We start from the raw sequence: 230,686 nt of genomic DNA, 5'->3' as shown, positions 1-230,686 counted from the left end.
GGCCGGGAGTGCGACGTGCACTGGGGTTGGTCCTGGCTGGGGCGCGGTGCCTCATGCTGGCGGTCGTACGATGCCCGATTGGTAGGCGAGAGCGACGAGTTGGGCGCGGCTGCGGGCCTTCAGCTTGGTTTCGGTGCGCTGTACGTGGGTGCGTACCGTCAGGGGCTGAGGAAGAGTTGCTCGGCGATCTCGGTGTCCGACTTGCCTTCCCCTACCAGCACCGTGATCTCGCGTTCGCGGGCGGTCAGGGCGGCGAGGTCCCCAGGGGAGGCGCCGGAGCCGGTTTCGGGTGTGGCCAGGAAGCGGGTGATGAGGGAGCGGGTGGCTGCTGGGGATGGCAGCGCGTCCCCCGGCGGCCACGGTGCGGATGCCGTCGAGGAGGGCGTCGGCCGACGCGTCCTTGCCGAGGAAGCCGCTCGCGCCCATCCGCAGCGCGGGCGACGTGCCCGTCGGTTTGAAACGTGGTCAGGACCAGGACGCGGGTGTTCCGCAGGTTCGGGTCGGCGCAGATCGCGCCGGTCGCGGCGAGACCGTCGGTGCCGGGCATTCGGATGTCCACGAGGACGACGTCGGGGCGGTGGGCCCTGGTGAGTGCCACGGCCGTGTCGCCGTCGGCGGCCTCGTCGACCACCTCCATGTCTGTGCAGGAGTCGATCAGGATGCGGAAGGTCGCCCGGAGCAGGGTCTGGTCGTCGGCGAGCAGGACGCGGATGGCCATGAGGGGCTCTTCTCGGACGTCAGGGGTGGACGGGAAGTTCGACGGTCACGGCGAAGCCGCCTCCGGGGCGGTGCCCCGCCTGGCAGGTGCCGCCGACGGAGCGGGCACGTTCCCGCATGCCGACGAGGCCGAACCCGCCGCCGGGTGGCGCCGGGTGGGGCAGGGCGCCGCCGTTGTCGCTGACTGTGAGCGTGAGCCGGTCGTGGGTGTGGACCAGACGGATGTGCGCGGTGTTGGCGGACGTGTGCTTGGCCACGTTGGTGAGGGCCTCCTGCAAGACCGTGGCCTGGAGTTCGCGCAGTGCCGACGAGGTGGTGACGGCGAGTTCGGCGACGATCTCCCCGGCCTGTTGGGGACGGTCGCGCAGCAGGTGCGCAGCGGTGCCGGCCTGGGCGTTGGCCAGGGCCATGTGATGGGCGACGACGTCGTGCAGTTCACGGGCTATGCGGACGCGTTCCTCGGCGACCCGGTGCCGCGCCTCCTCCTCCCGGGTGCGTCCAGCGTGCTCGGCGCGTGCGCGTACGGCGCCGAGATAGGCGCGCCGCGCCCGCACGGCCGAGCCCTGGACGACGGGCAGCACGCTCCAGAAGGCGGTGATGACCACCGTCTCCAGCCACGGCCGCCTGCCGTCGGCGGGGAACAGCGTCGGTAGGGCGACCAGCGCGACGGCGGTCAGCCAGTGGGCACGCGCTGCCCGCTCCGGGGTGCGTGCAGCCGGCTCGTAGAGCGCGACGATGACCGGGAGCAGCAGCAGCGGGGTGATCTCGTGGCCCGCGCCGCCGGAGACACCGGTGCACAGGGCGGTGATGACGACAACGCCTGTGGGATGACGGCGCCGCCACAGCAGGGACAGGCACGCGGCCGTGGCCGTGGCCGTGACCAGCCCGAGCGTTCGGCCGGGCTCGTGGTGTACGTGCTGTCCGGCGGTGGCGACGTACAGCAGCATGAGGAAGGCCGACTCGACGAGGCGGGGATGGCGATCGGCATACCTTCTCAGTCAGTTGGCGTGCATCGTTCCTCCGATGGCGGGTGGCACGGCCAATGATGGGACACAGGGGCGGGCCCGGACCGGTGCGGGCCGTCCATGACCGGCGCGGACGACCCCGAGGGCGCGGTCAGATGCGTACTGCGTCCTGATCGACCGCATTCACCGCGGTCGGGGAAGCGGGAGGCCGGCGGCTGAGGGCCTCGCCCTCCACGCCGACGCGGGGCAACAGCCGGGCCAGAGGGCGGGGCAGCCACCAGGCCGACCGCCCGAGCAGGACGAGGACGGCGGGCACGAACGCCAGCCGGACGACGAAGGCGTCGAACAGTACGGCGGTCGCCTGACCGGAGCCGACCATCGCGAGGTCTCCATCTCTGCTCTCGGGACCTCACCAGCCTGTCCGTCGGCGCCCCTTCCGGTCGTCGTACCAAAGACAGTCGGCCTACCGGCTTCTGAGTACGGGCTCGCCCATGGGGACATCCCCAGGGATGACGTCCAACCCGACACGGCAGCGGGACAATGTGATGCTCTTGGAGGGGCAGCGCTTCCGCCGAACGGTGGGGGCGCGTTCGGCGACGTGCTCCGCGACCGCATCGGCCTCGATGTTCGTCGCCTCCTGAGTGACCACACCCATCAGACGCCTTCCGCACCAGGACCTCACCTCGACCCGGCGAACGTTCAACCGGGCCCGGTCGGTGCCACGAGCACCCGTCGTGCAAGGCGTCGCGGGACTGAAGTCCTGGGGCGATCATCCGCAGAGCTCGCCGCCGTCCCCACCCTGGAGAGGCAGCGCTGAAAGCGTCTCAGTGCCGTAGCTTTCGGATCGGTGCGCTTCGCAGGCACATTGCGCCTGCTCCCGCTCCGAGCACGGCGAGGGTGAGGGCGAGGGCGATCAGCGAGTCCGCAGAGTGCAAAACCCAGGCCCACGGTTGGGGGACGTTGCCTGGTGCCCACCCGGCGGTGGAGAGGGTGACGGGCACCAGTGTGGTTGCCAGTGCTGCGGATCGTCCTCCCAGGAATGCGGCCAGCAGCATCGCCATTCCGATGTAGGCCACCATGTTTCGACCAATGACCATGGCTATTTCTTCGCGGGAAATCAGGTAGGCGAGCCCCGGCGAGAGGGCGGCGAAGGCCGCGCAGGACAGACCTAGTGCTGCGTCCCATCGATTGATGGGGCGTGCCGCGATGCGTTCGCTTTTGACGTCGCCTCTGGAGATGTCGTGCATCAGGACTACTGCTGGTAGGACCGTGATGAGGTGGCCGGAAAGGAACGTTCCCGCCTGCCCCGTGATGGAGGGTACGGGAAGTTCAGCGTCTCCGACGACGAGTCCCGTGATCGCTGTGAATACGGCGGTGACGGCGAATCCGACGATCGAACGGGATTTCAGCCACCAGTTCATTCAGTGGCTCCTGGGGGAGCGAGTTGGGGCTTCGTGGAGCATGAGCTGATGGCTTTCGTGTTCTTCTCGTACCAGTCGATCTGGGCGGCTGGAGGCTGCTTCCGCACGGTCGTTGCGAGGGCCAGAGCGCCCGGTGTGACGTGGCGGGAGGCCATGTCAGCGGGGACGCCAGCGGTGAGGAGCAGCCATGCGGAGACGGGGGCGACGGCAAGAGCGCCCGGGTACTCTTCCTTTGTTGCACATGCGGGTAGGTCGGGGACCAGGCCCGAGACCAACCCGGGTGGCACCCTGGCCGCCTTGTCGTCCGGCAGCAGGCCGAGTTTCGTCTCTCCGCCCTTGGGGCGGGCCGCCATGGTGAAGACCGGGTCGGTGGATATCCCGGCGGCATGAAGTTTGTTGACGACGTTGACTGTCTCGGCGCGTACCTCGGTGCCGTGTTCCATCTCCGGCCAGAGGCATACGGTGATCCCCGACTGGGCCGTGCAGTTCAACTCGTCGGTCGAGCGGTCCACCGTAGGTTCCGCCGACAAGGACGACGCGATGCTGGTCCCGAGGCCCGCGCCGGCGGTAATCAGCGCTGCGGACACCACGAGGGTCGCCACCGGTGTCCGGCGGCCCATCATGATGACGCAGGCGAGGATCACGGGGATGGTGAAGGCCACTGCACTCCACAGGGCCCGGTCGTCGAAGGTGTTGTCGACCGAGCAGCAGTTGCGTAGTCCTCCTCCGACGAGATGCCTGACCCACAAGGGTTCCCAGGACACGGGATACGCGTTGGCGATGAACGCTGCGACGAGGACTGCGGGAACTGACAGGACGGCGGTCCAGCGGCGGCCTATGCAGTAGCCCACGAAGGTGTTGGTCGTGATGAGGAGCAGCACGACGAGCAGCATCCGCAGTTCGGGCAGACCGGCTCCGACGCCCGCGGAGCCGGCGGAGAGGAGCAGGGCGGCCAGGGCGACCAGCATGCCGCCGATGACCACGGGGGCGAGGACGGGCGCAGTGATCCCCACGGCGCTGCGGACGGAGGTCTGGGTGAAGACCCCCCCGCGGGTCAGGCGTGCGCCTTCCCACGCGCCCAGTCCCGCGCAGATGGTGCTGATGAAGGGCAGGGCGTAGGTCGACGTCCCTGTGACGGAAGGCCAGTAGTTGGGAGTGGTCCCTAACGTGATGTCGTTCCCGATCGCGCCGAGGACGAACATCAGAAGGAAGGGTGTGACGTAGGTGGCAGCAGAGGATCGCAGAAGCGCGCGGAGCCGCATGCTCACGCCTCCCCGTGGACAAGTCGCGCGTAGGCTGCTTCCGCCCGCTCGCGTGGACCGGCCACGTGGTCACCAGCAAGGTCGTGGAACTCTGCGGTGGTCCCCTGAAACCGCACTGTCCCTTGGTCCAGGACGACGACTTGCGAGTAGGAGTCGGCAAGGTCTTCGGTCTGATGGGTGGAGACGACCACCTGGACGTCGTTGTGGAGGTTCTCCAACAGACGTCTGAACACTTTCCGTTGGGTGGGGTCGAGCCCGGCTGTCGGTTCGTCCATCAGGACGATCTCACTGCGGTGCGTCAGTGCACCGGCTAATCCCATGCGCCGTCTCTGCCCTCCGGACAGTTTGTTGCTGGGGCGACCTGCCAGGTCAGTGAGGTCGACTCGGCTCAGGGCGTCGGTGGACGCCTTCCATGCCGACGCCCGTGACATGCCCTTCAGCCAACCCGCGTACGCGACTTGCTCTCGGACGGTGGGGCCCGGTATCGCGACGACATCCTGGGGCAGCCATGCAACGGCACGTACGTAGGCGGCTCGTGCCCGACGGTTCGAAGGGCGATTGTCGCGCCACCGGACCTGTCCACGTTTCGGTTGAACATCGGTCGCCGCCAGGGCCATCAGCGTCGACTTCCCGGCTCCGTTCGGGCCCAGGAGAACCGTCGCAGGGTGGTCGAGGGTGAGGCTCAGTCCAGTGAACACGGACGTCTGCCTGTTGTAGCGGAAGTCGATCCTGGTGAACTGCAGTGTCATAGGGGGTGAGACTCACTCTGCTGGCAAAGGGGTTGGAGTGCAGCATCGGCACATGAACAGATGTGAGGATGCGACGGGCCCTGCGGACGGTTCCCGCAAGGCCCATCGCGTCAACCGGTCACTACCACCCGATGTGGGCGGATTCCGCGAAGAAGACTGACCCTCCGCCGAAACCACTCGGCGTGAAGTAGTAGTTTCCCGCTCGGGGTCTCCCCAGGCCCACGTCCGGCAATGCTCGGTCTTCGTGCCGTAGCTGTCGTCGGGAGCGAAGTCGACAACCCTGTAGAGGGTGAAACTGGCGGTGGTGAACTGCCCGTCGGTGCTCCAGCCCACCGGAGCCACTGCCGTGGTTCGTGCGTCGCTGTTGCAGTCGTACCAACGGTTCGACGCATGGCCGACCTGCCAACCCTGGATGCAGCTCCACCGCTCATTCTCGGCATGAGCCGGAACAGCGTTTAAGCACAGCAGTATCAAAGTCCTCAGCGGCGGCGGGGTCCGAGACCGCCGGATGTCGTCGGCCCGGGTTCAGAGCGGTGGCTGTAGCCAGCGCAGCGCCGTGGCGAGATTCACCTCGACGTCATCGCTCCAAGAGCGGACCTCCAGCCATGAGAGGTAGCCGTTTTGCGCGAAGACCAGGACCTCGCCAGGGCACTCGCCGGTTTCGGTGAACAGCTGTACGTCGGCAGCCACAACGGTGCCAAGGCCCGTTGGTGCGGGCTCCACCGCGTCGGCGTCGAGTTCGAAGTAGGCAGTGCCACAACCGCACTCGCAACGGGATCGCACCCTGAGCCGGGGCACCTGCCGCCGGAGGACGACGTGAACGGGCTCGTCCGGGTTGAGGGCGAGGTCAAGCATGTCGGCTACGTCCCCGGGCAAGCTGTCGGTCATGCCGCCACCGTAGCTGGCCAGCAGCTTTGCACTTCGACCAGTTTCGGGTCCGTCGACCCGACGCTCAGGTCCAGGTCCAGGTCCAGGCCGGTGCCGTCGACTGCACCGTCGACGGCTGGATCGCCGACGAGTAGAACCGCTCGACCGGGAAGAACAGCCTCGCCGTCCAGCGAAGGCGTCGCTAGACCGTGTGGCCCCCAAGAAAGCCAGAAAGGCGGCACCGGATTTCTCCGATACCGCCTACGACCCGCGAAAACGCCGGTCGGGACGACAGGATTTGAACCTGCGACCCCTTGACCCCCAGTCAAGTGCGCTACCAAGCTGCGCCACGTCCCGTTGCCCGTCTGACCTGGGGTTTCCCCTGGCTGAACGCGCATGAGAACCATACCGCACTCGCGGCTGTGGTCACGAACGGCTTTCCAGCCGTCACACCCCTCTGGAACGTCCAGCCCATCACGCCCTCCTCCCTCGCAAAGAGGGGTGCCGAAGGCGCCGCGGCGGGCTACCGCGCTTCGAGGTCAGGGGCGGTCTGCACGGCGAGGAGACGGACCTCGCGGTCGTGACTGAGGTGCGCGACCACGTGCCGGACATGCCGCGGTGGGTGGACGCGGACCGGGCCCCTTACGCACGGGTGGGGCAGGGGGACGGACCTTGTGCCGGATGGTCCGGGGCTCGGCGTCGAGGTGGACGAGTCGACCGTCCGGGAGTTGTCGGTGGACGCGCTGGAGCAACAGCGTTGGGCTGCGCGCGGTCCACGGTGTGGGCGGGGCCTCAGAGGAAGCCGTCCTCCCGGCGGTGGATCTCCTCGATGAGTTCCCCCGCCATCGCCTTGATGGACTCCAGGCCGGCGCGCCCCCACGCCCTCGGTTCGGTGTCGCAGACGCAGATCGTGCCGAGGGCCGTGCCGGTGCGGTCGATCAGCGGGGCACCCAGGTAGGAGCGGACCCCGATCTCGTCCACGACCGGGTTCCCGGCGAAGCGCGGGTAGTCGCAGACGTCCTCCAGCACCAGCGCCTTGCGGCGGACCACGACGTGCGGGCAGTAGCCGCGGTCCCGGCCCATGATGCGGTCGGCGGCGCCGGCGGAGGCCGCCGCGGCGGCCGTGGCCCCCAGGTCCCGGCCGCTGTGGGCCCCGGTCGGGGTGTGCAGCCCGGCGAAGAACTGGCGGTTCTCGTCGATGAAGTTGACCAGCGAGTACGGGGCTTCGAAGGCGTCGGCGAGCCGTTTGGCGAAGTCGTCGAAGACGGGGTCGGCGCGGTCCCAGAAGCCGAGCGTGCGCAGCCGCTTGCCCCGTTCGAGGGCTTCCCGGTCGACGGGGGTCAGCAGCAGGTTGTTGGTCGGGTCGTACCTCACGACGGTGCTCCGTGGTTCGGCGCCGGGGCCGGGGTTGCGGCGGTGTTCAGCAGGTGTTGTACGAGCGTGACGAGGGTGCCGATGCCGGAGCTGGCGATCCGGGCGTCGCACAGGACGACGGGCACCCCGGACCTGAGGTCCATGGCCGAACGCACCTCGTCGGGTTCGTAGCGGTAGGCGCCGTCGAACTCGTTGACGGCGATGGCGAACTGGATGCCGCGGGCCTCGAAGAAGTCCACGGCGGAGAAGGAGTCCGCCAGCCGTCGGGTGTCCGCGAGCACGACCGCGCCGAGCGCGCCCTCGCACAGTTCGTCCCACATGAACCAGAACCGCTCCTGGCCGGGGGTGCCGAAGAGATAGAGGACGTGGCGTTCGTCGAGGGTGATCCGGCCGAAGTCCATGGCGACGGTGGTCGTGGTCTTGGCTTCGACGCCGTCGAGGTGGTCGGTCGCCACCCCGGCCTGGGTGAGCAGTTCCTCCGTGCTCAACGGCTCGATCTCGCTGACGGCCCCCACGAAGGTCGTCTTGCCGACCCCGAAGCCGCCCGCGACGAGGATCTTCAAGGCGGTGGGGAACGGATCGACGTTCGCCACCGGCCCGGGCGGTCTGGGCAGACCAGCCGGAGCGGTGGGGTCCGATTCCCGGGGGCCCCCGGGGTCACAGCCGTCGTCGTAAACCATCGAGCACTGCCTCCAGCAGGGGGATGTCGGCGGGGTTGTCGTGGTGGCGCGGCGCCCGGACGGTGACCGCGCCGCACTCCACGAGGTCGGAGAGCAGGACCTTGGTGACGGCCGCGGGCAGGCGCAGATGGGCCGAGACCTCGGCGACCGACACCGGGGCGCGGCAGAGCGAGAGCGCCTGGGCGTGCTCGGGCCCCAGCGGGCTGCGGGGCACCTCGTCGGTGGCCCGCACCAGGGTGAGCAGGTCCAGGGCCGCGGTCGCGCGGGTGCGTCCGCCGCTGACGGTGTACGGGCGGATCAGCCGGCCCGCCGCGTCGTCGAGCAGGGGGCCGTCGAGGGGTACGGGCACGTCACTGTCCCACGGCGCCGGCGACCCCGGCCTGTTTCCTGGCGGGGGTGACGAGGTACGGCCGTACGCTCTTGACCAGCATCGCCATCTCGTAGCCCAGGACGGCGGCGTCGGCCTCGCGGCCCGCGAGCACGGCGAGGCAGGTGCCGGAGCCCGCGGTGGAGACGAACAGCAGCGTGGAGTCCAGTTCCACGACGACCTGGCGCACTTCGCCGCCGTCGCCGAAGCGGGCTCCGGCGCTGCGGCCGAGGGAGTAGAGGCCGGAGGCGAGGGCCGCCATGTGGTCGGCGCTGTCGGGGTCGAGGCCGTGGACGGACTTCACCAAGCCGTCGGAGGAGAGCAGGACCGCGTTCAGGGTGTACGGGACGCGTTGGACCAGACCGCCGAGGAGCCAGTCGAGGTCGGGAACGGAGCCGTTGGGCACGTCGCTCGCCATGGTGCATCTACTCCTTGTTGGTGGTGTCGTGGCGCCGCGGGGCTCCGGGCGCCGCGTCGGGGGCGTGCGAGGTGTGCAACAACTGGGAGGGGTGCGCGGGGTGCGACTGCTCGTACCGCGGGTGGGGTTCGGCGGTCTCGGCCAGTCCGAAGCCGCGTCGGAAGGCGGCCATCAGGCCGGGGTCGTGCACGGCGTGTTCGTCGCTGCGGCGGGGCGGTGGTGGGGTCCGTAGCTGCGGCACGATGTGCTCTTGGACGCGCCGCCTGGGCAGTTGGGGGCGGAGCAGCGCGGTGTCGTCGTCCAGCGGGGGCATCAGGGGTGGTGCCGCACGCTGCGGGACGTACGCGTGAGGGGGCGGCGACGCGTGGGGTTCGGCGGTCTCCTCGGCGCGGGCGCGGTGTCCGGTGCCGGGCAGGGCGGCGGCGGGCGTGGGGCGCACTTGGTGCTCGGTGCGTACGGGCAGCGGGCCACGGGGCTGCGGGGGGCGTGGGGCCGGGCCGGCGTGGGGGACGTCCTCGGGGGCGACGGGGTGCGGGTCGGCACCGACGTCGTGTCCGCCGGTGGGGCCGGTGTCGGCCGGGGCGCCCGGGTGCAGGTGGTGGTGGTCGGCGACCGCGGCGGGGGCGTGCGCGGGGTTGGCGTGCGGGGTGGGTGCCGCGTCCGGTCGGGCGGGTGCGAGGTGGCTCTTGGCCCGGCGGGTGCGTCCGGACTGGGTGGCGGCGATGACGCCGCCGGCCAGTCCCTGGGGGTCGGAGCCCAGGAGGCCCTGCGGCACGACGAGCACGGCCTGCACTCCGCCGTAGATGTTGTTCTGGAGGCGGACGGCGATGCCGTGGCGGCGGGCCAGCGCGGAGACGACGAACAGTCCGATGCGGCCGTCCTGGAGGAGGTGGGCGACGTTCACCTGGTCGGGGTCGGCCAGCAGGGCGTTCATCCGGGCCTGCTCGGCGGCCGGCATCCCGAGGCCGCGGTCCTCGACCTCCACGGCGAGGCCCGCGGTCACGTACTGGGCGCGGAGCAGGACTTGGGTGTGCGGGGCGGAGAACAGGGTGGCGTTCTCGACGAGTTCGGCCAGCAGGTGGATCACGTCGGCGACGGCGTGGCCGCGCAGGGTGCCTTCGATCGGGGGGACCAGCTTGACCCGGGGGTACTGTTCGACCTCCGCGATGGCGGACCTGAGCACTTCGGTCATGGTGACGGGGCGGGACCACTGCCGTCGGGAGACGGCGCCGCCGAGGACCGCGAGGTTCTCCGCGTGGCGGCGGATGCGGGTGGCGAGGTGGTCGACGTGGAAGAGGCCCTTGAGCAGGTCGGGGTCCTCGACCTCGTTCTCCAGGTCGTCCAGGAGCTGGATCTCGCGGTGCACCAGGGACTGGAGCCGGCGAGCAAGGTTGACGAAGACCTCGACCTTCTGTTCGTTGCCGACGCTGGTGGAGAGTCGGGAAGCCTGGACGACGGCGGCGATCGCCGAGTCCTGGAAGCGTCCCAGTTCCCGGGCGAGCCGTTCGAACTCGTCGGCCGGGGGCGGGCCCGCGGTGGCGCGGGCGGTGCGCAACGGCGGCGGTCCGTCGCCGCGGCGGATGCCCTCGACGACGACGGCGAGTTCCGTCCGGTCGCGTTCGGCGCGGCGGCGGAGGCTGGTGGCGCGCTCCAGCACCGCGGTCGCGAGCCGGTCGGCGGCGAGGGCCGCGGCGGCGACGGAGGCGGTTGCCGTGACGGCGTAGGCGGCGAGCACGGCCCACAGGACGCGCGAGGGCTGGTGGCCCGTGGTCTGCACGGTGAAGGCCACCGCCGTCGCACCGCCCAGGGCGGCGGCGAGGGTGGGGAGCACGGCCGCCCGCAGCAGTCGCGGTCTGAGCCGGATGTCGGGTCGCGGCCCGGCGCGGGTGCGGCCCGGCGGCGGCACGGGCCTGCCCGGCTGCCTGCCGTGGCGCCCGCCCTCCCGGCGATCGGGCCGTGCGACGGGTACGCGTGGTTGAGACATCGATGTCCTCGGTGCGTGGGGTCCCAGGGACCGGCGTGCCGCCCTTGGGTACTGCGTGTGATGACCCGGTCCCGCGCGCCGGCCCAACGGCGTTCCACCGTCTACGAGATGACTGCGCTTTGTTGATCACCGGCAACACACGGTAGTCGTCGGACGGTCGGCCGCGGCGGGCAGTTGTGAAACTTGCCTGCCATTCGTCCCGCTCTGGTATGAGGTCTCGTACCCCAGCCCGAATCCGTTCGGGCGCCTCTGGACGGAGCCGCCGGAGCCCTGTGGGAGCGCTGGTTCCCGCGGGTGCGTCGCGGCTTGTCGCGCAGTCCCCCGCACCCCTAGAAGCCAGCCTCCGCCCCGGTCAGCAGGCGGAGTGACAGGGGCAGCGGATCAGGAGCGCGGAAGCCATCGCGCAAGCGCCCCTCCCAGCGCCGCCGCGCTGCCGAAGCCACGGCACGGCCGGAAGGGGCCCACGACCCCGGTCGCGTGCGGCATGGCTTACGCCTCGGTGACGAGGTCCAGTTCGCCGACCGTCGGCCAGGCGGGCCAGCCGGTGGCGGGGGCGCGGGCGATCGCGCGCCACCACGGGTCCACCGCGGGTGTGCAGGCCGGCTCGAACGGCTGGCCGGGCCGGGGCGCGGCCATGGTCACGCCGGCCTTGTGGGTCTCCCACATCGTGAGCTCCCCGGGCTCCGCCCAGGGGTGCGGGGCCAGGTTGAACGTGGCCCAGTGGATCGGCAGCATCACGCCGTGGGACGGGGCGCCGGCCTGGAGGTCGAGGTGGGCGCGGACGCCCTCCTCCGGGGTCATGTGGATGTCGGGCCAGTGCTCGCTGTAGGCGCCGATCTGGATCATGGTGGCGTCGAAGGGGCCACGCTCGGCGCCGATGTCGCGGAAGCCGGGGAAGTATCCGGTGTCACCGCTGTGGAAGACGCGGTGCTCGGGGCCGGCGACGGCCCAGGAGGCCCAGAGCGCGTGCTGCTGGTTGCGCAGGCCGCGGCCGCAGAAGTGCCGGGCGGGCGTCGCGGTCAGCCGTACGCCGGCGACGTCGGTCGACTCGTGCCAGTCCAGCTCACGCAGCTGGTCCGGGGCGACGCCCCAGCGCTCCAGGTGGGCGCCGACTCCGAGGGGGACGGCGAAGACCGTGCCGGTGGTGGCGAGCGCCTTGATGGTGGGCAGGTCCAGGTGGTCGTAGTGGTCGTGCGAGATGACGACGGCGTCCAGCGGGCCGAGCGCGGCGAGCCGCACCGGCACGGGGTGCAACCGCTTGGGTCCGGCGAAGGCGAAGGGGGAGCAGCGCTCGCCCCAGACCGGGTCGAAGAGGAGCCGGCGGCCGTCGATCTCGGTCAGGACGCTGGAGTGGCCCATCCAGGTGAGGCGCAGCCCGCTGGCGGGCGGCTTGGCGAGGTCGGTGCGGACGTCGGGGTGCATGGGCACGGGACCGGTGGGCGCCCGGCGGGCGCGGGACTCCGCGTCGAGGTAGGACCTCGCGATGGCGCCGGTGGATGCGCCGGACGGCCGGGTCCGGGCTCCCACCGGGTTCTGGAAGGAGCCGTCCGCGAAGTTGGGCGAGCGGCGGATGCGCTCCAGCCGTGCACCGGTGGGATCGGCGCCGAAGGCCGGTGGACGCAGGGCGCGCAGCCGGGACCTCGGTGAGTGGGGTGATCCGGCTCCGGTCACGGCACCTCCTGGGGATGGGGGTCTTCTCATTATGGACGGGTGGTACGACAGTGCGGAGTGAGAATCGGCCGCTCGGGCGCCCGCCCCTCAACTGCGGCGGCGCCGCGATCGGCTCAACGCCAGGACGGCGACGGGAGTTCCTGAGCGCGCCCCGCGCATCGACCGCGACCCCGCTCGACCCGCCCCGCCACAGGTCGCGAAGGGGCCGCCACCGGCCCCGCACCCCTGCTGCCGATCGCGTTGACACCGCGTCGACAACCTTCAATACTGAACGACGATTCAGTATGGTGGGGTGCTCGACCGTGCGGTCGCATACGCCAGGCACCCCGACTGCCGGAACCCCCTTTCCGGTCACGTACGGTGGCCGGCACCCTCATCGGCCTCGTGCCCGCCCTCCCAGGAGCCCTCGCCATGACCGCCCCATCGCTGTCGCTCACCTGGACCGACCACGTCACCGGCCGTCAGGGCCATCTGGTCGTCGACCGGCTCGTCCGGGGCGTCGCCAGCGGCGGGCTGCGGATGCGCGAGGGCTGCTCGCTCGCCGAGGTCGCCGGGCTGGCCAGGGGCATGACGATGAAGGAGGCCCTGCACTACAACCCGGACGGGCCCGCCGGGAAGTACATCCCGCTGGGCGGGGCCAAGGGCGGCATCGACTGCGACCCCCGGGACCCGGCCGCGTACGGCGTGCTCGTGCGGTACCTGCGGGCGATGCGCCCGTACGTCGAGGCGGTGTGGACCACCGGCGAAGACCTGGGGCTGACCCAGGACGTGGTCGACCGCGCGGCGGCCGAGGCCGGGCTCGTCTCCACGGTCCAGGCCGTCTACCGGCTGCTCGACGACGAGGGAGCGGCCCGGAGCCGGCTCGCGGCGGCGTTCGCCGTCGAGGTCGACGGCATCGGCCTGGACGAGTTGGTCGGCGGCTGCGGGGTCGCCGAATCGGTGCTCGTCGCGCTGGACCGGGCCGGGGTGCGCCACGAGGGCGCGCGCGCGTGCGTGCAGGGCTTCGGCACCATGGGCGGCGCCACCGCGCGGTTCCTGTCCCGGGCCGGGCTGCGCGTGGTGGCCGTCGCCGACGTGAAGGGCACCGTCTTCAACCCGCGGGGGCTGGACGTCGAAGCGCTGCTCGGGGCCCGGGACGCGTACGGAACCGTCGACCGCGGGGCGCTGCGCCCCGACGACCAGGAGCTGCCGGGCGACGCCTGGCTGTCGACGGACGCCGAGGTGCTGGTGCCCGCCGCGGTCTCGTACGCGATCGACGCCGCCAACCAGGCGTCGATCACCGCCCGGTGGATCGTGGAGGCCGCCAACATGCCGGTGCTGCCCGAGGCGGAGGAGTTGCTCGCGCGGCGCGGTGTGACGGTGCTGCCGGACGTCGTCGTCAACTCGGGGACGAACGCCTGGTGGTGGTGGACCCTCTTCGGCGACGTGGCAGCCGACGCGGACGCGGCCTTCGCGCACACCCGCCGCTCCATGCGCGACCTGGTGGGGCGGATGCTGGCCCGGGCCGAGGCGGACGGCAGCACTCCGCGGGCCGCCGCGCACGCGATCGTCGAGGACCGGCTACCGCGGATAACGGAACGATTCGGCTGGTACGGGTGATCCGCCCGGTTCAGCCGGCGGCGGAAGCGCGGAGACGGCCGTCACAGAGCGGTCAGGACGCCAAGATCCGCTGTGTAGGCTGACGTTGTGGCAAGAGTCCGGTTGAGCGTGGCGGAACGGCGCGAGGAACTGCTGGGGGCGGCGGTCGAGCAGATCGAGCAGCGCGGCGTGGCCGCCGTGCGGATCGCCGACGTGGCCGCGTCGCTTGGGGTGAGCAACGCACTGGTGCTGTACCACTTCTCCACCAAGGAGAAGCTGGTCGCGGCGGCCTTCGCGCATGCCGCGGACGGCGACCTGGCTCATCTTCGCAAGTTGTTGGGGCGGCGCACGTCGGCGCTGCGCCGGCTGCGGGCCGCGGTCCGCTGGTACGCGCCGACCGGCACGGCCAAGGGCTGGCGGCTGTGGATCGAGAGCTGGGCGGTGGCGCTGCGCGACCCGGCGCTGCGCGAGGTCGCCCGCGATCTCGACCAGCAGTGGAAGGCCGCGCTCACCGAGGTCATCGCCGAGGGCGCGGCGAAGGGCGAATTCCCCTGCCCGGACCCCGCGGCGGCGGCCTGGCGGCTCACGGCCTTCCTGGACGGGCTCGCCGTCCAAATGACGTCGTACGCCGGCTCGCTGTCCCGGGCCGCGATGCTGGAGTGGGCCGACGAGGCGCTCGCCCGGGAACTGGGCCTGGAGCGCGCGGCGCTCACCGCGCGCTGAACGCGCCCGCCCTGCCGGCGTCGCCGCGGAGGCCGCACCGGGCTCCCCGGCCCTCGGCCATACTGGGCGACCATGTCCTACGGCTCGCTCTCGCCCCGCGCCCCGCATCCGGCCCCGGAAGACCGCGACGCCCCCATTGACGTGCTGGTGGTCGGGGGCACCGGGGTGGACACCGTGGTCCGCGTCCCGGCGCTGCCGGTCCCGCTCGCCGACTCCGTCGGGGTCGGCCCGATCCGGGAGCACGCCGGCCAGACCGGTGGCTACGTCGCGCTCGGCTGCCGCGCCCTCGGCCGCTCCGTCACCCTGCTGGACCACGTCGGCGACGACGATCCGGGCCGGCTGGTGCGGGAGCGCCTTGCGGCGGGCGGCGTCGACTTCGTGGCGCTGCACTCCCCCACCGGCACGCGTCGGGCGGTGAACCTCGTCGACCCCGCCGGACGTCGGATGTCCTTCTTCGACGCCCGTGACCCCGGCGGCTTGCGGGCGCCGCGCGAGACGTACCTCCCGCTGCTGCGGCGGGCGCGCCACGTCCACCTGACGATCACCGACTTCGCGCGCCACCTCTTCGACGACGTCGAGGAGGCGGGCGTACCCGTCTCGACCGACCTCCACGACTGGAACGGGGTGGACGAGCACCACCGCGAGTTCGCCCTGCGGGCGCAGTACGTCTTCCTCAGCTCCGCCGGCGCCCGCTCCGCGACCGAGGCCGTGATGCGGGAGGTCCTCGGTGCCGGCCGGGCGCGGTCGGTGGTCGCCACCGCGGGCGCTGCCGGCTCGTACCTGCTGACCCGGGACGGGGACGGCACCGTCCTGCCGGTCCCCGCCGTCCCGCCGCCCGCTCCCGTGGTGGACACCAACGGCGCGGGCGATGCGTACGTCAGCGGCTTCCTGCACGGGCTGCTGTCCGGGCGCGCCCCGCAGGAGTGCGCCCGGATGGGGGCGCGGGCCGGGGCGCACGCCTGCACGGGCGAGGGCGGCACCGCCCTGATCGGCCCCGCGGAGATCGAGCGGCCGCTCCCCCGTACCGGCTGACGCCCCCGGGGCGACGGCGCTCAGGTCTGGCGCAGCGGCGCGTACTCCTCGACGTCGAGCCCGAAGGTCCAGGCGACGCCCTCCTTCGCGGTGCGGACGCTCGGCGGCACCCGCAGCCAGTACGTGCGGAAGGTGCCGTCGGGCTCCGCCGTGGAGTTGAGCACCTCGACCATCACGACGTCCTCGTCGCCCTGCAGCGCGATCCGCCACAGCGTGCCGGCCTCGTCCTTGTGCAGCGGCTCGGCACCGGACTCGCCCAGATAGCGCTCGTAGCCGTAGTACTCCAGCATCACGCGGCGCAGTTCCGCGTTCTCCTCGTCGCGTATGCGATCGGCGGTGAGGGTGGACAGGGAGTCCACGAAGTCGGGCGGCACCGGCATGCCGCGCCAGGCGTGCAGCGCGAATCCGTCCGGGTAGGCAAGCGCGGGGCCCGCGCCGCTGTCGAGGCGGCCGGCCTCGTCCCGGTGGAGTTCGCTCGGACGCTCGCAGACGACGGCGACCTTCTCGTACGGCCACCACCAGCCCGCGCGGACGGCGACGCTCGCCAGCCCCTCCAGCTTCGGGCTGCGGCCGTCGAAGGCGGCGAGCCAGGCGGCGTCGTGCTGGCCGAGGACCGCGTCCAGCAGGACCTGACGGACCTCGAACGCGGTGATCGGCTCCGCCCCCGAAGGGGTCTGCTCAGCCTTCGGCTCCCCCGGCCCGTCCTCTTCTTCGGCCGGCGGCGCGAGTTGGTCCACGACACCGGTCCTGATGCGCTCGGCGAGGTCCCGGGTCCCGTCCCAGAGCCGGGCGCCCGTCCCGGCCCACAGCTCCACCCACCCACCGGGCCCCAACTCGTCGTGCACGCGGCGGCGCTCTTCCGCCCAGGGGCGGGTGCGCACCTCCTCCCGTACGGAGGCTCCGGCCTCCGCGCCCAGGGAGCGCACCGTGACCACCGCTTCTCTGGGCGAGGCCGCCCAGAGGATCCGCTCGGGCTCGGCGAGCCCGGCCTTGCGATAGGCCAGGCGAACGCCGTCCTCGGCCGCCGCCCGGTCCGCGGGTCCGGTCGCCGATGCGACGGCCCGCCACTTGTCCGTGTTCGCTGCCTCGTTCGCTGCATTCTGCATGTGATTTCCCCGTCCCCGCTCGCCCGGCCGTGGACCGGGACCGCTGCTCCGTCGTGCCTGTGCTGTGCTGCCCTGTGCTTCGTGCGCCGGGTGCGGCGCGATGTGGTGGTGCCCGGTGCGCGGGCGTCAGTCGGCGACGATCCGGACCGCGCCCGGCACGTACTCGCGCTGGCGTATCACCCGGTACCAACCACGGGGCAGCTCGATGGCCGCGTGCTCCTCGTGGACGACCCGACCGCCCACCGGCAGGTGCATCAGCAGCGGCCCGAACTGACCCTGCTCGCGCACCAGCCGGCCGGGGCTGGGCACCGCGTGCGCATGCCCCGTGACCTCCCCGAGGGCCAGCACCAACCGGCCCCGCCCGTCCCGCGGTTCGCCCTGGACGTCCGCGAAGTGCGCGGGCACCGACTCCTCGGCCACGGGCGCGATCAGTACGTCTCCCTGCCGGTACATGGCTCTCCCCTCGACGGCCGGCGCCGACTGCGCCGAACTGGAAACGACGCTAACGGGAGGGTCTGACAACGCACCGGCGACGACGTCCGCGACGCCCCGCGCGGTGCCCCGCCCCCCGGGTTGTCAGTCGGACTTGGTACAACTTCTGCCAATCGAACCGATCACCAGATCGATCACCCTCCGGTGTCTGGAGCCCTCCATGAGCAATCTGCAGGAGTTTCACGGCCTGCCCGTCTTCGACTTCCCCGAGGCCGGGGAGAAGGCCGAACTGCCGGCCGCCGCCGCGGTCGCCTGGCGGATCGCGGTCGACGGCTACGGGGACTCCGAGGACGAGGAGTGGGAGGACGCGTTCAAGCGCTTCGTCGCCACTGTGGACACCACCGCCGTGCGGGCGTTGGTCGTCGGCGTGTGGAAGGAGGCGTACGACTCCGGTCCGGACAGCCTGATCGCTGCGGTCGCGGGCGCCGGCGAGCGGTTCCCCGCCCTGCGGGCCCTGTTCCTGGGGGACATCTCCTTCGACGAGTGCGAGATCTCCTGGATCAACCAGGGGCACGTGAATCCGCTGTTGGACGCCTTCCCGCTGCTGGAGGAGTTCGGGGTGCGCGGCGGGCAGGCGCTGGTCTTCGAGCCGGTGCGCCACGAGCGGCTGCGGTCCCTGACGGTGGAGACCGGCGGACTGGGCCGCGAGGTGGTCCAGGGCATCGCCTCGAGCGACCTGCCGGCCCTGGAGCACCTGGACCTGTGGCTCGGCACCAGCGAGTACGGCGCGGACGCCGGGATCCAGGAGTTCGAACCGTTCTTCTCCGGAGTGCGGCTGCCGCGGCTGACGCACCTGGCCCTGCGCAACAGCGACATGCAGGACGTGGTCGCCCGGTCCCTGGCGGGCGCGCCCGTCGTGGGCCGGCTGGAGAGCCTCGACCTGTCGATGGGCACCCTCAGCGACGAGGGCGCGGAAGCGCTGCTGAACGGCCAGCCGCTGACCCACCTCAAGAAGCTCAACCTGCACCACCACTACCTGTCGGAGTCCATGGTGGAGCGGATCGCCACCACGCTGGGCGCCAGCGGCGTCGAGGTCGACCTGAGCGAGAGCCTGTTCTCCGAGTGGGACCGCAACAGCGACTGGGACAACCGTTACGTGTCCGTCGGAGAGTGACGCCGTGACCGGGACGGACCACTCCAGCGGCCCGCGGATCGCCGTGGTCGGCCATCCGGGGCACCGCCGCGTGACCATGTTCCAGGACGCGGCGCGCGCCGCCGGGCTGGCCCCGGTGCGGGTGGTGCCCTGGCGCGAGGTCCTGCGCGGCCGTGCGGAGTTCCGCCCCGAGGAGTGGGTGCGGCTCGACTCGCCCGGCGAGGAGCCCGAGGTCGACCGCATGCTGCGGGACGTCGACGACCCGGCCCGCGTGGAGGGCACGGCCCGCTGGTACGAGCGTTTCGTGACCGCCGCGCGCGAGGTGTCCACGGCCGTGGCCGCGGCCGGCGCCGTACCGCTGGACGACCCGGTGGACCTCGCGGTCCTCTTCGACAAGCGGCTCTGCCACGGCGTGCTGCGCACGGCCGGGGTGCCGGTGCCCGATTCGCCGACTTCGGGCAGCGGGGCGCCGGCCGTGCGCGGTTGGGACGACGTGCGTGCGCTGGCCGCCGGGGCCGGCCTGCGCCGGATGTTCGTCAAACCGGCGCACGGCTCCTCCGCGTCCGGCGTGCTCGCCGTGGAGACCGCCGGCGGCGGCCGGGTGCACGCCACGACCTCGGTGGAGCGCGACGCCCGGGGTCGACTCTTCAACTCGCTCCGGGTGCGCTGCTACACCACCGAGCGCGAGGTCGCCGACCTCGTCGACGCCCTCGCGCCGGACGGACTCCACATCGAGCGGTGGCTGCCGAAGGCGTCCCAGCAGGGGCGGGCCACGGACCTCCGGGTCGTCGTCACCGCCGGCCGCGCCACCCACGTGGTGGTGCGCACCAGCCGCCACCCCATGACCAACCTCCACCTCGGCGGCGCCCGCGGCGATCTGGCGGCGGCGCGGGCGGCCGTCGAGGCGGCCGGCGGCGACTGGTCCGGGGCCCTCGACGTCTGCGAGCGGACGGCCCGCTGCTTCCCCGGTTCGCTCCGGGTGGGCGTGGACCTGCTGCCCGTGCGGGGTTGGCGGCGCTTCGCGGTCGGCGAGGCGAACGCCTTCGGGGACCTACTGCCCGGGCTCACCGGACTGCCGGGCAGCGGCGCGGAGGGCCGGGACACGTACGCGGCGCAGATCGCCGCCGTGCGCGAGCGGTGGGCGGCCCGCTCCCCCACGCCCCACGACCGGAACCGACCCCGTCCAGAAGACCAGCGCCGAGTACGGCCGCACGAACGAGGAACCACCCATGACCGCGCCGTTGTCTGACACCGAGACTGAGACCGCCGCGCAGCCGGCACCGGACCCCGGTCCGGCCCCGGCCGCGCCCGCGGACCCGGACATGAACGCGGTCGTCGGCCGCGACGACCTGCTGCTCGTCACCCTGGACACGCTGCGGTACGACGTCGCCGTCGAGTTGGCGGCGGCCGGCCGCCTGCCGAACCTGGCCCGGCACCTGCCCGACGGCCGGTGGCAGGAGCGCCACGCACCGGGCAACTTCACCTACGCGTCCCACCAGGCGATGTTCGCCGGTTTCCTGCCCACCCCGGCCGTCCCCGGGCCGCACCCCCGGTTGTTCGCGGCGCGCTTCGCGGGCAGCGAGACGACCGCCGGCCGCACCTACGTCTTCGACACCCCCGACCTGGTCTCCGCCCTCGCCGCGGAGGGGTACCGCACGGTGTGCATCGGCGGCGTCGGCTTCTTCAACCGGCAGGGGCCGCTCGGTTCGGCGCTGCCCGGCCTGTTCCAGGAGAGCCATTGGGAGCCCGAGTTCTCCGTGGCCTCCCCCACCTCCTTCGAAGACCAGGTGGCGCGCGCCGAGGAGGTGGTGGCCGCACTGCCGCCCGAGCGTCGGCTCTTCCTCTTCGTGAACGTCCCCGCCCTGCACCAGCCCAACTGGTTCCACCTGCCCGGCGCGAGCGCCGACGCCGGCGACTCCCGCGCGACGCACGCCGCCGCGCTGGAGTACGTCGACCGGCACATCGGTCGGCTGTTCGCCGCCGCCGCGAGCCGTCGGCGCTGCTTCGCGATCGTCTGCTCCGACCACGGCACCGCCTACGGCGACGACGGCTACACCGGCCACCGGCTGGGCCACCCGGCCGTGTGGACCGTGCCGTACGCCCACTTCTTCCTGGAGCGGACGGATCCGAAGGAGCGGACGGATCCGAGGGAGCCTTCGGAACCGTCCGCGCCGGCGGCCCCGGCCCGGTCGTCGGCGGCCGCCGCATGAGCGCCCCGGACCGCCCCCGCCCGTACCAGAGCTATGTGTACGCCTACCCCCACAAGACGGCGTACCGTCCCCTCGAAAGCCGCCCCGAGTTGAGCGCGCTGTGGGCGGCGGAGCGCAAGGACGCGCTCGCGCTCTACCTGCACGTGCCGTTCTGCGAGGTGCGCTGCGGCTTCTGCAACCTCTTCACCCGCATCGGCGCGCCCGGGGAGCTGACCACCCGCTACCTGGACGCGCTGGACCGCCAGGCCACCGCCGTGCGGGACGCGCTCGGCGACGACGTCCCGGTGCACTTCGCGGCCGCGGCCTTCGGCGGCGGCACCCCCACCTTCCTGACGGCCGACGAGTTGGACCGGCTGTGCGACATCGCGGAGAAGCGGATGGGGGCCGACCTGTCTGCCGTGCCGCTGTCGGTGGAGACCTCCCCGGCCACCGCGACGGCCGACCGGCTGGCGGTGCTGGCCGAGCGGGGCGCCACCCGCCTCAGCATCGGCGTGCAGAGCTTCGTCGCCGAGGAGGCGAAGGCCGCGGTACGGCCCCAGCGCGGCTCCGACGTGGTCGCCGCGCTCGACCGCATACGGGCCTCGCACGTCCCGGTGCTGAACGTCGACCTGATCTACGGCATCGACGGCCAGACCCCGCGCAGTTGGCGGTACTCCCTGGACGCGGCCATGTCCTGGCAGCCGGAGGAGCTGTACCTCTACCCGCTGTACGTGCGCCCGTTGACCGGGCTCGGCGGTCGGGCCCGCAGCGACGACGACGCCTGGGACGCCCGCCGCCTCGACTTCTACCGGCAGGGTCGGGACCACCTCGTCGCCCACGGCTACGAGCAGGTGTCGATGCGGATGTTCCGGCGCAGCGGATCGCCGGCCGCCGCCTTCGACGACCACGCCTGTCAGACGGACGGAATGATCGGCCTGGGCTGCGGTGCCCGCTCGTACACCTCCCGGCTGCACTATTCGTTCGACTACGCGGTGGCGACGGCCGAGGTCCGCGGCATCATCGACGCGTACACCGCCACCGAGGACTTCACCCGTGCCGAAGTCGGCTACGCGGTGGACGACGACGAGGCGCGCCGCCGCCATCTGTTGCAGTCCCTGCTCCAAGCGGAGGGCATGTCCAGGGCCGCGTACCGCACCCGCTTCGGCGGTGAGGTGGACGACGACTTCGGGCCCGAGTTGGAGCGCTTCGCGCAGCGCGGCTGGCTGGACGCGGCCGCCCCCGCCGACCTGCTCCGGCTGGGCCCCGAGGGCCTGGCGCACTCGGACGCCCTCGGTCCCGAACTGTTCTCCCCCGGCGTGCGCGTCCGCATGGCCGCGTACGAGCCGAAGTGAGGGGGCCTGCGATGGATCTGACCGTGTTGTACCGGGGGCCGCTGGCGTCCTGCGACTACGACTGTCCGTACTGCCCGTTCGCCAAGCGCCGGGACAGCCCGGAGCAGTTGCGTGCGGACCGGGCGGCGCTGGAGCGGTTCGCCGGGTGGGTGGCGGCGCAGTCGCAGGAGCGGCTGTCGGTGCTGTTCACCCCGTGGGGCGAGGGCCTGGTCCGCTCCTGGTACCGGCGGGCGATGGTGGAGCTGTCCCGACTGCCGCACGTGCGGCGGGTCGCCATCCAGACCAATCTGTCCTGCCGCACGGACTGGCTCGCCGACGCCGACCTGGACGCGCTGGCCCTGTGGTGCACGTACCACCCGGGGCAGACGCCGTACGACCGCTTCCTCGCCAAGACTCACGAGTTGGGTCGGCTCGGGGTGCGCTTCAGCGTGGGGATCGTGGGGCTGCCCGAGCACCTGGAGCACGCGCGCCGGCTGCGCGCCGAACTGCCGGACCACGTCTATCTGTGGGTGAACGCGGCGGAGGGGCACGAGTACTCGGACGGGGCGGCGGACCGGTGGACCGCGCTGGACCCGCTGTTCCCGTACAGCCGTCGACCGCACCGCTCGGCCGGCCTGCCGTGTCGCACGGGCGAGTCGGTGGTCTCCGTGGACGGTGCGGGCACGGTGCGCCGCTGTCACTTCGTGCCCGCCGAGTTGGGGAACCTGTACGACGGTTCGTTCCGGGCGGCGCTACGTCCGCGGGCCTGTCCGCTGGCCGTGTGCGACTGCCACATCGGCTACGTGCACCTGGAGTCGCTGCCGCTGTACGACGTGTTCGCCGGCGGCGTGCTGGAGCGGATCCCGGCGCAGCCGGCCGGGTAGTCGGGCGGCCCCGCCGCTGGGATGCGGCGGGGCCGACCCGCTCACGGGGTCATGCGGCCCGGCGGCCGTGGGGCCGCGGCGTCACAGCGGAAGCAGGTCCGGCCGCTTCGCCACGATGTCGTCGCCCGAGCTCTCGCCGCGCAACCGCCGCCCGATCCAGGGCACCAGGTACTCGCGGGCCCAGTGGATGTCGTCGCGCCGTACTTCCAGGGTGCCGCGCACCGGCTGCGGCGGCCACGGCTGGTCGGGGTCGGCCGGTATGTCGAGCCCCAGGACCTGTGCCGCCCGCAGCGCCACCCGGGTGTGTCCCTCGGGCGACAGGTGCAGCCGGTCGGGGTCCCAGGCCCGGCGGTCCTGGACCGACTTGAGCGACCACAGGTCCAGCACCGGGCAGCCGTAGCGGTCGGCGATGGCCCGCACGTGCGCCGTGTAGGTGGCGACCTTGCCGCGCAGGTGCCGCAGCACCGGCACGTCCCGGGTGTCGAACCCGGTGGTCACCATGACCGTGCCGACGGCGGCGGTCAGTTCGGCGACGGCACGTTCGAAGCGCTCCGCCACGTCGTCCGGGTCGCTGCCCGGTCGGATGATGTCGTTGCCCCCGGCGCAGAACGACACCAGGTCCGGGGCGAGTTCCTTCGCCCTCGGCACCTGCTCGGCCACGATCTGGTCGAGGAGCCTGCCGCGCACCGCGAGATTGGCGTACCGGAAGCTGTGTTCCGGTTTGCGGTCGGCCAGCAGGACCGCGAACCTGTCCGCCCAGCCGACGTACGCCCCGTCGGGTCCCGGATCCCCCACGCCCTCGGTGAAGCTGTCACCGATGGCTGCGTACGACCCGAATCCACCCTTGTCATCTGTTCTCGAATCGTCTGCCACAAGAACTCATCTTCGCCCTACAGATGTGACCTACGCGACCGTAGGGAGGGGTTGACGCGCAGTGATTTATCACACCGGGGATGGCGAGGTGATGGGGAATACGCCGGATCCCCCACGGAGCGGGGGGCTCCGTGGGGGATCCGGGTGGGCCGGGTCAGCGGCCGGTGGCACGAGGCGTCGGGATCAGAGCGAGACGCCGTGGCTGCGCAGGTGGGCGACCGGGTCGATGTCCGAGCCGTACGACGGGCCGGTGCGGACCTCCAGGTGCAGGTGCGGCCCGCTGGAGTTGCCGGTGGAGCCGACCTGGCCGATGGACTGCCCGCCGGTCACGCTCTGCCCGGCGGAGACGGCGAGCGAGGAGAGGTGGGCGTACTGGGAGTAGGTGCCGTCGGTGTGCTTGATGACGACCTCGTTGCCGTACGCACCGTTGTAGCCGGCGGAGACGACGGTGCCGGGGCCGATGGAGCGGACGCCGGTGCCGGTGGGCGCGGCGAAGTCGACGCCGGTGTGGTACCCGCTGGACCACGCCGCGCCGGAGGCGCGGTACGAGGTGGAGACCTGGGCGTTGGCGAGCGGGGCGGCCCAGCCGCTGCTGGTGCCGGCGGACGAGTCGGAGGACGCGGCGGGCGCGTCGTTGCCGCCGGTCGCCTTCTTGGCGGCCGGGGCGGCGGGCGCGGCCTTCGGCTCGGCCTTCTTCTCGACCTTGTCGCTCTCGACCGGCTTCTCGACCGGCTTCTCCGCCTTCTTCTCGGCGGGCTTCTCGGCCGACTTCTCGGCGGGCTTCTCCGCCTTCGCGCCGATGGTGAGCTTGAGGCCGGGGTGGATCAGCGAGGGGTTCTCGCCGACGGCCTGACGGTTGTCCTGGTAGAGCTGCTGCCAGCCGCCGTCGAGCCGGTGCTCGTCGGCGATCTTGGACAGGTGGTCACCGATGACCACGACGTACGTGGTCGACGCGGCGGCGGCCTTGTCGGCGGCCGGGGCGGCGGCGGCCGAGACCGGGGCGACGACGGGGGCCGCGGGAGCGGCCTGCTCGGCGGCGTGGGCGCCGGTGGCGCCCATCAGCGGAAGGGCGATGGCGGCGCCACCGGTGCCGGCGGCGACGAATCCACGGGTGAAGGCCGTCGACTTGGGACGGCGGTGCTTGCCCGGTGCGGACATGGTGCTGTTCCTCTCCGACGCCTGCGAGGTGAGCTGTCGGGTTCGAGCTGGAGATGCCCGGCCGCGCGCTGGGCGCGACTTCACCCCGAGCCGTCCGGAGTCCGGACCGGCGTACTACCTGGGTCCCCCGCTCCTGCCACAGGTGGGTGGGTGATGATCCGGGCGGCGGCAGGATGAGGCGGTCCGTCCGGAGTGCCGTGACCGTAAACCGGCCACATCGCCAGGAACAAGCCATGACCGCGCACGCCCGGACCGCGTGGATCATCGCGCCGCCGACGGGCGGTCACCCTCCGTGGACGCCGCCCCGCCAACTCCCGCCCGGTCGCCGCATCCCCCGCCCGCGCGCCCGCCACACAACGTCACCATTGTGATCCTGCTCATGAGCGACACCCATCTCCCCCTTAGCCAGGGCACGTTATACCGAAGAGCTCATTACCCCACCAATACGGACAGAAGCTACTTTTTCTTGCTGCTCGGCAACGTTGGAGCTGGATGGCCGTCGCATCCAGGTCTCCGGTCCGGCCCGTGGCCGGCCCGTGGCCGCTCGACACGGCACCCCGCCGGCGGCGACGTCCGCGCAGCGGGCAACCGTCCGTCGCACGGACGAGGGGAAGCGGACGGTCGGGCCGCTGACGATGATTGCCCCAGGTACCGATGTCGTATCGTCGGGAACACGCCACAGTCGGCGACGAGCGCCGGCGGCAGCGACTTCCTCCAGGAGCCTTCGTGACGCAGCAGGTGCCGCAGGTCCCGTCGACCGAACCCCAACTGGCCGGGGTCCGCAACTTCCGCGACGTCGGCGGGCTCCCGACCGCGGACGGGCGGAGCGTGGCGCCCGGTCGGCTCTTCCGCAGCGGGCACCTGGCCCACGCGACGGACGAGGACGCGTCGTTCCTGGCCTCGCTCGGCCTGCACACGATCTTCGACTTCCGCAACGCGGCGGACATCCGCCTCGAAGGGCCGGACGTCTCGCTGCCGGGCGTGCGGAACGTGAACCTGCCGCTGAGCGACCCCGCCGACGGGGCCGAGTTCTGGCAGATGGTCCGCGCCGGCGACCTCGCCCAGCTCCGCGCCCTGCTGGGCGACGGCCAGGCGGCGAACCGGATGATCGCCTCGTACCGCGTGATCATCACCGAGCGCACGGCCGAGCACAGCAAGGTGCTGCACGCCCTCGCCGAGGACAGCGTGCCGGCGCTGATGCACTGTGCGGCGGGCAAGGACCGCGCGGGTCTGTCGATCGCGGTGGCGCTGCTGGCGGTCGGTGTGGAGCGGGACGCCGTCGAGGCCGACTACCTCAAGTCCAACGACCCGCACCGCCGCTATCTGGTACGCCGCGCCGAGGGCGCGCCCGCGGGGATGTCCGCGGAGGTCATGGAGCTGCTGAACCCGCTCTTCGACGCCCGGGCGGAGTACCTGCACACCGCGTTCGACGCCATCGAGCAGACCTGGGGCGGGATCGAGCGCTACCTCGCCGACGGCCTCGGCCTCACCCCCGAGACGCGCGAGCGGCTGCGGGCGCGTCTCGTGGAGGGGGACGGGGCCGCCTGACGCCGGCGCGCCGGGCCGTCGGGCGCTACTTGGCGCCGACCTCGAAGAGCAGGTAGAGGAAGCCGGCGAAGACGTGGCCGGCCACCAGGTAGGCGAAGAGCCGGATCCAGATGCCCTTGGGGAACTTCCCCTCCTCCTTCTTCTCGCGCCGGGCGGCGGCGGAGTCGGGCAGTGCGGCGCCTTCGGGCGCCGTCGGGTTCTCGGTCATGACTGCCTCTGCTTTCCCCGGCCCCAGCGGGCCGGACCAGAAGTGCGGATGTCAGGAAGTGCGGACGGGTGGTGCGGGCGGGCCGCGGGCGTCAGAGGTGCGGCGGGAGGATGTCCGGGCTCTGGAGCAGGGTGTGGACGAACAGCATCTCGGCGCCGTCGCGGGTGGCCGCCGCGATCCGGTGCGGGGTGAGCGAGTCGTAGTGCGCGCTGTCGCCGGGACCGAGTTCGTGCACGGCCTGGCCGAGGCTCAGCCGCACCCGCCCGTCCAGCACGTACAGCCACTCCTCGCCGGGATGGACGCGTACGAGATCGCCCTGTGCGCCGTACGGCACGATCAGCCGCAGCGCCTGCATGGCCCGCCCCGCCCCGCCGACCTGGTGGTACGTCCAGCCGTCGGCCTCCGAAGGCTCGCGGCGGCCGGCGCGGATGACGGGGTCGTGGTCCGGGGCCAGCTCGCCCAGGAGCTCGGCCACTGTCGTACCGTAGATCCTGGCGAGGCTGAGCAGCATCGGCAGCGAGGGCTGCCGGCGGCCGGTCTCCAGCCGGGACAGGTGTGCGGGCGACAGGCCGGCGCGCTGCGCAGCGGCCTCCAGGGTCAGCCCCCGACGGCGGCGCAGGTCGCGCAGCCGGGGCGCCACGTCGGGCAGCTCGACCGGTGCGTCGACGCCCTGCGGCGTCGGGGACGCCGCGGCGGGGACCGCCGGAGTTCGCGGGTCCGGGGGGTGGCCCCCGGGAGGACTCTGCATGTGTCCATTGCGCCAGGAAAGTGCCTCTGAGGCAACTTTCTTGCCTCAGAGGCAAAAACTTCGCTGAAGACGCTGGTCAGCGCGGTGTGTCTGCGCTTCGGTCAGCGGTTGGCGACGGCCTGTTTGACCAGGGTCTTGCCGAAGTCCCACATCAGTCCGCTGCCCGCGTGCGCCTCGTCCATGACCGCGGTGAAGGCGGTGACGAAGCGGTCCACCTCGCGCTCGCCGATCGTCAGCGGCGGAATCAGCTTGATCACTTCCAGGTGGTCGCCGGACACCTGGGTCAGGATCCGGTGCTTCTGGAGCAGCGGCACCACGACCATCTGCGCGAAGAGCCCCTTGCGGGCCGCCTGGAGCACGCTCCAACGGCTGCGCAGCCGCAGCGAGTCCGGGCGGCCGAACTCGATGCCGGTCATCAGACCGCGGCCGCGCACCTCGTGCAGGAACTCGTAGCGGTCCACCAGCGCGCCCAGCCGGGACCTCAGCAGCTCGCCGATCGTCCGGGCGCGGGCCACCAGCCCCTCGTCCTCGATCACCGAGAGCACCGCGAGCCCCGCGGCCATCGCCTGGGCGTTGGACCCGAAGCTGGCGGAGTGGACGAGGACGCGGTCCATCGACGAGTAGACCTTCTTGAAGATCCAGTCCTTGCCGAGGGTCGCCCCGACGGGCACGTACCCGCCGGACAGGGCCTTGGCGACGCAGACGAGGTCCGGCTCCACCGCGGCCCCTCCGGCCTCGTGCTGGTACGCGTAGAAGTCGCCGGTCCTGCCGAGGCCGGTCTGCACCTCGTCCACGATCAGCAGGGCCTTGTGGCGGTGCAGCAGTTCCTGGGCGGCGCGCAGGAAGCCCGGCGGGGCCTCGTGCACGCCCTTGCCCTGGATCGGTTCGACGACGAGGGCGGCCACGTCGCCGCGGGCCAGCTCCCGCTCCACCGCCGCCAGGTCACCGAGCGGGACGGCGGTGTCCGGCAGCAGCGGCGCGAAGCCGTCCCGGAAGCCCTTCTCGCCGTTGACGGAGAGCGAGCCGCAGGTCAGCCCGTGGAAGGCGTGCACGCAGTAGAGCACCCTGGGACGGCCGGTGGCGTACCGGGCGAACTTGAGGGCGGTCTCCACCGACTCCGTGCCGCTGTTGGAGAAGAAGACCCGGTCCAGGTGCGGGCTGTGCGCGAGCAGCTTCTCCGCGAGCAGCCCGGGCAGGGGCTGGCAGTCGAAGCGGGTGAGGTCGGCCAGCGAGGCGTCGAGGACGTCGTGCAGCGCCTTGCGCACGACGGGGTGGTGCCGGCCGAGGCCCATCACGCCGAAGCCGGCGAGCATGTCGAGGTAGTCGTTGCCGTCGGCGTCCCAGAAGTACGCGCCCTCGGCCCGCTCGTAGGTCTTGTCGAAGCCGAGGGTGTGCAGCATCCGCGGCAGTTGGTGATTGAGGTGGCGGGAGTGCAGCGCGTAGCGCTCGGCGCCGCGCTCGGCGAGCAGCGCCGCCAGGTCGAACCCCCCGGCCCCGCCCGGGGGCGCCGTCGGGGCGGCTTCGGGGTGCGCCTCGATGCCTGTCGGCAGGTCCGTCATGTGCCTCAGTGCTCCTTGCCCGTCACAGAACCAACCGCGGAACCAACCGCGGAACCAGCCGGCGAAACGGCCGCGGAACCCTTGAGGGCGTCCGTGCGCTCCCCCGCCAGGGCAGCGCTGATGCGCCCGGCGATCTCCACCGGTGTCAGGCCCACGTCGGCGAGCACTTCCGCGCGCTTGGCGTGGGCGAGGAACTGCTCCGGGACGCCGAACGTCCGCAGCGGTACGTCCACGCCGGCGTCGCGCAGCGCCTGCCCGACCGCCGACCCCACGCCCGCGCTGCGGCTGTTGTCCTCCACGACGGCGACCAGCCGGTGCCGCGCCGTCAGCGGCGGGAGGTGTTCGTCGACGGGCTTCACCCAGCGCGGGTCGACGACGGTGCACGTGACGCCGCGCTCCGCCAGCAGCTCCGCGGCCTGCAGGCAGACGGGCGCCAGCGCGCCCACCGACACCAGCAGCACGTCGGCCCGGTCGGTGCCCGGCTCCCGCAGCACGTCCATCCCGCCGATGCGGCGCAGCGACGGGATCTCGGGCCCCGCGGACTCCTTCGGGAAGCGCAGCACGGTGGGCGCGTCACGCACGTCCAGGGCCTCCCGCAGCTCCTCGCGCAGCCGTTCCGCGTCGCGCGGTGCGGCGATCCGCAGCCCGGGCACGACCTGGAGGATCGACATGTCCCACACGCCGTTGTGGGAGGCGCCGTCGGTGCCGGTGATCCCGGCCCGGTCCAGGACGAACGTCACCCCGCAGCGGTGCAGGGCGACGTCCATCAGCACCTGGTCGAAGGCGCGGTTCAGGAAGGTGGCGTACACCGCGAACACCGGGTGGAGACCGCCGGTGGCGAGCCCGGCCGCGCAGACCGCGCCGTGCTGCTCGGCGATGCCCACGTCCCACACCCGGTCGGGGAAGCGTTCGGCGAACCGGGTCAGCCCCACCGGGTGCAGCATGGCCGCGGTGATCGCCACCACGTCGGGGCGTTCCTCGCCGATCTTCGCCATCTCGTCCCCGAACGCGGCGGTCCAGGTCGGACTGCCGGACGGTACGAGCGGGGCGCAGGTCAGCGGGTCCATGGCGCCCACGGCGTGGAAGCGGTCCGCCTCGTCCTCCAGCGCCGGCCGGTAGCCGCGGCCCTTCTCGGTGAGGCAGTGCACGATGACGGGCCCGCCGAAGCGCTTGGCGCGGGCCAGCGCGGACTCCAGGGCCTCGATGTCGTGGCCGTCGATGGGGCCGACGTACTTCAGGCCCAGGTCCTCGAACATGCCCTGCGGGGCGATGAAGTCCTTGAAGCCCTTCTTCGCGCCGTGCAGCGATCCGTAGAGGGGCTTGCCGACCACCGGGGTCCGCTGGAGTACGCCCTTGCCCCAGGCGAGGAACTGCTCGTAGCCGTCGGTGGTGCGCAGGGTCGCGAGGTGGTTGGCGAGGCCGCCGATGGTCGGCGCGTAGGAGCGCTCGTTGTCGTTGACGACGATGACCAGCGGACGGTCCTTGGCGGCGGCGATGTTGTTCAGCGCCTCCCAGGCCATGCCGCCGGTCAGCGCACCGTCACCGATGACCGCCACCACGTGGTCGTCCTTGCGCAGCACCTCGTTCGCCTTCGCCAACCCGTCCGCCCACCCCAGGACCGTGGAGGCGTGCGAGTTCTCGATCACGTCGTGGTCGGACTCCTCCCGACTGGGGTAGCCGGACAGCCCGCCCTTGCCCCGCAGCTTGGAGAAGTCCTGCCGGCCGGTGAGCAGCTTGTGCACGTAGCTCTGGTGGCCGGTGTCCCAGAGGATCTTGTCCTTCGGGGACTCGAAGACCCGGTGCAGGGCGACGGTCAGCTCGACCACGCCGAGGTTCGGGCCGAGGTGGCCACCGGTCCTGGCCACCGCGTGGATCAGGAAGTCCCTGATCTCCCCTGCGAGCCGGTCGAGTTCCGGTGCGGACAGCGCCTTGAGGTCGCGCGGCCCGCGGATCGTCTCCAGAATCGTCACGTACGGTCCCCCTTCACTGTGCGGTGGTCCGGCTGGGGCGGCGGCGCGGGCGGTGGCCCCGGCTCAGCCGCGCCCGCCCGCGACGGTCTCGCGGGCCGCCCGCAGGGACTCCTTGAGCGAGCCCATGGTGGCGAGGACGGCGGTGGGCTCGTAGCCGCAGTGGGCCATGCAGTTGGCGCACCGGGGGTCCTTGCCCCGGCCGTACTTGTCCCAGTCGGTCTCCTCGATGAGCTGGCGGTACGTGGGCACGTAGCCGTCGCTCATCAGATAGCAGGGCCGCTGCCAACCGAAGAGGGAGTAGTTCGGGATCGCCCACGCCGTGCACGGGAAGTCCGCCTTCCCCTCCAGGAAGTCCAGGAAGAGGGGCGAGTGGTTGAGCCGCCAGCGGCGTCGGTTGCCGCCGGCGAAAGCCTTCTTGAACAGTTCCCGGGTCTGCGTCACGCCGAGGAAGTGCTCCTGGTCGGGGGCCTTTTCGTAGGCGTAGGCAGGCGAGATCATCATCTCGTCCACGCGCAGGTCGTCGTTGAGGTAGTTCAGCACCTCGATGACGGTCTGCGGGGTGTCGGTGTTGAAGAAGGTGGAGTTCGTCGTCACCCGGAAGCCGCGCCGCTTGGCCTCCTTGATGGCCGCGACGGCCTCGTCGAACACGCCTTCCTTGGCCACGGATTCGTCGTGGCGCTCGCGCAGTCCGTCGATGTGGACGGCGAAGGCGAAGTACGGGGACGGGGTGAACTTCTCGATCTTCTTCCGCAGCAGCACGGCGTTGGTGCACAGGAATACGTACTTGCGCCGGGCCACCAACTGCCGCACGATCTCGTCGATCTGCGGGTGCATCAGGGGCTCGCCGCCGGCGATCGACACCATGGGGGCACCGGACTCCAGCACCGCCCCGACCGCCTGCGCCACCGGCATCCGCTGCTTGAGCACCCCGGCCGGGTGCTGGATCTTCCCGCAGCCCTCGCACTTGAGGTTGCAGGCGTAGAGCGGCTCCAACTCGACGATGAGCGGGAACTTCGCCCGCTTGCGGAGCTTCTGTTCGAAGAGATAGGTCCCGACCCGGACGGACTGACGGAGCGGCATGGCCATCTGGCTCACCTCCTGGGGAGCAGCAAAGAACGGTGCCATTCATGAAAAGCGGGAAGTACCGCACGAAGAACGCGGAAAGCCGATATTCCACCGCGCACCGTGCCGATACGGACGAGTTCATGCTCTGGAGCGTCCACGACCACCCGGACGGCCGCAACCGGGCGGGGCCCGGACGTGCGGGCGCTGCGCAGGGTGGCGGCCGACTCCATGTCGACGGCGATCGCCCCGCCGGCCCGCAACTGCGCGCGCTCCGGGCCGCGCACGACGTGGTCGGCGCCGATCAGCGGCCCGGTGTGGACGCGTCGACCGGGGACGGCCCGCGCCACGGCCGCGACCAGCCGCTCCGTGTCCGTGCACACGGTGGCTTGGTCCCCGATGCGGGTCTCGTCGGCGATCACCACGTCCCCGGGGTGCATGCCGGGGGACAGCCCGGCGCAGAACCCGGACGCGACGACCGCGGCGCCGAGCATCGCCCCGTCGCCGAGCGCGGCGCGCACCGCGCGCTCCGCGTTCGCCGGGCCCATCCTGGTGCGCAGCACCGTCACCGGCCCCCGGGCGCCGCTGTGGTCACCGCTGCGCAGGGCCATCTTCTCGATGCCCAGCGCACAGGCGATCAGCAGCGGCGCCGCGGGGTCGGTGGGCCCCGGGGAGGCGGCCATCAGCTCCCCTTGCCGACGCGCACGCGGGCGTCGGGGCGCTCCCGTTCACCGGCGCGCACGCCGCCTACCGGCGGTTCGCCGTGCACGTAACGGCCAAGCGCCGTGAGGGGGAAGACCTGTCGGTAGAGGTGGTAGTTGATGGAGAAGTCCCAGGGGAAGCCGGTGCCGGTGAAGTACGGCTCGTCCCAGCCGCCGTCCTCCCGCTGCGTCTGCGCGAGCCACGTCACGCCGCGGCGTACGGACGTGCTCTCCCGCTCCCCGGCCGCCAGCAGCGCCATCAGGGCCCAGCCGGTCTGGGAGGGGGTGGAAGTGCCCTGGCCGACCCACCCCTTGTCGCGGTAGGAGCGCAGGTCTTCGCCCCAGCCGCCGTCCGGGTTCTGTACGGAGGTCAGCCAGCGCACGGCACGGCGGATCGCCGGGTGGGCCGCCGGGATGCCCGCCGCGACCAGGGCCGGGACCACCGATCCGGTGCCGTACAGGTAGTTCACGCCCCAGCGGCCGAACCAGGCGCCGCACTCCTCCTGCTCGGCGAGGAGCCAGTCGATGCCGCGTCGGGCGCTCGGGTGGTGGGCCCGGCCCTCGTACGCCAGCATCTCGACCACGTGGGCGGTGACGTCGGACGACGGCGGGTCGACCACTTCGCCGAAGTCGCAGAACGGGAGCCGGTTCGGGAACTTGCTGGTGTTGTCGGCGTCGAAGGCGCCCCAGGCGCCCTCCTTCGACTGCATCCCGAGCGTCCACCGGCCCGCCCGCGCCACCGCGCCGTCGACCCGTGCCGGCTCGGGGTGCCGCACGCGGCGCAGCGCGAGGATGACCTCGGCGGTGTCGTCGATGTCGGGGTAGGTCTCGTTGTGGAACTCGAAGGCCCAACCGCCGGGCGCCAGCCGCGGCCTGCGCACGGCCCAGTCGCCGGAGCGGTCGATCTCCTCGCCGAGCATCCACTCCGCGGCCCGCACCAGCGCCGGGTGGTCGGGGGCCACCCCCGCGTCCGCGAGCGCGATCGTGGCCAGGCAGGTGTCCCAGACCGGCGACTGGCACGCCTCGACCATCCGCACGGGGGCGCCGGTCTCCGTCGCGCTCCACACCGCGAAGCGGTCCAGGGACTCCAGACCGGCGCGCATCACGGGGTGGTCCAGGTCGTAGCCGAGCAGGTGCAGGGCGATGATCGAGTACACCGCCGGCGGCTGGATGCCGCCCCAGCAGCCGTCGTTCTCCTGGCGCTCGACGATCCAGCGGGACGCGGTATTGATCGCGGTCTCGCGCAGCGCCCGGGGGGCGACCTTGTGGTACTGGTGCAGGGCCTTGTCCGCCCGTTGGAAGAGCCCCTCCCAGGTGGTGGCGGAAGCGGGGGGCCGCGGCGGGTTCGGGTCGGCGGGGTCGGAGTGCAGTTCGTCCAGCGGGAACGGCGCGGGCCGGACCGGGCGCCGCGCCGAGACGATCGTCAACGGCACGATGGTCTGCCGGGCCCAACAGCCGAAGTCGTAGATGTTCAGCGGGAACCACTTGGGCAGGAAGACCAGCTCGGGCGGGACGACCGGCAGGTCCTCCCACTTCCACCAGCCGAAGAGGGCGAGCCAGATCCGGGTGAAGACCCGGCTCGCGGCGATGCCGCCGGACTCCCTGACCCAGGCCGCGGCGCGCGCCATGTGCGGGTCGTCGGGCCGGTCGCCGGCCAGTCGGAGCGCGACGTACGCCTCGATGGTGGCGGAGACCTCGCCGGGCCCGCCGTAGAAGGTGGCCCAGGTGCCGTCGGCGCGCTGCTGACCGCGGATGAAGCGGGCGGCGGCCTCGGTGGTGGACTGCTCCTGGATGCCGAGGAACTGACGCAACATCAGGTCTTCGGCGTCCATGGTGACGTTGGTCTCCAGGTCGCCCTTCCACCAGCCCTGGGGGTCCTGCCTGCCCAGCAGGTGTTCCACGGACCGCCGGACCGCCCGGCGGGCGAGTGCGGGCGGATCGCTCGCCGAGGTCTCCTCGGCGAGGGTGCTCCCGGCGGCGGCGCCGTTCGCCGGGAGGTCGAGCAGAGGTGTCTCACTGGCCGCATCGGCGCGGGTCCCCGCGGACCCGCCGCTCCCGTCGGTCGTCGCTGTCATGGCTTCCCCTTCCGTGCACGGGTACGTCTGCGCTGTGCTGGGGTATGCCGTCGGCTGGTGAAACGGTTATCCGGTCACCTGCCGGCGACTGCGATGCGTATCGAAGTGGATCTGATCGCGATCATCTCCTTGTACGGATGTCCTGTCTTAGTTGCCCGGGGCCTCTTTGTCGAGGGATCTGCCGGAGAAGGCGGAAATCGTGCGGGATACGGACCGGTCGGGGGATCTTGACCCGGGCGGCCGGCGGCGCCCGCCCGAGGGGTCGGGCGCCGCCGCGCGGTCACCTCTTGCGGACGACGACGAAGTCCGCGAGGGCCGTGAGCTGGGCCCGCACCTGCTCCGGCACGTCGACGGCGTCCAGTGCCTCGACCGCGACGGCGTGCTGTCGGCGGGCCTCCTCCGACGTCCAGTTGCGGCCGCCGGCCTCTTCGATCAGCGCCGCCCGCGCGGCGAACTCCTCCTCGGAGAAGCTCTCGAAGTCATTGCTCTTGACATCGGCCGCGAGCAGTTCGCCCAGGCGCTCCGAGGCCGGTCCGCCGGCCGCCAGCGCCGCGACGACGGGCAGCGACTTCTTGCGCTGGCGCAGGTCGCTCCAGGTCTGCTTGCCGGTGGACTCCGGGTCGCCCCAGATGCCGAGGATGTCGTCGACCGCCTGGAAGGCGAGCCCGAGGTGGTAGCCGTACCGCTCCAGGGCGTCGGCGGTGCGGTCGTCGGCACCGCCCAGCACCGCCCCGATGGAGGCCGCGCACGCCAGCAGCGCACCGGTCTTGTTGCCCTCCATCTCCAGGCACTCCTCGACGGTCACGCGCTCGCGGTGCTCGTAGGAGATGTCCTGCGCCTGGCCGTCGATCAGCTTGCGGGTCGCGGTGGTCAGCCGACGGGTGGCGCGGCCGGCCTCCACCGTGCCCAGTTCCAACAGCACCTCGTTGGCCAGCGCGAACAGCGCGTCGCCCACCAGGATGGCCTGCGCGGGGCCGTGCACCTTCCACACCGTGTCGCGGTGCCGGCGCTGCTCGTCGCCGTCCATCAGGTCGTCGTGCAGCAGCGAGAAGTTGTGCACCAGCTCGACGGCGACGGCGCCCGGGACGCCGACCTCCGGCGCGGCCCCCGCGACCTCGGCGGAGAGCAGCGCGAGCGCCGGCCGCACGGCCTTGCCGCCGTCGCCGTCGGCGGGCCGGCCCTGGGCGTCGATCCAGCCGAAGTGGTAGGACGAGACGATGTTCATGGGGGGTGCCAGGCGGTCCACGGCAGCCCGCAGCACCGGCGTCGACATGGCCCTGCCACGCTCCAGCAACGCCATGATGTCCACGGTGCGGGCGATCTGGTCTGCCGGGTTCGCCGAAGGAACTGTCGGCACGGTCTCTCCCCATTTCCGATTTTCGTCGATGTTTCCGGCCGCGCTTCCGGCCGCCGAGGCCCGGGTGGCTCCCCGGCCCTCTCCGGTCGCGTCCGTTGCTCCGGTCGTGCCGGCGCTGAGGCTCATGCCGCCTCCTTGAGCGGATGTTCGTGGGGGCGGCCGAGGGCGCCGAGCGCGGCGCCCGCCGCGGTGAACCCGCTGCGTACGGCGCCTTCCATGGTGGCGGGCCAGCCGGTGTCGGTCCACGCGCCGGCCAGGTAGAGGCCGGCCGCCCGGGTGTGCGTCCCGGGGCGGAGCCGGCCGACGCCGGGCGCGGGGGCGAAGGTCGCGGTGCGCTCCCGGGTGACGAAGAAGTCCAGCACCTTCGCCCGGCGGGCGGGCGGCAGCAGGCGCTCCAGCTCCGGCAGGTACCGCGCGCGCAGCTCCGCCACGGGCGCGTCGATCTCGGCCTGCGCGGCGGACTGGGACACCGCCAGGTACTGGCCGTCGCCGAACCCGGAGGCTTCGGTGCGGTCGAAGACCCACTGCACCGGGGAGCCCAGCGCGGTGAAGAAGGGGCGGCGCAGCACCGGTCGGTCGTACAGCACGTGGACGTTGAGGATCGGCGCCGTGCCGATCTCCAACAGCCGGTCGGGGGCCTCCAGGGCGCCCTCCGGCAGCAGGGCGTGGGCCTCGCGCTGCGCGGTGGCGAGGACGACCGCGTCCGCGTCCAGCACGTCGGTGTCCGTACGGACCTGCCAGCGGCCGTGGCCGTCCCGGGCGGTCTCCCGGACCCGGGTGGAGGTGAGCACTCGCACGCCGGCGGCTTCGAGCGCCTTGGTGGCGAGGGTGTCGTGGAGTTCGCCGAGCGGCACCCTGGACCAGCCGATGTCGGCGGCGCCCCGGTCGGAGAGCAGCCCGGTCTTGAAGACCATGGCGGCCAGGCCCATGGAGGCGTCGGGTGCGGTGGCGTTCAAGGTGGCCACGCCGACGAGGTCCCACAGCGCCTCGATCGTGCGCTTCGACTGGCCGTGCCGGGCGAGCCAGGTGGCGAAGTCGATGCCGTCGAGCGCCGGATCAGCCGGGTCCAGCCGCCCCAGCGCGAGCGCCGCGCGCCCCACCGAGACCCGCTCGGCCGGTGACAGGTGCGGGTACGTGGCGAGGCTGGCGGCGAGGTGCAGGGGTACGGGCAGGTCGGTGCGGCGCAGCCGGCCGAGACGGGCCCGCCCGGGCCGGCCGACGTCGAGCACCGGCACGTCCATCCGGTCCTGCACGGGCGCGAGGTGCGCACCGCCGATCCGCTCCAGGAACCAGCGGTACGCGGTGCAGCAGCGCAGGTAGACGTGCTGGCCGTTGTCCACGGTCAGTCCGCCGCGCTGGAAGGAGAAGGCCAGGCCGCCCAGCCGCGGCCGGCCCTCCAGCAGCGTGACGCGGGTGCCGGCGTCGGCGAGCTGGAGTGCGGCGGTGACCCCGGCGATGCCGCCGCCGACCACCACCGCGTCGTGCGTGCGGGCGCCCCCGGCCGCAGCGTCGTGCCTGCCGTGCCTGCTTGCCGTCATGCGACCTCACCTCGGACCGTCGGGCTCTGGGACGCCGCCGTGACGTCCTTGGTTGCTCGCAGCCGGTGCGGCTGCCGGTCGGGCATCAGGCCCGCCCCCTGAGGCTCTGGCGGGTGATGTGCCGGGCGTCGATCCCGGAGAGGCCGCGCACGGCGACGTACGCCTTCTCCCGGCCGGGCAGCGAGACCCGGCCGCGCAGCACGGCCTCGGGGTCGCGCTCGATGCGGTCCAGCAGGCGGCGGTAGATGCCCGCCATCGCGGCCACGCAGGCGCCGCTGCGCCGGTCCAGCATCGGCAGCAGCCGGTAGCCCTCAGCGAACAGCGCCCGGGCGCGGCGGACTTCGAAGTGCACCAGCCCGGTGAAGTCCGAGCCGGGCGGCGGCGTCGCCTCGTGGAAGCCGGCCGAGCAGCCGAACTTGGCGAGGTCGTCGGAGGGCAGGTAGGTGCGGCCGTTGGCCGCGTCCTCGCGGACGTCCCGGAGGATGTTGGTGAGTTGCAGCGCGAGACCGAGGGTGTCGGCGTACTCGGCGGCGCGCTCGGTGCCGCGCGCGCCGGGCTGGGTGCCGAACACGCCCAGCGAGAGCCGTCCGATGGCACCCGCCACGCAGCGGCAGTACGCCTTGAGGTCGTCCCAGGTCTCGTACGTCTCGCCGCGGACGTCCATCAGGACGCCGTCGATCAGTTCGTCGAGGCCGTCGAGCGGGACGGGGAAGCGGCTCGCCGCGTCACTCAGCGCGACGGCCACCGGGTCGGTGTCGTCCTCGGCGACGGCGCCGTCACGGACGCGGGTGAGGACGTCACGGGTGGCTTCCAGCCGCTCCCGCTTGGCCTGCGGGTCGAGCGACCCGTCTCCGATGTCGTCCACCCGTCGCGAGAACGCGTACAGCGCTGACATCGCCTGCCGCTTGTCGACCGGCAGCAGCCTGATCCCGTAGGCGAAGTTCCGTGCCTGCTGTCCGGTGACGGCCTCGCAGTAGCTGTACGCGGCCTGCACCGGTGCGGACACGCTGACCGGTTGCTCCATGGACCGGCTCACCCCTCTCTACGGGCTCGGCGCAAGACGGCTCCGACCTGGCGCAGGAGGGTCGTCTTGGTGGGTTTGGGCGGCCCGGGCAGCACGTCGAAGCCGGCGGCCGCGATCGCGTCGAGGGCGGCGAGCCCGCCGCCCACGAAGCCGGCGAGCAACAGCCGCAGCCTGCCGTGGACGCTGCCGACCAGCGCGTGGCCCTCGTCCAGCAGCCGACGGGCGCGCTCGGCCTCAAAAGCGATCAGGGCGCGCACCGACGCGTTCGCGGTCGGGGCCGACAGGTCGGCCGCACTGACGTGGAAGCGCCGCAAGTCCTCGGCGGGCAGGTAGATCCGGTCACGGGCGAGGTCCTCGCGCACGTCCTGGAGGTGCTCGACGATCTGGAGTCCGGTGCACACCGCGTCGGAGCGGCGCAGCCGCTCGGGGCTCGTGGTGCCGGTGACCTGGAGGACCAGGTTCCCCACGGGGTTGGCGGACAGCTCGCAGTAGGCGAGCAGTTCCTCGTACGTCTCGTAGCGGCGCACCCGTTGGTCCTGGCGGTTCGCCGCGATGAGCCCGTGGAAGGGGTCCGCGGTGAGCGAGCGGCGGCGGACGGTGGGCTCCAGGGCGCGCAGCAGCGGGTGGCGCGGCCCGTCCGGGCCGGCTTCGCCCGCGCGGGCGAAGACCCGGCGCACGTCCGCTTCGAGGGCGTCGAGGAGCACGAACCGGTCGTCGGCGTCTTCGGGCGCGACGCCGAGGGCGCGGGCGTCGGCCCCGCCGGGTGCGAGGTCGCCGTCGCCGATGTCGTCGACGAGGCGGGCGTAGCCGTACAGCGCCATCAGGTCGTCGCGCCAGGAGCGCGGGAGGAAGAAGGGTGCCACGGGGAAGTTCTCGTGCGGGGCCTTGTCGAGGGTGGCCTGCTCGTGGCCCGGTGGGGCCGGGAGGAGCGCGGTGCGCTCCGGCCGGGTGCCGGTCATTCGGAACTTCCCGGGGCGGAGACGGCGAAAGCCTCGCGGAGCTGGAGATTTTCGATCATTGCCGGCACGTCTCCCGTTCTACACTGCTGATCCAATCCATCCTATTTCGGACACGCCGCCGGTGTCGGCTCCCGCGCGGGGACCGTCCGCCCGACGGGGCACCGAGGGCGGATCGCCCCACTTGCCGCGATTGGGCACCAGTACAGCTTACGTCGTACAACGCTCGCCCCACGGCGGGGGTGTTGTGGTGATAGCAAGAACTCGGCATCGATGGTCAACCTTCCCTCCCACAAGCCGACTTGACCTTCCCTTGACCTTAGAGGCCCGTCCGGCGGGTGCGGACCGGCGGGTCGGCCCTCCCCCTCAGGACGCGAGAAGGCCCCCGCCCGGATGTCACCGCGGGGGCCTCGATCGGGGCCGGACACGGTGTCCGGCCGCCCTGCGTCACAGCGTGCGGAGCGCGGGTGGCGCGGGCTGGGTTCGCCGCGCCTTCGCCGCGCGCCCGCACGCGGTGCCGTCAGCCACGTCCGTAGCGCTCCTCGGCCTTCCAGAAGTAGACGAAGCCGAGGACGCCGAAGAGCACGGCCCAGCCCACCGCGAAGGCCCAGATGTGCGGCGGCAGGTTCTCCGAGCCGTAGCCGTCGATCAGCGCGAAGCGGATCAGGTCCATGTAGACCGCGGCCGGGTTCCACTGGAGCAGGTTCGCGATCCACTCCGGCTTGTCCTTCAGCATCACCGGGATGGAGAACATCACGCCGGAGGCGTACATCCAGGTCCGCATGATGAACGGCATCAGCTGCGCCAGGTCCGGGGTCTTGCTGCCGAGCCGGGCGAGGATCAGCGCCAGGCCGGTGTTGAACGCGAACTGGAGCGTGAGCGCCGGCAGGATCAGCAGCCAGGACAGCGCCGGGTAGCTCCCGAGGGAGACCGCGATCAGCCCGAGCACGATCATCGACACCAGCAGCTGCTGGAGCTGCTGGAGCGCCAGCGAGATGGGCAGCGACGCCCGCGGGAAGTGCAGCGCGCGCACCAGGCCCAGGTTGCCCGAGATGGACTTCACACCCGCGGTCACGGTGGTCTGGGTGAAGGTGAACACGAAGACGCCCGTCACCAGGAAGAGGATGAAGGTGTCCTTGCTCATCCCCCGCCCGGAGTTCAGGATCAGCCCGAAGATGAGGTAGTAGACGGCCGCGTTCAGCAGCGGCGTCACCACCTGCCAGAGCTGGCCGAGCTTCGCCTGGCTGTACTGGGCGGTCAGCTTGGCCTGCGAGAACGCCAGGATGAAGTGGCGCCGGCCCCACAGCTGCCGGACGTACTGGAAGAGGCCGGGCCGGGCGCCGCTGACCGTGAGCCCGTACTTGTCGGCGAGCTGGGCCGGGGTCAGGGCGTCGTCCACGGACGCCCTGGCCGTCGTCGCCGTCGCACCGTTCTGCGTTGTGTCACTCACCAGGGGAACTCTCTCTTCCAAATGCGCGGTGGAGTATCACTTGAGCCTGCTGGACGCCAGGATGGAGACCAGGTGCAGCAGGGTCTGCACGACGGCGATCCCGGCGAGGATCGCGATGCCGAGGCGGGTGAAGAACAGGTCCCCCTGGATCATGTCCAGCACCGCCGCGACCAGGATGAACAAGCTGGCCTCGATGCCGCCGACCAGCCGGTGGAACTTCAGCGCGGCGGCGGCCCGGCGGGCCAGCGCCAGCCCGGAGGAGCGGGGCACCGACGCCTCGTCCTTGACCGCGGACAGACCGCTGCGCTGGCGGGCCACGTCGACCAGGTCCGTCTCGGCCTTGATCAAGATGGCGCCGAGGGCCGCGACCGTGCCCAGGAAGGCCCACAGCCACTCGGCCCGGCCGTCGCCGAACACGTCGGCACCGCGGACTCCGAAGCCGACCAGCAGGGCCGCCTCGCACAGGTAGTGGCCGATGCGGTCCAGGTAGACGCCGGTGACGGAGGTCTGCTTGCGCCAGCGGGCGACCTCGCCGTCGACGCAGTCGAGCAGCAGGTACACCTGGAAGAGCACGGCCGCCAGGACCGCGCCGGTCAGCCCGGGGATCAGCAGCGCCGCGCCGCCCAACACCCCGACCACGACCATCAGGTAGGTGAGCTGGTTGGGGGTGATCCGGGTGTTCACCAGATACGGGTCGACGCGCAGCGAGATCTCCCGCATGTACAGGCGTCCGGCCCAGTGCTCGCCGCTTCTCCGGTCCTTCACGCCCTCCGGGTGAACGACCGGGCGGAGTTCAGCTACGGATGGTCTTGGCATAGTCGGCGTACGCGTCCCTGATCTGGTCGGTGGTGAGGTCGAGGTGTTCGAGGATGGTGAAGCGGCCGGGACGGGTCTGCGGGGCGTACTCCACCGCCGCGACGAACTCCTCGGTGGTGAAGCCGATTTCGTCGGGCAGCACCGGAAGCCCGTGCCGGCGCAGGACGTCGGCGAAGAGGCCGGACTGCTCCGTGGCCCCCCGCAGGTGCATGGCGAACGCCGCGCCCAGGCCGACCTGTTCGCCGTGGCTCGCGGCCCGCTGCGGGTACAGCAGGTCGAAGGCGTGGCTGATCTCGTGGCAGGCGCCGGACGACGGCCGGGTGTCCCCGCTGATGGAGATGGCGATCCCGGTGAGGACCAGGGCCTCGGCGAGGACGGTGAGGAACGCGTCGTCGCCCACCCCGCCGGGGTGGCGCAGCACCGACTCGCCCGCGGTGCGGGCCATCGCGGCGGCCAGCCCGTCGACCTTCTCGCCGGTCACGCGCTGGGACAGCTCCCAGTCGGCGAGCGCGGAGAGGTTGGAGACGGTGTCGCCGATGCCGGAGCGGATGTACCGCGGCGGGGCGTCCCGGATCACGTCGAGGTCGATCACCGTGGCGATCGGGGTGGGCAGTCCGTACGAGCCGCGGCCGTTGTCGTTGTCGAGCGTGGCGACCGGGGAGCAGATGCCGTCGTGCGCCAGGTTGGTGGCGACGGCGACCATGGGCAGGCCCACCCGCGCGGCGGCGTACTTCGCCACGTCGAGGATCTTCCCGCCGCCGAGGCCGACGACGGCGTCGTACCGCTTGCCCTTGATGTTGTCGGCGAGCTGCACGGCGGCGTCGATGGTGCCGCCGGCGACCTCGTACCAGTGGGCGCCGGGCAGCGAGGGCTCCAGCCGCTCGCGCAGCGCGCGGCCCGAGCCGCCGCTGATCGCGACGGCGAGCGTGCCGGATGAGGAGATCCGCTGGTCGGCGAGGATGACCGCGAGGTCGTCCAGCGCGCCCGGACGGATGTCGACGACGAGCGGCGACGGGATCAGCCGGGTCAGTACTGGCACGCGATCTCCCGGCCCTTGGCGAGGTCGTCGTGGTTGTCGATCTCCACCCAGCGGACGTCGCCGATGGGGGCGACGTCAATGGTGGCGCCGCGGTTCACCAGCTCCTGGTAGCCGTCCTCGTAGTAGAGGTCCGGGTCGCGCTCGAAGGTGGCCTTCAGGGCGTCGGCGAGCTCGGCGGCGGCCTCCGGCTCGATCAGCGTGACGCCGATGTACTCGCCGGTGGCGGTCGCCGGGTCCATCAGCTTGGTGATCCGGCGCACCCCGAGCCCGTCCTCGGTGATGACCTTCATCTCCTCGTCGGCGAGCTGCTTGACCGTGTCGAGGGCGAGGATGATCTTCCGGCCCTCGCCGCGGGCGGCCAGCAGGGTCCGCTCGACGGAGACCGGGTGGACGGTGTCGCCGTTGGCGAGGATGACGCCGCGCTTGAGCACGTCACGGGCGCACCACAGGGAGTAGGCGTTGTTCCACTCCTCGGCCTTGTCGTTCTCAACGAGGACGAGCTTCAGGCCGTACTTGGCCTCCAGCTCCGCCTGGCGCTCGTACACGGCTTCCTTGCGGTAGCCGACGACGATCGCGACCTCGGTCAGGCCGATCTCGGCGAAGTTGGCCAGGGTCAGGTCGAGGACGGTGCGCTCCCCGTCGACCGGCACGAGGGCCTTCGGAAGGGTGTCGGTGTAGGGGCGAAGACGCCGTCCGGCACCGGCTGCCAGTACGAGGCCGATCATGCGGGTTCTCCTTCGTCGTGTACTGCGGGTGCGGCGGAGGACACCCAGAACCGGATGCTCTCCACCAGCACCACGAGGGCGACGGCGACCGCGAGCGCCGTCAACGCGATGGTGAGGTCGGTGGCGCTCAGCAGGGCCGCCAGCAGGACGACGGCCAGGGTGCGGCCCTCGTGCCCGCCGATCAGCCGCACGAGCAGGCGCGGGGGCGCGCCCGTGCCGCCGCGGATGCGGTACACCGTGTCGTAGTGATGGTAGGCGACCGCCGCGACCACGCCGAAGGCCGCGGGCAGGGCGCCGGGGACGTCCGCGCGGGCGGCGATCGCCAGGACGGTGCCGTACTCGGCGGCCCGGAAGATCGGGGGGACCAGCCAGTCGAGGGCGCCCTTGAGGGGGCGGGCGACGGCGAGGCCGGAGGTGAGGACGTAGAGGACGGCGGCGCCGACGGGGACGTACGAGCCGTAGTCGCTGAAGGCCGCTGCGGCGACCACGGCCGCACCGCCGACGAAGGCGATCACCGGCGCCGCGAAGGCCGGCAGCTTGGCGGCGACGGAGCGGCCGCCGCGGGCGACGGCCTCGGCGAGCGGGCCGGAGTCGGCGAGATCCGCGAGGGCCTCGGCGGCGCGGTCGGTCCTCGTCGCCTTGCGGGTCAACGAGCGCAGCAGACGGCCCGCGGTGGTGTAGCAGGCGGCGAAGGCGCAGCCGACGAGCAGCGCGTAGAAGACGATCCGGGGCGTGGTGACGGCGGTGAGCACGGCGATCATCGCCCAGCGCTCGCCGATCGGCAGCACGATCATCCGGCGCACCCACACCGTCCAGCCGACACTGTCGAGGCGGTCGGAGAGGGCGGCGGTGGGGCTGGTGTTGGAGACGGCGTCGTGGTTGGCCTCGTTGAAGGAGAAGTCCACGACGTGGCGACAGGTCTGGAGGACCATCGCGGCCAGCGCCAGCGCCCACACGTCGTCGCCGCCGCGGGCGGCGCCGAGCGCGAGGCCGGCGTAGTACGCGTACTCCTTGGCGCGGTCGAAGGTGGCGTCGAGCCAGGCGCCCATCGTCGAGTACTGGAGCGAGTAGCGGGCGAGCTGCCCGTCGGTGCAGTCCAGGACGAAGGAGAAGAGCAGCAGGAGGCCGGCTGCGACGAAGCCGGCGCGGGTGCCGGTGGCCGCGGCGCCGGCCGCGATCAGTGCGGTGACCAGCGAGGCGGTGGTGACCTGGTTCGGGGTCAGTCCGCGCCGGGCGCACCAGCGGGCGATGTAGCGGGAGTAGGGGCTGATGCAGTACGTGGTGAAGAAGCCGTCGCGCGCCTTGACCGCGGAGCGCAGCCGCACGGCCTCGTCGTCGACGGCGGCGACGGCCTGGCGGGCCTCGTTGCGGGCCTGGGGGTCGTCCGGGACGGTCGCGACGAGCGAGCCCAGCTCCGGCCGGTGCACGGCGGCGCCCTCGGCGTCCAGTGCGGCGGCGAGTGCGTCGGGCAGGGCGTCGGTGCGCTCGGAGGTCGCGACGGCGCCGTTGCCGCCGGCGGCCGGCACGGCGTCCGCGAGGGCCCGGGTCAGCCCGGCCCGGGCCGCGGGCTGCGCGGTGAGCGCGCCCGGGATCGCGGCGAGCGGGAAGCGGGGGTCGGTGAGCGCGAGGCGCAGGGCGTGCACGTGCCCGACGAAGCGGGAGTCCACCACGGCGACGCGCTCCGCGGCGGGGGCGGCGGCGAGCAGCGCGGCGGTCTCCTCGGCGCCGGGCGAGACCCGTACGTCGAAGCCCAACGACCGCAGATCGCCCTCAAGCGACGATCCGGGCACGGGCGGACCGGTGAGGATGGCGGTCGACAGACGAACTCACTCCTTGGAACCGAGGGTGCGGATGCCGGCGGCTCGGCCCGGGGCACGGGCGGCAGCTCGTCGGCAGAGGCTATCGGATGTGTTCGGGCGGGAGTTCACTGGCTGTTTGCACCCGCTCGACGCGGGGAACGCGCGGTGAGGACCCGTCGGTAGATCATCATTGTCGATCAGAGGCTCACCTCACAAACTGCGAGGTGCGGGCCGAGGAATCACGGGGGTCGCAGGTCATAGGGTGGTTCACATGACATGGCTGATCACAGGTGGTGCGGGGTACATCGGCGCGCACGTCACGCGCGCGCTGGCGGAGGCGGGTGAGAAGGCCGTGGTCCTCGACGACGTGTCGTCGGGGATCGTCGAGCGGCTGCCCGCCGGGGTTCCGCTTGTGCGCGGTTCGGTGCGCGACCGGGAGCTGCTGGACCGGGTGCTGCGCGACCACGGGGTCTCCGGCGTGATCCACTTCGCGGCGAAGAAGCAGGTCGGGGAGTCGGTGGCGCAGCCGCTGCGCTACTACCGGGAGAACGTGTACGGGCTGACCGTGCTGCTGGAGGCCGTGGTCGCGGCCGGGGTGCGCAGGTTCCTGTTCTCGTCCTCGGCAGCGGTGTACGGGGTGCCGGACGTGGACCCGATCCCGGAGTCCGCACCGTGCGTGCCGATCAATCCGTACGGCGAGACGAAGCTCGCCGGCGAGTGGCTGGTGCGGGCCACCGGCCGGGCGCACTCGATCTCCACGGCCTGTCTGCGCTACTTCAACGTGGCCGGCTCCGACGGCCCGGAGCTGTCGGACACCGGGGTGTTCAACATCATCCCGATGTTCTTCGACCGGATCACCCGCGGCGAGGCCCCGCGGATCTTCGGCGACGACTACCCGACGCCGGACGGCACCTGCATCCGCGACTACATCCACGTCGCGGACCTCGCGGACGCGCATCTGACGGTGGCCGCCCGGCTGGCCCGCGAGGACGGCGCCGGGGACCTGACGGTGAACGTGGGGCGCGGCGTCGGGGTCTCGGTGCGGGAGCTGGCGCAGGTCGTGGCCGAGGTCACCGGCCGGGACGTGGCACCGGTCGTCGAGCCGCGCCGCCCCGGCGACGCGGCGCGGGCCGTGGCCGCGGTGGACCTGATCGCCGACGAGCTGGGTTGGCGGGCCCGGCGCGGGGTGCGCGAGATGGTCGAGTCCGCGTGGGAGGGCTGGCTGCTGCGCCATCCCCAGGCGCGCTGACGCGCGTACGCACGCTCCTCAGGCCCCGTCGAAGAGGTCGCTCCGACGGGGCCCCGGTGTTTCCGGCCGGCTTTCGACACGGTTCGGCCATGGCTCCAAAGCGTCGCTGAAGCGGGCCCGCGACCCCCGTACGGACGATCTCCACCCGGCTGACCTGCGGGCTCGTTTCCGCAGGTCAGGGGAATGACAACGGTGTTCAGTGCCGTGTTGCCACATACCCCCCACCCGTAGTTCACTGAGATCTCGGCAGGGAGATTTCCCCGACGACCTGGAGGCGTTCTTCATGGGGGCTGGGCACGACCACGGGCACGCGCACGGAGGGCCGCCGCCGACCGGCACGGCCGCCGCGGCCTACAAGGGACGGCTGCGCGTCGCGCTGACGATCACCCTGAGCGTGATGGTGCTGGAGATCGTCGGTGGCGTCGTCACCGGCTCGCTCGCCCTCGTCGCGGACGCCGCGCACATGGCGACGGACGGCATCGGGCTCACGATGGCGCTGCTGGCGATCCACTTCGCGAACCGGCCGCCGAGCACCAACCGCACCTTCGGGCTGGCCCGGGCGGAGATCCTCGCGGCGCTGGCGAACAGCCTGCTGCTGCTCGGCGTCGGTGCGTTCCTGCTGTTCGAGGCGGTGGAGCGGTTCATCACCCCGGCCGAGACCAAGAGCGGGCTGACGATCGTGTTCGCGCTGGTCGGCCTGGTGGCGAACGTGATCTCACTGTCGCTGCTGATGCGCGGCCAGAAGGACAGCCTGAACGTCCGCGGTGCGTATCTGGAGGTCCTGAACGACGCGCTCGGCTCCGTGGCGGTGCTGATCTCGGCCGTGATCATCCTGCTCACCGGCTGGCAGGCGGCGGACCCGATCGCCTCGCTGCTGATCGGCCTGATGATCGTGCCGCGGACCGTGAAGCTGCTGCGGGAGACGGTGAACGTCCTGTTGGAGGCGGCGCCCAAGAACGTCGACATGGCCGAGGTGCGGGCGCACGTGCTGGCGCTGCCGGGGGTCGAGGACGTCCACGACCTGCACGCCTGGACGATCACGTCCGGGATGCCGGTGCTGTCGGCGCACGTGGTCGTCGCCCAGGACGTACTGGACGCGGTCGGACACGAGAAGATGCTGCACGACCTCCAGGGGTGCCTCGGCGACCACTTCGACGTGGAGCACTGCACCTTCCAACTGGAGCCGGTCGGCCACGCGGCCCACGAGGCCAAGCTCTGCCACTGACGGGGCGGCCCGTCAGTGACCAGCCGCCCGGCCCGACCGGGGGTTGTCTGGATCACCAGTTCGACCCCGCTCCGTACGGTTCCGACCGTACGGAGCGGGGCACGATCCGGTGTCCGGGGGCCGCAGGGCGTCCGGCGCGCGGTGCCGCCCGGGGGCCGCGCGGCGGGGCGCCGCGAACATGCCCGGTCCGCCGAAGTGCGGACGAGCCGCTCTCGTGCGGCAGACTGGGCGGGGCCCCAGGGCCGAGCACCGATGCGAAGGATGGTTATGCCGACCTCACCAGCCACCGCCCCGAACAGCGCGTCGAACGGCGCGTCGAACGGAGCCCCACCAGCGATCATGCTCGAACTGGTCGACGAGCAAGGCAACACCATCGGCACTGCGGAGAAGCTCTCCGCCCACCAGCCGCCCGGCCGGCTGCACCGCGCCTTCTCCGTGTTCCTCTTCGACGAGCGGGGTCGGCTGCTGATCCAGCGCCGCGCGCTCGGGAAGTACCACTCCCCCGGCGTCTGGTCCAACACCTGCTGCGGGCACCCCTACCCCGGTGAGGCGCCGTTCGCCGCCGCCGCCCGGCGCACCCACGAGGAGCTGGGCGTCTCGCCCTCCCTGCTCGCCGAAGCCGGAACGGTTCGCTACAACCACCCCGACCCGGCCTCCGGCCTGGTGGAGCAGGAGTACAACCACCTCTTCGTCGGCATGGTGCAGGCCACGCCGAGCCCCGACCCGCAGGAGGTGGAGGACACGGTCTTCGTCACCCCCGACGAGCTGGCCGAGCGGCACGCGGCCGCGCCGTTCTCCACCTGGTTCATGACGGTGCTGGACGCGGCCCGGCCGGCGATCAAGGAGCTGACGGGTCCGGCCGGCGGCTGGTGACGGACGTCGGTGCGGGCGGCGGCACCGGCCCCGGAAGGGCCGGGGTGCCGCCGCCCGGCCGTACCGCGCCGAGCGGCAGCTCGGCCCAGACGACCTTCCCGCCGCCCGCGGTGGGCTCGACGTCGTACGCCCCGCCCGCCTCCCGGGCGATCTCCCGGACGAGCAGCAGCCCCCGCCCGCCGGTGTGCCGCCAGTCCGTCTCCAGCGCCGTGGGGCGGTAGGGGTGGTCGTCCTCGACGGCGACCCTGATCCGGCCGGCGCCCACGGCGACCTCCACCGCGACCTCGGGCGAGAGCAGCGCCGCGTGCTTCACGGCGTTGGTGACCAACTCCGTCAGGATCAGCAGGAGCCCTTGGACGACCTCGTCGCCGATCGCGAGGCCCTGTCTGCCGAGGAGGTCGCGCACCGCGTGCCGGGCTTCGGGCACGGACGCATCGGCGGTGGGCACGGTGAAGCGCCAGACGCCGCCGCGGGCCCCCGACCCCCCGCCGTTGCCCGTGGCCGGCCGGGCCGGGACGCTTCCGCGGCTCTCCATACGATTCAGTCCCCCACGGTTCGCTCGACTGGCACTGACACTGACCCCCGGGTAAGGAGTGCTCGGGTCAAGAGTGTTGGCGGCGCACTGGTACGGACCGCGGACCGGACCGGAAAACAACGCCAATCGATGGTTTTTGACCGCCTGAGCACGGTGCGATCAGAGCGGTGAACGCCCCTGACCGTTCCCCGGTCGGTCGTTCGGCGCAGCCGCCGCGTCGGGTTCGGTGACCATGCGGACGATCCGCCGCCCGCCGACGCCGATGGCGAGCAGCCCGAGTCCGTCGAAGAGCAGCGCCAGCGAGAAGAACAGCCCCAGCACGTAACGGCTGCTCTCCGGCCAGTTGCCCAGCACCAGGATGCCCAGGACCAAGCCCACGGCGCCCTGGAAGACCGTCCAGCCGAACTGCGGACCGCGCACCACCAGGCTGCCCACCAGGCGGAACAGCCCGCCGGTGAGGAAGAGCAGCGCGGCGAACAGCGTCAGCGCCTCCGCGGAGCCGTACGGGTGGCGGATGACGACGATCCCGGCGGCGATGTTCAGCGCGGCGACGATCACGGCCAGCCAGAAGTAGTCGCTGCCGCGGGACTGGACCGCGTGCACCAGCCCGACGATGCCGCCGATCAGCAGCAGCCAGCCGAACAGCAGCATCGAGGTGAGGGTCGCGACCCCGGTGTAGATCAGGCCGACCACGCCGGCGATGACCAAGACGGTGCCGAGCACGGCCAGCAGGCCGAAGCTGCGGCTGAGCTTCCTGGGGTCGTCCGACCCGGGAGAGCGGGTGGTACCGGCCATGTCCTTCTGCCTCCTCACCCCTCCTTGATCGTAGGTCTCCCGGCTGCGGATAGCATCCGGCGCATGGAGGCAGCCAGCTCCGGCCCGGAGCCCAAGATCTCGCACGACGTCGTGGACGGGGTCGCGACGGTCGTCATCGGCCACACCGCCAAGCGCAACGCCCTCACCCCGGCGATGTGGCGCGCCCTGCCGCCGCTGCTGGACCGGCTCGCCGTGGACCCGGCGGTGCGGGTCCTGGTGCTCAGGGGCGAGGGGGCCACCTTCAGCGCCGGCGCGGACGTCGCCGCCCTGCGGGAGCCCGACCAGTCGCTCCCGGCGCTCTCCGTACGGGCGGAAGAGGCGCTGGCCGCCTTCCCCAAGCCGACGCTCGCCGCGGTGCGCGGGCACTGCGTGGGCGGCGGCTGTCAGCTCGCGGTCGCCTGTGACCTGCGGTTCGCGGAGGAGGGCGCACAGTTCGGCGTCACCCCGGCGAATCTCGGCGTGGTGTACTTGTCCGCGCCGACCCGGCGGCTGGCGGCGCTGGTCGGGCCGTCGGCAGCGAAGTTCCTGCTGTTCTCCGGCGAGTTGATCGACGCGGCGCGGGCGCTGCGGACCGGGTTGGTCGACGAGGTGCTGCCGCGCGGCGAACTGGACGGGCGGGTCGCCGACTTCACCCGCACCCTCGCCACCCGCTCCCAGCTCACCCAGGTCGCGGCGAAGGAGTTCGTCGCGGGGCGCAGGGACCGGGACGCGTACTGGGAGCGGCAGGCGATCGAGCAGGCGGGGCCGGGCGGTGACACCGCGGAGGGCGTCGCCGCGTTCCTGGAGCGCCGGGCCCCCCGCTTCACCTGGCCCGCCTGACCCGCCCGGCCCTTGCGCCCCTGCGCACCTGTCGCGGCGGACGTGGTGGCCCCGCACGGGGCGGGCGGTGGTGGCGTCCGCGGCCCGGTGGTGGCTGTTCTCGCAGTTCCACCCCCCTGCGCCTTACGGGCACAGGCCCAGCGCCGCCCGACCCGCCCGCCGTGACCCTGCGGACGCATCGGTCCCTGCGGGTGCATCGTGGTTGTTCGCGCAGTTCCCCGCGCCCCCAAACCCCCGTCCACCTGCGGGATCAACGCTCCTCAGGGCCACGGCAGCTCCGTCCTCAGGCGCAGCAGGAGGGAGCCCGGGCGCGCCCTAGCGGAGCGTCACTGCATGATCTCGGCGGAGCCGGTGCGCCACTGGGCGACGAGGTGGGCCGGGGCCTTGTCGGGCGAGCCCGCGTCGTACGGCGGCTGGGGGTCGTACTCGGTCAGGAGTTGGACGCTCTGGGCGACCTCGTCGCCGGCGATCTTGCCGAGCAGGTGCAGGGCCATGTCGATGCCGGAGGAGACCCCGGCCGCGGTCACGTACTTGCCGTCGAAGACCACCCGCTCCTTGGACGGCCGGGCGCCCAGGCGCTCCAGCTCTTCCAGAGCCAGCCAGTGGCTGGTGGCGCGCCGGCCAGACAGCAGCCCGGCGCCGGCGAGCAGCAGGGAGCCGGTGCACACGGACGTGGTCCAGGTCGTGGTGGCGTCGACGGTGCGCAGCCACTCGGTGATCTCGGCGTCGGCCCGCGCCGCCTCGTCGCCGGGGCCGCCGGGCACGAGGAGGACGTCCGGGGCGGTCACCTCGGCCAGGGTGCGGTCGGCGACCAGGGCGAGGGTGCCCTGGTCACCGCGGACGGGCCCCTCCTCCTTGCCGACGAAGACCACGTCGGAGCCGGGCAGCCGCCCGAGGAGTTCGTAGGGGCCGACGGCGTCGAGGGTGGTGAAGCGGTCGTAGAGCAGGACGGCGATCTGCACGGTTCTCCTTGGTGTCGCAGGGTGTCAGACGGTCCCCGCGGGCGCGGGGACGTGGAAGCGGCGGCGGTAAGCGGCGGGCGCGGTGCCGAGGGCGCGTACGAACGCCCGGCGCATCGCCTCCGGAGTGCCGTAGCCGCTGGCCCGGGAGACCTCTTCGACGCCGTCGCAGGTCTCCTCCAGGAGCCGGCGGGCGTGTTCGAGGCGTACGCGCTCCACGTACCGGCCGGGGGTGACCCCGGTTTCGGCGCGGAAGGCGCGGGCGAAGTGGCGCGGGGACAGCCGGGCGCGGGCGGCCAGCGCGTCGACGGACAGATCGGCGGCGGGGTGCTCGCTGATCCAGCTCTGGACGTCCCGCAGCGGTTCGCGCTGCGCGGTCTGGGCCGCGAGTTGGGCGCTGAACTGGGCCTGGTTGCCGGGTCTGCGCAGGAAGACGACGAGGTGGCGGGCGATGGTGAGGGCGACGTCCCGCCCCAGGTCCTCTTCGACGAGCGCGAGCGCGAGGTCGATGCCGGAGGTCACGCCGGCGGACGTGGCGATCTTGCCGTCCCGCACGAAGATGGGCTCGGGGTCGAACTGCACCGCGGGATGCGCCCGGGCGAGGTCGGCGCAGTGCGCCCAGTGGCTGGTGGCGCGGTGGCCGTCCAGCAGCCCGGCGTGGGCGAGCAGTTCGGCGCCGGTGCAGATCGACACGAGCCGCTCGGCGCGCGGCCCGTGCTCGCGCAACCAGTCCACGAGCGCGGGCGGGGGTTCGTGGGTCCCCGGGCCGCCCGGCACCAGGAGGGTGTGCGGCTGCGGGGCCGACGCGAGGTCCGTGTCGGGCAACAGGGTGAGCCCGCTGGAGGTCCGTACGGGCCGCCCGTCCACGGACGCGGTGCACAGGGGGTAGGCGGTGCGCCCCGTGATCGCGTCAGCTCCGCTGAACACTTCGACGGGTCCGGTCAGGTCCAGGCTCTGGACCCCGTCGAAGAGGACCACGAGGACGGCTCGTTCGGTCATGGCCCCATCCTCCGTACGGCCCGGTCACGGCCGCAATGACGAGCACCCCACCTTTCCTGCCATCCGGCGCGGGCGGCCGGCTCAGGCCCAAGCGGGGCGGTCGGTGCCCCAACGGGTGGGCGGGCGGCGCCAGGTACGGGGCGCGCCGTCGTAGTGCACGGGGGTGAGCGCGTGGCGGAGGGTGCCGTACGGCGACGCGGTCTCGGTGAGCCAGGGCCCCGGGTCGGGCGCCGCGACCGCGTTCGCGTCGGACCCAGTGGCGGCGACGCCGGTGAGCAGCCAGGACGCGGTGCCGGCGAGGGAGAGCCGGATGAGCCGTCCGCCGCCGGTGGCGTGGCGCTCCGTCAGTGCCCGCAGCACGGCCGCCGCCAGCAGGTATCCGGTGCCGTGGTCCAGCGCCTGTGCGGGCAGCACGCCGGGGTGCCCGTCGGCGTCCGCTTCGACGGCGGCGATCCCGCTGGCGGCCTGGACGAGGCTGTCGAAGCCGCGTCGGCCCGCCCACGGCCCCTGGTGGCCCCAGGCGCACAGTTCGGCGACGATCAGCCCGGGGCGGCGGGCGGCGAGCGCGTCGGGGGTCAGTCCGTACGCGGCGAGGGCTCCGGGACGGTAGCCGCCCACGATCACGTCGGCTTCGTCGACGAGGGCGTCGAAGGCGCGCCGGTCCTCTGGGTCGGCGAGGTCGAGCAGGGTGGAGCGCTTGCCGATGCCGGTGTCCGCGTGGGCGTCGGGGTCCTCGGGGACGGCGGGCGGATCGACGCGCAGGACGTCGGCGCCGAGCAGGGCGAGAGTGCGGGTGGCCACGGGCCCGGCGATGACCCGCGTCAGGTCGAGCACCCGTACGCCCTCGGCGGGCAGCGCCGCCGGCGCAAGCCTTCGGGCCGGCCCCTCCCCCAGCCCGCGGGTCTCGACGAGGGGGAGCCCGGCCGTGAGGACGCCCGGCGGCGTGGGTGCCACGGCGACCGCGAGGCCGCCGGCCGCGTACACCGCCTCCTGCACCGCGTGCGCCGGGCGCCCGGCCAGTTCGGCGGCGAGCGCGGCGCGGGCCCGCGCCGGATCGTCCCCGGGATCGGCCAGCTCCAAGGCGGCGAGCAACCGCGCGCGGTGGTGCGGATAGTTCGCGTGCGTGCGCACCCAGCCGTCGGCGGCGCGCCAGAAGCCGGACAGCGGCGCGAAGGAGGTGGGGGCGCGGCCGTCGATCCGCAGGTGCCGTTCGCTGACGAAGGCCGTCGCCACCGCCGCCTCGTCCACCTGCACTGCGGGCAGGGGCGTCCCGCGGCGGCGGGCGACGAGTTCGGCGGCGGCCAGCGAGCAGACGCCGACGGTCGCGCGCGCCAACTCCCGTACCGGCAGCCGCGCTTGGAGCGCGCCCGGCGCCGGGCGGTAGGTCACGGTCGCCGCTGCTTCGGGCCCGCCGCCCAGGGCGGCCCAAGCGTGCGCGGTGGCCGCGTCGGGGCGCTCGGTCGGTCCGGTGGACTGCACGGTGTCGCTCATCGAACCAGTCTGCCCGAGCCCGCGCCGCGACCGGTTCCGGCCGCGGGCCGCGTGGTCGGGCCCGGCCCGGGGAAGCGGTTTGGCAGAATGCAGACGCAAGCACAGCCAGCATGGAAGGCGAGTCGGGGAACCGTGACGATGTCGATCGAAGGCAGGATCGCCGAGGAGCTCGGCGTACGGGAGCGGCAGGTCAGGGCCGCTGTGGAACTGCTGGACGGCGGGTCGACCGTGCCTTTCATCGCGCGGTACCGCAAAGAGGCGACCGAGATGCTCGACGACGCCCAGCTCCGCACCCTGGAGGAGCGGCTGAGGTATCTGCGCGAGCTGGAGGACCGCCGTACGGCGATCCTGGAGTCGGTGCGCGAACAGGGCAAGCTGGACGAAGCGCTGGAGGCGCAGATCCGGTCCGCGGACACCAAAGCGCGGCTGGAGGACATCTACCTGCCGTTCAAGCCGAAGCGGCGGACGAAGGCGCAGATCGCCCGGGAGGCCGGGCTGGAACCGCTGGCCGACGGCCTGTTGACCGACCCGTCGGTGGAGCCGGCCGCCGCTGCCGCCGCGTTCGTCGACGCGGACAAGGGCGTCGCCGATCCGGCCGCCGCGCTGGAGGGCGCCCGGGCGATCCTCACCGAGCGGTTCTCCGAGGACGCCGACCTCATCGGCGAGCTGCGCGAGACGATGTGGACCCGGGGGCGGCTGGTCTCCAAGGTCCGCGAGGGCAAGGGCGACGCGGAGCAGGGCCCGGGCGCCAAGTTCGCCGACTACTTCGACTTCGCCGAGCCCTTCGGGCAGTTGCCTTCGCACCGCGTGCTGGCGCTGCTGCGGGGCGAGAAGGAGGACGTGCTCGACCTCGTGCTGGAGCCGGAGGAGCCTTCGGATGCGCCCGGCCCCTCCACGTACGAGAACCGCGTCGCGCGGCGCTTCGGGATCGCCGACCGGGGCCGGCCGGGCGACAAGTGGCTGGCCGACACGGTCCGCTGGGCGTGGCGCACCCGCATCCTGGTGCACCTCGGGATCGACCTGCGGCTGCGGCTGCGCACCGCGGCGGAGGACGAGGCGGTGCGCGTCTTCGCGGCGAACCTGCGGGATCTGCTGCTCGCGGCGCCGGCCGGAACGCGGGCCACGCTGGGGCTCGACCCCGGCTTCCGCACCGGTGTGAAGGTGGCCGTGGTCGACGCGACCGGCAAGGTGGTCGCCACCGACACGATCTATCCGCACGTGCCGGCGAACAAGTGGGACGAAGCGCTGGCGAAGCTGGCGCGGCTCGCCCGGGAGCACTCGGTCGACCTGGTGGCCATCGGCAACGGCACCGCGTCCCGCGAGACCGACAAGCTGGCGGCCGAACTGATCGGCAAGCACCCCGAGTTGAAGCTCACCAAGGTGATGGTGTCGGAGGCCGGCGCTTCGGTGTACTCGGCGTCCGCGTTCGCCTCGCAGGAGCTGCCCGGGCTGGACGTCTCGCTGCGCGGGGCCGTCTCCATCGCGCGCCGGCTCCAGGACCCGCTGGCGGAGCTGGTGAAGATCGACCCCAAGTCGATCGGCGTCGGCCAGTACCAGCACGACCTGTCCGAGGTGAAGCTCTCGCGCTCGCTGGACGCGGTCGTCGAGGACTGTGTGAACGGCGTCGGGGTGGACGTGAACACGGCGTCCGCGCCGCTGTTGTCGCGGGTGTCGGGCATCGGCGCGGGGCTCGCGGAGAACATCGTCGCCCACCGCGACGCGAACGGCCCCTTCCGCTCCCGCAGGGCGTTGAAGGACGTGGCGCGGCTCGGCCCCAAGGCGTACGAGCAGTGCGCGGGCTTCTTGCGGATCCGCGGCGGGGACGACCCGCTGGACGCCTCCAGCGTGCACCCGGAGGCGTATCCGGTGGTCCGCCGCATGGTGAAGAAGACCGGTGGGGACGTGGCCGCCCTGGTCGGGAACGCGTCCGTGCTGCGCTCGCTGCGGCCGGACGAGTACGTCGACGAGACCTTCGGCCTGCCGACGGTGACGGACATCCTGCGCGAGTTGGAGAAGCCGGGCCGGGACCCGCGGCCGGCGTTCAAGACCGCCACGTTCAAGGACGGCGTGGAGAAGATCGGCGACCTGGCGGCCGGGATGGTGCTGGAGGGCGTGGTGACGAACGTGGCCGCCTTCGGCGCGTTCGTGGACGTCGGTGTCCACCAGGACGGTCTGGTGCACGTGTCCGCGATGTCGCGGACCTTCGTCAAGGACCCGCGGGATGTGGTGAAGCCGGGCGACGTGGTGCGGGTGAAGGTGTTGGACGTCGACATCCCGCGCAAGCGGATCTCGTTGACGCTGCGCCTGGACGACGAGGCGCAGCAGTCGGCGGGCGCGCCCCGGCAGGGCGGCCGTGAGCGCGGCGGCGAGCGGGGCGGGCGTCCGCAGCAGCGCCGCGGCAGCCAGGGTTCGGGCGGCGGCCGGGGCCGGGGCGGCGACCGCCAGGCGCCCGCGCCGGTGAACAGCGCCATGGCGGACGCCTTGCGCCGCGCGGGGCTGACGGGTAAGGACCGCGGCCGCGGCTGAACCGCCGCACCATCGCGCGTTCCCTGCGCCCCGGTGCCCCCGATCGGGGGCACCGGGGCGCAGAGGCGCTTCGAGGGGCCTTTCGGCGGCGTACCCGGCCGGCGGCGGCCCCGTCGTCCGTCACAACGATCACACCACGGGTTCAGCTTCACCATTCCCACCGACTTCCCGGTGGCGCCAGCACGGTCACCGTGACACTCGTCAAGATCAATCCGGGTGGCGGATCGGTGTACCGGCTCGGGAGCCGGGTGCTCCACCGTCCGGCCCGCCAGGTCCTCCTTCGAGGACCTGACCCGGCACTGCGGGGTGCCGAAGCCTCCCACCTGACGGTGGCTTCGGCACCCCGTCACTCCTACGCGGGTGCCCGACCCGGCCCGGCGCTCGGCCTCACGGCCGGCCCGAGCCGGTGGCGCCCGCGTCGTCGCCGTCGGCTTCCGGCGGCGGCGCGGTGCCGGGGCCGATGCGGATCTCGAAGACGCCGTCGTACTTCTCGTGGCCGGCGATGACCGCCGACTCCACCGCTTCCGTGCCCACTTCGCCGCGGACGATCAGCGGGTCGTGCCGCAGATCGCGCATGAGGGCCACGCACATGCCGATCATGACGACGACGAAGGGGGCGGCGACCAGGATCGTCAGGTTCTGGAGGCCGGCCAGGGCGTCGCCCTCGCCGCTGCCCACCAGCAGCATGATCGCGGCAACGGCGCCGGTCACGATGCCCCAGAACACCACCACGAGACGGGTCGGTTCGAAGGTGCCGTGCTGGGAGAGGGTGCCCATCACGACGGACGCCGCGTCGGCGCCGGAGACGAAGAAGATGCCGACGAGGACCATCACCAGGATGCTGGTGGCCGTGGGGATGGGGTACTGCTGGAGCAGCGCGAAGAGCTGCCCCTCGGGGGTGGCCTCGTCGCCGAGCTGTGCCTTCTCCTGGAGCTTCATCGCGGTGCCGCCGAAGATCGCGAACCAGACGAGGCTGACGGTGCTGGGCACCAGGATCACCCCGCCGACGAACTGGCGGATGGTGCGCCCGCGGCTGATGCGGGCGATGAACATGCCCACGAAGGGCGTCCAGGAGATCCACCAGGCCCAGTAGAAGACGGTCCAGTTGCTGAGCCAGTCGGCGACGGCCTTGCCGCCGGTGGCCTCGGTGCGGCCGGCGAGTTGGGGCAGTTCGCCGAAGTACGCGGCGATGGAGGTGGGCAGCAGGTCGAGCACGATGATCGTGGGGCCCACCACGAAGACGAACAGGACCAGGACGAGAGCCAGCACCATGTTGGTGTTGGACAGCCACTGGATGCCGCGCTCGACGCCGGAGACCGCGGAGAGCACGAAGGCCGCGGTGAGCACGGCGATCACGGAGACGAGCAGCCCGGTGCCGACGGTGCTGAGCCAGCCCAGTTCGGTCAGCCCGCTGCCGATCTGGAGGGCGCCGAGGCCGAGCGAGGCGGCGGAGCCGAAGAGGGTAGCGAAGATGGCGAGGATGTCGATGAAGCGACCGATGCCGCCGCGGCAGCGCTTGCGACCGATGAGGGGCTCGAAGACGGCGCTGATGGTCTGGCGGCGGTGGCGTCGGAAGGTGCTGTACGCGATGGCGAGTCCGACGACCGCGTAGATCGCCCAGGGGTGCAGCGTCCAGTGGAAGAGGGTGGTCGCCATGGCGATCTGCATGGCCTCGCCGGTGCTGGCGGGCGCGGTGCCGGGCGGCGGCGAGATGAAGTGGGCCAGCGGCTCGCTCACTCCGTAGAACATCAGGCCGATGCCCATGCCGGCGCTGAACATCATGGCGACCCAGGACACCGTGCGGAACTCCGGCGTGGCGCCCTCCTCGCCGAGCGGGATGCGGCCGTAGCGGCTGATGGCGAGCCAGAGCGCGAAGACCACGAAGCCGGAGGCGGCCAGCACGAAGGCCCAGCCGCCGTTCTTGATGAGCCCGTCGAGGAGGGTGGAGGAGACCGACTTGAGCGATTCGGTGGCGGTGGCACCCCAGACGACGAACGCGAGCGTGAGGACGGCGGCGATCCCGAAGACCACGCGGTCCGTGGTGGGGTGCCCGGGTTGCTGGGGCAGACCGGAGGGCTCGGCCGTCACGGGCCGGGCCCCCCGGTCGTCGGGCGTCTGTCCGAGCGACACGAGTGCACCTTTCAGGAGACAAGTGAGGTTCAGCACCTTTGCACTGTTTGCCTCAGGTATCCCCTACCACAGGTGGCGCGTGCCGCCCCGCTCAACAGGCGGTGACGGGTTGCCCCTTTGTCAGGTGATACGTCGCACGCGCGTCCAGCAGCAGCGGCACGAGTTGGCGCTGCGACTGCCGCAGCGGCACCCACGCGCCGTCGCCGCTCGGCCGTGACACCACGCCGTGCAGGGCGAGTTCGTCCCGTACGTCCGCGTACTGGGCGGCGTCCAGCCGGTAGCCGCAGGGCGGGTCGGCCAGGGTCTCCTGTTCGGTGGCGGGGTCGTTGTCCGCGCCGCCGAGGTACACCGGGCCGCGGTCCCGGAAGCCGGCGCGGCGCGCGGCGTCCGTCGCCGCGTCGATCCGGCCGCGCCGCTCGTCGGCGAAGTCGAACAGCCCGTCGAGCGCGGCGAGCTGGCTGCCCACCCGGCGCCGGTTGTTGACCGACGCGTCGGCCTGCTCCTGTGCCGTCTGTGCGTCGACCCGGCTCTCGATCAGCAGGCCGACGGCGTTCTTGACGCCCGATGCGTTGCGCAGGATGCGCTCCTGGCCGTCGCCGGCGACCTGGCGGATCGGTTCACCGGTCACCGGGTCGGTCCAGATGCCGTAGGTGCCGGTGCCGTACCCCTCCTCGTGCGCGGCGGGGCGGACGTACTGCTGGGACAGCGCCTTCGACTCCCGGTGGACGTCCGCGTGGGTGTTGAGGTTGCGCGGCCAGAGGTCGGTCAGCTCCTTGTCGTAGAAGCGGGGCGTGGCGCTGTACTCGTGCAGGTCGTAGATGACGTCCGGGCGGTGGTCGCGCTGCACGGCGGCGATCGCCCGGCCCTCGGCCGTCTTCAGCGCGAGGTGGTCGCGGTTGATGTCGACGCCGTCGGAGTTGCCCCGGGTGTCGGCGGCGCGGCCGTCGGGGTTGGCGGTGGGGACCACGAGGACCCTGGTGCGCTCCAGGAAGCGGCGGGTCTCGCGGTCCCGGGCCCGGCCGAGGTCGCGGATCGTCGACAGGCACGCCTCCCGGCCGGCGGGCTCGTCGCCGTGCTGGGAGCAGATCATGAGCACGGTGCTGTCGGCGCGCCGGTTGCCGATGTGGACCAGTTGCAGTGGGCGGTCCTGCTTGGTGGTGCCGATCCGGCTCAGGAGGACCCGGTCACTGCCCCGGTCGACGGCGGCGAGGAACTGCTGTTCCTCCGCCAGGGTGGTCCAGCGGGTGCCGCCGCTGGACTCGAAGCCGGTGCGCGGCTCGGTGTCGCCGTGGGCGGCCTGCGCGGGCGCGGTGAGCAGGGTCGCGCCGAGCGCTGCTGCCACGGCGCTCACCGCGAGGGCGCGGATACGGGGGTTCATCAGCGGTTGCCTCCGGGGATCGGGCGGATCGGGCGCGGCTCGGCGACTCCGTCGAGCAGTCCGCTCTCGCGCGGCGCGAGCTCGGCGGGTGTGCCCTTCGTGGCCTGCTGGAACGCCCGGGTGCCGCCGACGATCGGCAGTTTTGCGGCGCTCTTCGCCAGGTCGACGGTGAGGGTGGGGGTGCTGGCGGGCGGTTCGATCAGGTCCCGGTCGGTGCCGGCGACGATCAGGGCGAGTCGGTGGCCTGCGGGCACCACGTGGTCGCTGGCGTGCAGGTCGAGCGTGATGGTGACCGGCTCGCCGGGGACCAGCGGGCGGCCCGTGGCGTCGGAGGCGTGGTTGCCGAGGTCGGCCCAGCCACGGCTGAAGACGGTGTAGTCGACGGCCTTGGTGCGCGCCGCGGTCTCCTTGTAGCAGGCGCTGTCGCCGCTGGTGCCGGCGCCCCAGCAGGTGCGTTCGGGCAGGGTGGTGATGCCTTCGCCGGCGGACGCGTAGTCGCGGATGGTGTCCGGTCCGAGGTCGACGAGGACGGCGGACAGGTGCGCGGTGCTGGTGGTCGGGGTGACGGTCACCTCCACTCGGGAGGAGCCGGACAGCCTCAGGTCGCGGCTGAGGGGGCGGGTGGTGAAGCCGGCCTTGGCGGGGGTGGAGCGGTCGACGGCGGCGGCCCAGTCGGTCTCGTCGAGGGTGCGGTCGTCGGTGAAGGTCTCGCTGGTGCCGGGGCGGGCCGGCGTCAGGGAGAGGGTGCCGACGCCGGGGGCCGGGCCGCGGTCGGGGCGCACGGTCGCGGTCCGGGTGCCGCTCGGCGGCCAGACGCGGTCGGTGGACCACTGGTCGGGCGCGCGCTCGACGTCCGCCATGGGCTCGTCGTCGATGCCGTTGTCGTAGCCGAGGAGGTAGTGGTCGAACCAGCGGTGCAGGGTCTTGACCCACTCGGCCCGGCGGAAGTCGAACGGGTCGACGTGGCCGACCTGCGACAGCCACACCTTGCGCTCCACGCCGGCGTCCGCGAGGGCGTCCCACCACTGGCCGAAGTGGTTCATGCGGACGTTCAGGTCCTGCATGCCGTGCACGGCGAAGACGCTGGCCTTCACCTTGTCGACGTCGGGCACGTAGTCGCGCTCGGCCCACAGCGGGGTGCGGTCGCCGGTGCGCGGGGCACCGTCGACCAGCCGCTGCTGGACGGCGCCGCAGCGCTGGCGGGCAGCGGGGCTCTCCACGTAGTTCGAGAGCCAGTCGGGCCCGGAGCCGTACAGCGGGGCGCCCTTGGCGAAGTAGTAGTCGTACCAGGAGGAGATCGCGCCGATGGGGACGATGGTCTCCAGGCCCTCGACGCCGGTGGCGGCCACGCCGTTGGCCACCGTGCCGTCGTAGCTCTTGCCGATCATGCCGGTGCGGCCGGTGGACCAGTCGGCGCGGACGCGTTCGCCGCCGGTGCGGCTGCTGTAGCCGCGGGCCCGGCCGTTCAGCCAGTCGACGACGGCCTTCGCGGAGAGCACGTCGGACCGGCCGCCGACGTCCACGCAGCCGTCGGAGCGACTGGTGCCGGCGAGGTCGACGGCGACGAAGGCGTAGCCGCGGGGGACGAAGTAGTTGTCGTAGTAGAGCGGGAACTGGACCGGGTTGCCCTGGGCGTCGTACGTCTTGCGCTGGCTCTCGTTGCCTCGCCCGCAGCAGGCGTAGTAGGGGCTGGCGTCCATGATCACGGGGATCCGGCGGCCCTGCTCGGCGGTCTCCCGGGGGCGGACGACGTCGACGGCGACCCGGTCGGTGCGGCCGTCGCCGTCGCCGTCGAGCCGGGTGTCCACCCAGACGGACTCGCGGATCGCGTCGGGGTAGGAGTAGACGGGTCTACTCTCGCGTGCGGGCGCGCTCTGGGCGTCCGTCGGGGAGAGCGTCATGGCCATCAGGGCGGCGAGCGCCGCCGCGGTGAGCGATCTGTACGTCATGCGGGTGCCCCGCGTGCGTATCGACATGGCCGGACCGTACTCCCGCGAACTACCCGGCAACAGGGGGCCATCGGGTGGTCCATGCGACGGGTGGGGCGTACGAGGCGTTTATGCCGGAACGCGGGGCGTCCGGGGATCGCGCGGCGCGGGACCACTGAACCACGGGACGCCCCGGAACCACGGAACAGCCCGGGACCGCGGGAGACGGATCACGGGACGCGGGGCCGGGAACGACTGCGGCGCCCCGGCCGTCAGGCTCGGGGCGCCGCAGGGGCTTCGCTCTGCTCACCGCCCGGAACGGCGGTGGGTGACGCAGGTCACTCGGAGGCGCGACGGCTCTGGGACGGAGCCGGCACGGGCTCGCCGACGATGCGCTCGGCCAGCGAGTGGCCCCACGCGTCGACGTCGGCGCGCAGCGCGGCCTCGGCGACGACGCGCTCGGCCTCGATGGCCGCGGCGCCCTCGGCGAGGATGCGCTCCTTCTCCTGCTGCGCCTCCGCACGGGCGGCGGCGATCAGGGCGGTGCCCTCCTCGTGCGCCTGCTGGCGGGTGTGGGCGGCCTCGTGGCGCGCCTCGGCGAGGATGGCCTCACGCTGGGCGCGGACCTCTTCCGCCTCGGTGCGGACCTCGTCGGCAGCGTCCATCACGCCCTGGGTCTTGGCCTCGCGCTCGGCGATGATGGCCGCGGCGCGGGGCAGCAGCCGGCCGGCGAGCACCGCGTAGACGATGGCGAAGGCCACAAAACCCACGACGAGGCCCCACCCGGTGGGGTTGAGCGGACCGATGTCGAGGGGGAGCAGCTTGTCATTCAAGGTGTTCGTCCTGTCTTGTCCGGGTCTGGAGCGCGCTGCCGCGTCGGCGTGTCGTCACGATCGTACCGCTGCGGCAAGGAAGTGGGCACCTAGTCATTACCTGGCGGTAACTACGGCTGCTTGGATGGTCCGCGTCCCCTTCTTGCACCCACCCCTCCAGGAGCCGTCGTGTCGCGCCGCCCTCGCACCCGCCGTACCGCCGTCGCCCTGCTCTCCCCCCTCCTCTCCCTCTCCCTCGGCGCCGCCGCGCTCGCCGGTGGCGCGTCGCCGGCAGCGGCGGCCGCGCCGCAGACTCCGGAGCTGAAGGTGCTCACCTACAACGCGTTCCTGATGAGCCGCACCCTCTACCCGAACTGGGGGCAGGAGCACCGGGCCGCGGCGATCCCCGCCGCGCCGTTCTTCCGCGGCAACGACGTCGTGGTGCTCCAGGAGGCGTTCGACAACGGGACCTCGGACCAGCTCCAGCGAAGGGCCGCCGCCGAATACCCGCACCAGACGCCGGTGCTGGGCCGCAGCAAGAGCGGCTGGGACGCCACCGGCGGCTCGTACTCCGCCACGACGCCCGAGGACGGCGGCGTGACCGTGCTCAGCAAGTGGCCCGTCGTCCGCAAGGAGCAGTACGTCTTCAAGGACGGGTGCGGCGCGGACTGGTGGTCGAACAAGGGGTTCGTGTACGCGGTGCTCCAGGTGGGCGACGCCCGGGTGCACGTGGTGGGCACCCACGCCCAGTCGACCGATCCGGGCTGCGGGGCCGGCGAGGCGGCCGAGGTGCGCAGCCGGCAGTTCCGCGAGCTCGACGCCTTCCTGGACACCAAGGACATCCCGGCGTCCGAGCAGGTGCTGGTGGCCGGCGACCTGAACGTGGACACCCGGACGCCGGAGTTCGCCACGATGCTCACGGACGCGGGCCTGGTCGCACCCGAGGGCCGGACCGGCCACCCGAACTCCTTCGACACCGCCGCGAACTCGATCGCCGCGGACCGCTACCCCGGCACCCCGAGCGAGGACCTGGACCACGTGCTGCACCGGGCCGGGCACGCGCGGCCGGCCGGGTGGACCAATGACGTGGTGGCGGAGCGGACGGCGCCCTGGACGGTCTCCAGTTGGGGGCGGACGTACACGTACGAGCACCTCTCCGACCACTACCCGGTGGTGGGCTCCGGACGGTAGGTCAGCCACCGGGCAAACGGGGAGCGCGTTCACCTCCTCGGCCGTACGGGCCGGCGGGAGCGCACCGCACCCGGATGGCGGCGTCCGTCTGCGGCCGTCCGGGGGCCGCCTCCTGACGGGCCGTTACGGCTGCCGGGGGGCGCGCGGCGCGGCTCGACGCGCCCTTGTCCGAGGTGACAGGGGCATGCCACATTGAGTGGGCGGACCACCCTTCCTCCGGTTCGCACCGAACTTCGCGAACCCCCACAATCCACCCCACGGATATCTGCGAAGGAGAAGCCCCCCATGAGACGCACGCTCAGCGCGCGCATCGGCCTGTCCGTCCTCCTGACCCTGTCCCTCGCCGGACTCGGCACCACGGCCGCGTCCGCGGCGCCACCACCGACGGCCCCCGCCCCCACCCCCGGGCCCGGGGTCACCGCGTCCGCCAGCCAGTACGCGCTCGACGCCCAGCTCGAACGCAGCCTCGGCGAGCGCTCCGCCGGCACCTACCTCGACGCCGACACCGGTGAACTCGTCGTCGCGGTCACCGACTCGACCGCCGCCTCCCAGGTGCGCGCGGCGGGCGCCCGGGCGAAGGTCGTGGCGCGCTCCACGGCGCAGTTGGCGGACGCGATGGGCGTCCTGGAGTCCCGAGCCAAGATCACCGGGACGTCCTGGGGCATCGACCCCGCCAGCAACCAGGTCGTGGTGGAGGCCGACCAGTCGCTCTCCGCCCGCTCCCTGGCGAAGCTGCGGAACGTCGCCGGCTCGCTCGGCGGCGCGGTGCGCGTCGAGCGGGTGCCCGGGGTCTTCACCAAGGAGGTCCTGGGCGGCGACGCCATCTACGGCGGCGGCTACCGCTGCTCCGCGGCCTTCAACGTGGTCAAGGACTCCGCCCGGTACTTCCTGACCGCCGGCCACTGCACCAACGTGGCCAGCAGTTGGTCCGCCACCTCGGGCGGCCCCTCGATCGGCACCCGGGAAGGCACCAGCTTCCCGACGAACGACTACGGGATCGTCCGCTACAGCGGCACCGACGTGCCGCCCGGGAGCGTGAACCTCTACGACGGCAGCTCCCAGGACATCACCGCGGCCGCGGACGCGATCGTCGGGCAGGCGCTCCAGAAGAGCGGTTCGACGACCCGGGTCACCAGCGGCACGGTCACCGCGGTGAACGTGACCGTCAACTACAGCGACGGCCCGGTCTACAACATGGTCCGCACGACCGCCTGCTCCGCCGGCGGCGACAGCGGCGGCGCCCACTTCGCGGGCGGCACGGCGCTCGGCATCCACTCCGGCAGCTCCGGCTGCTCGGGCACCAACGGCTCGGCGATCCACCAGCCGGTGCGCGCGGCGTTGGCGGCGTACGGAGTGAGCGTCTACTGAGCCCGGGCTGATCCCGCCCTGGTCCCGTACGGATCGGGCACCGAGCGAACGAGCGTCACCAGCGCCTCGCCGGGCGCGGCACGACACCCTGGGCGGGGTCCGCATCGGGCCCCGCCCAGCGCCGTTCGCCCTGGCTTCAGCCGGTGGTCCGCTGGTCCGGTGCGCCGTCCTTCGTCCGCAGGGACCGGGCCGCCGGCAGGACCGTGGCCAGTTGGGCGAGCAGCAGCGTGGCCGCGACGGTGGCGAGGATCGGCGGCCACGGCACCACCAGGTCGACCGGGATGCCCAGGGTCCCGCTCAGCCCGGCGCGGATGCCGAGCAGCGACGGCAGGGCGACCAGCGCGCCGAGGACGGTGCCGATCGCGACCACCAGCGCGCTCTCGGCGGCGAGCGCACCGAGCACCTGACGGACCGTCGCCCCGGAGCGGCGCAGGATCCGCAGGTCGGGAAGGCGGTCCGCGGTGGACATCAGCAGGGTGCCGGCCACCGCGATGCCGGTGTACCCGGCCGACAGGGCGACCAGCAGCAGGGTGAAGACCCGGACGAGTCGGTCCTCCGCCGCGGCGTCGCGGCCGCCGAACTCCTCGACCGTGATCTCCCGGCCGCCGCGGACCTCCACGGGCGGACCCGTGCGGTGCACGGCCGCGGTGAGCGCGGCGGGGTCGTGGGCGCGCACCAGGGCGCGGGAGAGCACCGCGGCGTGCGGCAGTTCCCGGTCGTCGACGACGGCCGCGATCCGCAGGGTGCGGGTGGTGCCGTCCTCGAAGGTGACGGGGACCGATGCGCCCGCGCGGGCGCCGAACGCGGCGAGCGCGGAGCGGGCGACCACCACGGCCCCGTCGCCTTCCGTCAGCGCGGCGAGGTCGCCGTCGGACAGCCCGTGGACCGCGGCGTACGCCGTCGGGTCGACGCCGACGGCCTCGACCGGGGTGCGTCCGGGGCCCGCGTGCAGCACGGTCGGCAGGATCGGCGAGCCGGTGATCCGTCGCACCTCGGCGTCCGTCAGACCCGGCGTCCCCGCCGGCACGACCGTCGCCGCAGCGGTCACGTCCGCCACGTCCCGGTCCGCGTACGACTGTGCCGAGGTCGCGGTGTTCACCGTGATCAGCACCGTGAAGGCGACGGTGGCGAGCACCGGGGCGACGGTCGACGAGGTGCGGCGCACGGCGGCCAGCATGCCGGCCCGCACCAAGGCGACGGTGGCGCCCCGGGCGCCGCGCAGCGGCCGGGTCGCCAGCCGCACCAGGGGCGGTACGAGCGCCGGCATCAGCAGGGCCGTGCCCGTGATCAGCCCGACTGCCGTGACCAAGGCGAACGTCATCATGTCGGAGGGCGCGGCGGACGCGGTGCCGACGGCGGCGCCGACGCCGAGCGCGACGAAGGCCAGCCCGGTGTTGCGGCGCCACGCCGTCAGCGGACGGTCGTCGACGGCGGCCTCGCGCAGCGCCTCCATCGGCCGGATGCGGGCGGCCCGGCGCGACGCCGTCCAGACCCCGGCGAACGCGATCGCCACGCCCGCGAGGAAGGCCAGCGCGGACGCCCACGGCCGCTGCACGACGGCGAAGCCGCGCGGCTGGAACCCGGCGTCCACCAGGACGTCACCGAGGACGGGCGCGCCGAAGGTGCCGAGCAGGGTGCCGGCAGCGGCGGCGACGGCGCCCACGACCAGCCCCTCGACGTACACCGTGCGCCGGACCTGACGCGGCGTCGCGCCGATCGTCCGCAGCAGCCCGAACTCGCGGCGGCGGCGCAGCACGGTGAACGCGAAGGCGGAGGAGACCACGAAGACGGTGACGAAGGCGGAGAGCCCGGTCATCGCGCTGACCACCTGGCCGCCGATCCACCGGGTCTCCTCGTCCTGACCCGGTGCGAGGTCGGCGCGCCCGTCGCCGCGCAGCACCCGGCCCGCGTCGCCGACGACCCGGGCGGCGCCCGCGGCGACGGCCGCTGCGTCGGCGCCCTCCGCCAGCCGCAGCCCGACGACCCGTACGCCCGCGGACAGTTCGGCGGCGCGGGCGTCGGTGAGGTAGTAGCCGGGCCCGTCGACCGTCCCCGACACGGTGAAGGGGACGGGTCCGTCCGCGGTGAGCAGGGTGGTGCGCGCGCCGGTGGCGAGGCCGAGGGAGCGGTCGACGGCGACTTCGTCGGCGGTCCGCGGCGCCCGGCCCGTGATCAGGCGGTACGGGGCGAGGGCGGCGCTGGACCAGCCGTGGCCGAGCCGGTCCCCGGCGCGCTGGTCGCCGAGCGGGCGGGCGCCGTCGACAGCCTGTGCGTAGAAGGAGCGGTCGGGGACGGCGACCCGCACGCCGGGCAGCGCCGCGAGGTCGCGGGCGAGGCGTCGGACGTCGCCGGGGGCGAAGGGCGCGGCCTCGTGGAAGGTGACCGGATCCAGCGGTCCGCTCTGGACGAGCACCGGGGTGCCGGCGTACCGCTCGGGCACGCCGCTGCCGCCGGACAGCAGGATCAGGGCGCTCGTGGTGAGGATCGCGGCGCCCAGGCACAGGGCGGTGAACGCGCCGACGAAGGCGGTCCGGCGTTCGCGCAGGAAGGCGAGGGACGTCTTCACGCACCGGCCTCCGGCTTCGGGCCGACCGCGACTGCTTCCAGGGTGGCCATGCGGGCGGCGATCGCCGTGGCCGCCGTACGGGAGCGGGTCTCGTCGGTGACCCTGCCGTCCGCGAGGAACACCACGCGATCGGCGAAGGAGGCCGCCACCGGGTCGTGCGTCACCATGATCACGGTCTGTCGGCGCTCGTCGACCAGGCCCCGCAGCAGCGTCAGGACGTGCCACGACGTCTTGGTGTCGAGGGCGCCCGTCGGTTCGTCCGCGAAGAGCACGGCCGGCTCGCCGATCAGCGCGCGGGCGATGGCGACGCGCTGCTGCTGACCGCCGGAGAGGGCGCTCGGCCGGTGCCGCGCCCGGTCGGCGAGCCCCACTTCGGCGAGCGCCACGGCGACGGCCGTCGGATCGGGCCGGCGCCCGGCGAGCCGCAGCGGCAGGGCGACGTTCTCCTCCGCGGTCAGCGCCGAGACGAGGTTGAACGCCTGGAAGACGAAGCCGATCCGGTCGCGGCGGAGCAGGGTGAGCCCGGTCTCGTCGAGCCCGGTCAGGTCCGTGCCGTCGAGCACGACCCGGCCGGCGGAGGGGCGTTCGAGGCCGGCGGCGCAGTGCAGCAGGGTCGACTTGCCGGAGCCGGACGGACCCATGACGGCGGTGAGGGTGCCCCGGGCGAAGCCGAGGCTGACCCCGTCCAGCGCGGTCACGGCTCCCGCTCCGGTGCCGTACCGGCGGGTGAGGCCGTGCAGTTCGACGGGGTGCGGCGCGGTGGGAGCTTCGGGTGGGAAAGTTGTGCTGGGCATGGGCGGAAGTCCACCGCGCACCGCCCGGTCGGCACACGGGCGGCCGGGCTAGTCCTCGTACTACACCTGGCACTACTGCGCCGGGCGCGGGGCGCGGTTACGGTCGCAGGATGATCCACCGCACCGCCCTGGAGGCGCTGACCCGGCAGCCGTTGCGGTTCCTGCTGACGTCCTGGCCCTGGCGTTCGATCGGCTACCTGCTGTCCGGCGGGCTGCTCGGGGTCGCCGCCTGGGTGGCCGTGGGAGGGCTCGTCGCGGCGGGCCCCCGCATCGGGGTGGTCGCCGCGGCCACCGGTGCGGTCGCCGTGCTCGCGTTCGTCGCGGCCGTCGCCGGGCCGCTGGAGCTGCGCAGGCTGCACCTGGTGGATCCGACGGCCGACGGCACGGGCGGGGAACCCCGCGACCGCACCCGCGCGCTGGGGTACGGCGCCCTGTCCGTGCTCGCCGTGGGGTGGGTGGACCTGGCGCTGCTGATCGTCGCGGCCGGCATCCCCGGGGTGCTGCTCACCGCGCCCCTCCAGCCCTCGGCGGCGACGTGGGCGGCCGTGGCGGGACCGGTCGCGGGCCTCCTGCTGCTGCCGGTGGCCGCGTACCCCGTCACCGCGTGGGCGGGCGCACGGGCGGCCGTCGCCCGGGCGGTGCTGGTGCCGCGCGAGGGCGAGTTGCGGGAGGTGCGGCGCTCCCGGGCACGGCTGATGGACGCGTACGAGACGGAGCGCCGACGCATCGAGCGGGACTTGCACGACGGCGCCCAGCAGCGGCTGGTGGCCCTGACGATGAAGCTCGGCCTCGCCGGGCTCGACCTGCCGCCCGGCTCGCGCGCGGCGCAGGAGGTCGCCGCTGCGCACCTGATGGCGAAGGACGCGCTGGCCGAGTTGCGCGAACTGATCCGCGGGGTGCATCCGCAGGTGCTGAGCGAGCGCGGACTGTCCGCGGCCGTGCGGGACGCGGCGGGCCGCTCCCCCGTCCCCGTCGACCTCGACCTGCACCTGGCGCGGCGGCTGCCGTCGACGGTCGAAGTCGCCGCGTACTACGCCGTGTCGGAAGCGCTGACCAACGCTGCGCGGCACAGCGGCGCCGCCCGCTGCCGCATCAGCGGCCGGGTCGACGCGGACACCTTGGTGGTGGAGGTCCGCGACGACGGCCGCGGCGGCGCGTCGCCGGACGGCGGCTCCGGGCTGACGGGCCTCGCGGACCGGGTGGCGGCGGTGGACGGCCGGATGCTGCTGTCCAGCCCGGTCGGCGGGCCGACGCTGATACGGGTGGAGATTCCGGTGGGGACGGACCGGGAGGCCGCGCCGTGCGTCAGTTGAAGGTCGTCATCGCCGAGGACGCGGTGCTGCTGCGGGAGGGGCTGGTGGGGCTCCTGGCACGGTTCGGCCACTCGGTCGCCGCGGCCGTCGGCGACGGGCCGTCGCTGGTGGCGGCGGCCCTGGAGCACCGGCCCGACGTGGTGATCGCCGACGTCCGCATGCCGCCGGGCTTCAGTGACGAGGGGCTGCGCGCGGTCCGCGAACTCCAGCGGCTCCGGCCCTCGCTGCCGGCGCTGGTGCTCAGCCAGTACGTGGAACAGACCTTCGCGGACGAACTCGTCGCCGCCGGGCACCGGGCCGGCACGGGCTACCTCCTCAAGGACCGGGTGGGTGACGTCGAGGAGTTCGTCGCCGCGGTGGAACGGGTCGCGGACGGGGGCACCGTCGTCGACCCCGAGGTCGTACGCCAACTCCTCGCCCGCCGCCGCGACCCGCTGACCCGGCTGACCCCGCGCGAGCGGGAGGTCCTCGGCCTGATCGCCGAGGGCCGCTCCAACGCGGCGGTGGCGCGGGCGCTGGTGGTCACCGAGGCGGCGGTCGCCAAGCACATCGCGAACATCCTCCTCAAACTCGACCTCCCCCCGGCCCCCGATGACCACCGCCGCGTGCGTGCGGTCCTCACGTACCTCCGCGGCGCAGGTGCGGATGCGGGTGCGTGAGCGGACGCAGTTGCACTGCACGGTGCCGGGAGCGTCGGCGTCTGCGTCCAGTGCGCTGCGGGGGGCGCCCCGTGTCCGCAGGGCGCAGGGGGCGGAACTGCGCGAGCGAGCCGGCACCGGGCCGCGGGCGCCGACCGGCGCGGCGGGGACGCGGGGAGGACGCCCTCCAGGCCGGCGAGCGTCAGGGGCCACCGTGGAGGGGGGCTTTCACAGCAGTGGTGAGACAGCAATACTGTTGCACCGCGAAGGGGAGAGTGAGGCGCAGGGATGGGTACCGGCACCGCCGCGATCACGGCCCCCGGGTCTCCCGACGGCGAGGGCGACGGCGACCGGGGCCACGACCACGACCACGACGGGCCGACGTTCACGGTCGACGAGTTGGCGGCGCGGGCCGGCGTGACCGTGCGAACGATCCGGTTCTACGGGACGCGCGGACTGCTACCGCCGCCAGTGATCGGCCACCGCCGCGTGGGCCGGTACGGCGCCGCGCACCTGTCCCGACTCGCCCTCATCGAGGAGTTGCAGCGCCAGGGCATGACGCTGGCCGCCGTCGAGCGGTACTTGGAGCAGTTGCCGGGGGACCTGAGCGCACAGGACCTGGCGATCCACCGGGCGCTGGTGGCGTCCTGGATGCCGGACTCCGCCGAGGTCGCCACGCACGCCGAGTTGGAGCGGCGGCTCGGGCGGGCGCTCGCGGACGGCGACGTCGAACGGCTGGTCGCGATGGGCGCCGTGGAGCGCGAGCGCGACGGCGCGCCGGGCGTCTACCGGGTGGACCCGGGCCTGTTGCGGCTCGGCGCGCAGTTGCTGGACGTGCCCATCGCGTACGAGACGATCCTCGCGGCCCGCACCGTCCTGGTGGAGCACACCCGCTCGGTGGCGCACGAGCTGACCCGGCTGTTCCGGGACGAGGTGTGGCACCCGTACCGGGACCGGGAAGGGGACGGAGGGCCGGCGCGCGGCGAGGCGGAGCGCGCCGAGGCGATGCGCGCACTGTCCGCCCCGATGCGGCCCCTGGTGGTGCAGGCCCTGGTCACCGCGTTCCAGCGGTCGTTGAAGGAGGAGTTGCGGGCCGCCTTCACGGCGGACGGCCCGCAGCGGAACGACGAGGAAAGCTAGGGCCTGCCCGCGAAGCCCCGCCCGTCGCCCTGCGGGAGCGTTGGTCTCCACCGGCCGGTGGTGGGCTCATCGCGCAGTTCCTCCCTTGTGCCCTGCGGGCACGGGGGCACCCCCCACCTACGCCCAGGGGCGTGGTGGTACCCCCCGCCCCTGATTCGCTCAGCCCGTCGCGTATCTGCGGGTGTCCGGGGCAAGCCCACCCCGGCCCGCGAACGAGTGGCGGGGGCAGCGAATCAGGGGCGCTGGGGCCCCCATGCCCTCTGGCATGGGGGGCGGAACTGCGCGACGAGCCCACCACGGTCCGCGGACGGCAACGCTTCCCGTAGGGGAACGCCGCTCAGGGCCACTGGCCCCCGTGCCCGCAGGGCACTGCGCTATCAGCCCACCACCGGGGCGCAGACGCAACCGACACAGCCCGCCGCACGGCGAACCGCGCCCGTCGAGGCGGCGGCAGGCGGACCCGTCGCAAGGGGCGCGCGGGGAGTCCTGAACGCGGCCTACGGCGCGTCCGTGAAGCGCTCGCCGCGCTCCGCCTTCGCCACCAGCAGCGCCGGCGGCTCGAACCGCGCACCGTAGCGGGCCGCCAGGGTGCGCGCCCGGGCGACGAAGCCGGGCAGGCCGCCCTCGTATCCGTTGACGTACTGGAGCACGCCGCCGGTCCACGCGGGGAAGCCGATGCCCATGATGGAGCCGATGTTGGCGTCGGCGACCGAGGTCAGGACGCCCTCCTCCAGGCAGCGCACGGCGTCCAGCGCCTCCGAGAACAGCATCCGCTCCTGCAGGTCGACGAACGGGACGTCGACGTCGGGCCGGGTGAAGTGCTCGCGCAGCCCCGGCCACAGTCGGCCCCGGGTGCCGTCCTCGCCGTACTCGTAGAAGCCCGCTCCCCCACTGCGCCCGGGGCGGCCGAACTCGTCCACCATCCGGTCGACGACCGCGTCCGCCGGGTGCGCGGCCCAGGTGCCGCCGGCCTCCTCGACCGCGCGCCGCGCCTCGCGGCGGATCTTCCGCGGCAGGGTGAGGGTGAGTTCGTCCATCAGGGACAGCACCTTGGCCGGGTAGCCGGCCTGCGCCGCGGCCTGCTCGATCGAGGCGGGCTCGACGCCCTCGCCGACCATGGCGACGCCTTCGTTGATGAACTGGCCGATGACCCGCGAGGTGAAGAAGCCGCGGGAGTCGTTGACGACGATCGGGGTCTTGTTGATCTGCCGCACCAGGTCGAAGGCGCGGGCCAGCGCCTCGTCCCCGGTGCCGGCGCCCTTGATGATCTCCACCAGCGGCATCCGGTCGACCGGGGAGAAGAAGTGCAGTCCGACGAAGTCGGCGGGGCGCGCCACGCCTTCGGCGAGGGCGGTGATGGGCAGGGTGGAGGTGTTGGAGCAGAGCAGCGCGTCGGGCGCCACCACCTCCTGGACCTCCTGGAACACCTTGTGCTTGAGCGCGGTGTCCTCGAAGACGGCCTCGATCACCGCGTCGCAGCCCGCGAGGTCCGCGACGTCCGCGGTCGGGGTGATCCTGGCGAGCAGCGCGTCCCGCTTGGCCTCCGTCGTACGGCCCCGGGTCAGCGCCTTGGCCAACAGCTTCTGCGAGTACGTCTTGCCGCGCTCGGCCGCTTCGACGGAGACGTCCTTGAGGACGACGTCGATCCCGGCGCGGGCGCAGGAGTACGCGATGCCGGCGCCCATCATCCCGGCGCCCAGCACCGCCACCTTGCGCACCGGGCGGGGCTCGACGCCGCGGGGGCGGCTGGCGCCCGCGTTGACCGCCTGGAGGTCGAAGAAGAACGCCTGGATCATGTTCTTGGCGGTCTGTCCGGTGACCAGTTCGGTGAAGTAGCGGGCCTCGATGGTCTGCGCGGTCTCGAAGTCGACCTGGGAGCCCTCGACGGCGGCGGCCAGGATGTTGCGCGGCGCGGGGTAGGGGGCGCCGCCGGTCTGCTTCTTCAAGTTCGCCGGGTAGGCGGGCAGTTCGGCGGCGAACCGCGGCGACGACGGGGTGCCGCCGGGGATCTTGTACCCCTTGGCGTCCCAGGGCTGCTGCGACTCGGGGTGGGCGTCGACGAAGGCGCGGGCCTTGGCGAGCATCTCCTCGGGGGTCGCGGCCACCTCGTGGACGAGACCGTTCTCCAGGGCGCGGCGCGGGGCGTACTGGGTGCCCTGGAGGAGCACCTTCAGCAGCGCGTCGGCGATCCCGAGCAGGCGTACGGTGCGGGTCACACCGCCGGCGGCGGGCAGCAGGCCCAGGGTCACTTCCGGCAGTCCGATCTTGGAGCCGGGGGCGTCGAGGGCGATGCGGTGGTGACAGGCGAGTGCGATCTCGTAACCGCCGCCCAGCGCGGTGCCGTTGATCGCGGCGACGACGGGCTTGCCGAGGGTCTCGATCCGGCGCAGGGCGCGCTTGACCTCCATGCCGGCGTCGAACGCCTGCCGGGCCTGCGCGGGCCCGATCTCGATCATGTCCTTGAGGTCTCCGCCGGCGAAGAAGGTCTTCTTGGCGGAGGTGATGACGATGCCGCGGACGGTGTCCCGTTCGGCCTCCAGCCGGTCCGCGACCGCGGTGACGGAGGCGCGGAACGCCGCGTTCATGGTGTTGGCGGACTGCTGGGGGTCGTCCAGGACGAGGGTGACGACGCCGGTGTCGTCGCGCTCCCAGCGGATGGCGGGGTGGGTGGTCGCGTCGGTGGTCGTGGTCATGGCTGCGGTCTCCGGGTGGCTGTGGCGGGCGGCGGGGCTCAGGACGTGACGCGTTCGACGACGGTGGCGACGCCCATGCCGCCGCCGACGCAGAGCGTGACCAGCCCGTACCGCTTGTCCTGGCGTTCCAGTTCGTCCACGAGGGTGCCGAGGATCATCGCACCGGTCGCGCCCAGCGGATGGCCGAGCGCGATCGCCCCGCCGTTGACGTTGATCCGGTCGAGGGGGAGGTCGAGTTCGCGCGCGAAGCGCAGGACGACGGCGGCGAAGGCTTCGTTGATCTCGACGAGGTCGATGTCGTCGATGGTCAGCCCGGCGCGGGCGAGGGCCTTGCGGGTGGCCGGCGCCGGCCCGGTCAGCATGATCGTCGGCTCGGAGCCGGAGACCGCGGCCGACACGATCCGGGCGCGGGGCTTGAGCCCGTTGCGCTCCCCGGCCTCCTTGGTGCCGACGGCGACCAGGGCCGCGCCGTCGACGATGCCGGAGGAGTTGCCCGCGTGGTGGACGTGGTCGATCTTCTCGACCCAGTGGTACCTCTGCAGGGCCACGGCGTCGAAGCCGCCGAGGTCGCCGATGCCGGCGAAGGACGGCTTGAGGGCTGCGAGGGTGTCCGCGGTGGTGCCGGGGCGCAGGTGTTCGTCGCGGTCGAGGACGACGAGTCCGTTGCGGTCGCACACGGGCACCACGGAGCGGTCGAAGCGGCCGGCCTTCCACGCGGCGGCGGCCCGCTCCTGCGACAGGGCGGCGTACTCGTCGACGTCGCGCCGGGAGAAGCCCTCGATGGTGGCGATCAGGTCGGCGCCGACGCCCTGCGGGACGAAGCCGACGGCGGTGTTGGTCATCGGGTCGGCGAACCAGGCACCGCCGTCGGAGCCCATCGGGACGCGGGACATGGACTCCACGCCCCCGGCGAGCACCAGGTCCTCCCAGCCCGAGCGGACCTTCATCGCGGCCATGTTGACCGCTTCGAGCCCGGAGGCGCAGAAGCGGTTCTCCTGGACTCCGGCGACGGTGTCGGGCAGCCCGGCCGCGACGGCGGCGATCCGGGCGATGTCGGAGCCCTGGTCGCCGACCGGGCCGACGACGCCCAGCACGATGTCGTCGATCGCGGCCGGGTCGAGTTCGGGGTGTCGGCTGCGCAGCTCCTGGATCAGTCCGACGACGAGGTCGATCGGCTTGGTGCCGTGCAGGGCGCCGTTGGCCTTGCCGCGCCCGCGCGGGGTGCGGATCGCGTCGTACACGTACGCTTCGGTGGTCAAGACGACTGCCTTTCGGATGGGGAGGTCGGGGCGCTTCGCCGGCGGGCCGGGTCGTGTCCGGAAAGTGGCGTCGTCCGCGCTACGGGCGGGCGGGCAGATCCCAGTCGCGGGCCACGGACTCGGCGTCCGCGCCGGGTGCGGTGGGCCCGGAGCGGATCGAGGTGGGGGTGGCGGAGAACCGGGGCGCGGGCGCCGGTTGGGTGATGCCGCCGTGGTCGGTGAAGGTGGCGCGGGCGGCCAGCTGCGGGTGCGCCGGGGCCTCCCGCAGCGAGAGCACGGGGGCGACGCAGGCGTCGGAGCCCTCGAAGACGGCCGTCCACTCGGCGCGCGTACGGGACTTGAAGCGGGCGGCGACCAGTTCGCGCAGCTCGTCCCAGCGGTCGAACTCCCGGCGGGACGGGGCCTGGTCCGCGATGCCCAGCAGCCGGACGAACTCGTCGTAGAACTGCCGCTCCAGTGCGCCGACGGCCATGTACTCGCCGTCGGCGGTCTCGTAGCAGCCGTAGAAGGGGCTGCCGCCGTCCAGGAGGTTGCCGCCGCGGCGGTCCTGCCAGCCGCCGGCGGCCATCATGCCGTGGATCATCGTGGTGAGGTGGGCGGCGCCGTCCACCACGGCCGCGTCGACGACCTGTCCCGTGCCGCCGGCGGAGCGGGCGTGCTGGAGGGCGGCGAGGACGCCGACGACGAGGTAGAGGGAGCCGCCGGCGTAGTCGCCGAGGACGTTCGCGGGGACCGCCGGGGGCTCGTCGGGCGCGCCGATCATGCCGAGGGCACCGGAGACGGCGATGTACCCGATGTCGTGTCCGGCACGCTGGGCGAGGGGCCCGTCCTGGCCCCAGCCGGTCATCCGGCCGTACACCAGGCGGGGATTGCGGGCGAGGCAGGCGTCCGGGCCGACGCCGAGGCGTTCGGCGACCCCGGGCCGCAGCCCCTCGATCAGGACGTCCGCGCGCTCCACCAGGTCGAGCACGCGCTCGGCGCCGCCGTCGGCCTTGAGGTCGACCAGGACGGACCTCTTGTTGCGGTTGGTGAGGTCGTACGCGGCGGGGATGGCGAGCCCCGAGCCGTCGGGCCGGTCGACGCGCACCACGTCGGCGCCGAGGTCGGCGAGGAGCATCGCGGCGAAGGGGCCGGGCCCGATGCCCGCCAACTCGACCACCCTGACCCCGCTGAGCGGGCCGTTTCCTGTCGCTGCCGTCGAGGTCGGCGTCATCGAGTCCCCAGGCTAGATGTGACACAACTGATGTAACACCAGTGATGGTAAGAACGCGTTTCAGCGCTTACAAGGGTTTCCCGGCCTTTCCGCGACTATCCCAGGCCGGCTGGCGGGGCGCGCGGCGGCCGGCGGCCGCGCGCCCCGCCAGCCGGCCCCGCTGACCCGTGTCACCTGCCCTTTCCCCGGGCGGCCCGGCGGCGTTAGGGTCTGCCCGCACTCTCCAGCGGTCGGCGGCCCGTTCGTCGGCACGGCGTCATCGGCGGAGGATCCATTGGACAGGCAGGACGGGGCCGGTCGGGCGGAGCGCCCCCATGACATCGCGCTCTACGGGGCGACGGGGTTCGTCGGTGAGCTGACGGCCCGCTATCTGGCGGCGCACGCGCCCGAGGGCTGCCGCTGGGCGCTCGCCGGCCGCAGCCGCGCCAAGCTGGAGCGACTGCGGGACCGCCTTGCCGCGGACCACCCGCGCTGTGCGGATCTGCCGTTGGTCGTCGCGGCGGCCGACGACCCCGCGGCGCTGCGCGGGCTGGCCGGGTCCGCGCGGGTGGTGGCGACCACCGTGGGCCCCTACCTCTGGTACGGGGAGCCCCTGGTCGCCGCCTGCGCGGACGCCGGCACGGACTATCTGGACCTGACGGGCGAGCCGGAGTTCGTGGACCTGATGTACGTGCGGCACGAGGCGCGCGCCCGGGAGACGGGCGCCCGGCTGGTGCACGCGTGCGGCTTCGACTGCGTGCCGCAGGACCTGGGCGTGTACTTCACCGTCCGCCAGTTGCCCGAGGACGTGCCGCTGACGGTGGACGGCTTCGTCCGCACCGACGCCACGTTCTCCGGCGGGACCCTGGCCTCCGCCCTCAACGCGCTCGGCCGGGGGCGCCAGATGCGGCGGGCGGCGCACGAGCGGCGGCTGTACGAGCCCCGGCAGGTCGCCCGGCGCGCCCGCGCGCCCCTCGGCGGCCCCCGCTACAGCCGGGAGGCCGGCGCCTGGGCGTTGCCGCTGCCGCTGCTCGACCGGCGCGTGGTCGCCGCGTCGGCGCGGGCGCTGCCCCGCTACGGACCCGACTTCCGCTTCCGCCACTACGCCGCGGTGCCCACCCTGCCGACCGCGCTCGGCGGGGTGGCGGCGGCCGGCGCCCTCGCGGGCCTCGCCCAAGTGCCGTGGGCCCGCCGCTGGCTGTCCGAACGGATCGTCAGCCCGGGCCAGGGGCCGGACGCTGCGCGCCGGGCGCGGAGTTGGTTCTCGGTGCGGTTCGTCGGCGAGGGCGGCGGCCGGACGGTGTACACGGAGGTGTCCGGCGGCGACCCCGGCTACGACGAGACCGCGAAGATCTTCGCCGAGTCCGCGCTCAGTCTCGCCCACGACGAGTTGCCCCAGGTCGCTGGCCAGGTCACCACGGCGGTGGCAATGGGCGACGCCCTACTGGCCCGGCTGCGCGCGGCCGGCATCCGCTTCCGCACGGCGGCGGTGCGCTGAGGTCGCCCGCATGTGCCTCTCGACGGGAGACGCGGTGGCCCTGCGGGAGCGCCGGCCTCTGCAACCTGGTGGGGGGTGGGGGTTTGGGGGCGCGGGGAACTGCGCGACAAGCCGACCACCGGGCCGCAGAGGCCAACCTGCCGGTACGGCAACGGCGCAGGCGCCACGTGGCGCTGGGGGTCCCTCAGGTCTCTGGGGGGGGCGAGGGCGGGGAACTGCGCGAGCAACCCACCACCGGGCCGCGGACGCCATCACCGCACAGCCCGCACCGCGGCACCGCGGCACCGCACCCGTCAAGGCAGCCGTGCCCTACGGCGCGTCCCGCGTCGCCGCTGCGAGGGCGTCGCGGCAGAGACGGTCCGCGTGGCGGGTGGTCTCCGGGATGCGGTAGTGGGGCGCGAGGTGCAGGGTGTGGGCGCACGCGGCGTCGAGGGTGACGCGGTGGCCCACGGATACGTACACGGGCTTCACCCCGGCCCGGGTGCGCAGCGCGCGGCCGACCTCCTCGCCGTCGTCCGCGGTCAGGGGCGCCCAGGCCCCCCGCTCCGGCCCGGGTTCGCCGTGGCGGAAGACGAAGGGGTTCTTCGCCACGCCGATCACCGGGAGGCCGGTGAGGACCCCGAGGTGGCTCGCGAGCCCGAAACGGCGCGGGTGTGCGCGCCCGTATCCGTCGCAGACGACGAGTCCGGGTGCGACGGTCAGCGCCCGCAGCGCGGCGAGCACGGCCGGCAGTTCGCGGAAGGCCAGCAGCCCGGGCACGTACGGGAAGGAGACCCGACCGACCGCGGTGGCCCGCGCCACGACGGCGAGCGTGGCGGCGTCCAGGGTGACGGCAGCGGCGGCCACGAGGTCGCGCCCGTCGTCGTACGCCACGTCCACGCCGGTCACCGTCCCGGACCCGACCGGGGGTCCCGGCTCGTCGAGGACTACGCGGTCGTGCAACTCGTCCTGGAGGGCGAGGGCGGCGGCCTCGTCGCGCGGCCAGTCGTCGGGCGTGTCGATGATCTCCATGGTGGCGCCCACCCTATGCGGCGCACCCGCGGCAGCGGCCCGTAGCCTGACGATCATGTTCGTACTGGAGCTGACGTACACCGCGCCCGCCGAGCGCGTCGACGCCGTGCGCGCGGCGCACATGTCCTGGGTGGACGACCACTACGCGGACGGGCTGTTCCTCGCCTCGGGGCGCAAGGGCACCCGGGACGGCGGGGTGGTGCTGGCCGCGGGGGACGACCGCGCGCGGATCGACGCGGTCGTGGCGAGCGATCCGTTCGTGCTCGCCGGGGTGTGCGCGTACCGGATCACCCACACCGCCGTGACCAGGACCGTCCCGGGCCTTGAACCCCTGCGCGGGGAGAGCGCCGGCTGACGCCGGCGCCGGCCCGCGGGCCCCGGTGACACAACTCACGCACCCCACCGATGCACGGATGGGCCGCGGTGCTCGTCCTTCCCGGTGTCAGGGAGCGTCCGCGGGGCCGCACGTGCGGGGAAGAGGGGTCCGTCCATGTCCACATCCACCGTCGTCATCGAACAGGCCGCACAGGCCCGGATCGTCGCTTCGGCCCCTCAGGTCGAGCCCCTCAACGTCACGCTGCGGTACGAGACGGACGACCCCTTCGCGGTGCGGATGGCGTTCCCGCCGAGCGCGACGCTGGAGGGCACGGAGTTGTCCTGGGCGTTCGCCCGCTCCCTGTTGTCCGCGGGGCTGACCGGGCCGGTCGGGATCGGTGACGTCCGGGTGCGACCGTACGGCTACGACCGCACGGTGGTCGAGTTCCACGCCCCCGAGGGCGTCGCGGTGGTGCACGTCCGCAGCGGTGACGTGCGGCGCTTCCTGCGGCGGGTGGAGGACGTCGCGCCCGAGGGCCACGAGCACCGCTTCCTCGACCTCGACCACGGTCTGAGCCAGTTGCTCGGCGACGTGCACTGAGCGCCCGCCCGCGCCGGGCGCGAATAATCCGTTGACGCCCCGTCCCCGCCCCGGTTACGTTTCCCCCGTTCTGCCGCCGTCGATTGGAGAAGGACGTTGAAGGTCTGAGGTCCTGAGACACCGTGCGCCACCGCCGTCTTCGGCGTGTGCGCAGTGCGTGCGACCTCGGCCTGTCGTGCCGTCCTTCCGTGCGGAACCCCTCCCTGCGCCGTCGAATCCGCGGCTCTGCGGACCTTTCCGCCCCGTCGTAACGCACTGCGGTGTCTCCACCCGTTGCCCTGCCCCACCCCACGCAACCGGGAGACCCGTATGTCCACCAGCGCCACCCATCTGTCCTGCACCGCGCTCTCGTTCTCCTGGGCCGACGGCACGGAGGTCTTCGACGACTTCCGGATCGCCATCGGCCCCGGCAGGACCGGCCTGATCGGCCTCAACGGCTCGGGCAAGTCGACCCTGTTGAAGCTGCTGGCGGGTGCGCTGACGCCCGCCGGCGGCACCGTCCACGCCGCCGGGCGGCTCGGCTACCTGCCGCAGGACCTCGTGCTCGACACCGCGCTGCGGGTCGACGAGGTGCTGGGGATCGCCGCCGCCCGGGCCGCGCTGCACGCCATCGAGGCGGGCGATCCGAGCGAGGAGCACTTCACGGCCGTCGGCGACGACTGGGACGTCGAGGAGCGCGCCCGGGCCACCCTCGACCAGCTCGGACTCGGCCACGTCGACCTGGACCGCACCATCGGCGAGGTCTCCGGCGGGGAGGGCGTCCTGCTGCAACTGGCCGCCCTGCTGCTCGCCGGGCCGGACGTCCTGCTGCTGGACGAGCCCACCAACAACCTGGACCTGTACGCGCGGCGCCGGCTGTACGACGCGGTCGCGTCCTGGTCCGGCGTGCTGGTCGTGGTCAGCCACGACCGGGAGCTGCTGGAGCTGGTGGACCAGATCGCGGACCTGAGGGACGGCGAGGTGACCTGGTACGGCGGCAACTTCACCGCGTACGAGCGGGCGCTCGCCGTCGAGCAGGAGGCGGCGGAGCGCATGGTGCGCGTCGCCGAAGCCGATGTGCGACGGCAGCGGCGCGAACTGGTCGATTCCCAGGTGAAGCTGGCCCGTCGGCGGCAGTACGCGAAGAAGGCGCAGGCACAGAAGCGCGTCCCCAAGGTCGTGGCCAACACCCTCAAGAGCTCCGCCCAGGAGTCCGCCGGCAAGCACCGGGCCGTCCACCAGGAGCGGCTGGCGGGCGCCCGGGAACGGCTGGGCGAGGCGCAGGAAGCGGTGCGGGACGACGACGAGATCCGCATCGACCTGCCGCACACCCAGGTCCACCCGGGCCGCGGGGTGCTGCGCATGAGGGACCTGGAGCTGCGCTACGGGGCCGTGGTGGCGGGCGAGTTCGACATCCGCGGGCCGGAGCGGATCGCCCTGGTGGGGCGCAACGGCGCGGGCAAGACCACGCTGCTGCGCACGCTCGCGGGCGGGGTCGCGCCGGTGTCGGGCGAGGTGGAGGTGGACGTGCCGCTGCGCTTCCTGCCGCAGCGCCTCGACGTGCTCGACGACGGGCGGAGCGTGGTCGAGAACGTGGCCGCGGTCGCGCCGGCCGCGACGAACAACCGCATCCGGGCCCAGCTCGCGCGCTTCCTCTTCCGGGGCGCGAAGGCGGACCAGCCGGCGGGCACGCTGTCGGGCGGGGAGCGGTTCCGGGCGGCGCTCGCCTCGCTGCTGCTGGCCGAGCCGGCGCCCCGACTGCTGCTGCTCGACGAGCCGACGAACAACCTGGACATGGCGAGCGCGCGGAAGCTGACGGAGGCGCTCGACGCGTACGAGGGCGCGCTGGTCGTGGCCAGTCACGACGTGGCGTTCCTGGAGTCGATCGGGGTGACCCGCTGGCTGCTGCTGGACGGGGAGCTGCGGGACGTCAGCGCAGAGGAAGTCCGGGAAGGCAGGTTGAACCACCCGGTGCCGCAGCAGTAGGCCGCTCGGCGGGGCGTCGTCCTGGACGGCGCCCCGCCGGCGGGCCCGCGCACCGGGCCCGTACGGTGCCTCGCGCGAGAACCCGCCCGTAAATCCAGACAGGGGATGTCGGGTATTCCGGTTAGCTTCGCCGGCATGCCTGAGCAAGACATCGTCATCACCGGCGCCCGCGAGAACAACCTCCGGGGCGTCTCCCTCACCATCCCGAAGAACCGGATCACCGTCTTCACCGGGGTGTCCGGCTCGGGGAAGTCGTCCGTCGTCTTCGACACCATCGCGGTGGAGTCCCAGCGGCAGCTCAACGAGACCTTCACCTCCTACCTGCGCAACCGGCTGCCGAAGTACGAGCGCCCGCACGTCGACGCGATAGACGAGCTGTCGGTGGCGATCGTGGTCGACCAGAAGCCGGTCGGCGGCAACGTGCGCTCCACCGTCGGCACCATGACGGACATCAACGCGGGTCTGCGGGTGCTGTTCTCCCGCCACGGCACCCCGAGCGCCGGGCCGGCCACCGCGTACTCCTTCAACGACCCCGCCGGGATGTGCCCCGGCTGCGACGGCATCGGCCGGACGGTGGAGCTGGACGTCGACCGGGCCGTCGACTGGTCGAAGTCGCTGGCGGAAGGGGCGTTGCTGCTGCCCGGGCTCTCCACCGGGTCCTGGGAGTGGAAGCTGTACGCCGAGTCCGGCCACTTCGACGTGGCCAAGCCGCTCGGCGAGTACACCGAGGCCGAGCGCGAGCTACTGCTGTACGGGAGCGGCTTCGCGGTCCGCATAGACATGAAGTCGGGATCGTTCGATATGCAGTTCGAGGGGATCGTCAACCGCTTCACCCGGCTGTCGCTGAAGCGGGACACCGGGACCCTCTCGCAGCGGCGCCAGGAGGCCGTCGACCGGTTCACCGCGCAGCGCGCGTGCCAGACGTGCGGCGGGGCCCGGCTGAACGGGGCGGCGCTGGCGAGCCGCATCGACGGGCGCAACATCGCCGACCTCTGCCGGATGGAGGTGTCCGACCTGGTGGAGGTGTTGGGTCGGATCGACGACCCGGTGGCGACCCCGGTTGCCGCCGCGGTCCGGGAGCGGCTGGACCGGCTCGTCGGCATCGGCCTCGGCTACCTCTCCTTGGACCGGGAGACCACGACCCTGTCGGGCGGGGAGGGGCAGCGACTGAAGATGGTGCGCCACCTCGGCAGCTCGCTGACCGGGCTGACCTTCATCTTCGACGAGCCGAGCGTGGGACTGCACCCCCGGGACGTGGGGCGGCTGAACGACCTGCTCGTACGGCTGCGGGACCGCGGCAACACGGTGCTGGTGGTCGAGCACGACCCCGACGTGCTGGCGATTGCGGACCACGTGGTCGACATGGGCCCGCGGGCGGGCGCGGACGGCGGTCGGGTGGTGTTCGAGGGTTCGGTGGCGGCGCTGCGGGACGCGGACACCCTCACCGGGCGGCACCTGCGGCGCCGTGCGGAGCTGAAGGAGGATTTCCGGACGCCGCGGGGGTGGCTGCCGGTGCGGGGCGCGAGCCTGCACAACCTCAAGGGCGTGGACGTGAGCTTCCCCGTCGGGGTGCTGACGGCGGTCACGGGCGTCGCGGGCTCCGGGAAGTCGACGTTGGTGTCCGAGGTGTTCACCGCCGCGCACCCGGAGGCGGTGGTGATCGACCAGAGCGCGATCGTGGCCTCTTCGCGCTCCACCCCGGCGTCGTTCCTCGGGGTGATGGACACCGTCCGCAAGGTCTTCGCCCGCACGGCCGGCGTGTCGCCGAAGCTGTTCAGCTTCAACTCGGCGGGCGGCTGCGAGGAGTGCTCGGGGCGCGGCGTGATCCACACGGACCTGGCGTTCATGGACCCGGTGACGACGGTCTGCCCACGGTGCGAGGGGCGCCGCTTCAAGGACGAGGTGCTGCGGCACCGGGTGGCGGGGCGCTCCGTCGTGGACGTGCTCGGCATGACCGCGGCGCAGGCTGCGGAGTTCTTCGACGACGAGGCGGTGCGGCGGAAGCTGGCCGCACTGGACGAGGTGGGGCTGACGTACCTGGCGCTGGGGCAGCCGCTGAGTTCGCTGTCCGGCGGCGAGCGGCAGCGGCTGAAGCTCGCCACCCAGCTCCACCGCACGGGCAGCACCTACGTGCTGGACGAGCCGACGACCGGGCTGCACATGGCCGACGTGGACACCCTGGTCGCCCTGCTGGACCGGCTGGTCGACGCGGGGAACTCGGTCGTCTGCGTCGAGCACAACATGGACGTGGTCAAGCGGGCGGACTGGATCGTGGACCTGGGGCCGGACGGCGGGAAGAACGGCGGGGAGCTGGTCTTCGAGGGCACCCCGGCCGAGCTGCTGGAGCACCCGAAGTCGTTCACCGCGCGGTATCTGCGCCGGGACCTCGGCAGGGGCTGAGCGGGACGCGCGCGGGCGCGGGGGACGTGACCTGTCTCTCGGCGGGCCTGCGGCGGGGCGGTCCGTAGACCCGTCCCCGGGGGTGGATACAGGGACAAAGCGGTGCGATCCACCCCCGCTGGAGGGGGTTCCGGGGGCCCGGCTTGGCCGAAGGCTTACCCCGCCCTTAACCTACGGTCTCGTAACCTACGAAGCCGTAGGTAACCCCTCCCCTTTTCCCCTTTGGTTCCACTCCCGTCCCCAGGAGCACCCGTGACCATCACCTCTCCCCACCTCGGCAGTTCGGAAGCGTGGACCGACGCCCGGCTGCTGTTCGCCCTCGAAGAGGTGGTCGAGAAGGAGCTGAACCGCCATCTGAAGGTCGCGAAGGACTGGATGCCGCACGAGTACGTGCCCTTCGGCGACGCCCGCAACTTCCCGGGCTTCTTCGAGGACGGCGTGGCCTGGGAGCCGGAGCAGTCCAAGGTCACGGACATAGGACGGATCGCCCTCGTGGTGAACCTGCTGACCGAGGACAACCTCCCCAGCTACCACCACGAGATCGCCTCCCTCTTCGGCCGCAACGGCGCCTGGGGCACCTGGGTGCACCGCTGGACGGCCGAAGAGGCCCGGCACGGCATCGTGATGCGCGACTACCTGCTCACCTCCCGCGCCGTCGACCCGGACAAGCTGGAAGCGTTCCGGATGGCGCACATGGCGGAGGGGTTCGAGTCGGACAACAGCCACTCGATGCTGCACTCCATCGCGTACGTCGCCTTCCAGGAGCTGGCCACCCGGATCTCGCACCGGAACACCGGCCACCAGTCGGGCGACCCGATCTGCGACCGGATGCTGGCGCGCATCGCGACCGACGAGAACCTGCACATGGTCTTCTACCGGAACCTGCTGGTCGCCGCCCTGGAGCTGGCGCCCGACCTCGCGCTCAAGGCGGTGCGCGACGTCGTCGTCAACTTCCGGATGCCCGGACACGGCATCCCCGGCTTCGAGCGGGCCGCCGCGCAGATGGCGATCGGCGAGGTCTACAACATGCGCATCCACCACGACGACGTCCTCGCCCCCGTGCTGCGGTTCCTCAAGGTCCTGGAGATCGGCGGGCTCGGCCCCGACGGCCTCAAGGCGCAGGAGGAGCTGGGAATGTACATGGGCGGGCTGAACGCGGAGGCGCTCAAGTTCGACGAGAAGCTGGCCGCGCGCAAGGCGCGGCTGGCGGCGCGCGCGGCGCGCTGACCGCACCCGCCCCGGCCCTGGCTCAGGCCAGGGCCTTCAGCGTGACCTCCGCGGCGCGGGCGATGAGTTCGTCGTTCGGCTCGGCGTCGCGGACGGCCCGGCGGGAGAGCACCGCCAGCACGATCGGCGCGGCCTTCGGCGGCCACACGACGGCGATGTCGTTGCGGGTGCCGTACCCCCCGGTGCCGGTCTTGTCGCCGACCACCCAGCCCTTGGGAGCGCCGGCCCGGATGAGCTTGTCGCCGGTGGTGTTGCGCTTGAGCCAGTCGGTCAGCAGGGCCCGCTTGTTGGCGGGCAGGGCGTCGCCGAGGACGTAGGTGCGCAGGTCGGTGGCGAGCGCGCGGGCCGTGCTGGTGTCGCGCGGGTCCCCCGGCGTGGCCTCGCTCAGCTCCACCTCGTAGCGGTCGCACCGGGTGACCCGGTCGCCGATGGCGCGCAGCGCCGCCTGGAGGCCGGCAGGTCCGCCGAGCTCGTCGAAGAGCGCGTTCGCGGCGCCGTTGTCGCTGTGGCGCACGGCGGCGTCGCACAGCTCGCGCAGGGTCAGACCGGTGCTGAGGTGCTTCTCGGTGATCGGAGAGTGGCCGTCCAGATCGCTGCGGTCGTACCGCACCCGTCGGTCGAGCTGGGTCAGGGAGCTCTTGTCGAGCACGGCGGCGGCCAGGAACGCCTTGCAGGTGGAGGCGTAGGCGAAGCGCTCGTCGGGCCGGTTGGCGACGACCCGGTCCGCGCCGGTGTCGATCGCGTACACGCCGAGCCGGGCGTCGAACTGCCGCTCCAGTTCGGCGAAGGCGGGCGCGGTGTCGCGCGGCGCACCGGAGGCGGGCACCGAGGTGCCCGGGGCGGGGCGTGCCGAGCCGTCCTTCGACGGACTGCCCTGGCACCCGGTGAGGGGGATCGCGGCGAGACCGGCGAGCGCGCCGAGCGCACTTCGACGGGTTGCACGGACGGTAAGGGGGTTCACGGGTGTGGTGCTCATGGCCCGAGCAGACCAGCGCCGCCGTCATTGCGTCCAAGACGTGGATAAGTCTCGCATTGATCAAATCCCGATATGATCGCTGGTCGTGGACCTGATCCAGCATGTGCAGTGCTTTGTGGCTGTTGCAGAGGAATTACATTTCGGTCGTGCCGCCCAGCGCCTCGGCATGGCCCAGCCACCCCTGTCACAACGCATTCAGCGGCTGGAGCGCGAATTGGGCGTACGGCTCTTCGAACGCACCACCCGCCAGGTCACGATCACCAAGGGCGGCACGCTCCTGCTGGCGGAGGCCCGTCAACTGCTGGCGTGCGCGGAAGCGCTGAAGGCCACGGCCCGCCGCGTGCAGGACGGGCACAGCGGGCTGCTGCGGGCGGCCCTGCCGCCGGACGTGCCCGGGGAGACCGTCGCCGCGGTCCTGACCGGGTTCCGGGACCGGCACGAGGGCCTGGAGCTGGAGTTGCACGAGCTGTCGACCGCGGAGCAACTGGCCAAACTCGCCTCGCACGAGCTGGACGTGGGACTGATCCACCACCCCTGCGACGTCTCCGGTCTGGAGCTGGGCCCCGTGCTCCGGCACGACCTGGGCGTACTGCTTCCGACCGACTCGCCGGCCGCACGGACGGAGACGGTCGCGCTCGCCGCGCTGGCCGGGCACGAGCTGGTCCTCTTCCCCCGCGCCCTCGCACCCGCGGTCTACGACGACCTGCTGACGACCTGCGCCCGGCACGGCTACGCCCCGACGGCGATCCGCCACGGCCAGGGCCCGAGCTTCACCCGCGGCCTGCTGCTGTCCCGGCCCGCCGTGGCGTTCGCGCCCCGCGACGCCCATCTGGCCGGCGACACCGCGCTGTGCTGGCGGCCCCTCGGCGGTGCGCCGCTGGCCCTGCGGCACTCCGCGGCCTGGCTCCGCGGGCGGGGCGACGCCGCGGTCCGCGCGTTCGCCGATACCGTCACCGATGCCCTGGGCCGCACCACCGGAGCCGGCCCCGACCTTCCGTCCCGCCCCCTGCACCTACGACCGGCGGCCGAGTACTGGATATGACCGAATCCACCACCCCCGACCACTCCCGGGCCCGGGCCCGCATTCGGGACGCCTTCGCGAGCGCGGGCGTCACCGGCTGGCTGCACGCCCGCGACGTCGACGCCGACGGGCAGGTCGACGTCGGCGCGGACCAGCCCGTCGTCACGGCCAGCGTGCACAAGCTGTGCCTGCTCGTCGCCCTCCACCGGGAGGCCGACGCGGGCCGGCTGGACCTCACGGAGCAGACCGTGGTGCCGCCGTGGGACCGCACCCCGGGGCCCACGGGGCTCGCGGCGATGCTCGACGAGGTGCGGCTGTCGCTGCGCGACGCGGCCCATCTGATGATGACCGTGAGCGACAACACCTCCGCGGACCTGCTGCTGGCGCGGGTCGGGCTGGACGCCGTGAACGACACCACCCGTCGTCTGGGGCTGACCCGTACCCGCGCCGTGCAGACCTTCCGCGAGTTCCTCACCACGATCAGGGAGGACGTCGGCCCGACCGGTCCGCAGGCGCTGGCGGACCCCCGGGTGATCGCCCGGCTGCGGGCGGTCGACCCGGCCCGCACCAGCCACAGCACGCCGCGCGACATGACCCGGCTGCTGACGGCGATCTGGCGCGACGAGGCCGGCACCCCCGAACACTGCGCCGCGATGCGCCGCGTCCTCGGGCTCCAGGTGTGGCCGCACCGGCTGGCCTCCGGCTTCCCCTTCGACGACGTCCACGTCGCGGGCAAGACCGGCAGCGCGCCGACGGTCCGCAACGAGGTCGGCGTCGTCGACTACCCCGACGGCGGTCGGTACGCCGTGGCCGTCTTCACCCGCGCGGCGATCCCGGCGGCAACGCTGCCGGCGGCGGACGCGGTGATCGGCACGGCGGCGCGGATCGCCGTCGACGCGCTGCGGTCACCGGGGACGGCAGCTTCGACGGGCGCGCCGTAGCGCGCGAGCCGGCCACCGCCCTTGCGGTGCGGTGCGGTTGAGTTGTGGCAGCGATGCGGTTCGTCGGGTCCCGTGCCGAGTGGGTCAGGCGCGGTTGGACTTCAGACGGTGGCGTTCCTTCTCCGACAGGCCGCCCCAGACTCCGAACTTCTCGTCGTGCTCCAGCGCGTACTCAAGGCACGCCACCCGACCTTCGCACGCTCGGCACAGTTGCTTCGCCTCGCGGGTGGAGGAGCCGGGGGCCGGGAAGAAGAAGTCGGGGCCCGTCTGGGCGCAGAGTGCCGTCTCCTGCCAGGAGAGCTCATCGGCGGCGGTGGTGTTGATCAGCATGGGAAAACCATCGCGGATCGCGATAAACACCTGATCAATGACGCATCAACACCCGCTCCGACCTGGGAATTCGCAGGTCAGCCCTGTTCTGCCGGGGTCAGCAGGGCGAACGCCGCGCCCGCCGGGTCCGACACCACTGCGATGCGGCCCACCCCTTCGAGGTCGACCGGGGCCGTGGTGACCGCGCCGCCGAGGTCGCGCGCCTTGGCCACCGTAGCGTCGCAGTTGGCGACGTCGAAGTACAGGAGCCAGTGCGCGTTGCCCGAGTGCGGGGCGATGCCGCCGAACATGTCGTCGGGGGTGCCGCCCGCGGGGTGGATCATCGTGTAGTCACCGCCGCCGCCGGGCATCGGCATGGACGTGGTGCCCCAGCCGAAGACCTTCGTGTAGAACGCCGTGCCGGCGGCCGGGTCGGGGGTGTTCAGCTCCGCCCAGCACAGGGTGTCGCCCTCGCTCGTCGTCTCCAGGCCCCGGTGCTTGCCGGGCTGCCAGATCGCGAACGTCGCGCCCGCGGGGTCCGCGAGGACCGCCATCCGGCCGAGGTCGAAGACGTCCATCGGGTCGGCCAGCACGGTGCCGCCGCCGGCGCGGACCGCGTCCGTCGTGGCGTTGGCGTCGGGTGTCTGGAAGTAGACGTTCCACGCCGTGGGGCCCTGGTCCTGCTGGAGGGGGCCGACGCCGGCGACCATCTTGCCGTCGTGGTGGAACATTCCGTAGCCGCCGGCTTCGGGACCGGCCGACCGGTGCGTCCAGCCGAAGACGCCGCCGTAGAAGGCGGCCGCCGCATCGACGTCGGGAGTGCCGAGGTCGATCCAGTTCGGGGAGCCAGGGACGAAACGGGTGCTCAGCATGGCGCGCACTCCTTGGAAGCCGGGTCCCTTTCGAGTCTGCTACCGATTCCGGGGGCGCGCATCCGGGTGCGAAGGCGCGGGCCGGGCGACCGGCGCGCGCCCGCGCCCGCGCGAGAGCTGGGGTGCGGAAGGTCCCGTACGGCCCGTACGGCAGTGCGGCTGCCTTTACGGGCGCGGCCTCGCCGTACGGCGGGGCGGCAGAGCAGCCGCCGCACGGCGGGGCCGCGGGGAGAGCCGCGCGGAGACGACCTAGTGGTGGGGCTTCTCGTAGCCGGGGATCGTGCCGTCCGGTTTCGCCACCAGGAACAGGCCGACCATGCCCATGTCCGAGTGGCTCTGCACGTGGCAGTGGTACATCCAGGCGCCCGGGCCGACCCCCTCCCCCGCGATGACCTGGAAGCCGAAGGAGTCCGCCGGCCCGGTGATCTTGTTGTCGATGATCCGGCTGACGTCGTTGGGGCCGCTCAGCAGGCCGGTCCGGTTGTCGGCCCAGCGGTGACCGTGCATGTGGAAGGTGTGGTAGAACTCGCCGTGCGTGATCATGATGATCTCCACCCGGTCGCCCACCGTCGCCTGGAAGTCGGGGCCGGAGTGGGCGGGCTTGTTGTTGATCAACATGTCGTTGAAGACGATGGTGAACTGCTTGTCCGGCAGTACGTCGCCCTTGCGCCGGACCACCACGGGTCCGTACAGCCCCTTCTTCAGACCACCGGTGCCGTGGTCCGTGCCGACGACGTGGTCGTGGTAGTGCCAGTAGCCCGCGCTGCCCTCGCGCCAGGTGCCGTCGGCGCGCCGGCCGGGGGCGTGGGTGCGCCAGGTGTACGTGCGGGTGGCACCCGGTTCGACGTGGCTGCGGCTCATCTTGGTGCCGTCGTTGTTGATGTCGTAGTCCACGCCGTGGACGTGCAGGCTGACCGGGACGTCCATCAGGTTCTCGAACTCGACGTGGAGCGTGTCGCCCTCGTTGAGTTCGATCAACGGGCCGGGGACGGTGGCCTTCCCCTTCTCCAGGCCGTAGCCCATCTGCCCGTCGGGCAGCTTCTCGGCGAAGAGCTTCATGTGGCGCACCTTGCCCCCGGCGGGGGCAAGCTTCGGCGGGGTGACCGCGAGCGGCGCCTGTTCGGGCGCTCCGGTGGCGGCGGGGGCGGCGGCCAGGGAGAGGCCCGTGCCTGCGGTGGCCGCGACGGCGCTCCCGGCCAGCAGTCGTCGGTTGAAGCTCCGTCTGTCCATGCCGAACTCTCCCACTCTGTTACGGAGGTTGACGGGGCACGTGTCACCCCTGGAGACGGCCATACGGTAGCCGGAGGGCGAGGGTTTATCCACACTCAGGACAAAGTTTGTACTACCACGGTCATACCTATTGGCGAACCGCGAAAAGAGGTCTACTTTCCCTGACTGTTGTCGGCTGTTGTCGGGACCACACGGAGGGGTGGGTGACCACATGCAGCGCGCACCACGTCAGAGGTCAAGCTCTCGAAGAAGCGCCCGCGCAAGGGCGTTGGCGGCGACGGTGGGGGTCGGCGCACTCGCCGTCTCCCTGCTGAGCGGGGGAAACTCCGTCGCGGCCCAGCCCGCTCCGGAGGCGAGGGGGACAACGTTGTCCCTGCCCTCGCCGCCGGGCGGAAAGAACGTCAAGGTCCTCGTCTTCCACGGCTCGGCGACCGCCGAGTCCCCACTCGTCAACGCCGGCATCCAGGCCGTGGAGACCATCGGCCTCACCGGCCCGACCGCGGGTCGGTTCGCCACCGAAGCCACCGACGACGCCTCGGTCTTCACGAATGCGACCCGGCTCGGGAAGTTCAACGCGGTGGTCTTCCTGACCGGCGGCGGGGACGTGCTCGACCCCGCGCAGGAGGCGGGACTTGAGGCGTACATGGAGGCCGGCGGCGGTTTCCTCGGCGTCCACGACGCCGCGCGCACCGAGCCGTACTCCGACTGGTTCACCGGGCTGATCGGGGCGCGTCCCACGGGCGCGGCCAGCTCCGTGCAGCGGGCCGTGGTCGAGGTGGGCGACCGCCAGCACCCGGCCACCAAGTCGCTGCCGCTCGAATGGAAGCGGCCCGACAAGTGGTTCAACTGGGCGGTGAACCCGTCGGGGAGCGTGCACACGGTCGCCCGGCTGAAGGAGAGCTCCATCACCCCGGCCGCCAAGCCCAACGGCTGGGACCACCCGGTCTCCTGGTGCCGCGACTACGACGGCGGGCGCTCCTTCTACACCGGGATGGGCGGTACGGTCGACAGCTTCTCGGAGACCGACTTCCGCGACCACCTGCGCGGCGCCCTCGCCTGGACGAACCGCACCTCGCGGGCGGACTGCAAGGCGACGATCGACGCCAACTACGCCGCCGAGCGCGTCACCCAGCCCAACCAGCCGGGGCAGAACGACCAGATCGGCGAGCCGCACGGGCTGGTCACGGCCCCGGACGGCAAGGTCTTCTACATCGGCCGCGGCGGCGCCGACAGCAGCAAGCCGGTGGTGACGGACTGGAACGACCCGAACATCGGCAAGGGCAACGGCGAGATCCACGTCTACGACCCGGCGACGAAGAAGGTGACCCTCGCGGGGGCGCTGACGGTCTTCGGCAACAAGGGCGGCGGCGACGAACTCATCAAGAACGAAGAGGGCTTGCTCGGCATCGAGTTGGACCCCGCGTTCGCCACGAACGGCTGGGTGTACCTGCACTACACCCCGCATTCGCAGATCAACCGCGAAACCCGGATGGCCGACCGCCGGGTCTCCCGCTTCACCTACGACTTCGCCACGGGGAAGCTGAAACTCGCGAGCGAGAAGGTTCTGTTGAAGTGGCCGGTGCAGATCCACAGCTGCTGCCACTCGGGCGGCGGGCTGGCCTGGGACTCCAAGGGCAACCTCTACATCGCCACCGGTGACAACAACTCCTCCCGGTTCAGCGACGGCTACTCGGGCAACAACCCGCAGCCGAACTACAAGGGCGTCTCGTTCGCGGACGCGCGCCGCACCTCGGGCAACACCAACAACCTCAACGGCAAGATCCTGCGGATCAAGCCGCAGAAGAACGGCACGTACACCATCCCCGAGGGCAATCTGTTCACCGGCGACGAGATGGACGAGGGCGGCGGGAAGACCCGCGGCGAGATCTACGTGATGGGGGTGCGCAACCCGTCCCGGATCTTCGTCGACAAGAAGTCCGACATCCTGTACGCGGGCTGGGTCGGCCCGGACGCCGGTTCGCCGTCGACGACCTGGGGCCCGGCCAAGTACGACACCTTCGCCGCCATCACCAAGGCGGGCAACCACGGCTGGCCGTTCTGCATGGGCAACAACCAGCCGTACCGGGACCGGGGACTGGCGGATCCGAGCAAGCCGCTCGGCTGGTACGACTGCAAGGCGCCCAAGAACGAGTCCCCGAACAACGACGGACTGGTCAACGTGCCGCCCGTCACCCCCAACACCATCTGGTACTCGCCGCAGGGCGGCGGGCCGGACTTCCCGCGGGACGCCAACGGGGTGCCCAGCTACAAGCTGGAGGAGCAGAAGCTGCTGATGCCGTGGCTCAAGGGCGGCGCCCAGGCCACGATGACGGGCCCGGTCTACCGGCACGACGCCACGAGCACGTCGAACGTGAAGTGGCCGGCGTACTGGGACGGCAAGTGGTTCGTCGGTGACTTCTACGACGGCGACCAGCCCCGGCACGCGGTGCTCACCGACCCCAAGACCGTCGGCAAGGGCGGCATCCCGGTGCACGCCGAGTCCCTGAAGAAGATCGTCCCGGTGGGGGCGAACGGCATCCGCAACCTCATGGACTGGAAGTTCGCGCCCGACGGCTCGCTGTACGTCCTGGACTACGGCCGCGGCTTCTTCACCTCCGACGCGCGTTCGGCGCTCTGGCGGATCACGTACAAGGGCGGGGAGCCCACTCCCTCCGCCGACCAACTGGCACGGAAGGCGGCGCGGTGAGACTCCTCCGAGGCAGACGCAACAGCAACAGCAACAGCAACAGCAGTAGCGGGGACAGCAGCAGGACGGTGAGCCTGTGGACGGCCCTCGTCGCCTCGTTCGCGATGGTCGTCGGGCTGATGTCGGCGGTCGCGTACGGCCAGGGCGGCGCGCCGCAGAGCGCACCGGCCGGGGCCGCGACGGCGAAGAAGGACCCCAAGGCGTCGACGCCGGCGAAGACGGCGGCGGGCACCTCCGCCGCGCAGCCCGCGAGCGCCGCGGCGCAGACCCTGACCTGGACCGCGGGCGATCCGATCGACCGCTATCTGTCCTTCCCCACCACCGCGGTGGCGGGCCGCACCACGATCGTCTTCGACAACAGCCGTGCGGCGGGCAACACCACCGGGATGCCGCACACCCTGACGTTCGACGTATCGGACCCGGAGTACAACAACGACGTACCGCTGAACGTCCTGGCCAACCCCAATGACGACAAGGGCGGCAAGCACACCACCGAGGTGACGCTGACGCCGGGCCGCTACCGCTTCTTCTGCACCATCCCCGGCCACGGCCAGATGCAGGGCATCCTGACCGTGTCCGACCCGGGCGGCGAGGACACCACCGCGCCGACCACCGACGCCAAGGTGGCGGGCGACCGCAACGCCGACGGTGCGTACGTGGGTCTCGCCACCGTGACGGTGTCGGCGACCGACGACGGCTCGGGGGTGGAGCGGATCGAGTACGCGGCCGGCGCCGACGGCCCCTGGCAGGCGTACACCGCGCCGGTCGTGGTGAACCAGGTCGGCACCCACAAGATCCGCTACCGCGCCACCGACAAGGCCGGCAACACGGCGGCCGAGAAGGCGGTGGACTTCCGGGTCGTCGCGCCGCCCACGGACGACAAGACGCCGCCGGAGACCTCGGCGACGGTGACCGGGGAGCGCGACGCCGACGGCCGCTACCTGGACATGGCGACGGTGACCGTGTCCGCGTCCGACACCGGCTCGGGCGTCAACACCGTGGAGTACGCGATCGGTGCGGACGGCGCCTGGCAGCCGTACACCGCGCCGGTGATGGTGCACCAGGTCGGCACGCACACCGTGCGCTACCGCGCCACCGACAAGGCGGGCAACGCCGCCGCGGCGAAGTCGGTGGAGTTCACCGTCGTCACCCCGCCGAAGCCGGACACCACGCCGCCGGTGACGGGCGCCGAGGTGACGGGGCAGCGCAACTCCGACGGCGCGTACATCACCAACGCCAAGGTGACGATCAGCGCCACCGACGGCGACGGCTCCGGCGTCGACAAGGTCGAGTACTCGCTCGACGGCGGCCCCTACCTGGCCTACACGGCGCCGCTGGTCGTCGACCGGGTCGGCTACCACGCCGTGCAGTACCGGGCGACGGACAAGGCCGGCAACACCTCGACGGCGCTCAGGGCGACCTTCACGATCGCCCAGGGCGGCGGCGTCCCGGCCCCGAACTGCCCGGAGTGGGACGAGCGGCTGACCGTGATCGTCGGCACCGTCGACACCGGCGTGCCGAACCGGATGACCCGGTCCCGGTGCACGGTGAACGAGCTGATCGAGGACGAGAAGTCCTGGTCCTCGCACGCGCTGTTCCTCAAGCACGTGGACCAGGTGCTGGACAAGCTGCTGGAGGACGGCGTCATCGACCTCCGGGAGCACAAGAAGGTGTACGCCGCCGCCAAGCAGTCCGGCATCGGCAAGCCCGGCCAGAACACCGGCTACCGGGACATCTTCGACGGCACCCAGGCGTCCTTCGACCGCTGGCAGCACGTGGGCGGCGGCTCGTTCGCCCGCAACGACGACGGGTCGATGACCAGCGGCACCACCAAGGGCGGCCTCGGGATGCTGTGGTTCCCGCAGAAGCAGTACGGGGACTTCTCGCTGAAGCTCCAGTGGCGGGACGACGCACCGGGCACGGGCAACGCCAACAGCGGCGTGTTCGTCCGCTTCCCGTTCGTCCACGAGAACCCGGAGGAGCCGCGGCCGGAGTGGGTCGCCATCAAGTACGGCCACGAGGTCCAGGTGCTGGACCGGCCGGACGGCGACATGTACAAGACCGGTTCGGTCTACGGCTTCGACCGCGTCGGCCTCGCCGGCGCCGGGGTGACGCCCAAGGGCACCTGGAACGACTACGAGGTCCGGGTGGTCGGCCAGACGTACTCGATCTACCGCAACGGCGTGCTGATCAACCAGTTCGAGAACGCGGCGGGCCAGTCCTTCACCCCGCCGCGCGCCGGTGACGTCGGCACCGACGGCCGTCGCTACGCGCTCGGGTACATCGGGCTCCAGGTGCACGGCACCACGGACGTGGTTTCGTACCGCAACATCCGCATCCAGGAGCTGTGATGCAGGAGTAAATCGATGTACGGGCCCCTTCCCCTTCCCCGGGAAGGGGCCCTCCCGCGTCCCGGCCTACTCGTCCGACGGCTCCTTCTTCGCCCGGCTGGGCTGGACCCGCTTGGGCTCCCCAGGCATCTTCGGGTACTCCGGCGGATACGGCAGGTCCCCGAGCCCGTGGTCGGCCTCGTCCTTGCGGGCCGCCTCCAACAGCGCCTCCAGGCTGAAGCGCGTGTCGTCCATGTCGGCGTGGACGTCGCCCACCTGCGCGTACCGCTCCGGCATCGTCTTGATGTCGAAGTCCTCCGGGCGGGCGTCGTCGACCTCCTCCCAGCGCAGCGGCGCCGAGACCGGTGCGTGGGGCCGCGGGCGGACGGAGTAGGCGGAGGCGATGGTGCGGTCGCGCGCGGTCTGGTTGTAGTCGACGAAGATCCGCTCGCCGCGCTCCTCCTTCCACCACTTGATGGTCACATGGTCCGGAAGTCGCCGTTCCAGGAGCCGGCCGCAGGCGATGGCGGCTCGTCTGACCTGCACGAACGTCCAGTCAGGGGTGATCGGGACGAAGACGTGGAGGCCGCGTCCGCCGGACGTCTTGGGCCAGCCGCGCAGCCCGACGCCGTCGAGCACGTCCCGCAGCTCGTGGGCGGCGCGCACCGCGTCGACGTAGTCCGTGCCGGGCTGCGGGTCGAGGTCGATGCGCAGCTCGTCGGGGTGGTCGGTGTCCGCGCGGCGCACCGGCCAGGGGTGGAAGGTGACCGCGCCGAGGTTGGCAGCCCAGACGACGGCCGCGGGTTCGGTGGGGCACATCTCGTCCGCGGACCGTCCGCTGGGGAAGGTGATGTGGGCGGTGGGGATCCAGTCGGGGAGGTACTTGGGGGCGCGCTTTTGGAAGAAGGACTCGCCGTTCACCCCGTCGGGGTAACGCTCCAGGGTGGTGGGGCGGTCGCGCAGGGCGCGGGTGACGCCGTCGCCCACCGCGAGGTAGTAGCGGACCACGTCCAGCTTGGTGTATCCGCGCTCGGGAAAGTAGATCTTGTCGGGGTTGGAGACGCGGACCGTCCGCTCCCCCACGTGCAGTTCCATCGCTCGGCCGGCCATGTGCGCCAGGGTAAGTTGCGCCGACATGCCTCGCATACCGGACAATCCCCCTATGGACCTCCCGGTGATGCCGCCCGTGAAGCCGATGCTCGCCAAGTCGGTGAAGGCGATTCCGCCCGGCATGCAGTACGAGGCCAAGTGGGACGGCTTCCGGGCGATCGTGCACCGCGACGGCGACGAGGTGGTGATCGGGTCGCGCACCGGCAAGCCGCTGACCCGCTACTTCCCCGAGTTGGTGACCGCGCTCACCGCGAACCTGCCGCCGCGCTGCGTCGTGGACGGCGAGATCGTGATCGTGCACGACGGCCGGTTGGACTTCGACCGGCTCACCGAGCGCATCCACCCGGCCGACTCCCGGGTGCGGATGCTGGCCGAGCGGACCCCGGCCAGCTTCGTCGCCTTCGATCTGCTCGCCCTCGGGGACACGGCCCTCCTCGACACCCCCCTCACCGAGCGTCGGGCCCTGCTGGAGCGGGCGCTGGCCGACGCCCGGCCGCCCGTCCACCTGGCACCGGCCACCTTGGACCTGGAGGTGGCCCGCAGATGGTTCGACCAGTACGAGGGCGCCGGCCTGGACGGGGTCGTCGCCAAGCCGCTGCACCTGCGCTACCGCCCCGACACCCGGCTGATGTACAAGATCAAGCACGAGCGGACCGCGGACGTCGTGGTCGCCGGCTACCGCTTCCACAAGAGCGGCCCCGTCGTCGGCTCGCTGCTGCTCGGCCTCTACGACGACGGGGGCGTCCTCCAGCACGTCGGCGTGTGCGCCGCCTTCTCGATGAAGCGGCGCGCGGAGTTGGTGGCGGAGTTGGAGCCGCTGCGGATGGACCCGGCGGACGACCACCCGTGGGCCGCCTGGGCGGACGAGAGCGCCCACGAGTCGTCCCGGCTGCCGGGCGCGGTCAGCCGCTGGACCGGGAAGAAGGACCTGTCGTGGCTGGCGCTGCGCCCGGAGCGGGTGGCGGAGGTGGCGTACGACCACATGGAGGGCACCCGCTTCCGGCACACGGCGCAGTTCCGCCGCTGGCGCCCCGACCGGACCGCCGCCGGCTGCACGTACGCACAACTGGCGGAGCCGGTGGGGTACGACCTGGCCGAGGTGCTGTCAGAGGGCGCCGGCGGCGGATGACGCAGTCGGGTCGGGCGGGCCGGGGCTCGGGCTGGCGCCGGGGCCCGAGTCGGACGGCGAAGGCGCCGGCTCCGACGGCGAGGGTGCCGGGCTGCTGGGCGAGGGGCCCGGCTCCGACGGGGACGGGCCGGGGACCGAAGGGGACGGCCCGGGGCTCGTGCCGGGCCCGGACGGCGAGGGCCGCGGGGACTGCCCGGGCCGCGGCGGTTTCGACGGCGGGCCCGGCTTCGGCGTGGGGCGCGGCCCGACGACGATGCCCCCGCCGCCCTCCTTCGGCGGCTGGCCGACCGGGTGGACGGGCGGGTTGCCGCCCGCGCCGGGCGTGCCCGGCAGCACGCCGGTGCCGTCGGGCACCGGGTGGGCGCCGGACCGGTAGAACGCCAGCCACGCCAGCACCGTGCGCACGTAGGCGCGCGAGCGGTTGTACGACAGGACGGCCCGGTCCAGGTCGGCGGCGACCGTCAGGTCCCGGCCGCCCGCGCACAGGTAGCGCCCGGCGGCGAGCGCCGCGTCGTACATGTTGTGGGGGTCCCGCCGGCCGTCGCCGTTGGCGTCCTGGCCCCATCCGGCCCAGGTCGAGGGGATGAACTGCATGGGCCCCACGGCCCGGTCGTAGCGGGTGTCCCCGTCGTACGCCCCGTCGTCGGTGTCCGGGACGTGCGCGAAGCGCACCCCGTCGAGGACCGGGCCGAGGATCGGCGTCAGCGTCGTGCCCCGGGAGTCCAGTCGGCCGCCGCGGGCCTGGCCCGACTCCACCTTGCCGATCGCGGCGAGCAGTTGCCACGGCAGCCGGCAGCCGGGGTCGCCGCGCCGGAGTGCGGCCTCGGCGCCGCGGTAGGCGGCGAGCACGGTCGCGGGGATCCCCGCCTGCACCCGGACCGCGGCCGTCTGCACCGCAGCACCGACGGCCGGGCCCGCGCCGGGGCGCACTGCGCCGGTGACCGGGCTGGTCAGGGGCGGGAGTTCGGTGTGGTAGACGTCGTCGTCCACGGGCCCGGGACCGGTCGCGTACGGCTCGACGGGCTGCCGCTCCCCCGCCGCCGCGGGCGACGGGCCGCCGTGCAGCGGCGCCTGGGACGCGGTGAGGGCGGCCATGGCGGCGAGCGCCGCGGCGGTGGCGACGGCTCCCCTGCGGGTGCGCTGCCTCACGACCCGGCCCCCAGGGTGTCGATGGCGGTGACCGTCCAGCGGTCGCCGGTGCGGCGGGCCTCGACGGCGAGCATGGCGGCTCCGTAGCTCGTCTGGCCCTTCGTCGCGGTGCGGGTGTTGCTCTGGTCGGCGAAGACCAGGACACGGGCGCGGTCCCCGTCGATGCGTTCCACGCCGCTCTTGGTCACCGTCGTGGTGAGCACCAGCTTCTGCTGCGGCCCCTCCTTGCGCACGGCCGCGAGCAGGTCGGCGTGCTGGCGCACCGCGGCGCCCGACAGATGCGTCCCGGCCGCCCGGTCGAGCGCGGCGGGCTCGGCGAAGTTGTACGAGAACAGCGCCTCGACGGCCTGGGTGACCTGGCCCTTGAGCTCGCTGGTGCGGGCGACGTCGGCGAGGGCGGCGTTACGGGTCGCGGGGTCGTCCCGCAGGGCGGAGCTGCGGTGGGCGGCGTAGCCCGCGAAGCCGGCGAGCAGTACGGCGAGCGCGCACAGCAGCACCGGCAGCCGGGCCCGCGGGGCGGACCCGGTCGGACGGCCATCGGACGGCGGGGCGCTCTCACGGTCGCCCCGTTCGGGGGCCCCGGCGGATGGCGGGCGGCGGGTGGCGGGGGCGGCCGGGCCGCGGGGCGTCGTCGCCGCGGCCAACCTCCGCTGCCGGTTGAGCAGATGACGGGTGGTCGACATGTCCGGTCCTCTCACAGCGTGGTGCGGCAGCGGCTCTGGGCGGGGCGTCCTTGGGGGCGGAACCCGCCGTCAGGAGGCGCCGACGGGCGCCTGGCCGAGGGCGCTGAGCTTCCAGCCCTTCGGGGTGCGGGTGAGTTCGGCCAGCATCCGGCTGTCCTTCGGCGTCGGCTTCTCCTTGGGCGCGGTCACCGTGATGCGCAGGGCGACCATGACGCTCGCCTTGCCGGCCCGGTCGTCGAGTTCGGTCACGGCCCCGGAGAGCACCTTCGCGGTGGTGACGGTCTTCGCCTCCCGGATCTGCCGCTCGAACTCGCCCCGCCCGTCGGTGAGCTGCTTCAGCAGCTCGCCGGTGGTGGAGTCCTGCCAGGTGGCGAGGCCGCCGGCGACGTCCCGGTGGTCGAGGGTGTTGAGGTTGAGCACCGCCTGCCGGCCCGCGGCGAGCACCCGGTCGCGCTCCTTGGCGTACGCGGCGGAGTCGTCGTGGGCCGCCGCGTACCAGGACCGGCCGGTGACGGCGGCGAGCACCGCGGCGCCGAGGGCGAGCACGAGCGCCGCGGCCACCAGCGGTCTGCTCGTGATGCCGGCGACCGCGCGCCGCACCGGCCCCGCCGTGTCGTGCTCCTGCTTTCGGGTCATGAGGGCTTCCCCTAACGGGACGTGATGTCGACGATCTGCCAGCGGTCGGCGCGCAGTTCGGCCGCCACGGTGAGCTGGGCCGCCGCCGTGGTCGGCGCCTTGCCGCGACGTTCGGCCACCTGGTCGAGGAAGAGCAGCAGCCGGGCACTGGTGTCGGTCAACCGGGACACCGCCACCCGGACGACGTGGGTGGTCAGCGTCAACTGCTGCTCCGCCGCCCGCTTCTCGACCTGGCCGAACAGCTCGCCGTACTGCCGTGCCGCCTTGCCGGCGAGCAGTCGGCGCGCGGCGTCGCGGGTGGCGGCGGTGGTGTCCGGCGCGTAGGAGAAGATCCGGGTCACCGCGCTGCTGACGTCCCCGGTCACCCGGGCGGTGGCCGCGGTGTCGACGAGCGCCCGGTTCGCCGTCGCCGGCGCGCCCTCCAACTGGTGCGCCCGGACGAGGAGTCCGGTGGCGGCGACGGCGAGCGCGAGGGCCGCCGCCAGCAGGGCCGGCACGAGCCGGCGCCGACGGACGGGGGCCGGGGGCGGGTCGTTCTCGGGCGACGTCCGGGGCGCCGGTATCACCGGTCGGACGTCCTCGCTGGTGCTCATCGTCGCCCCCGGGGTGGGTGAGTGCGTGGTGGCGTCGGACGTGGTGTCATGCCCCACCGACCGGGACGGCGGTGAGGGACTCGACCTTCCAGCCGGCGTCGGTGCGGACGAGTGCGGCTTGGAGCCGCTGGCGCTCGGTGGTGGCGGTGCTCTTCTCGGACGGGGACGCGGTCGGCGTGTTCGTGACGGTGACGGTCGCGATCAGCTCGGCCGTGCCGGCGCGGGTGTCCAGGGCGGTCAGGGCCGCGTCGGTGACGGTCGCGCGGGCCGTTGCCGCGGTGGCCGGCTTCCCACCCGCCCCCTTCGCCCCGCGGGCCGTCGCCGGGGACTTCGTGAGCTGCGCGCGCAGGGGCCCGGTGGACGCGTCGAGCCACCCGCGCTGCGTGGCGCCCGGGTCGTCCGCGTCGAAGCTGGAGAGCCGGGCGAGGTGTCGGGTCGCGTCGGCGAGCACCCGGTCCCGGGCCTCGGCGTACGCACGCGAGTCGTCGCCGCGGGTCGCGGCGTACGACCAGCCGGCGTATCCGCACAGCAGCACCGCGAGGGCGACGGCGGCCCCGGCCGCGAGGGCGCGCAGCCGACGGCGGTCCGGCGCGGGGGCGTGGTCCGTCGTGGGGCTCATCGTCCGACCTCCAGTCCGAGCAGGGCGCCGAGCCCCGGGGGCGGGCCCGCGGCGCCGCGCTGTCCGGTGCCCCCGGGTACGGCGGGCGCGGGCAGCGGGCCGCCGCGGGGCGCGTTCGCGCTGCCGCGCACGTTCACCCCGCTGCTGGCGGGCGAGGCGCACCGGGCCCGGGTGTTCACTTCGTCGGTGGGGCTCACGTCGGTGCCGACGCGGTAGCGGGTGCCGCCGTACCCGGCGGTGCAGGGCAGCGGGTTGAAGAACGTGACGGACATCCCCAGCCGTACGCCCTGCGCGGTGATCGCGGTCGATCCGGCCGCGGCCACGGCCGGCATCTTCACCAGCAGCTCTTCGATGCCGCGCTGTCGGGTGACGGCAACCTCCGAGGTGGTCAGCAGGTTCGCGACGACGACGCCGAGGGCGGGGTCGAGGTCCTTGAGCAGCCCGGTGAGCTGGCCGGCCGCGTCGGGTGCGGCGGCGATGAGCCGGCGCAGGTCGGCGTCGGAGTCCTTGAGCTGGGCGGCGAGCTCCTTCGTCCCCTTGGCGAAGGACCGCAGGGCGGCGCCCTGTTCCACCTGGGTGCGCAGCACCCGTTCCCCGTCGTCGATCAGCCGCACGTTGACGGGCAGCGCCCGGTCGGCGGCGCGGACGAAGTCGTCGCCGCTGTCGAGCAGCACTTGGAGGTCGTCGCCGCGGCCTTGGAGCGCGGTGCCGAACTCGTCGACGACGGTGCGCAGCGAGGTCAGGTCGACGGAGGAGGCGAGGGCGTCGACGCTGGTGAGCACCTGCGTGACGGGGGCGGGGACCCGGGTGTCCCGCTGGGCGATCACCGAGCCTTCGGCGAGGTGGGGGCCCCGGTCGGTGCGCGGTCGCAGGTCGACGTACTGCTCGCCGACGGCGGAGAGGCTGGCGACCACGGCTTCGAGGTCGGCGGGGATCTTCGGGGCGGACTTCTCGATGCGCAGTTCGGCCTCGACGCCGTCTTCCGTGAGGTCGATGGGGCCGACCCGGCCCACCGAAACGCCCCGGTAGGTGACGTTGGAGTGGGTGAACAGGCCGCCGGTGCGCGGGAGTTCGACGCGGACGGTGTAGTGGTCGCGGATGCCCACGTAGCGGCCGAGGTCGGCGTAGCGGATGCCGACGAAGGCGAGCACGACGACGGCGATGACCAGGAAGGCGAGGTTCTTGAGATGGGTGCCGAGCGTGAGCATCAGCCCTTGCCCCCCTTCGGTGTGCCGGGGCTGACGGCGGGCAGCGGCAGAGGGAGGGGTGCGCCGCCGCCCGCCGCCTTGGTGACGGCCCGTTCCTTGGGTGGGACCAGTTCGGGGATGATCTGGGTCCCCGGGACGGCCGTCACGTCCAGATACACGTTCAGGTAGTCGCCCTTGACGCCGCGCAGCACCTCGTCCGTGAAGGGGTAGGTCAGCAGCACCTGGAGGGAGTCGGGCAGCGCCCGGCCGGAGTCGGCGAGCGCCTTGAGCGTGGGGGCGAGCGCCTTCAGGTCGGCGATGGTGTCGTCCTTGCCCTTCTCGATGGTGTCGACGGCGACCGCGGAGAGGGTGTCCAGGGAGCGCAGCATGGTCAGCAGTGCACCGCGCTGTTGTTCCAGGACCTTCAGGCCGGGGCTCAGGTCGGTGAGGAGGCGGCCGACGTCCCGCTTGCGCGTGGCGAGGGTGGTGGAGAGGCGGTTGAGACCGTCGAGCGCCGCGGTGATGTTCTCCTTGTTGCCGTCGAGGCTGGTCACGAGGGTGTCCATGCGTTCGAGGAGGGACGCGACCTGGGGTTCGCGGCCGCCCAGTGCCTTGTTCAGCTCGGTCGCGATGTTCTTGATCTGGGCGATGCCGCCGCCGTTGAGGAGCAGGGAGAGGGCGCCGAGCACCTCTTCGACCTCGGGGTTGCGGTTGGTGCGGGCGATGGGGATGGTGGCGCCGTCGGCGAGGGCGGCCGTGGTCGCCGGCGCGTTCTCGGCGGCGGGCGGCGGCGCGAGTTGTACGTACTTCTCGCCGAGGAGGCTGGACTGTTCGATGTGGGCGACGGCGTTCGCGGGGAGCTTGACGTCGCCGTTGACGCGCATGGTCACCCGGGCCGACCAGGCGCCGGGAGTGAGGCTGATGTCGGTGACGCGGCCCACGGCCACGTCGTTGACCTTCACCGCGGACTGCGGGACGAGGCTGAGCACGTCGTCGAACTCGGCGGTGATCCGGTACGGATCGCTGCCGAGGTCGGCTCCGCCGGGCAGCGGCAGGTCTTCGATGCCGGCGAGCTGGGGCATTCCGGACGAGCAGCCGGTGAGGGTCAGCGCCACGGCGAGGGCGGTGGCGGCGAGGGCCGGGCGGGCGGTTCTCACGGCGCCCCCTTCGATCCGGGGGCGCTGCCGTACACGGTGCCGACGGCCGGCAGCGGCAGCCGGGGCAGGGCGCCGCGCCGCTCGTCCGGTACCGGCGCGAGGCCGGCGAGGGAGCCGTCGGGGCGGGCGGGGTCGGGTCCGTAGGTGAGCTCGTTGAGGTTGGCCCGACCGTTGAGGGTGCGGTGCACGGGGTCGTAGGTGTTGAGGACGTTGCCCACGGCGAGCGGTGCGACGTCGAGCGCTTCCGCGAGGGAGGCCCGCTGGTCGACGAGTGCCTGGGTGAGCGGGACGAGGGCGTCGACGTTCTCCTTCAGCGCGCCCCGGTTGTCCTCGATGAAGGTCTTCACCAGCTTCAGGGCCTTGCCGAGCTCCTTCAGGGCGGCGGACAGGTTCTCCTTGTCGTCGGCCAGGAAGCCGGTCACGGTGGCGAGTTGCTGCTCCGCCTTGGCCACCTCGCCGTCGTTCTTGCGCAGCATGGCGGTGAACGACTGGAGGTGGGCGAGGGTGGCGAAGAGGTCTCCGCTGCTCTTGTCCAGGGTCTTGGTGGCCTTGCCGAACTGCTCGATGGAGTCGCCGATCGCCTTGCCGTTGCCCTTGAGGTTGGCGGCGCCGGTGTCCAGCAGGCCGGCGAGGGCGCCGTCGGCGTTGGCGCCCTTCGGGCCGAGGGCTTCGGCGAGTTCGGTGACGGACTCGTAGAGCTGGTCGACCTCCAGGGGCATGGCGTTCTTCTCCGCGGGCAGCACCGCCCCGTCCTTCAGGCGCTCTCCGCCGGTGTAGGCGGGGTCGAGTTGGACGTAGCGGTCGGCGACGACGCTGGGGGCGACGACGACGGCGTGGGCACCCTTCGGCACGGGGACGTCGGCGTCGACGAGCAGGGTGACCTTGACCCGGTCGCCGACCGGCTCGACCTCGTCGACCCTGCCCACCTTGACTCCGAGGACGCGCAGGTCGGAGCCTTCGTACACGCCGGTGGTCCGGGTGAAGTAGGCAGTGATCCTGGTCGTTTCGCCGTCCTTGACGGCGAGGGCGCCGGGGACGGCGACGGCGGCGACGATGGCGAGGCCGGCGGCGATCCCGACGGCTCGTCTGCGGTTCACGAGGCACCGCCCTTGGGCTTGGGCGGCATGCAGTCGTTCGCCGGTTGCGCCCCGGGCGGCAGGTAGTCGCGGGGGAACAGGCCGCAGACGTAGGAGTCGAGCCACCGGCCGTTGCCGAGGGTGTTGCCCACGATGCGGTAGTACGGCCCGGCGAGCGCGAGGGTGCGGTCGAGGTCGGCGCGGTTCTTCACCAGCACCGCGGTGACCTTGGACAGGGCGGTCAGGGTGGGCTCCAGTTGCTCCTGGTTGTCCTTGACGACTCCGCTGAGCTGCTCGCCCAGCTTGGTGGTGCCGGTGAGCAGGAGGTGGATCGCGTCGCGCCGGGACTCGATCTCGGCGAGCAGCAGGTTGCCGTCCGTCAGCAGGGTTTCGAAGCTGCTGTTCTTGCCCGCCAGGGTCTTGGTGAGCTGCTTGCTGTTCTTCAGCAGCGTGGCGAGTTGGGCGTCGCGTTCGGAGACCGCTTTGGAGAGCGCGGAGAGTCCGGTGGCGGCGCTCTTCACGTTCGGCGGGGACTTGGCGAAGGTGGCCGAGATGGTCGCGAAGCTCTTGGCGAGTTGGGCGGTGTCGATCTCCTGGATGGTCTCGCCGAGTCCGTTGAACGCCTGGGTGACGTCGAAGGGCGAGGTCGTGCGGCTGCTGGGGATCCGCTGGCCGGGGTCCTGGCGTCCGCCGCCGAGCGGGTCGACGGCGAGGTACTTCTCGCCGAGCAGGGTCTTGATCGCGATGGCGGCGGTGCTGGCGTCGCCGATCCAGGCGCCGTCGACCCGGAAGGAGACGGCGACCTTGGCGCCGTCCAGCCTGACGCCGGTGACCTTGCCGACCTTCACGCCGGCGATGCGCACCTCGTCGTCCTCGTCGAGGCCGGCGGCCTCGGTGAAGTCGGCCGTGTAGGTGGTGCCGGGGGTGAAGGAGTCGGCCCGGTAGGCGGCGACGCCGAGCAGCGCGATCAGCAGCAGCCCGACGGCGCCGACGACCACGGGGTTGCGCTCCCGCACCGGCTTGAACAGGGGTTTCGCCCGGCGCTTCATGACCGGCACCTCCTCGTCGTGGTGCTGATGCCGGTCGGGGGCGGGGCGCCGGTGGAGGTGGTGACGCCGGTGACCTTCGCCTCGCACAGATAGAGGTTGAACCAGGAGCCGTAGGAGGCGGTGCGGGTCAGGGCCCGCATCTTCTCCGGCGTCCGCTTCAGGAAGTTCTCGACCGCGGGGGCGCCCCGGTCGAGTTCGCGCGAGAGCCGGCCCAGTTGGTGGATGTCCTCCTTCAGCGGCGCCCGGCCGTCTTCGAGGAGCCCGGCGGTGACGGTGGTGAGGTCACCGAGGGCGGTGACGGCGTCGCCGAGGGGCTTGCGGTCCCCCGCGAAGCCGCTGACCAGTTGCTGGAGGGTGGCGACGAGGTCGTCGAACCCCTCCTCGCGGTCGTTGACGGTCTTCAGGACGGTGTTGAGGTGGGTGATCACCTCGCCGATGACCCGGTCCTTGCCGGCCACGGTGGTGGTGAGGGAGCCGATGTGGCGGATCAGGCTGTCCACGGTGCCGCCGTCGTCCTGGAGCACCTTGACGATGGACCCGGCGAGTTCGTTGACCTCCTTCGGGGACAGCCCCTCGAAGAGGGGTTGGAAGCCGTTGAAGAGTTGGGTGAGGTCGAGGGCGGGGGTGGTGCGCTCCACGGGGATGGTGGCGCCGGCGGCGAAGCTCCCCCCGACGCGTCCGGCGCCCTGGTCGAGGTCGACGTACCGCTGGCCGACCATGTTGCGGTACTTGATGGCGGCGGTCACCGAGGCGGGCAGCGCGCGGCCCTGCTGGACGGTGAAGGAGACCTCGGCCAGGCGCCGGTCGGCGACCCGTACGGACTCCACCCGGCCCACCTCCACGCCGGCGATCCGGACGCTGTCGCCGGCGATGAGCCCGGTGGCGTCGGTGAAGCGCGCCTTGTAGGCGGTGGTGTCGCCGACGCCGGGGCCGGCGATGCTGACCGCGAGGACCGCGGTCGCCAGCGCGGTGACGGCGACGAAGACCAGTGACTTGACCAGGGGTGCGGCCGTGCTGCGGCGGCTCATTTCAGGGTCACCTCCGCTCCCCGGAAGACGGGACCGGTCAGGACGGTGCTCCAGTCGGGCAGGTCCTCGGGGGTCTTCTTCAGCGCGGGGGCGATGAGTTCGTTGACGAGTTGGTTCTCCTGTGGAGAGTTCGGCAGCCCGAGCGGCGGCGCCTGGGTCGGGGTCGGCGCGGGCCGGGCGTTGTAGGGGACGGCGTAGCAGTGCGGGCCGCCCGTCGAGTCGTACGCCGGGGTGTCCTTCCCCGGCCGGTAGGCGCCGCGGGAGGGGACGGTGGTGACCTGTACCTGGAGCCCGGGCCGGTCGGTGCCCTTGCCGAGCGCCTTGTCCATGGCGGGGACGAAGCCGGCGAGGGTGCGCAGGGTGCAGGGGAACGACGGCGAGCGGCGGGCCAGCAGTTCCAGGGTGGGTCGGCCGGTGGCGGCCAGTCGGATCAGGTTGTGCCGGTTGGCGTGCAGGAAGTCGGTGAGTTCACGGGCGGTCGTGGTGGTCGCGCCGTACAACTCGGCGAGTCGGGCCTGTTGGTCGACGAGGGTGCCGCTGGTGGTGGTGAGGTCGACGACGGCGTCCAGGACGTCGGGGGCGACGTCCGCGTACAGCCGGCTGACCTCGACCAGCCGGGCGATGTCCCGGTTGAGCTGCGGCAGGTGCGGGTTGAGCTCCTTCAGGTGCGCTTCGAGGGTGACGAGGGTGCGGCCGAGTTGGTCGCCGCGGCCCTGGAGCGCCTGGGCGGCGGCGGTCAGGGTGGCGGACAGCTTCGCCGGCTGTACGGCGGTGAGCAGCGGCAGCACGTCGTCCAGCACCTGTTCCAGCTCGATGGCGTTGCTGGAGCGGTCCTGCGGGATGGTGTCGCCGGCGGCGAGGGTCCGTCCGCCGCCGGACGGCGCCCCGGATGCCGGTGGGACGAGGGCGACGAACCGTTCGCCGAAGAGGGTGGTCGGCAGCATCTGCGCCCGCACGTCGGCCGGGACGTGGCGCAGTCGGTCGCGGTCGATGGCGAGGGTGAGCCGGGCTCCGTTGCCGTCGGCGCGTACGGCGCGCACCTCGCCGACGACCACTCCGCGCAACTTCACCTCCGCGTTGGTGTGCATCTCGTTGCCCGCGGAGGAGGTCAGCAGGGTGACGGTGGCATCGTCGGAGAAGTCCTTCTGGTACACGGACACCGACAGCCACACCAGCAGCACCGGCACCAGCAGGAAGACGAGGCCCGCAAGGCGGGTGCGCAGCGTCGTCAGTGCGGTGGGGCGCCCGGTCATCCCGCCACCTTCACCGTCGTGGTGGCTCCCCAGATCGCCAGGGAGAGGAAGAAGTCGGTGACGCTGATCAGCACGATCGCATTGCGCACCGAGCGGCCGACGGCGACGCCGACGCCGGCCGGGCCGCCGCTGGCGCGGAAGCCGTGGTAGCAGTGGGCGAGGATCACCAGCACGCTGAAGACGAGCACCTTGAGGATGGAGAGCAGGACGTCGGTCGGGGAGAGGAAGAGTTCGAAGTAGTGGTCGTAGGTGCCGGCCGACTGGCCGTTGAAGACGACGGTGGTCCAGCGGGACGCCAGATAGGAGCTGAGCAGGCCGATCGCGTACAGCGGAATGATGGCGACGACGCCGGCGATGATCCGGGTGGTGACCAGGTACGGCAGCGGGCGCACCCCCATCGCTTCGAGGGCGTCGACCTCCTCGTTGATGCGCATGGCGCCGAGTTGGGCGGTGAAGCCGGCGCCGACGGTGGCGGAGAGCGCGAGCCCGGCGACCAGCGGGGCGATCTCCCGGGTGTTGAAGTAGGCGGAGACGAAGCCGGTGAAGGCGGAGGTGCCGATCTGGTTGAGGGCGGCGTACCCCTGGAGGCCGACGACGGTGCCGGTGAACAGGGTCATCGCGATCATCACGCCGACGGTGCCGCCGATGACGCCGAGGCCGCCGCTGCCGAAGGCGACTTCGGCGAGCAGGCGCTGCACCTCTCGCAGGTAGCGGCGCAGGGTGCGCGGGATCCAGACCAGGGCGCGGACGTAGAAGACGAGTTGGTCACCGGAGCGGTCCAGCCAGCGCAGCGGGGCGACGGGGGCCATCGGCTCAGCCCCCCTTCGGCGGGACGATCTGGAGGTAGATCGCGGTGAGGACCATGTTGACGAAGAAGAGGAGGAGGAAGGTGATCACGACGGACTGGTTGACCGCGTCGCCCACCCCTTTGGGGCCGCCGCGGGGGTTGAGTCCGCGATGGGTGGCGACGATTCCGGCGATGAAGCCGAAGATCAGCGCCTTGAGTTCGCTGATGTAGAGGTCGGGCAGTTGGGCGAGGGCGGAGAAGCTGGCGAGGTACGCGCCGGGGGTGCCGTTCTGCATGACGACGTTGAAGAAGTAGCCGCCGAGCGTGCCGACGACGGAGACCATGCCGTTGAGGAGCACGGCCACCAGCATGGTCGCCAGGACCCGCGGCACCACCAGGCGCTGGATCGGCGAGACGCCCATGACCTCCATGGCGTCCAGCTCTTCGCGGATCTTGCGGGAGCCGAGGTCGGCGCAGATCGCGGAGCCGCCGGCGCCGGCGATCAGCAGGGCCACGATCAGCGGGCTGGCCTGCTGGATGACGGCGAGGACGCTGGCGCCGCCGGTGAAGGACTGGGCGCCGAGCTGCTGGGTGAGGGAGCCGACCTGGAGGGCGATCACCGCGCCGAAGGGGATGGAGACGAGGGCGGCCGGCAGGATGGTGACGCTGGCGACGAACCAGAACTGTTCGATGAACTCGCGCACTTGGAAGGGGCGGCGGAAGACCGCCCGGGTGACGGTGGCGGCGAGGGCGAACAGCTTCCCGGCCTCGCGCAGGGGGGCGAGCAGCGGGAGCGGGGCCGGCGGTGCGGGCGGGGGCTTCGGGGCGCCGGCCGTACGGGTCGGATCGGGGTCCGGGTCCGGCCCGCCGCCCCTGATCGGCAGTTGTTCGGTGCTCATCGGGGCGCCACCTCGCCCCCGGCCGGGGCGTAGCTCTGCTGGATGGCGGTGCGGGCGGCTTCGGGCAGGGTGTCCAGCAGGGCGTGCACCCGCTCCCTGCGGCGGCCGACGGCGCGGCGTTCGGGCATGCCGGGCGAGGGTTCGAGCTGGGGTGCGATGGGTCGGGGTGCCAGCGGGGCGCTCTGCCCGAGTTGCTCGCGGGCGAGGGTCGCGGCGTCCTTCTCCTCCGACATGCCGATGGGGCCTTCGCGGCGTCCGCTGAGGAACTGGGCGACGACCGGCTCCTCGCTGGTGAGGAGGAGTTCCCGGGGGCCGAAGGCGACGAGTTCGCGCCGGAAGAGCATGCCCATGTTGTCCGGGACGGTGGCGGCGATGTCGAGGTTGTGGGTGACGATCAGCATCGTCGCGTCGATCTGGGCGTTCAGGTCGATCAGGAGTTGGGAGAGGTAGGCGGTGCGCACCGGGTCGAGTCCGGAGTCGGGCTCGTCGCAGAGCACGATCTGCGGGTCGAGGACGAGGGCTCGGGCGAGTCCGGCGCGTTTGCGCATTCCGCCGGAGATCGCTCCGGGGAGTTTCTCCTCGGCGCCCACGAGGCCGACCATCTCCATGCGTTCCATGACGGTGCGCCGGATCTCGGACTCCTTCTTCCGGGTGTGCTCCCGCAAGGGGAAGGCGATGTTGTCGAAGAGGGACATGGAGCCGAAGAGGGCGCCGTCCTGGAACATCAGGCCGAAGAGCTTGCGGGTTTCGTAGACGTCCCGCTCGGGGCTGTTGACCATGTCGACGCCGTCGATGAGGACCCGGCCCCGCTCGGGCTTCAGCAGCCCGATGATCGACTTCAGGAACACCGTCTTGCCCGTCCCGGACGGTCCCAGCATGACGCTGACTTCGCCGGCGGGCAGGGTGAGGGTGACGTCCTGCCAGATGTTCTGCTTGCCGAAGGACTTCGTCAGTCCGTCGACGACCACTTCGATGCCCATCCCACCTCCTGCGGGTGATCGCGACCGCGTGCCGATTTCCGTACTCACGAAGTGACGAGTTGACGAAGTGACCGAGCGACCAGATGACGAAGGCGTGCGCAGAGGGCGCACGTTAAGTTCACGGACCGTGCCGGGACAAGTGCCGTGCGGATCATTGAGCGGTGCGGTTCCGGGCCGCCGCGGAATTTGTCATCGGGTGACAATGCGCCGCGGCGGCTTGTGCATTTTCCGCGCAAGGGGAATGCGGTGAGCGGCGGTTAGGGCAGTACGGCCGAGTGCCAGTTGCGGGAGAGCACCTTGCCGGCGTCGGGGCGGACGAGGCCGGGTGCGGCGAGTCCGCCGCTGTGGGTGGCGGCGCCGCCCAGGGTGAGGCTGTTGTTCCCGGCCGGCGAGGGCAGTCCGGTCTTCAGGTCGATGGCGCCGTTGAGGACTCCGAGCAGTCCGCAGCCGGTGGCCTTCGGCACGGCGAAGGTCGAGTCGCCCTGGTTGTTGCCGGTGAGGGCGAAGCGCAGCATCGAACCGGCGGTGTTCGGGGTGCCGTTGCCGTCGAAGCGTTGGACGGCGAGGGTGGGGGCGGTGGTGTTCTGCGGCCGCAGCACGACCGGGTCGGCCGTCGAGCCGATGTAGCACTGCGAGCCGAGGAAGGGGTTCTGGAGCCGGATCCGTACGGGCAGCTTGACGATCTGCTTTCCGCTCGTGAGCCCGGCCGCGAGGTTGAACTCGGTGGGTGCGCCGGCGGACTCCACGGTGGCGGTGACCCGGTTGAGTGCGTTGTCCGTGAGCAGCTTGCAGATGTCGGTGACGACGGGGATGTCGCCGGGGCACATCAGGCCGAGCAGCCCGCCGGGAATCTCCGTCGGGGCGCCGACGACCGCGCCGCCGGCGGGCGGGACGACGGTGAAGGTGCCGGCCTTGGTGTCCTGCACGACGCCGAACTGGAGGTCGTTGGCGCCGGTGGTGGCGGTGACCTTGCCCAGTTTGATCGAGCCGCCGGGCGACTTGGACGAGACGCAGGTGGCAACGGTCGCCTGACCGTCGGCGGCGAGCATGGCGGGGGCGTCGACGGGACAGCGGGTGAACGGGGCCCAGTGCCCGTTCAGCCGTACGTCCGCGGCCGCTGCGGTCGTGGTGGACGGGGGTGCTGGTGCTGTCGGGGCCTGCGAGGCGGCTGCGGGTGCCGCGCCCAGGGGGATCGCCAGCAGCAGCGCGGCGAGCACGCCGACGCCGGTGGCGCGCCGCGCGCGGGTGCGGCGCGGTGGTTCGGGGACACGTCTCATCTCTCCCTCGGTCCTTTCCGGTGGTGGGGAGTGGTTCCGGTGGTGGGGAGCGGTGCGGGGGCGCCCTGGTGCCTGGTGGGGCGGTGCCTCAGCGCTGCGGCTTCGGCACGTCCTTCGGCTCCAACTCGGGCGTGCAGTACTTGGGGTCGGGGCGGGCCACGCCGGAGGCGCAGGGCGCGCCCTGGACCTGTTTGATGTAGTTGCCCGGGCCCGACACCGCGGAGGTGAAGACGGCGTCCAGGTCCTCGCCCACCCCGCAGCCGCTGAAGGGCGGAATCGTCACCGTGGAGGTCAGCACTCCCCCGGTGATCAGCTGGTAGCCGTCTCCGCGGCCCTTCAGGATGCCGGTGAGGACCACGTGGTCCTTGGTGTCCTGGGCCGGGTCGGGGTCCTTGGAGTACAGCGATCCGACGGTGCGGCAGTCGGGGCCGACGTCCAGCGGGACGCCGTTGACCTCGACGTCGGTGAGCCGCAGCACCAGCGGCACCCGTACGTACGTAACCCCGGTCGACTTGGCCAGCAGGATGTCCGAGTCGATGGTCATGGTCTTCGTCTGGATCAGCTCCATCGTCGCCGTGGTGGGCATGAAGCCGTACGTCAGGAAGGTCGCGGGGGACGGCTTCATCATCCGCTTGCCCTGCCAGTCCAGTTCGCCGGTGGCGTGTTGGACGAGGTGGAGCCCGTCGGGCTTGGGGACGATCTTCTTCCACTTGTCGACGATCTTGTTGCAGGAGAGCCGGTTCAGCCCGGCGGCCTTCTGCTTGGCGGCGTTGGCGTAGCCGGTGACGTACGCGACGAGGGCGAGCGGGTCGGTCCGGTCGCCGACGCAGGGCGGTGCGGTGTCGGCCGGTGCGCCCGGCGCTGCGGGCGGCTCGGCCCGCAGTTCGCGGCCGGGTCCGGTGTCCGCGTCGGGGGCGGCGTCCCCCTGTGGCCCGTCCGGGGCGCCGGGGCCGGGGACGGGCGTGGAGGCGGACGGCGCGGGCGGCGCGGCGGTCGCCCGGTCGCGGACGTCGACGCTGGCCAGCCGGCCCGCCCGGCCGAAGTCGGGCGTGCAGTCGAGCGCGAGCGTCGGCGGTTCGGCGGGGGCCCCGTCCGCGGTGCGCAGGGCGAGGTCCACGGCGAGGGCGCGGGCGGTGAAGGTGAGCGGCCCGGTGTCGCCGGGGGTCACCACGGGCACGGGCCCGGCAGCGGTCAGCCGCACCCGCTCGCCGTCCTCGGAACCTGGTGCGGGGACGGTCACCGCCCCCTCGGTGGCGCCCTCCCAGGTGACGTCGGCCCGGTGGCGCCGCTGGGCGAGGGCGACGGCGAGCCGGGTGGTGGCGGTGACCTCCGTCGCGGAGAGCGCGGCGAGTTCGGCTCCGGCCTCCGCGGAGAGGGTGACTTCGGTGGTGACGTCCTCGACGGCGAGCGGCCGGCCCGGCGCTCCGGTGGCGGGCAGCCGCGCGGCGACGGTGACGTCCACGCTCCGCTTCCCGGTGGGGAACGCGCAGGTGTAGGCGAGGTCGACGGCGATGCGCCGCTCCTCGTCGGCGGCGCGGGCGCCGGGCATCAGCAGCGCGCCCAGGACGGCCGCCGCGACGGCGGCGCGCACCGCCGTGCGGGAGCGGAGACGGGTGCGGGCGGTTGCGACTCGGCGCCCGGCCCGGTGGTACGGCGTCCTCACGAACTCACGGCTCCCTCCGCGCTGCTTCCGGTACGACGACGGATCGCGCGGCGACCGGCTCACCAGGGCCGCCGCGCGATCCTCGAACACCCCCGGGCCCCTCCCGCGCCGGCGGGGCCCCCACCTGGTGGACCAGGTGGTTAGGGGGTGCCGACCACGGTCGGCCGCACCCCGCCGGCGCCGGTGACGGTGAAGTCGCCGTTGAAGGTGGGGTGGTCGCCGTTCTGCGCGATGCCGGCGCAGCCGGGGCTGGCGTTGGCCACGGTCAGCAGTCGCCCGCTGTTGGAGACGCTGAGCACGCCGGTGCCGTTGGAGTAGCTGACGCTGACCTCTCCGACGACGTCGAACTCGCAGGTGAGGACCCCCAGTCGGGCCTGCACACCGGTGATGTAGCCGGTGGTCACGCCGGCGCTGTGGTTCTGCGCCATCAGCTTCCACGGCGGGTTGGTGTCGGTCACCGGCTCCACCGGACCCAGCGGGCTGGTACAGGGATTGGCGGCGTTGCCGAAGGTGACCGGTGAGATGCTGCCGATGGCGGCGGGGTTGCCGGTGGCGTTGGACAGCGTGCCGCCCGCAGTGGCGATCGGGCAGCTCAGGGGGATCCCGTTGAGGTCCAGGACCGTGTTCGTGGAGACGGCGGAGAAGGTCAGCGGGGAGGAGGGGCCCACCGTCCAGTTCGTGGGCTGGGCCAGCGCCGGGCCGGCGGCGAGGGTGACGGCGGCCGCGGCCCCCGTGACGACCAGGGCGGCCTTTCTGAGCGGATTTCTCAACGGAGGATCCTTTCGGTTCGTCAGCAAGACGTCTTGCTCGGCGGTCGTGCTCCACGCCCGTGGGGGAAGCCCGCTGGCCGGTGCGGCGCACTGAGCACGACGGGGAATCCCGGTCATGAGCGATTGACCGGATTCGGCCATGCCCGATCCATGACGCTGCGAGACGTTACTTGCGGGAAACATCGCGCACAATCCCGCCGTTCAAGATTCTCCACACAGGCGCTTTTCCTCGTCACCCGGTAAGCATTTACCGTGCCGGCCTTGTCATTTCCTGCGCAAAAACCTGCCCGACCCGGGGTTGCTCGCAGTTCGCGCCGGGCTGCGCCTGTCACGCCCCGACAGTGCCCGGGCGCCCCACATCGGGCCGCGGGCCGATCGATCGGGGCCCGGCGCGGGGTGACCACAGGCGCTCCAGCGAGCCCGACCACCCTCCGGAATACCACCTTCCAGACGATCGAGCCAAGAAACCCATGAGTAGTGAGTGGCTAAAACTCTCCCCCTTGACGACCCATCAGGGCGACCGAATTCGCCGGGCTTTTGTCAATCCGCCACAATTCGCGGCGAGTGAATTCATGCGACAGAGAGCGTTTTCTTGCCCTTGTGGCGCCTCGGTTCCCAAATGGTGTTCACCGCGTCACCGTTGGTCTATCTTGCAGCGTGCCGAGGGGAGGTTCGATGCCGAGTACGGTGCACCTGTCGGACAGCGGGGAATCGCTGGGGCCGCTTCCGCAAGAGTTCGCCGCGATCATCCGACCCGAACTCCCCAGCCTGATCAAGGAGATCGGGATCGAGGTCACCCGCGCGTATCCGGAGTACGCACGGCTGCTGAACGGACCGTACGGGCAGGGCATCCGGGTGGGCGTGGAGCAGTCGATCTCGGTCTTCGTCGACCAGGTCGCCGAGCCGTCCGCACCGTCCACGCTGCGGGACGAGATGTGCCGGCGCTTCGGACGCTACGAGGCGTACGAGGGCCGCACGCTGGAGTCGCTCCAGGGTGCCTACCGGCTCGGTGCGCGCGTCGCGCTGCGCCGGGCGAAGAAGGTGGGCCGCAGCTACAACCTCTCCCCCACGATGATGCTCTCCTTCGCGGACGCGCTCTTCGCCTACGTGGACGAGTTGGAGGCGCTGTCCCGCGAGGGCTATCTGGCTGCGCTGTCGCGCTCCGGCGAGCAGCACGAGATCCTGCGCCGCCGGCTGCTGCACCTGCTGCTGGCGGGGCCGCCGGTCCCCCGGACCGCGATCGCGGAGCTGTCGGAGCAGACCGGGTGGCTCCTGCCCGAGCAGGTCACCCTGGTCGCCCTGCGCTCCCCCGCCGTGCTGGAGCGCACGGACATGGACAACGATGTCCTCGCCGACCTCAGCGACCCCCAGCCGCACCTGCTGATCCCCGGCCCCGTCGACGCGGCCCGAAGACGGATGCTGGACGCGGCGCTGTTCGGTACCCGGGCCGCGGTGGGGCTGCCCGTGCCGGCCGCCGATGCGCACCACTCGATCCGCTGGGCCCGCCGCACCCTGGAGCTGGTCGACACCGGCGTCGTTCCCGACGCCCCGCTGGTCCTGGCCGAGGACCACCTCGTACAGCTCTGGCTGTTGTCGGACCCGGGGTTGTTGGACCACCTCGCGGCCCGAGAACTCGGGCCCCTCGCCGCCCTCACGCCCACGCGCCGCGACCGCCTCGTGGACACCCTGCGGACCTGGCTGGACACCCGCGGCACGGCGGCGCAGATGGGCGAGCTGCTCGCCGTCCACCCGCAGACCGTGCGCTACCGGATGCGCAATCTGGAGTCGATCATCGGCGATCAACTGGTCGACGCCGAACGCCGCTTCGCCATCGAGTTGGTGCTGCGCGCCCGTGACCTCAGGCCCCGTGGCCTTGCGGAGGGCCCGTGAGGCCCCGCGGGTCAGCTCAAGCGCCGTAGGACTGCGGTGTTTCCCGCGGTGCGGTGGAGGTACGCCAGCCGCGCCACGACGGCGCGGTCCGGCGCGCGGTCGGATCCGGGGCAACTCCGTCGGGGGCCGCCGCGGTGAGCCCGCGCGGTGCAGCGCCGTCGGGGCCGGACAGGAGGCCGCACACCGTCCCCTCGGGCACCGGGCGCCCCGACCGGTCACACCCGCGCGCACAGGGGCCGCCCCGACCGGTCACACCCGCGCGTACAGGGCTTCGATCTCATCCGCGTACGCCCTCGTCACCTCGGCGCGCTTGACCTTCAACGACGGGGTGAGCTGCCCGTTCTCCTCGGTGAACGCGCCGGGCACGATGCGGAACCGACGGATCGACTCGGCGCGGGACACCGCCTCGTTCGCGTAGTCCACCGCCCGCTGCACGTCCGCGATCAACTCGGGGTCGTCGCAGAGCGCGGCCGGCGGGGTGTCCTTCGGGCGACGGCGCACCGCGAGCCAGTGCGCCACGGCCTCCGCCTCCAGGGTGACCAGCGCGGCCACGTACGGGCGGCGGTCGCCGACGACGACGCACTGCCCGACGGGCGGTCGGCTGCGCAGCCGGTCCTCCAACACGGCGGGCGACACGTTCTTGCCCCCGGAGGTGACGATGAGGTCCTTCTTCCGCCCGGTGATCGTCAGATGGCCGTCGTCGTCCAGGCCGCCGAGGTCGCCGGTGGCGAACCAGCCGTCGGTCCGGCACTCCCGGCTGGCGGCGGGGTCGTTCCAGTACGCGTCGAACACGATGTCGCCCCTGATCAGCACCTCGCCGTCGGCCGCGATCCGGACGGCGGTGCCGGGCACCGGCAGCCCGACCGTGCCGGGCCGCGGGGCGAGCGGCGGCGAGATGGTGGCGGCCGCGGTGGTCTCGGTGAGCCCGTACCCCTCGTACACCACCACCCCGGCCGCGTAGAAGAACAGCATCAGCCGGCGGTCCAGCGGCGATCCGCCGCTGATGGCGTACCGCAGCCGGCCGCCGAGTTGGCTGCGGATGCGGCGGTACACCAGCAGGTCGTACAGCGCGTGGGCGGCGGTGAGGGCGAGCCCGGGACCCCGTCCGGTGCCGAGGTGCCGGGCGAGGTGCGCCTCGCCGTACCGCACCGCGACGGCGTCCGCGCGGGCGAAGGAGGCACCCCGGCCCATCCGTTCGGCGATCGCCCGCCCCGTGTCGTGGATCTTCTCGAAGAGGTAGGGCACCCCGACGACGAACGTGGGTCGAAACTCCCGCAGTTGCGGCCGGAGCTCTTCCGGTTTGATGCTGGGGCAGTGGCCGACCTCGATCCGGGCGAGCAGGCAGGCGATCTGGATGGTGCGCCCCAGGACGTGCGCGAGCGGCAGGAAGAGCAGCGTCGACGCGGTCTGCCGGGTGACTTCCCGGAAGACGGGGTGCAGCAGTTCGACCGTGTTCGCGGCCTCGGCGTGCAGATTGCCGTGGGTCAGGACGCAGCCCTTGGGCCGGCCCGCGGTGCCGGAGGTGTAGCAGATGGTGGCGACGGAGTCGGGGGTGACCGCGAGCCGTCGCTCGGTCACCTCCGCGTCCCTCAGTTCGGCGCCGAGGGCGGTCAACTCCGCCAGCGCACCGGCGTCGATGCGCCAGACGGCGGGCGGCTGCGGCAGTTCGCGGGCGGCCGCGTCGACGACGGCCGCCAGTTCGTCGTCCTCGACGACCACGTGCGTCACGGCCGCGTCGGCGAGGATCCAGGCGACCTGTTCCGCTGACGAGGTGGCGTACAGGGGTACGGACTGTCCCCCGGCCGCCCAGATCGCGAAGTCGAGCACCGTCCACTCGTAGCGGGTGCGGGACATGATCGCGACCCGGCCGCCGGCCGCCACACCCGTTGCGATCAGCCCTTTTGCCACCCCGGTGACCTCGTCGGCGAAGGCCGCCGCGGTGACGGGTCGCCAGGCGCCGTCGTCGCCCCTGCGCCGTAGGATGATCGATTCGGGTGCTTGCTGCACATTGTCGTAAGGTATGTCGCCAGTGCTGCCGGTGGCAGAGGTCCGGGCCAGCCGTGCGGTGCGCACCTCCCGTACGACGCCGTCGCTCCGGACGATCTCCACCGGGGCACGGTCGACGAGGTCACCGCGCTGTTTCGCCCTCTTCAGGTCCTTGCGTACGCCCATGGTCGGCTCCTGTTCGCGCGGTGCGGGCGGGGAGTTGCCGGGACACGACGCCACGGGGTGACGCGTCGAAGGGCAACTTACTCGTGCGTAGGAAGAAATCAATGGGGCGGCCGGGAAGGGCCACCGCACAGAGAAGGACGGACATCGTGACCGCGTCGCCGCTCGTTCCCGTACCCATTCCCGACCGCGTGGCCGTGCTGATCGGCTCCTGCATGCCGGAGCACGTGCTGTGCGCCGAGATCGAGGCGGACCGGGCGGCCCGGCTGCTGCACTGCTTCCGCGGCCCGCTCGACGTGGCCGGGCGCGCGGAGCGGGAGCGGACGCTGTCGGTGCTGGCGCGGGCGAACAAGGTGCTGGCGGCCCACAACCCGCGGCTGATGGTCCTGCCGGACTGACTCCTGCGGTGGGTTGCTCGATGCACGTCCGCTACCCGACGAACACCCGTCTCGATGAACATCCCGACCACTCGATGAACGCACCGTCTACTCGATGAACGTCCCGTCCACGTAGACCCAGGCGCCGGCGAACCGCTCGAAGGTGCTGCGCTCGCGCAGTTCGCCGCGCTTGCCGTGGTGGCGGTAGCGGGCCCGGAAGGTGACCGTGCCGGCGGAGTGGAACGGGCCGCCGTTCGTCGCCTCGGTGATCTCCAGCCCCTCCCACGCCATGCCGGGGTCCAGGTCGAGCTGCGCCGGTCGGGTGTCGGGGTGCCAGGTGCGCAGCAGGTACGCCGCGTCAAGGGCCACGAACGCGCTGTAGCGGGAGCGCATCAGCAGCTCGGCGGTGGGCGCCGCCGCCTCCCCCGAGTGGAACCGCCCGCAGCAGTCGCCGTACGTCGCGGGCAGCCCGCAGGGGCAGGGCGTGGCGGCGGTGAGTGCGGCGGGGTCGAGGGAGCGACGGGGGCGGGCGGGGCGTGGGGACATGGCTCCATTCTCCCGCAGCGGTCAGGGGGCGGCGCCCCGGGGCGGCCGTCAGGAGGGGTGGCCGTCAGGAGGGGTGGCCGTCAGGAGGGGTGGCCGGCGACGAAGGCACGGGCGCGGGCCCGAACCTCCGGCGGGATGCCGGGGCGTCCGTCGTCGATGGCGCCGTCGAGCATGTCTTCGACCACATCGCGCAGGAGTGGGCGGGCGGCTGGGCTGTGGGGCAGGGCGCACAGCGCGACGAGGCGTTGGGGAGATTCGGCCCCCAGCATTTCCAGGTACGCCTGGGCCTCATCCCACAGGCCATTCGGTTGGGACTCGGTCAGCAAACTGAGCAGCACGGTGGCGATGTGGTCCAGGTGTTCTTCGCCGTCCCGAACGCCCGTCCGGGCCGAGATGACGTACAGGACCACGTCGACCGGCAGCCGACGGGCGTCGAGGACGAGTTGCCGCAGTACCAACCGGCGCATCTCGAACTTGGTGTCCTCGTCGATGCTGGAGCCCCACGTCATGACCGTGGCGCAGTCGTAGTACCTGCGGGCGAGTTCGTCGGGTGCCGCGTCAAGGCCGCTCGTCAGCCAGAGGGCCGTCAGCGCGCGGGCCGCGGAGGTGGACGGGCCCACGGACGAACTCGTCACGGCCGTGACGGCGCCCGGCAGCACGGCGAAGAAGGGGTCCAGCGCGTGCAGCACGAGCAGGTCGTTGGTGCCGCCCGAGACCACCATCTTGTGGTGGACCTCGTCCGGCCGCGAGCGCGTCCAGCTCACCACCGCGTCCTCGTCGTCCAGTCGTCGCCCGTACAGCCAGTGGGCGTCCACCGGCTCCGGCTCGCCCGTCGTCCGTGCCGCCGCCGTGACGCTGAGGTCCTGTTGGTTACCCGTCCAGCACTGCCGCAGGTCCAGCGCGATGGCGAACTCCGTCCACTCCGACTCGCGGAACGCCGAGCGCCACAGCATCGCGCGCCGGTGCCAGAGCGCGGCGGGCTTGTCGGCGCCGGGGAAGAGCCGGCTGGCCCGCAGCGGCTCCGGGGAGACGAGGACGGCGAGCAGGACGACGTTCGCCGAGTACAGGCCGTGTCGGGAGGAGGTCGCCCGGACCTCGGGCCGGTAGTCGGCGTAGGCGTGTTCGGTTCGGTTGCGGTGGTCGGCCAGCACGGTCAGCAGCAGCTCGACGAGGCGTTCCCGCTCCTGCCCGGGCAGGAGTTCGATGCGGGCGGTCGCGAAGCGGAGTATCTGCCGGGAGGCGAGGGTGGCGTACGAGAGCAGGACGTAGGGCAGGTCGTCGTTGATCCGCGCACGCCCCACCGCGAGCGCCGGCCGCTGGGCGAGCAGCCCTTCCAGGAGCTGTACGGACAGCCGGGCGATCAGGTACTCGCCGAAGGTGGCATGCAGGAACTCGTACGTCGCGAGCCGCTGGACGTCCCGCAGCGCCTGGGAGCGCTGGACGAAGAAGAACCGGCCCAGCGCGATGTCCCCTTGGCCCAGCGGTGCCCGGCGACCGTCACTGACCGGCTCCGCGCGGCCGAGCAGTGCGGTGAGGTCGTCCTCGGCCTCCTGTGAGCTGATCCACTGGCGGCGGCGGTTGAGCATGCCGAAGGAGATCAGGGACAGCCGCTGGAGTTCCTGTTCGGCGCGCTCGGCGAGCCGGTGCCCGGTCAGGTCGTCGCCCGACTTGGCGACTTCCCTGGACGCGAAGGAGGTCAGCAGCTCTTCGTAGAGGTGGGACGCGTCGAAGGGGGTGTCGCCGACCGACTCCCGCTGGAGGGCGTTGGCGGTGCCGTCGTAGAGCGCGAGCATCAGCAACAGCAGGGGCTGGGAGGCGAGTTCTCCGTGGCGCAGGGCGATCGAGGCCGGCAGCGGAGTCAGCCCACGGCCGGCGAGGTACGAGCTGTTCAGCCGGTTCCACAGCTCCAGCCAACGGGTGACCTGCTCGGCGCTGAAGGGCTCCAGGCGTAGGGCTACGGCCCCCTCCGGGTAGCGCGGCCGGTCGGCGACCGCGGTGCGGCTGGTGACGATCGCGTACACCGGGCGGCCCTGGTCGGCCTCGCGTTCCTGGAAGCGGGCCACCCGCAGGAGGAAGTCGGACTGGCTGATGCCGGTGGCCTGGAGGAGTTCGTCGTAGCCGTCGAAGAGGAGCACGGGCACGGAGTCGCCGGCCGCGCGGACCAGTTCGGGCCAGGAGACGCGTTCGCCGGTCGCGGCGCGCACGGCCCACTCGATCTGGTCCTGCACGTCCAGGTCGGAGGGGACCTCGCGGAGCAGGATCCGTACCGGCAGATAGCCGGCGGACGGCAGCCGGGCGGCGAGGATCCTGGTCAGCACGGACTTGCCGGCGCCCGGCTGGCCGAGCACCATCAGCGGGGCGCGGGTCGTGGCGGGCGCGGTGAGCAGGCCGGACAGGCACTCGATGAGGTCGGACCGCGGCTCGACCTCGGACCAGAACTCCTCGTCGGCGGGTCCGCGCGACGAACCGGTCACGGCCCGCAGCCGGAAGTCGGGATCGACGTACCCCTCCTCCAGCGTGGGCAGGCACGCCCCGGCCGGGGCGTGCCCCTCGGAGAGGATCGGCTTGGTGAGGGCGGCGCGGTAGCCGGTGGTGAGGGACGCGGCGGCGTGCCGGTGCGGCCGGACGGCGCTGAGCCCGGCGAGGGCGGTCTCGACGCCGCTGAGCGAGCGGCGGACGAGGGTGCGGGTGGCCTGGTGGTCGACTTGCCCGGCCCAGAATCCGAATTCCGGCACCTCCACGGCGAGTTCGCCGTACAGCTGCTGGTAGCGCTCGCAGGCGAAGCCGGCGATCCAGCGGGCGGACGCGAGGAGCACGTCGTCGCGGCTCTCCGGGTCGAGCCGGTCGTAGACGGCGAGGCCGCTGACGAAGCGCACGAAGTGCTCTTGGAACGCCAGGTAGTTGGCGCGGACCGTGCTCACGTGGTTCTCGAACGGGCGGTGCGGCGCGGGCGGGTCCACCCGTAGCTCGACCAGCGCCTCGAACAGGTCCGCGCCCGGCGCCGCCCCGCTCGCGATCGCCGCCTGGTCCCGCCCCGTCAGCTCCAGCTCCTCCAGTCGAAACGGCATCTCCACCTCCCCCAACGCCTCGAACCAGGCCGTGATCACCAAGACGGAGTGGGCGGCGTGGATCCGGTCCGTACGGGTCACGCGGTCCGCGTCGCCGAGGGACCCGCGCAGGTTCGCGGTGAGGTCGCGGCCCAGCCGCAGCACCCGCCCCCGGGCGTCGAGCATGTTCAGCACGGCGTCGCTGACGCCGGCCGTCGCCACGGACAGGACGCCCCCGAGCGCCCGGTCGGCGGCGACGAGCGCCGCGCTGTCCCCCGTCAGGATCGCGACCGCGTCGCGGTAACTGATCTGTCGTCGCCCTCGCAACCGAACCCCCGTGATTCCCGGTCGACTTGTCGTCGGGGTCCGGTGTACCACAGGCCCGCCGAACGTGGACGACAAGTCGACTCTCCGGGTCAGGGGCGGGCGTGGCCGCGGCCACCGGGATGCCCGGGTGCCGGTGGCGCGGCCGCCTCGAAGGTCACCGCCTCCGCCGTCGCCACGAACTCCGGATCCGAACCAAGCGCGTGCTCCGCGACCCGCGATACGACGGACGGCGGGATGTCGTCCAGGCCGTACGTCGCGTGCGCGTCGTGCGGCACTATGACGTGCAGCCCGTGCTCCACCGCTCCGAACGCCGTCGCGCTCACGCACATCTCGGAGAGCACGCCCGCGATGACGACCGCACGCACCCCGTGCCCGTCCAACAGCTCGCCCAGCGCCGTTCCCTCGAAGCCGTCGTCGCTCACCTTGCGGACCACGACCTCCCGCGCAGACTCCCGCACCGGCAGGTACAGCTCCCAGCCCGGCTTCCCCCGCTCGTCCACGGCACCGGTCTCACCGTCATTGCGCAGATGCACGACGACCGCACCGGCCCCCCGGGCCCGCTCCAGGAGCACGCCGAGCCGATCGACGACCCGATCGGCGTCGGGCACGGCCTCCGGGCCCGACAAGAACGCCGTCTGCGCGTCGACCACGATCAGCGCCTGCGCCGGCACGCTCGGGGCCTCCTTGTACGGAACGGAGTGCCACACCCCGTCCCGTACGAAACCGCCCTCTTGTGCTTCGGTCTCCACCATGTGCACCGCCCCGCCTCAACGATCGACAACGCCGTTGATCACCACCGTACGCGCTCTCGCGCCAACGCCCGCGGGCCTGTGGATAACTCCGCTCACCCCTGCCGCCGAACCGTGCCGAACCGCGCTGACCAGCACCGCAGCACATGCGCAGCGACATCCATGCCCTCGGGTTATCAGCACGGGTATTGGACGCCCCGCCCGCCGACCGCCCAGGCTGTCGACATGGATCCGCCCGGCTCAGCGCGGACCGCACCCACTCTCGGGAGTCATCGTGAAGGCAGTCGTCATCGGTTCGACCGGCATCATCGGCGGTGCCGTCGTCACCGCCCTGGAAGGCGTGGGCCACGAGGTCGTGAGGGCCTCGCGCCGCGGACCGCTACGGGTGGACCTGGAGCAACCGGACTCCGTCGACGCCCTGTTCGCGGCGGTCGGCCCGGTGGACGCGGTGATCGTCACCGCCGGCAGCGGCGCGCTGGTCCCGCTGCTGGGCTCGACGGAGGACGAGCTGTTCACCGGCCTCCAAGGCAAGCTGCTGGGCCAGGTGCGGCTGGTGCGCCGAGCCGTGGGATCCGTCCGCGACGGCGGATCGATCACCCTGACCTCCGGCGCCATCCCCCAGGTCACGACCGGCGCGTCCTTCGGCGCGCTCACCAATGCGGGGCTGGACGCCTTCGTCCGCCACGCCGCCCTGGAGTTGCCGCGCGGAGTCCGGCTCAACGCCGTCAGCCCCGGCTGGGTGCGGGAGACCCTGGTGGCGCTCGGCCCCGAGGTGCGCGCGGAGTTGGAGGTGGACGTCGCCGAGGGGACGCCCGCCTCCGAAGTCGCCGAGGGATACGTAGAGTTGGTGACGGGCCGGGAGACCGGGCGCCGCGGCTCGTGGACGGCCACGGGCTGGCAGCTCACCTGACCCGTCGCGGCAGAGCCCCGCCGAGCCCCGTTGAAGCCTTCGTCGCACTGCGCTTCACGGCACCCGCCCGCCCGCCGGCGCATCGGCCCGCCCGGGCGCCGTGCGCGCCGCCGGCACCCGCACCCCGGCCAGCCGGTGCTGCAACCGGGCGTGCCGGAACTGGTACACCGGCCCCACCTGGCGCAGCACTCCCAGCCGGTGCGCATCGGCGAGGAACGTCTGCAACCGCCACGGAAGCCGCCCGCGCACCGCGAAGACGGTCCGCGCCGCGCAGTAGTACGGCCAGGCGTACGCCGACAGCGTCAACGCTCCCCCGGTGAGCCCGAGCGCCGCGACCCCAATCAACAGCTGCCAGATGAGGTAAGGCTGGACACCCGTACCGGAGTTGAGGGCGACGATGGGGACGCCCGTGAGGACCACCCCGGTGACGCCGTTGACGACCGCGATCAGGCGATCGGCCCTGAGCGAGGTCTTCGGGGTGGTGAACTCGCCGGGTGACGTGGTGCTGCGGACCCAGCCGAGGACGGCCTGGGCCGCCCCCGTGCCCGCGCCGAACGCCATCCCGTGCACCCACGCCGTGACGGAGTCCGACTCGAAGAAGGACCCGCCGGCGAGTGCGGCGAGGGTGACGCCCCCGAACAGGGTGACGGCCAGGACCGTCACCGCCGCCGCGGGCAGGCGCTGGCGCCAGTGCCGCAGGGCCAGGGCGCCGCGCTGCGGCTGTCCGGGGGGCTGTGGCAGACCCGAGCTGAGCAGGGCCATCAGCGCGGGGAATCCGTACAGCCCGGCGAAGGTGGCGGCGGTGCCCAGCGCGTTCCACACTCCGCTTCCCCGGCTGAGTTCCACGAAGAAGAACGGGGAGCTGGCCGCCAGGCCGCCGCCCAGGCCGATGAGCACGAGCGCGGTGGTCGGCGGGATCGCTCCACTGGGTCGTTCCGCGATCCAGGAGGCGACGCACTGCATGCACACGACGCTGACCACCGTGGTGGGCAGCCACATGAGGGCCTCGGCGGGCGCCCAGTGCGCGTCGGCCGCCGTGAGCAGCAGCACGTAGAAGCTCCCCAGCCACAGCGGCATGGCGACGGCCGTGACGCCGCCCCAGACCGCGGCGCGCCGCCAGGGGCGGGCCAGCGCCGGCACCCAGTGGTAGAGCTGCCACCAGGCCAACTCGTACGTGCCGCGGGCTTCCATGCCGCGGGCGAGGAAGGTGAGGTAGCGCCGGGCGCGGTGCGGGTCCCAGCGGTGCCAGCCGGCGGGACCCGTGCGGTGGGCGCGGGCGAAGAGGGTGGGGACGAGGGCGTCGAGCAAATGGTGCTCGACGGCCTCCGCGGTGGGGAAGCGGCGGGGGTCGCCCAGCTCCGCCGGATCGCCCGGCGCGTCCGCGTACACGGCCCTGGCCAACGCCACCGTCAAGGGGCTCGCCAGCGCCTTGGCGGCCGCACCCTCCGGTTCCCGCGCCAGGTGCTCGACGAGCGCGTCCCAGGGTTCTTGCCGCGGGCCGGGCGGGGTGGCCAGGCGCAGCAGGGCGATGGCGTCGTCGGGACGTACCGGCGCGGGGCTGACGACCGCGGCACCGGCCAGGACGTCGGCGTCGGCGACGGCCGCCGCGTAGTCGTCGGTGCGGCAGGTCAACACCAGCGGGGTGTGCGGGTCGAGCGTGTCGTTGAGTGCCCGCAGGACCGCGGCGCGACCGGTTTCGGGGCATTCGTCGAGGGCGTCGAGCACCGGCAGGACCAGGCCGTCGGCGAGCAGGTCGGCGACCGCGCTGGGGCCGAAGGTGTCGGCGTCCGCCACCTGCGGGTAGTCGGCGAGGATCCGGCGCCGCAGCCAGGTCTCGACGGTTTCGTGGCTCGGGTCGAAGGAGGCGAGGGAGAGCAGCACCGGTACGGGTTCGTCCGCTTCCCGGTCCCGCAGCAGGGCGAGGGTCAGCAGTACGGCGAAGGTCGTCTTGCCCGACCCCGCCGGGCCCAGGACGACCAGCCGTCGACGCGGCAGCCCGCGGAAGGTGGCCGCCAGCTCGTCCGCCTGGTCGGCCCGGCAGGTGACCGGGTCGCCGATGAGCTGTCGGTGGTCGGTGACGCGCCGCAGGGGGCAGTCCTCCCACACCACGGGAAGCGGCGCGGGGTCGAAGAGTTGGCGCAGCGCCGCCTCGTTCCGCCACTGCCGGCGCACCAGCCGGGCCAGGATCCGGGCCGCGTCGGTGACCTGGACGGGGGTGGAGGCGGCGCCGTGCCGGGGGTTGCGCCGCCAGGCCCACATCGCCATCACGCCGAACAGGCCGACCACGGCCGCCACCACCGAGCTGGCGCTCGCGGCGTCCTCGGGGACCGCCCTGGCCCACAGGGCGACCAGGCCGATGGTCACCACGGCGCACACCAGCCACGTCAGTACCCACCGCCATCGCATGTTGCCCACTCCTCGCCCGCATTGAGCGTCCGCTCGGTCCTCGACGGCGTCCGGTGCCCGTCCGGGACGTCCACGTCTGCGGCTGCATGTGCACCTGTGTCTGCGTGCACGTCCACGTCCGGGTCCGCGCCCGTGCGTCTCACGCCGGTCGGCGTCCTAACGGCGCTCCGCAGGCGCCCTGCCACGGCCGCCGATCGTCCTCGTCGGAGGCGATGCGCCGCAGCCGTACGGGGCCCCGTTCACCGGGACGGGGGACACGGCGCCACGCTTACGGCACCGTCAGCGGCACCGACGAGCTGACGCCGGGGCGAGTGCACGCCGGCCCGGCGCATGGCGGCGCCTGCACTACGTAGCAGGTCAGCGCGGTGGAAACGACGAACGGCGTGCGGGTTGCTGTCCCGCACGCCGTTTCTTCACGCTGCGCTCCAAGAGCGCTCTCCCCCGGAAGAGGGAGGACGGACACGATAAGTGTCCTTCGGACCCGTCGGATAACGGTCCGTCGATGTTGCTGGTGGTGGTGCGGGTACCGGTGGATGCGTCGATGGAAATCACAACCCTGCGACTCGTAGCTCGTAGGTGAGTCCGCGAACGGTCTCAGGTCAGCAGGAAGTCGGCCTTGCCCGACTTGGCCCCCTGGATGAACGCGGCGATCTCCCCCGGGGTGTAGATCAGCGCGGGACCGTCGGGGTCGGCGGACTGCCGCACGGCGACCCGGCCGTCGGCCAGCTTCATCGTCTCGAAGCAGTTGCCGCCGTTCCCGCCGCTCCACGGCTTGTGCCAGCCCACGTCGCCCAGCTCGTGGGCCGGCATGCCGTTGTATATGTGGTCCATTTACAGCTCCTTGCGGAGATCGTTGAGGATCTCCTTCGTGCGTTGTGCAGTCGCGGCCTGAGCCGCCATGCGGTCCAGGACCTCCAGGTGGGAGGCCACCTCCGGACGTGCGTCGAGGTAGACCGCGCCGCTGAGGTACTCGCTGTAGACCATGTCCGGGAGTTCGGGGACGGCGAACCGGAACAGCACGAACGGCCCGTAGGTGCCGGGGTGGTGTCCGGACGCGAACTCCGCGATCTGCAGCGTGACATGGGGCAGCTCGGCGCCTTCGAGCAGCCGGTCGACCTGGGCCCGCATGACTCCGGGCCCGCCGACGGGTCTGCGGAACACCGTCTCGTCCATGATCACCCACAGTCGGGGGGCATCGGGTTGCAACAGCAGGGACTGCCGCTCCATCCGCAGCGCCACGTGGCGCTCGATGTCCTCGGGATCGGTCTGGCCGACGGCTCCGCTGAGCATGATCGCCCGCGCGTAGTCCTCGGTCTGCAGCAGACCGGGCACGAAGTGCGGCTCGTACGCCCTGATCAGGCTCGCGGCACCCTCCAGGCTGACGTACATGCTGAACCAGCCCGGCAGGACGTCGTGGAACCGCTGCCACCAGCCCGGCTTGTTCGCCTCCTCCGCCAGCTCGATGAAGCCGCGCGCCTCCTCCTCGCTGATCCCGTAGGCGTCCAGGAGCAACTGGACGTACGGGATCTTCAGCGCGACCTCGGCGGTCTCCATGCGGCGAATGGTGCCCGCGGCGACGCGGAGGACCTTCGCGGCCTCCTCACGCTTGAGTCCGGCGCGTTCCCGCAGATCCTGCAGGCGCTTACCGAGGACGACCTGCCCCACCGTGGGGGCGGACCGCGGTTCACTCACTTCGAAGACCTCCCCACGTGCTGGTGCAAGCAGTCTGCCACGCACCCAGTGTCGCTGAATATGCCCACTCTGAAAAATTCACAGTGGCCCTTGCCAAAATGTCGATTGCAGGGCGACAGTGGTCGTGTGAACCACGACACGCGCCATGCCCCACTCCTGGACCCGTGCTCGGAGGCCGACCACCACCGGTACGGCTTCGAGCTCCCGGCGCGCGTCGAGTACGTGTCACGTGCACGCAAGCTCACCCGGGACCGGCTCGACTGTTGGGGCATAGCCGGCGACGTCCACGACACCGCGATGCTCGTGATGTCCGAGCTGGTGACGAACGCGGTCGTGCACAGCGGGAGCCATCTCATCTCCTGTGAGTTGTTGAACGACGTGAAGCACCTGCGGATCAGCGTGCGGGACCAGGGCTGTGCGCCCACCGGCCCGCACGTTTGCCATTCCAGGGCCGCCGAGGAGAGAGGCCGCGGGCTGCTGCTGGTGGAGACGGTGTCCGCCGCGTGGGGCGCGCACGCCTCCCAGCACGGCACCGGCCGCACCGTCTGGGCGGACCTCGCCCATCTGCACGTGCCGTACGGAGTCACCTTTCCCCGGCCCGCGGAGCGGCCGTGCTGAGGCACCTCGCGACCTTCCTGCGCACCTGCGGTCCGTACGGACTGCCGCACGCCGCACCCGCCCGCCCCGCCCCGCCCCGTGCGGGGCGCACATCGCGTACCCCCCGGGGGCACCGCACCCCGGTGACCACCGGGCTCACCGCCGGCACGGGGGACGTCGCCCCCCTGGTCCGGCTCGTCCTGCCGGCGACGATCGTGCCCACCCTCGGCTGCGACGCGGTGGGCGTGCCCGCCCGCCACGGCTTCCGGCTGCTGGCGCGGCTGCCGCGCAACGGCTGCGTGTTCGCCGACGCCGACTGGTGGTGGTGGATCGTCCCCGCCGGCTCCGACCAGGAGCTGACCTGGCCGCTGCCCGCCCACTACGCCGAGGGAGCGCACGTACCGGCCGACCGACCGCGCCTCGTCCACTGGCCCGACGACGACAGCCCCTACACACCGCCCATCCCGCTCTATCTGATGGCCTGTCAACTCACCGGCACCGCACCGCTGTGGCGGGTCGGCGTCGGCGGCCGGGCCTAGGCCGCGATGACCGTCGGAGCCGGCAAGTCCGTCGCGGCCGTCGATCTGCCGTCCGAGCACCCGGCCGAGGCCGGGGCGGATAGGCTTTTGTGCATGTCGGAAGCCAACTCCGCCCCTGAACGGCAGGGGCTCACACCACGCCAGGCCCGCCGGGTCCGGATAGCCCTCTCCGCGACGATCATGATCGCGGTGGGTGCGGTCCTCGCCCTCCGGCTCGGCAGCACGCACTCGGTACTGACGATGGGCTTCTACGGCTTCGCGCTGATCCTCTCGGGCAGCGCGCTGGTGCTCAGCAAGGCGGGGCGTACGCGCGTGGCCACCGCGGTGCTCGGCGCCGGGGTCGCCCTGGTGCTCGCCGCCGAGTGGGCCGTGGCGTCGCTGCGCTGAGCGGCCACGAACGGCCGTGGTACCACGGGGAACCACGGTCCACGGGGGAATGGGGGAAGGGGGAGAGGTCCAGGCCCCGGCTCGGGGAAGGCGGGGGCCTGGACCTCGTCGGTACGGAACCATGCGGCGCGTCTTTCAACGGGTCCGCCGGCACGTGGTCGGCGGATGAAGGACAGGAACAACTCGACTGGCGGGGAAACGGGTTCACCACGGGGACACCGGGAAGCACAGGGACACGGGTTCACCACGGGGACACCGGGAAGCACAGGGACACGGGTTCACCACGGAGACACGGGGAAGCACAGGGGCAGCACGGGGCCGTACGGTTCAGCGGCCGTACGTCGAAGGACGCGTCGTCTCACGAGAGGTTCACGGTGTGCTGAGTGACGTCCACGACGAGGGCGGCGTGCGTCCGCCCGCGACCGTCGTCACGCGCCGGACGACGGCGGCCGACGCCGCACCCGAGTCGTCCGTTGCTTCAAGGGGGCTTCAGGAGTCCGTTGTGGCATGCAGTCATGTTCCTGGCTCGGCCCGATCATGACAAGGGCCGAGCCGGGTGGAACGTCCGCTCCCACCTCAGGTGCCGGAGACGGCCCGCAGGTGGGACTTGCCGCGACGGTCGTCGGGAGTGCCGGCGCGCCGGGGCTCGCGGAGCACCAACGTCATGCGGGTGTACCCGTCGTCCTGGAGCGTCCCCGGGGTCTCGTCCACGATGCGGCACTCGGCGTGGCCCCACCCCGGGTCGGGGTGGTACACGGTCCGGACCGCGCCGTCGTGGTGGACGGCCGCCGCACCGGTCGCCCGGACCCAGTGCGGCAGTCCGAAGCGGTAGGCGGCGTCCATGATCGGGTCGTTCTCGATGTCCTTGCGGATGGCCTGGAGCTCGCCGTCGTCCGCCCAACGCTCAAGGGCGGATTCGAGTTGGGCCAGCAACGGCAGGCACCAACTCGTCTCCCGGTCGCCGAGAACCGAGCCCGCCTCCGGGTGGAAGAGCACGAACCTCAGGAAGTTCTGGTCCGGCATGGCGGTGGGGTGGGGGCCGATGCCCCGGAACAGCGCCTGGAACGCCGGGTTCACATGGGCGACGTCCCAGCGCCGGTCGAAGAGCACCGACGGCAGGGGCACCGCGTCCATCATCGTGGCGTAGTCGCTCAAGTACGCGCGCGCGGCGGCGTCCAGGGAGGGGGCGTCGTCGATCGAGTCGGACGGCGCGGCCACGGGCGGGAAGGGGAACAGCGGCCCGACCGGGGTGCGGTAGGGGAACGCGGGCCCGGAGGGACGGGCGGGGCCGAGCGGAACCGTCGTGGACGCCGGGGAGACGGGGGACGGCGGCATCTCGCGGTCGACCGCGAGCCTGAAGAGCCAGCCGCCCTGCTGGTCCGTCATCTCCAACGCCTTGACGAGCGCGGCGAGTCTGTCCTCGGTCCACTCGTGGGCGGGGGTGCTCTCCCACACGTCGTAGGTGCCGGCGCTGATCTCCAAACGGGCCGCCATGTCGTCCGGGGACAGCCCGAGCTCTTCCCGCCGACCCCGCACAAGGTCGGCGAACCTCCTCGTCCTGAGGGTGCCGCGGCCTGTACCCGCGCACCCCCTGCGCCCGTGGACACCAGGACGGTTGATCTCCGCCTCATGTGTCATCGAGAACGCCACCCTTCCCGAAGTCCTGCCGCGGCGGCGTCATTCGATCTTTACTCCGCCCTTGGTGATCCTGCGCCTCTTCTCAAGCACATGTCAACTATCGTGGCATTCCGCGCCAGCGTTCGCCGATATCCCGCCACAGCTGTGGCAAAACATGGCCCCAGCAGCGCGAACCGGTTAATCTCCCCGGAGCCAACTGTGTGCGGAGCCCTCTCGCGTGATCTAGGAGACCTACTGGTGACAGACGGCTTCTCGGTTCCGGGCCCGGCAGCCGCAGACACTCTGACGGCGTCCGTGGCCCGCGTCGCCGAACTCGCGGACCGACTCGGCCTGAGTCGCGACGAGGTCTTCGGCGTGGAGCAGCTCTCCGAGGCGTCAGGCGTGCCCGCCCCGGTGGTCGCCGCGCTGCTCGAAGGGCGCCCCGCCGGCGAGCCCGACCTCCAGGCGCGCTTCCTGCAACGTCTCGACCTGCTGCGCCGCACACGGCTGAAGGGGAACGGCCGCCGCTACACCCAGCAGGAGATCGCCGACGGCGCCGCGATGTCCCGGCAGCAGGCCGGCGCCCTGATCAACGGCGACCGCCGGCCCACCATGGAGCACTGCGACGCGATCCAGCGGTTCTTCGGCGTGCACGCCGGGTTCCTCACCGCCGACGACACGGACGCCCTGCACGGCGCGCTCCAACGCACCGAGCAGCGGCTGCTCCAGGACTACGCCGGGGAGGGCGACCCGCTGGAGCGGCTGCTCCAGGACCACGGCGTGCGCGGCATCGCCTGGCGCGCCGCACAACTCCCCACCGACAAGCACCGCGACAAGGTGACCGAATGGCTCGACATGCTCCTGGAGAGCGTCAAGCCGACCGAGCCGAAAGAATCGGCCGATTCCCAGGATTAGGACAGCGCCAACCCGACGGAAACCTGACTTCAGAATGAGCCCCTGTCCGCGACAGGATTTCCGGACACGGTCGACGGCCGCGGGAAGCTGACGGGGAGAGGAGAACGGTGAGCATTGGCAAGGAGATGCGTCGGCTCTGCGGTGAGTTGGTCGCGGGCATCGACCTGCCCGCGCCCGCGGACCCCGCCGATCTCTACACGGCCCTGTGCAGCGGCATGAGCAGGCACCGCGGCCGACCGGTGCGCTACCGCACGGCCGTCTTCCCGCCGGGCACCGCGAGCGGGCTCTGGCTCGACATGACCGACCAGGACCTCGTCGTCATCGAGGAGCGCACCGCACCCGATCATCAACTGGTGATTCTCGGCCACGAGTTGTGGCACATGAAGGCCGGTCACTGTAGCCACCACATCGAGGGCGCCGCCGTCGCCGCCCGGCTGCTGAGCGACGAGGCCGACCTCCAGGACACCGTCCTCAAGGTTGCCGCCAGGACCCGCTTCGACCAGTCGGAGGAGAACGAGGCGGAGACCTTCGGCCTGCTGCTGGGCAGCAAGTGCCGCTCCTGGCTGGCGGGTTCCTCCGCGCGCGGGCCGCGCTGTCGCGACGGTCTCGCCGGACGCATCGAGGCGTCCTTGGGATACCGCGGGCCCCAGGGCTGACCTGGATGCACAGAGCCACGCGCACGGCGCGGACGGGCCGCGTCGCCGCACCGCCCGTCGCCGGGACCGGGGGCCGGGCGCCCCTGGAGTCGAAAGCCGGTCGGGACACGGTGCGCCGCCACAACCTCAGCCTGGTGCTGCGGGCGGTCCGCGACGCCGGCGAGATCACCAGGGCGGGGGTGTCGGCCCAGGTGGGTCTGACCCGGGCCGCCGTCTCCTCCCTCGTCGAACAGCTCCTGGAGAGCGGCTTCCTGTCCGAGTCCGGGAAGAGCTTCAGCGGCCAGGCCGGGCGCCCCGGCACGGTCCTCAAGGTCGCCCGCACCGGCGTCGCCGGCCTCGGCGTGGAGATCAACGTCGATTACGTCTGCGTCTGCGTCGTCGACCTCGCGGGCACCGACCGGGTCCGGCTGGTGGAGCACCTCGACAACCGGGGGGCCGCGCCGTCCCGGGTGCTCGCCCGCGCCGCGCGGATCGCGACCCGGGCCCTCGTCTCCGCCGACGAGCAGGACCTGCACCCGGTGGGGGCCGCGCTCGCCCTGCCGGGCCTGGTGTCCGCGGGCACCGTCCGGGCCGCCCCCAACCTGGGTTGGAGCCGGGTGCCCGCCGAGGACCTGTTCGCCGACGCGCTCGCCGGCCACCGCACCAAGTCGCCCGCGCTGCCGGTGCGTTCCGAGAACGAGGCCAACCTCGCCGCCCTTGCCGAGCTGTGGTTCGGCGGGCTGGGCGAAGCCCGTACGTTCCTCTATCTCACCGGGGAGATAGGCGTCGGCGGGGCCCTGGTGATCGGTGGCGAGCTGCTGCGGGGTGCGCACGGCTTCGCCGGGGAGATAGGCCACGCAGTCGTCTCCCCCGACGGCCCCGAGTGCCGGTGCGGCTCGCGTGGCTGCCTTGAGCAGTACGCCGGCCAGTCCGCGCTGTTGCGCGCGGCGGGCCTCGACGAGTCCGACGGGGCGAGCGCCGTCGCCGAGCTGGTCCACCGCGCCCGGGCCGGGGACGAGCGGGCGCTGACCGCGCTGGCGCGGGCGGGGGTGATGCTCGGCCGGGTGCTGTCCGGGGCGGTGAACCTCTTCGACCCCGACGCCGTCGTCCTCGGCGGGATCTACCGTCCGCTGGTGCCCTGGCTCGCGCCGCCCGCGGCACGGGAGTTGGGCTCGCGGGTGGTGTCGGGGCTGTGGCCGCCGGGCGCGGCCCGGCTGCGGGCCTCCTCCCCAGCGGCGGACGCCGCGCGCGGTGCCGCGGCCTTCGTCGTCCAGGACGTCCTGACCGACCCGCTCACCGTCAGCGGCCGCACGGCCGGCTGAGCCCGCCCCCCTCATGCCCTCCGGGCGATGCCGATGCCCTTCACGGGCGCGGGTCGTGTCCGGACAGTCCGGTGCGCATGTTTGTGCGGGTGGACGTGGGCGCCGTTTCCCTGCGGAACGTTGGTCTTCGCGGCCCGGTGGTGGGCTTGTCGCGCAGTTCCCCGCGCCCCTAAAACCCCCCAGCCCTCTGGGCGTGGGTGGGGGTGCCCCCGTGCCCGCAGGGCACAGGGGGAGGAACTGCGCGAACGACCCACCACCGGCCGGTGGAGACCGATGCTCCCGCGGGGAAACGGCGGCCACGTCCACCCGCACGATGAAGCGCACGAAACGTTCCGGGGCTCGGGGCGGGCCGTCGGGCTCAGGCCGTGCCGAGCAGGTGGTCCAGGGCCAGTTGGTCCAGTTCTTCGAAGGCCATGCCGCGCGCCGCCGCCGCGTCGGCGTCGAAGGTCTCGTACGCCGTGGGGTCGGCCAGCAGGGCGGCGAGCCCGTCGTCGGCGGTGGGGCGGGCCAGTTCGTCCAGGCGGGCCGCGCGCAGCGCCTCCTTCACCCGGGGGTCGCCGCGGAAGGCGGTGGCGCGGGCCTTGAGGACGAGGTAGTTGCGCATGCAGCCCGCGGCCGACGCCCACACGCCGTCGGCGTCCTCGGTCCGCGGCGGCTTGAAGTCGAAGTGCCGGGGCCCGGTGTAGCCGGCCGTCTCCAACAGGTCGACCAGCCAGAACGCGGAGCGCAGGTCGCCCGCGCCGAACCGCAGGTCCTGGTCGTACTTGATGCCGCTCTGGCCGTTGAGGTCGATGTGGAAGAGCTTGTCCGCCCACAGGGCCTGGGCGATGCCGTGCGGGAAGTTCAGCCCGGCCATCTGCTCGTGGCCCACCTCCGGGTTCACCCCGTACAGCCCGGGCCGCTCCAGCCGCTCGATGAAGGCGAGGGCGTGACCGACGGTGGGCAGGAGGATGTCACCGCGGGGCTCGTTGGGCTTGGGTTCGATGGCGAAGCGCAGGTCGTAGCCCTGCTCGGTGACGTACGCGCCGAGCAGGTCGAACGCCTCCTTCATCCGGTCGAGCGCGACGCGGACGTCCTTGGCGGCGCCCGACTCGGCGCCCTCGCGCCCGCCCCAGGCCACGTACGTCCGGGCGCCCAGTGCCACCGCGAGGTCGATGTTGCGGATCGTCTTGCGCAGGGCGTAGCGGCGCACGTCCCGGTCGTTGGCCGTGAAGGCGCCGTCCTTGAAGACGGGGTGGGTGAAGAGGTTCGTCGTGGCCATCGGCACCACGAGCCCGGTGGCGTCCAGCGCGGCGCGGAACCGTCGGACGCAGCGGGCGCGTTCGGCGTCGGCCGCGCCGAAGGGGATCAGGTCGTCGTCGTGGAAGGTGACGCCGTACGCGCCGAGGTCGGCGAGGCGGTGCACGGCGTCGACCGGGTCGAGGGGCGGCCGGGTCGCGTCCCCGAAGGGATCCCTGCCCTGCCAGCCGACCGTCCACAGGCCGAAGCTGAACTTGTCGTCGGGGGTGGGGGTGACGTCCACTTCGCTGCCCGCCTTCGTCATCCGTGTCCATCGTCCGTGGTCCATGGGGATTTGTTTGCTGCCTTGATAAATGATGCACACCGCACCTGGTTCACAGAAGACCCACAACATCTGTTGTTCCAGAACGGGTTGGCGTAATTTGTTCGCCGCCAGCCCAAATGGATCAGAGAGGTGGAGCGATGCCGGCTCAGGCTGTCGTCATCGGCGTGGACAGCTCGACGCAGTCCACCAAGGCGGCGTTCGTCGACGCCGCCACCGGCCGGACGCTCGCCGTCGGCCGCGCGCCGAACGAGGTGACCGGCGAGCGGGGCGCACGCGAGAGCGACCCCGAGGAGTGGTGGCAGTCGCTGCGGGAGGCGGTGGCGACCGGGCTCAAGGAGTGCGGGCTCCCCGCGTCCGCGGTGACGGGCATCGCGGTCGCCGGGCAGCAGCACGGTCTGGTGACCTTGGACGCGGCGGGCCGACCGGTGCGTCCGGCGCTGCTGTGGAACGACACCCGCTCCGCCCCGCAGGCCGCCGCCCTCGCCGACGCCCTCGGCGGGCCGACCGGGTGGACCGCGCGCACCGGCTCCGTGCCGGTCGCCGCCGTCACCGCCGCCAAGTGGCGCTGGCTGCGCGAGCACGAGCCCCGGGCGGCCGAGCGGACCGCCGCGGTGCGCCTGCCCCACGACTTCCTCACCGAACGGCTCGCCGGCGTCGCCGCCACCGACCCCGGCGACGCATCGGGCACCTGCTGGTACTCGACGGCGACCGGTGCGTACGACTCCGAAGTCCTCGACCTCGTGGCCCTCGACGCCGCCCTGCTGCCCGAGGTCGCGCCCGGCGGCGGCAGCCGCGTCGGCAACCTCACCGAAGCGGCGGCCGAGCACCTGGGCCTGGTCGCGGGCATCGCGGTCGCCGCGGGCACCGGTGACAACATGGCCACGGCGGTGGGCCTGGGGCTCGGTGCGGCCGGCGTGCTGGACCACCCGGTGCTCAGCCTGGGCACCTCCGGCACGGTCTTCGCCGCGACCCGCACCCGGCCCGACTCCCCCGCGATCAACTCCTTCGCGGCGACGGACGGCACGTTCCTCCCGCTGGCCTGCACCTTGAACTGCACCCTGGCGGTGGACAAGGTCGCCGCCCTGCTCGGGCTGAGCCGCGACACCGCGGAGGCGGGCGGGGAGCTGGTCCTGTTGCCGTACCTCGACGGCGAGCGGACGCCGAACCTGCCGCACGCCGCCGGACTCCTCACCGGGCTGCGCCACACCACGAGCCGTCAGCAGGTGCTGGGCGCGGCGTACGAGGGCGCCACGGTGTCGGTGCTGCGCGCGCTCGACGAGGTGCTGCGGGCCAGCGGACTCGACCCGGCGGACCCGTCCGTGGCCGAGCGTCCCTTGCGCCTGGTCGGGGGCGGCGCCCGGGGCCGCTACTGGGTGGAGACGGTCCGTCGACTGTCGGGCCGTCCGCTGCTGGTGCCCGAGGCGACGGACCTCACCGCGCTGGGCGCTGCGGCGCTCGCCGCTGCTGCCGCGACGGGCGAGGACCCGGTGGCCGTCGCCACCGGCTGGCAGGCGAGGACGGGACGGACGACCGAGTGGCCCGCGGTGGAACGCGACACCGAGACCTGGCAGCGCGTCAACTCGGTCCTGGACCGCTGCGTGGACGGGCCCTTGGTCTGACACGGCCTCGGACGGCGTCCGTGTCCCCAACCGCTCCCCACCTGGCCCGTTGCAGCGATCCGAGGAGAGTCGTTGACATGTCTGCTTCCTGTAACAGCCAGGTACGGTCCTGACGACACCCCTTTTCCGGGGCCGTCGCTTCGAGTCAGAGTGAATCCGCGAACTGACGAGCCGCGCCGCACCGACCGAGCGGCCCACACACACGATTCGGGGATCCCTCCATGCCGTCCGCGTACTCCGCCCTCCGCACCAAGGCCGCCGTGGCCAGCGCCTTCCTCGCCGGCACCATGCTGTTGTCCGCCTGCGGATCCGACACGAAGGACGGCGCGGGGGCCAAGGGCTCGGACAAGTCGGCGGCGCAGACGGAGGGCGACGCGGCGAAGGCCGACGGGGTCAGCGGGACGTTCGCGGGCGGGACGATCAGCTATTTGGCACCGGGCAAGCACGTCGTCACGGCCGACGGGAAGGACCAGCAGTTCCTGGTCGCCGCCGAGACCGAGGTGCTCGGCGCCGGCGCCATCTGCGGCGCGTACAACGCCCGGGCGACGAACGACTGCACCGTGGAGGACTTGGAGAAGGCCGTCAAGAAGGGCTCCCTCACCGCCGACGTGGTGATGAAGGACGGCATCGCCGTCAAGGTCACCGAGCGCCCCAAGGCCGGCGGGGGCCCGTCCGAAGGCGACGGCGGCGACGCCCCGACGGCGCCCGGCCAGGACAAGGGCACGGACAAGGCCACCGGCGGGAACAAGGGCACGGACAAGGGGAAGGGTTCGAGCGGCACCCCCGGGACGAACGGCGGTACGGACGGCAGCGCGAACGGCGGCAACGGCGGCAACGGCGGCAACGGCGGCGGCAACACGGGCGGGGGCGTCAACGGAACCTGGTTCGGCAACGTGACCTTCGTCGCACCGGGCAAGTACGCCATCAGCGGCGCGAAGAACGAGAGCCAGCTGTTCTACCTGGCCGTGGACACCAAGATCTGGGGTGCCGGCGACATCTGCGGCGACGAGCAGGGCCAGTCCGCAACCCTGTGCACCGAAGCCCAGTTGGAGGCCGTCGCCAAGAACGGCGGGGTGTCCGCCGAGGTCGTCATCGAGAACGGCAACGCGGTGAAGATCACGGACGACCGCTGAGGGCCCTCCGCCGTCGACGGACGCCACCGGAGCGGAACCGCCCCCTCAGAACGCCCCCGTACTATATGCGTTCGTCGAACACAGATATCGCTTGCTCACCCGCACCCGCGTCGTGGGCGGGTCAGGCACGCGCCGGGAGGCGACCATGGGCACCCGTCGGACCTCATTGCCGGGAGTCGGTACGCAGTACGACTTCACGACCGAGGCGGGGAGGCACATCTCCGTCGTGGTGCACCACGACGGCCGCCGCTTCCTCGGCTTCTACAAGTCGGACGATCCCGACGCCTGTCAGTTGGAGGTGCCGCTGTCGTCGGACGAGGCCACCGCGCTGGCGCACCTGATCGACCCGGCGCCGATCGACGCCGTGCGGACCGACGGCATCGACCTCGTCACCGAGCACATCCAGATCGGCAGCCGCTCCCCCTACGCGGGGCGGCTGCTCGGCGACACCCAGGCGCGCAGCCGGACCGGCGCCTCGATCGTCGCCGTGCTGCGGCGCACCGGCGCGCACCCCTCGCCGGGGCCGGACTTCCGCTTCGCCCTCGGGGACACGCTCGTCGCCGTCGGCACCCGTGAGGGCGTGGACGCGCTCGCCGAGATCGTTGCGGAAGGCTGATCAGTGCACGAGACCACCACCCTGCTCATCGAGCTCGGGGCGATCATCCTCGGGCTGGGGCTGATAGGCCGCTTCGCGGGCCGCATCGGGCTCTCCCCCATTCCGCTCTACCTGTTGGTGGGCCTGGCGTTCGGGGCGGGCGGACTGCTGCCGCTCAGCGCCAGTGAGGACTTCATCGCCGTCGGCGCGGAGATCGGCGTCATCCTGCTGCTGCTCCTGCTCGGCCTGGAGTACAGCGCTTCCGAACTGGTCGGCAGCCTCAAGACGCAGTACCCGTCGGGCGCGGTGGACTTCGTGCTCAACGCCCTGCCGGGGGCTGCGGCCGCGCTGCTGCTCGGCTGGGGCCCGGTGGCCGCGGTCGCACTGGCCGGCGTCACCTGGATCTCGTCGTCCGGCGTGATCGCGAAGGTGCTGACGGACCTGGGGCGGCTGGGCAACCGGGAGACCCCGGTGATCCTCGGCATCCTGGTCATGGAAGACCTGGCGATGGCGGTGTACCTGCCGCTGCTCACGGCCCTGTTGGCGGGCGTCGGGCTCGCCGGCGGCAGCATCACGCTGATGATCGCGCTGGGCACCGTGGGCATCGTGCTCTACCTGGCGCTGCGGCACGGCCGGCTCATCAGCCGGGCGGTCTCCTCGGACAACCCGGAGATGCTGCTGCTGGTGGTGCTGGGGCTGACGCTGCTGGTCGCGGGCGTCGCGCAGGAGTTGCAGGTGTCGGCGGCGGTCGGCGCCTTCCTGGTGGGCATCGCGCTGTCCGGGGAGGTCGCGGAGGGCGCGCGCAAGCTGCTGACCCCGCTGCGGGACCTGTTCGCCGCGGTGTTCTTCGTCTTCTTCGGGCTGTCGACGAATCCGTCCGACATCCCGCCGGTGCTGCTGCCGGCGCTGCTGCTCGCACTGGTCACCACGGCCACGAAGATCGCGACGGGTTGGTACGCGGCGGGCCGGGCCGGCATCGGGCCGCGCGGGCGGCTGCGCGCCGGCGGTGCACTGGTCGCGCGCGGTGAGTTCTCCATCGTGATCGCGGGTCTCGCGGTGGCGTCGGAACCGCGGATCGGTCCGATCGCCACGGCGTACGTCCTGATCCTGGTGATCCTCGGGCCGCTCGCGGCGCGCTGGACCGAACCGTGCCTGGCGCGGCTGTACGAGGCGCGCAGGCCGCAGCACGCGGGTGACGACGCGAGCTGCGAGCGTCCCGACGGCGCTGAGCAGCCGGTTCAGCTCGACAAGGCAGGCGAGGCCGACGACGCCGGCGAGCCCGCCGAGGGCGACGCCCACGACCGTACGCCGACCGCCCAGGGGGAACCGGCGTAACTCCCGCTGCGCTCCCGACCCGACCGGGCCGCCCCGCACACGTTGCGCGGGGCGGCCCGATTCCGTGCGGGCTCAGCGCGGGGTGCCGCCGTGCCAGGAGTCCCAGAGCGCCGCGTACGCCCCGCCTGCCGCGACCAGTTCGTCGTGGGTGCCGAGTTCGGTGAGGCGGCCGTCCTCCATCACCGCGACCCGGTCGGCGTCGTGCGCGGTCTGGAGGCGGTGGGCGACGGCGATGACCGTACGGCCCTTGAGTACGGCGGCGAGGGCGCGCTCCGCGTGCCGCGCGGTCCTCGGGTCGAGGAGCGCGGTCGCCTCGTCCAGCACCAGGGTGTGCGGGTTGGCCAGCACCACGCGCGCCAGGGCGAGCTGTTGCGCCTGCGCACCGTCGGTGGGGTGACCGCCGGCGCCGAGTTCGGCGTCGAGGCCGCCGGGCAGTTCCAACGCCCACTGCGCACCGACGGCGACGAGGGCCGCAGTCAGTTCGTCGTCGGTGGCGGCCGGCGCGGCGATCTGCACGTTGTCCCGGACGGTGCCGATGAAGACGTGGTGCTCCTGGGTGACGAGGACGATGTGGCGGCGTAGCTGTACGGGGTCGAGGTCGGCGACGGGCACGCCGCCGACGCTCACCGTGCCGGCGTGCGGGGCGTCCAGGCCGGCCAGCAGCCGGCCGAGGGTGGTCTTGCCGGCGCCGGACGGGCCGACGACGGCCAGGTGTTCGCCGGGGCGGACCGTGAGGTCGACCCCGCGCAGCACGTCCCCGCCGCCTTCGTAGGCGAAGCGGGCTCCGGTGACCTCGATGCGGTCGCCGTCGGGGGTCGGCGACGCGGCCAGGTCCGTGCGGTCGACGAGCCCGAGCCCTTCGACGCGGGCGAAGGAAGCGCCGCTGCTCTGGAGTTCTTCGACCCGGTCGAGCACGGCTTCCAGGGGTTGGGCGAGTTGGCGCAGGTAGAGCGCGGCGGCCACCACGGCGCCCAGGGTGACCGTGCCCCGGTCGATCAGGACGGCGCCCACCAGGAGCACCCCGGCGAGCGGTACGACCTGCGCGACGTCCAAGCCCGGGTACAGCACGGAGCGCAGGAAGAGCGTCCGCAGCCGGGTGCGCACGCAAGCGTCGACGGCGTCCTGCGCGGCGTCGACGCGCTGGCGCTGTAGGCGCAGGGCCTCCACGGTCCGGGCGCCGGTGGCGGTGGCGGCGAGTTGTTCCGCGAGGTGGGAGTTGGCTTCCCCTTCGGCGAGGTAGCCGCCGAGCGCGTGCCGCAGGTACCAGCGGACGACGAGCCAGCAGCCGATGAGGACGAGCAGCCCGAAGAGGCCGAGGAGCGGGTCGAGGACGACCAGCGCGCCGATGATGAAGAGCGCCTGGACGCCGTTGACGAACACGTCGGGCGCGGCGTCGCGCAGGGTGACGCCGAGGGCGGCCACGTCGGTGGTGCCGCGGGTGGTCAGGTCTCCGGTGCCGGCGCGTTCCACGACGGACGCGGGGGTGTTCAGGGCGCGGTCGGTGAACTCCTCCCGTACGTGCGCGAGGGCCCGCTCGCCGAAGCGGTGGCCGATGTGGCGGGCCCAGCGGGCCAGCAGGAGTTGGGCGAGGGCGAAGCCGAGGATGGCGAGGGCGAGCCGGTCCACGGTGGCGACCGAGGTGCCGGCGGTGACCTCGTCGACGATGTCGCCGAGCAGCCAGGGGCTGACGAGGCCGGCGCCGGCGGCGAGCGCGTTGAGCACCATCATCGCCGTGAAGGGTCCGGGGGCGAGCCGGACCAGGCGCAGGGCGGCCCGGCCGACCTGGGCGGGCGAGGCGATCGGCAGCGCACGGCCGTGGGTCCGCGCGCCGCCGGCAGCGGGCTCCTCCGGCTCGTTCGGGATCACCGCGCGGCCTCCGTCGGCTCGGGCTCCTCGATGCCGCGGGAGACCAGGTGTCGGTATCCGCACTCGTCGTCGAGGAGTTCGCGGTGGCTGCCGGTGGCCACCACCCGCCCGTCGACCAGGTAGTGGACGGTGTCGGCCCGGTCCAGCACCAGCGGGGACGTGGTGGTGACCAGCGTGGTGCGGCCGGCCCTGGCGGCGCGCAGCCGCTCGGCGACGGTCGCTTCGGTGTGGGCGTCCAGCGCCGACGTCGGATCGACCGCGAGCAGCGTCTCGGGCTCGGCCAGCAGCGCCCGGGCGAGGCGTACGCGCTGGCGCTGGCCGCCGGACAGGTTGCGGCCGCGCGGTTCGACGAGGGAGTCCAAACCCTGCGGCAGCCCGCGGGCCACGTCTTCGGCGACCGCGGTGTGCAGGGCGCGGGCCAGGTCGTCCGCGGTGCGCTCGTGCCGTCCGGCGAGGAGGGTGCGCAGCGGTCCGGTGAAGAGGGCGGCTTCGTTGTCGGCGACGAGGATGCGGCTGCGCACCCGGTCGAGGGGGATCTCGTCGAGCCGGACGCCGCCCCAGGTGGCGTCGGACGGGGTGAAGCGGCCGAGCCGGTCGACCACCAGCGCGCAGTCGGCGGGCCGGTCGGAGACGAGGGCGGTGAGTCGACCGGCCCGGACGGTGACGCCGGACTCGGGGTCGTGCAGCACGGCGGGGGCCGCGGGCCCGGTCCCGTCCCCGCTGCCGGCGTCGGTCCCGCCCTCCGGGCGCCCGTCCGCCGTGTCGGGCTCCAACTCCAGGAAGCGCAGCACTCGGCGGGCCGCGACCAGGCCGCGGCTGATGTCGTCGCCGCCCTCGATGAGGAAGGCGACGGGGACGACGAGGACGGCCGCGTACCCGTACACGGCGATGAGTTCGCCGACGGTGATGTCGCCCTGCGCTGCCATCCGCGCCGCGAGCCAGGTCACCGCGGCGAGGAAGAGCGCGGGCAGCCCGATGCTCAGGGCCTCGATCCAACTCGTGACGGCGCCGACCCGGTGGCCTTCCCGTCGCAGTGCCTGCGACTCGCGCCGGTAGCGCTCGGCGTACGTCTGCTTGCCGCCGATGCCGTGCAGTACGTGCAGCCCGCCGACGATGTCGCCGAAGCGGGCGGCCAGCTTGCCCTGGTGATGGCGGTACGCGGTCTCCGCGCCCTGGAGCCGGCCGAGGAGCGGGCCGACGAGGAGCGCGATCAGGGGGGCGCCGAGCAGGACCACCGCGGCGAGCAGCGGGTCCACGGCGAAGAGCAGGACGGCCACGATGACGAAGGCGAGGGCCGCGCCGACGCCGGGGCCGGTGAAGGTGAGCGCGTTGGCCATGGCCGCGGCGTCGGCGAAGCCGATGGTGACCACCTCGCCGGCGCTGACGCGGCGTTGGAGGGCGGCGCCCAGTCGGGCGGAGTGGCGGACCACGACGCGCACGGTGCGGAAGGCCGCGTCCATGCGGACCTTCGTCATGGTGCGGTGCCGCAGTGCGCCGACGAGCGCGTTGGCGACGCCGACCGCGACGAGCACGCCGGCCCACAGCACGACGTCGGACCGGTCGTCGCCCTTCAGCCCGTCGTCGACGGCCCGGGAGAGCAGGTACGGCATGAGGGTGAGGCCGACCATCCAGGCGCTGCCGAGTACCGCGCCGGCGGCGACGCGCCGCTTCTGACTGGTCGCCAACCACACGAGGTACCGCCCGGGGCCACGCAGGTCCGGGGTGCCCGGTTCCGTGCCGTGCGACTGAAGCTGCATGCGCCACAGAGTAGGTCGTGTCTGACAAATAGCGGCGTCCGCCATCGGGGCGGACGCCGCGGCCCAGGCGGGATTTGTCGGACACGACCCAGGGATGTCGCGGGCGCGGATCATCCGGAAATCGGGGCGTTGGCGTGGGCACCGCTTCCGGTTGCGGCATCACCGCGTGATGGCCGGCCCGGGGCAAGCGCCGGGGAAAGCGGGGACGTGAAGGTCCCGCACCGGGCCGTGAAGATTCCCGACGGGCCGGGGCGTCGATACCGAACGCTTGATCTACCGTCATGCCCACCTCAACAGCCTGTTGAGTGCAGACCTGACGCGAGGAGCCGACGAGAAATGCGCAAGTCCCGCTTCGCCACCGTCATCGGCGTGGCCGCTGCCGCCACGCTGCTGACCATCACCCAGGCCAGCGCCTGGCCCACCGAGAACGACCTCGCCACCGCGACCTCCGGCCCGGACAACCTTGAGGACTGTGCACCCGCCACCAGCGGCTCGCAGGCGTGTTTCCACATGTTCGGCGACTGGTTCTCGGCCAAGGACCGCGCCAAGGACGGCTACTCCGCCGTCGCCCTGTGGCGGGCCAAGGACGCCAACGGCAGCATCATGCGCGGCGGGAACGTCTGGAACAAGGACGGCGCCGGAACCACTCGCTGGAAGAACAAGAACCTCCCGGACGGGTACTACGTCGACTGGGCGTCCTGCCTCGGCGACTACGCCACCAAGCGGATCCTCGAAGGCTCCTGCGGCCCCATGAAGAGGATCATCAACCAGTAGGGGCCCCGGCGACGGCAAGGGGGCGTGTCCGGTCGCTGCCGGGCACGCCCCCTGCAATTCACTGCGTCGAGCGCTCAGCCCTTCTGCGTCAACTCCTTCAGGGCGACGTTCAGTTCGAGCACGTTGACCCGGGGTTCCCCGATGAACCCGAGGATCCGGTCGCTGGTGTGGTCGTCGACCAGCTTCGCCACCCGGTCGACGTCGAGCTTGTTCCGCTCGGCGACGCGGCGGACCTGGAGTTCGGCGTACTCGGGCGAGATGTGCGGGTCGAGCCCCGAGCCGGAGGAGGTCACCGCGTCCGGCGGGACGTCGGCGGCCTTCGGCTGCCAACCGGCCGCGGTGTTGTCGGCGATCACCGCCGCCTTGGCCGTCTTCACCCACTCGATCAACTGCTTGTTGTCGCCGGCGCGGTTGGTGGCGCCGGACAGGATCAGCGAGTACTGGGTGTTGACCGTGTTGCTGCCGAGGCCGTTGGCGGGCCGCGGCTGGAACCACCGCAGGTCGGGGCGGTCGGCCTCGTTCGGGTCGTCGGGGTTCTTCTTCGGCAGGTTGTACTTCTGGCCGATGAGGGAGGAGCCGACGACCTCTCCGTTCGAGGTGATCTCCGAGCCGTTGGCCTTGTCGTTGAAGAGCGCCTGGGCGACCCCGGTCACGGCGAGCGGGTAGAGGACGCCGCAGACGACGGTGAGGACGAGCAGGGCCCGCAGGCCCGCCGCGATGAGCCGTCCCGTATTGCGTACGGAGGTGTTCATGGAGGTCACCCGATGCCAGGGAGTGCGGAGATGATCAGGTCGAGGAGCTTGATGCCGATGAACGGGGCGACGAGGCCGCCGAATCCGTAGACGGTCAGGTTGCGGCGGAGCATCTTGTCCGCGCTGCTCGGGCGGTAGCGCACGCCACGCAGGGCGAGCGGCACCAGGGCGATGATGATCAGCGCGTTGAAGACGACCGCGGACAGGATCGCGGACTCCGGCGAGGACAGCCGCATGACGTTGAGCGTGTCCAGGCCGGGGTAGGCGGCGGTGAAGATCGCCGGGATGATGGCGAAGTACTTCGCCACGTCGTTGGCGATGGAGAAGGTGGTCAGGGCGCCCCGGGTGATCAGGAGCTGCTTGCCGATCTCGACGATCTCGATGAGCTTCGTCGGGTTGGAGTCGAGGTCGACCATGTTCCCGGCCTCCTTGGCGGCGGAGGTGCCGGTGTTCATCGCCACGCCCACGTCGGCCTGGGCGAGGGCGGGTGCGTCGTTGGTGCCGTCGCCGGTCATCGCGACCAGCTTGCCGCCCGCCTGCTCCCGCTTGATGAGCGCCATCTTGTCCTCGGGCGTGGCCTCCGCGAGGAAGTCGTCGACGCCGGCCTCCTCGGCGATGGCGCGCGCCGTCAGCGGGTTGTCGCCGGTGATCATCACCGTGCGGATGCCCATCCGACGCAGCTCCTCGAAGCGGTCCCGCATGCCCTCCTTGACGACGTCCTTGAGGTGGATGACGCCGAGCACCCGGGCGCCTTCGTTGTCCTCGACCGCGACGAGCAGCGGGGTGCCGCCGGCGGTGGAGATCTCCTCGGTGAGCGCTTCGGCGTCGGGGCCGGCCTCGCCGCCCTGCTCGCGCACCCAGGCCAGTACGGCGCCGGTGGCGCCCTTGCGGACCTTGCGGCCGTCGACGTCGACGCCGGACATCCGGGTCTGGGCGGTGAAGGGGATCCACTCGGCGTGCTGGAGTTCGCCCTGGTGGCGCTCGCGCAGCCCGTACTTCTCCTTGGCGAGGACGACGATGGAGCGGCCCTCGGGGGTCTCGTCCGCCAGGGACGAGAGCTGGGCGGCGTCGGCGAGTTCGGCGGCGGTGCAGCCGCGCACGGCCACGAACTCCGCGGCCTGCCGGTTGCCGAGCGTGATGGTGCCGGTCTTGTCCAGCAGCAGGGTGGACACGTCGCCGGCGGCCTCCACCGCGCGGCCGGACATGGCGAGCACGTTGCGCTGCACCAGCCGGTCCATGCCGGCGATGCCGATGGCGGAGAGCAGCGCGCCGATGGTGGTCGGGATCAGACAGACCAGCAGGGCGGCAAGCACGATCAGGGACGTCTGGTCGTCGGCGCCGGCGTAGACCGCGAACGGCTTGAGGGTGACGACGGCCAGCAGGAAGACGATGGTGAGCGAGGCGAGCAGGATGTTGAGCGCGATCTCGTTCGGCGTCTTCTGCCGGGCGGCGCCCTCGACCAGGCCGATCATCCGGTCGATGAAGGTCTCGCCGGGCTTGGTGGTGATCTTGATGACGATGCGGTCGGAGAGCACCTTGGTGCCGCCGGTGACCGCACTGCGGTCGCCGCCGGACTCCCGGATGACGGGTGCGGACTCGCCGGTGATGGCGGACTCGTCGACGGAGGCGACGCCTTCGACGACGTCGCCGTCGCCGGGGATGACGTCGCCGGCCTCGCAGACGACCAGGTCGCCGATGCGCAGTTCGGTGCCGGGGACGCTCTCTTCGCGCCCCCCGGCCAGCCGGCGGGCGACGGTGTCGGTCTTGGCCTTGCGCAGGGTGTCGGCCTGCGCCTTGCCGCGGCCCTCGGCGACGGCTTCGGCGAGGTTGGCGAAGACGACGGTGAGCCACAGCCAGGCCGTGATCGCCCAGCCGAACCAGTCGCTCGGGTCGCTCAGCGCGAGGGCGGTCGTCACGACGGAGCCGACGAGCACCACGAACATCACGGGTGACTTGACCATCACCCGCGGGTCGAGCTTGCGCAGTGCGTCGGGGAGGGACTTCAGGAGTTGCTTGGGGTCGAACAGACCCCCGCCGACGCGCCCCCCGTCCGGCTTGTGCCCGGTGGGCACGTCCGAGTGGGGCGCTCGGGTCGGAGTGATCGTGCTCATGACGCGAGCCCTTCGGCGAGCGGACCCAGCGCCAGCGCCGGGAAGTAGGTGAGTCCGGTAATGATCAGGATGGTGCCCACGAGCAAGCCGGTGAACAGCGGTTTTTCGGTGCGCAGGGTGCCCGCGGTGGCGGGGACCGGCTTCTGCTCGGCAAGCGAGCCGGCGAGCGCGAGGACGAACACCATCGGCAGGAAGCGGCCCAGCAGCATCGCGAGTCCGATGGTGGTGTTGAACCACTCGGTGTCGGCGTTCAGGCCGGCGAAGGCGGAGCCGTTGTTGTTGGCGCCGGAGGTGTAGGCGTAGAGGATCTCGGAGAAGCCGTGGGCCCCTGAGCCGCCGACGGCCATCTCCGCGGTGTTGGTCATGGACTCCGGCGGGGTCGGCAGCGCGATCGCGAGCGCGGTGAAGCCGAGCACCAGCGTGGGCGTGATCAGGATGTAGCAGGCCGCGAACTTGATCTCGCGGGTGCCGATCTTCTTGCCGAGGTACTCGGGCGTGCGACCGACCATGAGCCCGGCGATGAACACCGCGATGATCGCCATGATCAGCATGCCGTAGAGGCCGGAGCCGACGCCGCCGGGGGCGATCTCGCCCAGTTGCATGCCGAGCATCGCGATGCCGCCGCCGTAGCCGGTGAAGGACGACATGAAGCTGTTGACCGCGCCGGTGGAGGTGAGGGTGGTGGAGACCGCGAAGATCGACGAACCGCCGATCCCGAACCGGACCTCCTTGCCCTCGAAGGCGCCGCCGGCGTCCTGGAAGGCCGCGCCCGGGTGGGCGAACTCGGTCCACATCATCAGGGCGACGAAGCCGATCCAGATCAGCAGCATCGTGCCGAGGATGGCGTAGCCCTGCTTGACGTTGCCGACCATCCGGCCGAAGGTGCGGGTGATCGACAGCGGGATCACCAGGATGAGGAAGATCTCCAGCAGGTTGGAGAGCGGGTTCGGGTTCTCGAAGGGGTGGGCGGAGTTGGCGTTGAAGTAGCCGCCGCCGTTGGTGCCCAGCTCCTTGATGACCTCCTGGGAGGCGACCGCGCCGCCGTTCCACTCCTGGCTGCCGCCCATGAACTGGCCGACCTCGTGGATGCCGGCGAAGTTCTGGATGGCGCCCATGGACACCAGCAGGATCGCGCCGATCACCGCTATCGGCAGCAGGATGCGCACGACGCCGCGCACCAGGTCGGCCCAGAAGTTGCCCAGCTCACCGGTGGCGCTGCGGGCGAAGCCGCGCACCAGGGCGACGGCCACGGCCATGCCGACGGCGGCGGAGACGAAGTTCTGCACCGCCAGGCCGCCGGTCTGCACGACGTGGCCCATGGCCTGTTCGCCGTAGTAGGACTGCCAGTTGGTGTTGGAGACGAAGGAGGCGGCGGTGTTGAACGCCTGGTCGGGGTCGATCGACTGGAAGCCGAGCGAGCCCGGCAGCGCCCCCTGGAGGCGCTGGAGCAGGTAGAGGAAGAGGACCGACACGGCGGAGAAGGCCAGGACGCCCCTGAGGTAGGCGGGCCAGCGCATCTGCGTGGTCGGGTTGGCACCGATGGCCTTGTAGATCCACTTCTCTCCGCGCAGGTGCTTGTCGGAGGTGTAGACCCGGGCCATGTAGTCGCCCAGCGGGCGGTGGACCAGGGCGAGCGCCACGATCAGCGCCAACACCTGGAGCACACCGGCAAGTACGGGACTCATATCGGGGCTAGAACCTCTCCGGGTACAGAAGGGCGAGGACGAGATAGCCCAGGAGGGCGACGGCGACGATCAGGCCGACGACGTTTTCGACGGTCACAGCTTCGCCACCCCCTTGGCGATGAGAGCCACCAGCGCGAACACCGCGATCGTGGTGACGACGAAGGCCAGGTCGGCCATCGTGAACTCCTGCTCGGATCGGAACTGCACGGTTTTCGGACTGTTCGAGGAAACCTCCTTTCGGGGGGTTCGCCGCCCCGCGTTGACACGTCCCATACGGCGCGGTCAGCCCTCTTGACGCAACCTGTACGGAGTCCGTACGTGCTGCCGGGAGCGCGCGGTCGGGTGAGGATGTCCCCGAGGCCGCCGGTCCGCAGGTCAGGGGGCCGTCGGTGCGGTACGAGGGTGCGGTGCGCGGCGGGTCGGGTCGAAGGGCCGATCCGCCGGCTTCCGGCCCGGGACAGGGAGCGCGCATGGCCGAGACGCAGCCGCGCAGCGCCGGCGCGACGGGCGCCGCGGCCCGCTGCCGCTCCTGGCTGCTCCAGGGACTGAGCGAGCAGACCGCCCGGCACCCCGGCCCGCACGGCACCCCGCCCGCCGAGGCCAAGGGCCACCGTTGGTACCGGGTGATGTGCCTGACCGGTGTGGACTACTTCTCCAGCCTCGGTTACGCCCCCGGCATCGCGGTGCTCGCCGCCGGGCTGCTCTCCCCGCTGGCCACCCTGGTGCTGATCGCGCTGACGCTCTTCGGCGCGCTGCCGGTCTACCGGCGGGTGGCCCGGCGCTCCCCGCACGGCGAGGGCTCCATCGCGATGCTGGAGCGGCTGCTGCCGTGGTGGACGGGGAAGCTGCTGGTCCTGGTGCTGTTGGGGTTCGCGGCCACGGACTTCATCATCACCATCACGCTCTCCGCCGCGGACGCCTCCGCGCACATCGTGGAGAACCCCTACGCACCCGGCTGGCTGCACGGCGAGAACCTGTGGATCACGCTCTGCCTCATCGGCCTGCTCGGCGCGGTCTTCCTCAAGGGCTTCCGGGAGGCCATCGGCGTCGCGGTGCCGCTGGTCTCGGTCTACCTGCTGCTGAACCTGGTGGTGATCGCGGCGTCCGCGTGGCGGGTGGCGACCGGCCCGGTCGTCGTCGGCGACTGGTGGCACGCGATGCTGGGCGAGCACTCCTCGCCGCTGGCGATGATCGGGGTGGCGCTGATCGTCTTCCCGAAGCTGGCGCTCGGCATGTCCGGCTTCGAGACCGGCGTCGCGGTGATGCCGCAGATCAAGGGCGATGCGACGGACACGTACGCCAACCCGGCCGGCCGCATCCGCGACACCCGCAAGCTGCTGACCACGGCCGCGCTCATCATGAGCAGCTTCCTCCTGCTGTCCAGCCTCGCCACGGTGATGCTGATCCCGGAGGGCGACTTCCAGTCCGGCGGCCCCGCGAACGGCCGCGCCCTCGCCTATCTCGCGCACCAGGAGTTGGGCGAGGTCTTCGGCACGGCGTACGACGTCTCCACCATCTGCATCCTGTGGTTCGCGGGTGCCTCCGCGCTCGCCGGGCTGCTGAACCTGGTCCCGCGCTTCCTCCCCCGCTACGGCATGGCACCCGAGTGGACCAGGGCGGTGCGCCCGCTCGTGCTGGTCTTCATGGCGATCGCCGTCGGCATCACGCTCTACTTCGACGCGAACGTGGACCGACAGAGCGGCGCGTACGCCACCGGCGTCCTGGTGCTGATGCTCTCCGCGGCGCTCGCGGTGACCGTCTTCGCCCGGCACAGCGGCGACCACCGGGCGATGGTCGGCTTCGGCCTGATCACGGCCGTGTTCCTCTACACCACGGTCACCAACGTGATCGAGCGCCCCGACGGCATCAAGATCGCCGGCCTGTTCATCTTCGCGATCCTGGTGACCTCCTTCGCCTCCCGGATCCACCGCTCCTTCGAGCTGCGCGCGGAGGCCGTCGTCTTCGACCGGACCGCGGAGCGGTTCATCGACGAGGCGGCGGCGCGCGGTCCGCTGCGGCTGATCGCGCACGACCCCAGCGTGCACACCAAGTCGGAGTACCGGGCCGCGGAGTACCGCAAGCGCGAGGACACCCACCTCCCGGGCCGGCGCCCGGTGCTGTTCCTCGAAGTCGTCATCCGGGACTCCTCCGACTTCACCGAGGACCTGGCGGTCCGCGGTTCGGAGGCGCACGGGGTGCGCCGGCTGCGGGTGTCGGGCCCCACCGTCCCCAACACCATCGCGGCGGTGCTGATGCGGCTGCGGGACCGCACGGGCGAGGTGCCGCACGCGTACTTCACCTGGACCGAGGGCCACCCGGTGAGCCACCTGCTGAAGTTCCTGGTCTTCGGCGAGGGCGAGACGGCGCCGGTGACCCGCGAGGTGCTGCGCCGCGCCGAGCCCGACCCGGCCCGCCGCCCCCGCGTCCACGTGGGCTGATGCACACGGGCCGACCTCCCGTCGGCGCAACCGCCCGCCCTTCGGCCGACGTCGTCGTGGACGATACGTTGAACTTTTGACTTCTACTGATGTCTGGGGTTGGGGACGCTCATGGGGCGGGCGAAGGAAGCCGCGAAGGACGGGCGCGGGCGCCGTTGGCGCCGGCTCGGGACGTGGGAGTGCGCGACGGCCGCGGCGGGGCTGCTGACGTCGCTGCTGCTGCTCTTCCCCGGCCTGGTGCCGAACGGCGGCCCGCGCCTGGGCAGCCTGCTGGAGACCTTCCTCCCCTGGCTCGGCCTGGCGGTGCTGCCGCTGGTGCCGGTCGCGCTGGTGCGCCGCTCGGCGGTCGCGGTCGGCGCGGCGCTCTTGCCGGTGGCGGCGTGGACGGTCGCGTACGGCGGGACGTTCTTCGCGGACGAGAACGCCGCGTACGACCTCACGGTGCTCCAGCACAACGTCAGCGACGAGAACCGGGACGTGGCGGGGACGGCGCGGGCGCTGGTGCGGGAGCGGGCCGACCTCGTCGCACTCCAGGAGGTCACCGACGACACCCGCGAGGCGTACCGCACGGCGCTGGCCGACGAGTACCCGCACCACGCGGTCGTCGGCACGGTCGGCCTCTGGTCGCGCCATCCGCTCGTGGACGCGCGCCCGGTGGACGTCAAGCCGCAGGGCATCCCCGACGGGTGGAACCGGGGCCTGCGGGCGACGGCGCGCACCCCGCACGGCGAGGTGGCGGTGTACGTCGCCCACCTGCCGTCGGTGCGGGTGTCCGCGACCGGCTTCACCACCGAACGCCGCGACGAGAGCGCCGGGCTGCTGGCGGCGGCGATCCGCGCGGAGGAGGTGGAGCGGCTGGTGCTGCTCGGCGACCTCAACTCCACCACCCGGGACCGCGGACTCGATCCCGTCCACTCCCAACTGAACGCTCCGAAGGACCCGTTCGCCTTCAGTTGGCCGGCATCCCGGCCGCTCGCCCGGATCGACCAGGTGCTGGTGCGCTCGGGGCAGGTCACTCAGGTCTCGACCCTGGAGCGGACCGGGAGCGACCACCTGCCCGTCCGTGCCCGCATCGCCTTCTGAATGGGCCGCTCCACAAGCGCACTTGACGGGTCGTTGACCATGACGTCAGAGGTAATCGCCCAGGTGGCGGAGGCAACGACAGACTGTGGGCACGGCACGGGCGAACGGCCCGCAGCCGGGCGCACGCCCCCGTACCCACCTGCCCAGGAGCGCACCATGCGACGCCGCCTCACCACCTCCCTCCTCGTCCTCGCCACCGCCGCCGCCCTGGTCCCGCTCGGCTCGGGCACGGCCTCGGCGACCGGCCCCGCCGACCCGTGCGCGTCGTACTCCACCCCGGCGCCCGCGGCCCGGGCCGAGCGCGCGCCGCTGCCGCCCGACGCCGCCGCCTTCATGGCCGACTACCAGGCGTGGGGCGAGCAGCCGACGGTGGAGGCGTACATGCAACTCTTCACCCCCGACGGCACGCTGATGGACACCGGTCTGGCGGCGCCGATCGGCGCTGCGGCCATCTGCGCCCAGATGAAGAGCCTCCTCAAGGAGGTGCCGGACTACAAGTTCGAGCCCCTGCCGGGCACGGTGTCGTCGAAGGACGGCCGGGTGGTGTACGTGAAGGCCCGCAACACCGGAACGGTGGCCGTACGAAACCAGTCCGGGGGCACGGAGACGAGGACCCCCTTCAACTACATCACCACCCACCGGCTGGTGCTCGACGGCAGCAACGTGGCGCAGGGGCGGCGCTTCTGGGACCAGACGGAGCTCTTCCGCACGATGGCGCCCACGCTGCCGAAGCTCTTCGCCGGCCTGACCCCGGTGCCGCCGGCCCAGCCCCGCACCGACGACCGGCTCACCGCGTGGAACACCCGGGACTCCGCGGCGCTGGTGGCGGGCGTGGACGACTTGGCGAAGCTCACCGGGCCGGGCCTCGACGCCCCCCTGGTGAACCGACAGGACGCCCGCGCCTATCTGGAGCGCTTCTTCACCCAGGCTCACGCACTGAACCTGACGCCCGGCCACACCGTGCGCCGGGGCGACGTGACCTACCGCGAGTGGGTGGGGCGCGCCGTCGTCGGACCCGAGAACCGGGACATCACGTACGGCATCACCGAGCGCTTCACCCGCGATGCGGCCGGCGCGGTCGAGTGGGACCTGGCGTTCGAGACGCTCGACCTGGTGGCCACCGAGTGCGAGATCCGCGAGTTGCGCGCCCTGCTCTTCCCGCCGTCGGGCCCGACCCAGCCGTGCACGCCGCCGGCCGCCGGTCAGTAGGCGTCGCAGCAGGACGCAGAGCGGCATGACGCGACGCAGCACGACGGGCCGGGACCGCTGGGAAGCGGTCCCGGCCCGCGTGTGTTCACATGCAGGTCGTCGATCCACCGAGGTGTGTCGGCAACCCCGGACGCAGGGGCATGAGTCCGGGCTTACGCGATCCGGTCGGTGTTACGGCAGGCGGATCGACTGGGCGTGGTGGAAGAAGTTCGTCGGGTCCCACGCCTTCTTGGCCTGCTGTAGACGCGGGTAGTTGCCCGCGTAGTACAGGCTCTGCCAACTCGTCGTCGAGGTGTTCCAGGCCCGGTCTCCTAGGTCCTTGTCGGGGTAGTTGATGTAACAGCCGTCGTTGACCGGCCCGGGTACGGGTACGCCGCCGGTCTCCGCGTACATGTCCCGGTACAGCTCCCGTATCCACTGCACGTGACCCGCTTCGGTGGTCGGGTCGGTCCAGTAGGTCTGGAACTGCAGCTTCAGCACGGAGTCGCGCTGCGGCACCGCGGTGTCGGCGGACTTGACGGTGTTGATCTGTCCGCCGTACGAGTCGACCTGCACCAGGGCGTCGCCGTTCTGGTACGCCGTGTTGGAGAGGTGCTTGTACAGCGCCGCGATCTGGAAGTCGGAGAAGCCCTTCTTCGCGTACGACGACTTGTACTTGCCGTACAGGTGGGGGCTGCCGCCGCTGAGGGAGTCGGTGGCGATGTACCAGGGGAGCCGGCGCGGTTCCTGGAACTGCACGAGGGCCTGGTGCTCCCCCATGCGCGTCGTCATCGCCCCCAGCGGGGCGCTGACCCCGGCGAACACGGCCTGGATGTACCGGTCGAACAGACCGCGGGCGTCGGGGACGGTGGCGTCCATCTGGGTGATCAGACCGATCTGCCCGTTGGAGATGTGGTTGAGCTTCAGCAGCCCGAAGAGCGAGCGGTAGGGCGAGTCGGGCGCGCTGTTCTGCTCGTGCCAGGTCCCCCAGTTCCTCACCAGTCGGGTGAAGGAGCCCTGGGTGACCTGGTTCCACTTGATGGACGCCGCGTGCACCAGGACCTCGGAGGGCGGCTTGGGCAGCGCCTGTTCCGGGTTGGTGCCCTGCGCCTTGGGGTCCCGCAGCCAGTAGCGGGTGATCAGCCCGAAGTTCCCGCCGCCGCCTCCGGTGTGGGCCCACAGCAGGTCCCGCTTGCGGGCGCCTTCGGGGGTGTCGGCGGGGGTGTTGCGGGTGACCTTGACCAGGTGGGCGTTTCTGTTCGCGTCGACGCAGACGACCTCGACGCCGTGCAGGTAGTCGACGGTCAGCCCCATCAGCCGGGAGAGCAGGCCGTAGCCACCGCCGGATATGTGACCGCCGGTGCCGACGGAGGCGCAGGAGCCCGCGGGGATGGTGACCCCGTACAGCTTGTAGAGGGTCTCGTACACCTGGAGGTTGGACGCCCCGGCCTCGACGACGAAGGCGCTCTCCTGGGTGTCGTAGTACACCTGGTTCATCGCCGACAGGTCGACGACGACCTGCACGTCCTTGTTGAAGACGAAGTCCTCGTAACAGTGGCCGCCGCTGCGCACGGTCAACCGCTTGTTCGCGGAGGCCGCTTCGCGCACCGCCCGCAGCGCCTGGTCCGGCGTGGTGACCAGCCGCACCTGCTCGGGGCTGGCGACCCAGCGCTGATTGGTCCCGCGCACCAGGTCCGGGTAGCGCGGGTCCTGCGGAGCGACGTCGACCAGATCGGCGAGCGCCGAGGTCGCACCGGCACCGCCGGCACCGCCCGTCCCGGACGCGCCGACCGCTGCCCGCGCGTTCGCGGGCAACGCGGCGGCCACGGCCGCACCACCGGCGACGACGGCGGCACCGGTCAGGACGGAACGACGGCCTAGGGGTCGATCGGAGTTCTTCTTGCTCATGCTCACACTCCTCCAAGGAGTCTGCTGAGACAGGGAGTTGATCGATGATCGATCGCGTTCGAACGCGATTGGACGTGACACTAAGGCATGGGCATATGACTGGCGCAATACCTAGATGACTTGAGATGCCAGATCTATCGCTGAAATCGTGATTGGTTGCAACATATGCAACTACGTCCGATTCCAGGACCGGCCCCACGAACGCCGTCAGGGCAGCCCTCACCTCCGGACGTGACCTCCGTCCGGCTGACGTTCAATCAAGAAGAGGGCGAATTCCCCACCGAGGTTGCCTGCGAGGGCGGGGCCAGGTGTCAGGCGGGGCAGTCAGGGGTCGGCGAGGGCAATGCGGGCGCGTGGCTGGCGGTGGGCTTCGACGTACAGGTGACGTCACAGGCGCACTCTCACCCCAGCAGGCGCAGCACCGCTTCCTCGATCTCGGCTGCATCGGGCGTCGGACCGCCGACCCAGTGCTCGCCCGCCGCGAGGAGCTTCGCGCGCAGTTCCTCGGCCAGCACCCGGCGTTCGCGGTCGACTTCGGCCGCGGCGATGCGACGCCCCCAGCGCACCGTGTCCACCAGGGCGGACTTCATCTCCTCGCAGCCGAGGTAGAAGGCTAGTCCGGCCGCTGCTCCGGCCCGGCAGTCGACCGGGGCCGCCCGTTCCCAACCCGCGATGACCCTGGCGCGGTCCGACGCCGTGTACGCCGTCTTGTGCAGGTGATCGGCGAGATCGTAGACGGGATCCCCCCACAAGGCGAGCTCCCAGTCCAGGACGACCAGACCAGCCCCGTCCGAGAGGATCATGTTCTTCCGGTGGACGTCCCCGTGCAGCAACCGGAAGGGCCGCTGGACGAGCTCTACGTCCGCACGTTCGAGAAGCAGCCCGCACGGGTCGTCAGGCACGCCGAGCGCTCGGTACAGGGCATTCGTCGAAGCGTCCGCCCGATCCCGTAGCCCTCGAGCGAAGCCGAGGACGAGCCGGGCGAATCCCCGGGTGTCCCCGTCTCCCGGCCAATCGGCCGGCGCGGCGCCGAGGGCTGCAGCCGGCACCGCCAGGACCTCCGCGAAGAACTGCTCCACACCGTCGAGGACGAGGTCCGGCAACGGTTTGCGGTCCTGCGCGATCTCGTCGACCCGGCGCCCCTCGATGAACTCGTGGATCTGGAAGACCGGATCGACGCCGGCGTGCACGAGCCGTGGCGCCCGGGTCACGTACGGCCGGATCGCCTCCAGCACGTCGGGCTCCGGCCAGAGGGTGAGGTCCATCGGCTCTGCACCGGGGCCCGGAATCCGCACCAGTACGGGCCCGGAGCCGCTCTCCACCCGTACGTTGCGGTTGTAGAACCCTGACAGCGCGTTCTCGTGCGCGCATGCCTCTTCGTACAGCGCCATGGCGTCCATGTCTATCTCTCTACCCACGGCGCCAGGACCCGAGCAACCCGCTCCGGAGTCAGGGTGGGAGCCTCGCCCCACACCGCCCGAGCCGCGTTCACCTTCCGTGCCAAACGACCGACGAGGAACGCCCGTACGCGTTCGTCCGCCCCCGCGAGTTGCTTCGAGTAGCGGATCGTGTCGACGATCGCCGACTTGACGCGCTCGTGCGCCAAGTACAGGTCCAACTCCGCGTCCGGCCCGGCCGTGCACCTCGCCGGCAGCCGACTGCGCCACTTCTTCAGGACCTCGGCGCGCTGGTGGTCGGGGTAGTCCATCTTGTGGAAGTGGACCGCGATCTCGTAGAGGGGGTCACCCCACAACGCCAACTCCCAGTCCAGAAACCAAGTCGCACCGCCGGAGACGATCATGTTCTTGCGGTGGAGGTCGGCGTGCAGCACGACGAACGGTCGACCGGTCAACGCGTCCCACCGCGGTTCGAGGACGGCGAGCGGCTCGTCCGGGATCCTGAAGGCGGCGAACACCGGACCGTACGCTTCCCGGTGCGCGTCGTGGATCTGCCGGGTGAGTCGGGCCAGCAGCCGGCCGAACCCACCGCTGTCACCTGAGGCCGGCCAGTCGGCCGGCAGCGGCAGTGCCTTCTCCTGCGGGATGCGGGCGAGTTGGTCCATCACGTCCACCACGTCGCCGATCACATGGTCCGGTACCGCGCTCCCCCGCGGGGAGAATCCGTCCAACACCCGGCCCTCGATGAAGTGGTGGACCTGGAAGCGGGGAGTCGGCGACACATGGCGCAGCTCGGGTGCGCGGGAGACGTACGGCCGGATGCACGCGAGCACGTCCTCCTCGTGCCACACCCGCACGTCCATGACGTCCGCGCCGTCGATGGGGATGCGGACGTTCACCTTCCCGTCGGGTGTCGGCACGCCGACGTTCCGGTTGTAATAGCCGGCTGCGACTTCGCCCGAGCGTCGGGCTTCCTCGTACAGCGCCCGCCAGTTCACGCGCCCACCTCCAGGAACGTGGCGAGGACGGAGTCGGTGCGCCGTTGGAGTTCGTCGAGGGTGGTGAGCGGACGCACGACGGGGCGAGCCCGGTCGGCGAGCGTCACCAGCTCGGGATCGTCGATGCCGATCCGCTCGGCGGCCCGATGGATCGCCAGGATCAGCGAGGGATAGACCTGGCAGGCCACGAATTCCCGGGCCGCGTGCACCAGTAGTTCGCGGGTGCCCTGCCGATCGCCCTGCCGCAGCAGGAGGAAGGCCCGGAACATATCGGCCCGAGCCCGGCCCGAGCGGTAACCGGCCCGGTCGAGGGCTGTGTTGGCGTTCAGGAAGGAGGACGAAGCCCGGTCGTACTGCCCCAGGCGGGTCTGTGCCATGGCCATGGCGGTGTACGCCTTGCCGATTTCATGCTGCGCCCCGAAGTCACGCTGCACCTCCAACGCCGTCGATGCGGCCTCCACCGCGGCCTGCGGATCCGTGAAGGCGTACAGCTCGGCCCGGTTCGTCAGCACGTTCGCCAGGCCCACCAGCGCGTTCGACGCCCGGTACTCGGCCTCGGCCTCGGCGAGGAGCTGCCCTGAGCTGTCGAAGTCCATCAGGAAGCGGTGCCCTAGGTGCATGAGTCGCTTGAGATCGCCCCGGATGACCGCTTCGTCGCCGGTGCAGATCCCGTGCACCTCTTCCGCCAGCGAGAACGCTCCGGGGAAGTCGCCCTGCCACATGCGGAGGTCGGCGACGCAGAGGCCGGCGGCGGGGCGTGCCTCGCCTCCGTGCTCCGTCCAGACGCGTTCGAAGATCGTGGCCGCCAGACTGCTCTGACCGGCGATGCGGCGGGCGTTGGCGCCCGCGAGTGCGAGCCTCGCGGACACCAGGTCCCGTACCGGCCGGTCCAGATGCGGAGTGAGTGCAATGGCGCCCGCGGCGTTGCCCATCTCCAGTTTCGACTCGGCGTCGAGGCAGTCCGCGGCGTCGTGGAAGCTTGCCGGCGCCGCCTCGCCCCGTTCCCCGACCGTCTCCGCCAGGTACTGCCTGAGGTCCTTCACAATGCCGTCGACGGCTTGCCGGCCGCTCAGCACGACGGCCCGGTCGGCATGCCGCTGAATCTCCTCCGGAGTGATGTCGGCAGCGAGCAGCCCGTGGTAAACGGCCTCGCGCAGGGGCGAGAGACGGGCCCTGCCCCCACTCGGTCCCGCACCGCCTTCCATCTGATCGGCGAGCCCCTCCCAGTGGGTGCGCAGTACACCGTGCACCTGTCGCTGGACCGCAGGTGACCGGTGTCGTTGCAGGGCTCCGATCATCAACTGGTGCAGCCGGTACCAGTCGTCGGGCAGGGGGTAGGCGAAGGAGTAGGCGGTGAGCGATTCCCAGACAAGTAGGTTCGCGGGCAAGTCGAAGGCGCGTGAGATGGCCTGGAACACCCCGAAGTCGAAGGTCCTGGCCGCGCTCAGCAGTTCCAGGATGCGCACCTCGTCCGGGGCGACGTGCTGGAGGAACCTTTGGACGATCTCCTCGGAGGTGGCGGAGTGCTCCTGCTGTGCCGCGTTCTGCAGATGGGTGTCGACCGCCAGATGCAGGTAGAAGGGCACGCCTTCGCTGGCCTCCGCGATCGAACGCTGTCGGGGGATTTCCGTGATGCCTGCCTGGGCGAGCAGTTCGAGACGGGCGTCCATGGGCAGGCCGTCGATGTCGGTCCGCCTGATCACCGACTCCCATTCGGGGTCGTACGCCGCCCAAGGCAAGGGCTCGCGGCTGGCCAGCACGGTCAACCCGCCGTGCAGTTGGCCGAGCAGGTCGCGCAGCCAGGCGTCGGTGCCGAAGCTGCGACCGCCGGGCAGGGGCGTGGGGACGAGCGCCTCGTAGGCATCGACGTACACGACGTAGGACGCCTCGTCCGTGGAGGCCCGCAGTTCGTCTGCGAAGAGGTAGGAGACCGCGTGGCCCAACTCCGCGTTGCTGAGCCCGTCGAGTTCGTTCAGGGTGGGATCGGACTCGATCCGCTGACGGCGCTGGCGGTTCTTGACCGCGTGACCCGTGAGCCGCACCAGGCCGGCTGCCGTGCCGAAGACCGGGATGCCCATCGCGTCGTCGAGGATCCGCGTCAGGATGTCGCTCTCCTCCGCGAAGGGGGTGTTCCGCCGGTTCAGTTGCAGCTGGGGGTGCACGCGCTGCCAGAGCACGGCGTAGGCGATGTCGAACCGGTCGAACCGCACCCCCTGCGCCCCGAACTCCATCCGGAGCACGGCGAGGGCGTCCTCTTGCTGACGCATGGTCGGCAATTGCAGGTCGAGGCGGGCGGTGCGGCAGCCCTCCGGGCTGCGGTTGCGTAACTCCTGGAGCAGTCGGGACTTCCCGATGCCGCCGACGCCGACGACGTTCAGGATGCGTGGACCGTCGCCGATGGCCCCCAGCTCCTCGTCGTAGGCGGCAAGCGTGCCTTCTCGGTTGAAGAACTGTCGCTGCAGCGCGGACACACGCCGGTACTGCGGCCTGATGGACATACTGACTCCCCCTGTATCGCTGCGCCCAGGCGAGGGCAGGGTATCCACCCTCGGCGCGGGCGGAAAGCGGAATCCGCAGCACGGGACGGGGCGCCGCTTGCGCGCGCCGGCGCGCTGCTTTCGCGCCCCCGGCACAGTCGGAGGTGGTGGCACCAGGTCAAGCAACTCGGCTTTCGACGGACTCCGTTGACAGATCAAGGATACGATTCCGTCCGCCTCGCCCGGGAACCGTACGGCGTCCGGCACGCATCGCTAAGGGCGCGGACCGGCGCACAGGAGCGCGGGTGGGCGGCGCGTCGGAGGGCGGGTCGGGCGGACACGATGCAAAGGGCGGGGATCGTGACGTATGGGAGAGCCCGGTTGGGGTGGGGAACCCTTGCCGTGTGCGGAGTGCTGGTGGCGGGATGCACCGGGGGCGGGGCGGAGGGGAAGGCGGCTGCGGACGGTGTCGTCGTCGCGTCGCCGGATCCGGCCGTGTCGCCGGTGGAGCCGATGGCGGGGGCGGACGCCGCGTTGCAACCCACGTCGCCGGAGCGGGCTCGGGAGCTGGTCGGGAAGTTGATCGCCGGGCCCAAGGACTTCGGCATCGAGGTGAGCAAGGCCGCGCCGTACGAGAGCGATCCGCGCACCTGGTCGGTGCTGGAGGACGGTTGCGTCTGGAACCGCAAGCCGTTGCCGAAGGACGTACTGGCCTCGCTCACCCGGCACTTCGAGGTGCCGCCGACCGGTGGCAAGGGGCGGGTGCGGCTCTCGGCCACGGTCACGGTGCACCGGACGGCCCTGGACGCCGCCTGGGAGCAGTCCCGGATGTTGGAGGAGTCCCTCCACTGTCAGGAACAGGTGCTGCGCAAGGGCGAACGGTTGGTCAAGCTGATACCGCAGCCGTTCAAACGCGGCGAGGGCGCCAACCTGTTCAGCGAGGACTCGCTGAACGAGTCCGGGGAGTGCATCAGTGAGAAGCACGGCGGACCTTTTCCGTACTGGTGGCAGCAGGTGACGTACGGCTCCTTGGTGATCTCGACGTCGGTGTGCGGGGGCCGCGGGTACGACGCGGACTCGTTGATGCCGATCGTCATCGAGGCGCTGCCGGCGATGGAGTCCCGGGCGCGCAAGGAGATGGGGGGCCAGCCCAAGGGGAAGGCCGGTGAGCCCTCCCCGGCCGGGAAGTCCGCCGAAGTCTCCGCCGGGAAGGAGGGCGAGTGATGGATCGGCTGCTTCCTTCCGACCCCTCGCGCCTCGGCGGCTACCGGCTGCTCGGCCGGCTGGGCGCGGGCGGCATGGGCGTGGTCTATCTCGCGCGCGCCGGGAACGGCGATCTGGCCGCGGTGAAGGTGATCCAACCCGAGTACGCCGAGGAGCAGTCGTTCCGGGCCCGCTTCCGGCGCGAGGTGGTCACCGCCCGGCAGGTGCAGAGCCCGTGGGTGGTGCCGGTGTTGGACGCGGACACGGAGGCCGCGTCGCCGTGGCTCGCGACGGCGTTCGTGCCGGGGCCGTCGCTGGCCGAGGCGGTCGTGGAGTGCGGTGCGCTGCCGTCGCGGGCGGTGCGGCTGTTGGGGAAGGTGCTCGCGCGGGCGCTGGCCGCGGTGCACGCGGCGGGTCTGGTGCACCGGGACGTCAAGCCGGGCAACGTGCTGCTGGCGATGGACGGCCCGCGGCTGATCGACTTCGGCATCGCCCGCTCCACGTCGGCCGAGGCGACCGAGTTGACCTCGGCCGGCGTGGTGGTGGGCACGCCGGGGTTCCTCTCCCCCGAGCAGGCGCGGGCCCGCGAGGTGGGGGCGGCGAGCGACGTGTTCTCACTGGCCTGCGTGCTGGTCCACGCCGCCACGGGCCGGCTGCCGTTCGGCGCCGGCGCGGTGGACGCGCTGCTGTACCGCACCGTGCACGACGCGCCCGATCTGACGGGCGTCCAGGACGAGGAGCTACGGGAGCTGCTCGGGCGCTGTTTCGCCAAGGACCCGGCGGACCGGCCCAGCGCGGCCGAGGTGGACGAGGCGCTCACCGAGGACGCGCCGGAGGGCTCCGTCGACTGGCTGCCGGATCCGGTGGTGCTGCTGATCGCCCGGCGCTCGGACGCGATGCTGGCGCTGCCGGGCATCGAGCCGACGCTGGCGTCGGACGGCGACGGGCCGCAGCCCGCGCCGGCGCGGCGCCGGTTCCTCGCGCTGGCCGCCGGGGGTGCGGCGCTGGTGGCGGCGGGCGGCGGGACGGCCCTGTGGTGGGGGCTACGCGACGACGGGAAGAAGCCCGCGGCCGGCCCGACGCGGACCATCGCCGTCCACGCGGACCTCAGCGGCCCGCGGAAGGCCGAGGGCAGCGCGCAGGCGCGGGCCGCCCGGCTGGCGGTGGAGGAGTTCAACGACCGGGCGGACAAGCCGTTCACGCTCCTGCTCGACGTGATGGACGACAAGGGCGAGACGGCCCGTGCCGCAGGCGCGGCACGGACGCTGACGAGCGACCCGAAGGTGCTGGCCGTCATCGGCCCGACCGGGCCCGACTCGCTCACCGGCGCCTTGGAGCTGTACGAGCGGGCCGTGCTGCCGCTGGTCTCGGTGTCCGAGGTCTCGACGATCACCGCCAATGCCGTGCTGCGCGCGTCCCCGAAGTGGTACTTCCAGGCCGCCCCGGTGGGCCCGTACACGTCCTACGGGACGATGGCGGCGATCGCCGCGCTGGGCGCCAAGCGGCCGGCGCTGCTGGTCGACCGCGTGGGCGGCCTCACCCGCTGGGAGCTGACCTACCTGACCACCCAGTCGGCCCGGATGCTCGGCCTCGACCTGCTCGTGCGGGTGGTCCCGGAGCGGGCCCGGCCGGATTCCGTGCTGGCCGACATGCTCGCGCGCAACGTGGACGCCCTCTTCTACACGGGCACGCCGCGGCGGGCCGCCACGGTGGCGCGCACCCTGCGCGAACGCGGTCTCGCCTGGCCCCGCTTCCTCGACCTGCACTCGGCGACGGCGGACTTCATCGATGCCGCGGGCCCCGCGAGCGAGGGCTGGCAGACGGTCACGTCCCACGTCGGACCCGACGCCGCGCCGGTGCGGTCCTTCGCGAGCGCCTACCGCAAGCGCTACGGCGCCGCCCCGACGGCCGGTGCGGCGGAGGCGTACGACGCGACCCGCATGCTGGTCGACCGGATCTCCGCGCTCCGTCCCGACGGCGGCCGCCGGCAGTTGGCCGACGCCCTGACGAAGGTCCAGTTCAAGGGGTTGACGCACACCTTCGCGTTCAACGACAGCCGTCATTTGAAGGCCAAGGAGGTGCACCACCACACGGTCAGGAAGGGTCGGTTCACCTATGTCGGCCCCGTGAACGTGCCCGCCTGACGGCTCGGCACGGACCGTACAAACAGGGAGGGACGGCGAGGGACACCACATGCGCGCACTACGGCCCGAGGACCCCGAGTCGCTCGGCGGGCACCGGCTGCTCGCCCGGCTCGGGTCGGGCGGCATGGGCACGGTCTATCTGGCCCGCGGCGCCGACGGCACGCCCGTCGCCCTGAAGGTGATCCGCGCCGAGCACGCCGCCGACCCGGCGTTCCGGGCCCGGTTCCGCCGCGAGGTGCAGTTGGCGCGCGGGCTCGTCGGGCGGTGGCTGGTCCCGGTGACGGCGGCCGACGCGGAGGCCGCGGCGCCCTGGCTGGCGACCGCGTTCGTGGCCGGCCCCTCGCTCGCCGAAGCGGTCGCGTCGCTCGGTGCGCTGCCGGGGGACGCCGTCGCCGTGCTCGGTGCCCGGCTGGCGCAGGCCCTGACGGAGGTCCACGCGGCGGGCCTGGTGCACCGGGACGTCAAGCCGGGCAACATCCTGCTCGCCCTGGACGGCCCCCGGCTGATCGACTTCGGCATCGCCCAGGGCGCGGGCCTGACGGTGCTCACCGCGCCGGACGCGGTGATCGGCACGCCGGGGTACCTCGCCCCGGAGCAGACGCGGGTCTCGGGGGACGAGGTGGCGGCGCCCAGCGACGTGTTCGCGCTGGGCTGCGTACTGGCGTACGCGACCACCGGGCGGCGGCCGTTCGGGACCGGGGACCCCGGCGCGGTGCTGTACCGCACGGTCCACGAGGAGCCGGACGTCGACGGGCTCGACGCGCTGTTGCCGCCGGAGTTGGCCGGGGTGATCACCGCGTGCCTGGCGAAGCGGCCCGCGGGACGGCCTACCGCGGCCGGACTGCGGGAGGTGTGCGAGGCGTTCGCGGGCTCCGGCGGCGAGGGCTGGCTGCCGCCGGATGCGCTGCGTCTGGTGGCCGACCGGTCGGCCCGGGCCCTGGACCCGCCGCCCCGCTCGCCCCGGCCGCCCGCGGTGACGACGCCGCCCGATGGTGCCGGCGAGCGCCCGCCCACCCGCCGCCGGGCGTTGGCGATCGGCGGTTCGGCGGTGGCGGCCGTCGCTGCTTCCGGGACCGCCGCGGCCGTCCTGCTGACGCGCCGCGACCCCGGCGGATCGGGGGCCGAGGGCCGGGTGCCGACCCGCACGATCGGGCTCCAGGCGGACCTGTCCGGCCCCCTCAAGGACGTCAGCACGGCACAGGAGCGGGGGGCGCGGATCGCGATCGACGCGCACAACGCCCGCAAGGACGTGCCCTTCCGGCTCGCCCTCACGGTCCAGGACGACCGCGGCGCGGCCGGGCCCGCCGAACAGGCCGCCCGGCGTCTGCTGGGCAACCCCGCGGTGTGCGCCGTGATCGGCCCCAACAGTCCTGCCGCCGCGCGCGTCGTCGCGCCCCTGTACGCGGCGGAGTCGATGCCCTTCCTCTTCGTCTCCCTGGACGAGGACGACGCCGGGCCCGGCGCAGGCAGTCTCCGCACCCTGTGCATGGTCCGGGCGTCCAGCTCGCACCGCACCTACCCCGTGCTCTCCTATCTGACCCGGGTGGCCGACAGCAGCCGCACGGCGATCGTCCAGGACGCCGAAGCAGGCTCGGCGTTCCACGGCACCGTTCGGAGCCTGGCCAGCTCTCCGCCCAACCACAACGTCGACGGCACGGTATCGGTGCACGTGATGCCCGCCTCCCGGGACGACTTCTCCGCGGTGGTCCGTACGGCGCTGGCCAGCGAGCCGCAGGCCGTCGTCTTCGCCGGCACCTCGCCGGTCCGTGCGGCGGCCTGCGCCCGTGCACTCGCCGAGGCCGGCTTCAAGGGTGCGCGCGCCGGCTTCGAGCCCACGATGCGCCCGGAGTTCTTGACGGCCGCCGGCGCGGCTGCCGAGGGCTGGGTGTTCGAAGCGCCGTACACGGAGGTCCAGTCGGGCACCACGAAGGGCGCCAGGGCGTTCACCGCCGCCCACCGCGAACGGTACGGCGCGCCCCCGGGCCGCTGGTCCGCCGAGGCCCACGACGCGGTGGGCCTGATCGCCGCCGTCCTCACCGTCTTCGGTTCACGGGCGTCCATCACCCCCGGAGAGGTGGCCGAGGGGGTGTTCCGCTCGTCCTACGAGGGCGTGGCCAAGCCGATCCGCTTCCGGACCGACGGCACCAACCTGCTCCAGGCCGAGCAGTCGGCGTTCCTCTACCGGGTCGACAAGGGGGCGTTCCGCTACCTGGGCCGCTACGACCAGGTGAAGTGAACCACCGGCACGGCCCCGAGCCGCGGACTCAGCCGCGGTGGTCCGCCGGGTTCCACACCCGGCTGCACGTACGGCACTCCAGCATCCCGTTCAGCCGGTCGTCGCTGACGACGGTGCGCGTACGACCGCCGCTGCAGTCGGGGCACCTGCGGCCGTCGCGGTTGACCCAGCGGGGCTTCGGGCGCCACTCCGACAGCAGCCACACCACACCCACGACCACGACGACCAACACCAGCAGCAGGGCCACACCGAGTACGGACACGCATCCCCCTTCGAGCAACGTGAGCGCATCGGGCTCCCGTTCAAGGCATCGTAGCGTCGCCGCTGGTCACCGGGCTCCGGTGCCGTTCGAGCGCCGGGGCCCGGCGTGACGACGCTCCCGCGCCTCCTGACCAGGCTGCGCCCGCTGGTGCTCACCGGCTCTGCCGTCGGCCTCACCAGCACCGGCGCCGCCGCGGCCCGAGCGTTCGCCGGCGTCGTCTACCGGCCCTTCACCGACCCGAGCCCCTTCGCCGGCCACAGCATCGTCTGGCGCCGCGACACCACCCGTCCCGCCGTCGCCGCGCTCGTCGACGTCGTCCGCGAGCTGCGCGATGCGGGAGCGTTCCTCCCGCCCGCGCTCCCCCACGTGCCCGTCTCCGGTGAAGCCGGTCGGATCACCGGCGCGGGCAACTCACGCCCCGCGTATCACCATCGTGCCCGACCGGGTGACCGGCAGGGCCGTCGCGCCGTGGGCGGCCACGGGGGCTCACCGAGCCGCGCCAACGGCACCTCGTCGACGGGGAACGGCGATCCCCGATCCACGGGCGCGGGCCGCCTTCCGCCGCGGCGGACGAGGTGCGGGCGTTCACCGGAAGTAGCCCGTGATCCGCAGGTCCCGGAAGACGAACTCGTTCGCCTGGATCGGCACGAAGCGCGTGGGGTCCGCCGCGTCCTCCTGGCGCCACCGCTTGCCCGAGCACCGCAGGTGCACGGTCTCGTTCATCGAGTCGTTGCGCACCGTCCCGACGCACACCCAGTCGTGGGCGTCGGCGTCGTTGCGGGTGTACGCGGCGAAGTAGGGGCCCCGTCGCTCCAGCCGCAGCCGGGCCGCGAGCACCCGGCCGTCGCCGACGGGCGGCCCGTACTGGTTGGTGTCGTAGAGCGTGCCCAGGTTCCAGTTGATCCGGTAGCCGTCGTCCTCGTCGTGTTCCGCGCCGACGAACGGCGGTGCGCCGTGGGGGTCGTAGAAGGCGTCCTTGTCGCGGAAGGAGCGCGGGACGAAGGGCGTGCCGTCGTCGTTGAACGGCGGATGGTGGGTGCCGGGGTCGGCGTTCACCGCCGCCATCTCGCACATGGTGGCCTGGGCCGCGACGGCCGACTCGACCCGCACCTCGGCGGCGAAGTCACCGCGCAGGCCGTGGAGCACGCCGAAGCCGCCGCCGCTGTAGAACGGCCAGTCGCCGAGGGCGTCCCAGGTGCGTTCCTCCAGTTCGACCAGGCGGCGCTCGATCGGGTCGGCGGGCACCGGCGGCTGGACATCGCCCCGGTAGGGGGTGATGCGGATGTGGATGCCGTCGTCCTGGAAGACGTGGCAGTACGGGTTGGCCTTGGCGTAGCCGAGGGCGAAGCGACGGGTGTCGACGTGGGTGCCGGCGAACGTCTCGTCGAGCCGGCGGGTGCCGGGGCGGAGGGTTTCGCCGGTGTCGAAGGTGGACTCGGTGCCGACGGCCCAGGTGTACGACTGGACGGCGGCGAGCACGTAGTCGTTCCGGGCCGGGGCGGCTCGGGGCAGGACGAGCGCCCCGAGTCGTACGCCGTCCGGGCCCTTGGCCGCGCTCAGGCGTCGGCCGAGTTCGGTGGGGCGCCCGTCGGGGCCCGTCAGGTCGTCGAGGCCGGCGAGGACCAGGTCGAGCGCGCCGTCCTTGAGGGCGGCGTCGAGCCGGTCCGGGGTGGGGCCGGTGCCGGGGCCGTCCGCCGGGGGTCCGGTCAGCGCGGTGCCCGTGTCGGGGTCGAGCCGGCGGGCGTGGCGCAGCAGTTCGGGGTCGGCGGCGGCGATGACGAGGCGTGCGGTGGCGGCGCGGCGGGTGAAGACCTCCAGGGCGGCGGCGACCGCGTCCGGTCCGCCGCTGCTCACCCGCAGCACGTAGGTGAGGTCGTCGGGCAGGGCGTCGACGAGGTCGTCGAGGGCTTCGACGCGCACGGGTGCGTGGCCCGGTGGCCGGTAGCGGAAGTGCGGGGAGTCGCGCAGCGCGAAGGCGGTGCTCAGGTCGAGCGCGCGCAGCCGGGTGAGGGTGAGTTCGCCGACGGTGGCCGTCGAGCCGGCCTGGCGGGGCAGCCCTCGGTCGGAGCCGGGCACCACGCGTCCGTCGGCGGTCACGGCGACGTCGAAGACGAGGACGTCGGCGCCCTGGACGTACGCGGACGTCAGTGCTGTGCGGGTGTGGGGCGGGGCGTGCAGGGCGTTGCCGCCGATTGCGGCGATCCTCATGGCGTCGTCAGCTCCTCTTGCGTGATCGGGCCGGTGGCGCACACCGCGTACCCCTGAGCGGGGAAGGGGGTGTTCTGTGCGAACACCTTGATCGTGTAGGCGCCGGGCGCCGGGGCGGTGATCCGGACGGCTTCGACCGTGTTGGCGCGGTCGAGCGGGAGTCCGGTGAGTTGGGCCACGGCGCTGCGGTCGAAGCCGGGGACCTTGTCGTAGGTGTGCTCCTCGTTGCCGACGTGGATGGTGCCGTCGGGGGTGGTCACCGCGAGGTCGAGGTTGTTCTGCACGGCGCTGCCGGGGCGGTCGGTCCAGGCCAGGACGATGCGCAGGTCGTCGGTGTGCGGGCCGTCCGGCACGGTGAGGCGGTACGTGCGGCTACCGCGCCGGGTGCCGTCCGGGTCGGCGAACGCTTCGAGCGCGTCGGGGTCGGTGTCGGGGAGGTCGGCCCACACGAGCCGGCGGTCCGCCGGTGCGTCGGGGGTGGGCAGCACGATGGTCAGGTCCAGCCGGCCGAAGCCCTGGTCGAAGTCGGGGTAGCCGAGGTCCTGGGGGGTGTGGGGCGGGCGCAGTGAGGGCAGCCGGCGGGTGGCGGCGACGAGGACGGCCTTCATGAGGGCGGCGGACGGCGAGGCGAGTCGGTGCACCTCGCGCAGGTACTGCCGCAGTACGGCGGCGGCGCCGGCGACGACGGGCGCGGCCATGCTGGTGCCGCCGAGGTACATGTAGTGGCCTTCGTGGTCAGGGCAGTCGCGCCAGGCCAGCCGGGGGTCCATCTGGGGACTGCTGCTGCGGGCGGCGAGCACGAAGGTGCCCGGGGCGAGCAGGTGGGGCACGACGCTGCCGTAGTCGCTGGGGCCCCTGCTGCTGATCGCGGCGGGCAGGTCGGGGTCCCCGCACACGTGCTCGCCGCCGGCCGGCGGCAGCGGGAACTGGGGCTGGCGGAAGCGGTCCCAGGTCAGTTCGGCGAGGCCGTCGTTGTTGCGGTCGGTGTCGCACGCGCCGACGGTGAGGGCGTTCTTGGCGGTGGCGGGGGTGCCGCAGGTGTTGAACTCGTGGGTGCCCTTGGGTGCGGCGCCGCTGTTGCCGGCGGCGACGACCACGAGCACGTCGGGGTGTTCGGCGACGAACTTGTCCACGGCGAGGGAGTACTGGTCGTAGGTGCCGGACAGCGGGTTGCCCCAGCTGAGGTTGATGACGCGCGCTCCGGCGTCGACGGCGCGGGTGAGCATCGGGCCGAGGCTCGGGCCGGTGCGCAGCCGGTTGTCCTCGTCGAAGACGCGGAAGGCGGCCAGCCGGGCGCCGGGGGCGACGCCGGTGATCAGGCCGCCGCTCGCGGCGCCGGAGCCGACGATGATGCCGGCCACGTGGGTGCCGTGGCCGCAGACGTCGAACGCGTCGCCGCCGACCAGGGATTCGCTGACGGCGATGCGGTCGACGAGGTCGGGGTGGGTGGCGTCCACGCCGCTGTCGAAGACGGCGACGATCTCGTCCTTCCCGGTCCAGGGCACCGGCGCGGGCGGCGCGGCGGGCTCGGCCCGCGGTCCGATGCGTTCCACGCCGACGAGCCGACGGGCGTGGTCGGCGTAGAGCAGCGGCGGTCGGTAGGGCGTGATCTGTCGGGTCTCGTCCCGGGCGGCGAGCACGGCGAGCAGGTCGCGCCGTCGGTCCCCGGTCAGGTCGGTGCGGAAGCGCAGCATGACGTCGACGGCGGCGAGCACTTCGACGCCGGGGGTGGCTGCCAGGACGGGGCGCAGGGTGGTGAGGTCGAGGGGGTCGTGCACGAGGACGTCGAAGGTGTCGTCGTGGGCCTCCGGTGCGGCGGCGCCCTCGTCGGCGAGGAGGTGCGGGCCGGCGGCGGGTTGGTCCGCTCGCTCAAGCACGTCGCCGAGTGCGGGGGTCACCGTGTCGGCGAGGCCCCAGGGACGTACCGCGATCACCCACGGCAGGCCGGCGACCTGATCGCGCTGTTCGGGGGTGAGGCGGAGGCGGTACGTGCCGGGAGGCTGGAACTGGACGACGCGGGCCCCGATCCCGGCGAGTGCGGCACGGCGGTCCCCGTCCAGCGGGCCGCGCAGGCGCACCAGGTAGGTGTTGTGGTCCGGCTCGCCCGAAGGGACGGTGAGGGGCGCGGTGATCGCCGCGTCGGCCGTGCCCTGCCCGTACGCCTGCGCGGCGCGTTCGGTGAGGTCGGCCACGAACTCAGGGTCGGTCGGGGCCCGGTCGGTGGTGCCGGCCGCGCCGGCGCCGCGCGGGGGCAGCATGCTCTGCGGGCCTTCGGTGCCGGGTGGTGCGTCCGGCACGGCGGGCGCGTTGCGGACGGTCCGTTCGGCCGCAGTGAGGTCGGCGCGGACGTCGACGAGGTAGCCGTCCGCGCGCAGTCGGGCGATCTGCTCCCCGGAGGCTTCGGCGAGGACGACGCCCTGGTAGCGCTGCGTCCGGTCGCCGACGACGGCCTCGATGCGCTCCGCTTCCTCTTGGGTGTCGAAGTAGACGGCGATGCGGTACTGCCGCTCCAGCGCTCCCCCGGGGTCGACGCTGCCGGACATCGTGGTCTCCCGTTCGCAGGTGCTGCCGTGGGTGGGGCGGGGCGTCAGTCCTCCCGGTCGTCGGTGTGCGCCCAGACCTCGCCGACGGGTGCGGCTCGTTCCGTGATGCCGTCGAGCAGCCGCAGTTGGGTGCGCTTCTCCGCCCCGGTGGGTGTCGCTCCGTCGGCCAGCAGGGCTGGGCCGCCGCCGGGCAGCGGCGTGAGGACGTCGGCGTACGGGCAGGGGCCGATGTCGAGCAGGGGGCAGAAGGAGCACGAGCCGCGGGGGCGCGTCAGGTGCCCGATGCGTTCGTCCTGACCCAGTCGGCCGGAGCGGGCCTCGTGCAGGAGTTGCTGGACGACCAGCGGTCTGGCCTGCGCGTAGTCGTCGGGGTGACCGGTGGGGTGCGGGGCGAACAGCACCCGGGCGTCGAGTTCCTCGCCGTCGTCGAGGGTGCCGTAGACGAGCCGGACCTCGGTCGCCATCAGCTCCGCCATGGGGGTGTTCGGTTCGAGTGCGGGAGCGAGGCGGTCGGCGAGTTCGCCGGTGAACGCGTTGGCGGTGCTCTGCCCGAGGACGAGGACCACGGCGGGCAGCGACTGGAACATCTGGCGCAGCAGGTGGCGTCGAGTGCGGAAGCACTCGTGGACGATCCCCGAGCGCTGGTCCTCGGTCATCGGCGGCAGGTCGGGGTCGTGCGGATCGGATTGGGTGGTCCACTTGGCCGAGGCGCAGGCGACCATGTTGCCGTACGACAGGTCCTCGCCGACGGCGAGCGTGCCCGGGTCGAGGCCGAGTTCCGCACCGAGGGCGTCGAGCAGTTCCTGGTACACGAGGTACATGCGCTGCGGCTGTTCGCGGACGGGGATCTCCCGGCGGCCGTGTGCGTCCTCGGGAACGGTGAGCGGGACCCCGGCCAGGGGGTCGTCGTCGGGTCCGCCGCCGAAGGCGTGGTACGCGTCGTCGGGCAGTTCGGGCTTGAACACCCCTCGGTACCGGAAGTAGTGCGCGTACTGGCGCACGGAGTCGAAGTCGGGGGTGAGCGAGCCGTGGCCGTCGGGCCACCAGCCCGGCAGGTTGGGGTTGATGCCGACGGCGAGGACGGGCGCCTTGCGGCAGCCGGAGAGGGGCTCCGGCAGCGGGGTCATCCGGCCGGTGTAGTGCGAGGGCCGCACGATCGACGGGTCCGGCGGCGGCTCGTCGGCGTCGTAGTCGTAGGCGTGGTAGGTGCCCCACTCGCGGAAGTAGGCGCACGGGTGGGCTCCGGGGCCGGCGTACTGCGAGGTGCGCAGGGCGTTGCACGGCATGAGCTCGAACAGCAGCTCGACCTCGATGGGGAGCCGGGTGAGGGGCGGTGGGTCGGGCATCGTCTCAACCCGCCTCGGAGATCCCGGCGAGCAGGCCCCACGTGGTGAGCGCTCCGCAGACGCTGGTCCAGTAGCCGTACGCCTTGTAGTAGCCCACCGCCCACATGGTCTGCGGGTTGAGGCGGAACTTCTTGGTGGGCAGTTCGCCGTTGATCTGGGGGTCGGACATGTTGCGGACCACCACCCAGTCGGGCACGTGGTCAGCGCCCGCTTCGGTGAGGTCGGCCACGGCCAGACCGAGCACCGCGTCACCCATCTCGACGGCGGCGCCCTCGATTTCCAGGCCGTTGGTGGAGGTGCCGTACTCGAAGTAGTCGGTGGTCAGGATCGGGTGGAACTCGTCCATGTCCCGCGCGTCCTGTTCGATGCGGACGGACGGTACGTTGTCGGGCGGTTCGATCAGCGGACCGTCGAAGGGGAAGCGGGTGGACGGGGGGCCGAGCGGTGGTTCCCTGAGCTGCTCGGTGAAGCGGTGCATGAGGGTCTGTGCGTCCTCGATCCGGTCGAGCGGAAGCGTCCAGTCGGACTGGAACTGCTGCTTGTTGAACTCCTCGTTGAGGAACTCCTTCTGGCAGCGGAACTTGGCCGCGCGGGTGACCACCACGTCGCCCAGGGGGAAGTTCGCGAAGACGCTGCCCGAGGTGCCGATGGTGGCGATCACCCGCGGCCTGACCTCCTCGATGATCTGCTTGAAGAAGTCCCGGACGGGCAGGGTGGCGGTCCCCGCGCCGGTCTTGATGCCGTCCTGGTTGAGGTGGAGTTCGGACTTCATGCAGAGCACCTTCAGATCGCCGAGCAGGACCGGGAAGTACGAGCCCAGCCGGCCGGCGGCGAACGCGGGCGCCCTCTTCCTGATCAGCGGCCGGTAGTGCTCCTCGAAGCGGCGGGTGTACCGGTACCACTTCAGCCGCCCGAAGCCCTGCGTGAACACGTCGGCGAGGGCGTCCTGTTCCTCGACGGTCCAGGTGATCACGACGACGTCGGCGCGGGGCAGCGCGGCGTCCGTGGGCGGTACGACGTCGAAGGCTTGGGGGACGGGCGCGAGCCCGTCGGGGAAGTCGAGCCCGAGGTCGGCGGCGAGCACGGCACCCTCCGGCGCCGCGGCGAGGTCGGGCGAGATTTCGAGGTCGGCCGGGGTGATCCCGGCGGACAACAGGTCACGGGCGATGTCGACCCGTTCGTCCAGGGTGTCCATGGTGCTGCCTTTCGTTTCGGGGCGTGCGCCTCAGTCGGGGTCGGGGAGCTGCTCGCACACCCGGTAGGCGTTGGCGAGCATCGTCAGGGTGGGGTTGGAGGCGCCGGCGGTCGGCATGAACGCGCAGTCCAGCGCGTAGAGCCCGGCGACGGTGTGCGACTGGCAGTTCTCGTCGAGCACGGCGGCGCCGGGGTCGGCGCCGGCACGCAGCGTGCCCTGGACGTGTCCGTAGCCGGGGTTCTCCGCGCCGGGCACGTCATAGCCGCGCAACTCGCCGCCCGCGTCGGCCATCACCTGCACCACGCGGTCGATGGCGTAGCGGGCCGCGGCCAGGTCGTATGCGTGGTGCCGATACCAGATCCGGGCGGCGGGCACGCCCCACGGGTCGCTGACGTCGGGGTCGAGTTCGACCCGGTTGTCGTACAGGGAGAGCGCTTCGCCGGTGAAGGAGAAGTACACGCCGCCCTGGTGGCGCAGTTCGTCGAGGTAGGTGTAGAGGTCCTCGCCCCACAGCCCGCCGCGGCCGGGGCCGAGCGCCCCGCCCTTGGCCAGCCGCACCGGCGGCACGCACGTGTAGGGGTCGTACACGGAGAACTTGCCGGCCTTGGTGACCGGGGTGGCGGGGTCGTCGACCACGTACAGGTCGCGCAGTTGCAGGGAACCGATCGCGGTGGAGGGCTGCTGGGCGCCGTCGCCGGTCCACACGGGCTGGAGCGGCAGGGTCAGTTCGGCGCTTCCGTGGGTGTGGTACGTCAGGTAGCGGCCGATCATCCGGTTGGGGTCGGGCACCTGCGACACGAGGAACAGCCGGGCCGACTCGATGGTCTGGATGGACACCAGCACCTGGGACGCGCCGAGGAACTGCTCGGGGCCGCCGGGTTCGGTGCGGTACATCACGCCGCGCACCCGACCGTCCTCGTGGACGAGGCGGGTCACGCAGTGCCCGGTCAGCAGGTCGCAGCGGCCGGTGGCCAGGGCGCGCTGGAGCACCGTGTTCAGCGCCGACGCCCGCGAGTTCAGGCCGCAGCCGAAGAACTGGTTGAAGCCGCAGAACGAACAGGCGGGGCGGCCGTCGTACACGCGGGAGTTGATCGCCCGGGGGCCGAGGTAGGGCCGCATTCCGGCGCGGCCGAACGCCTCGGTCAGGAACGGCACGGCGGCGTGCGGGCGCAGCGGCGGCATCGCGTAGTCGTAGCCGTTCCGGATCGGCTCCTGGGCCGGGGACTGGCGGGCCCGCCCGGAGACGCCCCACTCCTGCTCGGCCCGCTCGAACCAGGGCTCGAACTCGTGGTACGTCCAGGGCCAGTTGACCATGTGGGCGTCCGCCGGTACGTCGTTCAGGTGGTCGAGGACGCGGAAGTCCTCCTCGGTGTAGCGGGGCACGTTGGCGTCCCACACGGTGGTCGCGCCGCCGACCATGTTGACGTTCCACCAGCGCTCGACCCGGGTGGGCCGGTCCTGGTCGGGGCCGGCCATGTAGATGTTGGGGTCGGTGTCGCGGTGCGGGATGAGCGTCTTGTGGGTGTGGAAGTGCAGTTCGTCGTAGGGCAGGAAGTCGTCGGCGGCCGGGAGCGGGCCCTTCTCCAGCACGGCGACGCGGCGTCCCCGTGCGGTGAGCACGCGGGCCGCTGTGCCGCCGCCCGCGCCGGCTCCGACGACGATCGCGTCGTACGGGCCGGGTGCGCTGTTCGTGGTGGTCATGGCTGCTCCTCGGGCCGGTCGGCGGTGTCGCCCGCGGGGCGGGTGAAGGGGCGGGCCGGCGTGGGGTAGCCGTACCAGCGCCAGATCACCGCGTCGCGGTTGCCGCCCCAGCGCGGGTCGCCGAAGCAGCCCTCGATGCAGTGGGCCCGCAGCAGGGCGAAGGCGGCCGGCTGGGCGAGGGCCTCGGCGGGCCAGCCGGGCACGGTCCCGGCCGCCAGGTCGCGCAGCAGCGCGGTGGCCTCGCTGCGGTCGAGGTCGGCGACGCCGCGTCCGCCGTACGCCCCTTGCGCGGCGGTGTCGAGTGCGGCGAGCAGCACCGGGTAGGCCAGGCGCCACGCCGGGATCTCGGGGTGCGTCTCGGGGCCCATGGCGAGGAGGCGGTCGACGTATTCGGCGGCGTCGGCGTCGGCCGCGCCGGGCCGTTGGGGTCCACCGGGCAGGACCGCGTCGAAGAGCACCTCGACGGCGCGCCGCTGGTCCTTGTCGAAGCAGCCGGTGTCGGGCGGTCGCAGGATCCACATGGTCAGACCTTTCCGGCGGTCGGGGGCGCCCCGGTCGCGGTGCCGTGTGCGGCATCTGCACCGGCGTCTTCCGGGATGCCCGCGGCGTCGAGCGCTTCTTCCATCGCGCCGACGATCTCCGCGTAGGGGCCGATGTCCGGCGGCCCGGTGTGGTGGACGATGGAGAGCACGGTCGCGTCGTCCGCGTCGGTGAGGTGCCGGCCCAGTTCCGGGTACAGCTCGTCGTTCTCACGTGTCGCGTGCGCCCGGAAGAGTTGGACGAAGCCCTCCGTGCAGCGGCGGAAGTCGGAGATCGCGAAGGCCACGTCGCGCGGGTCGCCGTGCTGGATCCGCTGCCAGGCGACCCGGATCGCCTCCCAGTAGGCGCGGGCCTGGTCGTGCTGGTCGAACATCCAGCGGGCGTCCTCGGGCGGCATGCCGCGCGCGACGGCCAGCGGCACGATCGCCTCCTCCGCCTTCAGGTGCGCCTGGTCCGCGAAGTTGGTGAGGGTGTACACGAACATCCCCATCGCGGTCCGCACGCCCGGTGGGATGTCCTGTGCCCGCTCCACGGAGTCGAGCCCGCGCACGATGCGGCTGCCGCACGCGAAGATCCGCTCGCCGAGCAGGTGTTCCTGTTCCAGGGACTCCTCGAAGGCACGGCCGCTGTCGCGGACCGACTCCCCCTGCCGGGTGATCACCGCGGGCTGGAACTCCTTGCCGGGCGGCGACGGCTTGAGCGTGCTCCGCATGCCGGCGGCCTGGGCGGCGAGCACTTCGATGAGGTTCTCCCCGACGAACAGGCACCGCTCGATCGGCACGTGCATCTGTTCGGCCGCGTAGCGGTAGATGGCGGGGTCGGGCTTGTCCAGGTGGGCCTCGTGGTTGATCACGATGCCCTGCGGGTCGAGGACGTCGGAGAGGTGCACGACGCTGCCGTCGTCCTCGGCGACGACGGCCTCGGCGATCATCCGGTGCCCCTGCTCGGCACTGACGTCGGCGGGCAGGTTGGTGATCACTCCGACCCGCAGCCCCACCAGGTCCCGCATGGCGTCGAGCAGCTTCTCGGTGCTGGGGCGGTACAGCGCGAGGTGGCCGGGCCGGTCGACGTCCCCGAGGGTGTCGCGCAGGTCGAAGAAGACCGCGTCGCAGTCGACGGTGGTGGCGGGCATGGGACGCCCCTTCCCTGGACGGGTGCGTGCGAGCGAGCCGGACACGGCGTCGCGGGGCGACCGGGCCGTGGTTCGGAGGGAGTTGGGCGCACCGCCTGCGGACCGATCGGCGCGGGGGTGCGGTGCGCGACGCGCTGACGGCCCGTGGCCGCGGGAGACCGCCACGGGGAGTCCGCGGTTTCCGTGCGCGAGGGTCCTCCCTGCGCACCGATCGACACGAGGGGGCGTCCGGATGCTCCGAGGCCACGGCGCCTCGACGCCGGGTCGTCGCTCAGACCTCCGGACAGGAGACGAACACCTTTGGCTTCGTCCCCTTTTCTTCCATGGTGGCCCCGGACTCGCGGCGCCGCCACTTTCCCCCGGGCCCCCCGGGGGAAAGTGGCCCCGAGGCGCAGCCGGCGACGCCCTTGAGGCGGCATTGACAGCCGCCGGGATCGGCGTCACGGTGAGGGTTCTCCCGTGACCCGAAGCCGGAGGTCTCCCCTTGGCCGGTCCCGCAACTCCCCGCCCGGACGCCGATCTCGTCGAACGCGTCCGCGAACACCTTCCGCTCATCCGCGCGCACGCGCACCGCGCGGAGCAGCAGCGGCGGGTGACCGGCGAGGTCCTCAAAGCCCTCTCGGACGCCGGGGTGCTCCGCATGGGCGTCCCCCGGCACTACGGCGGTTACCAGTCGTCGTTACGCACGCAGATCGACGTGCTGAACGAGATCTCCGTCGCGTGCGGGTCGGCCGGGTACACGGCGATGATCCAGGTCGGTACGGCGTTCATCGCGGCCCTGTTCCCCGACGAGGCCCAGGACGAGATCTTCACCGTTCCCGACGTGCGGATCAGCGGGACCCTGATCCCCAGTTCGAAGGCCGTCCCGGTGGACGGCGGTTACGTGGTGAACGGGAACTCCCCCTTCGCCACCGGTTGTCAGGACGCCGGCTGGCACCTGCTGACCGCGCTGCACCACACCGGGGACGGGCCGCCGGAGATGTTGTGGCTGGCGATCCCCATGGTCGAGCTCCAGGTGCTGGACGACTGGGACGTCACCGGTCTGGCCGGCAGCGGGAGCAACACCGTCGCGGCCCGGGACGTGTACGTACCCGCCCATCGCGTCCTGCCGGTGGGGCCGATGCTGGAGGGCTCGTTCCCCTCGCAGCGCAACAGCGGGGACCCGTTCTACCGGATGCCGGTGCTGCTGCTGTTCTGCGCCTGGGCGGCCGGGAACGCCGTCGGCATGGGGCGGGCGGCCCTGGCGGAGTTCGAGGAGCGGATCCACCGGCGGGGCATCACGTACACCTTCTACGAGCGCCAGCACGAGGCGCCGGTGACGCACCTCCAGTTCGCCGAGGCCGAGATGAAGGTCTCCGCCGCGGAGTTGATCACCGCCGACCTGGTGGAGCTGATCGAGTCCAAGGCGGCGAGCGGGGAACCGTACACGGCGAAGGAGCGGGCCCGGGTCAGGGCGCAGTGCGGCTATCTGGCGCGGCTGTGCAAGGAGGCCGCCGACCTGGTCGGTTCGGCTTCGGGCGCCTCGTCACTGCACCGGGAGGCCCCGATCCAACGGATCGTGCGGGACCTGAACGCCCTGAACCTGCATTCGTACGTGAACCCCGCCGCCAACCTGGAGCTGTACGGCAGGGTGTTGTCGGGGCTGGACGCCGGGACGCCGTTCCTCTAGGCGGCGTCCGGGGCGCGCGGAGGTGAACTGGGCGCCACCGCGTGCCCGTAGGCGCCGTTCGGGACGGCTCTCGGCGCCTTCACCCGGGCGGCCCGGCCGCCGTAGCGTGGATCGTCGGCTCCCGGCCGGTGCGGAGCGTCCCGTCCGGGACCGCGCGAGCCTGACCGCCACGTCCCAGGGAGAGCCCCATGTTCTCAGTGCGCGCCTTCGCCGCTGCCGCGGCCGCGGTCGCCCTGCTGGCAGGTGCCGGCGTCAGCACCACGGCGGCCGCGGCGCCGCCGCCCGCCACCCGGTTCCACGACGGCAGCTTCGAGTACCCGCGGGCGCCCGCGAACCTCTTCACGCCGTACTTCCCGGGACAGGACGTCGGCCCGTGGTCCGTGTCCCTCAGCGCGGTCGACCTGATCGGCGCCGGCACCTGGCAGGCCGCCGAGGGTGACCAGTCCGTCGACCTCAACGGCACGGGCGCGGTGACGCAGACCTTCACCACGAGCCCCGGCACCGCGTACAAGGTCACGTACGCGCTGGCCGGCAACCCGACCGACCTCGCCCCCGCCGTGAAGACGGGCAAGGTCCTCATCGACGGCCAGGAGTTCCAGAGCTTCTCCTTCGACGTCACCGGCAAGACCTACGGCGCGATGGGTTACGTGACCCGCCAGTTCACCTTCGTGGCGGGCGCGGCCACGACGTCGATCGCCTTCCTGAGCACGACCGGCGCGACGGCCGCCAACGGCCCGGTGATCGACGACGTCTGCATCGAGCCGAGCGCGTCTTCCTGCCCGTCCTGCACGGCGCGGTGACCAGTGCGTGTCTTACGGGTCAGGCCGGATCGGTGGAGGGCCCTCCACTGATCCAGCCTGACCCGTGAGACCGGCCCTAACCCAGCACGCGTCCGAGGAAGCCGCGGAGATAGCCCGCGACGGTGTCGAGGTGGCTCTCCAGGAGGAAGTGGCCGCCGTTGATCAGGTGCACTTCCGCGTCCTTGGCGTCGCGGGCGAAGGCGCGGGCTCCTTCCGGGCCGAAGATCTCGTCGTTGCGGCCCCAGACGGCGAGCACCGGAACTTCGCTGGTGCGCAGGTACTCGTGCAGCAGCGGGTAGAGGGGGCGGTTGTTCTGGTAGTCGCGGAAGAGCGCGAGTTGGATCTCGTCGTTGCCCTCGCGGGAGACCAGGGCGTGGTCGTGCTCCCAGGTGTCCGGGCTGACCAGGCTCGGGTCGGGTACGCCGTGCAGGTACTGCCAGCGGATGGCGTCGAAACCCAGCGCGGCGCGGACGGCGGGCTCGGTGTCAGGGCCGGGGTTCGCCCCGTAGGCCCAGAGGCCGGCCCAGAACGACTCGACGAAGCCGTCCTCGTATCCGTTGCCGCTCTGGGTGACGAGGGCGGAGATCCGTTCGGGGTGCTTGAGTGCGAGGCGCCAGCCGATGGGGGCGCCGTAGTCCTGGACGTAGAGGGCGTAGCGATCCAGGCCCAGTTGGTCGAGGAGCCCTGAGGTGAGTTCGGTGAGGGCGTCGAAGGTGTAGTCGAACTCCGTTGCGGGTGGGGCGTCGGAGTGGCCGAAGCCGAGGTGGTCCGGCGCGATGACGCGGTAGCGGTCGGCGAGCAGCGGGATGAGCTCGCGGAACATGAACGAGCTGGTCGGGTAGCCGTGCAGCAGGACGATCGCGGGAGCGTCGGCGGGGCCGGCTTCGCGGTAGAAGATCCGATGGCCGTCGACGGTGGCGGTCCGGTGGTGCACCGAGCTCATTTCTAACCCCTTTACGCATCTGATCCGGTTAGCTATTCGCCACGTAAGCACGGAAGGAGCTAACCTGTCAAATGAATCGATCCGGTTAGGCGAGGAGTGGCGCGGCGATGGACTTGGTGCTGGACCTGCTCAACAGCAGGCCGCTGGTCAACGGCGAAGAACGGGACGCACTCGGCGACCCGGCCGACGGCAGGCGCTGGGCGCGGGCGCACGGCGGCGACGGCAGCCTCGCGGAACTGACGCTGCTGCGCGAGGCACGGGACGTCCTGCGGGACGTCGTGCGCGGAGACAGTTCGCCCACCGCGTTGAGCCCACTGCTCGAAGGGGTCCGCCAGACCCCGGAGGTCACGTCGGACGGCCTTGAGTGGACGGTCGAGACTCCCCCGCACGCCCGACTGGCCGTCGAGACGGTCCTCGCCTGGGCCGCCACCGAGCAGCACATGCCCGGCCGGCTGCGCCCTTGCGCCAACGACGCGTGCCAGCTGTTCCTGCTCGACCGCAGCCGCGCCAACCGCGCCCGCTGGTGCTCGATGGCCGCCTGCGGCAACCGCGCAAAGGCCCGCCGCCACTACGAGCGCACCCGGTAGCTTTCCGCCCTTCGCCCGTCCGGACGTAGCGGCCGCCCCCCAGCGGGAGCGTTGGCTTCTGCAACCCGTCTGCGATTGTTCGCGCAGCCCCGCCCCGCGCAGTCCCAGAGGGCCTGGGGCCACAGCACCACCTCAACACCTCGCCGCTTTCCCGCGGGAATCATGACCGCTGCGGCCCGGTGGTGGGCTGGTCGCGCAGTTCCGCCTCCTGCGCCCGAAGGGCGTGGGGGTACCCCCACGCCCCCGAAAAACCTCCACCTACAGCCCGCAGACACAGGGATGGCGGCGGCGAGACAGGGGCGCCGAGACCAAACGCACCCACTGGACCGCGGCGGCCACGTCCAGCCCAGCAGGCAAGCGCGCGGGACCGTGCGGGCGCCACGGCCGACAAGCGCCCCGGCCTCAGCCGGGCGCCCGGGAAACGGCGGGCCGCCCGGAGGGAGGGCTACCGGCGGCGCAGCGCCGGGTCGAGCAGCGCGGGCGGGGTGTCGTTCTTCTCGTGCGCGGCGAGATCGACTCCGGGCGCCACGACGGCGTCGATCGCGTCCAACACGTCACCGGAGAGCACGACGTCGTCCGCGGCGAGTTGCGAGTGCAGGTGGCCCAACGTGCGGGGGCCGATGAGCGCGCTGGTCACGGCCGGGTGCGCGGTCACGAAGCCGAGGGCGAGCTGGATCATCGTCAGTCCGGCGTCGTCGGCGACCTTGGCGAGCTGCTCGACCGCGTCCAACCTGGCCCGGTTGGCCGGGAGCGCGGTGTCGAAGCGCTGCGGCATGAAGGTGGAGCGGTTGGTGGTGACCTCCCGGCCCTCGCGGACCGCGCCGGACAGCCAGCCCGAGGCCAGCGGGCTCCACGCGAGCACACCGAGGCCGTACTCCTCCGCCACGGGCAGGACGTGGGCCTCGACCCCGCGCTGGAGGATCGAGTAACTGGGCTGTTCGGTGACGTAACGGCTCAGGCGGTACTCGCGGGCGGCCCACTGCGCCTGCACGACGCGGTGCGCGGGGAACGTCGACGAGCCGAAGTGGCGGATCTTGCCGGCACGCTGGAGGTCGGTCAGGGCGGACAGGGTCTCCTCGTCATCGACGCTCGGGTCCCACCGGTGGAGTTGGTAGAGATCGACGTGGTCGACGCCGAGGCGGCGCAGGCTGTCGTCCAACGCGGTGACCAGCCAGCGGCGCGAGCCGCCCCGCCGGTTGCGGTCCTCGCCCATCGGCATGCCGGCCTTCGTGGCGAGCACGACGTCGTCGCGGCGGCCGGCGATGGCCTTGCCGACCAGTTCCTCCGACTCGCCGCCGCTGTACACGTCGGCGGTGTCGATGAGGTTGATCCCGGCGTTGAGGGCGGCGTCGACGATCGCGGTGACCTCGTCCTGGGTGGTGCGTCCGATCCTGCCGAAGTTCATCGCGCCGAGCGCGAGGGAGCTGACCTGCACTCCGGTGCGGCCCAAGGTGCGGTACTGCATGGCTGCGTTCCTCCATGACGGATTGGTGGATGCCGGCGCTGCGTGGCGCCGACCCCGGGCCGTGCCGCCACATGCGAGCGGAGCATCACGCCCCCCTTCCCGCGGCTTTGCTGCCGGTCGCGCCGGCCGGCGACAGGGGAGGCGAACGGAGGCCCGCCTCGGCTAGACTCGAAGCGGAACCTTGTTCCAGATACGATACGGAACACCGTTCCGTTTAGTCAATCCTTCCGGACGGAGATCGTGGTGCCCCCAGCAGACCTGCCCGCGAAGGCGCCGAGCCGCAGCAAGCGGGCCGATGCGCTGCGCAACCAGCAGACGCTCCTCGCCGCCGCCGCCGAGGTGTTCGCCACCTCCGGCATCGACGCACCGATCCGCGAGATCGCGGCCAGGGCCGGCGTCGGCATCGGGACGATCTACCGCCACTTCCCGACCCGGGCGGACCTCGCCGTCGCCGTCTACCGCCATCAGGTCGAAGCGTGCGCCGAGGCCGGCCCGACCCTGCTGGCCGACGCCGACTCCCCCTTCGCCGCCCTCCACCAGTGGGTTGACCTCTTCGTCGACTTCCTGGCCACCAAGCACGGACTCGCCAACACGCCACAGGCGGACAGCGGATTCGACGCGCTGCACGCCTACTTCCTCGACCGCCTGGTACCCGTCTGCTCCCAGTTGCTGGACGCCGCGGTCGCCGCAGACGAGATCAAGCCCGGCACGCACGCCTACGAACTGATGCGCGGCATCGGAAACCTCTGCATCGGGCGCGACAGCGACCCCCGCTACGACCCGCGCCGGCTGATCGAACTGCTGCTCCAGGGACTGCGGCAACCGCAGTCACCCTGACGCCGACGACGCCCCTTCGGTGCGTACGGAAGGTTCAACAGCGTCGGGGTCAACGGCGCCGGGGTCTAGAACACGTCGCGCAGGGTGTCCAGGAGGCGGGCGATGTTCGCCTCGTCGCGGCGGTAGTACGTCCACTTGCCCCGCCGGGTGGCGACCACCAGCCCCGCCTGCCGCAGCATCGCGAGGTACTGCGAGGTGGTCGACTGCCCCAACCCCATGCGCCGCTGGATGTCGGTCACGCAGACGCCGATCTCGACGTCCTCGGGCTCCTGGCCGGGGAAGCTCATCGGCTCCTTGAGCCACACCAACATCTGGCGCCGGGCCGGGTTGGACAGGGCCCGGAACACCGCCTGCAACTCCGCCTCCGAGAACACGCACCGATCGTAACGCAATCACGCATTGACGATTCGCGATATGACGATCTATGTTCATCGCATGTCGACTTCGATGCGTGTGATGGAACTCGTCCGCTTCGGTACCGCGGACACCGCGTTCGCCACCCGAGAGCTGCCGAGACCCACTCCGGGGCCCGGTCAGGTGCTGGTGCGCGTGGCGGCCACGTCCGTGAACCCACTCGACCTGCAAACCCGGCGCGGCGACTACCGCGACCAGGTGGCGCTGCCCGCGGTCATCGGCAACGACGTGTCCGGCGTGGTGGTCGGGACCGGCCCCGGGGCGGACGACTTCCAGCCGGACGACGAGGTCTGGTACCTGGCGCCGGTCTTCGCCGGGCAGGGGACCTATGCCGAGTTCCACGTCGTCGACCAGGCCCTGATCGCCCCCAAGCCCGCACGCCTGTCGCACGTCGAGGCCGCCGGCCTCGCACTCGTCGGCGTGACGGCGTGGGAAGCGCTGGTCGAACGTGCCGGAGTGCGGGGCGGCGAACGGGTCCTGGTGCACGGCGGAGCGGGCGGAGTCGGCTCCGCCGCCATCCAGGTCGCCCGCGCGCTCGGGGCCGAGGTGGTCACCACCGCCCGGGCGAGGGACCACGCGTTCGTCACCGAACTGGGCGCCGACCACGCGATCGACTTCTCCGCCGGCGACTACGTGCCACAGGTCCGCGAGCTGGGCGGGGTCGACGTCGTCCTGGACACCGTGGGCGGCGACACCCTCACCCGCAGCCCGGAAGTCCTCATCGACCGAGGCCGCGTGGTGACCATCGTCGACATCCCCGAACCGCAGAACCTGCTCGCCGCCTGGGGCGTCAACGCCACCTACCACTTCCTCTTCGCCGGCGCCGGCCGGGCGAAGCTCGAAGCACTCGGCCGCCTGGTCGACCAGGGCAAGCTCCGCCCGGTGATCGGCGCCGTACTACCGCTGGCCGACATCGCCCAGGCACACGCGCTGCTCGAAGGCGGCTCCACCGGAGAGGGCCGCCGACGCCCCCGCGGCAAGATCGCCATCGCCGTCCACTGATGCGAGCCGTCACCTCACGTTGCTGCAGTAGCCGTTGGGCCCCGAGCCGAGGTACATGCACACCCTGTCGCCGACGGCCAACGCAGGCGTGGGGGTGAACTCGCCCCTCAGCACCGTGCTGCTCCACTCCAGACTCACGTGTCCAGCAGCCTGTGCACCGTTCACGGTGAAGGCGATCCTCCGGTCGGCCGGCGGGGGCTTGACGGTGAACCAGTACCGGTATCCCAGCGTCGCATCACCCCTGATGCCGTGGCACACGGGCGCCTCCGGGATGCAGATCTCGGGCGCCGGAGCCCGAGCGGCGGCTGAAGCCGGAACCAGCGTCACGCCGGCCGACAGGAGCACGGCAGCCAAGCAGACGAGCGTACGGGCAAACGTTTTTCGCATGCCGAATCCCTTCGTTGATCGGGAAGCCCAGTGCGGCGGCCGCACGCTCCCGAGGCCGCCGAGGCCCGTTCCCCAGCGTGGACGAGTCGAGACTTGTCCAACAGTCCCCGGGGCTCGAAGTGGACAACCGCTCGCTCCCGGGTTTCTGCCGCCAAACCCCGGAGCGGACGAATCCGATGGAACCGCGACCGTGAACGGCTACGGCTGCTCAGGTGGCCGAGGCGAGGAAGTGCCGGACCACAGCCCTTGATCGGCCGCCGCCGCCAGCAGTGTGGCGCGCGGGGGCGACGGGGCGGGCGGGAGCTCGGGCGGGGGTGGGGGCGTGCGCCTGCGCGCGTCCGATCCGGGGTGCCGCAGGGTCGGCGGGGACGGCGGCGGGAGGATTGCTCCGGGGCGCGGGGGCGGGGCCGTCCCGGTTGGGGGCGCGCAGGGACCTGGCGTGACCGTGACACTCCCGCGGGCCTTCGCGGTGCTCACTGATGCTCTGGCCGGGAGGAGGCGCGAGAGAAACCATTCATCACGTTTTGCGGTGTTTGCCCTGTGCGGTGTGGTGCTGACAGTCTTCCCGCGTTGTTCCGTCGAGCCCTGGTGCGCTCCCTCAATTCACGGGCGGAGGTGCGCTGTTCTGGAGGAAGACATGCCCATGCGTTCACGAAGCCTGGTGGTGGTCGCGCTGGCTGCGGCGGCGGGGTCGCTGGCCGCCGCCACGGCCGTCCCGCACGCGGTCGCTGCACCGGAAAGCCCGGCCGCCGCGGCCGGTCCGACTGCGGCGGGACCGCGGGACATCGTCCTGGTGCACGGGATCAACGACAGCAGCAGCGCCTGGAACAGCATGGTGGTCAAGCTGAAGTCCACCGGCTACACCGATGCCCAGATCCACCGCTTCGACTACCCCTCCGACCACGGCTCCCGGGTCCAGGGGACCGCCGCCGACCTGGGCACGTTCATCGACAAGAACGTGAAGAGCGCGAAGTTCGACATCGTCGCACACTCCATGGGAAGCCTGATCTCCCGCTACTGGATGGCCACCGCGAGCGGGTCGTACCGCGCGGGTGACGTGGTGAACTGGGTCTCGCTGTCGGGGCCGAACCACGGCAACCAGGCGGCGGGTTGGTGGGGCGACGCCGCCGGGGTGTACAAGAACTTCTACTGGGACGTCATCCCGGGCAGCGATGCACAGCGGACGGCGAACAACGGCGACTCCTACAACTGGCGGGGCGAGACGGGCGAGCACTCCCCGACCCAGTTCACGACGTTGCGCAGCGGCTGCGACGACAGTTGGTTCGACGTCCCGCTGCACGTGCCGGTGCAGCTGGACAAGACGTCACTGGACTCGACGAGCCTGGGCGGCGCGATCAACTACAAGGTGACCAACACCGACAACACCTTCGGCGGCGCCTGCCCGACCCACGCGGGCATGCCGGGGGATCCGGCGGTCCAACAGAAGGTCGTCGACACCCTGACCGAGGAGGGCGTCGGCGGGGTGTACGAGATGAAGCTCGAAAGCGTCGAGATGCTGGAGGCCAACGGGGACGACAACACCAACGACGACCTGTTCGGCTACGTGCGGGTGACCTCCTCCGGCGGCAACAACGGATGGAACCTGTCCAACGTCTACTGGCGCAACGACTACGACGACACCGACTCCAGCGGCCACCGCTGGCTGAACGTCCCGAACAGCTCGTTCAACAGGGGAGCGTGGACCACCTGCGGCAACGGCCGCTGCGGCATCGACGCGATGATCGTGGACGAGGACGGCCACACCTACGTCGACCCCGATGACGTGGTCGTCAACGGCAGTTACGTCTGGGACCAGCGCCACCAGAGCGCCGGGCCCGGCTCGGCGGTCGTCCAGGGCCTCGCGGGCAAGGCCCGCGTCTACTACAACGTCCGCGTCAGGTGACCCACCCGGCCGACCCCGGCAGCGCGTAGCGGCCCGCGCCGGGCCGGTGATGGCGCACCCCGCCGCGGGCGGCGCCAGCCCCCTGCCGCGCCCGGCGCGCGGCCCCTTCCCCGTCTCCCCTGGACAAGGAACTCTCATGACCGACCTGACCAACTGGATGGGTTCCCTCGCGGACTCGACCTCGCTGGCGAGCATGTCGATCCCCGGGACCCACGAGTCCGGGTCCCGCCACTACGCCGTGGTCATCAGGGACTGGGCCCAGTGCCAGAACGAGTCCTTCACCATCACCCGACAGCTCGAAGCCGGCGCCCGCTACCTCGACATCCGGCTGCGCAACTTCAACAACGCGCTCCTGCTCCACCACGAGAGCGTGTACCAGCAGGGCACCTTCCGGGACGTCGTCAACCAGTGCGACGCCTTCCTCAAGGCCCACCCCACCGAGACCGTCCTCATGCGGATCAGGCACGAGTACACGAATGACCAGCAGGGCGACGACCACACCCCTGAGGGGTTCAGGGCGCGCTTCGACGAGGTCAGCAAGGAACACCCGGATCTCTTCCGCACCGGCTGGTCGGTCCCCAGCCTGAGCGAGGCGCGTCGCAAGATCGTGGTCATCAACGAGAACGGGGGTCTGTCCGGCATCCAGTGGAAGCAGTCCCCCATGGACGTCCAGGACGACTGGAACCCCGACAGCAGCAAGGTGAAGGTCGGCGAGGTCAAGGCCCAGTTCGACAAGTCCCGTGCCGACGGCTCCGGCGCGACCCTCTATGTGAACCACCTCAGCTGCTACCGCAAGATCCCCGACGGCTCCCCCGCCGAGATGACGCATGTGGTCGTCCCGCCCGTCATCGACTACCTGTACACGAGCACCGGGGCCTCGGGCCAAGGGCCCCTGGGCGTCGTGCCGATGGACTACATGGACGAGGACGCCCGGCCCGTCGTCGATCACCTCGTGTGGTGGAACCGCAACGCCGTCGCCGGCAAGACGCACACCCTCAAGATCGACACGGCGGAACTCGTCCAGTTCGACGACGGCAGCACCGACCCGGCCGTCTTCGGGTCCATCACCCTCGCCACCCACGACAAGCGGATCAAGGCGTGGGACCGCGACGACGACCACACCGTCAAGTTCGCCGACTCCAAGGGCACCTTCAAGCTCGACACCGCGACCGCCACCTCGGACCACGGCTTCAGCATCCAGGTCGACCTGTGGGACTACGACGCCTCCAGCGGCAACGACCGGGTCGCGTACGGCGCCGCCTACTGGGCCCAGGGTGACGCGGCCGGCACGTTCACCCACACCTTCACCGGCGAGGACAAGGGCGAAGTGAAGATCGTCTACACCATCAGCTGAACCGCCATCGGGCGGGCCGCTCCAGCCGTACCGGCCGCCCTGCCCGAACCCCTGCGGCGCGCACCAGCCGCCGTCGGTGCGCGCCACCGTTCCGACCCCGAAGAGGCTCATGAACACCCCCACCGACCCCGCTGCCCCGCCCGCCCCGTTCTCCGGCGGCATCTCGCTGCGGATCGTCAACTACAACACCATGCTCCTCACGCAGTTCATCACCCTCCAGGGTGATGACTTCCGCAATCAGGAACGGGTCACCAAGATCCTCGCTGCGCAGTTCCTGAAGGACAACGACATCGTCGTCCTTGAGGAGCTGTTCAACATCGCCCCCTCGGTGGCCCTCCTCAACGGCCTCCACGACCTCGGCTACACCCACCAGACCCGGGTCGTGGGCGCGACGGTGTGGCACGACCAGAAGTCCTTCGTCCCCTGGGACGCGCAGCACCACACGAGCACCGGAACCGAACCGGAGAACGGCGGAGTCGCGGTCGTCAGCCGGTACCCGATCACCCGCGCGGAGGAGTTCGTCTACCGCGACGGATGCGGGGCGGACCACGAAGCCGCCAAGGGCTTCGCCTACGTACGCGTCGACAAGGCCGGCCGGTCCTTCCACCTGGTCGCCACCCACACCCAGTCCACCGACACCGGCTGCGGCGGCCCCGAGGACTACCGGGCGAAGTCAGCCGCGATCCGCCTCCGGCAGTTCACGCAAATGGACGCCTTCCTCACCGATCTGGAGCACAGCGGACGCATCCCCAGCGGAGAACCCCTCATCCTGACCGGCGACTTCAACGTCGACCGCCACGACACCACCGAGTACCCCGGCGTCCTCGACACCCTCAGGGCCCGGGCCGGCACCCACAGCGGACCGGACTGCTCCTTCGACACCGCCCACAACACCCTGGCCCGCCTGCGCTACCCGGGCGACCCCGCCGAGGACCTCGACCACGCCCTCCAACGCACCGGCCACCCACCCCTCGACGACTGGGCCGTCACCGTGGTCACCCCCGCCACCACCTCTTACACCGTCACCCACGACCACCACGACACCACCGTCACCGACCTCAGCGACCACTACCCGATCACCGCCACCGGCACCCTCGCCACCCCCGCCCTCCCGCCCGCCACCCTCACCGTCGACAAGGTGCTGATGACCAAGGGCGACGACGCCAACGGCGACGACCTCTACGGCGAGATCACCGTCAACGGCCACCGCGCCTGGTACCGCGACCGCAGCCACCCCCTCGACAACCACAAGCCCCCCTACGAGCTTCCGGACCTCGACCACACACCCCACCCCGGCTGGGACCAACGCTTCACCATCACCGCACTGATCATGGACGACGACTTCCCCGACGACCCGGACGAACTCGTGCGCCACACCTTCACCCTCGACGCCACCACCCCGCCCGGCCAGCAGACCATCCCCGTCACCGGCCCCCGCGGAGCAGCCGAACTCACCTACACCCTGCGACGCTGAACACCTCGGCAGCACTCACCGGGCCCGCCATGGCCCGGTACGGCCGCCGCCCTGAAAAGCAGAAGGACCCCACGTGAAGTGGGGTCTTTGCTGGTTTGCTGGTGGGACGTTCACGAGATCCCTTGACCAGGCATAACAGAGCTAATTGATGTTGAGGTTCCCACAGGCCGCATGATCATTCCCCGAGTGTATGCGCATGCAATTATTGCTGGGATGTACTTACGCCCCGTGGTGGCGACGGGGTCGGACAAGGCCGGGCTTATGCATCGTGGACGATCTGGAGCGCAAGGGTCTAGCCGTATGCAAGGCAGTTGCGGGAGACCGACGGGTGCGGTAGTGGACATCACACCTTAGGGCTGGAGCTCTTCGATACCGCCCACGTGGCGGCGGAGCCACCGGCTGAGCGTACGGTTGCCGAACTGGGGCACTCCGAGCCCGATAGCGAGGAGGAGGCGCACCCTCGCGCCCGTTGCCATCGGCGTCGACGCCTTCTCCGGCGCCAGGTGGACCCCTGCCGTCAACTGGTCGCCAGAGGCTTAATCCCGGCTGCAGCTTTCAGGCACCGCTGAGCCGATAACTGACGTAGGCGATGCGCCGAGAAACAGGTACCCAGCACGGGACGTTGATGGCCCCCTGCCCCCGGATTCCTCATGCTGTTTGTCGAGCCGTTCGGCCGCATCCCCTGGTCGCTGACCGTGGACCTTGACCCGGCCTTCTTCCAGATACGGCTCCAACAGATCAACGACTTCAACGTCCAGCAATGGATGCGAGTGCATGGACCACATCATCCGCTGCTCTGTCGAGGCAACCACCCTATCTGAGTAGAACTATGCGGCAGTGGCTTCTGCCCAATGCTCCCTCACCCGGCGACGTATGCGACAGCGTCGTGGCTATGGATGCTTTCCAGATTGCGGACCCTCACCGAGTGACGAAGACCCCATTCGCGGCAGACGTGGCTGACTTCACGGGCAATGTCTTCGACGAACACAGGGTGGTCGTACGCCTGCATCGTCAGCGCACGTTCATCCGGACGCTTCACCAAGGGCACGACGGGAGCGGACGCACACCGTTCCAAGAGTCGAACGGCCTGCTGCACCCCAAAGGGATAGGGAGTGTCCCCGTGCCCTGTCACGGACAGCGTGACGCGGCTGCGCTGGTTGTGGGCGCCGTAGTCAGAGATCGCTTTCGAGCACGGGCACAGACTGGTGACCTCGGTGGTAACCGACGTGATCACCGTCGTGTCTCCGTCGTCCCAGCGACCGTCGAACCGGACATCGTGAACCTGGTACGACTCGGCGCCAGTCGCTGGCGCGACCACGGTCGTGCTCAACGGGACGGCTACCGACACCGCGAGCGCCGGTGCATCCAGGAGGTCCGCACCGACTTTCAGCACGTGCGGCAGCTTTCGCGGATCGAACCTGTGAAGGTACTCGTGGGCGAGAGCCACCATGCGGCTCATGTGGGTGCCACGGCGGTCATGCTGGAGCCGTACGGTCACTTCGATCTCGGCGATGCCCTCCTGGCGAAGGTGGCCGTCTTCGAAGTACAGCGGGTAGCGCAGGCCGCTGATGCCGACCTCGTCGATCTCGATGCCGCGGGTGTCGGTCTCGTTTTGGATATCGTGCATCGCTCACTCGCCCCGATAGGTGCAGCCGGACGTGCACGTCTCGCGGACGGTGAGCGCGGAGAGGTCGGGCAGGGTCGGCTTCAGCCGCTCCCAGATCCAGCGGGCGAGGACCTCGCTCGTCGGGTTCTCCAGGCCCTCAATGTCGTTGAGGTAGTAATGATCGAGCTGCGCTTCGAGGGGCTTGAAGGCCTTCTTGAGGTCGCCGAAGTCCATGACCCAGCCCGACTCGGGGTCGACGGGAGCCTCGACATGGACGATGACCTTGTAGGAGTGGCCGTGCAGGCGCGCGCACTTGTGGCCCTCGGGCACGTTGGGCAAGCGATGTGCAGCTTCGAAGGTGAACTCGCGGAAGATTTCCATTACTGAATTCCCAGATACTTGTGCGTCTGGAGAGAGAGGATCCAGCGCGGGTTCTTCATGCAGTAGTCGACAGTCGCCCTGGTGTTGGCTTCAACGTCCGGGCCGTCCATGGGCTGGAGCCGGAAGTACCGGAAATCCAGGTGCTCGAACTGACGGGGGTCGCCGCCCAGTTGGGGGTAGACCAGTTTCAGTTCGTCTCCGCGGGTCACGACGAGTTCGGAGCCGATCTTGGGACTGACGCAGAGCCAGTCGATGCCGTTCGGCGGTACGCGGGTGCCGTTCGTCTCGACGGCCACCTCGAAGCCGCGGGCGTGCAGGGCGTCGATCGCCACTTCGTCGAGTTGTAGGAGCGGTTCGCCGCCGGTGCACACCACGAAGCGGTGGCCCCTCGACGACGACGGCCATGCCTGCTCGACGGCTTGAGCGAGGTCGTCCGGGGTCCGGAACCGGCCGCCACCTTCCCCGTCGGTTCCGACGAAATCTGTGTCGCAGAACTGGCAGATCGCACGGTGACGATCCTTCTCCAGGCCCGTCCACAGATTGCACCGGGAGAAGCGGCAGAAGACGGCTGGACGGCCTGCGTGACTCCCTTCACCTTGCAGGGTGTAGAAGATCTCCTTGACCAGGTAGGTCATTCTCACGCGCCCTGGTACTGCACGGGGTCGGGGACGCCGGCCTCGGCGAAGCCCTTGAGGCGGAGCAGGCAGGTCTCGCAATGTCCGCATGCCCGCCCCTGCTCGTCCGGGTCGTAGCAAGAGGAGGTGAGGGAGTAGTCCACGCCGAGGCGCAGGCCCTCACGGACGATGTCGGCCTTCGACATGGCGATGAGCGGCGAGTGGAGCTTGAGACTCTGCGTGCCCTCGACCCCGGCGCGGGTGGCCAAGTTGGCCATGCGCTCGTAGGCCTCCATGTACTCGGGGCGGCAGTCCGGGTAGCCGCTGTAGTCGACCGCGGTCACTCCGGTGAAGATGTCGCTCGCCCCAACCGTCTCCGCATAGGCGAGGGCGAAGGAGAGGAAGATCGTGTTGCGTGCCGGGACGTACGTAACGGGAACGCTGCTGCCGGTGTCTTTGTCCCCGGCGTAGTCCAGAGACTCGTGCTTCGGAACGTCGATGTCCGACGTGAGCGCGGATCCGCCGAAAACTCGCAGGTCGATGTCCGCGATGACGTGCCGAGCGACCCCTTGCGCCTCAGCCACGCGCTTCGCGGCCTCAAGCTCCACGCTGTGCCGCTGCCCGTAGCGGAAGCTCAGCGCGTACGGCGTGTAGCCCTGGTCCTTGGCGATCGCCAGAACGGTCGTTGAGTCCAGCCCGCCACTCAGTAGAACGATCGCGGGACGCTCCGCCATGCCTGCTCCTAGTTAGCTCCGTGTGTACTGCGGCAGCCTACGCGAAAAGTGACAGGTAGAGTAACGACAACAGACTGGTAGTTATGAGCGTCGGGAGCCGAGCCGCGTGAGGCAACTTTCACTTGTGGTCACATGTACGGACCGTAAGGCTGTAGCGCCGGAAGCCTCACTGCACGCAAGGTCACTGCCAGTTGGGGCCGTGGAGGAACGCTCGACCATCTGGAAGGGGCGCGTCGCGGACGCCTCCACTACAACTCCACTCGACAGGCTCTACTGCGGCGACCACTGGACACAGTCGCGTCGCCTCATCGCTACGGCCGCCAAGGCTGGTTTCGACGCACGGCTATGGGTCGCGTCCGCCGGCCTCGGCCTTCGGCCAGCATCCGAGCCTGCCCCGGCATACGCGGCGACATTCAGCACGCGACACGCTGACTCGGTAGCCACCTCTGCGGATGGAAGCGCCCAGTGGTGGAAGCACCTGCAAGAGGGACAAAGTCGCACAACATTGCAGGAACTCGGAAAAAGCGGTCCAATCTTGATGGTTCTGTCCGAGGTCTACGCGAAGGCCATGGAAGCCGAACTCCGAGCTCTAGGTGCCGTTGCGAGCGAGGCGCTGCTGGTAGGCGGTGTCGGAGAGATCCCCGGCATCCGAAGAGTCGCCTCCGATGCACGGCTGCGACTCGCGCTCGGCGGAACCCTCACGAGCCTCAATGTCCGCATGGCCGCTTCCTGGCTCCAGCACTGCGAAGACAGTCGGCTGACCTCTGAGACCACCAGTTCCGCCTGGCACGAATGGGCGTCGGCTGTTCCGAAACCGGAACAACTCAACCGTCAGCCCATGACCGATGCAGAGGTCATCGCCTTCATCAGGCAGGAGCTGGGGGCTCAACCGGGCGTCTCACGGACGCGGCTGTTGCGGATCTTGCGCGACAGCGGCCGAGCATGTGAACAGAGCAGGTTTGCCACCTTGTTCAAGCGAACTTTGGGGGATCAGTGACCGAGAACCTCATCACACGCAGAGCTCTGCGGATCAATCAGCACCCCGACATCCCCTTGTACCTTTTTGCCTTGGAAGCCGGAGAAGTCGACCTCGTAGCCGACGTTGCGCGGATCTCACGCGATGAGGCCGGAAAGCTCCTCGGCTACCAGCGCCCCGAGAAGAAGCAGCACGTAAAGCAGATCTTGGAGTATCTGAACGGGGACGAGGTGCTGTTTCCGAACGGACTCATCCTCGCACTTCCATCCTCAGTACGTTTCAGAGGAAGCCGCGGCCCGAACCCGAGCGACGGCCTTGCAACCATCGGGATGCTTGAGATCCCACTGCCAGAGTCACGGGAGGCTCCACGTCCGGCTCTGATCGTTGATGGCCAGCAGCGGAGCCTGGCTCTTGCGCGTACCCGGAATACCAAGTTGCCTATCACAGTGGCTGGCTTCGTTTCCGAAGATCTGCATGTCCAGCGCGAGCAATTTTTGCGGGTAAATACAGTGTCGCCACTTCCCAGCGACCTGGTCTCCGAACTCCTGCCGGAAGTGAACACTCAGCTTCCTACCAAGCTCTCATCTCGAAAGCTTCCGGCGATCTTGGTGAATGCACTAAGCCAGGATGCCGACTCACCCTTTAAGGGCCTTATCAAACAAGCGTCGACGACAGCTAGCAGGAAATCTGAGACTGTCGTTAAGGACAACAGCCTGCTTCAGGCGATCACCGCGTCATTGTCGCCTTCTGGGGTGCTCTTCCCATACAAAGACTTGTCCAGCGGAACCATCGATACGAGCACTATTCGCAAGATCCTCGTCGTCTACTGGACGGCCGTGCGGGACACCTTTCCTGACGCCTGGGGAATCTCTCCCAATAAGAGCCGATTGATGCACGGCGTCGGAATTCGGTCAATGGGACAGCTCATGGATCGCGTCATGGAGCGAGTGATGTTTGAAGTAGACATCAACTCGGACGAGGCCTACAGCAAGGTCATGGCCGAATTGGCCCTGGTCGAACCCTACTGCCGCTGGACCAAGGGGCGCTGGCCAGAGATTAACTACAACTGGAACGAATTGGAGAACATCACAAAGCACATCAACATCTTGTCAAATTACCTGATTCGCGTTTACCAGAAGGCAAGGATGGGCGCAGCGTGAGGTTCTACTTCCCGGACAGCCAGGACCAGGTAAGTCCAAGTTATGACTTCCTCAATGACGAGTATTCTCCTTTTCGCGTCCGGCAACGGGACGATTTCTACGCCCATCAGGCTGTGAAGCCGGCACCTTATGACGGCATCCTGGTCAGCAAGGCCATTGTCGACGGGTCCGTCAAGGGGGCGGGCAAGTACAGCGCACCGCAGCGTGAGCGTCTCTACCGGCTTGGTGTGCGGAATTTCTTCCGGCTTCCCACGACGATGAGAAGCCTGGGAGACTGCGGAGCCTTCAACTATATCGACGAAGAGCGCCCACCCTATACGGTTGATCAGGTACTCGACTTCTATATCGGCTGCAAGTTCAACTCCGGAATCAGCATCGACCACGTAATTTTCGGATATGATCCCGAACTCGCCGAAGAGGATGCAAACCTTGCATGGGTAAAGCGACGTGAGATCTCGCTGGAGTTGGCTGAAGAATTCATCGCTGCTGTCAGATCACGCAATTCCAAGATCCTCGAAGAAGACGACAAGCTCGAACCGGTCGGCGCAGCACAGGGCTGGAGCCCGGACAGCTACGCCGACAGCGTTGCCCGACTTCAGAAAATGGGCTACAAGCGGATCGCCCTAGGCGGCATGGTCCCACTGAAGACGCCCGAGATCGTGGCGTGCCTGAAGAGGATTTCACAAGTTCGCGCAGAAGGAGTTGACTTCCATCTCCTCGGAATCACTCGCGTCGACAGCATGGAAGAATTCGCGAAATTCCACGTAGAAAGCTTCGATAGCACTTCTGCCTTCCGTCAGGCCTTTATGGATGAACGCAACAACTATCACACCGCAGACACGGCCTACACGGCGATTCGCGTTCCGCAGGTCGACGGAAATCCAGCTCTCAAGCGACTGATCCTGGCCGGCGTCGTATCCCAATCCGAAGCAATCAAGGCCGAGCGAGAGTGCCTTCAACTGCTACGTGATTACGACAAGGATTTGGTGGATGCCTCAGAGGTCTTGGATGCCTTGCGCCGCTACCAGGTGCTCCTCGGTGATGCCAAGAAGCTGAAGCAGTTGGACAACCAACTGAAGCGATACGGCGCCACGCTGACTGACAGGCCATGGAAGCACTGCACATGCGACCTCTGCCGGGAACACAAGATCGAGATGGTCATATTCCGTGGGTCCGAGCGTAACAAGCGCCGCGGATTCCATAACATGACGGTACTCGAAGCAAAGATGCGCAAGCTGTCGTTCACATAATCACCCAGAACGCGCATAACACCCAAAGTAACCCAACAGGAGATGATGTGGCCGACCGCTACGAGCTGAAGCTACCCGCCCTCAAGATCCTCCAAGGCACCAAGGAGATCTACTGCTTCGCCGTCGACGGCAAGAAACTGCATGACTTCGCCGCCGTATCGCGCATCCGCCGTGATGACCAGAAGCGGTTGCAGGGGTACCAGCGGCCCGAGGTCCTCAGCCACATTCGCTCAATCCGCCGCTACCTCGAGTCCGAGGGAGCAATGCTCCCTAACGCCGTGGTCCTCGCGTTCGACGAGCGGGTGAGGTTCGAACCAGCGGTCCGCGGCGGCGATGTGAAGTACTCCATCCCGGGCGAGCTGATCATCCCGGTCGACGAGTCACTGGCCGACGACGAGAAGCCGGCCTGGCTCGTGGACGGACAGCAGCGCAGCGCCGCCATCAGGGACGCTGACCTTGCTGAGTTCCCTGTCGCCGCCGTGGGCTTCATCGCATCCGGGCAGGAAGAGCAGCGGTCGCAGTTCATCCTGGTCAACTCCACCAAGCCGCTCCCCAAGGGACTCGTGTACGAGCTACTGCCCGAGACCACTGGCCAGCTGCCGCGCTCTCTCGCGCGCAGGGCACTCGCCGCGAGGCTCATGGTCCACTTGAATATGGGGGACGGTCCCTTCAGCGGAAGGATCAGCAGTCCCACATCTCCGACCGGAGACATCAAGGACAACAGCGTTCTGAAGATGCTGGAGCACAGCATCTACGAGGGCGCCTTGTACCAATACCGCAACGCCACCGACGGCACCGGGGACGAAGAGCGGATGCTGGCCCACCTGCTGGCCTTCTGGACGCCAGTGGCAAGCATCTTCCGCGACGCGTGGGGGAAGCCCCCGAAGGAGTCCAGGCTGACCCATGGGGTGGGCATCCAGGCGATGGGCTTCGTCATGGACCGGCTCACTGCGGATGTCCCGGTCGACAAGGTCGATTGGGATGACGTTCGTGCCATTCTGCGTGGGCTGGAAGAGCACGTGGCCTGGACCTCGGGGAAATGGAACTTCGGAGATGACCATCAGCTCAACTGGAACAGCCTGCAGAATACGTCCAAGGACGTACGGCTGCTCAGCAGCTATCTGCAAGCCCGAGTCAGCGCATAGCCCATAGCTCGCGCCTTGCTGCGGCGGCCGCCCGGTCCTGGGCGGCCGCCGTTCTGTTAGGACTCTGCTGCTGCGAGGCGGAGCGCATCGACCGCAGCGCGGAGGAGTGATGCGGAGCCACTCCCGTTCGCATATCCGACGTGCTTTGTCGTCTTGTTCTGATCAATGAAGCCGGTGGCCGCGTGCTTGGCGCAGCGCGTGGCCAAAACGATCACATTCGCAGTACGGGCCTTCTGCCGCAGCTGCGGCGTGCCTACGTGGTCGTAAGCAGTCAAGACCTTCACAGCGGGAGCGAGCCGCTTCAGTTCCTCCTGGCATCGGGTGAGCACTGCCTCGTCCAGTGAGTAGAGCAGCAGTGTCGCCGAGGGGAACTCGACGGGCGTGCTCTCCTTGCCGTCTTCGCCAGCAGGAGCATCCCAGGAGAAGCTGATGCCTAGGTCTTCAGAGAGCCGGCGCGCGAAGGCAAGGTCTGCCTCAGTGAGGCGGCGGCTGTGTGCAGACAGAGGCCCGAGCAGTTGCGAGCACAGGCTCGTGCGGGCCTCAGGATCAGGGCACGCTGCAAGGAACAAGCGGTCGACGAAGTCCAAGACAACCGAGGCCCGTTCGGGAGCAACCCACCGATCCGTGTCCGAACCAATGTCCCTGAGGATCTCCGCGTACTGCTCGGCACAGGGAGCAGCGCGAAGTGCGATCTCCATCAGCGCCTGCAAGGCCGCCAAGTCGCCAGGGCTGTAGCGGTTGAAAAGCACTGCGTTGCGGATGAATGCGTGGGCGCATTCGGGTGCGGGGTCGTCGTAGCCCACGGCATCAATGAACGAGCCTACTGCGCGCCATAGTTCTCGCGCGGCACCGTCGCTCAACCCGTCCAGGAACTCGGCGAGGGTCCCATCGTGCTCTGCAGGAGTGGGCCACAGGGTCCACTGTTCCTCATCCAGCGCGTCCTTCGCCGCGCTGTCGCCCTCGGCGAGCGCGAAGAACAGGGCTGGCCAGTCGTTGATCGGAGTGGCCGTGTCTGCCGACTCCTCGGGTTGCGCGACCGTGGAGGCATCAAGGTCGTCCGAAGTCTGCGCAATGAGCGCATTGGCCTCGTTCAACACAAGCGTGGGGATCTCGGGATTCTGGTCAAGGTCCTCAGCAGCCGCCACGAACCGGCGTGCGGCCTCTGCGTTCTTGAGGATCACGCAAGCCAGAAGGAGCACCGTCATGGCCTGCGGTCCATACGACCGCGGGTCGCCTGCGAGCAGCTCGGGGACGGCCCTGCCGTGGGTGATGAGGTTGGACTTGGCCGCCTCCAGATTCCGAGCCGCGAGTGGCTCCTCCAGAGCAACGGTGTACACGGCGTTCAGGATTGCTGCCTTCACCGGCGCAGGAGGATCTTGCCGGGCCACGTCCTGGAGCGCGGGGAACTGTAGCACCTTGGTACTCGCTCCGAGACGGTCAAGTCTCTTGAGCTTGAGATGCGCGAGATTCGTCGCAGTAAGCCCGCCCGCGGCAGCGAGTTGCTCAAGGAGGTCAAGCGACGCAGCTTCGCCGCCGGCCGCGAGAGCCGCGTCGAACTCGGCGATGAGACGCCCGACTGGCTTTACTACGCGCCACAGCCTTGGCGGACGCCTCAGGTAGGTCTGCTGCATCAGTAGCAGAGCATCAGTCAGGCCCTGCCGATACTTGTCGCTCTCCCCGGTTGACAGCCGGAAAGTGGAACGTTCGCCGGCCAGGTCGATGACGGCGCGTTCCACGGGATCGTCCCGGTCGAGGAGGGTTGGACGAAGGCCACCGCGCTCCATGTTGCAGTAAATGTACGTAGGCCCGGCAAATGCCTCAATGAGTTCAGCTGTCTTGCCGGCATCTGTTGGGTCACGTGCGATGGCGTACATCGAGTACGACTGGTTTTCGGCGACCCAACGAGGGAGAACGATGGGCGCGTCGTTATCGCCCAGCGCGATCTTGACGAAGGGCTCGGTGCGCGCTGTCCACGAGTGCTTGGGGTCCATCTTGGGCCACGCGTCGTTGCCCTCGCCGAAGAACCTGTGTAGGAACGCCTGGATACGATCAATGGTCCAGGACGTGGTCTGGTTCATTCTCCGTTCCCCCACCGCTCGGCCAGGTCAATGCGTGCTTGAGCGGCAGCGTCGCTGCCTGCCCGGTAAGTGATCTTTTCGTCGTTCCGGGCCATGCCTCGGATCGTGAAGTTCATCGATCCACTCAGCATCCAGTCATTCCCGCACAGCGTCTTCTCGTGGATATCCGGGTCACGGACGATGTGAAGCTTCCTTCCTGATGCCGCCTTCATCAGGCGGCGTAGAAAGTCCTCGTTGTGGGGATCATCGCGGGTCACGACGTGTACCTGTGCGCCACCATGGGCAATGCGGGCCACGGCGTCTGAGAGTCGGCACCCCACGGGAGGGGTGTCTCCAAAGAGTGCGTCGTAGGCGCCGTGGCTGTTGTCGAGGACCTGGACGTCGGTGATCCATGCGGACACCAACCACAGGTGGTCGCTGGGTGCGGTGAACTCCGCAATCAGCGCCGCGGACAGCATGGTGTCAACGCGAATCGCGGTGTGCCGCCCAGTGCGGAGGGTTCGTTCCTGGAATTTCACTGGGCTGCCTCCCTCAATTCGACCCTGACTCGAATCTCGTTCTGGTGGCGGACCACGCCGCAGACTTCCCCGTAGACGCGCAGCACATCCCGGTCGATGGGCGTGACCGGAACCTGCTTCAAGGCTTGAGCCATCAGAGTTGCGTCTCCCGCTGGGCAAACCAGCTCGACAGCCGAGGTCGCGGTCAATTGCTGCCGGTAGGCGTTATCCCAGGTGGGGTTGGTGACGTCGATCACCGGTATACGGTCATCGTGTGCGGCTTGGACCAGCAGACGCTCGAGGACGGGGCCGTCGGCGTATGGCTGGTAGTGCTTCAGGTCTTGAGTGCGGGCCTGGTGGCCACGGGGCCACAGAAGACTGAAGACCTGGTCTGCGGTCAGGGACCGGGCGCCTTCCAACTGGAGCTTGCCGGATCCTACGGCGTATGCGATTACGCGAGCGTCGACCTCGACCCGGAGACGTTGCTCCAACTCCGTCCATGCGTCAACAAGGACGAGAGCGGTGACGTCAGTATCGGGTCCAGACCCCGGGCGCAGAAGCCGCGTGGACAGGGCAGCAACAGCTGCATGCCGAGGCGGGCCGTCGAGCCGTGCCCAGGCCTCGCGAAGGACGTCCAGAGCGTCCTCGGCTTCTTTGGCTGAACTGCCGGCCCGGAGTGTCGCCATTGCCTGGGCAGCTGTTCCGCTGGGTTCGTCGATGACATGCCGGAGGAACCGGGTCAGCGTGGCGTCGACGTACTCGTATTCGCTTGGCGCGAGGCTGCTCGTCACAAGCCCCCAGAATTGCCGGGGATCCTTCGAGTAGAAGTCGACCAACTGCTCGACGATCCCCAACCCACCCACGGACGTTTCGCTGAGCCACACCTCGGTGAGCGAGTCCTCTCCCTCACCGGGAAGTGTGTCAACGATGAGATCGCCATCCTGTGCGTTCGGGCACGCGCGTTGAGCAGCAGCGAGAATCGCAGCTGCCATCGTGTCGCGGTATGTGCGCCGCGCGAGCGGGCTGGTCTCGGCTGAGATGTCCTCTATCAGCAGCTCTGCTGCCCTGTCCAGAGCTGTGATGACCGTGCCGTTGGCGACAAGCTTGATCAACTCTGACACGAGTCGATCACCGTCGACCTCCTGCTCAGTCACGTCGGAGTCACGGTAGAGCACTTGGAAGACCTTGGAGAGATCGTGAGTCCAGGAACCGTTCTTCAGCAGCGCACGGACGTCAGCGTTCGTGCGGTTCCCGTCGAGTCCGGCCAGAGCGAACGCGGTCAGATAGATCTGGGCCAGGCGCTCCCTCTGGAAGCTGTCGGAGATCTCGGCCAAGGCCGGATCATCCTGAACCGTGTGCAAGAAGGCCAGAGAGCGCCACTGAGGCGTAGTGAGGTACTCCCTGACAGCTGGATCGTCGAGGTTGAGCGGCTTGAGTGCGAAGCGGATGGCATCGACGCCCAAGGCGAATCCGAGTGCGGCCGGTCGTCCCCGGAGTTCGTATCGAACAGTGCGGGCTTGACTGTTCTGCCGTTCCCGGCGGACGTTGCACTCAGCGCCGAACGTCATGCGGCGCACTTGTACAGGGTTGCCGGCCGCGTGGGTCGCAAAGCTGACCATGTCAATGCGACGTTGCCAGGGGGACGGCTTCGGCACGGTGCCCTCACTGAGGGGCGCGTCGTCCTCCACGACGATCTGGGTGCCCCACTGCGGCTGGCCGTGAGACTGGTCCACGATGTCGGGATCGGGTTGGGAAAGCGCCAGGCTCAAGGGGCGGACGACTTCGAGGTTGGCGCCATCATGTCCATGAGGCTGCCAGGTGCCCTCCAGCCTGCCTTCGGTGACGATTTCCCTCAGGTTGAGCACATTGCCGTCGTCGTCGGGGATGGGGAGCCACGTGCGGTGAGTGTCGTCCAGGTACCCGAAGCGCCGGCTGACCCGTCCCGGCACGGCTTCAGTCAATGCCTTACCGATGGGCATGTGCTCGATGGATCCATCCCCGTTGTCGAAGGGGAGTTCCAGATCGACCTCAGGAAGGTTCAGCGGCTCGAACAGGGTCCGGGTGATGAACTCGGGGAGCATGGCCTTCTTGCCCATGCCGGGGTCGTTGACAAGAGGTTCCCAACGGGAGCGAAGCCGGCGAAGAGCCGTGGGCACGACGGCCAGGAGGAGGGAGCGAGGCTGTTCCCACAACACGGCCTGTGCGTCGTCAACGCTGACCTTCAACGCCTTGACGAGGTGCCGTGCAAACTCGTCCTGGACACGCTCCTCGGTCAGCAGTTGATGCAGGATTTTTATCAGTCCGAGGCGCTCGTTCTCGTACTCGGACAAGAGTTTCGGGTCATCCGGGGTCGTCAGGAGCTTCCGCACGTCGCCGCGCCGGACCTGGGCACGCATCCTGCGCCCGGCCCAGTCAAGAAGAGACTGGGCTCCCTGGATCTTGAGGACGTACCGGTTCTTGAGCGGCAGGGTCGTAGCAGCGACCTCCGGAGCAAAGAGCGTTTCGTAGCCCTGGTAGGCCAGGCGGTCGCGACCGTAGTCCGACAAGGCCACGATGGTCAGCGGCCGAGTCCCGCGCTCTCGGCCAGCGCGGCCGCGGCGCTGGATGAACGAAGCAGCATTCCGCGGTGCCTTGTGCTGAAGGACGAGACCAACCCGGGGATCGTTGAAGCCCACCTCCAACGACGCCGTAGCAATCGTGAGGTTCGCATTGCGGTTAACCCCCGCGTCCTGCGATGAGGTTCGCCCGATGATCAAGGGATGCATGCGGAGATCGGGGTCAAGTTCATGTCCGATCCGCTCGACGAGCTCCCAGTTCTGTCCCTCGAGGTAGCGAGGCCCGGGCTCAGGGCGCGCACGTGACCGCAACCCGGCCAACACGTCACCCCGGCGATTCGTGCGCCCGCGGTGGTCCTGGTCGCCCTCGGCGTCGCGGAGGTACTTGTAGAAGCGGTTGGTGACGTCCAGGGCATCCGTGAATAGGAACCCGGTCGAGCCGTAGAGGAAGGCGTCGTCACCGTTGTCGAGTACGCGGCCCCAGAGCATCGCAGTCTGGATCGACGTGGACAGGAGACTGGCTCCCGAGACTGGGTCGCCTCGCAGCGCGAGCGCGTACTCGCGGCCTTCCCGCACCATGGTGGCATCTTCGGGTGCAATGGAGTCCACGTCACTCTCGCTCAGGCCGACCAACTGTGCGAAGAACTGGTTCGCGTCGCGCAGTGTGGCGCTGAGGCCCACGAAAGTTACGGGTTTGCCTACTGCGTCCCTCCATCTGCGTAGGAGGTAGGCGACCTGCGCCCCGTGCACTCCCGAGTAGGTGTGCACCTCATCGAGGAGCATCAGGGACGGCACGCTTCCCCCGCGCCAGCCCAGGAGGCTATCGAGGTAGCCATCGGCGCTGCAGTTGTTCAGCATCTCCGTAGTGGTGAACAACAGGTGCGGCGGGTTCTTCTTCAAGGACTCGCGAGTCAGGGCGAGTTGGCCGTCCGGGATTTCGTCCCCGCAGCGTCGGCATATGAGGCGTTCAACGCGTTCAGCGCGGTCCCTATCGGACCAAATCAACTCGCCGTCTTCACACTCAGGGCTGGGACAGGGAAGGAAGGGACACACGGCGCCGTCCCCTACGCGTGCCCAACGGCCGGAACCTCGTCCGGGCTGAAGTCGCCAATCGTCGGCGTGATTCGGGGTGCCTCCGTAGAGTGCGCCGAGACGCAGAGGCCTCTTCCCCTGGCTGACGAGCGCGCTCTGAACGCTGCGAGCATTGACGATCGCATCGCGCAACTGATCCCGCAACAACTCAGTTCGCGGATACAGAGCCAGAGTATGGATCCTTTTCTGGACCCTGTTGGTCGCGTGCTCCGCTATGGCTGCGAAGGCGGGCAGGTAGAAGGACAGCGTCTTGCCGCTACCGGTGCCGGCGCTGACGATGATGCCCTTAGAACGGTTTTGGCCCTGGAGTGAGGAGAAGACGGCTTGCGTTGCCTCCAACTGAAAACGAGCGAGGTTCTTGCCGGCCAGTTGGTCCTGGGCAACGCGGCCTTGGAGATCGCCCCAACCGGGAAGGGTACGCAACTCCTTGAGTGCTTGGGAGCCTGGAATATCTCGATCAGGGTAACGGCGATAGCGAACGTGTAGGCGGTAGTCAGCAACGAGTCGCTTCCCTTGCCGCCACCACCCGTTGGGGGTGTCGTCTGCCCAGTCTCCGCGAGGGCGGAAGAGTTGACGCAGTCCGGCGGTCAAGCGCAGAGCTTCGGCAAAACGAGTGCGGTAGCGGATTGATCCGTCGCTAGGCCAGGGCGCCTTGAAGAGCAGCGCGCGGCCCTGCAGCTCGCGGAGGATCTCGACGGCTGATAGTACTGGCGGAATGTCGCATTCGTCGAGGAACTGCCCGATGCAGTTGAGGACGTCATCCTCTGAGAGTGCACCTTCCGTCATGCCCCACATGAGGAGGGGCAACTCAAGGTCTTCAAGTTGGTTCAGGAGTTCGTTGGCGAACTTCCGGCCTACTATGCTCTGGTTCACGAACCCTTCCTCTTCAGGGTGATGTGGGCGTCCATCCGGCATTCGCGAAGGAGTGCGATCTCTTCGTCTGTGACGTCGCTTAGCGTCAGGCCAGGTTGCTCGCGTAGCCGATTTAGCAGGTCGACGAGTGCTTCCGGCGGGTCTTGAGTGTCTTGAAGGAGTTCCGCTAGGCCGGCGTACGTGGTCGCGAATGTGGTGATGGCTTCTTTAGAAGCCTTGCCCCTGGCGATTCGCTCCAGTTCAAGTTGTCGCTTGGAAGCCTGCTTCTCCGTTTCGAGTTCGACGAGCATCGAGATTCGCGCAAGGGGCAGGTCCGCGAGGAGTTGCTCAGTCCAGGCTGACCAAGCGGATTGATTCTCTTCCGCGAGACGATCGGTTACTGCCTGTGTCTTCTTCTTCGCCGTGTTGAACACCGGGTTGGAGGGGAGTCCGCTGGGTCCCAGACTGCGTTCGAATCCAGCTCTGCCGTCATCGATGCCGGACAAGTCGATGTTGAGTCCCGCGCCGCGGGACTGTAGGGCCTGCGTGACGGCCAACTGCGAGCGAAGCTGGTTGAGCTGAGAGCGGAGTTCCAGCAACCGGCTTGATACACGAGTGGCCTGCCGCTGTGAATCCTCACCATCCGCGATGCGTGAAGCGTGATCCTCAAGCAGCTTTGCCTTCTCGTACACTGACATCCGAGTCACGGTTGATCAGCCCCTTCGACTGCCAGGGAATGCCATTCGGCAATGATTTCCTGCACGCCCTCGGCTGCGCTCTTGGCGGCCGAAGAACTAGCCCGCATCTCGGCACCCTTCAGTGCCTCATCAAGCCACTCATCAGCGACACAAAGCAGGTTCCGGATAACTTCGATGGAAGCTCCTCGGTCCTGGGCGGCCGTGCGGATGCACGCAATCAGACGCGACGCCTCAGGGCGATCGTCGTCGAAGCACCGGGCCAGGTCATCTTCCAGAGCGGAGATCGTGGACCACTCCACAGCAACTGCCTGCTCGAGGAGAGCATCGAGTTCACGCGCTCGTTGGGCGGGCAACGACAGACTGACCTCTCTTGCCCTGTCGACGGCAGTTCTGATGCTGGCCAGGGTGTGGTTCCCCGGGGTGCTGCGGGGTTGCCGCATTCGGATGTCGCTCAGCCAGTCCTTGAGCACCGTGACTTGCCCGTCGATCAGCGTGGACCATGACGCGAATGGTTTGACTGCGGGCTTCGCCCACTCTGGGACGCTGCCCGTTGGCGTTTCCCACGCCCAGGTGGCTGTTGCCTCTTCCAGCAGAGGGATTGCCCGGGCTGCATCGATCATGCCCACGGCTCCTCTGCTGCCCTGCGAGATGCCGATCCCGGTACGAATACGTTTCACCAGGGCACTGCGCGCCGACAGGTGCTGGTTGAGGGCGGCGGTCCACCGGTCCGGCCTTGACATGACGCCGGTACCCTTCCAAGCTTCGCCGTCGTCCACCGCTGCCGCCAGGAGCTCTTCGATGCTCATGCCAGGCCAGGAGCGACCAGCAAGAACGGCTCCCAGAACGGACGCTCGTAGGGCAAGGACAAGGTCGTCGTCCGTGATCTCCAAGTTGCATTGAATTCGGGATGCCAGCGCACCGGCGTGCCGCTCGGCGAGGGTCGCGAGCCTGCGGATGTCCTCACCGCGTACCTGGTCCAACCCGTTCTGCGCACGGATCAAGCTCTGGAAGAACCTGCTGTTCGTGGCACTTCGCTTGAACTGGATCGGCGCGCTATCAGCGCCTGTGATGCCTGCAACCGCAGAGCCTTCGATGCTGACGACGGTGCCGTTATTCGGCCAGCCCTTCTCCTTCACGTTGCTCTGCGCCTGCATGAGCGGCGCGTTCCAGCGGTACCGCTCCGCTACCGCTGTTGCGATGACTGTGCGGATGGCTCGGGCGTGATCCTGCTTGAGATCGTCGCCGCGGGTCACCCACTCCTCGATGTTCTGAAGGCTCCGCTGAACGGACAGGCGATAAGTCTTGTCTTCCGTCTTGGCAGTGCCTGGCGTGGCGCTCCGTTGGGGGGAAGGCTCAGCCTCACGTTGTGGCTGCTGCGGAGGGGCTTGGACTCCCGCAGCCAGGGGGTTGAGAGCAAACGCCTCCAACACCGTGGGATCGATTTCGATGCCCTGAGCAGCGGCGTCGCCCCAGAACTCAAGGATCAGCCGTCGCCGTGGGCCGGCCACCCGATCATTGGTATCGATGAACGATCGCACGGCTGTGTCAAGCGTTGTGTCGATGTCAGCCGTAGGGAAGCTTTCGGAGAAGGCCGCATCGGGAAACTCTCCGCGCCGTAGTGAACCAGCGTGCTCAATGAGAATTGGCCGTACCACACTCCCGAGCACCGTTCGGGGGACGAACCCCCAGGGTTCATCCTTCGAAGCGGTGGAGTGGACCATGCGAGTCAGGGCTGAGCGGTTGAAGGGGTAGAGCCCGTATCCATCCGCTGATGCTCCAAACGCGTCGTGGCAACGGGGCTGCAGGGGGCAGGTGTCACATGCGTTCGGCGGTTCGGCGCCGCCTACCTGTTCCAGTTGATCCTTGCCGATGCGCGCTGCGTTGAGGTAGCGGCCAACGAATGCAGCGATGGCTTCTTCACCGGTGTCTTCTTCGCTGAACGGAACATCGAGGTCATACGCGTAGCCCAGGTTTGCTTGTACACGGGTGAGCGCGGTCTCTGGCAAGTCACGGAAGTAGCCAGTTGTTACCGCCATAAGGGTCCGGATGGGGGCTAGTCGTGTCGCTCCCTCACGGTGAGCGGCTTCGACAACGGCGTCCAGCAGGTCCTTCTGCACACCCTGAATGAGAGCAAAGTCTTCGATGAGGAGAACAATCTCTTTGCCCTGTCGGTGGTACTCCTCGCGGACAAGGGTCATCGCTTCCAGCAAGCGGCCCATGCCGAGGTTGAAGCTGCGATTGATCGCAGTCTCCAAGTGCTCGTTCAGGAGGTCGATCGCGATCTCCTGGAGTTCGGCCTTGGCGCTGAGAACCTGTACCCACTTCTTGGCCAGCGCCGAAGCCTTGCTGACATCTGTGATGTCTAGCGGGAGATCATCAACTGTGAACTTCGGCGGGCGATCTTTGTCACCCTTGGTGCGGTCTCGTAGGAGGTACGTGGCCAGTTGTGGAACAAACTTCTCGGGCTGGAGCATGAATTCGCTGACGTGCGGATCGTCAAGTAGTGCTCCGAGACCATGAGGGCCGAAGAGTTGCCGCGCCGGCCCCGAGACGCCGCGGCCGGTCTCGGCTACGAGGGTCTCGTTGAGGGAGTGGATCAGTCGCCGAGCCAGCACTGATGCGTCGATGTCAGCGGTAAATTTGTCGATCTCCGCTTTGAGTTGCTTCAGTTCATCACTATCTGCCTTGGCGATCAGGCTTTGCACCACTGCCTTGAGGCTTGTTCTGTGCTTCTCAAGGTAGATGATCTCGCGATCACGGCGCCCGTCGTCGACCAGTTCGAGGTGCTCTTGGACCCATCTGACGAGGTGAGACTTTCCCGACCCGGACTCGCCCACGATGGGCATAAGGAGTGCACCGCTGTTGGACTCATGATTCAAGAAGTCGTGAAGAACCGTCCCCTCGTCGACCGGCTGACCCTCAAGCACGAGTTGCCGGCCGTCGAGCCGCGCTCGCTGGATTCGCAACGGCGCATGAGTGGCCCGAAACACGGCCGCAGATGGCGAGATGGCTTCAACGCTAATGGTATTGGCGGCCGTTGCGGGATCCCAGCAGGCCTTTCCGCGGAAGTCAGGCACTGGGGGCCTCCTGGATCGTGATGTCGCTTACGTAGCGAGGACTCGAGGGCTGCTCTGGATCGCTCACCTGCAGCACCAATGCGGCATCGGAATCGAGTTCTAGGCGCAGCCAGCCCTCGTCGTTACCGCGGAGCAGCGCAAAGGAGAGAGCAGGGCCCGCTACACGGTCACCGGGGTTGGGGAGGTGGAGAGCCAGGGAGTATTGGCCGCTGGAGAGTACCGGCAAGTGCTCGCGGACGCTTCGGACGGCTGTTACGGCATTCACCTGGCGACCCGGCTCCCATAGGCACTGCATGACGTATCTGACCGCTGCGGTGCAGTCGGGTACCAATCGACTGCCACCTCCGCCGGCAAGGAGTGGTCGTGCTGCGAGCCCTAGCGCGGGGGCCCAGTCGCAGAACTGTCGCCATCGCTCGGCGTTCACGACAGCCGGTCCCGCCTCGGGTCTGAGAGGGGTCTCCTTCATGAGATCCTGCGCCTGGTCCCAGTCCACAGCAGGGCCCATGGGATCTAGCGTGAGGAACCATGCCAGGGCACGCGTGAGGTCTCGGGATTCCCTCTGTTCATCGTTGTCCCCCAAGCCGCTGTTGCGCTCAGGTGCAAAGACGGCGCTGCGCAGCGCAGCCGCGAATGCGTCCCAGTCTTGGCCGTCGAGATGCTCAGCGGGTCCCATGAGCGTCAGCTCACCGGTGGCTTCGGCGACGTGGAGCAGCCCGAGCTCCCGCAGCGTCTTGACGGCTTTGTTGAACATCTCCGACGCGTCTTTGTCACCGGATGCGAGGGTCGGTGGACTCAGCAGAGCGCGGGCGCCGTTGAGTGGTACCGGCTTCTTCGAATGGGCCAGTAGACGGACGACTGCCCACATGGGGTCGGGGCGCGAGGCGTCCACGTTGATCAGGGCCATCAGAACGACTCCAACGCGGTCTGTACGGAGAAACTTTGAGCATGAAGAGCACCGAAGGCCAGGCCTGGGCGACTCGGATCCGGCGTACTTCGCGCGTGGATCAAGTAGGCCACATCTGGTGAGTCAAGCCGCGACCTGAGCACCCGGGCCATCGGTGACAGATCATCGTCCAGAACCCAGACGATGGGGCCTTCGTAGAAGCGGAGCAGATCCGCGTCGGTGTCGCAGATGATCGGCCGCGGTGCCACATCCTCCTGAAGAGCTTCGGCTAGAGATGGGGTGATCCCTGGCCCACCAATCACATTCATGCCACGAAGGGCCAACATCTCCAGCAGCCGAGGCACCTTGACCTGACGGTCCGTCTCGGTCCCCCACCACAAACTGAGGCAGGACGCGGTGCCACGCATGCTTCGGAGTGGATCGCGGCTGGTCCGCCTAGGGGCTGGAACCAGTGGATGAGGGTCTCCGGCCAGCTTGTAGAAGCCGTTCTCCTGCGGAAGGCCTGTCGTTCTGCAACTGGGGCAGCCTCGGCAATTCACCCCCGTCAGCAGTGGGGCGCCACCTTGCTGAACCCGGTAGTAAGTGCGGAGAACCTCGCCTGTGCATCGATCACCGCGTAGCAGGGTGCGGAGATCGGATAGGGCTTGTCGCTGCGCGGTGATTGAGCGCCGGCGCTCCGCTTCGAACCGAGTCCGGAAGTGCTCCTCGTCGTTGGTCTGAGTGTCTTCGAGCGTGACGTCCACATGCGTGGATGCCACCTCGTAGAACCGGTCGAGGCGTTCCTGGAAGGCTGCGCGTGGTTCGTCGTCGTGTCGCTGGGGCGGCTCAGGAACGTGGAGACCGATGAGCCCGGCGCGCAACATGAGGTTCAAGGTGCGGATGTTCCAGTCGCGGTTTGCCTCCGAGGTGTCGTGGACGTTGTCCGGGATGGAGTCAAGGTTGACGAGGTAGTGACGCTGACGTGGGTATGTCTTGTCCCTGAGCGTCCACATCCACCGCCACCTCGACCACGCTTTGTCTGCACCGATGATTGCTTGCCGATTGATGCCCTCGGCAACGGGCTCATCCCGGGGGGCGGACGCCAGGTAGGCCACGGACGGACGTCCGTCCCGGCCTGTGCGCCCTACCTCCTGGTAGTAGCGGTCGACGGTTTCGGGCAGGCAGGCGTGCACCACACTGCGGACGTCGGGTAGGTCTACACCCAGGCCGAAGGCTGAAGTTCCTACGACGATGTCGTACCGGGTGGGGATAGGGCCGGAAGCGGAACGGCCGCTCCAGCCTTCCACTACGCTTCGGCGTTCGTCGGGGCTGGAATAGCCTGCGACGTCAGCTACTCGTGCGAAGCCGGCTGTGCGTAGGCGGTCAAGCCACGCCTTGGCGTCCTTCCGCTCTGTCACGTACAGAGCTAGTGGTTTCGGTAGACGGTCGATGGCGCGAAAGATTGCCTCGGTGCGCTGCTCCTCGTCGGTGAAGGCATCAATGTAGTAGCTGGGTTCATGGCGCACCTGGGCGCCCCAAACGATCTCGGCTGGCTTGGGGTCTGCGAAGAGTTTCTCGAGCGTGGTTACCTGCTGCTCGGTGAGCGTGGCGCTCATGCAGACCGTCACGGGTGCGCGTCCGGGTGGTGCTGCGCTCAGCCAGGTCCGACGGTGGACGGACATGGTTTGGAACTCAGGTCGAAAGCCTTCGCCCCATTGCTCGACGAGGTGGGCCTCGTCAATGACGAAGTAATGAAGGTGACCTGCCTCGGCAGCATCTTCCAGCGCAGACTTAAGTCCAGAAACGAGTGATTCAGGGTTCGTGAAGACTAGCCGCTGTTTACCTGTTCGGATATCTTCTCGTATTTGTTGCTTGAGGTTCTCGTCGAGGCCGCCGATGTAAGCGTAGCGGCCGGAGGGACTTCGTCGCCCGCGGCTGTTCAGCAACTCCTGGGCACGACGTTCCATGTCCAACGCGAGTACGACAGTCGGCACTACGACCAAGGTGACGCCGATACGGTTACTTGCGAGCAGAGCCGGAGCCTGTACGAGGGCGGTCTTGCCGTGGCCAGTGGGCAAACAAGCGATGACAGTGCTGCCAGGCTCTGCGAGTGCCACAGCGCGCGCAGCTTGCCGCTGCCCGATTGACTTGTACTGGGCGTAACGGCTGCCGAGAGCACGGATCCAGAAGGGGTCAGCTGGACACGGCTCCAACTCAAGCTGTGGTTGGAGGCTTTCCCCGAGGTGGACCTGCTCCAAGTCGTACGTGGCTGCTTCGTCAGCTTTCTGATCTTCCCTGCCAGGATGCCACGGCCGGGCTGTGACCAAGACGCGACGGCTGTCCGGGAGTGCATGGCAGTGCATCTGTTCCCACTGTTCTCGCATGGGCAGCGGTGCGCCAGGTGGAATTGAGAGACCATAGGTGTTTCCGCTGGCCTGAGCTTCCAGAAGAATCTGCCGTGTCAATGCTGCCACGTCACGCCACGAGGCCGTCTGTTCAGCGAGGCCGTCGAGGGCATCCTTGAGCCGTCGCAATGTGCCGCTGTACTCCGGCTCCTCCGGCGTCGGGACAACGAACGGCCAGGTGTCAAAGAGTTGCTGTGCACCAATCCAACTGTCACGCACTTACCTGTGCCCCCTTTCTCCCAGCGCGGAGAACGCAGGTTGCAGACATGAGCCGTACGCTGGGCTGCATGAGGCCGTCGATGAGCAGACCGGCGGTCTTCACGTCTGTCAGTTGGCTTTCGTCCTCACGCAGGAGGCGACCGGCAGCCCTGCGGGCCTCTGCCTGCGCCCGAGTCACGGTGAGTCGCCGGCGACCGCGTTCCTGGGCCTCGGCGCAGAGTGCCTTCAGGTCAGTGACGCGGAAGAGTTCGTCGCGTGCGACCTTCTCGGCGTTCTCAGCAGCATGGCGGAACTCCGACCAGTTACCGAAGACGTCGATGAGGACACGAATCCGCTGGCCACTCAGGTTTTGGCACTCTTTGTCGTAGGACTTGTTCAGCCATTCGAGCGCCGAGGCCAGCGTCAGCGCCTCGGCGCTTCCAGCCCGCACCCACACTCTGCGCGTGAACGGCGGAAGGAGGAGATCGGCCTGGCGCTGCAACGCCCGTTTCACCTCTTCCCGGTTGGCCATCACCTCTGCCGCCACGGAGACGTCGGCCTCAACCAGGAAGTCGAAGCCGAAGTAGGGCTCCGGGTCACCCATGTGGCCGGGGTCCACGCGCTGGTAGGCAGTGGCCTGGCCACGTTCGTCGATGTCGCTCAACGCGGCGAGCGCGTCGATGAAGGGGTTGCCTATGCGGAACAACCTTGTGCCAGGATCACGCAGGGCTCTGGACCGGTTGAACGTCCCCTGGGCCATGGCAGGATCCAGCGCCGCGGTCTGCGCCACGTAGAGCCGCGGCGGCACCTGCGGCCGTGACCCTGCGAGGTCGAAGACGCTCTTGCCGGCTGTGCGCTCGTAGTGGCGGATGTTGATACCACCAGATCCTGCGCTTGTGTACCGGAAGACGCCGCGCTGGATCTCCCTCCACTCCAGTTCTAGCCCTCTGAGGTTCTTGACCATGCTGTCTCGGCCATCGACATCAAGGTAGATGGCTTCGAGCATGTCCATCTTCTCGATCTGTTGGCGCGCTTCGCGGAGCTGGTCTTGAACTCGTTGCTGAGAGGACGCGAGCCCGGACGGGCCATCTCGTAGGGCGTCGCTCCAGACAGCGTCGCGGCCTTCTGCGATGGCGTCCTGCAGTGTCGACACGGACCTCGAGAAGACGTCGTAGCCGTCACGCAACAGGTTCAGCCACGCCGTACCAAGGGCTTCATCCTCGGCGCTTACGCTGACTACGTACTGGCTGGCTTCATCGAGATGGCTGACGGACTCGCCACTGGGGTAACGGTCAACCCGCCCGATCCGTTGTTCGAGCTGGTTGGGGTTCCACGGCAGACGCATGTGAACGACGGCACTCGCGACCTGAAGATTCAGCCCATCCTCGGCGGTGTGGTCGGCGACAAGGACGGACGTGCCCGGCGCCGTACGCCACTTCGTGACCGCATCCTCGGAAGCCACCGCTCCGGCTTGTGCGGTGTGCTCCACAACACAGGCTGTACGAGACAACCGCCGTAGGCGCGCTGCCAGTTGGTGCGCCAGCAGTCCCGGGCCGCAGAAGACAACGATGCGTCCACCGCGATTCAGAATTGGGACGAGGGCGTTGACCGTCGCCTTGAGCGGCTGGTTGCCCTCTGCTTCGCCGAGGTGCCTCTCTAGCTCGTCGAGTGCTTCCACCTCTGCAGGGATGAGAGTGGGCGCGGCGAGCATGGTCTGCTCCTGGGCACTAAGACCGGCTCGTTGCGCCGCCTCGGCATCTCTGCGGACCCGCCAGCGCAGGGCGTCGACGAAGTCGTCGAAAGGCCCACCAGTCCTGGACGTGAGTACACCGAGGATGCGGGCGTACGCGGTGGTCTGATCTTCAAGCCCGGCATCGAGCAAGGAACTCGAGACGCCAATCCGCCACTCCGTAAGGGCGGCTTCGACCGCGTCGAAGGTGGACGGCAGGGTGATGACGTCCGAGAGCTTCCGCCCGCGGACAGCGTAGGGTTCGCCTTCTTCGGAATCGTCTTCGGGCCTCTCCACCTGATCGCGCCGGTGTCGGATCACCCGGCGGTGGAGACGGTACGTCTCGCTGATGTGGCCCCGCAGCTCCTCTACGCGCAGGGAGAGCTCATCGGGTTCTACTTCATCGCGGAGGTCATCGTCCTCAGTGAGACATTCGACGATCCGCTTTGCAAGGTGCTCAAATCGGGGGTCATCGGGAAGGATCCGCCGGATGTCGTCGAGCGTGGACCTCAGCAGAAAGGTGAATGTGGCATCCAGGGCGTAGACGCTGTCGGCCAACACGGCTCGTAGGGCATAACGGTGCTCGAAAGCTTCGCGGTCGTCCCAGCTGTAGAGGTCGCGGTCGAGCAGGTGCAACAGGCCGAGGTGAGTGGTGTAGTGCGAAGTCACGGGGGTCGCGGACAGGAGCAGAAGCCTTGGTGCGGAGTGCGCCAGGGCGGCTAGTTCCCGGTAGGGCGAGAGGCCCTCGTCGGCGTTCTGTACCAGTGCATGGGCTTCGTCCACGACGACAAGTGCACTGTCGTGGTACGCGGACCACTTCTCCGGCGTCTCGTGAGACGTGATCACAATTCGGGCCGATGGAAAGTCGTCGACGAAGAACTTGTTGCGGAGCTCCTTGTCCCACTGGCGCCGCAGTGGCTCGGGGGCAACGACCGTTATTCGTGCCTGCGGATCGTCCAGGAGAGTCTGCCGGATGACGAAACCAGCCTCGATGGTCTTCCCGAGGCCTACTTCGTCTGCGATGAGGTATCGCTGCACTGGATCAGTGAGCACCGTCATTGCCGCGCGGATCTGATGTGGGAAGACCTCGGCAGCCGAGGACAGCAGCGCAGCCATGTTCGCGCAGGCAGCTCGTTGGGCAACGAGGTCACGCAGGAAGGGAAGCCGAGCGTCGCGGAAGAACCCCGACTCGCTACCACCGCTCGTGAGGACTTGGAGGGGATCACCAACGGGGCGGTCCCAGCGCACTCGGAGATCGCACTCGTTCGCGCTCTCGTTCCACTTCTTGTTGGGGACCTGGATGAAGTATTCCGGGAGACGCTCCCCCGTAACCCGGCCCGCGAGCCAATCTCCGGTGCTCGGTTCGCGCCAGTAGACCCGCGTTTCGGCTTCGAGCTTGGCACGCCAGCAGCTCCTCGCCGGCACACGCTGAGAGTGGACGACCTCCTCGGCTACTGATTCGAAGAAGTCGACGCGCAGCATCTCGCCGTCGATGGCGCCAACCCGGCCGATGCCCGGAGCCCCCGTGAACTCGACGAGGTGTCCAACCGCGAAGCCCGAAGACATCCGCCTGCTCGCCCCCCACCTGCTGATTCAACAACTGGCACGAGCTTAAGCGCATCCACTGACAACGCAGTCGACGGAGTAGATCGGGAATTCGCATGTATTTTCGATACTGGAGAGTAGGTGCCCCTGCGGCGTCTCCCTACGGTCGCCGCATACTCGTCTAATGGGTACTAAGTGGATCTATCGGGTTGGTTCGCTAAGTGCATCGCGCCGCAGATTACGGCTGAAACAACGTCTTGCTCAGAGGTGACACCGCCATCGCAGCGAGCCGTGCACAGCAACGACGCTCGCGCGACCGCTGGGGAACGACCTCCGCCTGACCTGCGAGTGCATGCCCGAGGCGCGCTCCCAGGTGCGCCCGCATGTAGCCGACTCATGCCGCCCTGGTCTGCATATGCTGCCGGCAGTGCACTCATTCCCAGACAGACTCTCCAAGGCCAGGAGCCGTGCCGATGTCAGTGGCCTGGGTTGTACTGTCTGGGCGTTCGCCTCGCTGTCCGTCCACGGCGTGGTATCGGCGCAAACCACCACATCACTGAAACAGAAAGAAGACCGTGAACGTCCCCGCCCCTGCCGGTATCGCGACCCTCGTCGCCTACGTCGCCACCATCCCTGCCGCCAACCTTGCCGTCACCCACTTCGGAGCTGTCCCCGTCGGCTTCGGCTACGCCGCCCCTGCCGGCGTCTATATGGTGGGTCTCGCCTTGGTACTTCGGGACCTCGCCCGTGAGTCCGCCGGCCGTGGTGCTGTTCTCGCGGCCATAGCCGTCGGCACCATCCTGTCGTACTTCCTTGCTGACCCGGCGCTGGCTGGCGCCTCAGCTGCCGCCTTCGCGGTGGCCGAGACAATGGACTTCGTCGTCTACGAGCCTCTCCGGAAGCGCGGCCTGCTGATCGCGATGCTCGCCTCGAACGCCGTCGGCCTGCTCGCAGACAGCCTCCTCTTCCTCAAGTTGGCCTTCGGTTCCTTCGAGTACCTGCCCGGCCAGATTCTCGGCAAGGCGTGGATGACCTTCGCTGCAATCGCCGTGCTGGCCCTCCTTCGACGCCGCAAGCAGGCGAGCGCGAACGCCTGATCACCCTCAGCACCGTTGGTGACGTCATCGGGGGTGCCGGTGTGGGCTTCGCGTGGCACTGACCTGTGCATGCGCAGTACCGGTACAACTCCCCGTGAATGTCTGGCCATTGACGCCAGGGCACGAGTCGCAGGGTCAACTTGCCTCGCTCCTGGCGCCTCCGATACGGTCGCGTCATCAATGAGGGCCCCACCATGCCTAGGTCTGGTGGGGCCCTTTTGTGTCCTCTCGAACCCGGGGGGACCGAATGTCGCGTGCCACCGTCTTCTTCAGGTTTGGCGGCCAGGGAGACGGCGGCCGTGCTCATGCGAAAGGACAACTGGTGAGTACACACCATGGCACAGGCTCCAGCCAGCAGCCACCCGGGCATGGCCTCGCGGATGACGTCTGGGGCCCGGAGGCGCCGTCGTCGACGTCCGCCCATGTACGGCGCGCAAACGTACAACTGCTGGTCGGCGGCCGCACCGTCTTCGCGGTGTACATCTCGCCCGCGATTGTGGCCGGTGCAGTAGTTGCGTCCCTGGTGCTCGGGGCGGCGAGCTGGGGCCACTGGCCTTGGCCGTAGAACCGTGAGGCAGGCCGCGGGAGTACCTGCTCCCGCGGCCTTCGGGCGGCCATTTAAGGCACAGGCGGAGTGCTGCAGTGTCTCGCGGGCGCGGCCCGGGCCGCGCGCTATCTGTAGCGGCGGGTCGGCACGAGCCCGGCCTTCGCCGGCCCTGCCCACCTCAACGGCCTTCCGGGACACAAGACCGATCTGAGCCGGCGTTGCCGGCTCGAGCAGAGCCATCCGGGATAGTGAGGCTTCGTTCGCCTCTGTACGCGAGACCCCAAATCGAACTCGTGGTTACGGTGGGGCAGCAGACCAAGCGTCTGGAGATGAAACTGGAGGACGCCGCTCTGAGGCTTAATTCGGTAAACAGCGACATCACCGGAGGTCGTTGCACAATTCGCAGGCAACGGTCGCTGCAGTAGCCGTGCGGCCGGCCGCTGCCCAGACGCGGACCATATTCGTCGCATCGAGCTCCGAGATGAAACTCGCGTCGATCCAGGACACGAGTGGCCGGTTAAGCGGCCGCATGTCAGGATCGGACCGTGCCTCTTTTCCTGGTCGCTGCCGAGAGTTCGGGGCTCCCTGCCGTGCCGCCCCCCAGGATGCGGCGGGTGGTGTTCGTTGCGTTGCTGAGCTCGGACGGGCGGCTCGCTCTGGTGGCAGACGACTTGCCTGGAACTGTTCCCCGATGGGTGCTCCCTTCAGGATCCGTCCGAGCCACAGAAACCTACCGTGAGGCGGCAGTGCGCGTACTCTTCGATGCGGTCGGCGCGATGCCGGTGCGCGGGGGCACTGTTGAAGGATGCCGCTGGGCTCAGGTACCTGTGCCCATAGGTCGGAGCCGTCGAGAGGCACACGTGTTCATCTTTCGTCTCGCTGCGGCTGATGCTCCGCCGGAGCATCAGCCCTGGAGGGGAGCGACACGCTGGGCGGGGCCTGAGCAGTGGCAGGAGCTGTGCACGCGGTGCGATCTGCCAGATGTGGATGTGCTGTTGACGGGATACCTGGAAGGATGGATCCCGGACGGGCGGATCACGTTGGGGCCTTGAGCCCCCGCACCTCGGCACCCGCTCTCACTCTGCCCTGGCGATCGTAATGGCGGTCTCCTGCAGGGCCGCGGCAACCGCTGGCATGTCCTGTTCACGCAGACGTACGGCGGGTGCGTACACGGAGATCGCGGCGAGCGGTTCCCCGATGCGGTTGCGGATGGCCACGCCTACACCGTGCAGGTCGTGCGCGCTTTCCTCGAGGTCTGCCGCCCATCCCCGGACTCTGACTTCCTCCAACTCCACCTCAAGCAGCGGCCACTCAGTGATACTTCCTGCCGCCGTGGCAGGGAGCGCGGCCGGGAGTGTCGCGCGTACATCTGCCGGGTCGCGCAGTGCGAGCAGGGCCTTGCCCGCCGCTGTGACGTGGGCGGGGAGTTCCTGTCCGAGCGGAACACTGACGCGCAGGACATGCCGGCACTCGACTCCGTCGAGTAGTCGGACGACCGCCGCATCCAGGGAGTACAGGCACACCGTCTCCTGCAGCTTCTCGGAGAGCTCCTCCAGGGGTCTGCGCGCCTGTCGTCGGACGTCCAGCTGGGCGATCGCGGCCAGTCCCATGCGTACGAGCTGCGGACCCGCTGAGTATCCGCGCTGGCCAGGATCGTGACGCAGGAAACCCGTGCGCTGCAGGGTGACCAGGATGCGGTGTGCGGTGGAACGTGAGATACCGAGCTCCCGGGCGGTTTCGGTAACACCGATTTCCCCCCGGTCATACGCCAGGACTAGAACATCCAGGGCCTTCGTCACCGACGCCAAGGCCTCTGTCGCCGACAGATGCTTGCCATCCACCATGAAGGAACCGTAACGCTCAAACGTTCCCGGAGACCGGGAGCTTCGACAGAATCCACACGCCAGGATTCTGTGATGGCACGTCTCACAGTGCCGGTGCGGCATCGCACAAACCCGGCGAGTCAACTCTGTGCCAAGACGGGTTGAGTCCTGCGCCAACTCCGACCGAACTTGCCGGGCTTGAGCGCACTGTTGACCGTTTGATAGCGCCTCACAGGAACTGCGTGCGTGCCACAGTGTGCCGTCCCTACACTGGCAGCGACCTTCCTTAGGAGTTCGCCATGGCGGGATACCGGACCAGCGCACCTGCGTCAGACAAGGGTGTCTACATCGGCCAGGCCCGGCATGCTGTGAAGGAGCTGATCACTTCACTGCGCGGCGAGTTGGCGACATTGGAAGCTGTGTACGCGATGATGTGCCAGGGCGCCGAATCCACCGATGTCCGCGAAGAGCCGCCGGACACTGGCGAGGACGCGGAAACCGCCCAGCCTTCCTGGGAGGGTCCGTCTGAAGTGTCTGTCACCGACGAGGATCCTTCGTCCGAAGATGCGCGCCCGGGGATTGGCACTCGGGCCCTGGGGCCACCGCGTAACGGAAGCATGCGCGATGCGATCCTCACACTCCTGTGCGCTGCTCAAGAGGCAATGTCCATCACCGATATCGCGGCGGCGGTGCGCCCGGGAGCGGACGCGACGGTTCGCTCATCCGTCGGAAAAACCCTCAACCGTATGAAGCAACTTGGCGAGGTGGAAAACGTAGCACCGGGAATGTTCCGGGCCGTGCTGTCATCCAGGGCCGCTTGATCCACCCGAGAACGACCCTCACCCAACAAGCAGGCCTCCCTCGATTAGCGGTCGAGGGAGGCCGCCAAACACGCGAACGGACGCTTCTCCTAGCAGGGTTCCGGTCCGTCGCGCACGTTCACTCTAGCGCTCCCACGGGTGGCGCTAGAGGGCATCTGCGCCATTTCGCGCTTGAGCGTGCACGACTGACCTCAAAGAGGCAATTGGGGATCAGTCATGAGCACATTGGGTCGCATTCGATCCGGGCCAGAGCGCCAGGCCCAGGGCACGCTCCAGTCGGCAGACCGTCAGCACATCCGGCCAGGTGCCGCCAGCCAGCAGATCGCCGATGGTCTGTCTGCCGACGTTGCTCTGGGCTGCCAGAGCACGCAGCGAGAGCTCCGGCCTCTCACGCAGGGCGGCGGCGAGGCGGCGGGCAATCGTCTGGACAACCGCCGCGGCGGGCTCCCCGGCGATCCGGGCATCCGGCCACTCCTCCGGATCGACGGCGTAGCTCCATGGCGGCGCCGTGCGCGCTCGGCCTCCGGTCATAAAGATGCGTTCCTTCAGATCGTGATCGACACTGACACCAGTGGCCGGTTAACCGGCCACCTGTCATGGGCCTTGCGCCTGGAGGTCGCTGTGTCGAATCGCCTGCTGGCCTACGCACCGAAGGCGGAGACGGTGCCGCCCGCCCAGTGGCGCCGCATCGCTCCGGTCGTCCGCTCGCTGGGATTCATGGCCGTCGCAGCGGGACCCTACGGCCCAGACGTGGTCATGACGCCGCTCGCACGGCTGGTCGCCTGGGTCGAGTCCCAGGGCCTCCCGCTCGAACCCTCGGTGATCCTTGACCAGAGCACCGTCGAACGATTCATCCTCGTCGGCTGCCGCGACATGGCCGCCAACAGCCGCCGAACCTGCAGCAGCCAGCTGCGCCGGGCCTCCGAAGCACTCCTGCTGGACCAGCTCGGACAGCATCCGCCGATCCGGCTGAAGGCCACCGCCGCCCCAGTGGCCCCCTACCCGCCGGCAGAAATCGCCTACTGGCTGATCTGGGCGCAGAGCCTGCCCACCCCCGCCCAGCGGCGCAACGCCTGTCTTCTGTTCTGTCTCGGTGTCGGCTGCGGGCTCGCCGTTGAGGATCTTGTGTACGTTCAGGGGCGGGACATCCTCGCGGGTCCCACCGGCCGGGCACTGGTCAAGGTGCACGGGCGCCGTCCGCGCACTGTCGTATGCCGGTACGCCTACGAGGGACTGCTGCTGGCGGAAGCCGCCCACATCCCGGCAGACGCGTACGCCTTCCGGCCGGACTGGCAGGACCGAACCAGCAAGCACATCGCGTCGGACTGGCTGGCCAGGTACCCACGGATCATCGGCCGTTGTGACGGCGCCGTGCTGCAGACCCAGCGGCTGCGCACGACCTGGCTCGTCGACCTGCTCAATGCAGGCATTCCGCTGAGGGTGATCCTCAAAGCGTCCGGACTCGGGACCCTGCACAGCCTCTCGCGCTACCTCGTCTTCCTGCACGACGTGCCCGAAGCGGAGGCATCCGATCTGTTGCGCGGGGCGGCATGAGCAGGAAGAACCCAGAGGACAAACCCTGCCGGCGTACCGGCCTAGCCCTACGCCCTGCACCGCAGGCCCCCGGCCGTACCCTCAACGACCGCGTTGTGAGGCAGGTCTTCGACCTCGTGCGCCACAGCGGAGTACTGGAACGCCTTCCCCTCAACGAGCACCGGCCAGGCCCAAAGGGCTTCCCGTTCCGCACAGTGCTGATCGGCCTGATCCTGTCGCAGTACATGGGCAAGAGCGCGAACATCAACGACGCATGGGAGACGCTCTTCTTCGCCTTGTCTCCAGGGTCCAAAGCCCTCCTTGACGTCCCCGACGTCGACTTGCACATCCGCGAGGGCGCGACCCGAGAAGAAATCGACCGCGTCGCGCACCATCAGTACGCGACGTCGAAGCGCGTCTACCGGTCCTGGTCCTCGATGACCCGGCGCCTCGACCCTGCACCGCACGACCGCCGCAAGCGGCTGTCGCTCAGTGAGGCCAAGAAGATCCGACGGAAGTGGAATGCCCGCGACAACCAGGACACCGTGCGCAACCTGGAGGCCATCGCCCAGGATCTGATTCTCGCTCCGGTGATGGCCTCCTACCGGCGCGGCGACTTCGCTCGGTGGCCTGGCCACATCGCGGTCGACGACACTCCGGTTCCGGTCTGGGGCAAAGAGCCGGACTACCACCAGGACCGGGCCTCGCTTGAGATCACCGCCGGGATGTACGTGAAGGGAGGAACGCAGAAGAAGTCGGGGCCCAGCGGCAAAGCTCCGGCCTCCACGAACACTGGCACCCGGCGCGGCACGGCAAACAAGCCAGTGTCTCGCAAGAGCAGGTCGGGCCAGGAGAAGAAGGTCAAAGCTTCGGAGAAGAGAGAGTTCCGCTACGCCATGATGGCTGCTTTCCCGGGCCATGGCCATGGCGACCTCGCCGGCGCCTACCCCGCGGTCTGCCTCGGCATGATCCTTCGCACGCCGGGCACCGAACCCGGCCCGGCCGCCCTGCGCGCCATCCAGCCGGCCTTCGAACGAGGCCTGGTCAAAGACCTGTTCTGCGCCGACCGGGGCATCACCCAGGCCAAGCCTCACAACCTGCATCTGCAGCTGCTGAAACTCGGTCTCAACGCGGTGAAGCACTACAACGACGACAAGGTCGACCGGCAGGGAGAGTTCCGCGGCATGCAGTTGGTCGGCGGTGAGTTCTACTGCCCGCTGATGCCCACCCCGCTCATCACTGCGGGCGCCACATACATCGACAGCCGCGCGGACGAGGATCGCGCCCACGCACTCAACCTGATCCAGTCCCGGAAGGACTACCAGGCCAAGATCAAGGAGTACGGGCCCGCAGGGGACCAGCGTCGACAGTGCCCTGCCCTCGGGTCCCACGCCACGGTCACCTGTTACCGCCGGCCCCAGCCACGCCCGTCCACCGTCGTCGACCTCGACGCCCCCACTGTCCGTAACCCGGCAGCCCTGCCTACCATCCCCAGGCCCAAGCGGGACACCCCCGTCTACCCAGACATCTGCAGGGGGAAGAGCGTCACAGTCCCGGGCACCGTGTTGGCCAAGTGGCGGCAGAAATACCCCCTGTTCACGCCTCGGTGGCAGGAAGCCTGGTCCGGACTGCGCAGTCAGAACGAGGGCGGCAACGGCAACCTCAAGAAGTCCGCCCTCGACAGCATCGACAATCCGCAGCTCCGCCTGCCGCACGGACGTGTCGCACAGACCCTGCTCAATGCCGTCATCATCTTCGTGGCGAACCTCAGAGCCATCCGACGGTTCCTCCGAGACCAGGGCATCCAGCCCCGCAGAGCCGGCACGCAGAGCACCGCAACCCGCCTCGGTGCGTACTCCGATCCTCAGCAGGCGCGACCGCTCCCGACCGAGCATGCCGAGCCTCCGCCACGCGAGTGACACACCCCCGCCGCGCTCCACCCCCTGAAAACCCCACATGCCTGCGCCACGGCTACCAGCCGTCGCGCAGGCATGTCCTGTTTCCGCAGGTGAGAGGCGCAGTGCCTGGACCGCCACCGCCTCACCTCCTCATCGAGCCGATCACGAGGCTCGAGGCCCCAGAAACGACGAATTACCGGTGAGTCACATGACTCGACCGGTAATTCGTGAACGCTTCGGGACGATCTCGTGAACGTCCCTGCTGGTGTCCGAGGGGGGACTTGAACCCCCACGCCCGATAAAGGGCACTAGCACCTCAAGCTAGCGCGTCTGCCATTCCGCCACCCGGACCGGTGACCACCTCGGGTTTCCCCGTGGCGACAAGACAACAATACCAGGGGTTTGAGGCGGTCATCGACCACGTTTTCGCCGGTCAGGGAGGTGGGCGTGACGGTGGGGCACGCCTTGGACACCCAGTGGAGCGCGGTCGACGGACGGCACGTGGGGGCTTACGGAACGTGAGCACGGCGGCTGGCTGCGCGGCACGGTTCGGGGGCGTTGGGCATGCGGTGGACCGCGGCGTGTGGTGCGATGGGAGGGAGTGCAGGCCCGAGGAACCCCCTGCTCGCCCAGGGGCGCGTTCCCGCCTCGCTGCTGAGGGTGACGCGGTGCGACCCCAGGACCACGAGGTCGAACGAGATCGACGAGATCGACAAGGTCAGGACGGTCGACGCGGCGCGTCTACGCCCGGCGACGGCTGAGCCGGAGGACCGCGGGCCGGCGAACCACGGACGACGCTCCGAGGAGGACGCCATGTCCGGCACCGGAAATCCGAACGGTCTTCCCCTGCCCGAGAACGAGCGGGAGGACCCATTCGACATCGTGTACAGCGCGCAGGTGGACCGGGAGCCGACCGGGGAGGTCACCCGGACGCGGCTCGCCGACGTCGCGCGGCGGTACGAGGAGGAGCCCGAGCCCAAGTCCGTCGAGGGGGTGGAGGCACCGCGGGAGCGGGACAAGGTGCATCCCGTGCTGCGCGACCTGCTGGGGGCGCAGGACGCGAACGCCCGGGCGGAGGTCGTCGTCGTCTTCGACGACCCCGTCACCGTCCCCCGCTTCCCCGAGCCCGTGGCCGACGAGCCCCGTGACTCCGAACGCAACGTCCTCGTCCAGGAGCGCTGCGCCGACCTGGTGCGTTCGCTCCAGCAGGACCGGGCCGACGGGTACGAGCGGGTCTCCGCCGAGTTGGCGGAGCTGGGGGCCACGGTGGTGGAGCGCTTCTGGCTGATCAACGGGGTGTTGGCGGAGTTGCCGCTGGGCGCGGTGGAGTCCGTCGCGGCCCGGGACGACGTCGTCTCGGTGGAGCCCCGCCACTCCGGCGAGGTCCCGCCGCAGGACGAGGTCGACGACGGGCGCGCCCGCATCGTGTCCGACCCGTACTTCGACCTGGGGCAGACCGCGGGGTTCATCGGGCTGCTCGACACCGGCGTGCGGTTCAGTCACACGCTCTTCAACAACCCCACGACGATCGCCTTCCGCCGGGACTGCAACAACGGCGGCGCCGACTGCAACACGGGCAGCAACCTCAACCCCAATGACGACTGCTGGAACCACGGCACCTCGTCCGCGGCGATCATCACGGGCAACGGCAACCAGGGCAACGACTTCCGCGGGGTCACCGCGATCACCCTGGACAGCTTCAAGGTGTACGCGACGGCGAACCCGTGCCAGGGGTTGGACGAGGCCGCGGCCATCCGCGGCTTCCAGGCCGCCGTGGCGGTGGCCGACCGGGTCCTGGTCGCGGAGATGCAGGGCGGCGGGGACCACGACAGCGCGCTCGCCCGGGCGGCGGACGCGGCGTTCGACGCCGGCGCGGTGGTCATCGCCGCGAACGGCAACAACGGGCCGAACTTCTCCACGGTGAACTGCCCGGCGAACGCCCGCCGCGCCATCGGGGTGGGCAACTTCGACGTCCAGACACTCGACCTGATCGCCAGCCAGAGCCGCGGCCCGACGGCGGACAACCGGGTCAAGCCCGACATCCAGGCGCCGACGAACACCGAGACCGCGAGCAATGCGTCCGACACCGCCCGGCAGGTCTTCACCGGCACCAGCGGTGCCACGCCCTACGCGGCGGGCGCGGCGGCGCTGCTGCGGAACTGGCTGCGCGGCGGCCCCTTCGACCCCATCGACCCCGGTCAGGTGTACGCGCAGCTCATCCTCTCGGGCCAGCGGCCGAACTTCGACAACATCGCCGGAGCGGGACCCCTGTCGCTGCCCGTCAACTCCCACGCCTGGTGGGGCAAGACGACCGTGTCCAACGGGCAGACCCTCGACATCGCCTTTGGCGGCGCCGCGTCGGCCGAGGCGGTGAACGCGGCGATCTGGTGGCCCGAGTCCGGCACCCACAACGACATCGACCTGCGGCTGGTCCGGGTGGCCACGGGAGCCGTCGAAGCGTTCAGCGTCTCGACGGGCAGCGTGTTCGAGCGCTGCCGGGTCTCGGGAGGCAACGCCGGCGGCGACTGGCTCGTCCGCGTGAACGGCTTCAACGTGCCCTCGGGGTCGCAGACCGTGTACTTCGCGATGACGCAGGGGCAGTGACCGCCCCGCCGACATGCCCCGCGCGGCCGTCAGGTCAGCTTGCCGCCGTAGTCGGGCAGCTTGAACGTGCGCTCGGCGTGGCCGCCGACCAGGTCGGTGGGGCGGTTGCCGATGTTCGCGATGATCGTGTAGCCCTTCGCCTCGATCTCCGCGCGCTTGGCCGTCTTGTACCGGCTGACCTCGTGGAACAGATCGGGCAGCCGCTGTACGTACAACCCGTCGACGGGGTAGCCGACCTTCTTGAGGTTGTACTCGGTCAGGCCCTGGATGATGCCGGGCCTGGCGGTGACGAAGAAGACGGCCACGTCGCGGGAGTCCGCGAACCGCGCCAGCTCCAGCATCGGGGCGATGGCGTCGGTCGGGTACTCCCAGAAGGGGTGGAAGTCCGTCTCCAGCGAGGTGTTGTCGATGTCGAGGACGATCGCCCGGCGCTCGCCCGAGGGGGCGCCGGCGGTGCGCTGCGCCACGTGCGTCCGCGCCCGGGCGACGACCGGGGCGACGTCGCGCTGCCAGGTCGCGTAGTCGACGCCGGCGAGGGCTGCGCTGCTCGGGTGCTTCGGGCCCGGTGCCCCGCGCTCGGCGGCGGACGCCGAGGCAGTCGGTACGGCGAGGGCGGCGGCGAAGGTGAGCGCGGCGACGGCGGCGACCGGGCGGACGGTGCGGGTGCGCACGGGCATGAGGCAGCTCCTGGAAGGAAGTGGGGGGCGAGGACGTCCTTGTCATGCTCGCGGCCCATCATGTCCGTCGGGCGGCCCCGGCACTACCGCCCGGTAGCAAATATGTGAGAGACGTTCACCTTCTGTCCGTACCGTCCGCAGGCCCGCCACGGTTCCCGGGCGGCCCCTCGCCCCGCCGAGGTGCGAGGGGCCGGCCGGCACGCCTCAACGCCTGCGCAGCGAGGCCAGGTTGTCGTAACCCACGCGGGCGTACTCCAGGGACTGGCCCGGGGCCGAGCCGCTGGGCGCGTTGTCCTGCTCGACCATCGGGTTGTGGTAGTTCCGCTCTCCCACCCGGGAGAAGAACCGCTCGTAGTCGATGTCCCCGGTGCCGAACGGCACCATGTCGTACCCCTGGCCGCTGGAGGTGTTCACCACCCCGTCCTTGGCGTGGAAGAGCGGGTAGCGCTTGTTGTTGCGGGCCACCAGGCGCGCCGGGTCGAAGACGCTGGTGACCTTCGAGCCGTCGTGCGCGGTGTAGGTGTGGAACTTGTACCGGGCGACGTGGGCCCAGAAGACGTCCATCTCCAGCCAGACGCTCTTGGCGTCGGTCTGCTTGAGGAAGTACTCCAGCTTGCGGATGCCCGACGAGCGGGTGGGCCGGCCCTGGCCGTCCAGGGGGCCGCCGTCGAGCAGGAAGTCGTAGGCGCCGTCGTGGTTGTGGGTGTAGAGCTTGATGCCCGCGCGGCGGGCTATCGCCCCCATCGCGTTCCACTTCTCCGCCGCCTGGTCCCACTCCGCCTTGGTGGAGCCCCAGGTGGGGTCGCCACCGGTGCCCATGTGGTCCATGCCGAGGACGTTGGCGATCTCCAGGGCCTGCTTGAAGCGGTCCAGGTCGGGGGTGGTGAGGGGCCAGGAGGCGGGGATGAAGCCGTGGTTGCCCTGGGCGCGCAGCCCGTAGTCGTCCAGCCAGGAGCGCAGCAGCCGGGCGCCGGCCGGCGTCTCCAGGTTGGCGCCGCCGGGTGCGTTGGCGTGCTGCCCGTAGCCGGCGAACTCGACCTGGCGGTAGCCGTAGCGGGCCAGTTGCTTGAAGACCTCGCGGAAGCCGGAGGGCAGGTCGCTGGTGAGCGGGTCGCGGCCGGTGGCGTCCCGGACGGTGTAGAGGATCAGGCCCCGCTTGTGCGACGGGACGAGCGCCTTGCGGTCGTTCCCGTGGCCGTGGCCCTTGCCGCGGTCGGCCGCGTCGGCGAGGGCGGGCGATGCGCCGAAGACGGGCATCGCGACGGCCGCGGCGCCCACCGCGGTGCAGGTGGTCAAGAAGCGCCGGCGGTCCACCCCGAGGGAGCGGCGCAGGGACTCGTCGGTGGTGGAGGAGGACTTGAAGGAGGTCACGGTCTCTCACTTTCGGGCGAGGGTGCGAGGGGAGCCGAGGCCGCCGGTGACGCTCCGTCGAGGCCGGCGAGCCGTAGGAGTAGGGATTTGACGTCGGTGGCTTTGATGCGGTTTTGGATGGTGTGGGGGGTGGAGCAGAGGAGGAGTGGGCTTTCGTTGTCGTTGGTGGGGAGGCGGCCGTGGCTGCCGCGGATGGGGGTGGGGTCGAGGGGGACGACGGCCATGCGGTAGCGGAGGCCGAGTTTTTTGCGGGCTACCGCGGTCGCGGCGCGTATTTTGACGTAGGGGTCGTTGGGGTCCATGAAGAGTTCGACGGGGTCGTAGCCGGGTTTGCGGTGGATCTCGACGAGTTGGGCGAAGTCGGGGGCGTGGGTGTCGTCGAGCCAGTAGTAGTAGGTGAACCAGGAGTCCGGTGCGGCGATGGCGATGAGTTCGCCGGAGCGTTCGTGGTCGAGGCCGTGGTTCTTCTTGCCTTCGTCGTCGAGGACGTCTTCCACGCCGGGCAGGCTGGTGAGGAGTTCCCGGACGGTGGGGAGGTCTTCGGGGTGTTTCACGTAGACGTGGGCGATTTGGTGGTCGGCGACGGCGAAGGCCCGGGATGTCATGGGGTCGAGGTACTCCATGCCGTCCTGGGTGTGGACTTCCAGCAGGCCGGCGCGGCGTAGGGCGCGGTTGATGTCGATGGGGCGGGTAACGTCGGTGATGCCGTATTCGGACAGGACGACGACGGTGCGGCCGGTGCGACGGGCGTCGTCGAGGAGGGGCGCGAGCGCGGTGTCGAGTTCGGCGGCAGCTTGTCTGGCCCTGGGGTCGTTGGGGCCGTGGCGTTGGAGGTCGTA

Annotated in this window: 185 protein-coding genes, 2 tRNA genes, 2 pseudogenes and 1 riboswitch; of the genes and pseudogenes, 69 read left to right on the top strand and 120 right to left on the bottom strand. The window is 71.0% G+C overall.

Going from position 1 to position 230,686, the window contains the following annotated elements; translation table 11 throughout:
• Positions 1–51 precede the first annotated feature (51 nt).
• From ACH4E8_RS21930 to ACH4E8_RS21865, 14 genes and pseudogenes are all read right to left on the bottom strand, one after another.
• Positions 52–718, bottom strand: a pseudogene (locus tag ACH4E8_RS21930) (response regulator).
• Between the two features lie 19 nt (positions 719–737).
• Complete coding sequence (locus tag ACH4E8_RS21925) at positions 738–1,664, bottom strand: sensor histidine kinase (RefSeq protein ID WP_398450638.1); 927 nt, start codon at positions 1,662–1,664, stop codon at positions 738–740.
• A gap of 169 nt (positions 1,665–1,833) precedes the next feature.
• Positions 1,834–2,067, bottom strand: a pseudogene (locus ACH4E8_RS21920) (MMPL family transporter); the annotation flags it as partial.
• Positions 2,068–2,506: 439 nt separating this feature from the next.
• Positions 2,507–3,103: a hypothetical protein gene (locus ACH4E8_RS21915; RefSeq protein ID WP_398450636.1), complete on the bottom strand. Its 597-nt coding sequence runs from the start codon at positions 3,101–3,103 to the stop codon at positions 2,507–2,509.
• Complete coding sequence (locus ACH4E8_RS21910) at positions 3,100–4,371, bottom strand: hypothetical protein (protein ID WP_398450634.1); 1,272 nt, start codon at positions 4,369–4,371, stop codon at positions 3,100–3,102. The genes ACH4E8_RS21915 and ACH4E8_RS21910 overlap by 4 nt, the downstream gene beginning before the upstream one ends.
• Positions 4,368–5,114 carry an ATP-binding cassette domain-containing protein gene (locus ACH4E8_RS21905; protein ID WP_398450632.1) on the bottom strand — a complete coding sequence of 249 codons (747 nt, stop codon included), beginning with the start codon at positions 5,112–5,114 and terminating at the stop codon, positions 4,368–4,370. Before ACH4E8_RS21905 ends, ACH4E8_RS21910 begins: the two co-directional genes overlap by 4 nt.
• Before the next feature lie 525 nt (positions 5,115–5,639).
• Positions 5,640–6,002 (bottom strand): hypothetical protein, encoded by a 363-nt coding sequence (locus tag ACH4E8_RS21900; protein WP_398450630.1) that lies wholly within the window; start codon positions 6,000–6,002, stop codon positions 5,640–5,642.
• Positions 6,003–6,264: 262 nt separating this feature from the next.
• Positions 6,265–6,338, bottom strand: a tRNA-Pro gene (locus ACH4E8_RS21895).
• Positions 6,339–6,773: 435 nt separating this feature from the next.
• Positions 6,774–7,355 carry a GAF domain-containing protein gene (locus tag ACH4E8_RS21890; RefSeq protein ID WP_398450628.1) on the bottom strand — a complete coding sequence of 194 codons (582 nt, stop codon included), beginning with the start codon at positions 7,353–7,355 and terminating at the stop codon, positions 6,774–6,776.
• The gene (locus tag ACH4E8_RS21885; RefSeq protein ID WP_398450626.1) at positions 7,352–8,035 is read right to left on the bottom strand and encodes a GTP-binding protein; all 684 of its coding nucleotides are present in this window, start codon (positions 8,033–8,035) and stop codon (positions 7,352–7,354) included. Before ACH4E8_RS21885 ends, ACH4E8_RS21890 begins: the two co-directional genes overlap by 4 nt.
• A complete protein-coding gene (locus ACH4E8_RS21880; protein WP_398450624.1) occupies positions 8,013–8,384 on the bottom strand; it encodes a DUF742 domain-containing protein in 372 nt (123 codons plus the stop codon). The genes ACH4E8_RS21885 and ACH4E8_RS21880 overlap by 23 nt, the downstream gene beginning before the upstream one ends.
• 1 nt (position 8,385) lies before the next feature.
• Positions 8,386–8,820 carry a roadblock/LC7 domain-containing protein gene (locus ACH4E8_RS21875; protein WP_361533332.1) on the bottom strand — a complete coding sequence of 145 codons (435 nt, stop codon included), beginning with the start codon at positions 8,818–8,820 and terminating at the stop codon, positions 8,386–8,388.
• 7 nt (positions 8,821–8,827) lie between these two features.
• Positions 8,828–10,804 (bottom strand): ATP-binding protein, encoded by a 1,977-nt coding sequence (locus tag ACH4E8_RS21870; RefSeq protein WP_398450622.1) that lies wholly within the window; start codon positions 10,802–10,804, stop codon positions 8,828–8,830.
• 489 nt (positions 10,805–11,293) lie between these two features.
• Positions 11,294–12,475: an MBL fold metallo-hydrolase gene (locus ACH4E8_RS21865; RefSeq protein WP_398450620.1), complete on the bottom strand. Its 1,182-nt coding sequence runs from the start codon at positions 12,473–12,475 to the stop codon at positions 11,294–11,296.
• Between the two features lie 411 nt (positions 12,476–12,886).
• Here ACH4E8_RS21865 and ACH4E8_RS21860 point away from each other — a divergent pair, with 411 nt between their 5' ends.
• From ACH4E8_RS21860 to ACH4E8_RS21850, 3 genes are all read left to right on the top strand, one after another.
• Positions 12,887–14,074, top strand: a complete 1,188-nt coding sequence (locus tag ACH4E8_RS21860; RefSeq protein WP_398450618.1) for a Glu/Leu/Phe/Val dehydrogenase dimerization domain-containing protein — start codon at positions 12,887–12,889, stop codon at positions 14,072–14,074.
• A gap of 87 nt (positions 14,075–14,161) precedes the next feature.
• Positions 14,162–14,776, top strand: coding sequence for a TetR/AcrR family transcriptional regulator (locus ACH4E8_RS21855; protein ID WP_398450616.1), 615 nt, complete (start codon positions 14,162–14,164; stop codon positions 14,774–14,776).
• A 72-nt stretch (positions 14,777–14,848) separates the two neighbouring features.
• Positions 14,849–15,808, top strand: a complete 960-nt coding sequence (locus tag ACH4E8_RS21850) for a carbohydrate kinase family protein (protein WP_398450614.1) — start codon at positions 14,849–14,851, stop codon at positions 15,806–15,808.
• A 20-nt stretch (positions 15,809–15,828) separates the two neighbouring features.
• On the opposite strand, the gene ACH4E8_RS21845 is transcribed toward ACH4E8_RS21850, so the two are convergent.
• Positions 15,829–16,914 (bottom strand): DUF6745 domain-containing protein, encoded by a 1,086-nt coding sequence (locus tag ACH4E8_RS21845; RefSeq protein ID WP_398450612.1) that lies wholly within the window; start codon positions 16,912–16,914, stop codon positions 15,829–15,831.
• 126 nt (positions 16,915–17,040) lie between these two features.
• Positions 17,041–17,367: a hypothetical protein gene (locus ACH4E8_RS21840; protein WP_398450610.1), complete on the bottom strand. Its 327-nt coding sequence runs from the start codon at positions 17,365–17,367 to the stop codon at positions 17,041–17,043.
• Positions 17,368–17,566: 199 nt separating this feature from the next.
• On the opposite strand from ACH4E8_RS21840, the gene ACH4E8_RS21835 reads away from it, so the two are divergent.
• The 5 genes from ACH4E8_RS21835 to ACH4E8_RS21815 all read left to right on the top strand — a co-directional run bounded on the left by ACH4E8_RS21835 (position 17,567) and on the right by ACH4E8_RS21815 (position 22,903).
• The gene (locus tag ACH4E8_RS21835; RefSeq protein WP_398450608.1) at positions 17,567–18,520 is read left to right on the top strand and encodes an STM4015 family protein; all 954 of its coding nucleotides are present in this window, start codon (positions 17,567–17,569) and stop codon (positions 18,518–18,520) included.
• 76 nt (positions 18,521–18,596) lie between these two features.
• On the top strand, positions 18,597–19,748 hold the full coding sequence (locus ACH4E8_RS21830; RefSeq protein ID WP_398450803.1) for an STM4014 family protein: 1,152 nt from the start codon (positions 18,597–18,599) through the stop codon (positions 19,746–19,748).
• A gap of 73 nt (positions 19,749–19,821) precedes the next feature.
• Entirely contained in the window at positions 19,822–20,709 is an 888-nt protein-coding gene (locus ACH4E8_RS21825; protein WP_398450802.1) for an STM4013/SEN3800 family hydrolase, read from the top strand.
• The gene (locus ACH4E8_RS21820; protein WP_398450606.1) at positions 20,706–22,040 is read left to right on the top strand and encodes an STM4012 family radical SAM protein; all 1,335 of its coding nucleotides are present in this window, start codon (positions 20,706–20,708) and stop codon (positions 22,038–22,040) included. The genes ACH4E8_RS21825 and ACH4E8_RS21820 overlap by 4 nt, the downstream gene beginning before the upstream one ends.
• An 11-nt stretch (positions 22,041–22,051) precedes the next feature.
• Complete coding sequence (locus tag ACH4E8_RS21815; protein ID WP_398450604.1) at positions 22,052–22,903, top strand: STM4011 family radical SAM protein; 852 nt, start codon at positions 22,052–22,054, stop codon at positions 22,901–22,903.
• Between the two features lie 81 nt (positions 22,904–22,984).
• Here ACH4E8_RS21815 and ACH4E8_RS21810 read toward each other — a convergent pair whose 3' ends face one another.
• Positions 22,985–23,776 (bottom strand): SGNH/GDSL hydrolase family protein, encoded by a 792-nt coding sequence (locus tag ACH4E8_RS21810; RefSeq protein WP_398450602.1) that lies wholly within the window; start codon positions 23,774–23,776, stop codon positions 22,985–22,987.
• A 183-nt stretch (positions 23,777–23,959) separates the two neighbouring features.
• Positions 23,960–24,934, bottom strand: a complete 975-nt coding sequence (locus ACH4E8_RS21805; protein WP_398450601.1) for a peptidoglycan DD-metalloendopeptidase family protein — start codon at positions 24,932–24,934, stop codon at positions 23,960–23,962.
• Between the two features lie 5 nt (positions 24,935–24,939).
• Positions 24,940–25,093, bottom strand: a riboswitch (cyclic di-AMP (ydaO/yuaA leader).
• Positions 25,094–25,660: 567 nt separating this feature from the next.
• Here ACH4E8_RS21805 and ACH4E8_RS21800 point away from each other — a divergent pair.
• Entirely contained in the window at positions 25,661–26,482 is an 822-nt protein-coding gene (locus tag ACH4E8_RS21800; RefSeq protein ID WP_398450599.1) for a tyrosine-protein phosphatase, read from the top strand.
• Positions 26,483–26,507: 25 nt separating this feature from the next.
• Here the strand turns inward: ACH4E8_RS21800 and ACH4E8_RS21795 are convergent, their stop codons facing one another.
• The 16 genes from ACH4E8_RS21795 to ACH4E8_RS21720 form a co-directional block, all read right to left on the bottom strand.
• Positions 26,508–26,690, bottom strand: a complete 183-nt coding sequence (locus ACH4E8_RS21795; protein WP_398450597.1) for a DUF6126 family protein — start codon at positions 26,688–26,690, stop codon at positions 26,508–26,510.
• A 91-nt stretch (positions 26,691–26,781) separates the two neighbouring features.
• Positions 26,782–27,438, bottom strand: coding sequence for an XRE family transcriptional regulator (locus ACH4E8_RS21790; protein ID WP_398450595.1), 657 nt, complete (start codon positions 27,436–27,438; stop codon positions 26,782–26,784).
• A gap of 101 nt (positions 27,439–27,539) precedes the next feature.
• On the bottom strand, positions 27,540–28,997 hold the full coding sequence (locus ACH4E8_RS21785; protein WP_398450593.1) for an aspartate aminotransferase family protein: 1,458 nt from the start codon (positions 28,995–28,997) through the stop codon (positions 27,540–27,542).
• 5 nt (positions 28,998–29,002) lie between these two features.
• Complete coding sequence (gene dxs, locus ACH4E8_RS21780; RefSeq protein ID WP_398450591.1) at positions 29,003–30,967, bottom strand: 1-deoxy-D-xylulose-5-phosphate synthase; 1,965 nt, start codon at positions 30,965–30,967, stop codon at positions 29,003–29,005.
• Between the two features lie 63 nt (positions 30,968–31,030).
• Positions 31,031–32,053, bottom strand: a complete 1,023-nt coding sequence (gene hpnH, locus ACH4E8_RS21775; protein WP_398450589.1) for an adenosyl-hopene transferase HpnH — start codon at positions 32,051–32,053, stop codon at positions 31,031–31,033.
• A 5-nt stretch (positions 32,054–32,058) separates the two neighbouring features.
• Positions 32,059–32,712: a 1-hydroxy-2-methyl-2-butenyl 4-diphosphate reductase gene (locus tag ACH4E8_RS21770; protein WP_398450587.1), complete on the bottom strand. Its 654-nt coding sequence runs from the start codon at positions 32,710–32,712 to the stop codon at positions 32,059–32,061.
• A complete protein-coding gene (shc, locus tag ACH4E8_RS21765) occupies positions 32,712–34,805 on the bottom strand; it encodes a squalene--hopene cyclase (RefSeq protein ID WP_398450585.1) in 2,094 nt (697 codons plus the stop codon). Before shc ends, ACH4E8_RS21770 begins: the two co-directional genes overlap by 1 nt.
• Positions 34,806–35,085: 280 nt before the next feature.
• Complete coding sequence (locus ACH4E8_RS21760) at positions 35,086–36,105, bottom strand: polyprenyl synthetase family protein (RefSeq protein ID WP_398450800.1); 1,020 nt, start codon at positions 36,103–36,105, stop codon at positions 35,086–35,088.
• A gap of 179 nt (positions 36,106–36,284) precedes the next feature.
• The gene (hpnE, locus tag ACH4E8_RS21755; protein ID WP_398450583.1) at positions 36,285–37,700 is read right to left on the bottom strand and encodes a hydroxysqualene dehydroxylase HpnE; all 1,416 of its coding nucleotides are present in this window, start codon (positions 37,698–37,700) and stop codon (positions 36,285–36,287) included.
• A gap of 85 nt (positions 37,701–37,785) precedes the next feature.
• On the bottom strand, positions 37,786–38,724 hold the full coding sequence (hpnD, locus tag ACH4E8_RS21750; RefSeq protein WP_398450581.1) for a presqualene diphosphate synthase HpnD: 939 nt from the start codon (positions 38,722–38,724) through the stop codon (positions 37,786–37,788).
• A gap of 8 nt (positions 38,725–38,732) precedes the next feature.
• Positions 38,733–39,683: a squalene synthase HpnC gene (gene hpnC / locus ACH4E8_RS21745; protein ID WP_398450579.1), complete on the bottom strand. Its 951-nt coding sequence runs from the start codon at positions 39,681–39,683 to the stop codon at positions 38,733–38,735.
• Positions 39,684–40,200: 517 nt separating this feature from the next.
• The gene (locus ACH4E8_RS21740) at positions 40,201–41,130 is read right to left on the bottom strand and encodes an ABC transporter permease (protein ID WP_398450577.1); all 930 of its coding nucleotides are present in this window, start codon (positions 41,128–41,130) and stop codon (positions 40,201–40,203) included.
• Positions 41,131–41,166: 36 nt separating this feature from the next.
• Positions 41,167–41,946: a CDP-alcohol phosphatidyltransferase family protein gene (locus tag ACH4E8_RS21735; RefSeq protein WP_398450575.1), complete on the bottom strand. Its 780-nt coding sequence runs from the start codon at positions 41,944–41,946 to the stop codon at positions 41,167–41,169.
• Positions 41,924–42,985, bottom strand: coding sequence for an iron-containing alcohol dehydrogenase family protein (locus tag ACH4E8_RS21730; protein WP_398450573.1), 1,062 nt, complete (start codon positions 42,983–42,985; stop codon positions 41,924–41,926). The genes ACH4E8_RS21735 and ACH4E8_RS21730 overlap by 23 nt, the downstream gene beginning before the upstream one ends.
• The gene (locus ACH4E8_RS21725) at positions 42,973–43,710 is read right to left on the bottom strand and encodes a sugar phosphate nucleotidyltransferase (protein WP_398450571.1); all 738 of its coding nucleotides are present in this window, start codon (positions 43,708–43,710) and stop codon (positions 42,973–42,975) included. Before ACH4E8_RS21725 ends, ACH4E8_RS21730 begins: the two co-directional genes overlap by 13 nt.
• A complete protein-coding gene (locus tag ACH4E8_RS21720; protein ID WP_398450798.1) occupies positions 43,707–45,530 on the bottom strand; it encodes a DUF5941 domain-containing protein in 1,824 nt (607 codons plus the stop codon). The genes ACH4E8_RS21725 and ACH4E8_RS21720 overlap by 4 nt, the downstream gene beginning before the upstream one ends.
• A gap of 250 nt (positions 45,531–45,780) precedes the next feature.
• Between ACH4E8_RS21720 and galE the strand changes: the two genes are divergently transcribed.
• From galE to idi, 3 genes are all read left to right on the top strand, one after another.
• Entirely contained in the window at positions 45,781–46,758 is a 978-nt protein-coding gene (galE, locus tag ACH4E8_RS21715) for a UDP-glucose 4-epimerase GalE (RefSeq protein WP_398450569.1), read from the top strand.
• A gap of 283 nt (positions 46,759–47,041) precedes the next feature.
• Entirely contained in the window at positions 47,042–47,983 is a 942-nt protein-coding gene (locus tag ACH4E8_RS21710; RefSeq protein ID WP_398450567.1) for a cation diffusion facilitator family transporter, read from the top strand.
• Positions 47,984–48,250: 267 nt separating this feature from the next.
• Positions 48,251–48,856: an isopentenyl-diphosphate Delta-isomerase gene (gene idi, locus ACH4E8_RS21705; protein ID WP_398450565.1), complete on the top strand. Its 606-nt coding sequence runs from the start codon at positions 48,251–48,253 to the stop codon at positions 48,854–48,856.
• On the opposite strand, the gene ACH4E8_RS21700 is transcribed toward idi, so the two are convergent.
• Entirely contained in the window at positions 48,822–49,391 is a 570-nt protein-coding gene (locus ACH4E8_RS21700) for an ATP-binding protein (RefSeq protein WP_398450563.1), read from the bottom strand. The two genes, idi and ACH4E8_RS21700, sit on opposite strands and share 35 nt — an antisense overlap.
• A 159-nt stretch (positions 49,392–49,550) precedes the next feature.
• Positions 49,551–50,186, bottom strand: a complete 636-nt coding sequence (locus ACH4E8_RS21695) for an HdeD family acid-resistance protein (protein WP_398450561.1) — start codon at positions 50,184–50,186, stop codon at positions 49,551–49,553.
• Positions 50,187–50,249: 63 nt separating this feature from the next.
• Here ACH4E8_RS21695 and ACH4E8_RS21690 point away from each other — a divergent pair, with 63 nt between their 5' ends.
• Positions 50,250–51,026, top strand: coding sequence for an enoyl-CoA hydratase/isomerase family protein (locus ACH4E8_RS21690; protein ID WP_398450559.1), 777 nt, complete (start codon positions 50,250–50,252; stop codon positions 51,024–51,026).
• A gap of 326 nt (positions 51,027–51,352) precedes the next feature.
• Here the strand turns inward: ACH4E8_RS21690 and ACH4E8_RS21685 are convergent, their stop codons facing one another.
• From ACH4E8_RS21685 to ACH4E8_RS21675, 3 genes are all read right to left on the bottom strand, one after another.
• The gene (locus tag ACH4E8_RS21685; protein WP_398450557.1) at positions 51,353–51,988 is read right to left on the bottom strand and encodes a DJ-1/PfpI family protein; all 636 of its coding nucleotides are present in this window, start codon (positions 51,986–51,988) and stop codon (positions 51,353–51,355) included.
• A 24-nt stretch (positions 51,989–52,012) separates the two neighbouring features.
• Positions 52,013–52,984 carry a GlxA family transcriptional regulator gene (locus ACH4E8_RS21680; protein WP_398450555.1) on the bottom strand — a complete coding sequence of 324 codons (972 nt, stop codon included), beginning with the start codon at positions 52,982–52,984 and terminating at the stop codon, positions 52,013–52,015.
• An 81-nt stretch (positions 52,985–53,065) separates the two neighbouring features.
• A complete protein-coding gene (locus ACH4E8_RS21675) occupies positions 53,066–54,475 on the bottom strand; it encodes a CoA transferase (RefSeq protein ID WP_398450553.1) in 1,410 nt (469 codons plus the stop codon).
• Between the two features lie 132 nt (positions 54,476–54,607).
• Here ACH4E8_RS21675 and ACH4E8_RS21670 point away from each other — a divergent pair, with 132 nt between their 5' ends.
• Positions 54,608–57,001 (top strand): Tex family protein, encoded by a 2,394-nt coding sequence (locus tag ACH4E8_RS21670; protein ID WP_398450551.1) that lies wholly within the window; start codon positions 54,608–54,610, stop codon positions 56,999–57,001.
• Between the two features lie 387 nt (positions 57,002–57,388).
• Here ACH4E8_RS21670 and ACH4E8_RS21665 read toward each other — a convergent pair whose 3' ends face one another.
• From ACH4E8_RS21665 to ACH4E8_RS21650, 4 genes are all read right to left on the bottom strand, one after another.
• The gene (locus tag ACH4E8_RS21665; protein ID WP_398450549.1) at positions 57,389–59,131 is read right to left on the bottom strand and encodes a BCCT family transporter; all 1,743 of its coding nucleotides are present in this window, start codon (positions 59,129–59,131) and stop codon (positions 57,389–57,391) included.
• A gap of 91 nt (positions 59,132–59,222) precedes the next feature.
• Positions 59,223–60,509, bottom strand: a complete 1,287-nt coding sequence (locus ACH4E8_RS21660) for a M14 family metallocarboxypeptidase (RefSeq protein ID WP_398450547.1) — start codon at positions 60,507–60,509, stop codon at positions 59,223–59,225.
• A complete protein-coding gene (locus tag ACH4E8_RS21655; protein WP_398450545.1) occupies positions 60,509–62,485 on the bottom strand; it encodes a Xaa-Pro dipeptidyl-peptidase in 1,977 nt (658 codons plus the stop codon). The genes ACH4E8_RS21660 and ACH4E8_RS21655 overlap by 1 nt, the downstream gene beginning before the upstream one ends.
• 290 nt (positions 62,486–62,775) lie before the next feature.
• Entirely contained in the window at positions 62,776–63,270 is a 495-nt protein-coding gene (locus ACH4E8_RS21650; RefSeq protein ID WP_361533197.1) for a hypothetical protein, read from the bottom strand.
• Positions 63,271–63,477: 207 nt separating this feature from the next.
• Between ACH4E8_RS21650 and sph the strand changes: the two genes are divergently transcribed.
• Both sph and ACH4E8_RS21640 read left to right on the top strand, forming a co-directional pair.
• Positions 63,478–64,440: a sphingomyelin phosphodiesterase gene (sph, locus tag ACH4E8_RS21645; protein ID WP_398450796.1), complete on the top strand. Its 963-nt coding sequence runs from the start codon at positions 63,478–63,480 to the stop codon at positions 64,438–64,440.
• A 285-nt stretch (positions 64,441–64,725) separates the two neighbouring features.
• Positions 64,726–65,808, top strand: a complete 1,083-nt coding sequence (locus tag ACH4E8_RS21640) for a S1 family peptidase (protein WP_398450543.1) — start codon at positions 64,726–64,728, stop codon at positions 65,806–65,808.
• 136 nt (positions 65,809–65,944) lie between these two features.
• Here the strand turns inward: ACH4E8_RS21640 and ACH4E8_RS21635 are convergent, their stop codons facing one another.
• Positions 65,945–68,374 carry an FtsX-like permease family protein gene (locus tag ACH4E8_RS21635; protein WP_398450541.1) on the bottom strand — a complete coding sequence of 810 codons (2,430 nt, stop codon included), beginning with the start codon at positions 68,372–68,374 and terminating at the stop codon, positions 65,945–65,947.
• Positions 68,371–69,168 carry an ABC transporter ATP-binding protein gene (locus ACH4E8_RS21630; protein ID WP_398450539.1) on the bottom strand — a complete coding sequence of 266 codons (798 nt, stop codon included), beginning with the start codon at positions 69,166–69,168 and terminating at the stop codon, positions 68,371–68,373. The genes ACH4E8_RS21635 and ACH4E8_RS21630 overlap by 4 nt, the downstream gene beginning before the upstream one ends.
• A 110-nt stretch (positions 69,169–69,278) precedes the next feature.
• Between ACH4E8_RS21630 and ACH4E8_RS21625 the strand changes: the two genes are divergently transcribed.
• From ACH4E8_RS21625 to ACH4E8_RS21615, 3 genes are all read left to right on the top strand, one after another.
• Positions 69,279–70,481 (top strand): sensor histidine kinase, encoded by a 1,203-nt coding sequence (locus ACH4E8_RS21625; RefSeq protein ID WP_398450537.1) that lies wholly within the window; start codon positions 69,279–69,281, stop codon positions 70,479–70,481.
• A complete protein-coding gene (locus tag ACH4E8_RS21620) occupies positions 70,469–71,140 on the top strand; it encodes a response regulator (protein WP_398450535.1) in 672 nt (223 codons plus the stop codon). The genes ACH4E8_RS21625 and ACH4E8_RS21620 overlap by 13 nt, the downstream gene beginning before the upstream one ends.
• 267 nt (positions 71,141–71,407) lie before the next feature.
• Entirely contained in the window at positions 71,408–72,259 is an 852-nt protein-coding gene (locus tag ACH4E8_RS21615; protein ID WP_398450533.1) for a MerR family transcriptional regulator, read from the top strand.
• Positions 72,260–72,756: 497 nt separating this feature from the next.
• On the opposite strand, the gene ACH4E8_RS21610 is transcribed toward ACH4E8_RS21615, so the two are convergent.
• The 3 genes from ACH4E8_RS21610 to ACH4E8_RS21600 all read right to left on the bottom strand — a co-directional run bounded on the left by ACH4E8_RS21610 (position 72,757) and on the right by ACH4E8_RS21600 (position 77,424).
• Positions 72,757–74,952: a 3-hydroxyacyl-CoA dehydrogenase NAD-binding domain-containing protein gene (locus tag ACH4E8_RS21610; RefSeq protein WP_398450531.1), complete on the bottom strand. Its 2,196-nt coding sequence runs from the start codon at positions 74,950–74,952 to the stop codon at positions 72,757–72,759.
• Positions 74,953–74,990: 38 nt separating this feature from the next.
• Positions 74,991–76,211: an acetyl-CoA C-acetyltransferase gene (locus ACH4E8_RS21605; RefSeq protein ID WP_398450529.1), complete on the bottom strand. Its 1,221-nt coding sequence runs from the start codon at positions 76,209–76,211 to the stop codon at positions 74,991–74,993.
• A 79-nt stretch (positions 76,212–76,290) separates the two neighbouring features.
• Positions 76,291–77,424, bottom strand: coding sequence for a CaiB/BaiF CoA transferase family protein (locus ACH4E8_RS21600; protein WP_398450527.1), 1,134 nt, complete (start codon positions 77,422–77,424; stop codon positions 76,291–76,293).
• A 274-nt stretch (positions 77,425–77,698) separates the two neighbouring features.
• Between ACH4E8_RS21600 and ACH4E8_RS21595 the strand changes: the two genes are divergently transcribed.
• Positions 77,699–78,901, top strand: a complete 1,203-nt coding sequence (locus tag ACH4E8_RS21595; RefSeq protein WP_398450525.1) for a saccharopine dehydrogenase family protein — start codon at positions 77,699–77,701, stop codon at positions 78,899–78,901.
• A 309-nt stretch (positions 78,902–79,210) separates the two neighbouring features.
• Here the strand turns inward: ACH4E8_RS21595 and ACH4E8_RS21590 are convergent, their stop codons facing one another.
• The gene (locus ACH4E8_RS21590) at positions 79,211–79,912 is read right to left on the bottom strand and encodes an endonuclease V (RefSeq protein WP_398450523.1); all 702 of its coding nucleotides are present in this window, start codon (positions 79,910–79,912) and stop codon (positions 79,211–79,213) included.
• A 55-nt stretch (positions 79,913–79,967) separates the two neighbouring features.
• On the opposite strand from ACH4E8_RS21590, the gene ACH4E8_RS21585 reads away from it, so the two are divergent.
• From ACH4E8_RS21585 to ACH4E8_RS21565, 5 genes are all read left to right on the top strand, one after another.
• The gene (locus ACH4E8_RS21585) at positions 79,968–80,267 is read left to right on the top strand and encodes a YciI family protein (RefSeq protein WP_398450521.1); all 300 of its coding nucleotides are present in this window, start codon (positions 79,968–79,970) and stop codon (positions 80,265–80,267) included.
• 135 nt (positions 80,268–80,402) lie between these two features.
• Positions 80,403–80,828, top strand: a complete 426-nt coding sequence (locus ACH4E8_RS21580) for an SsgA family sporulation/cell division regulator (protein WP_398450519.1) — start codon at positions 80,403–80,405, stop codon at positions 80,826–80,828.
• A 309-nt stretch (positions 80,829–81,137) separates the two neighbouring features.
• The gene (locus tag ACH4E8_RS21575) at positions 81,138–82,793 is read left to right on the top strand and encodes an ABC-F family ATP-binding cassette domain-containing protein (RefSeq protein ID WP_398450517.1); all 1,656 of its coding nucleotides are present in this window, start codon (positions 81,138–81,140) and stop codon (positions 82,791–82,793) included.
• A 135-nt stretch (positions 82,794–82,928) separates the two neighbouring features.
• Entirely contained in the window at positions 82,929–85,193 is a 2,265-nt protein-coding gene (locus ACH4E8_RS21570) for an ATP-binding cassette domain-containing protein (RefSeq protein WP_398450515.1), read from the top strand.
• A 252-nt stretch (positions 85,194–85,445) separates the two neighbouring features.
• Complete coding sequence (locus ACH4E8_RS21565) at positions 85,446–86,420, top strand: acyl-ACP desaturase (RefSeq protein ID WP_398450513.1); 975 nt, start codon at positions 85,446–85,448, stop codon at positions 86,418–86,420.
• A 22-nt stretch (positions 86,421–86,442) separates the two neighbouring features.
• On the opposite strand, the gene bla is transcribed toward ACH4E8_RS21565, so the two are convergent.
• Positions 86,443–87,396: a class A beta-lactamase gene (gene bla / locus ACH4E8_RS21560; RefSeq protein WP_398450511.1), complete on the bottom strand. Its 954-nt coding sequence runs from the start codon at positions 87,394–87,396 to the stop codon at positions 86,443–86,445.
• A gap of 85 nt (positions 87,397–87,481) precedes the next feature.
• On the opposite strand from bla, the gene ACH4E8_RS21555 reads away from it, so the two are divergent.
• Complete coding sequence (locus tag ACH4E8_RS21555; protein ID WP_398450509.1) at positions 87,482–88,438, top strand: LysR family transcriptional regulator; 957 nt, start codon at positions 87,482–87,484, stop codon at positions 88,436–88,438.
• Positions 88,435–89,358 (top strand): serine hydrolase, encoded by a 924-nt coding sequence (locus tag ACH4E8_RS21550; protein WP_398450507.1) that lies wholly within the window; start codon positions 88,435–88,437, stop codon positions 89,356–89,358. The genes ACH4E8_RS21555 and ACH4E8_RS21550 overlap by 4 nt, the downstream gene beginning before the upstream one ends.
• An 84-nt stretch (positions 89,359–89,442) precedes the next feature.
• On the opposite strand, the gene ACH4E8_RS21545 is transcribed toward ACH4E8_RS21550, so the two are convergent.
• The 3 genes from ACH4E8_RS21545 to ACH4E8_RS21535 form a co-directional block, all read right to left on the bottom strand.
• Positions 89,443–89,688, bottom strand: coding sequence for a WhiB family transcriptional regulator (locus tag ACH4E8_RS21545; RefSeq protein WP_361957984.1), 246 nt, complete (start codon positions 89,686–89,688; stop codon positions 89,443–89,445).
• 77 nt (positions 89,689–89,765) lie between these two features.
• Positions 89,766–90,539 carry a VOC family protein gene (locus ACH4E8_RS21540; protein ID WP_398450505.1) on the bottom strand — a complete coding sequence of 258 codons (774 nt, stop codon included), beginning with the start codon at positions 90,537–90,539 and terminating at the stop codon, positions 89,766–89,768.
• Positions 90,540–90,788: 249 nt separating this feature from the next.
• Positions 90,789–91,769 carry a multicopper oxidase domain-containing protein gene (locus ACH4E8_RS21535; RefSeq protein WP_398450503.1) on the bottom strand — a complete coding sequence of 327 codons (981 nt, stop codon included), beginning with the start codon at positions 91,767–91,769 and terminating at the stop codon, positions 90,789–90,791.
• 211 nt (positions 91,770–91,980) lie between these two features.
• On the opposite strand from ACH4E8_RS21535, the gene ACH4E8_RS21530 reads away from it, so the two are divergent.
• Entirely contained in the window at positions 91,981–94,476 is a 2,496-nt protein-coding gene (locus ACH4E8_RS21530) for a ThuA domain-containing protein (protein WP_398450501.1), read from the top strand.
• A 104-nt stretch (positions 94,477–94,580) separates the two neighbouring features.
• The gene (locus ACH4E8_RS21525; protein WP_398450794.1) at positions 94,581–96,827 is read left to right on the top strand and encodes an OmpL47-type beta-barrel domain-containing protein; all 2,247 of its coding nucleotides are present in this window, start codon (positions 94,581–94,583) and stop codon (positions 96,825–96,827) included.
• Between the two features lie 66 nt (positions 96,828–96,893).
• Here ACH4E8_RS21525 and ligD read toward each other — a convergent pair whose 3' ends face one another.
• Complete coding sequence (gene ligD / locus ACH4E8_RS21520; protein WP_398450499.1) at positions 96,894–97,916, bottom strand: non-homologous end-joining DNA ligase; 1,023 nt, start codon at positions 97,914–97,916, stop codon at positions 96,894–96,896.
• A gap of 52 nt (positions 97,917–97,968) precedes the next feature.
• On the opposite strand from ligD, the gene ACH4E8_RS21515 reads away from it, so the two are divergent.
• The gene (locus ACH4E8_RS21515; RefSeq protein WP_398450498.1) at positions 97,969–99,045 is read left to right on the top strand and encodes an ATP-dependent DNA ligase; all 1,077 of its coding nucleotides are present in this window, start codon (positions 97,969–97,971) and stop codon (positions 99,043–99,045) included.
• Here the strand turns inward: ACH4E8_RS21515 and ACH4E8_RS21510 are convergent.
• The 17 genes from ACH4E8_RS21510 to ACH4E8_RS21430 form a co-directional block, all read right to left on the bottom strand.
• Entirely contained in the window at positions 99,022–100,194 is a 1,173-nt protein-coding gene (locus ACH4E8_RS21510; protein WP_398450496.1) for a lytic transglycosylase domain-containing protein, read from the bottom strand. The genes ACH4E8_RS21515 and ACH4E8_RS21510 overlap by 24 nt on opposite strands.
• On the bottom strand, positions 100,191–100,877 hold the full coding sequence (locus ACH4E8_RS21505) for a hypothetical protein (protein WP_398450494.1): 687 nt from the start codon (positions 100,875–100,877) through the stop codon (positions 100,191–100,193). Before ACH4E8_RS21505 ends, ACH4E8_RS21510 begins: the two co-directional genes overlap by 4 nt.
• A 69-nt stretch (positions 100,878–100,946) precedes the next feature.
• Positions 100,947–101,513, bottom strand: a complete 567-nt coding sequence (locus ACH4E8_RS21500) for a hypothetical protein (RefSeq protein ID WP_398450492.1) — start codon at positions 101,511–101,513, stop codon at positions 100,947–100,949.
• A gap of 11 nt (positions 101,514–101,524) precedes the next feature.
• A complete protein-coding gene (locus tag ACH4E8_RS21495; protein WP_398450491.1) occupies positions 101,525–102,106 on the bottom strand; it encodes a hypothetical protein in 582 nt (193 codons plus the stop codon).
• Between the two features lie 46 nt (positions 102,107–102,152).
• Positions 102,153–102,725, bottom strand: a complete 573-nt coding sequence (locus ACH4E8_RS21490; RefSeq protein WP_398450489.1) for a hypothetical protein — start codon at positions 102,723–102,725, stop codon at positions 102,153–102,155.
• Positions 102,722–103,933: an MCE family protein gene (locus tag ACH4E8_RS21485; protein WP_398450487.1), complete on the bottom strand. Its 1,212-nt coding sequence runs from the start codon at positions 103,931–103,933 to the stop codon at positions 102,722–102,724. Before ACH4E8_RS21485 ends, ACH4E8_RS21490 begins: the two co-directional genes overlap by 4 nt.
• Positions 103,933–105,069 (bottom strand): MCE family protein, encoded by a 1,137-nt coding sequence (locus ACH4E8_RS21480; RefSeq protein WP_398450485.1) that lies wholly within the window; start codon positions 105,067–105,069, stop codon positions 103,933–103,935. The genes ACH4E8_RS21485 and ACH4E8_RS21480 overlap by 1 nt, the downstream gene beginning before the upstream one ends.
• Positions 105,066–106,166, bottom strand: a complete 1,101-nt coding sequence (locus ACH4E8_RS21475) for an MCE family protein (RefSeq protein WP_398450483.1) — start codon at positions 106,164–106,166, stop codon at positions 105,066–105,068. Before ACH4E8_RS21475 ends, ACH4E8_RS21480 begins: the two co-directional genes overlap by 4 nt.
• Positions 106,163–107,194 (bottom strand): MCE family protein, encoded by a 1,032-nt coding sequence (locus tag ACH4E8_RS21470; protein ID WP_398450481.1) that lies wholly within the window; start codon positions 107,192–107,194, stop codon positions 106,163–106,165. The genes ACH4E8_RS21475 and ACH4E8_RS21470 overlap by 4 nt, the downstream gene beginning before the upstream one ends.
• Positions 107,191–108,222, bottom strand: a complete 1,032-nt coding sequence (locus ACH4E8_RS21465) for an MCE family protein (protein ID WP_398450479.1) — start codon at positions 108,220–108,222, stop codon at positions 107,191–107,193. The genes ACH4E8_RS21470 and ACH4E8_RS21465 overlap by 4 nt, the downstream gene beginning before the upstream one ends.
• Entirely contained in the window at positions 108,219–109,475 is a 1,257-nt protein-coding gene (locus tag ACH4E8_RS21460; RefSeq protein ID WP_398450477.1) for an MCE family protein, read from the bottom strand. The genes ACH4E8_RS21465 and ACH4E8_RS21460 overlap by 4 nt, the downstream gene beginning before the upstream one ends.
• Positions 109,472–110,284 carry an MlaE family ABC transporter permease gene (locus tag ACH4E8_RS21455; protein ID WP_398450476.1) on the bottom strand — a complete coding sequence of 271 codons (813 nt, stop codon included), beginning with the start codon at positions 110,282–110,284 and terminating at the stop codon, positions 109,472–109,474. Before ACH4E8_RS21455 ends, ACH4E8_RS21460 begins: the two co-directional genes overlap by 4 nt.
• Positions 110,285–110,288: 4 nt before the next feature.
• Positions 110,289–111,161 carry an MlaE family ABC transporter permease gene (locus ACH4E8_RS21450; protein ID WP_398450474.1) on the bottom strand — a complete coding sequence of 291 codons (873 nt, stop codon included), beginning with the start codon at positions 111,159–111,161 and terminating at the stop codon, positions 110,289–110,291.
• Positions 111,158–112,141 (bottom strand): ABC transporter ATP-binding protein, encoded by a 984-nt coding sequence (locus tag ACH4E8_RS21445; RefSeq protein ID WP_398450472.1) that lies wholly within the window; start codon positions 112,139–112,141, stop codon positions 111,158–111,160. Before ACH4E8_RS21445 ends, ACH4E8_RS21450 begins: the two co-directional genes overlap by 4 nt.
• 257 nt (positions 112,142–112,398) lie before the next feature.
• Positions 112,399–113,418 carry a hypothetical protein gene (locus ACH4E8_RS21440; protein ID WP_398450470.1) on the bottom strand — a complete coding sequence of 340 codons (1,020 nt, stop codon included), beginning with the start codon at positions 113,416–113,418 and terminating at the stop codon, positions 112,399–112,401.
• A gap of 88 nt (positions 113,419–113,506) precedes the next feature.
• A complete protein-coding gene (locus tag ACH4E8_RS21435; protein WP_398450469.1) occupies positions 113,507–115,081 on the bottom strand; it encodes a DUF6801 domain-containing protein in 1,575 nt (524 codons plus the stop codon).
• Between the two features lie 140 nt (positions 115,082–115,221).
• Positions 115,222–115,851, bottom strand: a complete 630-nt coding sequence (locus ACH4E8_RS21430) for a hypothetical protein (RefSeq protein ID WP_398450467.1) — start codon at positions 115,849–115,851, stop codon at positions 115,222–115,224.
• 675 nt (positions 115,852–116,526) lie between these two features.
• Between ACH4E8_RS21430 and ACH4E8_RS21425 the strand changes: the two genes are divergently transcribed.
• A complete protein-coding gene (locus ACH4E8_RS21425) occupies positions 116,527–117,741 on the top strand; it encodes a helix-turn-helix domain-containing protein (RefSeq protein WP_398450465.1) in 1,215 nt (404 codons plus the stop codon).
• A 249-nt stretch (positions 117,742–117,990) separates the two neighbouring features.
• On the opposite strand, the gene ACH4E8_RS21420 is transcribed toward ACH4E8_RS21425, so the two are convergent.
• Positions 117,991–119,913, bottom strand: a complete 1,923-nt coding sequence (locus tag ACH4E8_RS21420; protein WP_398450463.1) for an AMP-dependent synthetase/ligase — start codon at positions 119,911–119,913, stop codon at positions 117,991–117,993.
• A gap of 146 nt (positions 119,914–120,059) precedes the next feature.
• Between ACH4E8_RS21420 and ACH4E8_RS21415 the strand changes: the two genes are divergently transcribed.
• Complete coding sequence (locus ACH4E8_RS21415) at positions 120,060–120,308, top strand: hypothetical protein (protein WP_398450461.1); 249 nt, start codon at positions 120,060–120,062, stop codon at positions 120,306–120,308.
• Positions 120,309–120,395: 87 nt separating this feature from the next.
• Here ACH4E8_RS21415 and ACH4E8_RS21410 read toward each other — a convergent pair whose 3' ends face one another.
• From ACH4E8_RS21410 to ACH4E8_RS21400, 3 genes are all read right to left on the bottom strand, one after another.
• On the bottom strand, positions 120,396–120,833 hold the full coding sequence (locus tag ACH4E8_RS21410; protein WP_398450459.1) for a YchJ family protein: 438 nt from the start codon (positions 120,831–120,833) through the stop codon (positions 120,396–120,398).
• 80 nt (positions 120,834–120,913) lie between these two features.
• The gene (locus ACH4E8_RS21405) at positions 120,914–124,207 is read right to left on the bottom strand and encodes an NACHT domain-containing protein (protein ID WP_398450457.1); all 3,294 of its coding nucleotides are present in this window, start codon (positions 124,205–124,207) and stop codon (positions 120,914–120,916) included.
• An 89-nt stretch (positions 124,208–124,296) separates the two neighbouring features.
• Entirely contained in the window at positions 124,297–124,959 is a 663-nt protein-coding gene (locus ACH4E8_RS21400) for an isochorismatase family protein (protein ID WP_398450455.1), read from the bottom strand.
• Positions 124,960–125,230: 271 nt separating this feature from the next.
• Here ACH4E8_RS21400 and ACH4E8_RS21395 point away from each other — a divergent pair, with 271 nt between their 5' ends.
• The gene (locus ACH4E8_RS21395; protein ID WP_398450453.1) at positions 125,231–125,866 is read left to right on the top strand and encodes a short chain dehydrogenase; all 636 of its coding nucleotides are present in this window, start codon (positions 125,231–125,233) and stop codon (positions 125,864–125,866) included.
• Between the two features lie 54 nt (positions 125,867–125,920).
• Here the strand turns inward: ACH4E8_RS21395 and ACH4E8_RS21390 are convergent, their stop codons facing one another.
• The 3 genes from ACH4E8_RS21390 to ACH4E8_RS21380 all read right to left on the bottom strand — a co-directional run bounded on the left by ACH4E8_RS21390 (position 125,921) and on the right by ACH4E8_RS21380 (position 129,964).
• The gene (locus ACH4E8_RS21390; protein WP_398450451.1) at positions 125,921–128,272 is read right to left on the bottom strand and encodes an NACHT domain-containing protein; all 2,352 of its coding nucleotides are present in this window, start codon (positions 128,270–128,272) and stop codon (positions 125,921–125,923) included.
• A 594-nt stretch (positions 128,273–128,866) separates the two neighbouring features.
• Positions 128,867–129,103 carry a DUF397 domain-containing protein gene (locus ACH4E8_RS21385; RefSeq protein ID WP_361533000.1) on the bottom strand — a complete coding sequence of 79 codons (237 nt, stop codon included), beginning with the start codon at positions 129,101–129,103 and terminating at the stop codon, positions 128,867–128,869.
• Positions 129,104–129,964, bottom strand: coding sequence for a helix-turn-helix transcriptional regulator (locus tag ACH4E8_RS21380; protein WP_361532997.1), 861 nt, complete (start codon positions 129,962–129,964; stop codon positions 129,104–129,106). It abuts the gene before it with no gap.
• A 126-nt stretch (positions 129,965–130,090) separates the two neighbouring features.
• Between ACH4E8_RS21380 and ACH4E8_RS21375 the strand changes: the two genes are divergently transcribed.
• From ACH4E8_RS21375 to ACH4E8_RS21365, 3 genes are all read left to right on the top strand, one after another.
• Entirely contained in the window at positions 130,091–130,582 is a 492-nt protein-coding gene (locus tag ACH4E8_RS21375) for an ATP-binding protein (RefSeq protein ID WP_398450449.1), read from the top strand.
• A 164-nt stretch (positions 130,583–130,746) separates the two neighbouring features.
• Positions 130,747–131,100 carry a hypothetical protein gene (locus tag ACH4E8_RS21370; RefSeq protein ID WP_398450792.1) on the top strand — a complete coding sequence of 118 codons (354 nt, stop codon included), beginning with the start codon at positions 130,747–130,749 and terminating at the stop codon, positions 131,098–131,100.
• A 93-nt stretch (positions 131,101–131,193) separates the two neighbouring features.
• The gene (locus ACH4E8_RS21365) at positions 131,194–131,487 is read left to right on the top strand and encodes a hypothetical protein (protein WP_398450447.1); all 294 of its coding nucleotides are present in this window, start codon (positions 131,194–131,196) and stop codon (positions 131,485–131,487) included.
• Positions 131,488–132,063: 576 nt separating this feature from the next.
• Here the strand turns inward: ACH4E8_RS21365 and ACH4E8_RS21360 are convergent.
• Positions 132,064–133,023: a transcriptional regulator gene (locus ACH4E8_RS21360; protein WP_398450445.1), complete on the bottom strand. Its 960-nt coding sequence runs from the start codon at positions 133,021–133,023 to the stop codon at positions 132,064–132,066.
• A 339-nt stretch (positions 133,024–133,362) separates the two neighbouring features.
• On the opposite strand from ACH4E8_RS21360, the gene ACH4E8_RS21355 reads away from it, so the two are divergent.
• The 3 genes from ACH4E8_RS21355 to ACH4E8_RS21345 all read left to right on the top strand — a co-directional run bounded on the left by ACH4E8_RS21355 (position 133,363) and on the right by ACH4E8_RS21345 (position 135,976).
• A complete protein-coding gene (locus ACH4E8_RS21355) occupies positions 133,363–134,019 on the top strand; it encodes a helix-turn-helix domain-containing protein (RefSeq protein ID WP_398450443.1) in 657 nt (218 codons plus the stop codon).
• A gap of 125 nt (positions 134,020–134,144) precedes the next feature.
• Positions 134,145–134,675, top strand: a complete 531-nt coding sequence (locus ACH4E8_RS21350; protein ID WP_398450790.1) for a toxin-antitoxin system, toxin component — start codon at positions 134,145–134,147, stop codon at positions 134,673–134,675.
• 5 nt (positions 134,676–134,680) lie between these two features.
• On the top strand, positions 134,681–135,976 hold the full coding sequence (locus tag ACH4E8_RS21345; RefSeq protein WP_398450441.1) for an ROK family protein: 1,296 nt from the start codon (positions 134,681–134,683) through the stop codon (positions 135,974–135,976).
• A gap of 358 nt (positions 135,977–136,334) precedes the next feature.
• Here the strand turns inward: ACH4E8_RS21345 and xylA are convergent, their stop codons facing one another.
• Complete coding sequence (xylA, locus tag ACH4E8_RS21340) at positions 136,335–137,498, bottom strand: xylose isomerase (protein WP_398450789.1); 1,164 nt, start codon at positions 137,496–137,498, stop codon at positions 136,335–136,337.
• Between the two features lie 179 nt (positions 137,499–137,677).
• On the opposite strand from xylA, the gene xylB reads away from it, so the two are divergent.
• From xylB to ACH4E8_RS21320, 4 genes are all read left to right on the top strand, one after another.
• Positions 137,678–139,159: a xylulokinase gene (gene xylB / locus ACH4E8_RS21335; RefSeq protein ID WP_398450439.1), complete on the top strand. Its 1,482-nt coding sequence runs from the start codon at positions 137,678–137,680 to the stop codon at positions 139,157–139,159.
• Between the two features lie 221 nt (positions 139,160–139,380).
• Entirely contained in the window at positions 139,381–140,292 is a 912-nt protein-coding gene (locus tag ACH4E8_RS21330) for a hypothetical protein (RefSeq protein ID WP_398450437.1), read from the top strand.
• 145 nt (positions 140,293–140,437) lie between these two features.
• Positions 140,438–140,908 carry a cation:proton antiporter regulatory subunit gene (locus ACH4E8_RS21325; RefSeq protein ID WP_398450435.1) on the top strand — a complete coding sequence of 157 codons (471 nt, stop codon included), beginning with the start codon at positions 140,438–140,440 and terminating at the stop codon, positions 140,906–140,908.
• A gap of 3 nt (positions 140,909–140,911) precedes the next feature.
• Positions 140,912–142,222, top strand: a complete 1,311-nt coding sequence (locus tag ACH4E8_RS21320; RefSeq protein WP_398450433.1) for a cation:proton antiporter — start codon at positions 140,912–140,914, stop codon at positions 142,220–142,222.
• Positions 142,223–142,294: 72 nt separating this feature from the next.
• On the opposite strand, the gene ACH4E8_RS21315 is transcribed toward ACH4E8_RS21320, so the two are convergent.
• A complete protein-coding gene (locus ACH4E8_RS21315) occupies positions 142,295–144,088 on the bottom strand; it encodes an ABC transporter ATP-binding protein (RefSeq protein ID WP_398450431.1) in 1,794 nt (597 codons plus the stop codon).
• The gene (locus ACH4E8_RS21310; RefSeq protein ID WP_398450429.1) at positions 144,085–145,845 is read right to left on the bottom strand and encodes an ABC transporter ATP-binding protein; all 1,761 of its coding nucleotides are present in this window, start codon (positions 145,843–145,845) and stop codon (positions 144,085–144,087) included. The genes ACH4E8_RS21315 and ACH4E8_RS21310 overlap by 4 nt, the downstream gene beginning before the upstream one ends.
• Before the next feature lie 336 nt (positions 145,846–146,181).
• Here ACH4E8_RS21310 and ACH4E8_RS21305 point away from each other — a divergent pair, with 336 nt between their 5' ends.
• Complete coding sequence (locus tag ACH4E8_RS21305; protein ID WP_398450427.1) at positions 146,182–146,619, top strand: hypothetical protein; 438 nt, start codon at positions 146,182–146,184, stop codon at positions 146,617–146,619.
• A gap of 74 nt (positions 146,620–146,693) precedes the next feature.
• Here ACH4E8_RS21305 and ACH4E8_RS21300 read toward each other — a convergent pair whose 3' ends face one another.
• Genes ACH4E8_RS21300 through kdpF form a run of 4 tightly spaced genes read right to left on the bottom strand, consistent with a single transcriptional unit; the run spans position 146,694 to position 151,264 of the window.
• Positions 146,694–147,371, bottom strand: coding sequence for a potassium-transporting ATPase subunit C (locus ACH4E8_RS21300; protein WP_398450425.1), 678 nt, complete (start codon positions 147,369–147,371; stop codon positions 146,694–146,696).
• 5 nt (positions 147,372–147,376) lie between these two features.
• A complete protein-coding gene (kdpB, locus tag ACH4E8_RS21295; protein ID WP_398450423.1) occupies positions 147,377–149,482 on the bottom strand; it encodes a potassium-transporting ATPase subunit KdpB in 2,106 nt (701 codons plus the stop codon).
• Complete coding sequence (gene kdpA / locus ACH4E8_RS21290) at positions 149,479–151,167, bottom strand: potassium-transporting ATPase subunit KdpA (protein WP_398450421.1); 1,689 nt, start codon at positions 151,165–151,167, stop codon at positions 149,479–149,481. The genes kdpB and kdpA overlap by 4 nt, the downstream gene beginning before the upstream one ends.
• Before the next feature lie 7 nt (positions 151,168–151,174).
• Positions 151,175–151,264 carry a K(+)-transporting ATPase subunit F gene (gene kdpF / locus ACH4E8_RS21285; protein WP_328624913.1) on the bottom strand — a complete coding sequence of 30 codons (90 nt, stop codon included), beginning with the start codon at positions 151,262–151,264 and terminating at the stop codon, positions 151,175–151,177.
• 373 nt (positions 151,265–151,637) lie between these two features.
• Here kdpF and ACH4E8_RS21280 point away from each other — a divergent pair, with 373 nt between their 5' ends.
• The 3 genes from ACH4E8_RS21280 to ACH4E8_RS21270 all read left to right on the top strand — a co-directional run bounded on the left by ACH4E8_RS21280 (position 151,638) and on the right by ACH4E8_RS21270 (position 155,897).
• Complete coding sequence (locus ACH4E8_RS21280) at positions 151,638–153,605, top strand: amino acid transporter (protein ID WP_398450419.1); 1,968 nt, start codon at positions 151,638–151,640, stop codon at positions 153,603–153,605.
• Between the two features lie 111 nt (positions 153,606–153,716).
• Positions 153,717–154,688, top strand: coding sequence for an endonuclease/exonuclease/phosphatase family protein (locus tag ACH4E8_RS21275; protein ID WP_398450417.1), 972 nt, complete (start codon positions 153,717–153,719; stop codon positions 154,686–154,688).
• Positions 154,689–154,844: 156 nt separating this feature from the next.
• A complete protein-coding gene (locus ACH4E8_RS21270; RefSeq protein WP_398450415.1) occupies positions 154,845–155,897 on the top strand; it encodes a nuclear transport factor 2 family protein in 1,053 nt (350 codons plus the stop codon).
• A gap of 171 nt (positions 155,898–156,068) precedes the next feature.
• Here ACH4E8_RS21270 and ACH4E8_RS21265 read toward each other — a convergent pair whose 3' ends face one another.
• The 4 genes from ACH4E8_RS21265 to ACH4E8_RS21250 form a co-directional block, all read right to left on the bottom strand.
• Positions 156,069–157,784: an FAD-dependent oxidoreductase gene (locus ACH4E8_RS21265; RefSeq protein ID WP_398450413.1), complete on the bottom strand. Its 1,716-nt coding sequence runs from the start codon at positions 157,782–157,784 to the stop codon at positions 156,069–156,071.
• Between the two features lie 401 nt (positions 157,785–158,185).
• Entirely contained in the window at positions 158,186–159,184 is a 999-nt protein-coding gene (locus ACH4E8_RS21260) for a phosphotransferase family protein (protein WP_398450411.1), read from the bottom strand.
• Between the two features lie 2 nt (positions 159,185–159,186).
• Positions 159,187–160,179, bottom strand: a complete 993-nt coding sequence (locus ACH4E8_RS21255; RefSeq protein ID WP_398450409.1) for a phosphotransferase family protein — start codon at positions 160,177–160,179, stop codon at positions 159,187–159,189.
• Positions 160,176–162,677 carry a hypothetical protein gene (locus tag ACH4E8_RS21250; RefSeq protein WP_398450407.1) on the bottom strand — a complete coding sequence of 834 codons (2,502 nt, stop codon included), beginning with the start codon at positions 162,675–162,677 and terminating at the stop codon, positions 160,176–160,178. The genes ACH4E8_RS21255 and ACH4E8_RS21250 overlap by 4 nt, the downstream gene beginning before the upstream one ends.
• 396 nt (positions 162,678–163,073) lie before the next feature.
• Between ACH4E8_RS21250 and ACH4E8_RS21245 the strand changes: the two genes are divergently transcribed.
• The 3 genes from ACH4E8_RS21245 to ACH4E8_RS21235 are packed head-to-tail and all read left to right on the top strand — an operon-like array spanning position 163,074 to position 168,239.
• On the top strand, positions 163,074–163,880 hold the full coding sequence (locus tag ACH4E8_RS21245; RefSeq protein WP_398450405.1) for a hypothetical protein: 807 nt from the start codon (positions 163,074–163,076) through the stop codon (positions 163,878–163,880).
• Positions 163,880–166,003 carry a bifunctional serine/threonine-protein kinase/ABC transporter substrate-binding protein gene (locus ACH4E8_RS21240; RefSeq protein ID WP_398450403.1) on the top strand — a complete coding sequence of 708 codons (2,124 nt, stop codon included), beginning with the start codon at positions 163,880–163,882 and terminating at the stop codon, positions 166,001–166,003. The genes ACH4E8_RS21245 and ACH4E8_RS21240 overlap by 1 nt, the downstream gene beginning before the upstream one ends.
• A gap of 49 nt (positions 166,004–166,052) precedes the next feature.
• The gene (locus ACH4E8_RS21235; protein WP_398450401.1) at positions 166,053–168,239 is read left to right on the top strand and encodes a bifunctional serine/threonine-protein kinase/ABC transporter substrate-binding protein; all 2,187 of its coding nucleotides are present in this window, start codon (positions 166,053–166,055) and stop codon (positions 168,237–168,239) included.
• 28 nt (positions 168,240–168,267) lie between these two features.
• Here the strand turns inward: ACH4E8_RS21235 and ACH4E8_RS21230 are convergent, their stop codons facing one another.
• The 8 genes from ACH4E8_RS21230 to ACH4E8_RS21195 form a co-directional block, all read right to left on the bottom strand.
• Entirely contained in the window at positions 168,268–168,501 is a 234-nt protein-coding gene (locus ACH4E8_RS21230; protein WP_398450399.1) for a hypothetical protein, read from the bottom strand.
• Positions 168,502–169,086: 585 nt separating this feature from the next.
• Complete coding sequence (locus ACH4E8_RS21225; protein WP_398450397.1) at positions 169,087–170,709, bottom strand: glycerophosphodiester phosphodiesterase family protein; 1,623 nt, start codon at positions 170,707–170,709, stop codon at positions 169,087–169,089.
• Positions 170,706–173,252: a S8 family serine peptidase gene (locus ACH4E8_RS21220; RefSeq protein ID WP_398450395.1), complete on the bottom strand. Its 2,547-nt coding sequence runs from the start codon at positions 173,250–173,252 to the stop codon at positions 170,706–170,708. The genes ACH4E8_RS21225 and ACH4E8_RS21220 overlap by 4 nt, the downstream gene beginning before the upstream one ends.
• 44 nt (positions 173,253–173,296) lie before the next feature.
• A complete protein-coding gene (locus ACH4E8_RS21215) occupies positions 173,297–174,598 on the bottom strand; it encodes a hypothetical protein (RefSeq protein WP_398450393.1) in 1,302 nt (433 codons plus the stop codon).
• Between the two features lie 4 nt (positions 174,599–174,602).
• Positions 174,603–175,793 (bottom strand): hypothetical protein, encoded by a 1,191-nt coding sequence (locus ACH4E8_RS21210; protein ID WP_398450391.1) that lies wholly within the window; start codon positions 175,791–175,793, stop codon positions 174,603–174,605.
• 30 nt (positions 175,794–175,823) lie between these two features.
• On the bottom strand, positions 175,824–177,494 hold the full coding sequence (locus ACH4E8_RS21205) for a GMC oxidoreductase (RefSeq protein ID WP_398450389.1): 1,671 nt from the start codon (positions 177,492–177,494) through the stop codon (positions 175,824–175,826).
• On the bottom strand, positions 177,491–178,015 hold the full coding sequence (locus tag ACH4E8_RS21200) for a gluconate 2-dehydrogenase subunit 3 family protein (RefSeq protein ID WP_398450387.1): 525 nt from the start codon (positions 178,013–178,015) through the stop codon (positions 177,491–177,493). Before ACH4E8_RS21200 ends, ACH4E8_RS21205 begins: the two co-directional genes overlap by 4 nt.
• A gap of 2 nt (positions 178,016–178,017) precedes the next feature.
• Positions 178,018–179,166, bottom strand: a complete 1,149-nt coding sequence (locus ACH4E8_RS21195) for an HAD family hydrolase (protein WP_398450385.1) — start codon at positions 179,164–179,166, stop codon at positions 178,018–178,020.
• 484 nt (positions 179,167–179,650) lie between these two features.
• Between ACH4E8_RS21195 and ACH4E8_RS21190 the strand changes: the two genes are divergently transcribed.
• Together ACH4E8_RS21190 and ACH4E8_RS21185 are read left to right on the top strand one after the other, a co-directional pair.
• Complete coding sequence (locus ACH4E8_RS21190) at positions 179,651–180,835, top strand: acyl-CoA dehydrogenase family protein (RefSeq protein WP_398450383.1); 1,185 nt, start codon at positions 179,651–179,653, stop codon at positions 180,833–180,835.
• Between the two features lie 188 nt (positions 180,836–181,023).
• Positions 181,024–181,635, top strand: a complete 612-nt coding sequence (locus ACH4E8_RS21185) for a choice-of-anchor C family protein (RefSeq protein ID WP_398450381.1) — start codon at positions 181,024–181,026, stop codon at positions 181,633–181,635.
• Between the two features lie 76 nt (positions 181,636–181,711).
• Here the strand turns inward: ACH4E8_RS21185 and ACH4E8_RS21180 are convergent, their stop codons facing one another.
• Complete coding sequence (locus ACH4E8_RS21180) at positions 181,712–182,578, bottom strand: alpha/beta fold hydrolase (RefSeq protein ID WP_398450379.1); 867 nt, start codon at positions 182,576–182,578, stop codon at positions 181,712–181,714.
• A 107-nt stretch (positions 182,579–182,685) separates the two neighbouring features.
• Here ACH4E8_RS21180 and ACH4E8_RS21175 point away from each other — a divergent pair, with 107 nt between their 5' ends.
• Positions 182,686–183,165 (top strand): CGNR zinc finger domain-containing protein, encoded by a 480-nt coding sequence (locus tag ACH4E8_RS21175; protein WP_398450377.1) that lies wholly within the window; start codon positions 182,686–182,688, stop codon positions 183,163–183,165.
• A gap of 445 nt (positions 183,166–183,610) precedes the next feature.
• On the opposite strand, the gene ACH4E8_RS21170 is transcribed toward ACH4E8_RS21175, so the two are convergent.
• On the bottom strand, positions 183,611–184,630 hold the full coding sequence (locus tag ACH4E8_RS21170) for an aldo/keto reductase (protein ID WP_398450375.1): 1,020 nt from the start codon (positions 184,628–184,630) through the stop codon (positions 183,611–183,613).
• Positions 184,631–184,873: 243 nt separating this feature from the next.
• Here ACH4E8_RS21170 and ACH4E8_RS21165 point away from each other — a divergent pair, with 243 nt between their 5' ends.
• The gene (locus ACH4E8_RS21165) at positions 184,874–185,467 is read left to right on the top strand and encodes a TetR/AcrR family transcriptional regulator (protein WP_398450373.1); all 594 of its coding nucleotides are present in this window, start codon (positions 184,874–184,876) and stop codon (positions 185,465–185,467) included.
• A gap of 65 nt (positions 185,468–185,532) precedes the next feature.
• Here ACH4E8_RS21165 and ACH4E8_RS21160 read toward each other — a convergent pair whose 3' ends face one another.
• On the bottom strand, positions 185,533–185,841 hold the full coding sequence (locus ACH4E8_RS21160; RefSeq protein ID WP_398450371.1) for an ArsR/SmtB family transcription factor: 309 nt from the start codon (positions 185,839–185,841) through the stop codon (positions 185,533–185,535).
• Between the two features lie 61 nt (positions 185,842–185,902).
• Here ACH4E8_RS21160 and ACH4E8_RS21155 point away from each other — a divergent pair, with 61 nt between their 5' ends.
• Positions 185,903–186,883, top strand: coding sequence for a zinc-binding dehydrogenase (locus ACH4E8_RS21155; protein WP_398450369.1), 981 nt, complete (start codon positions 185,903–185,905; stop codon positions 186,881–186,883).
• A 9-nt stretch (positions 186,884–186,892) separates the two neighbouring features.
• On the opposite strand, the gene ACH4E8_RS21150 is transcribed toward ACH4E8_RS21155, so the two are convergent.
• A complete protein-coding gene (locus ACH4E8_RS21150) occupies positions 186,893–187,237 on the bottom strand; it encodes a hypothetical protein (RefSeq protein WP_398450367.1) in 345 nt (114 codons plus the stop codon).
• A gap of 676 nt (positions 187,238–187,913) precedes the next feature.
• Here ACH4E8_RS21150 and ACH4E8_RS21145 point away from each other — a divergent pair.
• From ACH4E8_RS21145 to ACH4E8_RS21130, 4 genes are all read left to right on the top strand, one after another.
• Positions 187,914–189,173 (top strand): esterase/lipase family protein, encoded by a 1,260-nt coding sequence (locus ACH4E8_RS21145; RefSeq protein ID WP_398450365.1) that lies wholly within the window; start codon positions 187,914–187,916, stop codon positions 189,171–189,173.
• Between the two features lie 136 nt (positions 189,174–189,309).
• The gene (locus tag ACH4E8_RS21140) at positions 189,310–190,527 is read left to right on the top strand and encodes a phosphatidylinositol-specific phospholipase C (RefSeq protein ID WP_398450363.1); all 1,218 of its coding nucleotides are present in this window, start codon (positions 189,310–189,312) and stop codon (positions 190,525–190,527) included.
• Positions 190,528–190,636: 109 nt separating this feature from the next.
• Positions 190,637–192,001, top strand: coding sequence for a sphingomyelin phosphodiesterase (locus tag ACH4E8_RS21135; protein WP_398450361.1), 1,365 nt, complete (start codon positions 190,637–190,639; stop codon positions 191,999–192,001).
• A gap of 650 nt (positions 192,002–192,651) precedes the next feature.
• Entirely contained in the window at positions 192,652–192,822 is a 171-nt protein-coding gene (locus ACH4E8_RS21130) for a hypothetical protein (RefSeq protein WP_161349141.1), read from the top strand.
• Between the two features lie 38 nt (positions 192,823–192,860).
• On the opposite strand, the gene ACH4E8_RS21125 is transcribed toward ACH4E8_RS21130, so the two are convergent.
• Genes ACH4E8_RS21125 through queC form a run of 4 tightly spaced genes read right to left on the bottom strand, consistent with a single transcriptional unit; the run spans position 192,861 to position 195,336 of the window.
• Positions 192,861–193,628, bottom strand: a complete 768-nt coding sequence (locus tag ACH4E8_RS21125; protein ID WP_398450359.1) for a GTP cyclohydrolase I FolE2 — start codon at positions 193,626–193,628, stop codon at positions 192,861–192,863.
• Positions 193,629–193,631: 3 nt separating this feature from the next.
• Positions 193,632–193,988: a 6-carboxytetrahydropterin synthase QueD gene (queD, locus tag ACH4E8_RS21120; protein WP_030951629.1), complete on the bottom strand. Its 357-nt coding sequence runs from the start codon at positions 193,986–193,988 to the stop codon at positions 193,632–193,634.
• Entirely contained in the window at positions 193,988–194,623 is a 636-nt protein-coding gene (gene queE, locus ACH4E8_RS21115; protein WP_099280454.1) for a 7-carboxy-7-deazaguanine synthase, read from the bottom strand. The genes queD and queE overlap by 1 nt, the downstream gene beginning before the upstream one ends.
• Positions 194,624–194,625: 2 nt before the next feature.
• Positions 194,626–195,336: a 7-cyano-7-deazaguanine synthase QueC gene (queC, locus tag ACH4E8_RS21110; RefSeq protein ID WP_361535493.1), complete on the bottom strand. Its 711-nt coding sequence runs from the start codon at positions 195,334–195,336 to the stop codon at positions 194,626–194,628.
• Positions 195,337–195,904: 568 nt separating this feature from the next.
• Between queC and ACH4E8_RS21105 the strand changes: the two genes are divergently transcribed.
• From ACH4E8_RS21105 to dbpB (ACH4E8_RS21090), 4 genes are read left to right on the top strand one after another with little or no spacing between them, the layout of a single operon-like run.
• Positions 195,905–196,333, top strand: a complete 429-nt coding sequence (locus tag ACH4E8_RS21105; RefSeq protein WP_361535496.1) for a hypothetical protein — start codon at positions 195,905–195,907, stop codon at positions 196,331–196,333.
• Positions 196,330–197,472: a DGQHR domain-containing protein DpdB gene (gene dbpB / locus ACH4E8_RS21100; RefSeq protein ID WP_361535499.1), complete on the top strand. Its 1,143-nt coding sequence runs from the start codon at positions 196,330–196,332 to the stop codon at positions 197,470–197,472. Before ACH4E8_RS21105 ends, dbpB (ACH4E8_RS21100) begins: the two co-directional genes overlap by 4 nt.
• The gene (gene dpdA, locus ACH4E8_RS21095) at positions 197,469–198,722 is read left to right on the top strand and encodes a tRNA-guanine transglycosylase DpdA (protein ID WP_398450356.1); all 1,254 of its coding nucleotides are present in this window, start codon (positions 197,469–197,471) and stop codon (positions 198,720–198,722) included. The genes dbpB (ACH4E8_RS21100) and dpdA overlap by 4 nt, the downstream gene beginning before the upstream one ends.
• Positions 198,723–198,769: 47 nt before the next feature.
• Positions 198,770–199,867 carry a DGQHR domain-containing protein DpdB gene (dbpB, locus tag ACH4E8_RS21090; protein WP_359568372.1) on the top strand — a complete coding sequence of 366 codons (1,098 nt, stop codon included), beginning with the start codon at positions 198,770–198,772 and terminating at the stop codon, positions 199,865–199,867.
• Positions 199,868–199,923: 56 nt separating this feature from the next.
• Here dbpB (ACH4E8_RS21090) and dpdD read toward each other — a convergent pair whose 3' ends face one another.
• Genes dpdD through dpdE form a run of 8 tightly spaced genes read right to left on the bottom strand, consistent with a single transcriptional unit; the run spans position 199,924 to position 217,497 of the window.
• Positions 199,924–201,945 carry a protein DpdD gene (dpdD, locus tag ACH4E8_RS21085; RefSeq protein ID WP_361535506.1) on the bottom strand — a complete coding sequence of 674 codons (2,022 nt, stop codon included), beginning with the start codon at positions 201,943–201,945 and terminating at the stop codon, positions 199,924–199,926.
• Complete coding sequence (dpdK, locus tag ACH4E8_RS21080) at positions 201,942–202,463, bottom strand: phospholipase D-like domain-containing protein DpdK (RefSeq protein ID WP_398450354.1); 522 nt, start codon at positions 202,461–202,463, stop codon at positions 201,942–201,944. Before dpdK ends, dpdD begins: the two co-directional genes overlap by 4 nt.
• Positions 202,460–206,962 (bottom strand): protein DpdJ, encoded by a 4,503-nt coding sequence (dpdJ, locus tag ACH4E8_RS21075; RefSeq protein ID WP_398450353.1) that lies wholly within the window; start codon positions 206,960–206,962, stop codon positions 202,460–202,462. The genes dpdK and dpdJ overlap by 4 nt, the downstream gene beginning before the upstream one ends.
• Positions 206,959–207,639, bottom strand: coding sequence for a hypothetical protein (locus tag ACH4E8_RS21070; protein WP_361535515.1), 681 nt, complete (start codon positions 207,637–207,639; stop codon positions 206,959–206,961). The genes dpdJ and ACH4E8_RS21070 overlap by 4 nt, the downstream gene beginning before the upstream one ends.
• A 5-nt stretch (positions 207,640–207,644) precedes the next feature.
• Complete coding sequence (gene dpdH / locus ACH4E8_RS21065) at positions 207,645–210,716, bottom strand: protein DpdH (RefSeq protein WP_398450352.1); 3,072 nt, start codon at positions 210,714–210,716, stop codon at positions 207,645–207,647.
• The gene (gene dpdG / locus ACH4E8_RS21060; protein ID WP_361535521.1) at positions 210,709–211,620 is read right to left on the bottom strand and encodes a protein DpdG; all 912 of its coding nucleotides are present in this window, start codon (positions 211,618–211,620) and stop codon (positions 210,709–210,711) included. The genes dpdH and dpdG overlap by 8 nt, the downstream gene beginning before the upstream one ends.
• Positions 211,620–214,223: a protein DpdF gene (gene dpdF, locus ACH4E8_RS21055; RefSeq protein WP_361535524.1), complete on the bottom strand. Its 2,604-nt coding sequence runs from the start codon at positions 214,221–214,223 to the stop codon at positions 211,620–211,622. Before dpdF ends, dpdG begins: the two co-directional genes overlap by 1 nt.
• Positions 214,216–217,497: a protein DpdE gene (gene dpdE, locus ACH4E8_RS21050; protein WP_398450350.1), complete on the bottom strand. Its 3,282-nt coding sequence runs from the start codon at positions 217,495–217,497 to the stop codon at positions 214,216–214,218. The genes dpdF and dpdE overlap by 8 nt, the downstream gene beginning before the upstream one ends.
• 554 nt (positions 217,498–218,051) lie before the next feature.
• Between dpdE and ACH4E8_RS21045 the strand changes: the two genes are divergently transcribed.
• Positions 218,052–218,573 carry a VUT family protein gene (locus tag ACH4E8_RS21045; RefSeq protein ID WP_099280465.1) on the top strand — a complete coding sequence of 174 codons (522 nt, stop codon included), beginning with the start codon at positions 218,052–218,054 and terminating at the stop codon, positions 218,571–218,573.
• A 1,152-nt stretch (positions 218,574–219,725) separates the two neighbouring features.
• The gene (locus ACH4E8_RS21040; protein ID WP_398450787.1) at positions 219,726–220,172 is read left to right on the top strand and encodes an NUDIX hydrolase; all 447 of its coding nucleotides are present in this window, start codon (positions 219,726–219,728) and stop codon (positions 220,170–220,172) included.
• 24 nt (positions 220,173–220,196) lie between these two features.
• Here the strand turns inward: ACH4E8_RS21040 and ACH4E8_RS21035 are convergent, their stop codons facing one another.
• Positions 220,197–220,964, bottom strand: a complete 768-nt coding sequence (locus tag ACH4E8_RS21035) for an IclR family transcriptional regulator (RefSeq protein WP_361535531.1) — start codon at positions 220,962–220,964, stop codon at positions 220,197–220,199.
• Between the two features lie 278 nt (positions 220,965–221,242).
• Between ACH4E8_RS21035 and ACH4E8_RS21030 the strand changes: the two genes are divergently transcribed.
• The gene (locus tag ACH4E8_RS21030; RefSeq protein WP_361535534.1) at positions 221,243–221,764 is read left to right on the top strand and encodes a hypothetical protein; all 522 of its coding nucleotides are present in this window, start codon (positions 221,243–221,245) and stop codon (positions 221,762–221,764) included.
• Positions 221,765–221,974: 210 nt separating this feature from the next.
• On the opposite strand, the gene ACH4E8_RS21025 is transcribed toward ACH4E8_RS21030, so the two are convergent.
• Complete coding sequence (locus ACH4E8_RS21025; RefSeq protein ID WP_398450347.1) at positions 221,975–222,295, bottom strand: helix-turn-helix domain-containing protein; 321 nt, start codon at positions 222,293–222,295, stop codon at positions 221,975–221,977.
• A gap of 21 nt (positions 222,296–222,316) precedes the next feature.
• Between ACH4E8_RS21025 and ACH4E8_RS21020 the strand changes: the two genes are divergently transcribed.
• Positions 222,317–223,318 (top strand): hypothetical protein, encoded by a 1,002-nt coding sequence (locus ACH4E8_RS21020; protein ID WP_398450345.1) that lies wholly within the window; start codon positions 222,317–222,319, stop codon positions 223,316–223,318.
• A gap of 95 nt (positions 223,319–223,413) precedes the next feature.
• Positions 223,414–225,216: a hypothetical protein gene (locus ACH4E8_RS21015; protein WP_361535540.1), complete on the top strand. Its 1,803-nt coding sequence runs from the start codon at positions 223,414–223,416 to the stop codon at positions 225,214–225,216.
• Between the two features lie 242 nt (positions 225,217–225,458).
• On the opposite strand, the gene ACH4E8_RS21010 is transcribed toward ACH4E8_RS21015, so the two are convergent.
• A tRNA-Leu gene (locus tag ACH4E8_RS21010) sits at positions 225,459–225,546 on the bottom strand.
• Positions 225,547–226,008: 462 nt separating this feature from the next.
• Between ACH4E8_RS21010 and ACH4E8_RS21005 the strand changes: the two genes are divergently transcribed.
• On the top strand, positions 226,009–227,799 hold the full coding sequence (locus ACH4E8_RS21005) for a S8 family serine peptidase (protein WP_398450343.1): 1,791 nt from the start codon (positions 226,009–226,011) through the stop codon (positions 227,797–227,799).
• A 29-nt stretch (positions 227,800–227,828) separates the two neighbouring features.
• Here ACH4E8_RS21005 and ACH4E8_RS21000 read toward each other — a convergent pair whose 3' ends face one another.
• From ACH4E8_RS21000 to ACH4E8_RS20990, 3 genes are all read right to left on the bottom strand, one after another.
• Positions 227,829–228,476 (bottom strand): HAD family acid phosphatase, encoded by a 648-nt coding sequence (locus tag ACH4E8_RS21000; RefSeq protein WP_398450341.1) that lies wholly within the window; start codon positions 228,474–228,476, stop codon positions 227,829–227,831.
• 204 nt (positions 228,477–228,680) lie between these two features.
• Positions 228,681–229,847, bottom strand: a complete 1,167-nt coding sequence (locus tag ACH4E8_RS20995) for a sugar phosphate isomerase/epimerase family protein (RefSeq protein ID WP_398450339.1) — start codon at positions 229,845–229,847, stop codon at positions 228,681–228,683.
• A partial coding sequence (locus tag ACH4E8_RS20990) for an alkaline phosphatase family protein (protein WP_398450337.1) occupies positions 229,844–230,686 on the bottom strand: 843 nt, incomplete at its 5' end. The genes ACH4E8_RS20990 and ACH4E8_RS20995, both read right to left, overlap by 4 nt.

It is taken from the genome of Streptomyces sp. NPDC017979, assembly GCF_044328175.1.
GTDB lineage: Bacteria > Actinomycetota > Actinomycetes > Streptomycetales > Streptomycetaceae > Streptomyces.
The sequence above is the reverse complement of the archived record's forward strand: the minus strand, read 5'-3'. Positions and strand labels throughout refer to the sequence as shown.

What these genes read in the sequence shown, in the direction of transcription:
- ACH4E8_RS21925 (WP_398450638.1), bottom strand. Translation starts at nt 1,664, where the DNA reads ATGCTGCTGTACGTCGCCACCGCCGGACAGCACGTACACCACGAGCCC.
- ACH4E8_RS21915 (WP_398450636.1), bottom strand. Translation starts at nt 3,103, where the DNA reads ATGAACTGGTGGCTGAAATCCCGTTCGATCGTCGGATTCGCCGTCACC.
- ACH4E8_RS21905 (WP_398450632.1), bottom strand. Translation starts at nt 5,114, where the DNA reads ATGACACTGCAGTTCACCAGGATCGACTTCCGCTACAACAGGCAGACG.
- ACH4E8_RS21900 (WP_398450630.1), bottom strand. Translation starts at nt 6,002, where the DNA reads ATGACCGACAGCTTGCCCGGGGACGTAGCCGACATGCTTGACCTCGCC.
- ACH4E8_RS21885 (WP_398450626.1), bottom strand. Translation starts at nt 8,035, where the DNA reads ATGGTTTACGACGACGGCTGTGACCCCGGGGGCCCCCGGGAATCGGAC.
- ACH4E8_RS21875 (WP_361533332.1), bottom strand. Translation starts at nt 8,820, where the DNA reads ATGGCGAGCGACGTGCCCAACGGCTCCGTTCCCGACCTCGACTGGCTC.
- ACH4E8_RS21870 (WP_398450622.1), bottom strand. Translation starts at nt 10,804, where the DNA reads ATGTCTCAACCACGCGTACCCGTCGCACGGCCCGATCGCCGGGAGGGC.
- ACH4E8_RS21860 (WP_398450618.1), top strand. Translation starts at nt 12,887, where the DNA reads ATGACCGCCCCATCGCTGTCGCTCACCTGGACCGACCACGTCACCGGC.
- ACH4E8_RS21850 (WP_398450614.1), top strand. Translation starts at nt 14,849, where the DNA reads ATGTCCTACGGCTCGCTCTCGCCCCGCGCCCCGCATCCGGCCCCGGAA.
- ACH4E8_RS21845 (WP_398450612.1), bottom strand. Translation starts at nt 16,914, where the DNA reads ATGCAGAATGCAGCGAACGAGGCAGCGAACACGGACAAGTGGCGGGCC.
- ACH4E8_RS21840 (WP_398450610.1), bottom strand. Translation starts at nt 17,367, where the DNA reads ATGTACCGGCAGGGAGACGTACTGATCGCGCCCGTGGCCGAGGAGTCG.
- ACH4E8_RS21835 (WP_398450608.1), top strand. Translation starts at nt 17,567, where the DNA reads ATGAGCAATCTGCAGGAGTTTCACGGCCTGCCCGTCTTCGACTTCCCC.
- ACH4E8_RS21830 (WP_398450803.1), top strand. Translation starts at nt 18,597, where the DNA reads ATGTTCCAGGACGCGGCGCGCGCCGCCGGGCTGGCCCCGGTGCGGGTG.
- ACH4E8_RS21825 (WP_398450802.1), top strand. Translation starts at nt 19,822, where the DNA reads ATGAACGCGGTCGTCGGCCGCGACGACCTGCTGCTCGTCACCCTGGAC.
- ACH4E8_RS21820 (WP_398450606.1), top strand. Translation starts at nt 20,706, where the DNA reads ATGAGCGCCCCGGACCGCCCCCGCCCGTACCAGAGCTATGTGTACGCC.
- ACH4E8_RS21815 (WP_398450604.1), top strand. Translation starts at nt 22,052, where the DNA reads ATGGATCTGACCGTGTTGTACCGGGGGCCGCTGGCGTCCTGCGACTAC.
- ACH4E8_RS21805 (WP_398450601.1), bottom strand. Translation starts at nt 24,934, where the DNA reads ATGTCCGCACCGGGCAAGCACCGCCGTCCCAAGTCGACGGCCTTCACC.
- ACH4E8_RS21795 (WP_398450597.1), bottom strand. Translation starts at nt 26,690, where the DNA reads ATGACCGAGAACCCGACGGCGCCCGAAGGCGCCGCACTGCCCGACTCC.
- ACH4E8_RS21790 (WP_398450595.1), bottom strand. Translation starts at nt 27,438, where the DNA reads ATGCAGAGTCCTCCCGGGGGCCACCCCCCGGACCCGCGAACTCCGGCG.
- ACH4E8_RS21785 (WP_398450593.1), bottom strand. Translation starts at nt 28,997, where the DNA reads ATGACGGACCTGCCGACAGGCATCGAGGCGCACCCCGAAGCCGCCCCG.
- hpnH (WP_398450589.1), bottom strand. Translation starts at nt 32,053, where the DNA reads ATGGCCATGCCGCTCCGTCAGTCCGTCCGGGTCGGGACCTATCTCTTC.
- ACH4E8_RS21770 (WP_398450587.1), bottom strand. Translation starts at nt 32,712, where the DNA reads ATGGCCGCCTCCCCGGGGCCCACCGACCCCGCGGCGCCGCTGCTGATC.
- shc (WP_398450585.1), bottom strand. Translation starts at nt 34,805, where the DNA reads ATGACAGCGACGACCGACGGGAGCGGCGGGTCCGCGGGGACCCGCGCC.
- ACH4E8_RS21760 (WP_398450800.1), bottom strand. Translation starts at nt 36,105, where the DNA reads ATGGCGTTGCTGGAGCGTGGCAGGGCCATGTCGACGCCGGTGCTGCGG.
- hpnE (WP_398450583.1), bottom strand. Translation starts at nt 37,700, where the DNA reads ATGACGGCAAGCAGGCACGGCAGGCACGACGCTGCGGCCGGGGGCGCC.
- hpnD (WP_398450581.1), bottom strand. Translation starts at nt 38,724, where the DNA reads ATGGAGCAACCGGTCAGCGTGTCCGCACCGGTGCAGGCCGCGTACAGC.
- hpnC (WP_398450579.1), bottom strand. Translation starts at nt 39,683, where the DNA reads ATGACCGGCACCCGGCCGGAGCGCACCGCGCTCCTCCCGGCCCCACCG.
- ACH4E8_RS21735 (WP_398450575.1), bottom strand. Translation starts at nt 41,946, where the DNA reads ATGCCAAGACCATCCGTAGCTGAACTCCGCCCGGTCGTTCACCCGGAG.
- ACH4E8_RS21725 (WP_398450571.1), bottom strand. Translation starts at nt 43,710, where the DNA reads ATGATCGGCCTCGTACTGGCAGCCGGTGCCGGACGGCGTCTTCGCCCC.
- galE (WP_398450569.1), top strand. Translation starts at nt 45,781, where the DNA reads ATGACATGGCTGATCACAGGTGGTGCGGGGTACATCGGCGCGCACGTC.
- ACH4E8_RS21710 (WP_398450567.1), top strand. Translation starts at nt 47,042, where the DNA reads ATGGGGGCTGGGCACGACCACGGGCACGCGCACGGAGGGCCGCCGCCG.
- idi (WP_398450565.1), top strand. Translation starts at nt 48,251, where the DNA reads ATGCCGACCTCACCAGCCACCGCCCCGAACAGCGCGTCGAACGGCGCG.
- ACH4E8_RS21700 (WP_398450563.1), bottom strand. Translation starts at nt 49,391, where the DNA reads ATGGAGAGCCGCGGAAGCGTCCCGGCCCGGCCGGCCACGGGCAACGGC.
- ACH4E8_RS21695 (WP_398450561.1), bottom strand. Translation starts at nt 50,186, where the DNA reads ATGGCCGGTACCACCCGCTCTCCCGGGTCGGACGACCCCAGGAAGCTC.
- ACH4E8_RS21690 (WP_398450559.1), top strand. Translation starts at nt 50,250, where the DNA reads ATGGAGGCAGCCAGCTCCGGCCCGGAGCCCAAGATCTCGCACGACGTC.
- ACH4E8_RS21680 (WP_398450555.1), bottom strand. Translation starts at nt 52,984, where the DNA reads ATGACCGAACGAGCCGTCCTCGTGGTCCTCTTCGACGGGGTCCAGAGC.
- ACH4E8_RS21675 (WP_398450553.1), bottom strand. Translation starts at nt 54,475, where the DNA reads ATGAGCGACACCGTGCAGTCCACCGGACCGACCGAGCGCCCCGACGCG.
- ACH4E8_RS21660 (WP_398450547.1), bottom strand. Translation starts at nt 60,509, where the DNA reads ATGAACCCCCGTATCCGCGCCCTCGCGGTGAGCGCCGTGGCAGCAGCG.
- ACH4E8_RS21655 (WP_398450545.1), bottom strand. Translation starts at nt 62,485, where the DNA reads ATGTCGATACGCACGCGGGGCACCCGCATGACGTACAGATCGCTCACC.
- ACH4E8_RS21640 (WP_398450543.1), top strand. Translation starts at nt 64,726, where the DNA reads ATGAGACGCACGCTCAGCGCGCGCATCGGCCTGTCCGTCCTCCTGACC.
- ACH4E8_RS21630 (WP_398450539.1), bottom strand. Translation starts at nt 69,168, where the DNA reads ATGCCCAGCACAACTTTCCCACCCGAAGCTCCCACCGCGCCGCACCCC.
- ACH4E8_RS21625 (WP_398450537.1), top strand. Translation starts at nt 69,279, where the DNA reads ATGATCCACCGCACCGCCCTGGAGGCGCTGACCCGGCAGCCGTTGCGG.
- ACH4E8_RS21615 (WP_398450533.1), top strand. Translation starts at nt 71,408, where the DNA reads ATGGGTACCGGCACCGCCGCGATCACGGCCCCCGGGTCTCCCGACGGC.
- ACH4E8_RS21610 (WP_398450531.1), bottom strand. Translation starts at nt 74,952, where the DNA reads ATGACCACGACCACCGACGCGACCACCCACCCCGCCATCCGCTGGGAG.
- ACH4E8_RS21600 (WP_398450527.1), bottom strand. Translation starts at nt 77,424, where the DNA reads ATGACGCCGACCTCGACGGCAGCGACAGGAAACGGCCCGCTCAGCGGG.
- ACH4E8_RS21590 (WP_398450523.1), bottom strand. Translation starts at nt 79,912, where the DNA reads ATGGAGATCATCGACACGCCCGACGACTGGCCGCGCGACGAGGCCGCC.
- ACH4E8_RS21585 (WP_398450521.1), top strand. Translation starts at nt 79,968, where the DNA reads ATGTTCGTACTGGAGCTGACGTACACCGCGCCCGCCGAGCGCGTCGAC.
- ACH4E8_RS21580 (WP_398450519.1), top strand. Translation starts at nt 80,403, where the DNA reads ATGTCCACATCCACCGTCGTCATCGAACAGGCCGCACAGGCCCGGATC.
- ACH4E8_RS21575 (WP_398450517.1), top strand. Translation starts at nt 81,138, where the DNA reads ATGTCCACCAGCGCCACCCATCTGTCCTGCACCGCGCTCTCGTTCTCC.
- ACH4E8_RS21570 (WP_398450515.1), top strand. Translation starts at nt 82,929, where the DNA reads ATGCCTGAGCAAGACATCGTCATCACCGGCGCCCGCGAGAACAACCTC.
- bla (WP_398450511.1), bottom strand. Translation starts at nt 87,396, where the DNA reads ATGAGCACCACACCCGTGAACCCCCTTACCGTCCGTGCAACCCGTCGA.
- ACH4E8_RS21550 (WP_398450507.1), top strand. Translation starts at nt 88,435, where the DNA reads ATGACCGAATCCACCACCCCCGACCACTCCCGGGCCCGGGCCCGCATT.
- ACH4E8_RS21545 (WP_361957984.1), bottom strand. Translation starts at nt 89,688, where the DNA reads ATGCTGATCAACACCACCGCCGCCGATGAGCTCTCCTGGCAGGAGACG.
- ACH4E8_RS21540 (WP_398450505.1), bottom strand. Translation starts at nt 90,539, where the DNA reads ATGCTGAGCACCCGTTTCGTCCCTGGCTCCCCGAACTGGATCGACCTC.
- ACH4E8_RS21535 (WP_398450503.1), bottom strand. Translation starts at nt 91,769, where the DNA reads ATGGACAGACGGAGCTTCAACCGACGACTGCTGGCCGGGAGCGCCGTC.
- ACH4E8_RS21530 (WP_398450501.1), top strand. Translation starts at nt 91,981, where the DNA reads ATGCAGCGCGCACCACGTCAGAGGTCAAGCTCTCGAAGAAGCGCCCGC.
- ACH4E8_RS21525 (WP_398450794.1), top strand. Translation starts at nt 94,581, where the DNA reads ATGGTCGTCGGGCTGATGTCGGCGGTCGCGTACGGCCAGGGCGGCGCG.
- ligD (WP_398450499.1), bottom strand. Translation starts at nt 97,916, where the DNA reads ATGGCCGGCCGAGCGATGGAACTGCACGTGGGGGAGCGGACGGTCCGC.
- ACH4E8_RS21515 (WP_398450498.1), top strand. Translation starts at nt 97,969, where the DNA reads ATGGACCTCCCGGTGATGCCGCCCGTGAAGCCGATGCTCGCCAAGTCG.
- ACH4E8_RS21505 (WP_398450494.1), bottom strand. Translation starts at nt 100,877, where the DNA reads ATGTCGACCACCCGTCATCTGCTCAACCGGCAGCGGAGGTTGGCCGCG.
- ACH4E8_RS21500 (WP_398450492.1), bottom strand. Translation starts at nt 101,513, where the DNA reads ATGACCCGAAAGCAGGAGCACGACACGGCGGGGCCGGTGCGGCGCGCG.
- ACH4E8_RS21495 (WP_398450491.1), bottom strand. Translation starts at nt 102,106, where the DNA reads ATGAGCACCAGCGAGGACGTCCGACCGGTGATACCGGCGCCCCGGACG.
- ACH4E8_RS21490 (WP_398450489.1), bottom strand. Translation starts at nt 102,725, where the DNA reads ATGAGCCCCACGACGGACCACGCCCCCGCGCCGGACCGCCGTCGGCTG.
- ACH4E8_RS21485 (WP_398450487.1), bottom strand. Translation starts at nt 103,933, where the DNA reads ATGCTCACGCTCGGCACCCATCTCAAGAACCTCGCCTTCCTGGTCATC.
- ACH4E8_RS21470 (WP_398450481.1), bottom strand. Translation starts at nt 107,194, where the DNA reads ATGAAGCGCCGGGCGAAACCCCTGTTCAAGCCGGTGCGGGAGCGCAAC.
- ACH4E8_RS21465 (WP_398450479.1), bottom strand. Translation starts at nt 108,222, where the DNA reads ATGAGCCGCCGCAGCACGGCCGCACCCCTGGTCAAGTCACTGGTCTTC.
- ACH4E8_RS21460 (WP_398450477.1), bottom strand. Translation starts at nt 109,475, where the DNA reads ATGACCGGGCGCCCCACCGCACTGACGACGCTGCGCACCCGCCTTGCG.
- ACH4E8_RS21455 (WP_398450476.1), bottom strand. Translation starts at nt 110,284, where the DNA reads ATGGCCCCCGTCGCCCCGCTGCGCTGGCTGGACCGCTCCGGTGACCAA.
- ACH4E8_RS21450 (WP_398450474.1), bottom strand. Translation starts at nt 111,161, where the DNA reads ATGAGCACCGAACAACTGCCGATCAGGGGCGGCGGGCCGGACCCGGAC.
- ACH4E8_RS21445 (WP_398450472.1), bottom strand. Translation starts at nt 112,141, where the DNA reads ATGGGCATCGAAGTGGTCGTCGACGGACTGACGAAGTCCTTCGGCAAG.
- ACH4E8_RS21440 (WP_398450470.1), bottom strand. Translation starts at nt 113,418, where the DNA reads ATGAGACGTGTCCCCGAACCACCGCGCCGCACCCGCGCGCGGCGCGCC.
- ACH4E8_RS21425 (WP_398450465.1), top strand. Translation starts at nt 116,527, where the DNA reads ATGCCGAGTACGGTGCACCTGTCGGACAGCGGGGAATCGCTGGGGCCG.
- ACH4E8_RS21420 (WP_398450463.1), bottom strand. Translation starts at nt 119,913, where the DNA reads ATGGGCGTACGCAAGGACCTGAAGAGGGCGAAACAGCGCGGTGACCTC.
- ACH4E8_RS21410 (WP_398450459.1), bottom strand. Translation starts at nt 120,833, where the DNA reads ATGTCCCCACGCCCCGCCCGCCCCCGTCGCTCCCTCGACCCCGCCGCA.
- ACH4E8_RS21400 (WP_398450455.1), bottom strand. Translation starts at nt 124,959, where the DNA reads ATGGTGGAGACCGAAGCACAAGAGGGCGGTTTCGTACGGGACGGGGTG.
- ACH4E8_RS21390 (WP_398450451.1), bottom strand. Translation starts at nt 128,272, where the DNA reads ATGCGATGGCGGTGGGTACTGACGTGGCTGGTGTGCGCCGTGGTGACC.
- ACH4E8_RS21385 (WP_361533000.1), bottom strand. Translation starts at nt 129,103, where the DNA reads ATGGACCACATATACAACGGCATGCCGGCCCACGAGCTGGGCGACGTG.
- ACH4E8_RS21365 (WP_398450447.1), top strand. Translation starts at nt 131,194, where the DNA reads ATGTCGGAAGCCAACTCCGCCCCTGAACGGCAGGGGCTCACACCACGC.
- ACH4E8_RS21350 (WP_398450790.1), top strand. Translation starts at nt 134,145, where the DNA reads ATGCGTCGGCTCTGCGGTGAGTTGGTCGCGGGCATCGACCTGCCCGCG.
- ACH4E8_RS21345 (WP_398450441.1), top strand. Translation starts at nt 134,681, where the DNA reads ATGCACAGAGCCACGCGCACGGCGCGGACGGGCCGCGTCGCCGCACCG.
- xylB (WP_398450439.1), top strand. Translation starts at nt 137,678, where the DNA reads ATGCCGGCTCAGGCTGTCGTCATCGGCGTGGACAGCTCGACGCAGTCC.
- ACH4E8_RS21330 (WP_398450437.1), top strand. Translation starts at nt 139,381, where the DNA reads ATGCCGTCCGCGTACTCCGCCCTCCGCACCAAGGCCGCCGTGGCCAGC.
- ACH4E8_RS21325 (WP_398450435.1), top strand. Translation starts at nt 140,438, where the DNA reads ATGGGCACCCGTCGGACCTCATTGCCGGGAGTCGGTACGCAGTACGAC.
- ACH4E8_RS21310 (WP_398450429.1), bottom strand. Translation starts at nt 145,845, where the DNA reads ATGCAGCTTCAGTCGCACGGCACGGAACCGGGCACCCCGGACCTGCGT.
- ACH4E8_RS21305 (WP_398450427.1), top strand. Translation starts at nt 146,182, where the DNA reads ATGCGCAAGTCCCGCTTCGCCACCGTCATCGGCGTGGCCGCTGCCGCC.
- ACH4E8_RS21300 (WP_398450425.1), bottom strand. Translation starts at nt 147,371, where the DNA reads ATGAACACCTCCGTACGCAATACGGGACGGCTCATCGCGGCGGGCCTG.
- kdpB (WP_398450423.1), bottom strand. Translation starts at nt 149,482, where the DNA reads ATGAGCACGATCACTCCGACCCGAGCGCCCCACTCGGACGTGCCCACC.
- kdpA (WP_398450421.1), bottom strand. Translation starts at nt 151,167, where the DNA reads ATGAGTCCCGTACTTGCCGGTGTGCTCCAGGTGTTGGCGCTGATCGTG.
- ACH4E8_RS21280 (WP_398450419.1), top strand. Translation starts at nt 151,638, where the DNA reads ATGGCCGAGACGCAGCCGCGCAGCGCCGGCGCGACGGGCGCCGCGGCC.
- ACH4E8_RS21275 (WP_398450417.1), top strand. Translation starts at nt 153,717, where the DNA reads ATGGGGCGGGCGAAGGAAGCCGCGAAGGACGGGCGCGGGCGCCGTTGG.
- ACH4E8_RS21270 (WP_398450415.1), top strand. Translation starts at nt 154,845, where the DNA reads ATGCGACGCCGCCTCACCACCTCCCTCCTCGTCCTCGCCACCGCCGCC.
- ACH4E8_RS21265 (WP_398450413.1), bottom strand. Translation starts at nt 157,784, where the DNA reads ATGAGCAAGAAGAACTCCGATCGACCCCTAGGCCGTCGTTCCGTCCTG.
- ACH4E8_RS21260 (WP_398450411.1), bottom strand. Translation starts at nt 159,184, where the DNA reads ATGGACGCCATGGCGCTGTACGAAGAGGCATGCGCGCACGAGAACGCG.
- ACH4E8_RS21250 (WP_398450407.1), bottom strand. Translation starts at nt 162,677, where the DNA reads ATGTCCATCAGGCCGCAGTACCGGCGTGTGTCCGCGCTGCAGCGACAG.
- ACH4E8_RS21240 (WP_398450403.1), top strand. Translation starts at nt 163,880, where the DNA reads ATGGATCGGCTGCTTCCTTCCGACCCCTCGCGCCTCGGCGGCTACCGG.
- ACH4E8_RS21235 (WP_398450401.1), top strand. Translation starts at nt 166,053, where the DNA reads ATGCGCGCACTACGGCCCGAGGACCCCGAGTCGCTCGGCGGGCACCGG.
- ACH4E8_RS21225 (WP_398450397.1), bottom strand. Translation starts at nt 170,709, where the DNA reads ATGAGGATCGCCGCAATCGGCGGCAACGCCCTGCACGCCCCGCCCCAC.
- ACH4E8_RS21220 (WP_398450395.1), bottom strand. Translation starts at nt 173,252, where the DNA reads ATGTCCGGCAGCGTCGACCCCGGGGGAGCGCTGGAGCGGCAGTACCGC.
- ACH4E8_RS21215 (WP_398450393.1), bottom strand. Translation starts at nt 174,598, where the DNA reads ATGCCCGACCCACCGCCCCTCACCCGGCTCCCCATCGAGGTCGAGCTG.
- ACH4E8_RS21210 (WP_398450391.1), bottom strand. Translation starts at nt 175,793, where the DNA reads ATGGACACCCTGGACGAACGGGTCGACATCGCCCGTGACCTGTTGTCC.
- ACH4E8_RS21205 (WP_398450389.1), bottom strand. Translation starts at nt 177,494, where the DNA reads ATGACCACCACGAACAGCGCACCCGGCCCGTACGACGCGATCGTCGTC.
- ACH4E8_RS21200 (WP_398450387.1), bottom strand. Translation starts at nt 178,015, where the DNA reads ATGTGGATCCTGCGACCGCCCGACACCGGCTGCTTCGACAAGGACCAG.
- ACH4E8_RS21195 (WP_398450385.1), bottom strand. Translation starts at nt 179,166, where the DNA reads ATGCCCGCCACCACCGTCGACTGCGACGCGGTCTTCTTCGACCTGCGC.
- ACH4E8_RS21185 (WP_398450381.1), top strand. Translation starts at nt 181,024, where the DNA reads ATGTTCTCAGTGCGCGCCTTCGCCGCTGCCGCGGCCGCGGTCGCCCTG.
- ACH4E8_RS21180 (WP_398450379.1), bottom strand. Translation starts at nt 182,578, where the DNA reads ATGAGCTCGGTGCACCACCGGACCGCCACCGTCGACGGCCATCGGATC.
- ACH4E8_RS21175 (WP_398450377.1), top strand. Translation starts at nt 182,686, where the DNA reads ATGGACTTGGTGCTGGACCTGCTCAACAGCAGGCCGCTGGTCAACGGC.
- ACH4E8_RS21170 (WP_398450375.1), bottom strand. Translation starts at nt 184,630, where the DNA reads ATGCAGTACCGCACCTTGGGCCGCACCGGAGTGCAGGTCAGCTCCCTC.
- ACH4E8_RS21155 (WP_398450369.1), top strand. Translation starts at nt 185,903, where the DNA reads ATGTCGACTTCGATGCGTGTGATGGAACTCGTCCGCTTCGGTACCGCG.
- ACH4E8_RS21145 (WP_398450365.1), top strand. Translation starts at nt 187,914, where the DNA reads ATGCGTTCACGAAGCCTGGTGGTGGTCGCGCTGGCTGCGGCGGCGGGG.
- ACH4E8_RS21140 (WP_398450363.1), top strand. Translation starts at nt 189,310, where the DNA reads ATGACCGACCTGACCAACTGGATGGGTTCCCTCGCGGACTCGACCTCG.
- ACH4E8_RS21135 (WP_398450361.1), top strand. Translation starts at nt 190,637, where the DNA reads ATGAACACCCCCACCGACCCCGCTGCCCCGCCCGCCCCGTTCTCCGGC.
- ACH4E8_RS21130 (WP_161349141.1), top strand. Translation starts at nt 192,652, where the DNA reads ATGCTGTTTGTCGAGCCGTTCGGCCGCATCCCCTGGTCGCTGACCGTG.
- ACH4E8_RS21125 (WP_398450359.1), bottom strand. Translation starts at nt 193,628, where the DNA reads ATGCACGATATCCAAAACGAGACCGACACCCGCGGCATCGAGATCGAC.
- queD (WP_030951629.1), bottom strand. Translation starts at nt 193,988, where the DNA reads ATGGAAATCTTCCGCGAGTTCACCTTCGAAGCTGCACATCGCTTGCCC.
- queE (WP_099280454.1), bottom strand. Translation starts at nt 194,623, where the DNA reads ATGACCTACCTGGTCAAGGAGATCTTCTACACCCTGCAAGGTGAAGGG.
- queC (WP_361535493.1), bottom strand. Translation starts at nt 195,336, where the DNA reads ATGGCGGAGCGTCCCGCGATCGTTCTACTGAGTGGCGGGCTGGACTCA.
- ACH4E8_RS21105 (WP_361535496.1), top strand. Translation starts at nt 195,905, where the DNA reads ATGGAAGCCGAACTCCGAGCTCTAGGTGCCGTTGCGAGCGAGGCGCTG.
- dpdD (WP_361535506.1), bottom strand. Translation starts at nt 201,945, where the DNA reads ATGAACCAGACCACGTCCTGGACCATTGATCGTATCCAGGCGTTCCTA.
- ACH4E8_RS21070 (WP_361535515.1), bottom strand. Translation starts at nt 207,639, where the DNA reads ATGTCAGTGTACGAGAAGGCAAAGCTGCTTGAGGATCACGCTTCACGC.
- dpdG (WP_361535521.1), bottom strand. Translation starts at nt 211,620, where the DNA reads ATGGCCCTGATCAACGTGGACGCCTCGCGCCCCGACCCCATGTGGGCA.
- dpdE (WP_398450350.1), bottom strand. Translation starts at nt 217,497, where the DNA reads ATGTCTTCGGGCTTCGCGGTTGGACACCTCGTCGAGTTCACGGGGGCT.
- ACH4E8_RS21040 (WP_398450787.1), top strand. Translation starts at nt 219,726, where the DNA reads ATGCGGCGGGTGGTGTTCGTTGCGTTGCTGAGCTCGGACGGGCGGCTC.
- ACH4E8_RS21035 (WP_361535531.1), bottom strand. Translation starts at nt 220,964, where the DNA reads ATGGTGGATGGCAAGCATCTGTCGGCGACAGAGGCCTTGGCGTCGGTG.
- ACH4E8_RS21030 (WP_361535534.1), top strand. Translation starts at nt 221,243, where the DNA reads ATGGCGGGATACCGGACCAGCGCACCTGCGTCAGACAAGGGTGTCTAC.
- ACH4E8_RS21025 (WP_398450347.1), bottom strand. Translation starts at nt 222,295, where the DNA reads ATGACCGGAGGCCGAGCGCGCACGGCGCCGCCATGGAGCTACGCCGTC.
- ACH4E8_RS21005 (WP_398450343.1), top strand. Translation starts at nt 226,009, where the DNA reads ATGTCCGGCACCGGAAATCCGAACGGTCTTCCCCTGCCCGAGAACGAG.
- ACH4E8_RS21000 (WP_398450341.1), bottom strand. Translation starts at nt 228,476, where the DNA reads ATGCCCGTGCGCACCCGCACCGTCCGCCCGGTCGCCGCCGTCGCCGCG.